Consider the following 228549-nt stretch of genomic DNA (forward strand, 5'->3'; position numbering starts at 1 on the left):
GCGTCAGATGTGTATAAGAGACGCTTCGGCGCCCGCACGGTCGCCCGCCTCGGCCAGCAGCGCGTCGCGCGAGGCGAAGTGTGCGTAAAAGCCGCCGTGCGTCAGGCCCGCTTCCTTCATGATGTCGGCCACGCCCGTGCCCGCATAGCCGCTGCGGCGGATGGCGCGCGTAGCCACCTCGACGATGCGTTCGTGGGTGGCTTCCTTGCGGCTTTGCGCCGCCGGTTTGTTCGGTGAGTTCTGCATGACGGTCATCATATCGCAGTTTTCAACAGCGTGCACGCGAGGCGCTCAGGGCAGATCAGAATAGCCCGGCCGTCCAGTCGGTGAACGCCCGCATCGCCGGGGAGAGAAAGCGCTGATGCGGGTAGAGCAGCGATACGGGCACGGGCGCCGGCCGCCTGTCGGCCAGCACCTCGACCAGTTCCCCGGCCTGTAGCTGGCTGCTTACGAGGATCTCGGCCAGCTGCATCAAGCCGTGGCCGGCCAGGCCCAGCTCGATGTACAGCCCCGTCTCGTTGACGGCGACCGTGCCGGGGACGGGAATGGCGATGCTGGTACCGTCTTCGATGAAATGCAGGTCGCTGCCGCGCCGCATGGTGCTGGAAAAGTAGTGGACGGCCCGGTGTCCCGGCAAATCCTCGAGGGTTGCGGGAACACCGTGTTCGGCCAGGTAGGACGGCGCCGCGCAAGTGATCCAGCGCAGCTCGCCCAGGCGGCGCGCCACCAGGGTCGAGTCTTCCAGGCTGCCAGTGCGGATCACGCAATCGACGCCTTCCTGTATCAAGTCCACCTGGCGGTCATTGACGCCGATCATCAGGTAGATGTCGGGGTAGCGCTGCTGGAATTGCGCCAGCTGCGGCAGGATCACGGCATGGGCAATGCCGCCAGGCATATCGACGCGCAAGCGTCCCTGCGGGCGCTCGCTAGCGCCTTGCAGGCTCGCTTCGGTGTCGGCGATCAGCTCGAGGATCTCGCGGCAGCGGTGGAAGTAGCGCTCGCCTTCCGGTGTCAGGCTGAGGTTTCTGGTGGAGCGGTGCAGCAGGCGCGTCTGCAAATGTTTTTCCAGCCGCTTGATGATGGCGGTCACCGACGATGAGGGCAAAGCCAGGGTCTGCGCCGCGCGCACGAAACTCCTGCTCTCGACCACGCGAAGGAATACCTGCATTGCTTGTACGCGGTCCATGTCTTGTCTTCGTAGCAGTAGGGGAAACGGCACTATAACCCAACATTATTCGGATTTTCTGCATGCTGAAAACACACGGCGCTACTTTTTCCCCTTGCTTGCCCGCATTAGACTGCGTGCAACCCATTAGCTATAGCAGGAATCAAGCATGTCTGAACAAGACCAACTACTGGCGCCACTGGCCCCGGCACCCCGCAAGATGCTGATCAAAGGCGCCACCATTATCAGCATGGATGGCAGTGTCGGCAATGTGCCCAAGGGCGATATCCTGATGGCCGATGGCGTCATCGCCGCCATCGGCCAGCATCTGCAAGCCGACGGCGCCGAAGTGATCGATGCCGCACAGATGATCGCCATTCCCGGCATGGTCGACACCCACCGCCATGCCTGGGAAGGCCAGCTGCGCCGCATCAACCCGAATGCGGCGACGCTCGAGGACTATTGCAACGCCACGCATTTCTCGTTCGCCAAATACTACCGGCCGCGCGACATCTACGTGGGCAACCTGCTCACGGCCCTGGGCGCCATCGATGCCGGCATCACGACCGTGATCGACAACTCGCACAACAGCCGCACGGCGGCGCACGCCGACGCGGCGGTCGAAGCGCTGCTCGACGCGGGCATCCGCGCCGTGCACGCCTCGGGGGCGCCTGTGTCGGGTGACTGGGACAAGGCGCATTGGCCAGGCAACCTGGCGCGCCTGCAGGCCAAGTATTTTACGAATCCCGACAGCCTGGTGACGCTGGCCATGATGGCGCAGCTGGAACCGGAGCAGTGGGCCGTCGCCCGTAAACTGGGTATTCCCATCGTGACCGAGTTTTTTGGCGCTGGCATGGCGGCCGAGCTGGAAAGCTTGCACCGGCAGGGGCTGCTCGGCAGCGACAATATCTTCAATCATTGCACCTGCCTGCCGGATTCGGGCTGGCGCATCTTGCGCGAGGCGGGCGTGCGCGTCAATGTATGTCCGCGTTCGGATGCCCACTACGGTATCGAGGATGGCATGAACGCCTGGCAGGCGGCGCACCAGCACGGCATACGCCCCGGCCTCAGTGTCGACAACGAGACTTCGTATAGCGGCGACATGTTCATGGAAATGCGCGTGGCGTTCTACCTGCAGCGGGCCATGGGGCATCGCCAGGGACATCGCCATGCGGCGGCGCCCACCGATGCCTTCCGCTTGCTCGAGGCCGCCACGATCGACGGCGCCGCGGTGGCAGGGCTGGAACAGCGCATCGGGAGTTTGAGGCCAGGCAAGCAGGCCGACCTGGTGCTGATACGCACCGGCGACCTCAATGTATATCCTGTCAATAACGCCATCGGTACCGTCGTGCACGCGGCTGAGCGCAGCAATATCGATACCGTGATCATTGGCGGGCGCGTGCGCAAACGCGGTGGCGTCGTGCTGGGCGTGGATCAGGCAAAACTGCGCGCCGCGATCGACGAATCGTGTGGACACCTGTTCAGTGCCGCCGATTATCAGCCCGATCTGTTTGCCCAGTCGTTCGCACCGATCCACCAGGCGTAGGCAGCGCCATATGGGCTCTGCCTACGCCGGCATTTCAGGATCAGGCCAGTTTGCGCTTGCCTGCCGAAACGCGGTTCCAGCCATAGCCGGCGACGATGATGGCCACGATGGCTGCCTGCGCCAGCAGGGTTTCCATGGTCGGCAGGATGCCCAGCAAGTCGATGCGCACGAAATCGACGGGGGTGACGCCGACCCAGCCCGCTTCCTGCAGCGCGGCCACGCCTTTGCCCATCAGGATCACGGCCAGCACGGCCACGAAAGCGGACGTCCACGAGAAGAACTTGCCGATCGGCATGCGGGCACTCGTGCGCAGCAAGGCCCAGGCGATCACGACCAGCAGCACGATGGCCACGAGGAAGCCGCCCAGCAGGGCGCCGCCATTGCCGTCCGCCGCCAGGGCGGAATAGAACAGCACGGTTTCAAAGACTTCGCGGTAGACGGCGATGAAGGCCAGGGCGAACAGGCCCCAGGCGGAGCGCCGGCTCATCGCGGCCGTGAGTTTCTCGTGCAGGTATTCCTGCCAGCGCCCGGCGCTGCTCTTCTGGTGCATCCACAAGCCCACGCTGAGCAGGACCAGGGCCGCGAATACGGAACCGAGACCTTCGCTCACTTCCCGGCTGGCGCCGCTGATGGTCACCAGGTACGTCGCCGCCACCCACGTCAGGCCGCCCGCCACCAGGGCGCTGGCCCAGCCCGCATGCACGTAGGCCAGCACGTCGTGGCGCTTGGCCTTGCGCAGGAAGGCGATGATGCCGATCACGATCAGCAGCGCTTCCACGCCTTCGCGCAGCAAGATCGTCAGGGCGCCGATAAAGGTCGTCATCGGGTCAGCCTTGGCGTCGCCCAGTTCCGCTTCCACGTGGGTAAACAATTGCTGCAGTTTTTCGCCGGCCGCTTCGGCGTCGGTCACCGTGCCCTTGGCCACGGCGGAACGGTAGGCCAGCATGGCGTTTTCCACGGCCAGCAGCAGGGATTTGTTGCGCGCGCCGACCATCGGTTCGATCGGCTCGAAGCCATCGAGGTAGGCCGACAGGCCCAGGCGCGTCGCGTTCGCGCGGTCGCCCGCGTGCATGGCAGCCAGGCTTTCGGCCAGGCGCAGACGCGACAGGGCCAGGCCGGCCGGCTTGTGCGCTTCGGCCTTGTCGGCATGGCTGCGCAGATACGCCGTCAGCGCTTTGGCCTCGTCCGCGCCCAGCTTGGCGGCAACGGCTTCCTGCGTCAGGGTCGTCACGGCGGCCAGGTCCGCGTACAGCTTCTTGGCCCGTGGATCGTCCTGCCACAGCTTTTCACCGTGCGCGCTGGCTGCCGCATCGTGCGACATGCCGCCGATATAGAAAGCCAGGTCCCAGCGCTCGTTTTCGGACAGCTGGCCGAAACTGGCCATCGACGTGCCGGCCACGCCTTGCGAAATGACCTGGTACAGCGCCATCAGGCTGCGCGACTGCGCCCGTTCGCCGTCCGTGAAGGCGATCGGTTTCGGCTCCAGGCTGGCCGCCAGCGGACCGTCGCCGCCGCCGGCCACGCCGTGGCAAGAAGCGCACTGGGCCGCATACAGGGCCGCGCCGCGCGCCAGGTTGGGCAGCACTTTCGGCGCCACGGGTATCGGGTAGGCGGCGATCAGCAAGCCGTTCGCATGGTGCGCCAGTCGCTTGACTTCCACGCCGTCCGCCTTGGCGACGACGGCTTTGCGCAGGTCGGCGATGGCGGCGGCAATGGCCGCTTGCGAGGCATGGGCGGGCAGGGCGGCGATCTGCGTCGTCGCGTTGTCCGTGAAATCGAGCATTTCCGCGTATTCGGCCTCGCTGACCACCTTGCCGTGCTCGACGGCGCCGCTGTAATCGACGGCAACGTAATCAATCAATTGCCACAACTGCTTGGCGCCGGCGCCGGGATCGGTTGTTTGCGCCTGCGCGCCACCGGCCAGCAACAGGCTGGCGGCCACGAGCGGATAGCACACGAGCCATTTCTTCATAGAACTGAACATGATTCTCATTCTCATTTGTCGTTAACCCGGCGACTATAGGACAGACCGTGCGGGGTGTCAACGGCGCACGGACCTTGTCCTGGACGATAGTGCGGACCAGGCGCCGGGAGGCGGCAGAGAATGGGACGGCGGAAAACGCGTGCTACTGGCCAGATGCCGGCTTCGCGTACAGGCCCCTGGCCAGGCCATTGTCCGCATCGTCGACTTGCAGGCCGCCCTCGACGACACGCAGGGCCAGCTTCTGGAATGCCTGGCCCCTGAGCCATTGGGGATCGGTGACGGCGAACGCGGCGATGCGCTCCTGTGCGCGCTCCGCCGGCACGGCCAGCCATTGATAGTCGGCTTTCGAGCCTTGGCGGCGCAAGCCCGCCCGCACCCAGCGTTCCGACGCCGGCATGCGGACGATGGCGTCGCCGTTCGCCACGCTCACGGCCGTGGCCGTCTTGCCGCTTTGCGCTTCGAATTTCACTTCCACGCCGGCCATCGGCCCCAGCCGTGGAAAGCCGACGATGGCCACCCACAGTCCCGCTTCGGCCGCTTTCTGGATGCGCATTTCCGATTCCTCGAACACGCGGAACTGCGGTTCCTTGCCGCCATTGCCCGCTACCAGGGTCACCACGTCGCCCGAAGCACGCCACTCGCCGCTCGCTTGCTGGTCGGTATTGCCATAACTGAGCATCCATTCGAACGTGCCGTCCTTTTTCAGCAGCAGTTCGGAGCCCGTTTCCATGACGCCTTGCAGATAATAGTGGCCCGGCAGTGACGACGCGGCTGGCTCGGCCGCGCTGGCCCAGCTGGCCGAAATGGAGAAGGCGAGGGCGGCGCAGGCCAGCAGGCGCGAGAGGGATTGCTTCATCGGTGTGTCCTCGTTGTGTTTTTATGATAAGTCATCATAACAACGGCAATTAAATTGCCGTCGCACGACACACCGGAATGCTGGCGTCGCGTTTACTTCGCGCTGAAATCGAGCACGACGCGCGCGGCAACCTTGCCGTGTTCCAGGCGGCTGAAGATCTCGTTGATGGCCGACAGCGGCTGCAATTCCACGTCGGCCTTGACCTTGCCCGTGGCGGCAAAGGCAAGCGCCTCGGCCATGTCCTGGCGCGTGCCCACAAAAGAGCCGCGTATCGTCACGCAATTGGCGACGACGTCGAACAGCGGCGTCGGGAAGTCGCCCGGCGGCAAGCCCACAAGCACGCAGGTGCCGCGCTTGCGCGTCATCGCCACGCCTTGCTGGAAGGCGTCGATCGACGGTGCCGTGATCAGCACGCCGTGGGCGCCGCCCCCGGTCGCTTCGCGCAAGGCCGCCACCGGGTCGCCCTGGCGCGCATTGATGGTCACTTCGGCGCCCAGGGCGCGTGCGTGTTCCAGCTTGCCGTCATCGATGTCGACGGCCGCCACGCGCAAGCCCATGGCCAGCGCATATTCGATGGCCAGATGCCCCAGTCCGCCGATGCCGGACACGGCCAGCCATTCGCCCGGCCGCGCGCCCGTTTCCTTGATGCCCTTGTAGCTGGTCACACCGGCGCAGATGATGGGCGCCGCCTGCACGGCGGACAGACCCGCCGGGATATGCGCGACATAGCGCGGGTCGGCCAGGATGTACTCGGCGAAGCCGCCATTCTTCGTGTAGCCGCCGAACTGCGCTTCGGCGCACACGGTTTCCCAGGCTGCCAGGCAATGTTCGCAATGGCCGCAAGCCGAATAGAGCCAGGGCACGCCGACCCGGTCGCCCAGCTGCACCTCGGTCACGCCCGTGCCCACGGCCACCACCAGGCCGATGCCTTCGTGGCCGGGGATGAACGGCGGCGACGGCTTGACGGGCCAGTCGCCGCGCGCCGCATGCAAATCCGTGTGGCAAACGCCGCACGCTTCCGTCTTGACGAGGATCTGGCCGGGACCGGGCACCGGCACGGGCACCTCGCGCAGCACCAGCGGCTGGCCCAGTTGCTCGACAACGGCGGCTTTCATGGTAGGGGGTGTCATGGTATTCCTTATGAAGTGGGTAGGGCGTAGAGCAGGGCGCAAGCCATGGTTTGCTGAACAGAAGCTTGCGAATGATCATATTCTGCTGCACACGATACAAAAATTGATTGATCTACATCAACATACTGAGCGGGAAGCCAGCCACCCTGGACGACGATTCAGTCCGCTGCGCGGCGCTGCCGCGTTGAAGGAAAGCCGGGCCTGAGGTATAATGACAACTCGGCGTGTGCTGCGTGCGCCCGGGGCTACCCCGAATACGGAGAACGACATTTTCGTTTTCCGTGAGGTTTTATGATGCGCGCAGCGTTCCATCTCTATTGGCGTCAACTGATTGAAGCACCGCTTTCCGCGGGCGCTGTCTTTTTCCTTTCCCACTCCTCGTCTACGCCTGCCCGGCGTGCTTGTGCTTGTGCTTACGCTTGCACTTCGTCCGTCATTGACCTCGCCGAGCGTGCTTGCGCCCGGACGGCCTGGTTCGTCGTGGACATCCATTCGTCCAAGGAGCATACGGCATGAGTACCACTGCATCACCGAAACACCATTCCGTTCTACAGCGCTTTCTCGCCAGTGACGCGGCGGGCGGCATCCTGCTGATGGCAGCGGCCGTTGCCGCCCTGATTATCGCCAACAGTCCGCTGGCCAGCGCCTACCAGCATTTTCTGCATTGGCAAACAGGTCCCGTGCTTAGCGACAAACTGGGCCCGATGACAACCCACCTCTGGGTCAACGACGGGCTGATGGCGGTCTTTTTTCTCCTGGTCGGGCTCGAGATCAAACGGGAACTGGTCGATGGCCGGCTCTCGACGTGGGAGCAGCGACGCCTGCCGGCATTGCCCGCACTGCTGGGGATGGCATTTCCGGCCGCGATCTACGTTTTACTCACTGCGAAGCAGCCCTTGCTGATGAATGGCTGGGCGATACCTGCCGCGACTGACATCGCGTTCGCCATGGGAGTGCTGGCGCTGCTGGGACGCCATGCCCCCTTGTCCTTGAAATTGCTGCTTGTTTCAGTGGCCATTATCGATGACATGGGCGCTGTCGCCATCATCGCCGTTTTCTATACCGCCTCCATCAATGCCGGCGCACTTGCCGCCGCAGCCGCCATCGTCGTGGTGTTATTTGCCTTGAACAAGCTTCGCGTGATGAAACTGTGGCCGTATCTGATCGGCCTGGCGCTGCTATGGTATGTCACGCTGCTCTCCGGCGTGCACGCAACGATCGCCGGCGTAGTGGGTGCCTTCCTGATCCCCTACATTCCATCCCCAGGCACGCCTGATGCGCCTGATTCGCCCCTGCACCGGCTCGAACACGCCTTGCATCCATGGGTCGGTTTCCTGATCGTCCCGGTATTCGGTTTCGTCAATGCTGGCGTCTCGTTCGCCGGACTCTCGCCATCAGCCATGTGGGCGCCGCTCCCGCTTGGCATTGCCGCAGGTCTTTTCCTCGGCAAGCAACTGGGCGTGTTCGCTGGTGTCATGCTGGCTGTCAGGAGTGGACTTGCTGGCAAGCCACGCGGCAGCACCTGGCTGCAAATTTATGCGGTCTCGATGCTTTGTGGTATCGGTTTTACGATGAGCCTGTTCATCAGTGGGCTGGCATTTCCTGGCCATCCAGCGTATGTCGAGGAAGCCAAGATCGGCATCCTGCTTGGCTCTCTCCTGTCGGCCATCGTTGCTTGCCTGATTCTGCGTTTTGCCCCGAAGGCAAAAGACCAGCTTGAGCATGAAGGTGTGCAGGCAGACGAAATTCGTCGCGATGGCGATGTTGTGACAATGTAATGCGGTATTCCGTCGAGGCCTGCACTTGCCTCGACGGGTGCTGTGTCAGCGCACGGCCGCCAATAACAGTCTTGCCAGGCACCGTATATGTACAAAAACAGGCTTACATTAATTCCATAATTCGACTATTATAGAATTATGAAATGAAGGAGTGCATATGGAAACCAGGAATGAAGGAATCGTCATGACCGAAAAAGTGTACAACGTGTTGTTTCTCTGTACTGGCAACTCAGCCCGCAGCGTCATGGCGGAGGCGCTCGTCTCCACCATGGGAAAAGGCCGCTTCCGCGGCTTTTCGGCCAGCAGCCACCCGGGTGGCTGCGTCAACCCGTTCGCCATCGAACAAATTGAAGCGACCGGCTATCCGCTCGACAAACTGCGCAGCAAGAGCTGGGATGAATTCGGTACTGCGGACGCACCGCACATGGATTTCGTCATTACCGTGTGCGATAACGCCGCCGGCGAGGTCTGTCCATATTGGCCAGGCCATCCGCTTTCGGCGCACTGGGGATTTGAAGACCCGGCGGCGGCCACCGGCACCGATGAAGAAAAGCGCGCGGTATTTCACAAGGTATTCCGCCAGATCATGACGCGGATGAACGTCTTCGTCAGCCTGCCGCTGCACATGCTGGAAAAAAATGCGATCCAGCAAGAGATCAAGGCCATCGGGAAAAGCGCCGTCTAGCGGGCAATGCCTTACTTTTCAGTATTTTTCGATCACTCATGACAGTAAAAGATGCACCATGAATAACCTGCCCAACATCAGCGCCGCCCACCTCGACACGCCGACCCTCGATAAACTTGCGCCGCCGACGGTGTCCACGCATCCACCGCGCATCCTCTTGCTGTATGGCTCGCTACGTGAACGCTCGTTCAGCCGTTTGCTGACCCTGGAGGCGGAGCGGCTGCTCCAGCATTTCGGCGCCGAGACGCGGGTGTTCGACCCGCATGGCTTGCCCATGGTCGACAGCGTCAGCCCCGATCATCCCAAGGTGCAGGAGCTGCGCGAACTGTCGCTGTGGTCGGAAGGCCAGGTCTGGTGCAGCCCGGAACGCCATGGCGCCGTGACGGGTGTGTTCAAGTCACTGATCGACTGGCTGCCGCTGGAAATGGGTAGCGTGCGCCCAACGCAGGGGCGGACCCTGGCGGTGATGCAAGTGTCGGGCGGCTCGCAATCGTTCAACGCCGTCAACGGCTTGCGCGTGCTGGGCCGCTGGATGCGCATGGTGACGATACCGAACCAGTCATCCGTTGCCAAGGCATATCAGGAGTTCGATGACAACGACCGCATGAAGCCGTCGCCATACTACGACCGCCTGGTCGACGTCATGGAAGAACTGTATAAATTCACCCTGGTGGTGCGCGACCGCTCCGATTACCTGACCAGCCGCTACAGCGAGCGCAAAGAATCCATGCCGGTTGACGTGCGCGCCCTCGCCACGGCGGCCATGGATCACGAAACACCAGTCAAGTAAGCTGTTTTCATCGCGGCCCGCACGCCGGGCCGCGACTTTACGATGACTCAGTCGAGTTCCTGGTTTGAAAGGACAGCATGAAAATCTTGGTGTTTCTTGGCTCAATACGCACCAGCACGCCGCCGCAGCCGGCGCGTCTGGGCGAGCGTGTCGCCAAAGCCTGCGCGGCGCAGTGCGGTCAAGATGGCCACGACGTGGTACTCATCGATCCATTCGATTACGACCTGGGCGATGTGTTCAAACCGCACTTTTCCTATGCGAAAGGACGCGCACCCTTGCCGTTGGAGCACCTGGCCAGTGAGATTGCCGGCGCCGACGGGTATGTGATGGTCAGCCCCGAATACAATCATTCAATGAGCCCGGCGCTGGCGCATCTACTGAACCATTTTGGAAGTTCCCTGTTTGCTTTCAAGCCCAGTGCCATCGTGACTTATTCGGCAGGGCAGTGGGGTGGCGTGCGCGCAGCAGTGGGCATGCGCGCTTTTCTGTCCGAGCTGGGCTGTTTGCCAGTGTCGGCCATGATCCATATTCCGGCCGCACATACTGTTTTTGCTGCCGATGGCAGCTTTGCGCCTGAAGTCGATAGCACGCGTTGGGTTTCCTATATCGAGCGCACCTTTTCCCAGCTGACCTGGTGGGCCGAGGCCGCTAGGCGGGAGCGTGCCCGCTCGGGAGGAACAGGACCTTCGCCGGCTTTCCTGCGCGATCCTTCTCAACGCAATGCGCCGTGAGGTCGCATATGGCGAATTATTGCCAGAATGACACTTTGCAGCGCCGTGCACAGTTTACGGCCGAGTTCCTTCCTGCCACTTCACGTCTATTTGGACCCCACTGATGATTCGACTTGCCACTACCGCCGATGCCGCCGCGATCGCCACGATCTACAACCATTACGTCAGCAGCTCCACCATCACGTTCGAAGAGCAGGTGGTTGGCAGCGACGAGATGGCCCAGCGTATCGCCTCTGTCGGCGCGCAGTTGCCGTGGTATGTTTTCGAGCGCGACGGCGGGATTCTCGGCTATGCCTACGCCACGCCCTGGCGCGCCCGCAGCGCCTATCGTTTTTCCGTCGAATCGACGGTGTACGTTGCGCACGCATGCGTGGGGCAAGGCGTCGGCCGGCAACTGTACAGCGTGCTCATCGATGACTTGCGTCAGCGGCAGCTGCAGGTGGTCATCGGCGGCATCGCGCAGCCCAACAACGCCAGCGTCGCCTTGCATGAGCGCCTGGGATTCGAGCAAGTGGCCATGTTCAAGCGGGTCGGCCGTAAATTCGACCGGTGGATCGACGTGGGGTATTGGGAGTTGCAGCTGCAGGACGAGTAAGCGCCCCGTTGCTGCTCACTTGGCGGCTTTTCAAAAAATTTACTTTCCGGCACCGAGGTCTCTTAGTGATTTCGGGGCATACAGCGCGCTTTGAAATTCCGGCACGTATTCATATTTCATCATCTTTCCCAGCTTTAATGATTTGATATAGGTGGAAAAGCTGCCGTCGCCCAGCTTCAGGTCGACCGCATCCGCACTCGTGCTCGACGCATGGCTGAGCTGGCGGGAAACGGCATAGCCATACGTGAGTTTCCCGGCGCCATCCTTGTTGGTGAAGCTGTTGCTCACCACATCGGCCGTGTGCGACAGGTCGCCCAGTTTTTTGCCTGCAAAAACAAAATCGAGCTTGCCTGTTGCGCTATCCATGACTTCAAAGGAAACGTTTGCGTCCGTTTCCTTCACCTCGATACCGGTCAGCCACTTGGGCAGATTGTAGCCAACCACGCCACGCACCCTGGCCAGTTCCGTGTTGACGGGAAGCTTGAGCACATAGCCCCAGAAATCCTTGGACAGCGATTGACCCAGCAAGGTGAACGGGCCAAAGCTGGCGCTGCCCGGCTTGTTGGTCACAATCGCCAGGGACACTTCATTGTAGCTGTCGTTGTCGCAGTACTCATACGCATAGGCCGTCAATGCCACCGCGCCCCGGCCTGGCCACACTTGCAGCGGCTGGACTTGCTTCAGTATGTCTGCCGGCATCAGCTCCTTCAGGCGCGTGAGGTCGGCCGTAAATACGGCCGTGATCTTGCGGTTCCTGTAATAGAAGTTCGGCGAATACGAGTCAAAGCCGATGGACACCTTTTCTTTTTGCATCTCCTTGAACCAGCTCAGGTCAAGCTCCGGCGCTTCCGCTGCGATGACGGATAAAGGGGGATTCGAGCGAAAGCGGTCATACAGGCCGCCAGCGGCCACCGGGACGGCATGGCCCGCGATATCAATAATGAGCTGCCTGTTTTCGACAGCGTGTTCCGCCCGGGACGGGCTTGCGGCAATACTCAATACCAATGCGGATACCGCCGCGGCGATGTTCATGTTCATTGCTTGCACCTTCCATGTTGGATTGGGAAAAATTCCATTAAAAGCCGCTATGCATCCGGCGGCGATACTGCCGGTTCCGGATGGCGGTGTCCCATTGCTGTATCAATAGCGCCAGCGCAGGCGCCACGTTGGGCCGGGTATGCTTGCCCTGGCTCAGGCGCCGCAGCTGATACTTGACCATCGCCATATAGGCAATGGACGACAGCACCTTGTTTTTCCAGGTGATGGCCCGGAGCAAGGGGCTTGCCGATTGATCGGAACGCCATGCTTCAGGCAGTTGCGGGTCGAGCGCCAAGGCCGTTCCCATGCCCGCCATGGCAATGCCGCTGTCCAGCACTTGTTGCACCACCTGGTAGCGGCGTATGCCGCCCGTTACCATGATGGGCATGCTGGCCACCGTGGCGATATCCTTGGCGAACTCGAGGAAATAGGCTTCGCGGGCCAAGGTACGGCCGTCGCGGGTCTGGCCGTGCATGGCAGGGGCTTCATAACTGCCGCCGGACAATTCAATCAGGTCGACACCCAGGGTATTGAGCATGGAAACGACCTGCTTGGCGTCATCCGAACTGAATCCGCCTTTCTGGAAATCGGCCGAATTGAGCTTCACGGCAACGGCAAAGCCTTTGCCGACGGCTTGCCGCACCTCGCTGACGACGTCGACCAACAGCCGCGCCCGGTTTTCGAGGGAACCGCCCCAGCGGTCGGTGCGCTGGTTGGTCAGAGGGGAGAGGAACTGGCTGATCAGGTAGCCGTGCGCGGCATGGATTTGCACGCCCGTAAAGCCAAAGCGCTCCGCCAGCCGGGCGCTGTTGACAAAGCGCTGCTTCACGTCGGCAATGTCGGCCTCCGTCATTGCACGCGGCGCCGAAAATTGCTTTGAAAAGTTGCCCAGGTCCATGGGCACGACTGACGGTGCCACGGTTTCCTGTCCCAGGGCAGCAGGCATCTGGCGCCCCGGATGGTTGATCTGCATCCAGATATGCGCGCCGCGTGAACGGGCCGTGCGCGACCATTGCTCGAAGCGGGCGCCAAATTCCTCAGACTCAAGCACCACGCCGCCGGGTCCCGTCATGGCGCGGCGGTCGATCATCACGTTTCCGGTGATCATCAGACCTACGCCACCGTCCGCCCACGACTGGTACAGGCGTATCAGCTCGTCCGAAGGCGCGTGGTCCTTGTCGGCCATGTTCTCTTCCATGGCGGCTTTGGCAAGACGGTTTGGAACGACTGTCCCATTCGGTAATGTCAGTGCGGTAAAGGGTTTCATGCTGATCTCCAAGGTTGCGATAGCCTCACGATAAGCTTTAAGCTAACTTGAAGGTCAAGCCCTGAATCGAAAAAATTGCAAACTCCCTTGCGCCATCATCCACCGCTTGACATTGAAGCTGGCTTCAAGCTTATAGTTGAGCATGGCGTCGTGATGACACGGATAGGCAAGCACAAAAAAATCAGCGGGGAAGTGATGAAAATTGGTGAATTGGCCAAGCGCAGCGGCTTGGCGGCCTCCACGATTCGGTTCTACGAATCCAGGGGCTTGTTGAAAGCCGTGAGCCGGCAATCGAATGGCTACCGCGACTATCCTCTGGAAGCGGTGGCGGTACTGTCCATTATCAGCGACGCGCAGCAGGCGGGCTTTTCCCTGGACGAAATCAAGCAAGTCTTGCCCGAGGATAGCTCATCATGGAAACATGATGAGCTGATGGCCGCACTGAAAAAGAAGATTGCCGATATCGAATCGCTGGAAGTGCGACTGGCGCAGAACAAGGCCCATCTTTTATCCCTGATTCAACTGATCGATGCAAAACCGGACGATGTGGACTGCAAGGACAATGCAGCCAGGGTCATGGAAAGCATGGGCATAGGCAGTAAAAATTAAACCAAGGAAAGATAGTCAAGCCCGCGGCAAGCGCATCGACAAATCAGAAATCGACGGCGGCCGACAATTGCATGGTGCGGGGTGCCGACTGCGAAACGGTGCCATACGAGGCCACGCCGGCCCAGTAATGGCGGTCGAAAGCGTTCATCAAGCCGGCGCGCAAGGTCGTCGCCTTGCCGGCGATGGCCGTGCGGTAGCGCAAGCCCAGGTCGACCTTGGTCCACGACGACACCGATTGCAGATTCGTCTGATCCACAAACTGCTTGCTCGTGTAGCTGACGGCGCCCGTGGCCGTCAGACCCGGCCAGTACGGCAGATCCCATTCGCCGCCCAGGTTGGCCATCGACGTCGGTACGCCCACGGGGCGCTTGCCCATGGTGGCGGCGTTGTTGGTTTTTACCAGGCGCCCGTCGAGCAAGGTGATGCCGGCCAGCAGGCGCACGGCCTTGCTGGCGGCGCCGGACAGGTTCAGCTCCAGGCCCCGGTTGCGCTGCTCGCTATCCATGCTGTAGACCTTGCCGTACAGCTGGCCGCTGGGCTTGGTCACCTGGAACACGGCCAGCGTCGCCAGCACGACGCCGAAATCGGCCTTCGTGCCCACTTCATATTGCTTGCTCTTGTAGGGCGCGAAGACCTGGCCCGCGTTGTCGGCGATGTTCGGGGCGATATCGCCCTTGCTCAGGCCCTCGATATAGTTCGCATACAGCGACACGTGGCGCAGCGGCTTGACGACGATGCCGGCCAGCGGCGTCAATGCGCCTTGCTTGTAGTGCGTGGTGAGCGCGCCGCTGGTGGCGTGGTAGTTTTTCGATTCGACCAACTGGCGGCGCACGCCCAGGGTCAGCTGCACGCGCTGGTCCAGCATGTCCAGCGTATCGGCCACGGCCAGGCTGGAGAGGGTGGACGCGGACAGTTTCGGCACGCGGGCCGGTGCGGCAATGCCGGGGTCGGGCACGGCCACGGGATGGTAGATGTTCGAGGTGATGAGTTTGCCTGAATTGCTCACGCTGCCAAACTCGTCGCGGTAGACATTGCCCATCACGACCAGCGCATGCTCGACGCCGCCCGTGCGAAAGCGCGTGCGCACGCCCGTGTCGCCGCTGGCGCGCCGCACGCGGAATTTCCAGTTCATGGGCGTGACCGTCATGTCGCCGGCCGCGCTGGTGATCGTCGGCGTCTGGTCCGAATAGCGCGACACGTCGGAGCGCGTGCCGCCCAGATCGGCGAACACGGTCACCTTATCGTTCACATCGTATTCGATCTTGCCCAAGGTGGCCAGGTCGTTGGACTTCCACCAGCCCCAGGACTGGGCGATGTTGCGCCGGCCATCGGGCGCTTCCGGCACGGGCAGGCGCGTGGCCACGAGGAAAGGACGCGTGGGCGCGTCGATCCACTGGTATTGCTCGATCACGTCGAGCGAGGCGCGCAGCCGCTGCCCCTGGTAGTCGAGGGCGACGGCCGCCACTTCCGCGCGCGACGTTTGGTGGTCGAGCGGAGTGTGGCCCTGGCGGTGCAAGCCATTGAAGCGGATGCCGAAACGCCGCTCTTCGCCGAAGCGGCGGCTGACGTCGATGGCCGCGCCAGCCTGCGAGCCCGAGCCGTAATCGAGCGTCAAACGCGTCAGGTCGCGCGGCAGCGAGCGTTTCGGCACGGCATTGACGACACCGCCCACGCCGCCATTCGGCGACATCCCGTACAGCAAGGCGGCCGGCCCCTTGAGCACCTCGACGCTTTGCAGGTATTCCGTAAACAGGTGGTAATTGGGCGACACGCCATACACGCCGTCGAACGCCACTTCACTCAGATTACCCTCGTTGAGGGGAAAACCGCGGATGAAAAACGAATCCGTGACGCCGCCGATCTGGCCCGTGAAGCGGGTGGACGGATCGCCGCCCAGCACCTCGGCCAGAGTCAGCGCCTGCTGGTCCAGCATGCGCTGGCTCGTGTAGCTGTTGACACTGAACGGCGTATCGAGCAAGTCTTTTTCCCCCAGCAAGCCAGCCCGCGCGCTCTTGGCAATCTGCCCGCCGGCATCCGCTTCGGCCTGGCCTGTGACGACGACAGTGGCAAGCGGGCTCTGCGCGCCTGCCGTTGCTTGCGCGTAGACGGAGGGTGGCACGCTGGCAATGAGCAGGCCGGCGAGGATCAGGCGGGCGGCGAGGGGATGATGGACTGGGAATGGAGTAGGGCGTGAGGATGGCATCGATGGCATAGGCGCAAGGTTATAAGAAGAAAAACTGTGCGCACTATACTATAAATGAGAATCATTACGGTCTATATTTCGTGATATGACACGTTCTGAATGCAGATCAAGAAGCCGGTTCGGCTTGGCTTTGCAAAGATCAGGGCCAGTTGCTCGATACACATCCGGTCTCATTGCATGAGCTGTCGGTGTCCGAATGGACCGGTGTCGGCTGCTGCTGGCCGCCAATTCTGAGAGGGGGATATATCGTGTCGGCTCATGTGCAGTTTCACCTATGTTGATACGGTGTTTTTTGGCCAGCTAAGTGGCAGCCCCTCCTACTCAATAGCAACCTTGCAATCGTTCATTGCGTTCAATTCTTATTCCCATCCATTGCGCAGGCATATCTTTTCGATGCTCTTCAATTCGGCCACTGCGAGAGGCTTGCGAAATGGCCGCTCCCCAAGCATGACCGCGGGTGCCATCTCATGCAAGTGCAGCGTCCTCTCCGCCTGCACACAACATTGAGCCAGATGGCCTGCAATGCGAAAGCCTCCCGTATCTGCGTCACCCCATTGAAAAACCGGTGCGTCACGATCAACCGCATCTAGGAAAATGCGATAAGCCCGTTTAAACGAAGGGCTGGGCATTCCCCCGGTATAAAGGACGATGATCTGCTGGGCCGCGAGCGAGTCCCTCGCCAGCTCATGGAACGTTGTGAGATTCTTGACGGTCAACAGCAGCGGTGCAGGCCCCCCATGAATTTCACGGAACGGATCGCCTCGGGCGCAACGCCGAGATAGGGTTTGCGGACCTCGAAAGAAGCGAGACCATCGTTGAACAGGACCGACACGTTGCCAGCCACGAGCAGCGTCGGCGGGAACTTGATCAGGCCGATCTCGTTGTGGACGTCCTCTTCGTCACGCGAAGAAAGTTGAAGATCTCCCTGGAGGAGGGTGTCGATGAGCGGGGTCAGTTCCTCCAGCTTTTTGCTATCGAACAATAGGGCGGTACTCAGGCATCGGATCGGCACGTCGACCGCGCCGGACGCGCGGCAGTGGGCGATCACCTGGGAGGCCAGGTTCCAGTCCCATGCATCTTTGGGCCCCGTTCCCTTGGGCCGCATGCCGCAACTCCATGCGCCAAGCACATCGCGCAGCACAGGAAACGTGTCCAGGATCGACGCAAGTTGCTCACCAGCCTCCGACACCTCGATCCAGCGCGGCTTGACCTTGAGGTGGGCGGCCAATGCGTCGCCATCCGCAAGGTCGATCGCGTCGATCTGATTTAGCGGGCCGGCGCGTCTGTTCCAAGAAATCAAAATAGCCCCTGAACGCTGGGCCAGCATCAGCTCCCCATGGCACGCGTCCTTCGCCTCCCGGATGGGGAGATTCAAATAGGGGGCAAACGTGCTCGCGGTAAACGGCAGCGCGACCTTGCGCTCCGACTTGCCCCGTGCACGGGCATTCTCGGCGCGTTACAGCGTCGACGTTGACGACTACTTCTGGCCAATGGACTGCCGCGCCGAGACTGCATCACCCGGCGCCGGAAAAGCGATTGGCTGTGTGAAGTCTTGTGTAGACGGACCGACCAAGCGAAGACCGTCGGAGCGGGCAAGCGTGCGAGCGCAGTTGTCGTTCGCAAGACGGCGCCGCCGCTCGGGCGTTGCGTTTTCGCAGCACAACGCTGTTTCCCTGCTAGCGACATCTGACTGGAAAAATCGACTATTTCACACCGCCAAAGTATTCGGCAAAGAGGCCCATCTCCATTTGTTTCGGCGGCGCCCCCGGGTCCAGAAAAGGCGCTATTTGCTCAAAGACCTCATCAATATTCTGCAGATCGGTATCGGTATAGTGCAGGACAGGAATTTTGAATTTCTTGTAATATGCCCTTGCCTTATGTACTTCCGCCTCAAAATTTGCCAATGCCTCCTTGTTCAGTTGGATCAGCGTTTTGTCCTTGCCAGCAAGCTTGCCATGCGTCGACCAAGGCGAGATTTCAAACCCGATTTTTTCCATCGTAAACGGATTAATAATAAAGAAATCAAGGCGGTGTTTATGCTTGCGCCCACTGCCGTCGAACCTGAGCTCAGGAATTAGCAGCGGAATATCCAGCGGCGATTCGGAAGCAAGAACCATCTCAATGTATTTTTCAACAATCTGAAGCTGATACTTCGATTTTGTAATCCTTGCCTGCCCTTTGAGGAACGCGAGGTAGTCCTCCTTTTTGCTGAAAAAATAGCGTTCTTCATCGTCGGGGATGCAAAGACCGGTTTTGAGAACGTGTCCGATCGTCCAATACTTAAAGGAAACGCCCCGAATTTCAGAGCGATCGTTTTCCCAGGCATTGCCGTTCCAGCGCGGCGTAACGAACAGGCCATAATGTGCGTCGTTCACTCCGAACCAGATCTCCGAGTCGCCTGTTTCCGGCCGTTTTTTGCACAACTCGTTGTAATGCTTAAGAAAACTGCGCCTTAAGAAGAGGGAAACGTACTTTTTGAAATTTAGCTTGGTAGCATCCTTAAGGAAATCCTGGATTTCCACTGGGCCTTTTTTCGCTGTTTTTTCCATCCCAGCAATCCACAGATGAATGTAATGTTCTGGAGTGGTGATGATTTCATGCTTGAGATCGATAAAGTCATCGGCCTTCGAGCCAATAAACGCATTCAAGGAAGCTTCGCTGTGCCGACCAGTTTCGGCAAAACAAGCGGTTTGAACGAGTTTCATTTCCTCGGTCATTTCGGTGATGGCACGATTGCGTGCAGTAACATTCGGGTCGCGTTTTGCCATGGTGGGTCAATTGTTCGTTCAGGTTGATTAAGTCAAAACTTCATGACATCGAGTGCAGACGAAGCGCACTCTCAGCCATACCAGTAGGTACTCCAAGCATTGCCGACTTTTCTGAAGGCCGTTCGCGCCGAAGTCCTGCGAAATCCGATCGGAGTCGGCTTGCCTTGTCCAAAGTCTCGCCCAAAGGCACTTGAAATTATCTTTCTTATTTCAATCGCCGTGTGCCGCACGATTTCTACTACGACCAAAGAATCAGAAAGGCGCATGAACTTTATGCGTCGTGGACCATTAGCACAAGTGGTTTGTGAGGATTTCTCGAAGGACTGTGGAAATTTTATGGTCTCGCGTCCAATTTAAACAGGAATTCGCTGAGCATTTGAACCGATGATTATGTGGGAAATCCATGTTTCAAAGACATGCAAGGCTCATTACACCCGGCTAATATCGGAACGATTAACGTTTGATCGAAAAAGGTATCTGGGTTATGTTGCTCCCGCGTTCCAATAATGCGTCCACACCGGCAAACGTGTTTTTTTGTTATTTTATTTTTTTGCTCGGTGACATTTGGTGACTATTCTATTCATTTTAATCAAGCACAATAATTGACATCGCGTCTTGACCAGATCAAAAGAAATCGTCTTCGTCGCTATTGCCGAGATTGGAGCAGGACATGGGAAGCATCCGTTCGATCGAGAGCGCTTGGATCAGGCTTCTGATCCCACTGGTCGCCGTCGGGACGTGGTTGATCCTAGCGGGGTGCTCAACGGGAATCCAGGTTACGCGGGTGATGACCGACACTCCGCAAGTGGGGAACCCATGGAATTTGGGAATGACCACTTTCAAGGTGACGATTACGCGACAAGTCGTGGGCTGCACCAACGGGTTGGTTGCGAACGTCGACGTGATGGCGACGCCTGAACTCATCCTTGACAAGAACCAGCGCTACGTCCTTGAATCCAATGGCTGGTGGGCGACCAGCGATATTGCCAGCGAACTGACGGCCAGTGGAATCAGCACTGGCCTGAACGCCAGTTCGGCAGACGCCAGCGTCGGTGTGATTGCCAATACCGTCGGAACGATAGCGAAAACAGTCATCGGCAAAGCCGCAGGCGGGGCAGGTGGGGCGGCGGCAGCAGCCTTCAACGGTTGTTCAGGTGACGTCGCAAAGGCGGTCGCGTCGCTCTATCCGGAAGGGGCGGGTTCCGTTTCGTTGAAGAAGCAGGTCGAGCAGAAAACCAAAGCGCTGTCAGATGCGACGGCGGCCCTCTCCCTACTTGTGCAACAGGCCAAGTTCAACAAGAAGCTGCGCGCGAAAGTGATTAAAGCGTTGGCCGTTCAGGACACAGCGCAGTCGCAATTGGCCGATATCACGGAGGACCTGGCGACCAAGATGGCCTTGACCACGGACATCCAGACAGTAACGTGGCCATTTGATGCATCGGAATTTATAACGGTGCCGCCGTTTTCCATTGATCCGAAGGTCATTAAAAAATGGAAAAGCCCACAGCTCGACAGCAAGACAGCGGTTAACGATTTTGACGTCTATCTGGCGATCTCGAAAAGCAGGACAAGCGGGGTTTTGCAGATGCCCAGCACGCCGGCGGCGGGCAAAACTTCGACAGGGGTGCCGGTCAGGCTTGCTCAAACCGGCCAGTTATTGGCTTGCAATAAAGCGGGCTGCCTGAATGATCCCGTCATTCCAATTGCGAAAGAGTTTACGATCCTGCAGCTCGGACAACTTTATACTGTGCCTTTGACTGGTGGAAGCTTTCGGTCCCAGAATGCCACGATCAAGATGGACCAGCACGGTCTGCCGACGTCAATCCAGGTTGTCGAAAAGGTCGCTGCTGCGGAGGCCCTGACGGCAGCCGTTCACGGGGTCGGAACCCAGGCCGCCGCGCTTCCCGCGCAGATTCGCGCCGCCGAGCTGGACAATACAACGGCGCAAGCCAATCAGATCAAAGCCGATTCGGCCCTCGCCATGGCGGGCATTGCCAACGCCACTGCCGCACAGCAGGCACAGCTGGCGCGCGTGAACGCTGGCAACGAGTTGGCAGCCGCACTGGCGCGCTCCGGGAGCCAAAGCGAGACCGCGAGCCTCCTGTCCCAGGCACAGCTTTGGAACGCAAAAGGTGACTTGGCGGCTGCGCAGTTGAAGGCCGGACTGCCCGTTGCGACGGCCGGCCTGCTGGCACAGACGCTGTACTTGAATGCGCAAGATACATTGAAGGTGACTCAGGCGAACCAGGCCGTGGTCGATGAGACATCGCTGCTCGGTTCGCAGACGGCACTTTTCAATGCCCAGACTGCCCGGATCAATGCCATCGTCGCCCGACAGAAGGCTGACGCCGAAGTCTTGACGCCCTGAGAAAAATGTCGATGAGCGCTCAAAGACGACGCAAAAGATTGCGCGATCAGCGCAGAGGGCGCGCCATGCAGCGCGCTGTCCGCCTGCGGCCCGCGATGGCAAGGGCCAGGCTTAAGGTGTTTAGCTTCACCACCACTGAGGAGGTAGCACTTACCTCTTTCGACTGGCGCGACCAGATCCACGTAGTTGCCCGGCACCAAGGCAACTGCGAAAGCTGCACGGCGTTTGCGGTTGCCGCAGCGATCGAACTTGCCGCGATCATCGCCAAGCGGGCAGTCCGAATACCGGTAGGATATTTCCATACATGCATTGGCCACCCCGGCAATGCCGACGCTGACCAGATCTGTGGTTCGGGCGTCGACCTGTCGTATATGCTCGGCGCGATTCGGGATGACGGCTTTCCATCCAATGCGCCGGATTCGTATCCGTTCCCTGCGAATCGATGTGGCATGGGCGGAGCACGGTTTAAGCTCAAATCGTTTGATGAAATTACCTCAGTGACGAATGCGAAGACGGCCATCCGTTCCGGACCTATTCTAGCCGACATGGAAGTGACCAAGAAATTTTTTGACTTCAAAGGCAGGATTTACCGCCAGCCGGATGCCTCAACAACCACGCTTCACACAGTGTGCATCATCGGATTCAATAGCACCGGCTGGATCATCCTCAACAGCATGGGGCGAAGCTGGGGCGATGGCACGGGCTGCGCCACCGTTCCATACGGCACGGGTTTCATCTTGGACCCCAAGGTCCGCCAGGCCTACTCGCTTTCGCTGTAAGAGGTCCTGAGTGTTCTACGCGGACGGTGGGTCAGAGCACACGATTACCGTTGGTAGTTTCCGTTCTGAACACGCTGCCCCAACTGATGAACGGTATATAGCTCTTGCCTGATATTCTCAACCGATTGCAAGAAGCGCGACGCGCAGGCGACAAGGCGGACTCAGCAGACAGCAACGAGCCGGGCGCCGCCGATTTCGACGCCCGGAGCTGGTCGAACGCTTCCTGTTCGGCGGCACCAAGGGGACGCACGCCGACGGGAAAAATCTACTGCATTACGGTTCGTTCGCTGTCGATCTGACTGCGGGTATGCGGCGGGAACTGCGTGGCAAGAGCGTTGAGCCCTCCTGTTGATCGCAACGGCACCGTGCCAGACTGTGTTCGCCGCCCCGTCATCGGCAACGTGCCCGAGGGCGTGAGGGAGGGCGTCCGCCCGCCGACCGGGTCCATTTCAGGGCCAACGAGCCAAACTTGTCAAGACCCCGAAAAACTTATCCCCGTCGAGACCGGAGCCATTACAATTTGTACGCGGTCCGCCATCGATTGCGCGGCATTCGGGCGATGTGCATGAGCACTGCCAGTACGGCATATCCCGCGCGCAGTATCCATTTGTCGACGCTATCACGTAAAGAGTTCAATAAATGGTGACGGCCGCGAGCTATACAGTACATATTATCTTGCTTCCGAGGCTCATCTGGGTGTGTCTTCAACGAACTCATTATACGGTAACGCTTGCAAGCGCTTCCGGCGAGCATCGGGCCTTGAAAAGCAAGGTTAAGCCGTTTGTGAGCGCGGTGGTCGAAGCGATAAATCAAGCGATTGTACGTCGAGCTTAGCCAGAAAAGGCCCGCAATCGCGGGCCTTTTACATGATGGCGTGCATGGCCAGTCGGGCATGCCATGGGCGGGACGGGCGCTCCTTGATGGTGTCGAACAGGTGGTGCAGCTTCGCATGGCGCACCTTGGCGGCCACGTCGTAGCCGCGCACGTAGTTGGCGAAGGCCCGTGGGCTGAGGTGTAGCGGCGCTACGGATGCCACCCAATCGTATAAATCGTCCTCAATAACGGCAATCTCTCCGAAGAGGTCGACTGCTGGTTGGCGTAACTGGTAGGAAAAATAAGCTGCTGGTGGCTTCGGCTTGCGGCGGGTTGTTGTCTTTTTCATTCGAATATAATGCCCGGCGACTTGGGACGGCAATGCGGGGAATAGAGGAGGTGTTTGGCGTTTTACATAATTTCGTAAAAAGCTAGACTTTTTCGAGGAACTGCATGTACTGCTTTGATTGTGCACTCTTTTAGTAATTTTACATAATATAAATTATGCGAAGTTATGGGTGGATTCGTCAAATCCCTCATTTTGCAACTTGTACAATCGCAAATGCGATTTCAGCCTTCTACGCACCGCTGTGGCGCCATGGCTTTTTGCACGGTTCCTTTGCGCCTCGATGCACTGCCCAGCTCGAACACAGCGTGTACGTTCCCCGTTCTTTGGTATTGGCTGTTCCAGTTCGCTTCCGGCTGCTGCTTTGCGTCGCGCTTCGCAGATCGTCCAGCACGCCCGTTGGCCTGTCCACGCGTGCCACTACGGCTGCGGCTCCCAAACAAACACGGTTGCGCGGCGTGCTCTGGCGTATTCGGCTGGCGATGTGGCCAGGCTGCCCGCGCCGGAAATTTCAATGCTCCAGCGTTTAGATGGCGCGTGCGTGGCCAGGCATAGCGCTGCCGATGCCGCGCGTTGCAGGCTGAGCGCGTTGTTGGCGGCCGGCGTGCCGCGCTCGTCGGCGGCGCCGGCAATCTGCACGCGCTGGGCGTTTGGGGAGGCTTTTATCACGTTCGCGGTGAGCCGTGCGCAGTCTTGCTGCCTGGGCGTCGAACTGCCCGTCGCGAAGCTGATTTCGGCTGCCAACGTCCATTTTCCGGAGCCGCCGGCGACGATGCGCGCGCCGCGCTCGTTCTGGCGTTTGATCTCCTGGGCAAGGTCGGCCACGGCGGCGGACAGGCGATTGACGGTCTGCGGGTCTGGCGGGATGAACACCGGGTCTGTCGGCGGCGTCGTGATGTGCCCGCATTTGATGTCCGCCGGACCCATGCAATCTTGCCGCAAGTCCCCTGCCGCCACCTTGGCGTCCATCACGTCGTCGCGCCGGGCGCCGTTGGCGACGGCGGCGTCGAGAACCGGTGCGGCGCTGCCCGGTTTGCCCACGGCCTTGAACATCGCGTTCAAGACGCTGGCTTTTTGTTCCAGCGCCGTTTGATAGGTGTCATAGTCGATCGAACCGCTCCAGAAGCCGACGCAAGCCGAATAGCCTTCCTGGACCTTCTCCCTGACCAGCGGCGCAAACGCAACCGGTTTGATGGAATAGGAACCGGCCAGATAGATACCGGTCTTGCCGAGCGGTACCTCAAGCAGCGTCTTGCAGCCATCTTCAAACGCGGCGCGCAAGCCCTGGCACATGTTTTCTGCCAGCGGATGCACGGCCGGTTCGATGCTGCAGCGGCCTTCGTGCTGGAAACCCGCATACAGCGCGAGGGCCGCCGGGATGATCACTTCCAGGTAGGGACTCATTATTTGGCGACCAGGCCGGCGGCCACGGCGTTCTCGCCGCCGGACACCGTGCATGTCACGGCCGGCGCATTCTTGCTGGCGTCGCGGGCGTTGACCAGGCGCTGGCCGCCCGCCTCATAAATCTGCTCGAGCATCAGGCGCAGCGCCTGGGCTTCGTCATACTTTCCCATGCCCAGACCGATGACAATCGCGCGCGTCTGGTCGAGCGCTGGCCGGATGGCGACGGAAAAATCGTCCTTGGTCAAACACACCTTAGCAGCCGAACTTACTGTTTTCGTTCCGCTTGCCGAGCTTCCTTTTTTCCACTCCACATCCACTTCCTTGATGTGCAGGAAATCATAATAAGGAATCGCAGCAACAAGCACGACGGAATCAATCTCATGGCGCTTGTTTGAAAAGCTGGCGTTGACGGCTGCTTTGTGCGCCTTTTTTTGCTCGGACAAGCGCGCCAGCTGCTGCTCGTACTGCGCCGCATCGTAGGCGGGCCAGGCATTGATGCCTTTGGAAATCTCCTCCATATATCGCTCATGTACCTGCGTCATGGCCGCCTGGTCAGGCCGCGCGACAACTTCTTCCAGGATGCACAGACGCTGCGCGAACAGGGTTTTGACGAGGGCTTCGTCACCGACGCCCGTTGAACTCCACTTGGACGTGATGGGGTTCATTTCCTTGCCCTCGATGACAGGCTTGAGCTGGAACGCCAGCCGGCCGTCCTTTCCCGTGAGGCCAGGACAACTGCCTTGCGCGTCGCCGACCAGCTTTTTTTGCTGGGGAGTCAACTCGGGAGTCAAACTTGCACAACCGGCAAGCATGGCGCTTGCGGCGATGGCACAAAGCCACAAGATCAGCGGGCGCAGTGTTTTCATTCTTATCCCCTGTGTTGAGGCAATAACAATATGCGCAACGATACGCCGAAGATGAGCGTGGAAATACGTTTATTGTCACAATGAAAATCTACAACAACTGTCACCGTGCCCTGGGCAGACGCTGCCCCAGCCGCTCTGCATGGCGTCCACCTCCCTTCCCCACCCTGCTCCCGGCGCCATTCCTGGCACCATACCAGCACGCCGGAAAACAGCCACTGGTATGGCCCGCATCGCCGGTCTACTGGGGAAAGATGGCAACTGGTATTGTGATCTTGCGCAAAGAATAAAACCAGTTGACTACCACCTGCAATGCTTGCACTCTGAAAAATCGGACGGTGTCCAGCCGGCCGGCAAAAAAATACACAAGGAGACGCAATGAACCGGACAGTCATGAATACCCTCATCATTACCCTCTTCGGGGGAACGTTGGCAGCCTGCGGCGGAGGCAGCGAAGTATCCAGCGCAGGCGCCAGCCAGCTGCTGGCCGGCGCCACGCAAGCGGTCGCCTGCTACGCGCCGTGGAACAGCGGCACGGCCTACAACGGTGGCGGCCAGGCCAGCTACAACAACGTCAATTACACGGCCAACTGGTGGACGCAAGGCAATAACCCGTCGACCAGCAGCGGCGGCGCCGGCAGCGGCCAGCCCTGGACGGCGGTGGGAGACTGCGGTACGCCGACACCGACTCCTACGCCAACTCCTACGCCAACTCCGACACCAACGCCTACTCCGACACCTACTCCGACACCTACCCCGACTCCCACCCCGACACCAACACCTACTCCAACACCGACGCCTACCCCCACGGGCCTGGCGAAGCACGCGCTGATCGGCTACTGGCACAACTTCACCAACCCCAGCGGCGCCACCTATCCGATCAGCCAAGTCAGCGACGATTGGGACGTGATCGTCGTGTCGTTCGGCGACAACGCGGGCGGCGGCAATGTCAGCCTGACCATCGATCCGGGCGCCGGCACGGAAGCGCAATTCATCGCCGACGTGGCTGCCAAACGTGCCAAGGGCAAGAAAGTCATCCTGTCGCTGGGCGGGCAAAATGGTTCCGTTTCCGTCAGCAACACGGCTGAAGCGACGAATTTCACCAACAGCCTGTACGCCATCATCACCAAATATGGCTTCGACGGCATCGACCTGGACCTGGAAAACGGCGTGGCGCAAGGCGCGGCCATCCAGACCTATCTGCCGATCGCCGTGAAAAACCTGAAAGCCAAGGTCGGCAGCAGCTTTTACCTGTCGATGGCGCCGGAATGGGTGTATGTGGAAGGGGGCTACACGAGCTATGGCAGCATCTGGGGCGCCTATATTCCCATCATCAACGCCCTGCGCTCGGAGCTGACGGTGCTGCACCCGCAGTACTACAACAATGGCGATATCTATACGCCGTACGCCACGGGTCCCATCAAGGCCGGCTCCGCCGACCAGCTGGTGGCCACGGCGCGCATGCTGATCGAAGGTTTCAATTACGGCAGCAATACCTTCGCCGGCCTGCGTCCGGACCAAGTGGGCTTTGGCGTGCCGTCAGGGCGCAGCTCGGCCGGCTCGGGTTTCACGACGAATGCCGACGTCAGCAACGCCCTCAATTGCCTGACGCGCCTGCTCAACTGCGGCACCATCAAGCCGTTGCAGGCGTATCCGGACTTCCGTGGCGTGATGACGTGGTCGATCAACTGGGATCGCCACGACAACTATAATTTCTCCGTGCCGACGAAGACCGTGCTGAAAACCTTGCCGTAACGCAGCAAACAGGCCGGACGAGCACTGCCCTCCTCCGGCCTGCATACTATATAGATAGGCGTGCTTACGCTACGGGCTGGTACACGAGACGATCCGGGTCGGCAATCAGGCGGTCCAGCACTCGGTCGCGCCAGCTTGGCTTGCCGTCATGGGCAAGCACATGGCGGGCATAGGCGCAAAAGCAGGCAGCGTCGAGATGCCCGGCGCGAGGAATACCGCCAAAACGCCGGTCCAGCACGAAGAACCGCAGGCGCCAGGTGATGTCCGTCGCGCCGGCCACATCGGTTCTTTGCCTGTCTTCACGCGTGACGGCCACGGAAATGAGCTGCGCATGGCGTTGCCGCAGCTGGCAGAACAGGCGCCAGGCCTGCATGTCCGGCTCATAGTGGCAGGTTGACACGCCGCGCACGAGCGGATAGCGCCCGGTGCGGCGCGCAATGCGGTCGCAGGCGAACTTCGCCAGCACCGTGCGGTGGTTGCCGCCGCCATCCGTGTACCAATCGTGGCCATCGATGGAACTGAGCACGATGCCATTGTCGAGTTCGCCGTTGAAATAGTAGTCCGGATTGCGTTCATATTGAGCAAAAACGGCGCGCATCTTGCCCGGTTTGTATTGCGGTGTCAGCGCCGCGTCGCGCCACGACTGGCCCGCATAGTGGTCCGACTGGCCGACGACGCTGCGCATATCCATGAGAGCGTTGCTCCGCAGGCGCTCGCGCACGACGAAATCATCGAGATTGGCGCCGTGTTGCGCAGGAAAAACGTCGCGCCACTCGGCAATCACTTGCTGCGACCAGGGCTGTGGCGTGGTCAGTACATCGTCAAAAAGGGTGGGCATGCTGTTCTCCAGAAACCCCAGCACATGCTGGTTTACTGTGTAGGCAGCAAATGCGCGTTTTGGACGGGATCAGGCAGATATCATTCAATTTCATATTTCGATAGTCTGTAGCTATTGATCCGTTTGAAATATTTTGCTTCCTTTTGTAAATGAGAATCGTTACTATCTAAATCAAGGATAAGCGAATTCAACAGAAAGGAGCCTCCCTTGTTTACAGCCATCAAAACATTCAGCCAGGTTTGCACGCATATGTCGATCGCCTTCGGCCTCGCCTACTTGCTCACGGGCTCCTTGGCGCTCGGTGGCTTGGCAGCAATCATCGAACCGATCATCAACGTGGCTCTGCTGCCATGGCATGAAAAAGCCTGGCACGCCATCCGCCGCCGCTACGCCGCCAGCCGCCTGGGCTTTGCCGCCCTGGCCGGTGAAAAACTCAGCCAGACGACCCTGCACATGGGCGTGGCGTTCGGCGTCATGTACTGGGCCACCGGTTCCATGGCCTTTGGCGGCTTGCTGGCCGTGGTCGAGCCGATCTGCAACGTGATCGTCCTGCCCTTCCACGACCGGCTGTGGGAAAAAGCCCGCTTTCGCCTGGAAAGCCGCGGCGCGGCGCCGCTGGCGACGCTGCCCACCTGATATTTTTCACTCAAAAACAAGGACTGGGGCCGGACCCGGCGGGTCCGACCCCGGCTTCTTGCCGTAGGCTAAAGCCGATATGGCGGCCGGTTTCAGCCGCCTTCATGGCATGCTGACACCTTGCCCGCCCACACGGGAGGCCTTTTTTGCACCCACGGCGCCGCTCGCTCCAGCTGTCCCGCCAGGCGCAGCAAGATTCCATCGTTCGCATAACCGGCCATGAACTGCATGCCGATCGGCAAACCGTCATTTGACATGCCGAGCGGCACGGACATGGCCGGCAAGCCCGCCACGTTCGCCAGCGGCGTGTACGGCGAATGCTCGAACAGGCGCGCTGTCCAGCCAACACCGTCAAGTTTTTCCTCCTTTTCGCCATAGCGGCCCAGCTGCCACGGCACATCCGCCATGGTGGGCGTCAGCAGCACGTCGTACTGGCCGAACAAGGCGCCGGCCTGGCGCGTGACGGTATTGCGCACGTCGAGGGCGGCCACGAAATCGACTGCCGAGACCGTCTTGCCATGGCGGTAGCAGGCCAGGGTCGCCGCTTCCAGTGTGTCGAGCGACACGGCGCGCCCGCTTTCCTGCGCCAAGGCGTCTATCCACGGCACCAGGTTGGCGCACCAGATGCTGGCGTTCGCCTGCACGAACGCTTCCCACGACACGCCCAGCGCGGGCGAGACTTCTTCCACGTGGTGGCCCAGGCTTTCCAGCAGGCGCACGGTCGTGTCCAGCGCGGCATCGATGGCTGGCACGGGATGGGTGCCATTGCAGGCGGCGCGCTGCACAGCGATGCGCAGCTTGCCCGGCGCCACGCTCACTTGCGACAGCCAGCTGTGGCCGGGCGCAGCCGTCACATATGGCTCGCCCGGCAGCACACCCTGCACGCAATCAAGCAAGGCGGCGCTGTCGCGCACGGTGCGGCTCACGCCCAGCTGCACGCCCAGGCCGCTGAAAATTTCGTCCATGGCGGGACCGTTCGAGACACGGCCACGGCTCGGTTTCAAGCCGAACAGCCCCGTCGACGCGGCAGGCACGCGGATGGAACCGGCCGCGTCAGTCGCATGGGCCAGGGGCACGATGCCGGCCGCGACGGCCGCCGCCGCGCCGCCGCTGGAACCGCCCGCGCTCAATGCCACGTTCCAGGGATTGCGCGTGGCGCCGTAGAGCACGGGTTCCGTGGTGGTGGCAAAGGCCATTTCCGGCGTGCTCGTGCGGCCAAAGGTGATTAGTCCCGCCTGGCGGAACTGCGTCATCAGGTGGGAATCCAACGCGGCGACATGGCCGGCGCCCAGGCGGCTGCCCGCTTCGCTGCGCTTGCCTGCCATGGTGACGGCCACATCCTTGATCAAAAATGGCACGCCGGCGAACGGCGCCGTGTGGTCGATGTGTGTGAAATCGGCTGGCCACAGCTCGACCACGGCGTTGATGTGCGGGTTGACGGCAGTACAGGCGCGCACGGCCGCATCGTGCAATTCCGCCGCAGAGACGGCGCCATCGCGCACTAGTTGGGACAGCCCCAGTCCATCAAAGCTTGTATATTCATGTAGTTGCATCAGTTAGCTCCTGTAAAAGATGAAGAGTGAGAATCACAGGAACTACTGTAGGGCTTGCGCTATCATAGCGGAAATGAATAGTTGATATACAAGGTATAGTCGTGAACAATCTGCATAAATTGGATTTGCACAAGCTGGACTTGAACCTGCTGCTGACCCTGAATGCCTTGCTGATCGAGCGCAACGTGACGCGGGCGGCCGCGCGGCTGCACCTGAGTCAGCCTTCCGTCAGCGTACAGCTGGGCAAGTTGCGCGCCGCCTTCGACGATCCGCTGCTCTTGCCCGGTCCGCGCGGCATGCTGCCCACGGCCCGGGCGCTGGCCCTGTTTGCACCATTGCAAGCCGTGCTGGCCCAGCTGGAGCAAGTCTTGCAGCCGGAACAGGCGTTCGATCCGGCCACGGCCGAGGTGCGCTGGAACCTGGCGGCGGCAGACGCCACCGAATATGCGATCCTGCTGCCCATGCTGCCCGCCCTGCGCGCGCAGGCGCCGTTGTCGCGCATGGCCGTGTTCGAGGCCGTGCCGGCGCGCATGGCGCAAGACCTGGAAAATGGCCAGGTCGACCTGGGTTTCCTGGCGCAGGAAGAAGCGCCACCCGGCTTGCGCCACCGCACCTTGTTCACCGAGCACTACGTGCTGGCGGGCCGCCGCGACCATCCGCTGCTGCAAACGGCTCCCGACCTCGACCGGTTCTGCGCGCTGGAATTCATCGTCGTCTCGCCCAACGGCGGCGGTTTCCGCAGCAAGGTCGATACGGCCCTGGAGCAGCTGGGCCGGACGCGCAAGGTGGTGCTGTCCGTGCCGCATTTCCTCATCGTCCCGCCCTTGCTGGCAGCGTCCGACATGGTAGCCCTGCTGCCGTCGCGCCTGCTGAAAAACGCGCTGGGCGGCCTGCGCACGTGGGAGCCGCCCGTCAGCCTGCCCGATTACGAGATGGCCATGGTCTGGCACGAGCGCATGCACCTGGACCCGGCGCACCGCTGGTTGCGCGAACGCATCATGGCCTTCTGAACCCTAGGCTGCCTTCGGTTTGAGCATGCCTTCCACGATACCCAGAACGGTCTGGCGGGGCAGCAAGCGCGGCAGCCACGCCAGCAGCCGGTTCGGCCTGCCCGCCACATGGCTGCTGCGGCCCTGGTCCAGCGCACGCAGCGCTTCATCGACGACGGCTTGCGGATCCATGCGCTTGCCCACGGCCGCTTCGGGCGCGGCCACGACGTCGAAGAAGGCCGTCTCCGTGGCGCCCGGGCACAGGGCCAGTACGCGCACGCCGCGGCTGCGGTTTTCCGCCCACAGCGCTTCCGAGAACGACAGCACGAAAGCCTTGCTGGCGCCATACACAGCCATGTAGGGATCGGGCTGCAGGGCCGCCGTGGAGGCCACGTTGATGATGGCGCCCCGCCCTTTTGTCAGCATGTGCGGCAAGGCGCAGTGCGTCATTTCCATGAGCGCAGTGCAATTGACGGTCACTTCAGCCGCCTGGCGCGCTAGGTCGATGCTTTCGAAGCGGCCATGCGTGGCGAATCCCGCGTTATTGATCAGTACGTCGGGCGCCATGCCCAGCGACCAGGCTTGCGCATAAGCTTGTGCTGCGGCGCCGGGCTGGCTCAGGTCGGCCACCAGCGCATGGGCGCGGATGCCGTGGCGCTGAGAAAGTTCCTTCGCCAAGTTATCGAGCACGGCGCCGGAACGGGCCAGCAGCAGCAAATGGGCGCCGCGCGCGGCCAGGGTTTCCGCAAAGACGCGGCCGATGCCGGACGAGGCGCCAGTGATCAGCACGGTCTGGTTGGTGAAATTGAAAGCGGTCATGGCAGTGGTGTGGAGTAGATGAAGTTTTCAATGTAAACTGTAGACTTTAGTCCACGGTCAAGCGTGGAATGCAAAAAAGTGCACATGGCTGCGTTGCATAGGCTTGCCATGCACATTTTTCGCATCCCACAAATTAGTAGAAGGTCAAAAAACCATGCGTATCGGAGAAATCACCCGCCTGACAGGCGTCAGCAAGGACACGGTCCGCTTCTACGAGCGCCAGGGGCTGCTGGATGAAGCCCCGCAGCCGGGCCTGACGAATAACTACAAGGAATATTCGGCGCAAGCCTTACGGCGCATCGAGCTGATCGGCCACGCCAAGGCGCTGGGTTTTACCTTGAAGGAAATCGCCGACGTGATTGCCGTCTGGCAGGAAAACGCGCTCGATGCGCAGACCAAACGAGCTATGCTGGAAACGAAAATTGCCCAGATCGACGACAAGGCACGCTCGATGGCCGTGCTGCGCGCGGGCCTCGTCGATGCGCTGGCCAAGGTGGAGACGGGCTGCAACGATGTGGCGCCAGTGGAATACAAGAATAAATACAAGGACAATCAATGAGCAACTATTACACGCGCTACCGCCACCTGGCGATCGAGGACGCCAAGCCTGCCCCCACAGCGCGGCAGATCGCCGCCATCGAGGCCTTGCTGGAAGCGCCCTTGCCGGCGGCCTTCCTGGCGTTCTTGAAAGTGGCCAACGGCGCCTGTTTTGACTACACCTGTGATGTGCCGGACGGCAATGGCGGCGTGGAAAAAATGGGCTTCAATACCTTCTTCAGCGCCGATGAAGGCGATTTCTGCGATGAAACACTGGTCGGCGAAATCCGCGCCGCGCGCAAGCACACGGACATGCCCGTGCGCATCCTGCCGTTCGCCCGCGATGGCGGCAATTCCATGGTCTACCTGGACCTGACGGACGAAGGCGGCGGTCGCGTGCTGGCCTATGTGCAGGAATTGCCGGACTGGACGGGCAAGCGCGCCCACGGCCTGATGGAACTGGCGCCATCGTTCGACGCCTGGCTGGACAGCCTGTACATCGACCGCGACACGGTGCTCGATGAACTCGAACACAGCGTTTCGGAACCATCGCACCTGGACGCGATGGCAGAATGGCTCGATATCGGCATGCCCGCCTGGCGCCGCGATGCGGGCATCACCGCTTTGTTTGCTCTTAAACAAGTCGAATTGTGCGCTAACGAACAGGACTAGTCCTACGGACATGATCGCGACTGTCCTATGGGTGTGCGCAGGCTGCTGGCTTAACATTGTCATCAGCTTGTAGAAAAAACCACACCCGAAAGGATTTGCCATGCCTATCCCTACCACCAGTTCCCGTACCCCCTCCCTGAAAAGCGTGGCCATCGGCGCCGCCGTGGCCTTATTGAGCGGCATCGCCATCAACAGCATCGCCGCTGCCGCACCGGGCGCGTACGACAAGCAATTCCTCAGCAAGGCCGCAGACGCGGGCAGCACGGAAATTGCCGCAAGCAAAGTAGCGCAAAGCAAGAGCACCAATGCGGAAGTGAAGAAATTCGCCGATGCCATGGTCACGGACCACACGAAAGTGGCTGACGAGCTGAAACAGCTGGCCAGCAGCAAGCAGATCGAGGTCAGCGACCAGCCCGGCAAGAAACACCAGGCGCAGATCGACAAGTTGAGCCGCCTGGAAGGTGCGCAGTTCGACAAGGAATATGCGGCCACCATCGGCGTGGCGGCGCACAAGGACGCCGTGAAACTGTTTACGGATGCCAGCCAAAAGGCCAGCGATCCCGAGATCAAGGCCTTTGCCGCGAAGACCTTGCCAGCGTTGCAACATCACCTGGAAATGGCGAATACCTTGCATGCGGCAGTGGGCAAATAGCCAAGTTGACGGCAATTAGCGGGGACATGCTTGCTGTACGTGCCGTACGGCAAGCATGTCTGCTCTTGACATACAATGCGGCAACTTCGTTTTCGGCCATGCCATGACCTCATGCAGCTACTCAAGAAAACCGGCCTGATCGCCGCCGCCTTCCTGCTCATCTTCCTGCTGGCAGGCTGGCTCTTCATCAAAGTCAGCGCGGCGCGCAATGCCACCGTGTATGCACAGCAGTGGAACGACCAGGGCACGTGCGTGATCAAGACCTATGTGCCGCACTACGGCAATGGCGTACCGCAGAACATCGTGCGTGCGCTGAGCACATCCACCTTCTTCCGCGTGTACCACAAGGATGGCACCTTGTTGGAAAGCACGGAATGGGTGCTCGACATGCATGAAGACGGCATCCTCGACCATGCACGCTGGGGCCAGAACCAGAACCGCGCCATCTACCCGACGGACCTCGGTGATGAAGGCTGGACCTTGCCCGAATGCGCGTGAACGGTAAGTAATCATGCAAGAAGCAAAACAAAAGGGCCTGCGCGGCCCCTGGGTTGACGTGCCATATGAACCCGCGCTCTATCATTTCCTCGGTCCCTTCGACGTGTATGACCGCGAACACACCCTGGGCGCGGAGCTCGCCACCTGGAACATGAACGACCCGGTCCAGCGCGCGGCGCTGATACGGCGCGACATCACGTCCCAATACAAGGAACTCAGCTACCGCCACCGCCATGCGCTGGTGGCCGTGCTGGCGCAGGCGTTGCAAGACCCCGCTTTCGATTTCCAGGCCATCCTCGAGCACGACCCCGAGAGCACACACGCCCTGCCCGCCGTGTGGGATGAAATGGACGATCCGCGCGCTTTTTTCGCCGACATTTACCGGCTGGCACAGCAGGACTGGCGCGACGACCTGGCGCGCGCCGCGGCGGAAGACCCGGCCAGCTGGTAGCGCGGCGCGGCCGCCACACTATCGATACGATAGCTTCCCGCCGCTTTTTCTCTCTGTCAGCGCGATTGCGGCCACTTGCACGCGACGTTGCAAAAACGCCCCACTCAAAAAAATACTGTTGCACCAGCGCATGTCTGCTGGCATCGCGCTACTATGAAACGTCGGCACTTCGATAGGCGCCGCCTCACCGCACCGGTTCCCCGCCGGCTTTCCCCTGCCGCAATGTGAAGGAGATTCTCATGCCCAAGTTCACCCCTGCCATTTGCCTGTCGGCCATGCTTGCCGCCGCGATGCTGCCCGGTATCGCCAGCGCTGCCGAAGGCGGCGCCACGCGCGCCGATGCCGAAGCGATGGTCAAGAAAGGCGTGGCCTATATCAAGAGCGCCGGCGACGCCAAGGCGTATGGCGAGATCACGGCCAAGTCACCCCAATTCATCCTGCACGACCTGTACCTGGTCGTCTATAAACTCGACGGCACGGTCGCCGCGCATGGCGCCAACCCGAAAATGGTCGGCAAGAACTTGATCGAGCTGAAGGATATCGACGGCAAGGCCTTCGTCAAGGAACGAGTCGACCTGGCCAAGAGCAAGGGGACGTTCTGGCAGGAATACAAATTCACGAACCCGGAAACCAAGAAGATCGAGCCAAAGGTGATGTACTGCGAGAAACTGGCCGATTCCGTCGTCTGCGGCGGCATCTACCTGTAGCCGGCCGCCGCGCGGCCAGCGCCGGGATGGCACACCGATCTCTCAACGAACTTTTCAACGCTACGGGCCTCAATGAAAATCGCACAGAAGATGTTGATCGTCCCGGTGGTCGCGCTGGCTTGCCTGCTGGCTATGGGTGCCTTGTCCTACTTCGCCATGCAGCAGAATGAGCAGCGCATGCACGAACTGAAAGACGTCACCCTGACGGCCGAACGGCTTGCTAACCAGCAAGCTATTGCCTTGGGACAGGTACATGCCGACGTGTACGCGAAGATCGCCATCGCGGCCAGCCTGTCCGAAGAGCAGTTCAAGCAATTCGGCGCGCAAACGGATGGCCAGCTGAACGCCATCGCGCAAGGCTTGAAGGAGCTGCAGAAATTCTCGGGCGCCGCCACGGAAGCGGGTCAGGCGCTGCCCGGTGTCGAGCGCTACCGTGCCAGCGTGGCGCAGGCGCTGGACCTGGCGTCCATGGACCCGAACACGGGCGTGGCCGCGATGCAAAATGCCGCCGGACACTACCAGCAAGTGCGCGGGCAGCTGCGCCAGGTACTGCTCAACCTCGACCAGCGCACGGTTGTGGCCTTGCAGGAAACAAAAAATGCGGGCCAACGCGCCGGCTGGCTGTCGCTGGGCACCATGGCTGTCGGCTTTGCCTTGCTGGCCCTGATCGCCACATGGGTGGCGCGCTCCGTGGTCGGGCCCATCGATGACGCCTGCCGCGCGGCTGAAAGCCTGGCCGCCGGCGACCTGACCACGCGCATCGAAGCCCGGGGCGACGACGAGGTGGGCAAGCTGACCCGGGCCCTCGCCACCGTGCTGAAGAACTGGAACACTTTATTGGGCGACATACGTCAGGCGGGCTCCACCATCACGGTGGAAGCGAGTGAAATCGCGCTGGGCAATGCGGACTTGTCGGCCCGTACCGAGTCGCAAGCCCATTCCTTGCAAGAAACGGCGTCGTCCATGCATGCCTTGACGGATACCGTGCGCGAGAATGCCAGCCATGCGCACCAGGCCAACCAGATGGTGCTGTCGACGTCGAATGTGGCGCTCGAGGGCGGGCGCGTCGTGGGCCAGGTGGTCGAGACGATGGGTTCGATCAAGGCCAGCTCCGGGCGCATCGTCGACATCATCGCCGTTATCGACGGCATCGCGTTCCAGACGAATATCCTCGCGCTGAACGCGGCCGTGGAAGCGGCGCGCGCGGGCGAACAGGGGCGCGGCTTTGCCGTCGTCGCCACGGAGGTGCGGGGCCTGGCCCAGCGTTCGGCCACGGCGGCGCGCGAAATCAAGCAGCTGATCGAGGATTCCGTGGCCAGGATAGAAACGGGCAGCGAGCTGGCCGACAGCGCCGGGCGCACCATGGGAGATATCGTCGCCTCCGTCCAGCAGGTGACGGAAATCATGAACGACATCACGGCGGCCAGCCAGCGCCAGAGCAAGGGCATCGAGGAAGTCAACAATGCCATCACGGAAATGGACGAATTGACCCAGCGCAATGCCGCCCTCGTCGAACAATCGGCCGCCGCCGCGCAAAGCATGCAGGACCAGGCGCATGACTTGCTGCGCGTGGTTGACGCCTTCCGCCTGGGCGATGGCGGCCCGCCGTTGCTGCCCCGTCAGTAACGTTGCGGCATCGCAGCCTGTGCGCAGGCCAGCATTTTCCTGCCCGCCTCGGCCAGCGCGGGGTCCAGGTCCGTCTGCAAGGCGCTACCACGGCTGTTCTGATCCTCGTAACTGCCCAGCATGGCCGCATACAGCGAGGCCTGATCCTGCTTGCGCCAGGTGGCGCTAGGCAAATTGCCAGGGGTGACAGGTATGCCGGCGCTGAAGTAGCCATACAGGCCGCCCACCTGTTTCTTGTGCAGCCATTCCATCAATTGCACGATGCGGTACTGTTCCAGCAAGCTCAGTGCGTGAACATTGACGCTGGATAAGGCGTAATACAGTTCCAATCGGGCCATCCAGTTGCCTTTTTCGCCGGCCGCCACCAGCGCATCCCAGGCGGGGCCGGCGCGCACCTTGCGCACATCGCCCGGCAATGCCATCCACGCTTCAACAAAGACCTGGTCCGGCACGGGGCCATAGTCAGCGGGCGCGCGGCAGACGAACTGGCGCGCATCGGGCCCGCCATCCTTGAGCGCGCTGGCAATCTGCCCGGCCACCTTGTCGCCGATGCCCAGCAGGCGCTTGCCATAGCTTTCCAGGGTCCAGTTCGAAGGCAAGCGTCCCAGCCAAGCCAGATCATCGTCGTTGGCGCGGGCCTGCACCGCATAAGCGGCGATCCTGGCCTGCATCTTGACTTCTTTCTGCTGCTCCGCCAGCTTGCGCGCCTCTTGCTCTTCGTCATAGCGGCTCGTGGTCTTGGCCAGTTGCATGCATTGCTGGAAGGCGTCCGGCACCCCCTGCCAGCATGCGGCGGGCACCTTCAACTGCCAGCGCATGCTGACGGTTTTCAGAATATACGTGTCTTCGCCCTCCTCCCCTTTGACATAGGCGCGGCCGTCGGCCTTCGTCACGCCTTTGGTCAGCTGCTTGCCGCCAGCCGTGCTCCACGTATACGGGTCATCGTCCTGCGGCACGCCGGGCGCGGCGTACAGGGTCAGGTAGTGGCCGGCTGCCGCAGGCGCATCGGCGGCATGGCTGAGCGGCGACAGCAGGGATAAAGCCAGTAAAGTTCTTCCAGGTGTCAGTTTCAGCATGCAGCAATCGTCAATGAAGTTCGGTGTGGCAGGCGCAGTCGTGGCCGCTGGCTGCTTCGGACAGGTTTTGCAGGATCGCGCAGTCTTGCGACGGCTGCGACTGGTCGCACTGGTGGCGCAGGGTCACCAGTTGCTGCTGCAATATTTGCAAATTCGCCATTTGTTCGGCAATGCGCAAGATATGGTGGTCGAGCAATTCATTGACGCTCTGGCACCCTTCCGCCGGATTGTTCTTAAATTCCAGCAAGGCGCGGATATCGGTCAAGCCGATCTGCAGGGAGCGGCAATGGCGGATGAATTGCAGCCGTTCCTGGTGTTCTTCGCGGTATTCGCGGTAGCCGGCGCTGTTGCGGCCAGGTTCCTGCAGCAAGCCCGCCTTTTCATAATAACGCACGGTTTCCACGTCACAATCCGTCCGTTTGGCCAGTTCTCCGATACGCATGGCATCTCCTTTCATTCTTTCGCGCAAATTGCGCTTGACCCTGTAGCGGCTACAGGGTTTCTAATGGAAGCATACACGAAACCGGAAGGACGATGCGATGCCACACGATAGCCACGATCACGACCACACCCATGCGCACGAACATGAGCACAAGCACGACCATCAGCATGAGCACAAGCATGACCACAAGCATGACCATGCGCCCAAGGCGGTCAGCTGCTGTTCCAGCCAACATGCGTGCTCGTCCACGCCTGCCGCTCCGTCTGGCCCGGCCCTGCCCAGCACCGCCATCGCCGGCGCGAACACGGCCAAATACCGCATCGCCAATATGGATTGCCCCACGGAAGAACGGCTGATCCGCAACAAGCTGAGCAATATGGCCGGCGTCGTGGGCCTCGATTTCAACCTGATGAACCGCGTGCTCGACGTGCACCACACGCTGGCCTCGCTGGCCACGGTGGAAGCGGCCCTGCACGGCATCGGCATGCAAGCGATTCCCATGGAAGCGGACGCCACCGTCGCACGGGATCCGAACGAAGGCAGCCTGAGCGGCCTGCAAAAAGGCTTGCTGGTCGTCTCCGGCCTAGCTGCCGCAGCCGCCGAAGCGCTGGCGTGGACCACGCATGAAGACAGTTCGCCACTCGTCATCGCCCTGGCCCTGTTGTCGATCGCCACGGGCGGCTGGCCGACCCTGAAAAAGGGCTGGATTGCCCTGAAAACATTCACGCTGAACATCAATTTCTTGATGAGCCTGGCGGTTTTCGGCGCCGTCGCCATCGGCCAGTGGCCGGAAGCGGCCATGGTCATCTTCCTGTTCGCCATCGCCGAACTGATCGAGGGCTTGTCCCTGAACCGCGCACGCAACGCCGTGCACAGCCTGATGCAGCTGGCGCCCGATACGGCGACAGTGGCCGACGCCAGTGGCGCCTGGCAGCAAGTATCCGTCGCCACGGTGGCCATCGGTGCCTTGATGCGCGTCAAGCCGGGCGAACGCATCGCGCTCGATGGCGTGGTGGCCAGCGGCGAATCGTCCGTCAACCAGGCGCCGATCACCGGTGAAAGCATGCCCGTGGACAAGGCCGTGGGTGACGTCGTGTATGCGGGCACCATCAATGAACGGGGCTTGCTCGACGTCACCGTGACGGCCAACAGCGGCAACAGCACCCTGGCGAAAATCGTCAAGGTGATCGAGGAAACCCAGGGCAAACAGGCACCCACGCAACGCTTTGTCGACAATTTCGCCCGCTACTACACGCCGGCCGTCGTCGTCTTCGCCATTTTGGTGGCCGTGCTGCCGCCACTGCTGCTGGGCCAGCCGTTCATGGCCTGGGTCTACAAGGCGCTGGTGATGCTGGTGATCGCCTGCCCTTGCGCGCTCGTCATCTCCACGCCAGTGACCGTCGTCAGCGGCCTGACGGCGGCCGCGCGGCGCGGCATCCTGGTCAAAGGCGGGCAATTCCTGGAAACGGGCTACCGGATCAAGGCCATCGCCGTCGACAAGACAGGTACCCTGACCATGGGCAAACCAGCGGTCACGGACGTGGTGGCGCTCGATGGCGGCAACCGCGACACTATCCTGCTGCTGGCAGCCAGCCTTGATGCGAACTCGGCCCACCCCCTGGCCGCCGCCATCGTCAAGGCAGGTCCGCCCGCCAGCAGCCACTTGCCCGTGACCCAGTTTGCCGCCCTGCATGGCCGCGGCGTGCAAGGCACGATCGCTGGCCAGACATATTACCTGGGCAACGCCCGCCTGATGACGGAATTGAAGATACTGACGCCGGCACTGCAAGCTATCCTGGCGGGACTGGAACAGCAGGCATACACAGCCATGGTGCTGGCCACCTCAGCCGGTGCGCTGGGCGTGATCGCCGTGGCCGACGTGCTGCGCCCGACGGCGGCGTCCGCCATCGCCAGATTGAATGCGCTGGGCGTCACCACCGTGATGCTGACGGGAGACAATGCGCTGACGGCGCAGCGCATCGGCGCCGAAGTCGGTGTCAGCCTGGTCAAGGCGGAGTTGCTGCCGGAAAACAAACTCGATGAAATCAAGGCCTTGCAGCAGCAGTTCGGCGTGGTGGCCATGCTCGGTGATGGCGTCAACGACGCTCCGGCCCTGGCGCAGGCCGACATCGGCTTTGCCATGGGCGCGGCCGGCAGCGACACGGCCATCGAAACGGCGGACGTGGCCCTGATGGATGACGAACTGGGCAAATTGCCTGAATTCATCAGCCTGAGCCAGCGCACACGCAGCATCCTCGTGCAAAACATCAGCTTTGCCATCGGCATCAAGGCCGTCTTCTTCGGCCTGGCCCTGGCCAGCATGGCAACCCTGTGGATGGCCGTGTTCGCCGACGTGGGCGCCAGTCTGCTGGTGGTGGCGAACGGCCTGCGCTTGCTGCGCAAGAGCCAGCAAGCATAGTCCCTAGCAGAAATATTTCCATCTGGACAATTGCTGTAAAAAACGCTACTTTGGCGCTTGATCTCCACCGCCGCCAAAGTAGCCGATGACCTTCCTGCCCCGCCTGACCCTGCTGTCTACCTTGCTTGCCAGCACCTGCCTGCATGCCGAACCCCTGGTTTTCACGCCCTGCTCCGATACGGCCGCTCCCGGCAGCCTGTGCTCGGGCTTGAACGTGCCCGGCAGCTACGATGCCCAGGGTCGTGCCATCGGCGACGCGGATGCCATGCACGTCTTCGTGCGCAAATTTGCTGCCGATGTGCCTGCCGGCAAGCCGGCCAAAGGCACTCTGTGGCTGGTGGCGGGCGGCCCCGGCGAATCGGGCGCCGCGTTCTACAGCCTGCTGCCCACCTTGCGCCGCAGCTTTCCCGGCTTTGAATTCCTGATTCCCGACCATCGGGGCACGGGCCATTCTTCGCGCCTGTGCAAGGTGGAAGAGTCCGAGCAAAGTCCCGGCGGCCGCGCCCTGGCCGGGGCCGAATGGGGCAGCTGTTTTGCCGGCATCAACCTGGTGCCGGAATACGCGGGCCAGTTTTCCATCACGATGGCGGCGCGCGACTTGAAAGCCCTGATCGAAGGCGAACAGGGCAAGAAGAAGCCGCCTGTGTATGTATACAGTGTGTCGTATGGCACGCAGCTGGTCTTGCGCACCTTGCAGCTGGGGCCGCTGCCCGTCCAGGGCGTCATCTTCGACTCCTTGGTGCCGCCGCAAACGGATGCGCGCTGGGACTTGAGCCAGCGCTCGCACGTGGTCAACACGGTCGGCATGCAGGTACTGGCCCGCTGCGATGCGGATGCGGCTTGTCACGCGGCATTGGGCGAGCCGGCCGCAAACCTGTACCGCCGCGTGCTGGACAAGGCGCAAGCGGACCCGGCCCTGCTGGCGACCATTCCCGGCAAGAACCTGAAAAACTTCCTTGGCGGCATGCTTGACGTGCCTGCCGCGCGCGCACGCATCCCGTATCTGCTGCAAGACCTGGACCGGGGCGGCGAAGCGGAACTGGCGTCCGTGCGCGCCACGTTGGCGGACGCGGCGGCCAGCCTGGGCAGCTATCCCCAGTCGCCGCTGTCGATTCCGCTGGTCAATATCATCAGCAATTCGGAAAACAATCTGCAGCCGTCGTTGCGGCCCGGCTGGACGGCCGCGGACATCGCCCGAGACGAGGCGGATTTGCTGTTTACCAGTCCCCTGCCCCGCATCCTGCTGGGCGGCGGCTTGCCCACCTACCCGCGCGACGCCTATTTCGGTGTCTTGCCGGAGAAAATGCCGACAACTTTGGTACTGCAGGGAACGCTGGACCCGAAGACGCCATACGCGGGCGCGCAGGCGCAAGTGCGGGCTTTGACACTGAGCAAGGCTGGCAAGGTGGCCCTGTCCACCGTGCAGAACGCCCCGCATTTCATTTTATGGACGGCGCCCGCCTGCTTTGAACAGGCCAGCACCCGTTTTATTGCCGGCAAACCGGCGCAGGATTGTACCCTGTAATGCCCAAAACGATATAAAAGAGGACGATATGCGCATCACAGGCCTGGCATTGCTGCTGTTATCTTGTTACGGCGTAGCGCAAGCGGCGCCGTCCGCCGCCCCGTCCATCTGCGCCTCGCCCGCACAGTCCATCCGCGAACAAGGCTATGTGCCCATCAATGGCATCGAACAATGGATCACGGTCACGGGCGCCGCCTGCGGCAATCCCGTGATCCTGTTCATTCATGGCGGCCCCGGCAATGCGCTCAGTCCGTATGCGGACGCCATCTACGCCGGCTGGGAGCGCCACTACACCCTGGTGCAGTGGGACCAGCGCGGCGCCGGCATGACGTATGCGAAACAGCGGCCGACGGAAGACGTGCCCTTGACGGTGGAACAGATGCGCGACGACGGCATCGCCGTGGCCCGCTATATCGAACAGCATCTGGGCCAGCAGAAAGTCATTTTGATGGGCAGTTCCTGGGGATCGATACTGGGCGTGCACATGGCCAAGGCGCGCCCCGACCTGTTCCATGCGTATATCGGCACGGCGCAGGTGGTCAATGCGCGGGATAATGAAACGGGCATGTACCGGGAAGTGATGGCGCTGGCGCAAGCTGCGAACGATGCGCCCACGGTGGAAAAGCTGACGGCGCTCGGTGTGCCGCCATGGCGCGATCCGCGCAACTTCGGCATCTTGCGCCGCTTCGACCGCAAATTTGAGGGAATGGCAATGGATGCGCCGCCAAAACACTGGTGGCAGCCGGCGCCGTTCTACGCCACGCCGCAAGCCCTGGCGGCGGCCGAGGCGGCCGATGACTATTCCTACATCCAGTTCATCGGCCTGCGCGGCGACGGCATGTTCGCCAAGGTCGACCTTCCCGCGCTGGGCACGCGCTTTGACTTGCCCGTGTTTTTCATCATGGGCGAAGCGGACTTGCTGACCTCGCCCGTCATCGCGCGCACATATTTTGACAGCATCACGGCGCCGGCCAAGGATTTTACCGTGGTGAAACGCGCCGGACACGACTCCAACCAGGCCGTGCTTGACGCCCAATGGACGGTCTTGCGCGACAAGGTGGCGCCGCTGCTGAAGCGTTGATCCATCAGACCGAGATCGAGATCGCCCGGCGCGCCCGCAGGTGCAGGTGGCGGATGGTGGCAGCAGCCGCCATCAGGATGGCCGAAGCCGTGGCCAGCACGACAATAAATGCCTTGTCGAAGGCCGAGCGGGCCAGTTCAGACACTTGCAGGCCCAGTTCGGCCGGCAATTGCTCGGCGGCCAGCAACGCTGCATCAAGCGTGTCATGCGCATTCGGCAACAGGCCCGCGCTTTCCGGTATCACCAGGGTGGCGCTGTAGACGGCCGACAAGATGGTGCCCAGCACCGTCACGCCGATCACGGCGCCCAGCTCATACGACACTTCCTCAATCGACGCGGCCATGCCCGCTTGCTGGGGAGCCACGTTCAGCATCACGGCGCTGGACGCGGCCGTCATGACGGCGCCCAGGCCCAGGCCGAGGATTACCAGGCTGGCCACTTGCGCCGAAACGGCGGCGTCATGCAGCACCAGATACGACGCCATACCGATACCGGACAGCAGCAGCGAACCCCACAGTACCTTGGCCTTGTCGGCGCGAGGCAGCATGAATCCCGTCAACGGCCCGGCAAACACGGATGCCAGCGGCAGCGGCAACAGCAGCAGACCCGCTTCCAGCGGAGACAGTTCCCGCACCAGCTGCATGTGCTGGCTCAGCGCCAGTTCCATGCCGATCAGGGCGGCGGACGCCACCATGGCGGCGGCCACGGCGCTGGAAAACGGCAGTTCGCGGAACAGGGCGAAATCGATCAGCGGCTTGGCTTGCCGCTTCTGGCGACGCACGAATTTGAGCATGAAGAAGGCGCCCACGGCGAAAGCAAGGGCAGCCAGCGCATACGACGGCTGCGACTTGCCCAGCTCCTTGATCGCATACACGCCACCAAGCAGGCCCATCATGATTTGCAGCGAGCCCACCAGATCCCACGGTTTGTCGCGGTTACCGGCCCGTTTCGGCAGGACGACGGCGGCAAGCACCAGGGTCAGCAGCACGATGGGCACGTTGATCAGGAACACGGAACCCCACCAGTAATGTTCCATCAGGAAACCACCGAGCACAGGGCCAAACGCTGCGCCGCCCGAGGCGATCGCCGCCCATACGCCGATGGCGAACGAGCGCTCGCGGTTGTCCGTAAAGGTCAGGCGGATGATGGACAAGGTGGCCGGCATCATCAGCGCGGCGCCGATTGCCAGCAGCACGCGGGCAAAGATCAGCCATTCGGGCGCGGGCGAAAACGCGGCGCACAGCGAGGCGATGCCAAATACGGCCAGGCCGGCAAGGAAAACGGGTTTGTGGCTCAGACGGTCACCGAGGGTGCCGAAGCCGGGCAACAGACCGGAGACGACCAGCGCGTAGACGTTGATGATCCACAGTTTTTGCGAGGAGGAGGCCTGCAAGTCGCGCGTCAGCGCGGGCAAGGCGGTGTAGAGCACGGTCATGTCGACCACGATGAGGAACAAGGCGCTGGAGACGATGGCCAGCGTCAGCCATTTTTTCATTGGATGCATAAACAACTCATGGATTTTAGTGTAACTTTTAACAACTATCGGTATGGATAAAGCGGGTGCTGCGCAAATATTTACGTTCCAGGCTGCCACGGGCCTGGGCTGGTCGGGGGCGGCGGGCGTCAGCCACGGTCGCCATCCTTGTCATCCACGGCGGTGGACACGGCAACCGCCGCATCGACTACGTTAAGTTCGCGCAGCATGACGACGGATACTTGCTTGAAACCACGGCCCTGGAAGAACTTTTGCGCCGTCAGGTTGTGCGCGCCGCATTCGAGGAACAGCCGGGCGATGCCGTGGCTGTGCAGCTCGCTTGCCACCCACTCCACCAATTGGCTGCCGATGCCGCTGCCGCGCACGGAAGGCAGCAAGACCAGGTCATCGAGCGCGGCGAACGATTTCGAGGCGCGCTGGCGCGTGTCGATGGAAACGAGAGCCATGCCGACGATGGCCTCGCCCGACATGGCGACAGCCAGCAGGGTCGAATCGCCATGCGCCCAGTCATGCGACAGGGCGGCGCGGATTTCGCCACGGATCACCTCAGGCAAGTCCGCGCGCCAGTTGCCGGGCGCGTCGGCGCGTTCGCCCTGCAGCTCCGAATGGGAGATATAGTCGGCGCTGACGTTGTCGAGGTAAAGCTTGCACAAGGTATCTTCGGCGGTGGCGTCGTGACACCAGCTGAAGCTGATGGCGGGTGAATTGGCTTGAGCGTTTTTCATGGCGGATCTCATGTTGTTGAAAATGTAAAGACATTTTATGTCGCCCCTGAATGGCATTCAAGTTAAAATCCATCTGTAAAACAGATAGGTGGATACCATGCAATGGACTTTGGAACAAATGCGCTACTTTGAAGCGGCCGTCGCGGCCGGTTCTTTCTCGGGTGCGGCGCGCCGGCTGGGCCGCGCGCAATCGGTGGTCAGCACCTCGATCGGGCTGCTGGAAGCGGAATTCGGCGTGGAACTGTTTGACCGCTCACGCCGCAGCGCCGTACTGACGGAAGCGGGCAAGGTGATGCACCTGGAAGCGTGCGAACTGCTGCGCCAGGCCGAGCGCTTGCAACTGCGCGCGCAACTGCTGAGTGCCGCTCCCGAAGCCCAGCTGACCCTGGCCCTGGACGAAGCCTTGCCCTACCTGGCCATCGGCACTTTGGTGAAAGAACTGGCGGCGCGCTACCCGGCCCTGGAACTGGTGATGCTCAACGCCACGGCGTCGGAAGTGGCGCAATACGTGGAACAGCAGCAAGCCGACGTGGCCTTCCACTTCGACCGCGGCCCGATCTCGCCCGTGCTGGAGCAACAGCACATCGGCAGCGTGGCGCAAGGCGTGTTCGTGGCAAAAGGCCACGCCATGGCCCACGGCCAGGAAGTGAGCCGCAACGAACTGACCCGCTACCGCCAGCTGATCATGGATTCCGAGCTCAACCGCGAACACGCGTTCAGCCCCGCCGTCTGGTTTTCCGACAGCTTCTACAGTATTGCCGAGATGGTCGCGGACGGTCTGGGCTGGGCGATTCTGCCGCTGAACATCGCCAATTACGACAATTACAAGGGGTATCTACAGGAAGTGCCCTGCCCTGCGCTGGCCTTGTCGCGGCTGCCGGTGCGTCGGCTGTCGATACATGGGAAGAAACTGAGCGAGACGAGTTTGTGGCTGACGGACAGGCTGGCGGAGTTGTTGGCGGATGGGCCGCGGGGGTGAATGTATGTAAGTCAATGTGGAAACGCTTGGGTTTTTAACGCTCAATAGAAGCCAGCTCCTGATAGCTGATCCGGTACGACAAGGAACCTGAGTTAAAGGCCGAGGTATGACACAATGATTTGAACTTGAATGATTGAAAACGGCCGCATTAAATGACCAGGAAAAAATGACTATTAACACCAAACTGAAAAAACTCGAAGATAAAGCCATGGCCAAAGGCGAGTATGCGGTCGCCGCAGCCGCAGCCCATCTGTTACAAGATATAGTCTGCGTGGACAAGCAGATTAACCTGGTTGGGGCGATGCACGAAGTTGGCTACCTGCAAAATTCGTTTTCTCCATACCGGAAAGAATTCAGAGCTGATGAATCGGCATGGATAGAACGCTGTTTAAGCAGACTTGTCACTGCTGACCATGACTATTGGGCGCTTGCATCGCTTCTGGGCTGCAATGGTCCAACGACCGTCAGCATCGCCATTGGCCTGGGTTTCAAATCCGCCGCAACAAGGCTCTACGAACGTTTTGACAAACCCAAGGTCCATGTCAATACTTTATATTTGACAGCCAATGGAAAAGTGCTGCATCCAGTACTGGAAATCGGCTATGACACAGCTGAAATGAAAAATGTCGACGTGGGAAGAGCGCGGGCGCTTAGTTTGGAAAATGCACAATGGCAACCAGGTGATTGTTTGGGCGTAGGCGCACTGTCACTTTCCATGCAGGCCAAACTTCCGCATGGCGCATGGAGGTCGGTATGGACGGCTTTTGAAACATGGGATGCATAATGACATGATGAAATGCAAGACATTCAATGCATGGCTGGAAATGGCGCAAGATGATGAAGTGCTCATTGATCCCGACGATATCAATCACGAAGCGATAAACAATATGTGGAGCTTTTCGCCCACGGACGAGGAAACGCCGCAGATCCATGCGGCCGATATCGTCGAGTTCATTGGTGAGGTGATCGCGGCGCGCCGCAGCGCAGTCAAAGGCGAGGACATGCTGTTCTATTGCTGGCACGATGCGCAATGCCGGCAGTTGCGCTTCAGCCTGGTGTCGCGCTCGCATGGGCGGTTGCCGTTTCGCTGCGAGTTGCACGAAACGCAGGATCTGGCGCTGATCGCCGATCGCGTGGTGAACGGAGACTGGCGCAACGAACATTATATGCAGGCCCCGCCGGAGGACGGCGGTGAGCACCAGCAAGCGCCGTTCGTCCTGCCCGTGTTTGTCGTGCCTGTGCCCCAGGAATCAGCGCGCCAGGAAGCGCGCGGGCCGGCAAGCCTCCAGCGCTGACCTTGGCTGGCCAGTGACGATTTCCTCGCTGGCAAGCTGGCCCACGATGGCCGCCAGCACGACGCCCGGATGCATGGCGCACACGTACACGCCTCCCACCTGCGGCAAATAGCCGATGATGGGCACGCCGTCAAAGGGCATGGGGCGCAGGCCGATGCAGGCGAATGCCGGCGCGATGGACTCGGCTCCTTCCAGTTCATCGCGGATCGCGCTGGCCGTGCGCTGCGCCATGGCGGCGGGCTGGTTTTCCGGCGCCTCGTCCACATAGTCTTCCGCCGCCAGCATGGTGCCATCTTCTTCTTGCCGCACCTCCATTGCATGGCTGGAAATAATGCCGCGCACCAGGCCGGGCGGCGCCTGGTAGCGCATGAAAATGGCGGGCGAGGCGTCGATGAGCAGGCTGGCGCCCAGCATCTGCGCCAGCGCAGCAGTTCCCGTGCCTGCCGCCAGCACGACCACGTCCGCTTCGATGAGGCCAGCGGCCGTTTCCACGCCAGTCACCTTCGCACTCTGGACGGCAAAACCCAGCACGGGCGTGTGCGTGCGGATGGTCGCACCTAACGCCCTGGCCGCTGCCAGCATGGCGTGTGTGGCGGCAACGGCGTCGACCGCGCCCTGCCCCGGTTCGTACAGCGCCTGTTCCGGCGGCTGCCGCAGATGCGGTTCAAGCTGGACGATGCGCGAGCGGTCCAGCAATATGGATACGGGCGACACCCGCCCATCCTGCGTGCCGTATGACAAGGCGCCATGCCAGCGCACTTTCAATCCGGGCACCTGCGTTTCCAGCTGGCGCCAGGCCGCGATGGCGCCACCGCGCAGGGCCGCAATGGGGTCTGGCCCGGCGCAGGACGTGTTAATCCACGCAAACGAGGTGCCCGTCACGCCGGAAGCAATGTCGCTAGCCTCGACCACGGTGACTTGCGTTCCCTTGCTGGCCAGGTGGTAGGCGAGCGACGCGCCGACGATACCGGCGCCAATGACGACGACGCGTTTCGGGCTCTCATGATTCATATCTGCCAACTTTGTTTATTTATCACAGGGCAGAGTCTACCCCAGCCGCCCGCAAATCCAGTGCATAGGCATGGCCATCGACGACCTTGCCTGCCACGATCGCAATATCGGGCACGGCCATTCCCTGCACGAAACCGCAGCGTTCCAGCACGCGGATCGAGGCCGCATTGCCATCGATGGCATAGGCGCACAGGCTGGCCAGCCGCCATTTGTCTTGCGCCAGCGTGATCAGGTAGCGCAGCGCGGCCGTGGCAAGGCCCTTGCCCGCCTGATGCTCCCCGATGCGGTAGCCGACTTCGGCCGTTCGGGCCTGCTTGTCGATATCCTTGAGGTTGGCGCGGCCGATCAGCTCGCCGCGCTCGTCCACGATGACGCAGGGGTGCATGCGCCCCTGTGCGTGCTCGTCAAGGAATTGCGCGACATGCGCCTGGATGCCGTCGATGCTGTAAAAAGCGCCTGGACGCCGGTCGATATGGCGCTCGAACCAGGCCCGGTTGGCGAGTTCGAAGGCCAGCAAGGGCGCGGCGTCATCAAGGCGCAGGGTGCGTATCGTGTGTGTACTCATGGGGACTCCTGCAAAGGCATGAGTCTAGTGAAGCGCCACGCGGCCCGTCAATCTTGATTCCACAAATCAATATACAGATACAATCGCCGCCATGAAAAACGACTTATCCGCCCTTGAGGCAGCGCGCCTGCTGGGCGTCAGCCTGCCCACCCTGTATTCCTATGTGAGCCGGGGTCTGCTGGCCTCCGTCAGCAATGGAGCGTCGCGCCGCAAGCGCTATCCGCAGGAAGACGTGCTGCGCCTGGCGGCGCGCAAGAATGACGCCAAGCGCGGCGGCCAGACGGCCGTGGCTGCCATGCACTGGGGCTTGCCCGTGCTGGAGACGCAGATTTCCCACATTCTCGATGGACGGCTGTTGTACCGTGGCCGCGATGCGACGACATTGGCCGAGTCCGCGGCTCTGGAGGCGGCCGCCAGCCTGCTGTGGGACGATAACGCGTGCGACTATTTCCAGCAAGACGCTCCTGTCCTGCCGCAGGGGCTGGCCAGCGCGCCGGGTGCGACGCCGCTGACGCGCGCCATGCTGGCCATGGCCATGCTGTCGTCCCTGCCTGCGCCTGTGGACATGCTGCAGTCCGGCCCCGCCTTGATGCGCATCCTGGCCGCCGCCCTGCTGCAGACGGCGCCGTCCGCCTTGCCGCTGCACCGGCAGCTGGCGCAGGCGTGGAATGCCGACACGGACCAGACTGAATTGCTGCGCGCCGCCCTCGTGCTGCTGGCCGACCATGAGTTGAATGCGTCGACCTTTGCCGTGCGCTGCATCGCCTCGACGGGTGCCAGTTTGCCCGCCGCGCTGGGCGCCGGGCTGGCGGCCTTGTCCGGCGACAGGCACGGCGGCGGCAGCGCGGCGGCCAGGTGCATGTTGATGCAGGCGCTGGCCGCGCCGGACGTCAAGGACGCCATCGGCGCCTTTTACAAGACCATCGCGCCGGAATTCGCCGGCTTTGGCCACCCGCTGTATCCGCAAGGCGACCCGCGTGCCGCGTATCTGCTGGATCGCCTGTCGGCGCTGTCGCACAAGTCCCCCCAGCTGGGCGCCATCCTGTCCTTCTGCGCCACGGCGGGCGAACTGCTCGATGCGCGTCCGAATGCCGACCTGGCGCTGGCGGCCATGGAGCTGGCGTTCGGCTGGCCCGAGGGCGCAGCATTGAGCGTGTTTGCGCTGGCCCGCTCGGCTGGCTGGATCGCGCATGCCAACGAGCAAGCCGCCAGCGCAGCCCTGATACGTCCCCGCGCCCGCTATATCGGCCGCCACCAGCGCGACTGACAATAGACGCTTGATTTATTACGCATACGTAGTAGTATACTTCGCATGCGTACCAATACCTCCCCTACTCCAGACGTTCCCGATGCCGTAGCCTGCCCGCTGGGCGAGCGTTCGCCGCGGCTGTTCAATCTGCTCAACCTGGCGCGCCAGAATCTGTTTCGTTCGGCCGATGCCGTCTTCACCAGCGAACTGGGTTTTTCCGGCACACAAGTGGTCGCCCTGTTTGCCCTGAAGGGCGAGGAAGGCTGCCAATTGAAGGACCTGGGGCGGGCACTGCAGCTGAAAAACTCGGCCGTCACGGGGCTGGTGGCGCGCATGGAAGAAAACGGCCTGATCGTGCGCGGCCAGTCGGCGCTCGATGCGCGCGCCGGCACCTTGCACATGTCGCCCAGGGGCGGCGAAGTGCTGGCCGCCGCCCTGCCCCTGCTCGACAGCCTGAATGAACAACTGAAGCAAGGTTTCAGCGAGGAAGAACTGGCCGTCGTCGCCCGCTTCCTGCTGCACGCCTCGCGCCTGCGTTTTGCGCAGGACGTCTGACCCATCCCCACACCACCACACACAGGAGTTACCCATGCACCCGAAAGACATGACCGGCTTGCAACTGATGCAAGCTTTCGCGCAAGGCCTGTTCCCACGGCCCGGCATTTCCAAGACCATGCCCATGGATGCGCAGACGGTCGAGCACGGCCGTGTCATTTTCACGGCGACGGCAAATGAAACGCACACCAATCCCATGGGCGGCGTGCACGGCGGTTTCGCGGCCACCGTGCTCGACACGGTCACGGGCTGCGCTACGCACACGGTCTTGCCGGCCGGCGAAAGCTACGGCACGACGGACCTGAATATCAAGATGTGCCGCCCCCTGCCCTTCAACGTGACGGTCTACGCCGAAGGCAAAGTGATCAATGCAGGACGCAACCTGGTCATTTCCGAAGGCACGATCCGCGACGAGGCCGGTAAGGTGTACGCGCACGCGACAGCCACCTGCATGATCATCCGCCCCCGGGAACAAGCGGCCGCATGATACGGCCCGGCACCATTGAGGAAGCCTGGCACGTACTGCAGGCGATACCCGAGTTCGACCAGCGGCGCAGCCTGGCGCAGTTGCAGGAGCGGCTGCCCTCCGGCACCCTGATCCTGATCGCGGAAGCGGACGGCCAGCCCGTCGGATGCAAGCTGGGGTATAGCACCGAGGACGATTCTTTCTACAGTTGGCTCGGCGGCGTGCTGCCCGCGCACCGCAAGTCGGGGCTGGCGCAGCGCCTGTTGGAAGCCCAGGAAGCCTGGGCCAGCGCACACGGTTTTGCGGCCATCACGGTGAAATCGATGAACCGCTATCCCGCCATGCTGCGCTTGCTGATCCGCAATGGATACCAGATCCGGCTGGTGGAGCACTTTGACGACACGGCCAGGGAGCGCATTCATTTCATCAAGCCGCTGCCTTGAGTGCCTCACAAAGCTGTATCCATATCTCTTACTTGCCAAAGAAGTAACAATGCCATACACTAAACCATGCTGTGTCCCTGAATCGACAGCATGAGATGTTATATCGCAGGCGCGTTAGCTCGTCGTTTTGTAATGTAGAACACGTTGGGTCTAAAAAATGAAACTACCCGTTCAGCTTGAAAAACTGCATCAAGTCGCTGATGCCGCCGCAATTCAGTTTGAAACTTCCGCCGATATGGTCTTCGAGTCTTGTGGCCTTATCCTGGAAACGCCTCAAATGGAACAGCAGTACTGGTGCACCCCTGCTAACGTCGTTACCTTTGCAAGCACAGGCGGGGACGGTGTCCATTACAGTTATCTCAAAGACTTTGTATCCGCTAACGGAGCTTTGCCGATCATAATGACTCTGCCAAGCGCGGACGAAAATAACCTAGTAATCGCCGAGTCCTTTGAGGAATTCTTTAATTTGGGCTACTACGTCGGCTGGTACTCCCTGGAGCAGTTGGTATATCAAGAGGAAGAAGCAATCGGTTACTTTACAGAACCCGACGAAGAACACCATGACGATGCGGAGTCTCGTCTCGAATACATGCGGGAGGCTTTGCAGATGCGTCCTGTTCCGCCGCAGATGGCGCGGCTCGCCAAGCTCCGCGAGCAATATTTCGATCTTCTGCTCATCACGGAATTGCCGGAATAAGCCCAGCCAGTCATTCAGCCGGACGCGCTGGCGCGTGCCCTCAGCCCGCCGCCTTCTTCTTCCCCTTCAACAAACTTCCGGCCGCATTCTCCTCGAAGCGCCCCGCCTCTTCTATATAGCCATGCACGGTGCCGTCGTGGCGCCAGCCGCCCTGGCGCTTGATGGCCTGGAAATCGGCGCCGGCCCGGTGCGCGCTGGTGGCCATGCCGCGGCGCAGGCTGTGGCTCGATAGTTCAGGCACGTAATCGAGCTCGGCCAGCCTGGTGCAAGCTTCCAAGATCGTGTTGATGCTGCTCGCGTGCAGTCCCTTTCCTCCCACATGGCCCCACTGGTTCACCGTGCGAAAGAGCGGCCCCGTGCGGATGTGCGCCGCGGCCAGCCAGGCGCGCAAGGCCGTCGCGGGGCAGCAGACGCCGTCGCCGAACGGAATCGCCTTGACGATGCCCTCCCCCAGTTGGTCCGTTTTCGAGCGGGGCAAGGTGATCACCATGCCCTGCGGCTCCCAGCTCACGTCTTCCACAGTCAATCCCACCAGTTCGCTGCGCCGGAAACCGCCAAAAAATCCCAGCTGCAGCAAGGCGCTGTCGCGCAAGGCCTTGTTGGTGCCCAGCGCGGCCAGTTTGGCAACGATCACTTCCAGATCTTCCAGAGGCAGGGCCTTGGCCTTCTTCTTTGGCTTGCCATGCAGGCGGGCGATGCCGGCCAGGGTCTTGCGCACGGTGGGCGTGGACGCGGGGTCGGCAAAGGCCTGGTACACATGCCATTGCGACAGGGCCGTCAGGCGCAGGGCCAGGGTGCGCGCGTTCAGGCTGTCCGCATAGGCCAGCAGGTAGCGGATGACGGTGGACTCGTCGGCGGGCAGCGCCCCGCCCCATACCTGGAAGTGGCGAATGGCGGAACGGTAGGTGCGGCGCGTGTTGTCCGACGTGGCGGCGGCGAGAAACGCCTGGTGGCGCGCGGCCAGTTCGGCGTCGATCAGGGCGCCGTGTAATGGCGCAGGAGCGATGGCGGTGCTTTTTGGCACAGCGGCACGTCGTTTCGAGAGGGGCAAATCGGGCATGGCGGCGGCGAAATCGCGGTTTTGTACTGGGAGATACGCAGAATAGCATGCAAACCACCCCCATAACACGCGATAAGCGATCTTATCGTGACTTATATTTTTTTAGAATCACGAAAATTTATATCGTAATATTATTAGATATTACGTATCATGTAATACGTTACTAAATTTCGCTCATAGGTGGTTTTATGGCCCGCACCGGCATTTTGTACTCTGATGTTATGAAAGCAGCCCAAATCGTCGCTGCCGATGGGCGTAATCCCACGGTCGACAGCGTGCGCGAAGCGCTGGGCAGCACGGGCAGCAAGAGCACCATCGCGCCCTTGCTCAAGCGTTGGAAGGAAGAGTTCCAGGGCGCGGGCGCCGTGAAAACGGAAGCGGGCTTGCCTGCCGAGTTGATGGAAGCGATGCGCGGCGTCTATGACAAGCAGCAGCGCGACGTGGCGCAGCAGCTGGAAACGGGCATGCAGCAGAACCGCGCCGAACTCGACGCGGCGCTGGAAAAATTGAAAAAGACGGAAACGGAGCGGTTGAAACTGACGGAAGCGCGCGCGGCCCTCACCCAGGAATTGCGCGCCACGCAGCACGCGCTGGCACAGCTGAAGGAAGAGCACCATTTTCGCGCCGTCACCCTGGCCACTCTGCACAGCGACAATGCTGGCCTGACGCAGCGCCTGGCCGACCGGGGCGAGGAAATCGCGGCCCTGAACCGCCAGCTGGCGCAAGTGCGCTCGCAGTTCGACCATTACCAGGAAGCGGCGGCCGCGCAGCGCAGCGAGGAACGGGCCCAGGCCCAGCAGCGCGAGAGCCGCCTGGAGCAGGAGAACGCCCAGCTGCAGCAGCGCCTGCAAGGCCAGCAAGCGACCTTGGTGCAGCAAGACATGCGGCTGGCACAGCTGCAGGCGGAGCACACGCGCCTGACTGATGAAGCGGCCGCCGACCGCGCAGCGCTGGCTACCGTGCGTCCCGAACGCGATCAGTTCGAATTCCAGTACTTGCAGGCGGCCGCGTCGGCCGACGCTTTGCTGGCCAAGCTCGATACGGCCTTGCTGGCGCTGAACGACGCCAAAGTAGCGCTGGCGGCGCAAGACCGGCAGCTCGACATGCTGGCGGAGAACGGGCAACTATCGCAGCAGAAAATGGAGGCATTGGCGCAGGAACGCGACGGCTTGCTGCGCGAGAATGCCGGCATGGCGGCGCGCCTGGCCCTGTTTTCGGATAGCAAGGAGAAGCGCGATGTTTGAACCTGTCTATATGGCTGCCTTGCGCGCCTCGCTGAATCTGACGTTTTATTGTCGGTAGCGCACCCGTATCCACGCGCCGATGGCGTCCACGCCGCTGTCTGCCGCATCTTCGACCCAGCCCGCGCGCGCATAAAAGCGCCGCGCACCCGTATTGCTCAGCTGCGTTTTCAGGCTCAGGCGGGGACCATAGCGCGCCACGACGGCCGCCAGCAGTTGCCCGCCGATGCCCGAACTGCTGTGCGCCGGGTGCACATACAGGTGGTGCAGGAAATAGTCGGGGGCATCGCCCGTGTACACGGCGGCAAAACCGGTGACGATGCCGCCGCGCTCGGCAACGAGGATGGCTTCGCCCTGCGTCGCTGCCATGAAAGTAGCGCTGCCGGCGACAGGGCCGAAGGCGTCGCGCCCGGCCAGGGCCAGGATGGCGGTGCAGGACTCCGTGTCCGCGCTGGAGAAAGGACGAATCAGGCACATGGCTGGCGCACCATCCATTCCTTACAGGCGGCGGTTCAGCACGCTGTCGATATCATGGGTTTTCAGTTCCGCCTGGACTGTGCCGTCCTGCAACCAGTAGCCGTCACCTCCCTGCTGCAGTGCCGCCAGATCGAGCGTGCCCAGGGCTGGCGGGATGGTGCTGGCGAGCAAGGCCGCCACATCGTCCCATTCCCCATAAAACAGTTTCAGATACCAGCCGTCGTCGTGGGCAAAGGCGAGAAATCGGCCCTGCAGGGCGGGCAGCGGCGCCAATGCGGCACGGTGATCGAGCATCGCGGCCACGGCCGCATCGCCGGAGGCCGGCGGCGCGCCTTGCCAATCGGCCCAGGCGTGGCTGCCCCACGCATGCATGTCTTCGAGCGCCAGGGCTGGTAGTTCTTGCCGCGCCAAGATATGAAAGGCGGCAGGCTTTTTGATTGTGCCGGCGCTGCCCCTGCGCAGCACGATGCCGTCCGCTTCGCCGAGGGCAGCAATACAATCCTTGAATTCGATGCCGGAAGCGACGAGCATGCGCTCGGCCGGGTCGTGCCAGAGGTACAGATAATGTCTCAAGTAGAAGTCCGTTTTGGTTTTGGCGCCGTATTTGCGGCCACGGCGGCGCGTATCAGCGCCTTGAACGCCGCGGCATCGAGATGCTCGCCTTCGTGGATATCGATGGCCCGGCGCGTGTTGCCGTCCAGGCTGGCATTGAACAGGCCGGCCGGATCGGGCAAGGCGGCGCCCTTGGCGAAGGTGAGTTTCACGGCCGATTTGTAGGTTTCGCCCGTGCAGATCATGCCCGCGTGCGACCAGACGGGCACGCCGCGCCATTTGACTTCCTCGACCACCTCCGGGTCCGCCTGGCGGATCAGCGCCCGCACATTGGCCAGGGTTTTGCCGCGCCAGTCCGTCAGCGAGGCGATTTTCGCGTCGATCTGGCTGGCGGCGGGCTCGGCGTTTTCGGCGTCATTATCGGGCGCCGTGCCCGGTACTGTTTTTTTCATGGCTGACATTTCCTTCCCTGCCCGCTTGCCTTACTGCGCAGGATCGGCCATGCAGCTGGCAAGCGAGGCAATCAATTGTGCGCGCAGCGCCTGGTATTGCGCATCCGTCGCAAAGTCGCGCGGATCGGCCGGCTGGTTCAGTATGTAGGCGGTGGCGACCGTGCCGCTGGCGGCGTGCAGCAGTGTATACAAACTGATGATGCCTTGCGCTTGCGCGATACTGGCGTTATTCAATCCTAGCACTTCCACGCCATCGCGCGCGTCCGTTTCCAGCGGCAGTTGCTGCGGCAGCTTGCCCCTGGCGGCCATTTCCCGCATCTGCGCCACGATGGTCTCGCGGTCGGCCGCGAACTGGCCTTCGGCGCTGCGTTCGATCTTCAGATTCACGAAAGGCAAGCTGCTCTTGCGGAACAGCATTAGCCGATAGCCATCGGCCGTCGATATCTGCCTATCCCCCGCCGCCATCTTGACGATGCGCGTGGTCGCACCGGCTGGCAGCCGGTCCTGCGTCCTGAACTGGAACTGGCTGCGGTTGATGCATTGCGCCAAGGGCGCCAAAGGATCGGCCGTGCGGTCTTGCGCGTGGACGCCCAGTGTCGCAAGCAATACGGGAATGGCAAGCAAATGGCGGTGGTTCATGAGAGGCGTCAGTCATCGAGTCAAGGTGCGGCGAGCATAACCGTCTATATTGCCAGAAGGCAAATGTTTAGTTGCCATCCTCTAAATACCCATGGGATAGCTTCTTAATATGAACTTCACCTGGCCCACGTAGCATTCATGTTGGCAAGGCTCTCATTGTGCAGCGCCTGCCCTTTACCGGCAGAACCATGAATGACATCGCGTTAACCCTGCGCCACGGCGCCGCCGTGCCGCACCCGGCCAGCGGCCACCGCCTGAAAGCGGCGCTGGGCGCCCTCTTCTTTCCCCGCCAGCGCTCGCGCTGGCACGCTTTCCTGGGCAGCATGCCGGGCCTGCACTCGCTGGCGCAGCTGCATCCTTGCCTGCGCTTCAAGATTTACCGTCCTTACGCCTCGCGCCAGCTCGGTTGCGCGGATCGCCTGGCCTTGCTGGAAGGACATTACCGTTTCCTGTGGCAAGCGGGCGCGCGCCCCCTGGTCGAACGGGCCGCGCACGCGCCCGTGGTGCTGGCCGCATTCCAAGGCAAGGACGCGGCGCTGTACCGCTTGCAGCTGACGGCCATCCACGACAGCTACCGCGAAGGCGAACTGTGCCTGCGCCTGACGCGCGACGGACAGCCCCTGTACCTGGCCAGCTTTTTGTTCGTGCCGCGGGCCGATGGCGTCTCGCTGCAGCTGGGCGCGCTGCAAGGCTTGCGCTCGGAAGCGGGTAAGCTGGCCGTCAAGGAAGCCACGCGGGCGCTGCATGGTTGCCGTCCGAAAAACCTGATGGTGACGGCCTTGCGTGATTTCGGCGACTTTTTTGCCTGCAATAACCTGTTCTTGATCAGCAATGACAACCGCATCGCCCTGAATGCGCGGCGCCGGCGCCATATCGCCGCCGACTACGACCTGGCGTGGCAAGAGTTGCACGCCTTGCGTATGCGCGACGGCAATTATCACTTGCCCTGCGCGCCCTACCGTGCGCCAGACCTGGCCGGTGTGCCATCGAAAAAGCGCGCCGATGCGCGGCGGCGCGGCGAATTGCTGCAAGACATGGCCGACGGCATGCGCGCGCAGCTGGCGGCGTTGCTGGCAATGACCACGGCGCCATCTTGCCAAAACGGTCATCTTTTCATCGAAGATGCTATGCTGCATTCCCATCAATAACTGACGACGGAACCACGATGCCCCCACGCCTGCGTACCCTGCTGTTGCCGATCTTGTCGCTGTCCGGCGCCGCCGCGCTAGCCGCGCCCACCCTCGACGCCGCCATGCGGGAGCGGGCGGAAAATTTGGTGCGTGACGGCAAGCATGCCAGCCTGGTCATCGCCGTGATCGATGGCAAGGACAGCGCCGTGTATGGCTTCGGCCGTGCGCGGCCAGGCGACTCGGGCGTACCCGATGCCGACACTGTGTATGAAATCGGCTCCGTGACGAAAACCATGACGGGGCTGCTGCTGGCCGACGCCGTCGTGGCGGGCAAGGCCCGGCTGGATCAGCCGGTGGCCGAGCTGCTGCCGGCCTACGCCATCCCCGGGCTCGCTGGCCAGCAAATCACCGTGGGCCAGCTGGCGACGCAATTTTCCGGCTTGCCCCGCCTGCCAGCCAACCTGGCGCCGGCGGATATGCGCAATCCCTACGCCGGCTATGGCGAGACGCAGCTGCGCACCTTCCTGGCCGGCCATACCTTGACGCGCGCGCCCGGCGCCGCGTATGAATACTCGAACCTGGCGTATGGCTTGCTGGGCACGGCAATGGCCACGCAGGCAAACATGTCTTATGAGGAACTGCTGCAAGCCCGCATTTTCCGTCCGCTGGGCATGGTCTCGACTTTCACGGCAGGCACGCCCGCCCTGCGCGCGCGACTGGCGCCGGGCCACCTGGCCGATGGCAAGCTGGCTGCCAACTGGGACTTCCAGGCCATCGCAGGAGCTGGCGCCGTGCGTTCCAGCGCACGCGACATGATTGCCTACATGCAATCGTACATGCGCTCTGCCAGTCCGGCGCAGCAACTGGCCGTGCAGCCGCAGCGGATGCTGGCCGGCGAAGGCGGCGGCGATGGCGTGAAGAGGATTGGCTTGGCGTGGATGCTCGATCAGGTCAAGGGCCGGCCTTTCGCCTGGCATAACGGGCAGACGGGCGGCTATGCCAGCTTTGCCGGCTACACCCTGGACGGCAAGCGGGGTGTGGTGGTGCTGAGCAGCACGGCGTGCGATGTCGACGGGCTGGGTGTGGGCGTGCTGCTGCCCGGCAGCCTGTCGCCGCCGAACGGCCCGGCGCCCAAGGAAATCGCCATCGACCCGGCCGAACTGGCGCAATATGCTGGCCAGTATGCGCTGGCGCCCACGTTTGTCCTCCGCGTGCGCCAGGGTCCCGATGGTTTGCTGGTGGGCGCCACGGGCCAGCCCGAAGCGCCCGTGTACGCCAGCGCGAAGGACACCTTCTTTTACAAGGTGGTCGAGGCGCAGCTGGTGTTCCAACGCGACGCCCAAGGCGCCGTCACGGGCGTCGTCCTGCACCAGAACGGCCATGCCCTGCCGGGAAAACGCAAGCCTTAGCATGCTGGCAAGAATGCCATAAAACTCAGGCAACCTTCATGTTGGCGCCGTATCCTTCACTTGACATGCCAGATACCCTATCGAGGCGCTGGCGTGCATCCGGCCCACCCAGGACAAGGTTCCCATGACACCCGCATTTACTTTTCTCCCCCTTTGCCTGCTCGGCAGCGCCGCGCTGGCCGCACCCGTACTGGACGATGCCGTGCGCCAGCGCGCCGAGGAACTCACGCGCACGGGCATGCACGCGAGCATCGTCATCGCCATCATCGACGGCAAGGACAGCGCCGTGTACGGCTTTGGCAGCGTACATGCCGGCAAGAACATCAAGCCGGGCGCCGATACCGTCTACCAGATCGGTTCCGTCACCAAGACCATGACGGGCTTGCTGCTGGCCGACGCCGTCGTCCAAAACAAGGTCAAACTCGATGAGCCGGTCGCGGCATTATTGCCCGGCTATACGGTGCCTGCGTTCGAGGGCAAGACGATCAGCCTGCTCGACCTGGCCACGCACTACTCCTCACTGCCGCGCCTGCCCGACAACTTCGCGCCCAAGAACCCGGCCAATCCGTATGCCGACTACACGGAAGCCAAACAGCGGCAGTTTCTCGCCGCCTATCATCTGCCGTATGCGCCGGGCACGAAACTTGAATACTCCAATATCGGCTACGCCGTGCTGGGCACGGCCCTGGCGGCACAGGCCGGTACCAGCTTTGAAGCGCAGCTGCAAAAGCGCATCGCCGTGCCGCTGGGCATGCGTTCCACTTCGAACAAGCCCACGCACGGCATGCTGGCGCGCCTGGCGCCCGGCCATTTGCTGTCGGGCGAACCGACGCCGGCTTGGGATATGAACGTGGTGGCGCCGGCCGGCGGCGTGTATTCGAGCGCGCGTGACATGATTTCCTACTTGCAAGCGTATATGTTCAAGCCGCTGCGCCCGTACGCGCTGGCGATCCAGCCGCAGCGTCCGCTGGCGCCCGACAGCGGCTCGAAAATCGGCCTGGCCTGGCTGCTGGAACAGCAACAGGGGCAAACCTACGCCTGGCACAACGGCCAGACGGGCGGCTACGCCAGCTATGCGGCGTTCACGACGGACGGCAAGCGGGGCGTGATAGTGCTGACCAACACGGTGCGCGAGGTCGATGCGCTGGGCTTGTCCGCCTTGCTGCCCGGCACACCGTTGCCGCCGCTGAAAAAGCCGCAGGCCGCCATCGAGCTGCCGCGCACAGCATTGGCCGAGTACGTGGGCGAGTATCCGCTGGGCGCGGAATTCACGTTGACGGTGACCTTGGGCAAGAACGGCCTGGAAGCGGCCGGCACGGGCGTTGGGTCAGCCCCCTTGTTTGCCAGCGCCAAGGACCAGTTTTTCTTCCGCGCCATCGAGGCGGAACTGGCATTTACACGCGATGCGGCGGGCAAGATCGCCAGCGCCGTGCTCAAGCAAGGCGGACAGGACGTCGTCTTGCCGCGCAAGCCGTAAAAATCAAGCTGCCGGGTCCTGCATGAATTGCTCGACCCGGGCGACAAACGCCGCCTTGCTGCGTGTGCGAAACTCGCCGAGGAAGGCGTCGCTGCCCTGGACAATCTTGCCATGGCGGTCGTATGCCACCTTGCCCATCTCCAGCACGAATTCGCCCTGCGGATCGTCTTCCGGTTCAAAATGCGAATTGAAGCAGTAGCCGGTGTCGCGGCAGCTGCCCCACAGCAGCAATGCGCTGCTGAACCATTCCATGGTATCGGGAGTCGGCTCCACCTCGAACAGGGTGTTGACGGTGATGTGCCAGCCGCCGGGGACGCGCAGCGGCTGCAAGGGATAGGGAAAGCGTGGCTGTTTCATGTGGACGACGGGGCGCGGCGCGCCCGGTAAAAGGTGAGGAATTCCGCGGCCGGCAGCGCCTTCGCAAACAGCCAGCCCTGGCCGAATTCTACCTTGCGTTCCAGCAGATAATCGGCTTGCTGCTGCGTTTCGATGCCTTCGGCCACGATCAGCATGTTCAAGGTGCGGGCCATGGCGATGATGTGCGGCGTGACGCTGCTGGTGGCCGCGTCCGTGCCGATGGTGTCGACGAAGGATTTATCGATTTTCAAGGCGTCGAGCGGCAGGTTTTGCAGGCTCGACAGGCTGGAATAACCGGTGCCGAAGTCGTCGATGGCCACGGCATGGCCCCGTGCCCTGGCCTTTTCGATGGTGGCGCGGGCCGCTTCCACGTTGATGAAGCCCCGCTCGGTTGCTTCCAGCCAGATCTGCTGCGCCTCGATGCCGGTGCCGGCCAGCGCGCGTTCCAGCACGTCGAGCACCCGGCCCGTTTCGATATCGCTGGCGCACAGGTTGATGGCGATGTGCAGCTCGCGGTCGGCCAGCAGCGCGGCGCGCATGTCGGCGATCACGCAAGCAATGACCTGGTCCGTGATGGGCAGTATCAGTTCGGCCTCCTCGGCCACGGGGATGAACAGGTCGGGCCGTATCATGCTGCCGTCGGGGCGGCGCCAGCGTATCAGCGCCTCGGCGCCCACGCACACGCCCGTGTCGAGCGCGATGATCGGTTGATAGTGGACAAAGAATTCACGCCGCTCGACGGCCGTTTCCAGTTCGCCGCGCAGCGACAGCCGGCGGCGCGACAGCCACACGACGATGCCGACGATGAAGGCGGCCATCAACAGGCCCAGCGGCAAGAGCAGCAACTGTTCGCGGCGCAGCCTTTCGCTGAGCTTGCTGCGTGGCTCGATCATGACGGCCGTCAAGCCATCGCGGTACAGCGTCGCATGAATGCTGTCCTCGCGCGCCAGCGTGTCCGCCGTCCCCTTGCCCGTCTCTCCTTTGCCCGCGAGCAGTGTCTTGACCAAGGCCGGGTCCGGATGGTGCAAGGTGTCGAGCACACCGCCCTTGCCGATGGCCACGGCCATCTGGATGTCGTTGTCGACGATGACGTCGGAAAAGCGCACGGGATCGATCAACACCTTATAGGCGCGGTAGGACAAGCCCACCATGCGCTTGCCGCCGCTGACGACGGGGCGCAGGTTGAAATCGAGGCCCATACCATTGTCGAGGGTAAAGTCCGCGGGCGTGACGGCGATGCGCGCTTCCTCCATGCCGTTCGACGTGCATTTGAGCAAGCCGTTTTCGACATAGCCGATATCGTCGATGCTGCGCGTGGTGATGGTGATGCGGCGCAACTGCTGGACATGCGCTTCCGAACACGGCGCCAGGTCCAGCGCATCGGCGCTGCGAAGGGCCATGCTGGCCGAGGCGATCGACCGGTGGGCGCGCTCGAGCGCATAGCCTGCCAGCAGGCGCAGGCGTTCCTGCTCGCCCTGCTCGGCGCGCACGGACGACAAATAGAAGGCCAGGCTCAGGGGGGCGGCCACGCCGATGACTGCCACCAGCACACTGGTAATGATGATCCGTTTTCTGCGCATGTGATTACCTGCGGTAGTTATATGATTGCTATGTATTGCTCGCTGGCATCATATTACAAGTGCAGGCTGCGCACGCGGATATTGCTGAACAGTTACATCTTTTCCAGCGGTCGCGCCAGCACGAACACGAGCGCCGCCACCACGGCCGCCAGTCCGCCAGCCAGGTACAGCACGCTGGCAAAACCGTCGATGAAGGCGTGGCGCGCCGCTTCCTGCGCCACGGCCTGCATCGCGGGCGGTAGCTGGCCGAAAGCGTCGGCCGCGTTGCCGGCGACGATGCGCCCGATCATTTCAGGCGAGGCCTTCAAGCCGTGCAGCCACGCCAGCTTGTCGAACGAGGCTGCCGTGCGCATGGCCAGCACGGCGCCCAGCGCACCGACGGCCAGCACGATGCCAACAAAGCGCGTCGTCGTGCTGATGCCCGAGCCCATGCCCGTGCGCTCGCGCGGGATGCAGGCAAGGATGGCTTTTTGCGTGGTGCCGTTGAGCAATCCCGCGCCCGCGCCCGTGACGATCATGCCCGCCGCCACCCAGCCGTACTGCAGGCTGGCGGCGGCCATCGCCGTGGCCACGTTGCCCACAGCGACGATCAGCAAGCCCGTCACTAAGATGCCGCGGTCGTCCAGATGGCGCATGGCGCGCGGCGCCAGACGGGACAGCACCACCATGGCGACGGCAAACGGCAGCATGGCGCAGCCGGCCAGCACGGCGGAAAAGCCGAAGGCGTTCTGCAGGTACAGCGGCAGGAAGGTCATCATCACTTGCGCGGCGATCGCATAGCCGAACATGCCCAGCACGGCGCCGACGAACACGCGGCGGCCAAACAGCGACAGATCGACCATGGGTGCGCGCTGGCGCCGTTCCACCAGCACGAACACGACCAGCAGGGCCGCACCGGCCACAAAACGCAGCACGGTGGCGCGGCTGGACCAGCCCGCCACGCTGGCGTCGATCAAGCCCCAGATGATGGCGAACAGGCCGGCGGAGAAGAATGCCGCGCCAAGCGGGTCGAAACTGGCGTTGGACGCATCCTTCGATTCGTCCACGTGCTTGCCTACCAGCCACATCAACATGGCGACGACGGGCAGGTTCAAATAGAAAATCCAGCGCCAGTTGATGGCGCTCGTGATCAGGCCGCCCAGCAAGGGCGCCACCGTCATGGCCACGCCCATGGCCGCGCCCCACACGGACCAGGCGCGCGCGCGCACCTTTTCCGCATGAAAGGTGTGGCCGATGACGGCCAAGGCGGAGGTCAGCAGCAGTGCCGCGCCCAGGCCCTTGACGGCGCGCGCCACGTTAAGCACGAACGGCGTCCACGCCAAGCCGCACAGCAGCGACGCCAGCGCGAACACGGCCAAGCCGAACAGCATCACCGTGCGCCGGCCCAGGCGGTCGGCGATGCTGCCGGCCGGCAGCAGGAACGCGGCGAACGCCAGCATGTAGGCGCTGACCACCCATTCCACGTCGACGAAGCTGGCGTTGAGCGAGCGGGCGATCGACGGCAGGGAGACGGCCACGACGTTGGTGTCGAGCATGATCAGCGCGCACACGCCCGAGCACGTATATAAGGTCCAGTTGGTATTCTTCATGCCCCGATTGTAAGCACGCTTGTATTATTTCCTGTTATAAGACAGGCGCCTTATAATTTACCCATGGTGAATACAGATAAAGAGATGGAACTGCGGCATTTCCGCTGCGTGCTGGCCGTCGCGCACAGCCTGCATTTCGCGCGGGCCGCCGCGGAACTCGGTATTTCGCCGCCCGCGCTGACCAAGCAGGTGCAGGAAACGGAGCAGCTGCTGGGCACACGGCTGTTCCAGCGCAGCAAGCGCGCTGTGTCCCTGACGGCCGCCGGAGAATTGTTCGTCATCGAGGCCACGCGGGCGCTGGGGCAGTTGGCGCAGGCGCAGGAAGTGGCGCGGCGTGCGGGCCGGGGCGAGCTGGGACGGCTGGAAATCGGCTACGTGGCTTCGGCCGCCTATTCCGGCGTGCTGCAGGACCAGTTTGCCCGCTTTCGTGCCACCCACCCGGGCATCCACATCGGCGCGCGCGAATACGCGATGGATACCCTGCCCGGCTTGCTGGACCAGGGCCGGGTCGACCTGGCGTTCGTGCGCCCGCCCCTGCACCTGCCGGACGGACTCGACAGCGGGGTCTTGCTGCGCGACCGCTTCGTGCTGGCCGTGCAGGCCGACAGCCCGCTGGCTTCGTTTGACGTGGCGGCGCCGGCCGCGCTGGCACAGCAGGCGTTTATCGTGCCGGAACAGGAATTGGGAACCCTGGAAGTGAGCCGGCGCGGCGGCTTTGCGGCGCAGGTGGTGTCGCGCCCGGGTAGCCTGGTGGCCGTGCTGACGGAAGTGTCGCTGGGGGTCGGCTGCGCCATCGTGCCCCATTCCGTGATGGCCAGCGTGCAATTGCCGGGCGTGGTGTTCCGCGAGCTGGCAGGGCCGCAGATCAGCTCGGAAATCGCCGTGGCCTTCCGCCGCCACGAACAGGCGCCCGCCGCGCGTGCCTTTATTGCCCAGCTGCGCGTGGCGGCGCTGGATTGACCTCAGTTCTTCAATACCGCCACGGCGTAGGTGCAGGCGGTGGCCGTCTCATTCTTGAACACGCAGTCGGCGGGCGGACCCAGTTCCAGGCAATCGCCCTCGTCCAGCACGTGACGCGTGTCTCCTTCGATGAAGACGAGGCTGCCGCTGAGCGACCATATCAGTTGTCTCCGCGATACATAGGCGGCGGCCGGCATCGCCACCACGGCGCCCGGCGGCAAGGTAATATGCACGAGGTCGAGCGGCATGTCGGACGCGGGCGACACGTGCCGCCGCAGATAGCCGCTCTGCGGGTCGATCCACACGGGCTGGTCCGCCTTGCGCAGCAAGCGCCCTGCGCACATCTCGGCGCGCGCGATCAGCTCGGACATGCTCAAGTCGAAGGCGCCCGACAGCCGCGCCAGCAAGGTGGCCGTGGGGCTGCAATCACCCCGCTCCACCTTGTGCACCATCGCGCGCGACACGCCCGAGCGGGCCGCCAGGTCCGTCAGCGACCAGCCCAGGTTTTCCCGCTCGAGGCGCACCCTGGCGCCGATGCGCTGATTCAATTCGTCTGGTTTAGTGGACATGTATCGGCTTCCATTCGGATTTTATTGGACAAGCGGTGAGCGGCAATCTATGATTTGTCCATTATAGTAGACACTTGACGAGGAGAGCAACATGCAGATACGCGATGCCCATGCGGGCGATATCGAGGCCATACTGGCCATCTACAACGATGCCGTCAGCAATACCCTGGCCATCTGGAATGAACGCACGGTCGATGCGGCCAACCGCGCCGCCTGGCTGGCTGACCGCCAGCGGGCCGGCTACCCGGTGCTCGTCGCGATCGATGCCGAGGAAAATGTCGCTGGCTACGCCTCGTTCGGCGACTGGCGCCCGTTCGAGGGTTTCCGGCATACGGTCGAGCATTCCGTGTACGTGCGCGCTGATCGCCGGGGCGCCGGCGTCGGCAAGGCCTTGATGGTGGAATTAATCGCGCGGGCGCGCGGCCTGGGCAAGCACGTGATGGTGGCGGGCATCGAAGCGGGCAATGCCGGCTCGATCGCCCTGCACAAGCAGCTGGGCTTCGAGGAAGTGGGATTGATGCGCCAGGTGGGCACCAAGTTCGGCGCCTGGCTGGACCTGGCATTCCTGCAGCTGCAGCTCGATACGCGCAGCGATCCGGACGGCATCGCGCCGCCCGGCTAAGCTGGCATCAAGGATCGATCTCCGGCGGTGGACGGCGCAGCGCCATATGTTCCCACACGGCTACCAGTACCAGCACGCAGCTGGTGATGCAGGCCAGGGTCAACGGCGAATACAGGCGGCCGTAGGCCATCGGGATCAGCGCCAGGATGATCAAAATCCCCAGCAGATGCGACAGCGGCGGCGCGGCGCGCTCGCTGCTGACCCATTTGAACAGCGCATTGCCCAGCAGATACAGGATCGGGCCGCCCAGCAAGGCGCTGATGCCGGCGAAGCTCGCTTCGTCCGGATGCACGAGGGCCAGTTCATCGGCCACGGCGCTGACGATCACGCCGCCCACGATCAGCACGTGGATATACGTGTAGGCCTTGCGGGCGATGCGGCCCGGGTCTTTCGAGTGGGCGATGCGGTGATGGCCCGCCTCGGCGCCCGTGTCGAAATAAATCCACCACATGGCGATGCTGCCGACCAGGGCCGACAGGAAGCCCAGCCAGTTGGCGGCCGTCCATTCCAGGCCCGCGAACGTGGCGCCCGTCACCAGCAACGATTCACCGAGGGCGATGATGACGAACAGGCCGCAGCGTTCGGCCATGTGGCTGCCGTCGACGTCCCAGTCGGCCGTCGTCGAGCGGCCCAGGCCCGGCAGGCCGAACTGCATCCAGGGCCCGGCCAGGTCGATCGCCAGTGCCAGCATCCACCAGAAGATGCGCTGTTCGGGCGACGCCATGCCGCCGGCGATCCAGAAGATGCCGGACAGCACGGCCCACAGAGCGATGCGCTGGAAATTGCGGCGGCGCGACAGCGCTTCATGGCGCACGGCCCACCAGGCAAACAGGGGCCGTCCCACCTGCATGGCGACGTAGGCGCCGGCAAAGGCCAGACCCCGCGTGCCGAACGCTTCGGGGATCGAGGCCGACATGATCAGGCCGCCCAGCATCAGCGCGAACAGGCTGATGCGCACGGGAATGCGTTCGGGGTCAAGCCAGTTGGTGATCCACGACGTGAAGATCCATACCCACCAGACGGCCATCAGCAGCAGACCCGTCTGCAGCCAGCCCATGGCGCTCAGGTGGGCCAGCAAGCCGTGCGACAGTTGTGTGACGGCAAACACGAACACGAGATCGAAGAACAGCTCGATCATGCCCACCTTGCCGCTGTCCAGCCCGCCGCGCGTGCGCAACAGCGATTTTCTTAATTCCATAGCTACTCTTTCATTCATGCTTGATTAAAACGGTTGATTCTGGACTTTATGGCTTTACGGGTGTCGGCAAGGGCAAGCCGGCGAAGTGCGCGGCCAGGTTATCGACGACCAGTTGGCCCATGGCGTGCCGCGTTTCCACGGTCAGGCTGCCCACGTGGGGCGTGAGCACGACGTTGGGCAAGGCGCGCAAGGCGGTCGGTACGCGCGGTTCGTCCGCAAACACGTCGAGACCGGCAGCGCCCAGGTGGCCATCCTGCAAGGCGGCGATCAGCGCGTCTTCGTCGATCAGGGCGCCACGGGCGATATTGATCAGGGTGCCTTGCGGACCGAGCGCGTCGAGTATGGTACGGTCGACGATCTTGCGCGTGGCGGGCGTGCCCGGCGCGCAAACGATCAGATAATCGCTTTCCTGCGCCAGGGCCAGCAGCGATTCCGCGCGCGGCACGGTAGTATCGGCAATGGCGCGCGGCTGGAAGTAGCGGACGTGGACGCCGAAAACGGCCAGGCGCAGCGCGATGGCCTGGCCGATCTGGCCGAAACCGAAGATGCCGGCCGTCTTGCCGCGCAGGCTCGATGCCGGGGCGATGGCCTCGCGGCGTTCCCAGCCGCCGTCGCGCACAAAACGGTCGAGCGCCACGATATGCCGCGCGCTGGCCAGCAGCAAGGCCAGCGCCACGTCGGCCACATCGTCCGTCAGCACGTTCGGCGTGGTGGTGACGGCGATGCCCCGTTCGCGCGCCACGTCGAGCGCCACGCCATCGAGACCCACGCCATTGACGGCGACAATTTCCAGATTCGGCAGCAAGCCCATGTCGGTGGCATTCAATCCCAGCGCGCCCGTCGTGACGACGGCGCGGATAAGCGGCGCGCGCTCGGCCAGCCAGGCGTGGCGTTCGTCCGCCGGCACTTGCCAGGCGTGATGACAGGTGTATTGCTGTTCCAGCTGCGCGTTGACGGCAGCCGAAGGGCTGGGAGCGAGGATAAGGAGGTCGGGTGGCATGGGCGTCCGGGTCGGTGTCGGCAGGATTTGCAGACGCAACTTAGCATATTTGATGCCACGTCGGGGGTGACTGCCCTATTACCGCCCCTAAAACCCTGCCCGGCGCACGGTCTTTTCCCGCGTGGGGCTACCCCCATCCAATCGTAGGTCGGCTTAGCCCAACAGGCGTAAGCCGACAAGCGCCGCCACGCAGCATGTCAGATTACGCTGCGATAATCTGACCTACAGCTAATCTGACCTGCACAACCTTCAAACCACCTCAACCCGGGCAAGGCACTCTTTTCACCTTGCCACCCGTCTTGAACGGGTCGGCGCCCGCGCCCGGGTTCGCATCGAGCCCGAAGCACGTGGCGCCGCCGGCGCTGACGACGCGCGTGGCGGGACGGCCGTCGGCCGTCAGGTATTCCTCCACGCGGATGACGGGGCCGCCGCGCCAGGCGGAGGCGATCAGCTTCTGGAAGGTACTGTCGCTCTTGAGTTCGGCAGTGGCCAGCCACGGCTTGTCTTGCCTGGTTTCGCCGCGCAGGGCCTTGTCGGCGGCGCCTGCGGCCAGCCGGGCGCGCGTGCGCAAGTCTCCGGCGGACGGTACCGTGGCGGGTGCGGCAGGCGATTCCTCGGCGGGAACGATGATGATTTCTGCGGCCACGGCGGGCGGCGCGGCAATTGCGGACGGCGCTGTAGCCCGCGCGCGCGGCATGGGAGCCGGCATCGGCAGCGGCAAGGCCAGCGGTGGCGCCTGCGGCGCTGGCCGGGGCGGCAGCAAGGTCATGAAGGCCACTTCCGTGTATTGCTTCAGTTGCCGCGCCGGCAGCAGCAGGAAATACAGGCCCAGCGCATGCATGGCCAGGATCAGCGCGACGGCCGCGCCTTTCAGGCTCAAGCCCCGCCGTATGCGCAGGCGCATGGAAGCGGACGGTAGATGGCGGAGCAATGGCATGCGGATTCCTGTGGGCGCCGGGCGCGATGGCCCATTCTAGCGAAACCTGAGCAGAGGCATTAATAAATCCACAAGGTATCGTCCGATGCGCCTTTTTGCGCCAGATTCCGGCACCCTCACTTGCCGCGTGTTGTACAAATGGCGACTTTTTGATCGCTTTCTCACACTTTTCCACGCTATGCGCCGCGCTGGAATATAATGATAATCATTCTCATTAATATCCAGACAACACCATGCGCTCCTTCCACCTCGTCCCTACCCCGTTCGCCCTGGCCGCCTTCCTGCTGGCCAGCGCCGCCGCCCACGCCCAGAACACGCCGGCAGACAACGGCGCGCAAACCATGCCGACCGTTGTCGTCAACGCCTCGGCCGATGCGTCGGCGGAAGGCTTGTCGAAGGCGTATGCGGGCGGCCAGGTGGCGCGCGGCGGGCGCATGGGCATCCTCGGGTCCGTGGACATGATGGATTCGCCATTTGGCAGCACCAGTTATACGCAGCAATTCATTGCCGACCAGCAGGCGCGCAGCGTGGGTGACTTGCTGCAAAGCGATGCGGCCGTGCGCATGTCGCGCGGCTATGGCAATTTCCAGGAAGTGTATGTGATCCGCGGTTTCGCCCTCGATTCGGACGACGTGGCCTACAACGGCCTGTATGGCGTGTTGCCGCGTCAATATGTATCGCCGGAATTGCTCGAGCGCGTGGAAGTGTTCCGTGGCGCCAGCGCCTTCCTCAACGGCGCGGCGCCGGGCGGCAGCGGCATCGGCGGCGCCATCAACCTGATGCCCAAGCGCGCCGGCAACACGCCGCTGACGGAATTGACGGTGGGCATGGAATCGGGCGGCCACGCTTACGCGGCCATCGACGTGGCGCGCCGCTTTGGCGCGAACCAGGAATTTGGCGTGCACGTCAACGCCGCCAAGCGCCAGGGCGAGACCAGCATCCAGCGCGAAGACCACGACGTGGGCATGTTTTCCGTCGGTCTCGATTATCGCGGCCGCGGCTACCGCCTGTCGGCCGATGCCGGCTACCAGAATTTCGATCTGACGGCGCCGCGTCCTTCCGTCAACACGGGCAGCCTGACGGCCTTGCCGGGCGCACCCGATGCGTCGAAGAACTTTGCCCAGCCGTGGAGCTATTCGAAGGAGCACGATGTGTTCGGCACGGCGCGCGCCGAAGTGGATCTGGCCAAGGATGTCGTGGCCTGGGCCGCGTTCGGCAGCCGTTCGACGAAGGAATCGAACAGCCTGGCCCAACCGACGTTGAGCTCGCTCAATGGCGATGCCAGCGTGTACCGCTTCGACAATGCGCGCAAGCAGGAAATCCGCACGGGCGAACTGGGCGTCCGCGGCAAGCTCACGACGGGCGCCGTCCAGCACACCCTGGTGGCCAGCTGGTCCGGGCACTGGAACGAAGCGAAGAATGCGTATGCGATCAGCGACTACGCGGGCTTGCCGACGAATATCTACCGTCCGCTGGACGTGGCCATGCCGCCCACCCTGGCCGCGAACTCGGGCGGCGTGATGAGCGACCCGCGCCTGACGCAAAAAACCATCCTCAGCAGCTACGCCGTGGCCGACACCATGACCTTCCTCGACGACCGGCTGCTGCTGACCGTGGGCCTGCGCCGCCAGCAGATCCGCGACGCCGCGTATGCCTACGGTACGGCCGTACAATATTCCAGCTATGACAAGAGCGCCACCACGCCCGTGGCCGGCATCGTTTACAAGGCCAGCAAGAACGTGTCGCTGTACGCCAACTACATCGAGGCGCTGGTCAAGGGTCCCGTTGCCAGCGGCACCTATTTTGATGGCAAGAATGACGTGCCACTGAGCAACAAGGGTGAAGTCTTCTCGCCCTACAAGTCGAAGCAGAAGGAAATCGGCGTCAAGTATGACGGCGGCAGGCTGGGCATGAGCGCCGCCCTGTTTTCCACGGCCAAGCCTTTGCCTGCCGTGGTCGGTTCGCGCGCCACCCTGTCGGGCGAACAGCGCAACCAGGGACTGGAACTGTCCATCTTCGGCACGCCGATGGCGGGCGTACGCCTGCTGGGCGGCCTGACCTGGCTCGATACGGAACAGCGCAAGACGGACAAGCCGGCCAACAATGGCAACAATGCCATCGGCGCGCCAAAGACACAGCTCAGCGTGGGCGGCGAATGGGACGTGCCCGGCGCGCCCGGCTTGAGCCTGAACGCCCGTACCGTCTACACGTCGACGCAGTATGCGGATCTGGCCAACAGCAAGCAATTGCCATCGTGGACCCGCGTCGACATCGGCGCGCGCTACCTGACGCAGCTGGCCGGTCATGACGTAACCTTGCGCGCGCGCATCGACAACGTGGCCGACCGCAGCTACTGGGCCTCGGCCGTCTCCTCGTTCGACGCCGGCAGCCTGGTGCTGGCCGCGCCCCGCACCTTCGTCGTCTCGGGCAGCGTTGCGTTCTAACTGAGCCTGCATCAGCCTGCGACCAAGCTGTCCCTTCCCGGGGCAGCTTTTTTTTCGCGTGCGCGCCTGTGCCGCAAGCGGCGCTTCGGCGACAATGCCCCCATGAAACGATACCCTGCCCTGCTGCTCTTGCTCTGCCTGTCCCTGCCGGCCGCCGCGCAGAAGCAAGCGGCCTGCCCGTATGCCGCCTGGAAAAGCGGCTTCAAGGGCGATGCGCGGGCGCAAGCCACGTGCTTGCTGCGCCCCGTCAAGTTGTATGCGCGCCTGGGCGAGAGCGCGCCGCTGCCCGAGTTTCTTGCCGCCCGCATCGGCCAGCGCACGGGCATCGCCCCGACCCGGCTGCGCGCCTGGCTGGCACAGCAATCGATCAGCGAAGCGGACGTGGGCGGCGCCGTCGATGCACCGCTGTCGCGCGCCGTGGGCCGGCTGGCCGCGCCCATGGCCCGCTATTTCGTCATCCACGACACCAGCTACCCGAATTTCCTGCTGGAGCCCATTCCCGGCCATATCAACGACGCCAGCTGGGATTTCAACGATTTCAATTTACGTAACCCCGCGCTGGGCGGCGGTCCGAAAGGCCATGTGTACGTGAACCGCCTGGGCGGCTCCCTGGCCGTGCGCGACTTCGGCACGGCCAGCTACGCCAGCAAACTGGAGAAGGACAAGCCGTCGCTGACGGGTCTGTTCCTGCATGTGGAACTGGTGCAGCCGCGCAACTCCGTACCTGGCGGCGGCAAGGGCAACGACGGGCTGGCGCCCGATCCCGGTTTTACGCCTGCGCAATACGAGCGCCTGGCCCTGCTGTACATCGTCGCCAGCGTGCGCAAGGGCACGTGGCTGATCCCCGCCTTCCACGCCGTGCTCGATACAGGCTATGCGAATGGCCATGACGATCCGCAGAATTTTTCGCTGGAGCAATGGGATACAACCCTCGGTCATTTGAGCGCCGTCATGACCGGCGCCGACGCGCCGAATTGAACACCACCCGCACGCCGATTTGGAGGATACTTTAGCTCCCGCCGTTGCACCGCGTGGATGCCGAGCTGTCGATGGAGAGCTGCGATGACCTATGCCTCTGACCAGAAAATGCACGTGCTGGACATGCCCGCCCGTACGCGGCGCATCTTCAGCATGCGCGATGCCGTGCTGACGCAATGGGAACACGAGGTGCGCGCCAAGGTGCGCGGCGCCGACGCCCTGCTGACACCCATCTTGATCAATACCTTGCCCGCCTTCTTCGACAACCTGGCCGAAGCGCTGACACCAGGCTATCCGCGCGACAATGCCACCAGCCATACCAATGCCCCTGCCGTACACGGCAACGAACGGGCGCGCATGACCAGCTATGGCCCGGAGCAAGTGATCCAGGAATACCAGATCTTCCGCGACTGTTTCGCCGATGCGGCCCTCGACGCGGGCGTGCCGCTGCGGCGCCGAGACTGGAAGGTGATCAATGCCTCGATCGATACGGGCATCCGCGAAGCCATCCTGGAATTTACTGCCATGCATGAAAGCTTCCAGCGGCGCATCGCCGCCGGCCTGTCGCATGACATGCGCAATCCCCTCTCCGTCATGCTCAACAGCGCCCAGCTGCTGCAGCGGCGCGCGCAGCAGTTCGACGTGCCGGCCCTGGCGTCGAAAATCATCGAACACGGCAAGCGCCTCGACGACATGATCCAGGAATTGCTCGATACGCTCAGCTACCACCGGGGGCAAAAGCTGCCGCTGGTCTTGCATCGCTTCGATATCCTGCCGCTGGCGCAGCAGGTGGCCGACAGCGTGAATACGGGCCATCCGGGCAAGTGCCAGGTCACGGGCGCGTCCGTCACCGGCTGGTGGTGCGAAAATTCGCTGCGCCGCGCCCTGGAAAACCTCGTGGGCAACGCCCTCAAGTATGGCGACGACGGCCCCATCCATATCCACATCAACACCCTGCGCGAACGCATGATACTCACCGTGCACAACACGGGCAGCACCATCGCCCCGGAGCAGACCGAGCGCATCTTCGAATACCTGCGCCGCGAACACCAGGGCAGCGCGCCCGGCTGGGGCATCGGCCTGCCCTTCGTGCAAAACGTGGCGGAAAGCCACGGCGGCAGCGCGCTGGTCGACAGCGCGCCGGAAACGGGCACCACGTTTACCATCGACCTGCCCATCGATTGCCGGCCCTACGTCACGCCGGACGCCTGACCTTGCCGCCACCTGCCCCAACACCGGCATTTTCCGCGCAGTAACGCACCAATACGGTGCGGATGACGGTTTTACGCCACAAAAATGGTCATTTTTTACATACTTTCGGGTGCGCGGCACTGGCACGATTTCTGCTGAGCTATAGTCAGACACGGCTCAAGGGAAATCACAACATGGCAAATTTTTTCAATGAAATGACTGCAAATGAAGTGGGTACGGACAGCAAGGTACGTGAACACTATCGTGAATTCAGCAACTGGCTGGAGCAGCAATCCCCCGAGACCATCGCCCGCAAGCGGGCCGAAGCCGACCTGACGTTCCGCCGGGTCGGCATCACGTTCGCCGTCTACGGCGACGATGCCGGCACGGAACGCCTGATTCCGTTCGACACCATCCCGCGTATCATTCCCGCCGCCGAATGGGCACAGATGCAGACGGGCCTGGTGCAGCGCGTGCAAGCTTTGAACATGTTCATCCATGATATTTATCATGAGCAAAACATCATCAAGGCGGGCATCATTCCTGCCGAGCAAATCTACAAGAATGCCCAGTACCGCCCGGAAATGCAGGGTATTTCCGTCGCCTCCGACATTTACGCCCACATCGCCGGCGTCGACATCGTGCGCGCGGGCCAGGGCGAATTCTATGTACTGGAAGACAATCTGCGCGTGCCGTCCGGCGTGTCCTACATGCTGGAGGACCGCAAGATGATGATGCGGCTGTTCCCGGAACTGTTCGCGCGCAACCGCATCGCGCCCGTCGACCATTACCCGGACATGCTGCTCGACAACCTGCGCTCCGTCGCACCGATGGGCGTCGATGACCCCACGGTCGTCGTCATGACGCCGGGCATGTACAACTCCGCCTATTTCGAACATGCATTCCTGGCCCAGCAGATGGGCGTGGAACTGGTGGAAGGCAAGGATCTGTTCGTCAACGACAACTCGGTGTACATGCGCACGACGCGCGGCCCCAAGCGAGTCGACGTGATCTACCGCCGCGTGGACGACGATTTCCTCGACCCGCTGGCTTTCCGCTCGGACTCGTCCCTGGGCGTGCCGGGCCTGCTGTCCGTCTACCGCGCCGGCCGGGTGACCCTGGCCAACGCCATCGGCACGGGCGTGGCCGACGACAAGTCGATCTACCCGTTCGTGCCCGACATGATCAAGTTTTACCTGTCGCAGGAACCGATACTCAACAACGTGCCCACGTACCAGTGCCGCAAGAGCGCCGACTTGTCCTACGTGCTGGCGAACCTGGCGAAACTCGTCGTCAAGGAAGTGCATGGCGCGGGCGGCTACGGCATGCTGGTGGGGCCGGCCTCGAGCGCCGCGCAGATCGAGGACTTCCGCCAGCGCCTGCTGGCCAATCCGGGCGGCTACATCGCCCAGCCAACACTGGCCCTGTCCGCCTGCCCCACCTATGTCGAGGCCGGCATCGCGCCGCGCCACATCGATTTGCGTCCGTTCGTACTGTCCGGCAAGACGATTTCCATGGTGCCCGGCGGCCTGACCCGCGTCGCGCTCGGCGAAGGTTCGCTGGTGGTCAACTCGTCGCAAGGGGGCGGCACCAAGGATACCTGGGTACTGGAAGCCACATCCGTTTTTGCAGGAGAGAAAACATGCTGAGCCGCACCGCCGATCATTTGTTCTGGATGGCCCGCTACACGGAGCGGGCGGAAAACACGGCGCGCATGCTCGACGTCAACATGCAAACGGCGATGCTGCCCCAGTCCGAGCAGGACGCGGAGCAAGGCTGGCGCGCCACCCTGGGTATTTCCGAGCTGCAAAGCGCCTACGACCATAAATATGGCCGCTTCCACACGCGCGACGTGCTCGACTTCATGGTGCGCGACCCGAACAACCCGTCGTCCATCTTCGCCTGCCTGACGGGTGCGCGCGAAAACGCCCGCGCCGTGCGGGGGACTTTGACGACGGAAGTGTGGGAAATCCAGAACGCCACCTGGCTCGACATGCAGAAGCGCTTGAAAAGCAATCTGCTGGAAACGGACCCTAGCCAGTTCTTCGAATGGGTCAAGTACCGCTCGCACCTGTCGCGCGGCGTGACCCTGGGCACCATGCTCAAGGATGAGGCCATCCATTTCATCCGCCTCGGCACCTTCCTGGAACGGGCCGACAACACGGCGCGCATCCTCGACGTGAAGTTTCACGGCGCGCGCGACACGTCGAAAGACATCACCCAGCGCGATTTTTACTACTGGGCGGCCCTGCTGCGCTCCGTGTCCGGCTTCGAGATCTACCGCAAGGTCTACCGCGATGTGATCACCCCGGCACGGGTGGCGGAATTGCTGATGCTGCGCGGCGACATGCCCAGGTCGCTCCTGGCCTGCATGGATGACGTGGTGGAAAACCTCAAGCATATCCGCAACGATGTGTCGGCTGATACGGAACGGTTTGCGGGCAAATTGCACGCAGAACTAAAATTCGGCCACATCGACGACATCATGAAGGCGGGCTTGCACCTGACGCTGACGGAGTTTCTGGAAAACATCTATGACCTGGGCAACCGGGTCAGCCGCGACTTCCTCGTTCCCTTGGCGGCCTGATGCAGCTCACCATCCGCCACGAAACCCATTACGCCTACAGTGCGCCGCTGGCCTACACCATCCAGCAGCTGCACCTGACACCGCGTATCGAGCCGCAGCAGCGCGCCCTGTCCTGGCAAATCACGACGCCGGGCCAGTGCCACGCCTACACGGATGCCTACGGCAACTTGTCGCACATGCTGACGATTAACGGTAGCCATCACTCCCTGAGCCTAGTGGCGCATGGCGTGGTGGAAACCATCTACCCGCACAAGGGACGGCTGAACCTGATCGACACCTTGTCGCCCTTGCTGTTTACCATGCCGACGCCGCTGACGCAGGCCGATCCCGCCATTCTCGACCTGGCTGCCGCCAGCCTGCCGGACCGGAGCGTGACGGCGGGCACGGGCCATCTGCTGCGCCTGGCCGAGCACATCGTCGGCAAGGTCGCGTATGAAAGCGGCGCCACCATGGTCACCACCACGGCCGGCGACGCGCTGGCCCTGGGACGCGGCGTATGCCAGGACCACGCCCACCTGTTCCTGGCCTGCTGCCACGCCTGGGGCATCCCGGCCCGCTATGTGTCCGGCTATATCGATCCGGGTACGACGGGCCATGCGGCCAGCCATGCCTGGGTCGACGCATGGGTCGAAGACACGGATTTCGCGGGCTGGGTCAGCATCGACGTCACGCATGCACGGCTGATGACGGATGCGTATTGCCGCCTGGCCATCGGGCGCGATTACGATTCGGCGGCCCCCGTGCGCGGTGTGCGCCAGGGTGGCGGCACGGAAACCTTAAGAGTCGATGTGCAGATCGTGCCCGTGTAAACAGGCAGGAATGAGGCTGGCCGGGCCTTGCCAGCGGTATGCCGGGCCCGGCTGGTGTAAAATGCTTCCCCTTTTGATTTGATTTACGACGATGACTTATTGCATAGGCATGCGCCTGAACGAAGGCCTGGTCTTCCTGTCCGACTCCCGCACCAACGCCGGCGTGGACCAGGTGGGCACCTTCCGCAAGATGAGCGTGTTTGAAAACCCGGGCGACCGCATGCTGGTCCTGATGACGGCCGGCAATTTGTCGATCTCGCAGGCGATCCGCCAGATCGTTTCCGAACACGTCGATGCGGATGGGCGCAGCATCTGGAATGTGGCCAGCATGTACGATGCGGCCCGCATCGTGGGCGAAGCCGTGCGCACCGTGCACCTGCGCGAAGCGAAGGCCCTGGCCGACTGCGGCATCGATTTCAACGTCAGCATCATTCTGGGCGGCCAGATCGGCGCCGAGCGCTGCCGATTGTTCCAGGTGTATTCGGCCGGCAATTTCATCGAATCGCACGATGAAAACACGTATTTCCAGATCGGCGAAGCGAAATATGGCAAGCCCATCATCGACCGCGTCGTCAACCCGTTCACGCGCCTGGACGAGGCGGCCAAGTGCGCGCTGATCTCCATGGATTCGACTCTGCGTTCGAACATTTCCGTCGGCTTGCCGCTCGACCTGCTCGTTTACGAGACGGGCAGCCTGGCCGTCACGCGCTTTGTCACCATTGATGAAAAGAACCAGTATTTCCGCATGATCCGCGACACCTGGGGCGAACAATTGAAACAGGTGTTCGAAGGCATCGTCGACCCCGTGTGGAATGCGGCGCCCGAGACGACGACGAACGTGCTGTCGTCCGCCAATATGCACAGCAAGCCCGTGCGCGTGGCCATTCCCGAACACGTGAGCCGCGGCGGCCTGACCGTGGCACCGCTGCAATCCTTGGCGCAGCAGTTCAGCGACGACAAGCAGCATTGATCTGCCGCGCACCGCCTGCGCGCGGTGCTGGACAAGTCGCCTTTCGCGTGCTTTTATGGCAATATGGGTTGATATTTAATCCAGATTGACCTGAAAGGCAGGTAGCGCATGGACTTGATCACTTCCGCCGTCGTGGCGGCCATCGGGCATGGCGCGCCCGGCCATGCGCCCGAAGCCGTCGCCAGCCACTATGAGCGGCTCAAGCAGGCCATCGCCAAGTTCGACAGCGCCGCCGCCATCCTGGCCGCCATCGCCGCGCTGGAAGCCGAGCCTGCCAATACCCAGCTGCAACTGGCCCTGTCGGCCGCCCTGTCCAGCGCCAAAGTGCCGGACGACATGGAAACCCTGTTTGCCGCGCAAGGCTTGCTCGATGCGGTGCAGCGGCCTTTGCCCCAGGCACCCGACGTGGAAGCGGCGCCCGCCCCGGCCGATAAAAGCGCCGTCGTGTCGAATTATGCGGTAGTCAAAGTATATTTCGCCACGGACCGCCAGCGCGACGTGGGCAAGCCGCCGGCCCAGCGCTTCAGCGGCGAACGCAACATCCTGGGCGGCAATGGCCCGCTCAGCTATGGCAGCTGCGACATCAGCATCCCCCGCGACCACCGCATGGGCCAGCTGGAATCGCCGTCGCTGTGGCGCCTGGAATTTCGCGACGACCCGGCCAAGCACGTGGTGGTGCTGTCCGCCGAGGTGCAGGACCGCGACAACTTCTTTGCCGCACTCAAAACCCAGATCCGCGCCTCGGCCGATAAAAGCGCCTTTCTCTTCGTGCACGGCTACAACGTGAGTTTCGAGGATGCGGCGCGGCGCACGGGACAGATGGCCTACGACCTCGGTTTCGATGGCGCGCCCGTGTTCTACAGCTGGCCGTCGCGCGGCGGCGTGGCCGGCTACACCATCGATGAAAACAATATCGAATGGAGCACGCCCCACATGACGGCCTTCCTGGCCGACTTTCTCGCCAGCACGGAGGCGGCGCAAGTCTATCTGGTGGGCCACAGCATGGGCAGCCGTGGCCTGGCGCGGGCCGTGGCCGACTTGCTGGCCGCGCAGCCGCAGCTGGCGCAAAAGATCACGGAAATCATCCTGTCCGCACCCGATATCGACGCGGCCATCTTCAAGCACGATATCGCGCCGAAACTGGCCGGCGCGCGCAACCCCGTCACCTTGTATGCCTCGTCGCAAGACCTGGCCCTGGCCGCCTCGAAGGCCGTGCACGGCTACGCGCGCGCGGGCGACAGCGGCGCGGGCATGCTGATCGTGGCCGGCGTGGAAACCATCGACGCCACCGGGGTCGACACGAGTTTCATGAAACACACGTATTTCGCGGAAAAGCGCTCCGCCCTGTCCGACATGTTTTATCTGATACGCAACCATGTGCGCGCCGACCAGCGCTTTCTCGACCCCGTCGACACGGCGGCCGGCCGCTATTGGACGTTCAAACCGTGACGCCGTTCCATCCGGTGCGGCACGCATGCTAAGATACGGCCCAGAGGGTGGCAACGGGCACGGCGATGACGCCGCCAGCCGATCCCCCGCAAGCAGGCCTATCATGTTGACATCATCTTCTACACCGCAAGCCGAATCGCTGATCCGCAACACCAACGCCCGCGTCACCAAGACGCGCGTGAAGGTGCTCGACTTTTTAATGGCGCAAAGCCGTTCGCTGACCCACCATGAAATCCAGCAGGCGCTGTCGCAGGACAGCGATATCGATTCCGTCACCCTGTACCGGGTGCTGGAATGGCTGACGGAAAATGAACTCGTGCACCGCATCGCGGGCACCGACCAGGTATGGCGCTTCAGCGCGGGCGCCGGCCACCAGGCGCACGAGCACGCGCACTTCCAATGCACCAAATGCGCGAACGTCACCTGCTTCAATGAAGTCAAGCTGCCGCCGCCCGTGCTCTTGCCGGAAGGCTTCAGCGGCGGCGAAGTCGATTACCTGATCAAGGGCCTGTGCCCGCGCTGCAAATAGCGGTGTCACTTCAGCAGCAAGGCCAGGTGATGCTCGTCATGGAACAGCTCACCGACGCGCATCGAGCGCGGCTCCGTGCCATACGCGATAAATCCCAGCGATTCATACAGCCGCAAGGCGGCATTGTTTTCCGCATTCACGCTCAAGTGCACTTGCATGATGGCAGGGTCGCGTTCGGCCTGTTCGATGCAGGCGTTGACGAGCCGCCGCGCCACGCCCTTGCCCCGCTGCGTCACGTCGACGAACACGCCCCATAACAATGCCTTGTGCGACAACTGGCGCATCTTTTCGCGCTGCAATCCGGCAAAACCGACGAGACGATCGCCATCGAAGGCGCCAAAGCCGCGCTGAAAGGCGCCGCCGGCAATGCGCTGCGCATGTTCTTCCGGCGTACGGGCCAGCTCGTCTTCCCGCGACGAAGAAAACGAGCTGGGCGAATCGAGGATGGCGCGCAGGCGCAGCGCGCAAAAGGCGGGGGTGTCGGCTGGCGTCAGCAGGCGGATGACGATCTCGGGTGCGGGCATGGTGGAATCCGGCAGTTTTTTCCCATTATACCCACGCCTCCAGCTCAGGCACGCACGCGGCGCAAACCCAGCAAAGTCCAGCCGTACAGGGCCGCCATCAGCAGCACCATGGCCGCGCCCAGGGCCGCCGTCCAGCTTTCCGGCAGCGACCACGCGGAGTCAAACTTGCCGGCCGCCATGTATCCAGCCATCGCCACGCAGATGGCGACGATGGGCCAGCCCAGGCGGCGGCGGAAGGCGCGCACGATCTCCACCTGCCCCGTGCGCATGACTTTCGCCGTGACCCAGCCATCGAAGGTATCGGTCACGCCCATGCCGACGGCGAACACGAGGCCGGTGAGCAAGGCCGGCTGCATGCCGCCCAGCGCGACGGCCGCGTAGCCCCAGGCGGCCGCCTGCAGGGCAGTGTCGAAGACGAGGGCGAACAGCATGCCGACGAGGATGGCGGCGAGCGGTCCCGAAGCGCCCCGCAGCGCCCGCGGCAGCAGCCGGCCGCGCACCTCGGCCAGTTGCGCGCCGGCCAGCAAGCTGCGCGCATTCATGCCGGCGATGAGCAATAGCAAGGCGATGGGCAGCCATTCCAGCCAGCCGAATACTGCCTCCGACGGTGTAAATTGCTGCGACGCGACGGCGGCGACAGCGACGATGGCCAGCACGGTGACGCCATGCCCCAGCGCAAACAGCGCGCCCATCCATGGTGCCCAGCGCGGCGCGGCGGCCTGGCTGCGCAAGGTCAAGCCATCGACGGCGGCCAGGTGATCGGGTTCCAGCCCATGCCGCATGCCGAGCAGGAAAATCAGCGCCAGGGCGGGCAAGCCCGCTTCCACGCTCATGCCGCCACCTCGCTTACGCTGGCCGTCACGCAACGGTCCAGGCCGCGTATCAGCATATCCTGCGGCAAGTCGCGGCCGATAAAGATGATCTTGCTGGCGCGCGGTTCGCCGTCGCGCCACGGCGCGCCCAGCTCCGAGCCCATCAGCATGTGCACGCCCTGGAATACGGCGCGGCAATCCAGGTCGGCCACGTACAAAATGCCCTTGTAGCGCATCAGCTGGGTACCGAACAGCTGCACCACGGCATCGAGAAAATTTTCCACCTGCAGCAGATCGAGAGGCTGGGACTGGTGGTAAACGAACGATTGCACGCCATCGCCATGGCGGTGTCCCAGTTCTCCCAGGAAATCCGGCTCCAGCTCGACGATGGCGTTCAAGTTGAAGCCGCGAATATTCAGGATGTCGCGCAAGGGCACATTGCCAAAGCGCACTTTCTGTATGCTGGCGCGGCCATTGATGGCGACCAGGCGCTGGCGCAACGCGGCCAGCTCTTCCTTGCTGACCAGGTCCGTCTTCGACAACAGGATGCGGTCGGCAAAGCCCACCTGCTCCTGCGCTTCCTTGTGCGCCGTCAATTGCTGCTGCGCGTGGCGCGCATCGACCACCGTCAGGATGGCGTCGAGCATGTAGTACTCGCTGACGGAGGGCTCCGCAAAGAAGGTTTGCGCCACGGGCCCGGGCGCGGCCAGGCCCGTCGTTTCGATGATCACGTGGTCGAAGGCAATGGTTCCTGCCGCGCGCCTGGCCTGCAGTTCACCGAGGATGCGGATCAAGTCGCCTCGCACGCTGCAGCAGATGCAGCCATTGTTCATTTCCACAATCTGCTCGTCGCTATCTTGCACCAGCAAGCCATGGTCGATGCTTTCGGCGGCGAATTCGTTTTCGATCACGGCGATGCGCACGCCGTGATCGCCCTGCAATATGCGCTTGAGCAAGGTGGTTTTCCCGCTGCCGAGAAAACCCGTGATGATGGTAACGGGGATCAGTTCTGTCATAGTGCTTTCCTGTCGGTGGTTAATCTTCGAGTTCTTCCATGCGCTGCCATTGCGGGAACGGGTCGGCCAGCTTGCGCCAGGCGGCCATGCCCTGGCGCGTTTCCGTGTAGTTGAGTTGACATTTCTTCAAGTCCGCCTCGATCGCGGCTTGGTCCATGTCCTGGCCGATGAAGACGAGTTCCTGGTAGCGGTCGCCATATGTCTCGTTCCAGCCCGCGTTAACTTCCGCCAGCGAGGCCGCATCCGTTGGCCAGCGCTCCTTCGGCACGGACGCCCACCACAGGCCCACGGGTTCGATATTCATCAGCTTGCCCGCGCCGGACAGGCTGGCCACCCATTCGGGGCGGCTGGCCAGCCAGAAATATCCCTTGCTGCGCACCACGCCCTTGATCGGCTGGGCAATGTAGTCGTGCAGGCGCTGCGCGTGGAACGGCTCTTTCGCGCGATAAACAAAACTGCTGATGCCATAGGTGTCCGTTTCCGGCGTGTGGATGCCGGCCAGCTCCTGCGCCCAGCCCGGCATGCTGGCCGCCTGCTCCAGGTTGAACAGATTCGTGCCCAGGATGGCGTCGAGCGGCACGACGGACTGGTTCGTTTCGATGATGCGCGCGCCGGGATTCAACGCCTTGATGACGGCCAGCACGCGCAGGCGCTCGGCCGCATCGACCATGTCGACCTTGTTGAGGACGATGACATTGGCAAACTCGATCTGTTCCGTCAGCAAGTTGGCCAGCTGGCGGTCGTCGCCCTCGCCCGCCGTCTCGCCGCGCTGCTCCAGGCTGTCTTCGCTGTGGAAATCGTTGAGCAGGTTGGCGCAGTCGACCACGGTGACCATGCAGTCGATCTGCGCCACGTCGTTCAGGCTGTCGCCGTGCTCGTCCTCGAAGTCGAAGGTGGCGGCGACGGGCATCGGTTCGCCCACGCCCGTCGATTCGATCAACAGGTAATCGAAGCGGTCTTCCGCAGCCAGGCGCCGCACTTCCAGCAACAGATCGTCGCGCAGGGTGCAGCAGATGCAGCCGTTCGACATTTCCACGAGTTTTTCTTCCGTGCGCGACAAAGCCGCGCCGGCCGCTTCGGCACTGTCTTTCACGAGCGAGGCATCGATATTGACTTCGCTCATGTCATTGACGATGACGGCCACGCGCTTGCCTTCGCGGTTGCGCAGTATGTGGTTGAGCAAGGTGGTCTTGCCGGCGCCGAGAAAGCCGGACAGGACGGTGACGGGGAGTTTGCGCTGGGCCATGGGTATCTTTCGGATGAGCAATTAAGGGAGGCAATGGACCTTGGATTTTAAATGCAAGTCGATTGCGTTTGAATTATAATGCAGCTTAGTTGCATTTGTGCGGCAATCTTTGCCGGCCTGACTCCCGAAAGAATTCCATGCTCCACCTCGCCTCTTTGACCTATGGCTATGACCATGCCAGCCCCGTACTTGATATCGACGCCTTCCACTTGCCCGCCGGGCAGCACGCGCTGCTGCTGGGGTCGTCCGGCTCCGGCAAATCGACCTTGTTGCATTTGCTGGCGGGCATCCTGGCGCCCCAGGCGGGCCGCCTTGAGGTGGCGGGCCGGTCCCTGCCCAGCCTCACGCCGCGCCAGCGCGACAGCTGGCGCGGCCGCACCATCGGCTTGCTGCCCCAGCAACTGGCGCTGGTGCCCAGCTTGAACGTGCTCGACAATGTCTTGCTGCCCGCCTACGCCAGCGGGCAGCGGCCCGATCCGGCCCGCGCGGCCAGCCTGCTGGGCCAGTTGGGCCTGGCCAACAAGCTCGATACCTACCCATATGCTTTGAGCGGCGGCGAACGCCAGCGGGCCGCCATCGCGCGCGCCATCGTCATGCGCCCACGGCTGATCCTGGCCGACGAGCCGACGGCCAACCTCGACGACGCCGCCTGCACCGCCGTCGTGCATCTGCTGGCCAGCCAGGCTGAGCAAGTTGGCGCCTCGCTGGTGATTGCCAGCCATGACGCCAGGGTACTGGCCGCCATGCCCGACGCGCTCGTGCTGCGCCTGCCCCGCTCCAGCTCCAGAGTGGTGGCATGAACGCGGCCACCCTGGCCTGGCGCGCCCTGCGCCACAAGCCGCTGGCGTCCAGCCTGAATCTGCTGCTGGTGGCCATCGGCATCGCCATGATGACGTTCATTCTTGGCGTATCCAGCCAGCTGGAAGAACACGCCGAACGCGACGCGCAAGGCATCGACCTCGTGGTGGGCGCCAAGGGCTCGCCCTTGCAACTGATCCTGTCGTCCGTGTATCACGCCGATATTCCCACCGGTAACATCCCCGACAGCGCGCTGGCTGCGCTGGCCGCGCAGCCGCTTGTGCAATCGGCGATCCCGCTTGCGCTGGGCGACAATTTCCACGGTTTTCGCATCGCCGGCAGCACCACGGCGCTGCTCGACCATTACGGCGCGCACCTGGCACAAGGCAAGTTGTTCACGCAACCGATGCAAGCCGTGTTCGGCGCCCAGGCGGCCCGTGACACGGGCGCCACCCTCGGTGCCCGCTTTGCCGGCTCGCACGGGCTGGCGGCCGGCGGCGAAGTGCACGAGCACGCGCCCTACACGGTGACGGGCATTTTGGCGCCCACGGGCACCGTACTCGACCGATTGATCGTCACGCCCGTCGCTTCCGTGTGGCAAGTGCATGAAACGGACCCCGACGAATCAGCGGCAACTGCGCCCCATCGCGAATTGACGGCCGTGCTGGTGCAATACGCGTCGCCCCTGGCCGCCATCAGCCTGCCGCGCTGGGTCAATGGCCAGCCGCGCCTGCAGGCGGCCCAGCCCGCTTTCGAGGCGGCACGGCTGTTCAATCTGCTGGGCGTGGGCATCGATGTGTTGCGGGCGATAGCCGCCGGCGTGCTGCTGGTGGCGGCCCTGTCGCTGTTCGTGGCCCTGTATGGCGCACTGGAAGAGCGCAAGACAGACCTGGCCATCCTGCGCACCCTGGGCGCCTCGCCCGGCAAACTGCTGCGTTTGCTGCTGGCGCAAGGCTTGCTGCTGTCACTGACGGGCGCGGCGCTGGGCTGGCTGCTGGGCCATGCCGGTGTTGGCCTGCTGGAATCGATGCAGCAACTGAATCTGCAAGCGTGGCACATCGCGCCCGGCGAAGCGTGGCTGCCCGTCATTGCCGTGGCGGTGGGACTGCTGGCCGCCGCCATTCCCGCCGCGCGCGCCTACCGCACCGATATCGCCGCCACCCTGGCGCGTCCCTGAAAGGAAACGAACATGCTGAAAATCATGCTATTGAGCGTTGGACTGTTGTTGGCCGGCTCTGCCTGCGCCGCCCCCGCCGACGAACCACCGTCGTTCTTCGCTCCGTTGACGGACTTGCCCGGCGTCGTGTCGTGGAAACTGCTGGGCAAGGCCACCACGGTCAAGGCGAAAAAGGGCCGCATGGTGCCGAAATACACGCCGGAAATCAGCGCGCTCGACAATACGGACGTGAAAGTGCAAGGTTTCATGATGCCCTTGGAGCCGGGCCAAAAGCAGAAACACTTCCTGCTGACCGTCACCTCGGCCAGCTGCCCATTTTGCCTGCCGGCCGGCCCAGAAGGCGTGGTGGAGATCAAAAGCCGCACAGCCGTGAAATTCAGCTATGCGCCCTTCATCGCGCAAGGCAAGCTGAAGGTGCTGGCCAGCGACCCCATGGGCTTGTATTACCGCATGACGGACGCGGCCGTGGTGCCGCAATGACGCGCTGGCCGGCGCTATTGCTGTTGCTGGCCGGCCATGCGGCTGCCGCGCCGCTATCCTTCGACTTGGCCCGGCTCGATGGCGATGGCCAGCTAAAACTCAGCCAGTTCGAGAACCAGCCAGTGGTGCTGAACTTCTGGGCCAGCAACTGCCTGCCCTGCATCCGGGAGTTGCCGATATTGCATGCCCACGCCGCCAAGCAGCCAAAACTTCCCTTCATCGGCATCGCCATCGACACGCGGGCGGCCGCGCAAGCGTTCCTGCGGCAGCACCGGGCCAGCTATCCCCAAGCCTTGGCTTTACCCGCCTTGCTGCCCATCTTTGGCAATCAAATCAAGGGCTTGCCATACACAGTGATCCTGACTTCTCAACATCGGATCTGCACGCGGCGCCTGGGGCCCGTCGATGCAGCCTGGCTAACCAAGGCCGTGGCCGCCTGCGCGTAAGCCTGTATCCATGCGCTTAGTACGACTGTCATCGCCGCGTCACATGGCGGCGTTACAGTCGCGTCCTTTGAATCTCTGCGAGGGCGGTAATGAAAACAAATAGGGTCATGCTGGCGGCGCTGGCAAGTGCGGGTCTCGTTGCTTGCAACGGCAGTTCGAATACAGCTCCGGCCATTCCCGAGGGCACGACGGTCACCGTGGCATTGCTGGAAACCACCGATATCCACTCGAACGTGTTGAGCTATAACTACTATGCGCTGGCCGAAGACACGAGCCTGGGCCTGGAACGCACGTCGACCCTGATCCAAGCTGCGCGCGCGGAAAATCCGAACAATGTGCTGCTCGACGATGGCGACGTCATTCAGGGCACCTTGCTGGCCGACTTGCAAGCCGTTGCCGCGCCCGTACCGTGCTCCGGCACCCTGGCCGTGCATAAAGCCATGAACGCGCTGAAATACGACGCGGGCGGCATGGGCAACCATGAGTTCAACTACGGCTTGCCCTACCTGAGCCAGATCACCAACACGGATTTCGGCATTCCCGGCGTGGCCAAGCCGTCGGGCACGTGCGGCGCGCCCGCCTTCCCTTCCGTGCTGAGCAATGTCGTCGGCGTGGCCAGCGGCAAGCCCATCTTCCAGCCCTACACTGTGCTGCCCCGCGATTTCGCCGCCACGGCGCCCGATGGCAGCAAGCTGACCGTCAAAATCAATGTGGGCGTGCTGAGCTTTGTACCGCCGCAAATCCTCGAATGGGATCAAAAAGTGCTCGCTGGCAAGGTCAGCGTGACGGGTGTGCAGGAAGCGGCAAAACAGTACGTGCCGGAGTTGCGCAGCAAGGGCGCCGACCTCGTCGTGGCCCTGTCGCATGGCGGCCTGGACACGAGCGCCTACAGCCCGAAGATGGAAAACGGCAGCTATCATTTGACCACCACGGGCATCGACGCGCTGATGATCGGCCATTCCCATTTGATCTTCCCGAAAGGTAAAGAGACGGGTGCGGCCGCGCTGGACGCCTCGTTTGCCGCCTTCCCGGTCAGCGCCAAGATCGACGCCGTCAACGGCTTTGTGAACGGCGTGCCGACCGTCATGGCGCAAAGCTGGGGCCGCCGCCTGGGCATCATCAAGCTGACGATGGTGTATCAAAGCGGCAAGTGGGTAGTGCAGCCGGCCAAGACGACGGTGGAATCGCGCGGCTTCAAGTACACGGATGGCACGACTCTCGTGAAAGCCGATCCGGCCATCGCGCCTCTCGTTGCCACCGAGCACGCGGCCACCATCGCCTACGCCAAGCAGCCGCTGGGCATCAGCACGGATTTCGAGATGTCGGCCTACTTCGCGCTGGTGGGCGACGTGAGCGCCATCCAGCTGGTGAACCAGGCGCAGCTCGACTACGTGAAGAACTTCATCGCCACCAGCATGGACGCCACCTTGGCCAGCTACAAGAATATTCCCGTCATCTCGTGCAGCGCGCCGTTCAAGGCGGGCCGCAACGGACCGTCCGACTTCACGGACGTGGCCGCGGGTGCGACGCCGGCCGCACCGATCGGCTTGCAGGTGCGCAATCCGGGCGACTTGTATTTGTATAGCAATAACAATCTGCAAGCCGTCAAGATCAAGGGCTCGGACTTGAAAGCGTGGCTGGAAACGTCGGCCAAGCAATTTGCCCAGATCGACCCGGCCAGCAGCACCGAGCAGGACCTGGTGCCGACGTATGGCACGATCTATAACTATGACGTGTTCTACGCGGAAAACAATGCGATGACGTACCAGATCGACGTGACGAAAAAACCGGGCAGCCGCATCGTCAACCTCACGTACAAGGGTGCGCCCGTGGCCGACGGCGATGATTTCATCGTTGCCACCAACGACTACCGCGCCGGTGGCGGCGGCGCCGTGCCCGGCATCGACGGCAGCAAGACCATCATCAAGTCGCCCGATGCGAACCAGGCCGTCGTCAGCAACTACCTGGCGTCGCTGAGTACCAAGGGCGGCAAGGTGACCCTGGCGGCCAATGGCAGTGCGCGCAGCTGGAGCTTCGTCAAGACGGCCACGGCCGGTCCCGTGATCCTGCGCTCGGCGCCGGGCCATCTGGCGCTGGCGCAAGGCAGCGGCATCGCCAACGTGGCGGCCGAAGGCGGACTCGACGCCAGCGGTTTCGCCAAGTACCGCATCGACCTGAGCAAATAAGGTCCATGGCCGGAACCGCGGCGGTTCCGGCCTGTCTTGATGAAAGCTGATCCAGATGAAACATCCACTCTCCCTGCCCGCCGTCGTGCTGGCAACGTTCTTGACCGCCTGCCAGTCGTCGCCACCGCCCACGGCGGCGGAAATCGAAGCCGTCGCCATGCATGCGCGCCAGGCAGGCGACCACCAGGCCGAACGCCGTGTACGCAGCTGGGCCAGCAAGGACATGCCCGTCGCCGAACGCGAACTGGCGCTGATTTACCAGGCCCGGCCCGAGCGCCGCGCCGATGCCTTGAGCCTGTTCGAACAGGCGGCCCGCGCGGGCGACACGGAAGCGGCCTTCGAGTTGGGCCAGATGCTGCGCGCGGCTACGCCTGGCCAGGCGTGGCTGTGGTACCGGCAAGCGGCCCAGCAAGGCCATGCGAAGGCGGCCCTGATGCTGGGCTTGCTGGCGGCGAATGGCGAAGGCGTGCCCAAAGACCCCGTGATAGCCGCCCACTGGCTGGCCAGGTCCAGCGAACTGGGCAATCCACACGCCATGTTTTTGCTGTACAACGCCTACCGCGAAGGCCGCGGCGTGCCGCGCGACCCGGCCAAGGGCCATGCGCTGCTGGAAGAAGCGGCCCACCACGAATACCCGCCCGCCATCCAGGAACTGGCCATGACGGTGCAAGCCGACGACGCCCTGCGCGCCGGCCACCTGATGAAGGAAGCGACGGAGCACCGGCATAACAACTGGAACAAGTTTTAAAAACTGGGCAAAAGGCCAGTGGCGTGATCAAAGCCTGCCTTTATATACTTGCAACTTGCAAGCGTGCGGGAGCGGCAGCTACTCAGCGCTTATGATGCAAGGACGCCGCCTGAGCTTGCTCGGGCGGCGCGGCAAGCCATCCCGCATAAAAAAGTTTACACTGGTTTGCATTTTAGAAATTTTACTCTGGACCAGCCCCGGTGAGTGTTCATTCAACCCAGCCAGTGTTTGAGTAGCGCCGGTGCGTCCATTGCTCTGCCTAGCCATGAAAGAAAGAGTCCAATGAAAAAGCTGACCACCGCCTTTGGCGCGCCTGTTCCCGACAATCAGAACATCCAGACGGCCGGTCCACGCGGCCCCGCCCTGCTGCAAGATGTGTGGTTCCTGGAAAAGCTGGCCCACTTCGACCGCGAAGTCATCCCCGAGCGCCGCATGCATGCCAAGGGTTCCGGCGCGTACGGCACGTTTACCGTCACGCACGACATCACGCGCTACACGCGGGCGAAAATCTTCGGCGAAGTGGGCAAGAAAACGCCGATGTTCGCGCGCTTTTCCACGGTGGCCGGCGAACGGGGCGCGGCGGACGCGGAACGCGATATCCGCGGCTTTGCCCTGAAGTTCTACACGGAAGAAGGCAACTGGGACCTGGTCGGCAACAACACGCCCGTCTTCTTCATGCGCGACCCATTGAAATTTCCCGATCTGAATCACGCCATCAAGCGCGACCCGCGCACCGGCTTGCGCAGTGCCAACAGCAACTGGGATTTCTGGACCTCGCTGCCTGAAGCCCTGCACCAGGTCACGGTGGTGATGAGCGACCGTGGCTTGCCGCGCAGCTTCCGCCATATGCACGGCTTCGGCAGCCACACTTTCAGCTTCCTGAATGCGCAAAACGAGCGTTTCTGGGTCAAGTTCACCTTGAAAACCCAGCAAGGGATTCAAAACCTGACGGACGCGGAAGCCGAAGAACTGGTCGGCAAGGACCGCGAAAGCTCGCACCGCGACTTGTACGAAAGCATCGAAAACAAGGATTTCCCCCGCTGGACCCTGTACGTGCAGATCATGCCGGAAAAAGAGGCAGGCACGTATCACCTTAACCCGTTCGACCTGTCGAAAGTGTGGCCGCACGGCGACTATCCGCTGATCGAAGTGGGTGTGCTGGAACTGAACCGCAATGCCGACAACCATTTTGCGGAAGTGGAACAGGCGGCCTTCAACCCGGCCAACGTGGTGCCCGGCATCAGCTTTTCGCCGGACAAGATGCTGCAAGGCCGGCTGTTCTCATATGGCGACGCGCAGCGCTACCGACTCGGCGTCAACCACAGCCATATCCCTGTCAACGCGCCGAAATGCCCGTTCCACAGCTACCACCGTGACGGCCAGATGCGCGTCGACGGCAACATGGGCGGCACCCTAGGCTATGAACCGAACAGCGAGCAGGAATGGGCCGAGCAGCCGGACTTCCGCGAGCCGCCATTGAGCATCGAAGGCGCGGCCGACCACTGGAACCACAGAGTCGACGAGGATTACTATTCGCAGCCGCGCGCCCTGTTCCGCCTGATGACCGCGGCGCAGCAGCAAGCCTTGTTCGACAACACGGCGCGCGCCATCTCGGGCGCGTCAGAGCAAGTCAAGCAACGCCACATCGGCAACTGCACCCTGTGCGACCCCGCCTATGGCGCGGGCGTGGCCGAAGCAATCGGCCGCCTGAGCAAATAAGGCAGGCTGCAAGACTGCATGGAAGGCCTGGCAACAGGCCTTCCATCACAACGCAACGCTCCGCGGCAAGGTGTTCAGGCCCGCTTGCTGCCTACCAGCGCTGGATATCGATCTGGCCCGTGATGTTCGTTTCCACCGGATAGCCCTCGACCTGCGACGGCACGCGCCGCTTGACGGACGAGTCGCGCAGATACACGACGAGCGCTTCCTTGCCCACGGCCGTCTGCCCCACGCTGACGCCTTCCACGCCATCGATGGCCATCAGCGCCCGCTCGTTGCGCCGCTTTGCCGCTTCCAGCCGGCCCTGGGGCGCGGCAGGAGCATATTGCCCCATGCCGTGTCCAAGAGTCTCATCCGGCAAATACGGCATGGCGGCGTCCTCGAAGACGCCATAGGGCGATTGTGCGAATTTACTGTTTGACATGACCCACCCTCCTGATGCCTTCCATGATACACCCGGCCATCGTGCGCCGCAGCGCCGTTCGCCGGGCACATGGCTGCTGCCCCTCATACCATCATCATCGTGCAAAAAACAGCGTTATACAAGGACGAGGCGGCGCGACACCTGCGCCGCGCCGTCTCCTCAAGGGTTCAAGTATACAAATTGATGTCGAGCGCCACCACCACCCGCCGCATCTGGTTGGCAAAGGTGATGTTATTGCCGCCGGCAAACAGCAAACCGACGGGATTGCGCTGCTGGTTCCAGGTCCAGATGGAGGAACCGGAATCGCCGCCCGCGCTGAACGCCCCGCTCACGCCCGTGATGGCGATCTGGTCCTGGAACAGCGCGATCCTGCCGCCGCCGTAATTGACGTTGATGGTGGCGCCCAGGCCCGTGATGCGGCCCTGCGTCAATTGCGTCGTGCGGCCCGACTTGCCGACCATCATGCCCAGCGCGGGCGCCACCAGCGCATTGCTGATGCGGAAGTACGCGGGCACGCCGCCGCTCAGGTAGACCAGTTCGGGACGCACCCTGTCTGGCCAGGCCCAGCCGGTAGCGCAATCGACGAAATTGACGCCACCGCTGAAATTGATGGGCACGAAGCGCTCGAGCACGGCCACCTGGTCTTGGGGACAGCGGCCGCCGTCGATGGGGCCAGGTTGCACGATGCAGTCGTTGAAGACGCCGCCGTTGGAATTGGCCAGCACGTGATTGTTGCTAAGGATCATCAAGCGGCTGTTGCGCGGCGCGCTGCGCCCCACGGCCAGGCAGCCGATGGTGCCGGCCGTGATGCGGAAATGCCCGACCGACACGCCGCCCGGCGCGGGGCGCAAGCGGAAACGGTGCGGCTGCGCATCGATCACGCCCGTGACGACGATGTTGACGGGCACCCTGTCGCTGGACACGGCGCGCACGCCCATGGCGCCCACGATGGCGGCCTTGGCGCGGTCGACGGAAGTGGGCTCGGCCACGTACAGGGTCAGGGCCGGCAAGCCCGGCTCGCCGGACGAGCTGTCGCTGGCGCCCTCGCCCAGGCCGATGGACACGCCCTGGATATTGCCGCCGTCGCTGAAGGCATCGGCCGCGCGCACGCCGGCCGCCTGGGAGATGGACTGGCGCATGCCGTCTTCGATGCTGCGCTTGATTTCCAGCAATTCCATGCTGACACCGCTCAAGGCGTCGGGCACGTCCGAGACGGACGCGCTCTCGATCGTATTGTCGTCTTCGCCGGGGGCGGCAAATTGGCCGACGGCCTCTTCATCGTCCGCGCTTTGTCCCCTGCCGCTACCGCCAGGCGGGGCGCTGAAACCATTCTCGTTGCCAATCATCATGCTCTCCTCGTAGGTCGTTCCGAAACACCAGTGTGGGCTGGCCGCGCGGGCCGGTATTGATCTGGGTTGAACCGCGCCGACACATGGCCGCCCTGTCCCAGCGGGGGCAGCAAGGATAAAAATAGTTCCCTCGTCAAGGTTGAGCCAGATCAGGCGTGCGGGCAGAGGCAGCGCCGTATACTTGGCTGGCAGGCTGGAATTGGGTCTGCTCCACGGCAGCAACGGTATGGATGGGGGAACAATGACGAGCCCTGGTATGACACGCCAATCCGACGACGCGCCTGCGGACCAGCATGCCGGTTTTATGCACGGCATGGCGGCCTGGGCGGAAAAGCACCGCATCAGTCCATGGCGCGGCAGTTTTGCCGACTTCATCGAGCAGATCCTGCCCGGCCGCGCGGCTCTGCTGACGCGCAGCGCGCACCAGTACCTGTGGGACATGATGCGCTGGAACGGCCAGACGGACGATGCCGGACGTTTCCGCTGCCGCCTGTTCGACGACGAGCTGTTCGGCATCGACGAGGCGATCGACCGCGTCGCCGCCTACTTCAAGGCGGCCGCCGCCGGCTCCGAAGTGGGCCGGCGCATGCTGCTGTTGCTGGGCCCGCCGTCGGGCGGCAAGTCGACCATGGTGATCCTGCTCAAGCGGGGGCTGGAAGAATACAGCCACAGCAGCGAAGGCGCGCTGTACGGCATCGCCGGCTGTCCCGTGCACGAATCGCCGCTGCACCTGGTGCCGCACAGCATGCGCGCCGACTTTCGCGCCAGCTATGATGCCGAGCTGCACGGCGAACTGTGCCCCCATTGCCGCGCCCGCCTGGAAGAACAGTACGCGGGCGACTTCCTGCGCATGCCCGTCGAGCGCATCCACCTGTCCGAGGCGGGCCGCTGCGGCATCGGCACGTATGCGCCGCACGATCCCACCACGGCCGACCTGGCCGACCTCGTCGGCTCCGTCGACCTGTCGAAAGTGGCGCAGTACGGCGACGAAGGCGATCCGCGCGCCTGGTCGTGGTCGGGCGCCGTGTATGCGGCCAGCCGCGGCATGCTGGAAATGATCGAGATCCTCAAGGTCAAGCGGGAATTCCTCTACCTGCTGCTGACCCTGACGCAGGAAAAGAATGTCAAGGTGTCGCGCTTTCCCCTGATTTACCTCGACGAAACCATCCTCGCGCACACGAATCTGGCCGAATTTCGCAAATTCCTGCAAGAAAGCGAAAACGAGGCCTTGCTCGACCGCATGGTCATCGTGCAAGTGCCGTACACGCTCAATTACCGCGAAGAAGCGCGCATCTACCGCAAGCTGATCCAGGCGGCCGCGCCCGCCTTCCGCGATGTGCACCTCGATCCGCACGTGCTGCATGCGGCGGCCGTGTTTGCCATCCTCAGCCGCTTGCCTGAGGGCGACGACAAGGAAGCCGAACTGGTCAAGAAACTGCGCATATACGCCGACGAAGACGTCGACGACCTGCAGCATGCCGACATCCGCCGCGTGCGCGAACGCGACAAGGCGCCCGACGAAGGCCTGTCGGGCGTATCGCCCCGTTTCGTCATCAATGCCCTGTCGCACGCCATCATTTCCGCCCAGCGCAACAGCCTGTCCACCATGGACGTGCTGCTGGCCCTGAAAGATGGCATCGAAAGCGATGCGCGCATCGAACCGCGGCGCAAGCGCAAGTGGGTCGATTACCTGGTGCTCACACGCAAGGATTTCTATAACCGCTGGGTCAAGGCTGACGTGCACAAGGCCCTGTTCGTATCGTTCGAGCAGGAAGCGCAAGACTTGCTGAACAAATATCTCGATGAAGTCGAAGCCATGCTCGACAATCGCCAGATCCGCGATCCCATCACCAGCGAAGAACGCCGTCCCGACGAGCGCTTCCTGCGCGCAGTGGAAGAGAAAATCCACATCAGCGACTCGGGCAAGCAATCTTTCCGCCAAGAAGTGGTACGCAAGGCCATGAGCGCCTTCAAGCGGGGCGAGGCGTTTGGCCTGGGCAGCCATGCGCAATTGCACGACGCCATCCAGCAATATCTGTTCGAGCAGCGGCGCGACGTGCTGCGCCTCGTGGGCTCGGCCAAGCGGCCCGATGACGACGTGCGGGCCAGGATCTCCGCCGTCGAACAGCGCCTGGTCGACGAATATGGCTATGACGCCCACAGCGCGCGCGAAGCGCTCAACTACGTGACCACCTTGCTGGCGCAGGAATAGCCATGTCCGCCACGACCTCGCCAGGCAGCGGCAAGCACAATAACCCAGTGGGATCGTCCGCGCCAGCCCTGGCCCGCCCCTGGTACGGGCTGTTCTCGCGTGGCGCGCGCGACTGGCTGCGCCACAACCAGAAAGTGGGCGACGCCGTGCAGGCGCATTTGCCCGAATTGATCGCCACGCCTGACCTGATCGGCGGGCCGCAGCAGCGCACGGTGCAAGTACCCATGCACCTGCTCGAACATGCGCGTTTCCGCCTGGCACCCGCGCGCAACAGCGTAGGCGCGGGCCAGGGTGGCGGCCAGCCCGGCGATATCCTGCGCGCAGCCCGTCCCGCCACCACGGGCGAGGCCGGAATGCAAGGCGAAGGCGGCGATGGCGAGGGAGCCGTGCGCCTGCTGCTCGAGTTTGCCATTGACGATATACTCGACTGGCTATGGGACGCTTTCGAGCTGCCGCACCTGAAACCGCGCCACCTGGGCGCTATCGACGACGTACGGCTCGTGCGTAGCGGCCTGGACCGACATGGCGCCCGTTCGCGGCTGGACCGGCGGCGCACCGTCAAGGAAGCGATCAAGCGGCGCGCCCTGCAAGCGCAACCCGTGCCTTTCACCAATGACGACTTGCGCTACCGCCAGGTGCAGCCACTGCCCCGGCCCAGCACGAATGCCGTCGTGTTTTTCGTGCTGGACGTATCGGCCAGCATGGCGCAGGCCGAGCGCAAGCTGGCCAAATCCTTCTTTTTCTTTGCCTTGCAGGGCTTGCGCCGCAGATATGCGCGCGTGGAAGCGCGCTTTATCGCGCATACGACGCGGGCCTGGGAATTTTCCGAAGCCGAGTTCTTCCAGGTCAATGGCATGGGCGGCACCGTGGCGTCCACCGCCTTTCGCCTGAGCCGCGAATTGCTGCAGGAACACTACGCACCGGGACGCTACAACGCCTACCTGTTCTATGCATCCGATGGCGAGAATTTCAGCGAAGACCGGGGAGCGGCCAGCCTGGCCCTCGGTGAACTGGCCGCCTTGCTCAACTATATGGGCTATGTGGAAACCGTGCCCGGCGTGCCGCGCAGCCTGGAAACGGAAATGCACAGCTTGTTTGCCGAGCAGCAACGGCGCGGCTTGCCCTTGCATAGCAGCATTCTCAGCAGGAATGACGATATCTGGGCGGCTATCCGCACCTTTTTCCAGCACGAGGCGGCCGATACGGAGGAAACGGCATGACGTCTGACACAGCCAACCTGGATGGCTACGCGGCGCGCATCGAAGCGCTGGCGCGGGAACTGGGACTGGAGTTTGCGCCGGTCGAGTTCGAGCTGGTACCGGACAGCTTCATGGCCGAGATCGCCATCTATGGCTTGCCCGTGCGCATGCGCCACTGGTCGTTCGGCGTGCGCTACATCCACCAGCTCGTGCATCAAAAGATGGGCAACTCGCATATGTTCGAAGTCATGTTTCCCGGCGACCCTTGCCATGCCTACATGGCCGAGCACAATTCCGTGGCGGAAAACACCCTCGTCACGGCCCATGTGCTGGGCCACGCCGACTTTGCCAGCCGCAATGCCCTGTTCCTGCGTTTCGGCGCCATGGCGGGCCAGCACATCCTGGAACAAAGCGCGGCGCGGGCGCAGCGTCTCGAAATGGCGCTGCAACGGCACGGACAGGAGCAGGTGGAAGCCGTGCTCGACGCGGCACTGGCGCTGGAACAGCATGTGGACATCCATGCCGAACTGCACCGCCCGCCCTATGCCACGCTATCCGGGCCAGCCGGTGTGGCCGGCACGCAAGACGGGGCCGGCGCAGACGATCCTTTTGCGCGGCGTTACCAGCGCTTGCCCGGTGAAGCGGCCGCGCTGGCGGCGCACGAGGCGGCGCGGGCACGGCTGGCGCAGCGCCCCCTCGTACCGCCGCAGCCCGAATACGATTTACTCTGGTTTATCGCGCAATATGGGCCGGAATTGGCTAACTGGGAACGCGACATTTTCCTGGCCGTGCGCGAAGAGTCGTTTTACTTTTATCCCGTGTACGCCTGCCAAATCATGAACGAAGGCTGGGCCTCTTACTGGCATGCGCGGCTGCTGCGCGAAGCCGACTTCCTGCCGCCGGCCCTGTACCTGTCCGCCATCAAGTCGCACTCGGACGTGGTGCGCCCTTACGCGGGCGAGCACCAGCAGGCGCTGGCCGTCAACCCCTATCACCTGGGTTTTTGCATGTGGGAACACATCATCGAGCGCCAAGGACTGGCGCGGGCGCGCCAGATTTGCCGCGACGACGACGACTGCAGTTTCATTCGCAACTATCTGGATGGTGAACTGGCTGACCGCCTGGGCCTGTTCGTGCATGAAAGCCGCCGCGATGGCGAAACACGAATGGCCAGCCGCGACTTGCTGGCCATCCGCGAAGCCATCCTGGCGCCCAAATACAACTATGGCGCGCCGTGCATCGCCGCCACCCTGCTCAACGACGACGGCAGCCTGGTACTGCGCCACGATCACCAGCGCGACGGGCGCGGCCTCGACCTGGAGCGGGCGGAGCAGGTGCTGGCGTACATCGCCCGCGTCTGGCGCCGTCCCGTCACCCTGCATACGGCCGATTTCCGCGGCACGCCCCGGGTTCTGCGCAGCAAGACCGAAGGCGTACCGGAGCCGCCCGCGTCGCCTGCGTCAACCATGCCGGCAGCGCCGCCTGCGCAACGCTGAATACTGAACCACTGAACGGCAGGCGGTCTGGCGGATATCAGGGTGTACCCGGCAGGCTTGTACCACACGCGTGGCAAGCTTGCCATTCAAGCCCGTTCAGCCTGCTCCACATACCAGGCGATGGTCTGCCGCAAGCCTTGCGCCAGGTTGTGCGTGGGGACATAGCCGAGCAGGCGGGCCGCCTTGGCGATGTCCGCCTGCGAATGGCGCACGTCGCCGGCGCGAAATTCGCCATAGTGCGGCGCCAGCGGCACGTGCTGCGGGCGGGCGGCAAGCAGCATCTGCTGCATGGCGGCGTGCAGCTGCGTCAGGCTGGTGCGGGCGTTGACGGCTACGTTGTAGACCTGGTTGACGGCTGCCGGGTCGGTGCCGGTGGCGGCCAGGATATTGGCTTGCACGGCATTGTGCACGAAGCAGAAGTCGCGGCTGGTGGCGCCGTCGCCATGGATGTGCACGGCCTGGTTATCCAGCATGGCGGCGATCCAGCGGGGAATGACGGCCGCATAAGCGCCCAGCGGATCCTGGCGCGGACCGAAGACATTGAAATAGCGCAGCCCTACCGTCTGCATGGCGTAGCAGCGCGCGTACACTTGCGCATACAACTCGTTGACATATTTGCTCAAGGCATACGGCGACAGCGGCGCGCCGATGTGCTGTTCCACTTTCGGCAGGGCTGGATGGTCGCCATACGTGGCGCTCGAGGCCGCATATACGAAGCGCCGCACGCCCGCGTCGCGCGCGGCGGCCAGCATGTTCAGGAAGCCGCTGACATTGACGGCGTGGCACAGCAGCGGGTCTTCCAGCGAACGCGAGACGGAACCGAGCGCCGCCTGGTGCAGCACAAAATCGACGGCGGCGACGGGGCCGCCCGCACCGGCACGGCCGCGCTCGGCCAAGCTGCCGCTGCTGACGCCGCCGCCAGCGGTCGTATCTGTACCTGCGTCTGCCTCACCATCACCACTGCAGGTGGCCTGCACCGGTGCAGGCGCGCCGCACGCGCGCGCGCATGCCTGCGGGTCGCGGATATCGCCTTCGATGAAGGTGAAGCGCTGCCACGCCTGCTCGCCCACGCTGGCGCGCACCTGTTCCAGGTTGTGGCGGTGGCCCGTCATGAAATTATCGAGGCCGCGCACTTCCTGTCCCAGCTTCAGCAAGGTTTCCAGCAGGTGCGAACCGATGAAGCCGGCCACGCCCGTCACCAGCCAGCGCCGAGGTTCCTTGTTCAGTTGTTCGCAGGCTTGCGCATAGGCGCCGGCAGCCGGATCGCCAGCGGAGGCGCTTCGCGCCGCGTTTGCGGCCCGATCGAAGGTGTCGGCCGCCATCACAGCCGCCACACGTGCAGGCCGCCGTCTTCCAGCGGCCGGGGGTCGAAATGCGATTTGATGTCGATGAAGCAACCATTTTCCAGCACCTTGGCCTGGAAGTCGGCCAGCGGACGGGCCAGCAAGGCCTGGTGCGAGACGGCGCTGATGATGGCCTCTGCCTGCGGCAGCTGTTCCCAGCTTTCCAGCAATAAACCGTATTCTTCCAGCGCTTCGCGGCCATCGGCGACGGGGTCGTGCACGTGCACCTGCACGCCGTACGATTGCAGTTCGTGGATCATGTCGACCACTTTCGAGTTGCGCAGGTCCGGGCAATTTTCCTTGAAGGTCAGGCCCAGCACGTTGACGTGCGAACCTTTCAATTTGAAGCCGGCACGCACCATTTCCTTGATGGTTTTTTCCGCCACGAACTTGGCCATGCCGTCGTTGATGCGGCGCCCGGCCAGGATCACGTGAGGGTGGTAGCCCAGCATTTCCGCCTTGTGCGTCAAATAGTATGGGTCGACGCCGATGCAGTGCCCGCCCACCAGGCCGGGCCGGAACGGCAGGAAATTCCATTTCGTGCCCGCCGCCTGCAGCACTTCCAGGGTGTCGATGCCGATGCGGTCGAAGATGATGGCCAGTTCGTTCATCAGCGCGATGTTCAGGTCGCGCTGCGTGTTTTCGATCACCTTGGCCGCCTCGGCCACCTTGATGCTCGACGCCCGGTGCACGCCCGCCTCTACCACGCCTTCGTACAGGGCGGCCACCTGGTCCAGGGTGGCGTCGTCGTCGCCCGAGACCACCTTGCGGATGCTGTGCAGGGTATGGTCCTTGTCGCCGGGGTTGATGCGCTCGGGTGAAAAGCCCACATGAAAGTCTTCCTTCCAGCGCAGGCCCGAATGCTGTTCGAGGATGGGGATGCAGATTTCCTCGGTGGCGCCCGGATACACGGTGGACTCGTAGATGACGATGACGCCGCGCCGCATGTGCCGGCCGACGGCCGCGCTGGCGCCGGCCAGGGCCGAGAAATCAGGATTGTGCGCGCTGTCGACGGGCGTGGGCACGGCCACGACGATGAAATCGGCCAGTTCCAGCTCGGCCGGATCGCAGCCGACGCTCAGCCATTGCGCCGCGCGCAGCTGTTCCGTGCTGACTTCACCGGTCGGGTCGACATGGCTGCGGTAGCTTTCCACCTTGCGTGCCGATAAGTCAAAGCCGATCGTGCGCTGGCGCATGCCAAACGCCACGGCCAGCTGCAAGCCCACATAGCCGAGCCCCACCACGGCCACCACGCCGCCCTTGCCAATCACCTTGCTATTCGCGTTGCTATCCACCTTGCTGTCCATATGCATGTGCTCCGAATGGTTGCGGCACGAGCATCGCCGTCCGGGAAATTCTACGGTTGCCAATCGGGCCATTCTTGAGCGGGAACAAGAAACACGGGCCGGCGGCCAGCATGCGCGCGGACAATCAGCGGCTTGTTGAGCGCAATCAAGGAGTCCGGCGGCCATCTTTTTAAGCTAGGCCATGCCCATCGCCCATCGCGAATCGGCTAATCGTCCACGCACGCCGCTACCGGAGATTTCCATGGCCTTTACCCTGCCCCGCCCTTTCCCTGGCCTGCCGGCCGCCGCGCTGTGCTGTACTTTGCTGCTGCCCCTGCTGACGGCTTGCCACGGCACGCAGAGCAGCGAAAGCCTGCTGGCCGACGCACAGCAGTACCGCCAGAAAGGCGAAGCGCGGGCCGCCATCATCCAGTTGAAGAACCTGCTGCAAAAGGAGCCGGACAATGCGGCCGCCCGCTTGCTGCTGGGCAGCATCTATATCGACACGGGCGAAGCGCTGTCTGCCGAGAAGGAATTGCGCAAGGCAAAGTCGCTGGGCCTCGCATCGCAGCAAGTGATGCCACTGCTGGGCAAGGCCTGGCTGATGCTGGGCCAGTTCGACAAGGTACTGGCCGAGATTGCCGATGATGCGGCGCAGCCCGCCAGCATGCTGGCCCTGCGCGGCGATGCCTTGCTGGCCCTGGGCCGCCAGGACGAGGCGCACGCCCTGTACTCGCGCCTGCTCGAAGCCCATCCCGACCAGGTCGAGGCATTGCTGGGCCTGGCGCGCCTGTCGGCGCTCGACCACCAGGTGCCGGCGGCCGAGCTGCTGCTGGCGCAAGCCTTGAAAACCGCGCCCGCCAACCTCGACGCCTTGCGCCTGCAGGGCGACCTGCTGCGCCTGCAAGGCAAGAACGGCCCGGCGCGGCTCGCCTACATGCAGATCCTCAAGATAAAACCGGACAATACCCAGGCGCACATCGACCTGGCCAACCTCGATATCGTGGAAAACCGCTATGCGGAAGCGTCGGCCCAGCTGGCCACGGCGCGCAAGACGGCGCCCAACAGCCTGGGCCTGCTGCAAGCCCAGGCGCTGCTCGATTTTCGCCAGGGCAAGAACAAGGCGGCCCTGCAAGCCTTGCAGCTGGTGCTCAAGGCGGCGCCCGACCACATGCCGTCCATCCTGCTGGCCGGCGCCGTGCAACTGGCGCTCGGCTCGCCGCCGCAGGCGGAAAACTATTTGCGGCGCTTCCTGGCCGTGTATCCCAGGCATTTGTATGCCGTCAAGATGATGGCGTCGATCGAATTGATGCGTGGCAAGACCGACGCCGCCATCGATTTGCTGCAACCGATGCTGGCCGCCTTCCCGGAAGACGTGGAATTGCTGTCGCTGGCCGGAGAAGCCCACTTGCGCGCGCGCCGCTACGACAAGGCGACCGCGTATTTCGAACAGGCCAGTACCCTTGCGCCGGACACGGCCAAGCTGCATGCGGCGCTGGGCATCAGCCGCCTGGGCATGGGAGAGAACAGCCGCGCCATCAATGAACTGGAACGCGCCAGCATGCTCGACAAGAGCACGCCACAAGCGGGCACCATGCTGGTGATGACCTTGCTGCGCAACAAGCAGAACGACAAGGCGCTGGCCAGCGTCAAGATGATGGAGGAGCAGCAGAAAGGCACGAATCCCCTGCTGCTGAACCTGAAAGGCGGCGTCTACCTGGCCTTGCGCGACTTACCGGCCGCGCGCGCCAGTTTCGAGCAAGCGCTGAGCATGGACCCCGTCTACCTGCCCGCCTTGAACAACCTGGCGCAGATCGACCTGGCCGAGAAAAAGCCGGAGCAGGCAAAACAGCGTTTCGAAAAGGCGCTGACGAAGGCGCCGAAAAATGCCGACCTGTGCGCGGCGCTGGCCAAGCTGGCCGCGTCGCAGGGCAAGACGGAAGAGGCGCGGCGCTGGCTGGAGCGGGGCCACCGCGACAATCCGGACGCCGTCGCGCCGGCCCTGCTCCTGAGTAACTTCTACTTGAAGACGGGCGCGCCCGACAAGGCGCTGGAACTGGCGCGCACCTTGCAGACGGGCCATCCGGGCGACGCCGATGCGCTGGCCCTGCGCGCCCAGGTGGAATACAGCGCCGGCCAGGCGCCAGCCGCGCTCGACAGCTACAACAAGCTGGCCAGCATACAGACCACGTCCGCGCCCTTGCAGATGCGCATCGCCAGCCTGCATCTGGCGCTGGGCGACCACCAGAATGCGCTGCAAGCCGTCAAGCGGGCGCAAGTGATTGACCCGACCCTGCTCGAAGCGCGCGTGGTGGAAGTGGCACTGTTGCTGAATCTGAACCGCCAGCGCGAGGCGCTGGCCGTGGCGCGGCAAGTGCAGGAACAGCAGCCGAAGCTGGCGGCCGGCTACAAGCTCGAGGGCGACGTGCTGATGGAGCAAAAGCTGCCGCAGCAAGCCGTCAAGCTGTACCAGCACGCGTTCGGCATCAGCCCCATCGGCCCGTTGCAGGTGCAGCTGTACCGCGCCTTGCAGGCTTCCGGGCAAGAGCGCGAAGCCGATGCGCGCATGGCCACCTGGCTGAAGGAGCATCCGGAAGACTTGCCGACGCGCACCTACCTGGCGGGCACCCGGCTGGCGGCCAAGCAATACCGCGCCGCCATCGAGCACTTCCAGTATGTGGTTGCCAAGGACACGGATAACGTGGTGGCGCTGAACGACCTGGCGTGGGCGTATCAGCAGGAAAAAGATCCGCGCGCGCAGGCCACGGCCGAGCAGGCACTGAAGCTGTCGCCCGGCAATCCCGCCGTGCTCGACACCCTGGGCTGGATCGTGCTGCAGCAAGGCGACGTCAAGCGCGCCACAGCCCTGCTGCGCAAGGCGGCGGAACTGGCGCCGAAGTCGCCCGAAGTGCAGTACCACCTGGGCGCTGCCCTGGCGAAATCGGGCGACAAGGGCGGTGCGCGCAAGCAGCTGGAACAACTGCTGGCCGCCAACAAGGACTTTCCACAGCGGGCCGAGGCGCAGGCCTTGCTGACCCAGCTGTAAGCCATGGCTGTGCACGCTGCCATGCCCGGCCTGGCAGCGCGGCCGCTGGCCCTGCTGGCGGGCGCGGCCTGCATGCTGGCCTTGCGCCACTATCCGCTGGGGCACGGCTGGCCCGGCCTGTTGTTTGCCGCCCTGCTGCCCGCATATTTCCTGCTGCTGTGCTGGCGTCCCGCCTGCTGGCTGTTCTGCGTGCCCGCCCTGCTGCCCGTGCTGGACCTGGCGCCGTGGACGGGCTGGTTCTTCCTTGAAGAAATCGACGTGCTGCTGTTGCTGACCGTGGCCTGCGGTTATTGGCGCCTGGGCGGACCGGCCCACCCGGCAGCGGCGCGGCTCTCGCCCGCCGCCCGCGCCAGTTTGCTGCTGTGCAGCCTGGCCTGGCTGGCGGCGCTGTTGCGCGGCGTCCTGCCGCTGGCGCCGTTCGACCTGAATGCCTGGGATAATTACCTGAGCCCCTACAACAGTTTGCGGCTGGGCAAGGCCTGGGCCTGGAGCATGCTGCTGTTGCCGCTGCTGCTGCGCGACGCGTCCGCGTCCGCCTTGCGCCGCTACGCGTTGCCGGGCATGCTGGCCGGACTGGCCATGGTGTCGCTGTTCGCGCTATGGGAACGGACTGTGTTTCCCGGCCTGTCGAACCTGTCGAGCGACTACCGCATCACGGCGCCGTTTTCCGCCATGCACACGGGTGGCGCCGCGCTGGACGGCTACCTGGCCCTGAGCCTGCCGTTTGCCGCGCTGTGGCTGGCGCGCGCCAGCAGCCGCTGGCAGGCGGTGCTGGCCATGCTGCTGCTGGCCCTGGCCCTGCACGCGGCGTTCACGACCTTTTCCCGGGGCTTGTACGCGGCCCTGGCCGCGGCCATGCTGCTGGGATTCTGGCAAACCCTGCGGACGGCGCCCGGCGCGGCGCGGCGCGTCCCTTCCCAGTCGCCCAGGCGCGGAGTGTTGCTGAGACTGCTGCTGGCCGGCCTGGGCACCGTCCTGCTCGTGTACATGTTCAGCCTGGCCGGCTACCGGGGCTTGCTGGCCGCCGTCGTCCTGCTCGCGGCCAGCTTCGTGCTGGCCGCGCGGCCCTTGCCGTGGCGCCTGGCGCCTGCCAGCGTGCTGTGCGCGTTGTGCCTGCAAGGCTTGCTGGCCGCCATGCTGCTGGTGGGCGCGCTGTGGCCCGGTAGTGCCGGCGGCAAGGCTGGCAAGGAACCCGCCAGGCTGGGGCTGGCGATTATGGCGTGGACCATGCTGGCATGCAATCTCGCCTGGATAGGCTGGCACTGGGCGGGACCGCCGGCCCTGCTGCCGGCCGGCCTGGTCGTGCTGCTGGCCATGCTGATGCTGTGCAACGGACGCCTGCGCCCCCCGCTGTGGCGGCTGGACCGCGCCAGCCTCAGCATCGTGGGCGCGGCCGGCATCCTGCTGCTGCTGGCCATACCCGTGTCGGCCAGCTACTACGCCACCGAACGTTTCGCCACCACGGCCTTCGACATGCAAGGCCGCTTGCGCCATTGGCGGCAGGCGCTGGCCATGCAGCCGTCCGACTGGGGCGACCGCCTGTTCGGCATGGGTAGCGGCAGCTTTCCCGCCACGTATTACTGGCACAATCCCCAGCGCGAGGTGCCGGCCAGCATCGCGTATGCGGAAGATGGGGAAAACCGGTATGTGCGCCTGGCCAGTCCCGGCTACAGCGCCGGCTATGGCGAATTGCTGCGGCTGCTGCAGCGGCTGCCCGTGCAGCCCGCCACGCACTACACTTTGGCGCTCGACGTGCGGCGCACGGGACCCATGCCCGTGCTGCTGGTGCGCCTGTGCCAGCGGCAATTGCTGTACGCCCAGGGCTGCGTGAACGTTCCGCTGCGCCTGCGGCCTGTGCCGCCTGGTACCCAGCCCGGCGGTTGGCAGCACTACGAAGTGCCGTTCGACAGCGCCTGGCTAGGTGCCGGTGCCTGGCTGATGCGTCCGCCCGTGCAGCTGGAACTGGCGGCCAGCGGCACGGCCACCTCATCCGTGCTCGAAGTCGACAATCTGAGCTTGCGCGCGCCGGGCGGCGAAGAACTGATCGCCAACGGGAGCTTTACGCAAGCCAATAATTACTGGTTTTTCAGCAGCGACCACCACCACTTGCCGTGGCATATCAAGAGCATGGCACTGCATTTGCTGATAGAAACGGGCTGGTGCGGCGCCCTGTCCACGCTGGCCCTGCTGGTTCTGGCCGGCCGGCGCCTGCTGCGCCAGGCCGCGCGCGGCGATGCAGGCGCGCTGGCGTGCGCCGCCGCCCTGCTGGGTTTTCTCGTCGTCGGCCTGTTCGACAGCCTGCTCGACGTGCCGCGCATCGCCCTGCTGTGCTACCTGATGCTGCTGTGCGCGCTGCTGCAGCCCGTGCCACCTCCTCAAGTTGAAAGTGCGCCGCCATGAAAGCCCTGCCGTTTACATGCTTGTCCGCCCTCCTGTTTTGCCTGGCCTTGGCCAGCGCGCCGTGCCGCGCCGATGCGCCGCTGGCGCAAACCATCGCGCGCATCAAACCATCGATCGTCGGCGTGGGCAACCTGCAAAAGACGCGCACGCCGCCGATGAACTTCATCGGCACGGGTTTCGTGACGGGTGACGGCCTGAGCGTGCTCACTTGCGCCCATGTGATCCAGAAACTGCTCGACGCCAATCCGAACGAGGTCATCGGCATACTCACAGGCCAGGGCGACGTAACGCAATTTCGCCCCGCCAAGGTCCAGGCGCTGGACACGGAACACGACCTGGCCTTGCTGCGCCTGGTGGGCGCGCCCCTGCCCGCCCTGGCGCTGGGCGACGCGGCCACGGTGCGCGAAGGCCAGGCCATGGCCTTTACGGGATTTCCATTAGGCACCTTGCTCGGGCTGCGCCACGTGACGCACCGCGCCACCGTGTCATCGCTGACACCGGTGGTCATGCCCAGCGAAAACGCGCAGCGCCTCGACGTCCGGCGCCTGGCGCAGCTGCAAAAGGCGCCGTACACCGTGTTCCAGCTAGACGCGACGGCGTATCCGGGCAGCAGCGGCAGCCCCTTGTTCGATCCCGAGACCGGTCTCGTCTACGGCATCGTCAACATGGTGTACGTCAAGGGCCTCAAAGAGGCAGCCATCAGCGCGCCCAGCGGCATCACGTACGCGATTCCAAGCAGCCACATGCAGGCGATCTTGCTGAAGAATAAATGAATCGTCAGTTGCGCCCCTGCCTCAACCGGTCAGTAATACCGGGCTCATCCCATGTCGGAAAAAAAAAGGGGTAAAACGACCGTTCACCCCCATGCTGTTCCATCAGGCCACCGAATTTACGGATCTGGGCCCCCATGTAATCGAGGTCCAGCCGTAGCAGCACGGCCGGCGCCCCCACGCGCGTGCACTCGCGCTCGCCGCCGAAGTCCTGGAAACCCAGCATGCGCTTGTAAAACACCACATGGCGCGGGTTGACTTCGATCACGTAATCCGTAAAGCCGTGAATATTGTGAGCATAGATATAAGAAATATGAATCAGCGCCGCAAACACGCGCTTGCTCACGCCCTTGTCGATGGCCAGGCGCGACGGTTCGCACAGGCGCCGGCCTTGCTCGCGCAGGACGTCGAGCTTGTCGCGGAAGTTTTCATCGGCGGGCAAGCCCGTCTCGTCGTTATCGAGGCACAAGGTCATGGTGCCGACGGTGGTGCCGGCCGTTTCCGCAAACAGCGTGATTTTATTCAGCGCATGCGCCGTGCAAGGATCGACGGCATAGCCGCGCCAGCCGTACATCTTGCGGATCAGCAAACTGGCCGCTTCGCGCCGGCCACGCGAATTGGCCATGCGGATATGAAAGCGCTGCAGGTCGAGCTCGTGCTCCATGGCCGGGTCGATCTGCCCCTCGCCCACCACCAGGTCACTGAAGTTGCCTGGCGTGTCGAAGGAAATTATGGGTTCATCTTCAAAGCTCATCTTGTCCTCACGTTCATCGGCAGCCGTCGAGACGGACTGAAGCCAATGCCTTGTGACAAGAGAAAAACTAGAGAAGTTCCCAGCAATAGCTAAAAAAACAGAAGAAATTTGCCTTTGGATAGCAAAATAACACGATGAAATTTGTCTATAAGTACAAAATGGCAAATATAATTGCTGTTTTGATATTGACGAGCTTGCTGTTAAAAAAAGCTTTCCGGTATCAATAACACGTCGCCCGGCCGCATCATGACGTTGGCGGAAATATCGCCTTCCTTCAGCAAATCGTCGAGCCGCACCCGCAGCTGCTGCTGGTTGCCTTCGCGTACCCGGATGATGCTGGCCTTGTTGCCGGCCGCGAAGTCGGTGATGCCGCCGACGGCGATGAGCACGTCCATCAGCGACATGCCCAGCCGGTACGGCAGCGCCTGCGGCTTGGCCGCCTCGCCGATGACGCGGATCTGCTCGCCATATGGCCCCGAGAAGTTCGTGACGATGACCGTCACCACGGGCTGCTGGATGAACTTGCTCAAGGCTTGCTCGATATCGCGCGCCAGCTGGGTCGATGTCTTGCCGCTGGCGGGCAAATCCTCGACCAGCGGCGTGGTGATCTTGCCGTCCGGCCGCACGGCCACCGTCAGCGACACTTCCGGATTGCGCCAGACGATGATGTTGACGGAGTCGCCCGGGCCGATCAGGTAATCGTGCATGGGGGCGCTGTCGTCGGAAGGCGCCAGCGGATGGCGCGTGCGGCAGGCGCCCAGCAGGCTGGCGGCGCCCGCCAGGACCAGCGTGTTGCAGACAAATGCACGGCGAAATGGATTCATGCGGAGCCTCTTCGAGTCGATGCGCGTCCATGGCCGGCCCCGCAGAACCAGCCTGGGCCGCGAACTTCCTATGATTATTAAAACCCGGCAAGTGAACCTTGAGGCGTATCAAGAAGCAATCATCTTCGGAAATCTTGCTCCACAGCCGCCCTATACTTTGCTTACTCAACAAGCAAGTATTTCTTGCAAGACGCCGTCGTTGTCCGCGCCGCCAACCCATCTACCGGGCAGCACCGTTACCTGAAGGAAGCGACATGGAAGAATTGATACAGCAACTGCTTTCCGGCTTGAAAGGCATCTGGAAGTACCGCTGGCATGCGGTGCTGGTGGCGTGGCTGGTGGCCATCGGCGGCTTCATCAAGGTGATCACCCTGCCCGACGATTACCAGACGTCGGCGCGCGTGTTTGTCGATACGCAAACTATCCTCAAGCCGTTGATGGCCGGCATGACCAGCGTGCCGAACACGGAACAGCAGGTGGCCATCATGAGCCGCACCCTGCTCAGCCGCCCGAACGTGGAGCGCGTCATGCGCATGGTCGACCTCGACCTGGACTCGAAGACCGTGCGCGAGCACGAAGCCCAGCTGGACAACTTGATGAGCCGCATCAAGATCACGGGCACCAACGCGTATGACATCTACACCATCAGCTACAGCGGACGCGACCCTAAGCTCGTGCGCGACGTCGTGCAAAGCCTGCTGACCATCTTTGTCGAAGGCAGCTTCCAGGGAAAGAAAGGCGATTCGCAAAAGGCGGTGCAGTTCATCGACGAGCAGATCAAGAATTACGAGGACAAGCTGAGCGCGGCGGAAAACCTGGTGAAGGAATTCAAGATCCGCAACAACCTGCTGCTGCCGCGCCAGGGCATCGACTATGGCAGCCAGCTGCTGATGTCGTCCGATAGCCTGAACAATGCCAAACTGGAACTGGTCGAGGCGGAACAGGCACGCAAGGCCATCCAGAGCCAGATCGAGGGCGACGAGCCCGTGCTCGACCTGGAGCCCAGCGCGTCGGCCATCACGAATCCCGAGCTCGACGAGCGCATCGCCTCGATCAACAAGAACCTCGACAGCCTGCGCATGCAATTTACCGAACTGCATCCCGACATCATCGCCTCGAAGCGCCTGGTGGCCCAGCTGGAAGAACGCAAGATCGAGGAAAACAAGCTGAAAGCGGCGTCCGGCGACCCGGGCAAGAACTACAGCCCCATGCTGCAGCAGCTGAAGGTGGCGCTGACGGATGCGGACGCCAAGGTGGCCGCCATCCGCGCCCGCGTGCAGGAATACAGCGCGCGCAACGAGCGCCTGCTGGCACAAAGCAATGCCGTGCCCGAGGTGGAATCGCAGCTGGCGCAGCTCAACCGCGACTACATCATCAACAAGGAAAACTATGAAAAGCTGATCGGCCGGCGCGAAGCGGCCAAGCTGTCGGGCGAACTCAGTTCCACCACCGACATGATGGCCTTCAAGATCATCGACCCGCCCACGGTGCAATATGCGCCCGTCGGCCCGAACCGCCCGCTGCTGTTCAGCGCGGCGCTGGGCGCGGCCCTGGTGGCCGGCGTCGCCACGGCCTTGCTCATCAGCCAGGTGCGCCCCACCTTCCTCAGCCCCTCCGAACTGCGCGATGCCACAGGCTTGAACGTGCTGGGCACGGTATCGATGAACTGGACGCCGCTGCAGCAGGTACGCCGCCGCCGCGCCCGCTATGGCTTCGGCGCCTGCCTGGGCAGCCTGTTCGTCCTGTACGGCGGGGTCATGACGGCCGCGCTGCTGAAATTCTAGATCCAAGGGAGCGACGATGAGCAGCAAGGACAGCGGCAAGCACGAACCCACGATCCTCGGCGTGGCCGAGGCCAGCGTGCCTTATACAGTGAACGGTACGGATGGCGCGGATGCAAGCCGGTCGCCCCGCTACCGCGCCCTGAACCTGGCCCGGCTGGCCGAGCAAGGCATGCTCACGCACGATGGCGGGCGCAGCGCCGTGGCCGAGGATTTCCGCATCATCAAGCGCCCGCTGCTGCGCCAGGCGCGCCCCAGCGGCAGCGACGCCATCCGCCACGGCAACCTGATCGTCGTCACCAGCGCCATGCCGGGCGAAGGCAAGACCTACTGCGCCGTCAACCTGGCCATGAGCATCGCCATGGAACTCGATATCACGGTACTGCTGGTCGATGCCGATGTGGCGCGCCCGTCCGTGCTGAAGGTGCTGGGCCTGCCGCCGGAGCCGGGGCTGATGGACGTGCTGCTGGACCCGCAACTGGCCATGGCCGACGTGATCCTGAAAACCAACGTGGCCAATCTGAGCATCCTTCCCGCCGGGCGCAGCAACAAGCACGCGACGGAATTGCTGGCCAGCCGCGCCATGAGCCGCTTGCTGGCAGAAATCGCCAGCCGCTATGGCGACCGCATCGTCGTCTTCGATTCGCCGCCCCTGCTGATCACCAGCGAAGCGCACGCGCTGGTGGGGCAGATGGGCCAAGTGGTGATGGTGGTCGAGGCGGAAACGACGACCCAGCACGCCGTCAAGGAAGCGCTGCGGCAGATCGAGTCGTGCGAACACATTCATTTGATCTACAACAAGACCAAATCGTTCCCCGGCAACGACTACTACGGCTATGGCCATTACGACTAGCCGCCGGGGCTCGCTACCGCTGCTGCCCTTGCTGTCGCTGCTGCTGCCCGTACCGGCCAGTGCCATCGACTGGCTGGCAAAACCGTCGCTGCGCCTGCGCGAAAGCTATACGGACAATGCCTTGCGCGCGCCGCCCGGCAAGGCGCAGTCGGACTTCATCACGGAAATCGCGCCCGCCATCGCCCTCATCGGCACGGGCCCCCGCCTGCGCGTGCACCTCGATTACAGCTGGCACAAATACCTGTCCGGACAACGGGCCGATACCGACAACCACGAACTGCAGGCCTCGGCCGACGCCGAGCTGGTGAAGGACTGGTTCTTCATCGATGCCAACGCCAGCGTGAGCCGGCGCAACATCTCGCCGTTCGGCCCCCAATTGATCGACGACCTGCCCGACACGGACAATGCCAGCACCGTGCGCACCACCGGCATCAGCCCGTATCTGCGCCACCGTTTCCGCGGCCTGGCCACGGCCGAGCTGCGCTATACGCGCAACACGGTCGACAGCGGCGGCGACTTGCTGTCCGTACACAGCGATGAAATGGAATTGCTGCTCAGCGGCGAGCCGCGCGGCACCGGCTGGACATGGAACGCCAGCCACGACGTGCGCCGCACGCAGGACAGCAAGCTGGCGCCCGTGCGCATGCAGCGCAGCAGCGTGGGCCTGCGCTATCCATTCAGCAGCAAATGGTCGGCCACGGCCAGCGGCGGCATGGAAAAGGAAGGTTATATCTCGGCCAGCGGAAAGGCGCCCGAGGGCCGCTTCTGGTCGCTGGGCGGCGTGTGGACGCCGTCGCCGCGCACCAGCGTCGCCTTCAGCACGGGCAAGCGCTTCTTTGGCACCACCTACAGCCTGGACGCCACGTTCCTGCAGCGCCATACCAACTGGCAGCTGAACTACAGCGAAAACATCACCACCATGCCCACGCAGTTTTCGCGCCTGGGCAACCGCGACGCGGGCCAGTTGCTCGATCAATTGTGGCGCGGCATCTTTCCCAATGCGCGCGACCGGCGCCTGCGCATTGATGCCTTCCTGCGCTACGCCAACAGCCTGGGGCCGGAACGGGGCGCCATCAATTACTTCAGCCACCGCTATTTCCTGCAAAAGCAGCTGAAGCTGACGATGGCGCGCGCCACGGCGAAAAGCACGATGATCGCCGGCATCACGGCCGTCGACCGCACGGCGCAAACGGCCAGCGGCATCGACAGCGGCTTGCTGCCCGGCGTGGAATTCGGCAGCGAAGACCGCACGCGCCAGATCGGCGGCAATGTGGGCTGGAGCTGGCAAGCCAGTTCGCGCACCAGCGTGAATGTCAATGCCGGCTACGCCAGCGTGCGCTCGCTGAGCGTGCCCCGGCGCGACAACAACGTCACCTTGACGGCCGGCTACACGCGCATCCTGCAGCCGAACATGACGGCCAGCATCGACGTGCGGCACACGCGGCACGCCAGCAACCGCGGCGGCGACTACCGCGAAAACGGCGTCAGCGCCACGCTCACCATGCAATTCTAAGGAGCCCGCATGTCCGACCCCTCTCTTGCGTCCGCCGCGCCGGCGCACCTGCTGTGCGTGGTGGCCGCGCGCCCCAACCTGATGAAGATGGCGCCCATCCTGGCCGCCCTGGCCCGCCAGGCGCCTTCCGTGCGCGTGACCTTGCTGCATACGGGCCAGCATTACGACACGGCCATGAATGGCCAGCTGTTTGCGGACCTGGACCTGCGCCCGCCCGACATCTGCCTCGACGTGGGCTCGGGCAACCACGCGCAGCAGACGGCCGAGATCATGCGCCGCTTCGACGCCGTGCTCGATGTGCACCCGCCGCTGGCGCCCGATGGCGTGCTGGTGGTGGGCGACGTCAATTCCACCTTGGCTTGCGCGCTGGTGGCGGCCAAGCGGGACATGCCCGTGATCCATGTCGAGGCGGGCTTGCGCAGCGGCGACCGGCGCATGCCCGAGGAAATCAACCGCGTGCTGACGGATCAATTATCCAGCCTGCTGCTGACCAGCGAGGAAGGCGCGCGCGCCAACCTGCTGCGCGAAGGCATCGCCCCCGAACGCATCCATTTCACGGGCAACGTCATGATCGACAGCCTGCGGCGGCAACTGCCGCGCGCCGTACCGCCCGCCGCCACCCTGCGCGCCCACGGCCACGCTTGCCCGCCCGCGTATGGCCTGTTGACCCTGCACCGGCCATCGAACGTGGATGCGCCGGCGCAACTGGAAGCGCTGCTGGGGGCGCTGGGGCAATTGTCGCAGCAACTGCCGCTGCTGTTTCCCATCCACCCGCGCACCCTGGCCGGCTTGCGCCTGGCGGGCCTGGAGCCGCTGCTGGCGCGCCATGCCATCGTCCGCCTGCCGCCGCTGGGCTATTTGGAAATGCTGGGCCTGATGCAGGACGCGCGCCTGGTGCTGACGGACTCGGGCGGCGTGCAGGAAGAAAGCACGGCCCTGGGCGTGCCCTGCTTGACCCTGCGCGACAATACGGAGCGGCCCGTCACCGTGAGCGATGGCACGAATACGCTGGCCGGCACGGACCCGGCCGCCATCCTGGCGCTGGCGCAGGGCATCCTCGACACGGGCGGCAAGCAGGGCCGCATTCCACCGTTGTGGGACGGCCACGCGGCTACGCGCATCGCCGCCGTCATCGCGCCCTGGCTGGCGGCGCGCCGGGGCACGCCGTGACGCCGCCGCTGATTTTGCGCAACGCGCTGACCATCGACGTGGAAGATTACTTTCAGGTGTCCGCCTTCGCGCCGCACATCGCGCGCGCCGACTGGCCCCGCCTGGAATGCCGGGTCGAGGCGAATATCGAGCGCATCCTGCTGCTGCTCGACAGCCGGCGCATCCACGCCACCTTTTTTACCCTGGGCTGGATCGCCGAGCGCTATCCGGCCATGCTGCGCCGCGTGGCCGACGCCGGGCACGAAGTGGCCAGCCACGGCTATGCGCACCTGCGCGCCAGCGACCAATCGGCCGCGCAATTCGCCGACGACGTGCGCCGCAGCAAGACCATCCTCGAGCAATTGACGGGACTGGCCGTGCGCGGCTACCGGGCGCCCAGCTTTTCCATCGGCGCGGCCAATCTGTGGGCTTTCGACGTGCTGCAGGAAGCGGGCTACCGCTACAGTTCCAGCATCTACCCGATCCGCCACGACCATTACGGCATGCCCGATGCTCCCCGCTTCGCCTGGCGGCCACGGGGTCCGCACGGCGTGCTGGAACTGCCCGTCAGCACCGTGCGCCTGCGCGGGCGCAACCTGCCGGCCGGCGGCGGCGGCTATTTCAGATTGATGCCGTATGCACTGTCGCGCTGGCTTTTGCGACGCATCAATTCGCGCGACGGGCAAGCTGGCATATTCTATTTTCATCCCTGGGAACTCGATCCCGGCCAGCCGCGTCCGCCGGGCCTCAGCGCCAGGACGCGTTTTCGCCACTACCTGAACCTGGGGCGCATGGAAGCACGGCTGGGGCGTTTGACGGGCGACTTCGCCTGGGACCGCATGGACCGTATTTTTCTGGAAAGCACATGATGCACGAGGCCAGCCTTGCTCCCGACCCGGCACCATCGAGCGCCGCCATCGCCGTGCGGTCCCTGCAGGGGCACGAGCATGCGCGCTGGGACGCCTTTGTCGACACGTGCCCGGAAGCGACCTTCTTTCACCGGGCCGGCTGGCAAACCATCATGGAGCAAGGTTTCAAACACGACAGCCATTTCCTGTACGCGGAACAGGATGGGCGCATCGCCGGCGTGCTGCCGCTGGCCCACCTGCGCAGCCGTTTGTTCGGCTCCGCCCTCGTGTCGCTGCCCTTTTGCGTGTATGGCGGCGTCGCCAGCGGCAGTTCTTCCGTGCGCCAGGCACTCGACAGCGCCGCGCTGGCACTGGCCCGGCGCCTCGGCGTGGGGCATCTGGAATACCGCTGGCGCGAAGTGCCGGAGGAAACCTTGGACGCCTCCTGGCTGCAGAAACCCCTGTACGCGACCTTCCGCCGTCCCTTGCTTCCCGACGCGGAACAGAATCTGCTGGCGATTCCCCGCAAGCAGCGCGCCGTCGTGCGCAAGGCCATGGCGGCCGGCCTGCACAGCGCGATCGACTATGACATCAGCCGTTTCTACCCGATCTATGCGGCCAGCGTGCACCGGCTGGGCACGCCCGTCTTCGCGCGCCGCCATTTTGCCCTGCTGCGCACGGTGTTTGGCGACGCCTGCGACATCCTCACCGTCTACCACGGCCAGCAGGCGCAAGCGAGCGTGCTGCTGTTCTATTTCCGCGATGAAGTGCTGCCATATTACGGCGGCGGCAGCGTGCTGGCGCGCAGCACGGGCGCCAACGATTTCATGTACTGGGAAGCGATGCGCCGCGCCTGCGCGCGCGGCTACCGCCTGTTCGATTTCGGCCGCAGCAAGCTGGGAACCGGGGCATACGACTTCAAGAAGAACTGGGGCTTTGCGCCGCAGCCGCTGCCGTATGCCTACAAGCTCGTGCGCGGCAAGGCCTTGCCGGATGTCAATCCCCTGAATCCGAAATACGCGCTGTTCATCCGCGCCTGGCGCCGCCTGCCGCTGCCGCTGGCCAACCTGCTGGGGCCGCACATCGTGCGGCAACTGGGCTAAGCAAGGAACCTCCATGCGCGAACTGCTCTTCCTCGCCCACCGCCTGCCGTATCCGCCCAACAAGGGCGACAAGATACGCTCGTGGCACATGCTGCAATATCTGAGCCGGCATTTCCGCGTGCACCTGGGCTGCTTCATCGACGATGACGACGACTGGCAGCACGCGAAAACCGTGGCCGCCCTGTGCGCCAGCACGCGCTTCATCGACTTGCGGCGCGGACCGGCCCGCTGGCGCGCCATGCAGGCGCTGCTGTCGCGCCAGGCCATGAGCGTGCAGTACTACCGCGATGCGCGCCTGCTGCAATGGGTCGACGGCTTGCTGTCCGGCGGCAAGGTGCGCCACGCGCTGGCCTTTTCCGGGCCCATGGCGCAATACATCGACGGCAGCGCCGGCCGGGCCCTGCACCGTGTAATCGATTTCGTCGACGTCGATTCCGACAAGTGGCGCCAGTACGGCGACAGCAAGCCCTGGCCCATGTCGCAGCTGTACCGGCGCGAAGCGCAGCAGCTGCTGCAGTACGAGCGCCATATCGCCCAGCAATTCACGGCCGCCAGCTTCGTCTCGCCGGCCGAAGCGGCCCTGTTCCGCCAGTGCGCCCCGATGGCGCGGCGCAAGACAGGCTACTTCAACAACGGTGTCGACACGGCGTATTTCACGCCCATGCCGGCTCAGCCTGGCGTGTATCCGGCGGGCGTGCAGGCGCTGGTGTTTACGGGCGCCATGGATTACTGGCCGAACGTCGACGCCGTGCAATGGTTCGTGCGCCACGTCTGGCCCGCCCTGCGGCGCCAGTTTCCCCAGCTGCAGTTCTATATCGTCGGCAGCGCACCCGTGCCCGCCGTCACGGCGCTGGCGCGGGTGGCCGGCGTGGTCGTGACGGGCAAGGTGCCCGATATCCGGCCCTACCTGGCCGGCGCGGCGCTGGCCGTGGCGCCCCTGCGCATCGCCCGCGGCGTGCAAAACAAGGTGCTCGAAGCGATGGCGATGGGCAAGATCGTGCTGGCCACGCCGCAGGCGCTCGAAGGCATCGCCGCCCAGCCGGGCCTGGAACTGCTGCTGGCGCGCGATGACGCCGAATTCATCCACCATGCGGCGCGCGTGCTGCGCAATGCGCAAAGTGGCGCGGCCGAAGGGAGCGGCGCGGCCATCGGCGCGGCGGCGCGCCAGCTGGTCTTGCAGGACTACGACTGGGAGCGCAATCTGCGCGGCCTGGGCGCCATGCTGGGCCTGCCAGCCGAGGCCAATTCCGAGGCTGCCGCCAGCGCCGCCACACCTTTGCAGCCCGTGCGGGAGCCGTCCACATGAGCTTGCAGCTCGACCAGGTAGCCCGCTTGCCGGATGCGGCCGTCCTGCCGCACGGTCATCCGCGGCGCCAGGCCGCGCTGGCGGCGCTGCTGCTGTCGCTGGCCGCCGTCGTGCTGCTGTACCACCCCACTTTCTGGTCGATGGTGGAACTGTGGGCCCGCTCGCAAACGTTCGCGCACGGTTTTCTGATCGTGCCCATCAGTTGCTGGCTGGCCTGGCGCCAGCGCGCCCGCCTGGCCGCGCTGGCGCCCCGGCCGTCGCGCCAGGGCTTGCTGCTGCTGGGCGTGCTGGGCCTGACATGGCTGCTGGCCGACGCCGCCAACGTGCCCGTGGTGGAACAATATGCGGCCACGGCCATGCTGCCCGCCTGCGTGCTGGCCATCCTCGGCTGGCCGGCCGTGCGCCTGCTGGCCTTTCCACTGGCCTACCTGTTCCTCGCCGTACCGTTTGGCGAAGTCTTCATCGAGCCCCTGATCGACTTCACGGCCGCTTTCACGGTGACCGCGCTGCAATGGTCGGGGGTGCCCGTGTTTCGCGATGGCAGCAATTTTTCTCTGCCTACCGGCAACTGGTCGGTGGTGGAAGCGTGCAGCGGCTTGCGCTACCTGATCGCCGCGCTGGCCCTGGGCGCCCTGTTCGCCCATGTGAGCTGCCACAGCACGCGGCGTCGCGTGGCCGTCATGGCCGCCGCCCTGCTGGTTCCCATCCTTGCCAACGGCGTGCGCGCCTACCTGATCGTGATGCTGGGCCACCTGAGCGACATGCGCCTGGCCGTGGGCGTCGACCACCTGATCTATGGCTGGCTGTTCTTCGGCCTGGTGGCGCTGCTGCTGTTCTGGCTGGCCGCGCGCTGGCGCGAATTGCCGCCGCCACGGGCCGTGCCGTCAGCTCAGCCCGTGCGCCTGAGCGCCGGCGCGGCCAGCCCGCGCACCGCCGTGCGCGCCGGCGTCGCCTGCCTGATGCTGGCGGCCGTGTGGCCGGCACTGGCGCTGGCCAGCCAGCGCGATGATGGCGCCACGCTGCCTGCCATGGTGCTGACCTTGCCCGATCCGCCCGCCTGGCGGCGCCTGCACGACGCGGTACCCGACTGGCAAGCGCCGTATGCGGGCACGCCCGCGCGGTTTGCCGCCACCTATGCGCGCCACGATGGCGACGGCACGCCCGTGGGGCTGCAACTGCACTGGTATGCGCGCCAGGCGCGCGACGCCGAACTGCTGACGCACCAGGCCTTGCCGTACGGCGCCCGCTGGATGCCGCTGACACAGCGCGTGCGGCACGTCAACTTGGCCAGCGGCAAGCTGGCCGTGCGCGAAAGCGTGCTGGCGTACGGCGGCGAACGCCTGCTCGTGTGGCGCGTCTACCGCCAGGGCGGCATCGTCACGGCCAGGCCCGTGCTGGTGAAACTGCTGCTGGCGCAAGCCAAGCTGCTGGGCAGGCGCCAGGATGGCGCCGACATCATCGTCTTTGCCGCCTACGACGAGCTGGCGCCGCCGCCGCGCGCGCGCCTGCAAGCGTTCCTGCAGGCGGCGCTGCCCGTCATCGAACAACGCTTGCAGGAGCTGCCGCATGGCCCTTGACTTCGATACCGGCGGCACGGAAGCGGCCAGCGTCGCCCCCCTGATCGTGCACGTGATCCACCAGCTCGACGTGGGCGGGCTGGAAAACGGCCTCGTCAACCTGATCAACCATTTGCCGCCGGAGCGCTACCGGCACGCCATCGTCTGCATGAAGAACGCCACCGCGTTTCGCCTGCGCCTGACCACGCCCGGTGTCGATGTGATCAGCCTGGACAAGCGCGAAGGCAAGGACTGGCGCCACTACCTGCACCTGTACCGCGTGCTGAAACAGCTGCGACCGGCAGTGGTGCACACGCGTAACCTGGGCTGCCTCGAGGCGCAGCTGCTGGCCTGCCTGGCCGGCGTGCGCCTGCGCGTGCATGGCGAACACGGGCGCGACATGAGCGACTTGCACGGCACCCGCCGCAAATACCGGCTGCTGCGCAAATTGATGCTGCCGCTGGTGCAGCACTTCATTGCCGTCAGCGCCGACCTGGGCCACTGGCTGGTGGACGCCATCGGCGCGGCGCCCGCGCAGGTGTCGCACATCGGCAATGGCGTCGACAGCGTGCAATTCCACCCCCGCCTGGGGCCGCCGGCTGCCGTGGGGCCGCCCGGCTTCCTGTGCAACGGCGCCTTCGTCATCGGCAGCGTGGGCCGCATGGCGGCCGTCAAGGACCATGCCTCGCTGGTGCGCGCGTTTTTGCTGTTGCTGGCACAGCCGGGCGCCCGCGCGCGCCTGCGCCTGATCATCGTGGGCGACGGTCCGTGCCGCCAGGCTTGCCTGGAGCTGCTGCAGCAGGCCGGCGTGGCGCACCTTGCCTGGCTGCCCGGCGCGCGCGACGACGTGGCGCAACTGCTGCGCACCATGGACCTGTTCGTGCTGCCCTCGCTGGCCGAAGGCAGCTCGAACACCATCCTCGAAGCGATGGCGACGGGGCTGCCCATCGTCGCCACGCAGGTGGGCGGCAACGCGGAACTGGTGCAGTCGGGCTGGAGCGGCACCCTGGTGCCACCCGGTTCGCCCGAGATGCTGGCCGACGCCATGCTCGACTACTACAGCATGCCCGAACTGGGTCCGCGCCACGGCGCGCGCGGCCGGCGCCAGGTGCTGGCCGAGCACAGCCTGCCCGCCATGGCCGGCGCCTACCTTGCCGTGTACGACCGCCTGACGGGCGCGCGCCAGCCATCTCCCCTGTCCACCATTCCCTGAAAGGCCTTCCATGTGCGGCATCAGCGGCATCTTTGATTTGCAGGGCCAGCGCGACATCGACGTACTGCTGCTGGCGCGCATGAACCACAGCCTGCGCCACCGGGGGCCGGACGAAGGCGGCTTGCACCGCGAACCGGGCCTCGGCCTGGCGCACCGGCGCCTGTCGGTGATCGACCTGGCCAGCGGCCAGCAGCCGCTGTTCAACGCCGACCGCAGCATCGCCATCGTCTTCAACGGCGAAATCTACAACTACCGCAACCTGATGGCGGAACTGCGCCAGTTCGGCCACCAGTTCCGCACCAGCAGCGACACGGAAGTCATCGTCCACGCCTGGGAACAATGGGGCGAACAATGCGTGCAGCGCCTGCGCGGCATGTTCGCCTTCGCCCTGTGGGATCGCCGCCGCCACCTGCTGTTCCTCGCGCGCGACCGCCTCGGTGTCAAACCGCTGTACTACGGCGAGGCGCAGGACGGCACCGTGCTGTTCGGCTCCGAACTCAAAGCCCTGCTTGCGCATCCGGCCATGCCGCGCGCGCTCGACCCGCTGGCCGTGGAAGAGTATTTCGCCTACGGCTACGTGCCCGAGCCGCGCAGCATCTTCCAGCATGCGCGCAAGCTGCCGCCCGGCCATACGCTCTCCATCCGCGCGGGCCAGCCGCTGCCCGCGCCGCAATCCTATTGGGATATTCCGTTCGCGCCGAACCCGCCCGCCAGCGAGGCGCAGGCGGCCGACGAACTGCTGGCGCGCCTGCGCGAAGCCGTGCGCATCCGCATGGTGGCCGAAGTGCCGCTGGGGGCATTTCTGTCCGGTGGCGTCGATTCGAGCGCCGTCGTGGCGCTGATGGCCGGCGTCAGCAGCACGCCCGTCAACACCTGTTCCATCTCGTTCGGCGACCCGGCATACAACGAGGCGCACTACGCGGACCTGGTGGCGCGCCGCTACGGCACGGCGCACCACGCGCGCCAGGTGGAGCAGGACGACTTTGAACTGATCGACCTGCTGGCCAATCTGTACGACGAACCGTTCGCCGACAGTTCCGCCATGCCCACCTACCGCGTCTGCCAGCTGGCGCGCCAGCGCGTCACGGTGGCCCTGTCGGGCGACGGCGGCGATGAAAGCCTGGCCGGCTACCGGCGCTACCGCCTGCACACGCGCGAGGAAAAAGTACGCAAGGCGATGGACCCGCTGCTGCCGGCCGGCTTGCGCCAGTCGCTGTTCGGCACACTGGGACGGCTGTACCCGAAGGCCGACTGGGCGCCCCGTTTCCTGCGCGCCAAGACCACGTTCGAGGGCCTGGCGCGCGACACGACGGACGCGTATTTTCACGGCGTCAGCCTGCTGGGTGACGCCATGCGCGCGCGCCTGTTCAGCCCAGAGCTGCGGCGCAGCCTGCAGGGCTACCGCGCCGTCGAGGTGCTGCGCCGCCACGCGCTGGCCAGCCCCGCGCAAGACCCGCTGTCGCAGGTGCAATACCTGGACCTGAAAACCTATCTGCCCGGCGACATCCTCACGAAAGTCGACCGGGCCAGCATGGCGCATGCGCTGGAAGTGCGTTCGCCCCTGCTCGACCATGAACTGGTGGCGTGGATGTCGGGCTTGCCGCCGCAGTTCAAGCTGCGGCGCGGCGAAGGCAAATACCTGCTGAAAAAAGCCCTGCGCCCGCTGCTGCCCGATACCCTGCTGTACCGCCAGAAGATGGGCTTTTCCGTGCCGCTGGCCGACTGGCTGCGCGGTCCGCTGCGCCAGCGCCTGCAACAGCGGCTGCTGGGTCCCACCCTGGCGCAGTGCGGCCTGTTCGACATGGATTACGTGCGCCTGCTGCTCGATCAGCATGCGAGCGGGCGGCGCGACTACAGCGCGCCCTTATGGTCGCTGCTGATGTTCGAAGCGTTTTTGCGCCAGGTTGCAAAGGGGTCAGACCCGTCGGGGGAATATGGCCCAATGGGCCGTATTCCGCTCCCGCAGGGACTGACCCCAACATCCGTCCCAGGCTAAGCCATGCGCATCCTGCACATCCTCGACCACTCGCTGCCCCTGCACAGCGGCTACACGTTTCGCACCCTGGCCATCCTGCGGCAGCAGCGCGCAATGGGCTGGCACACGACGCAGCTCACCAGTGCCAAGCAGGGGCCGTCCGATGGCGCGCAGCAGCTGGTCGACGGCTGGCATTTCTACCGCACGGCGCCCGATGCCCGCTGGTGGGCGCGCCTGCCCGTGCTGCGGCAAGTGGCCGTCATCATCGGCCTGGCCATGCGCCTGCGCCGGCTGGCGCAACGCCTCAAACCGGACATCCTGCACGCCCATTCGCCCGCGCTGAACGCCATCGCCGCCCTCAACGCGGGGCGCGCGCTGGGCATCCCCGTCGTGTATGAAGTGCGCGCCTTCTGGGAAGACGCGGCCGCCGACCATGGCAGCAGCCGGCCCGGCGGCCTGCGCTACCGGCTCACGCGCGCGCTGGAAACCTACGCGCTGCGCCGCGCCGACGCCGTCACCACCATCTGTGACGGCTTGCGGCGCGAGCTGTGCGCGCGCGGCGTGCCCGCGCATAAAATCACCGTGATTCCGAACGCCGTCGATGCGGGCGATTTCAATGTCTCTGATAATCCAGCACTGGCCCACAGGCTGGGTTTGGATGGTCATCCTGTTATCGGCTTCATCGGCTCGTTCTATGCCTACGAGGGACTGGCCCTGCTGCTGCGCGCCATGCCGCGCCTACTGGCGGCGCAGCCGGCATTGCGGCTGCTGCTGGCCGGCGGCGGTCCGCAGGATGCCCAGCTGCGGGCGCTGGCGGCGCAACTGGGCATAGCCGACGCCGTGGTGTTCGCGGGCAGAGTGCCGCACGCGCAGGTGGCCGCCTATTATCAGCTGGTCGACATCTGCGTGTATCCGCGCCTGCCGATGCGCCTGACGGAATTGGTGACGCCCTTGAAACCGTTAGAGGCGATGGCGCAGGGCCGTCTCGTGGTGGCGTCCGACGTGGGCGGCCACCGCGAACTGGTCGACCATGGCAAGACGGGCATGCTGTTTCGCGCCGGCGACGCCGGGGCGCTGGCGCAAGCGATACTGGCCCTGCTGCAGGCACCCGCCAGCTGGCCGGCGCTGCGGCGCCAGGCGCGCGCGTTTGTCGAGACGGAGCGCAGCTGGGGCGCCAGCGTGGGCCGCTATGCGCCCGTGTATGCGCGCGTGTCGGCGGAAGCGGCGGGAGCGACGCCATGATCTTCACGGGCCTGCGCATCGCGCTGGTCGGCCCGCTGCCGCCGCCGGCCGGCGGCATGGCGAATCAAACGGCGCAACTGGCGCACAAGCTGCGCGAGGACGGCGCACAAGTACAGCTGCTGGCCGTCAACGGTCCGCATCTGCCGCCGTGGCTGGCGCGCATCCGCTACCTGCGCGCCGCGCTGCGCCTGCCCCTGCTGCTGTGGCGCTTGTGGCGCACGGCCAATACGGTCGACCTGTTCCACATCATGGCCAATTCCGGCTGGTCCTGGCATCTGCAGGCCGCGCCCGCGCTGTGGATCGCCAGCCTGAAAGGCAAGCCTGCCCTGCTCAACTACCGGGGCGGCGAAGCGGCCGTTTTTTTCGCCCGCTCGCCGCGCCTGGTGGCGTTCAGCCTGCGCCGCGCCAGTGCCATCGTCGTGCCCTCGGCCTATCTGGCCGGCGTCTTCGAGCAGTACGGCCATACGGCCCACATCGTGCCGAACATGGTCGACTTGCAGCGATTCAGGCCGGCCGCGCCACGCACAGCAGCCACAGACGCCCCGTGCATCCTCGTGGCGCGCCACCTGGAAGGCCTGTACGACAACGCCAGCGCCGTGCGCGCCTTCGCCATCGTGCGCGAGGCGTTTCCCGCGGCGCGCCTGGTGCTGGCCGGCGGCGGGCCCGAGCGCGCGGCGCTGACGCGCCTGGCCAGGTCCCTTGGCGTGACCGACGCCGTGCGCTTTACCGGCCCCGTCGACAACGCCGCCATGCCGGTCCTGTACCAGGCCAGCGACATCGTCCTCAATCCCAGCCTGGCCGACAACATGCCCAATTCCGTGCTCGAAGCACTGGCCTGCGGCGTGCCGGTCGTCAGCACCAACGTGGGCGGCATCCCCGCCCTGCTGCAGGACGGCGTGACGGCGCTCCTCGTGCCGCCCGGCGATCCAAGCGCCATGGCGCACGCCATCCTGGCGTTGCTGCGCGACCCGGCGCGCACGCGGCAGCAAGTGCAGGCTGGCCTGGCGCACGCCGCCACCTTCGGCTGGCCCGACATCGCGCCCAGGCTGGCCGCCCATTACCGCCGCATCCGCGCCGCGCCGCGCCCCGGCGCCTACACGCGTCTCGTCGCCCGCTGGCTGTTTCCCCTGCATGAATGGTTCAAGGGCCACCACAGCGCGCGCCTGCTGCGCCGGATGGAACGCTCGCAATGGTGGAGCACCGAGCAACTGCAACAGTGGCAGCTGGCGCGATTGCGCGCGCTGCTGCGCCATGCGGCCGATCACGTGCCATACTACCGCGCCCTGTTCGCCCGCAGCGGTTTCGATCCCGAGCAAGTCAGGCAACTGGCCGACTTGTCCCGCTTGCCGCTGCTGAGGAAGCGCGACATCGCCGCCGCGCGCGACAGTTTCAAGTCGGCCCGCGCCGTGGGCCTGCGCCCGTTCGCCACGGGCGGCTCCAGCGGCGAGCCGCTGCAGTTTTTCCTCGGCCGGCGCAGGATCAGCCACGACATCGCCGCCAAGTGGCGCGCCACGCGCTGGTGGGGCGTCGACATCGGCGACCGCGAAGCCGTGCTGTGGGGTTCGCCCATCGAGCTGCACGCGCAAGACCGCGTGCGCCGCCTGCGCGACGCGCTGCTGCGCACCACCCTGCTGCCCGCGTTTGCCATGTCGCCCGCGCGCCTGGACGGCTATGTGCAGCAATTGCGCCGCTGGCGCCCGCGCATGCTGTTCGGCTACCCGTCGGCCCTGTGCCGCATCGCCAGCCATGCTGCAGCACGCGACGTGCCGCTCGACGGCCTGGGCGTGAAAGTGGCGTTCGTCACGGCCGAACGCCTGTACGACGAACAGCGCGCGCAGATCGCGGCGGCCTTCGCCTGCCCCGTGGCCAACGGCTACGGCGGACGCGACGCGGGCTTCATCGCCCACGAATGCCCGGACGGTGGCATGCACATCACGGTCGAAGACATCATCGTGGAAATCGTTGATGGCCAGGGCCAGCCGTTGCCGCCGGGGGCCACGGGCGAAATCGTCGTCACCCATCTGGCCACGCAAGACTACCCGTTCATCCGCTACGCCACGGGTGACGTGGGCGCGCTGGGCACGCAGCCGTGCACCTGCGGCCGCGGCCTGCCCCTGCTGCAGAAAATCGAAGGGCGCAGCACGGATTTCCTCACGGCGGTAGATGGCACCGTCATGCACGGCCTGGCCCTCGTCTACATCGTGCGCGAACTGCCGCAAGTGCGCAGTTTTAAAATCATCCAGGAGAGCCTGCTGCGCACGCGCGTGCTGCTGGTCTGCCTGCCGCGCCTCGACGACACCACGCGCGCCACCATCGTGGCCGGTTTCCAGGCCAGGCTGGGCACGCAGGTCGACATCGCCGTCGAGGAAGTCTACGAGATCGCGGCGGAGGCGTCGGGGAAGTACCGGTATGTGGTGAGCAAGGTGGCTTGACGCCGATACGTTACGACAAAAAGTTGTTTTGGTTGTCAATATCAGGTTCTGGAGTAGAATTTGGTATCGCAACTGGAGGGTGTCATGGCAAAGTTGGAAGTTTCAAAGCCGGAGAAAGCGAAGAGCACGCATCGAATGGCGGTACCTGACCCGAGCAAGGCCTTGGGTGATTCGATCCGGAAAATCGGGGCGAGAGGAATCGACCTTGGCGATGGCTACGTATTGGTCAAGATACGACGCACCAAGCGGGCAGCCCAGCATGCGCGCGGGGAGGAAGTGGCGTTTGTACCGCAACAGCTGCCGGGAGTGCCTGTCGTTTCCAATGCCGACCTCCAGGAGTTGATCCAGCGATACCAGCATATACAAGCAATACAAGGTGCGGTAAGCACGGTTCCGCCAGCGAACCAGGCATTCCTTGATCAGTTTGCCCATCAGGAACTGGAAAAATACGCGAGCCTTGAAAAGAAAGGCGAACTGCTCACCTCACAGACGCTGGCCGAGCAAATGGGAGTGACGCGGCAGGCGATCAGCAAGGCGGTGACGGAGCAGCGGATGTTTTCCTTGGACAGCGCAGCCGGCAAGAAACTTTACCCTGCCTTCTTCGCCGATCCCACCCTGAACCGTCGCCAGCTCGGCAAAGTGAACAAGGAACTGGGTCACTTGGCCGGTTCCAGCAAGTGGCAGTTCTTCACCCATCCACGCATGTCGCTCAACGGCAGCAGCCCGATCAATGCCTTACGGAAAGGAAAATTCGCCGACGTCATTGCCGCAGCGACAGCGTTCAGGGAGACGTGATGTGGCAGCGACCCGGCTGAAGCCGCCTCCAAAAGTGCTGGCAACGAGCGCGACGCTTCCCGTCGTCGGGCTGCCAATGCCCGGTCTGTACCGCATCTCGGGCCATGCGGCTGGCGAACCCTATTTCGGCTGCAGCGGCGGGAATCGCTTTGATGCACCCGGTTGCAAGACGGGCAATCCCGAATACAGTACCTGCTATCTGGGCCCGAGCTTTGATGTCGCGCTTGCCGAGTCCCTCTTACATGATGCAGTGCCTGTAAAGGGCGCCTTTCCTATCGCCAAGTCCGAAATTGATCGCCGATGGGTGCATCAATTCAGTGGCAATTTGAGATTATTTGACCTGACCGGCCATTTGCTCAAGCAGATGGGCGGTCATGCGGGATTGGCAGGTACATCAAGTTACACCTTGCCTCAACAATGGGCGCTGGCCGTGTATCGCAATCCGCTCCGGGTCGATGGCTTCCTGTATATGTCTCGTCATTTCACCAACGAAAAAGCCACCGTGGTATATGACCGCGCCAAAGCCAATCTCACAGCAATGGGCAAACCTGTCCAACTTATCATGGCAACGGAAATGCCGGATGCCATGCGGTGGTTTAATATCGTTCCTGCTTGATATCGCCAACCGTCAGGAAAAATGAAAAACCGGCCTACTTATCGCTCAGAGCTTGCACGCGCAGAGCCAAATCGTCAATTTTTCGCTCGAGCTTTAAATTTGAAGCACCGATGAAGAACCAGATACATGCGAAGTTTACAATAGGAATCAACGCAAGAATCGTCCATTTTGTTACATTGCGCCCCTTTTCCTTCGCCAGAAGATGTGCCGCTATTGCCATCAGTAGTGACATCAATATCAATGGGAGAAATGAAACAAGAATATTGGGGCCGCTATTTTCCATGGGTTAAATCCTATTTAAATTTACAAATATGATAATACCTTATCTTGTCACTGACAAAGCCAGCTTATAGCCGATGGTCGGAACGTCGCAGTATAAGTGGCAGTTGCCATTATGGAAATAAATAGATTTTATAATCCGTTCTAACTCAGTACTAAAGGCACAGATAAATTCAAGGAAAAAGAGAATAATCACTCTTCGAACAACTGTCCCAGCCTGTGCTGCTCCCCCGCCGCCACAAACCACGCCCCCTGCCAGCGCTGCGTGCGCAGCGCCTGGGCGGACTCGGGCGCACACCACGGTGGATACACGCGCAGCGCGCGCTTGCCTCCGGCTCCGGCGCGCGACATCACGCCCCGTTCCAGCAGTACCTTGCGCGGAAAAATGAAGAAACCGTGCCGCGCGCCATCGCTGACGGCGATGATGACGATGTCGACGGGGTCCGCGTCGTCGAGCGGGGCGATCTCGGCGTCGGGATGGGGGCGCTTCCAGACGGTGACGAACTGGCCGGTTTTCGTCGGGGTGGTTTTGGCCACGCGCAGGACCAGTCGCTTGCCGTCCAGTTCGGCGCGGCAGGCGCCGTAGTCCGCGCTTTCCGCTTCCGGCACGGGCGCTTGCGGCAAGCCCAGGAAGGCCCAGGGACTGGCCTTCATTGCGCGCTGAATTCGGCTGCGGCTTTGGCCGCCCACAGCGCTTCGGCGTGGCTGGCGAACGGGCTGTCGTAGCCGTCGACTGTGCCATCCTCGTCGACAAAATACAGCCACCAGCCGTCGGCCTGCTCGCGGATGGCCGTGTGGCCCGGTGCGCAATGGGTGTCGACGGACTGGCCGGCCGTCAGGGTGGTGATGGTGATGCCGCGGTGAATGATATGCTGGGGTGTCATGGGGTGAAGCCGTGCAAAAAAATCAATGCCCGTAGTGTAGCCGCACCGGCCCATCCTGGCCAGTGCGCTACACTGTTCCTTCACACGGAGGACGACATGGCATCACAGCAAGGTACGGTGGATTTTTTGCTCGACCAGATGGCGGGCGCGGGCAGCATCAGCGCGAAAAAAATGTTTGGCGAGTATGGCCTGTATTGCGACGGCAAGATGTTCGCCATCGTCGCCGACGACCAGCTGTTCATCAAGCCGACGGACGCGGGCCGCGCCTGGATCAGCGCGCAAGGCACGCTGCAGGAAGCGCCGCCCTATCCGCAAGCCAAGCCGTACTTCCTCATCGATGGCGGGCTGTGGGATGAGCGCGACTGGCTGAGCCAGCTGGCGCGGCGCACGGCGGACGCCTTGCCGCTGCCAAAACCCAAGCCGCCACCCAAGCCTAAAAAACAGGCGTCAGCCAGCTAGTACGCTGTTCTCGCATTGCTTGCCCTGGCGGAAGCATTGCAGGTTGTGATACGTGATGGCGGCGATTTCGCGCAGCGCTTCGCTGGTGAAAAAGCCCTGGTGGCCCGTCACCAGCACGTTCGGGAACGTCATCAATCGCTGGAAGACGTCGTCGTCGATGATATCGGACGAGCGGTCCTGGAAGAACAGATTGCTTTCCTGTTCATACACATCGATGGCCAGGGAACCCAGTTGGCGCGATTTCAATGCTTCGATGACGGCGCCCGTGTCGATCAGGCCGCCGCGCGAGGTGTTCACCAGCATGGCGCCCTTCTTCATCAGCGGTAACGTTGCTTCGCTGATCATGTGGCGCGTGCTGTCCATCAACGGGCAATGCAGCGAGACAATGTCGGACTCGGCCAGCAGCTGTGGCAGTTCCACCATCGTACCCAGTTGCGCGAACGCGGGCGCCGGATACGGGTCGTGGCCCAGCACCGTGCAGCCGAACCCTTTGAAGATGCGCGCCGTGGCCAGGCCGATCTTGCCCGTGCCGACGATACCCACCGTCTTGCCGAACAAGGTGGCGCCCAGCAAGCCGTCGAGCGAGAAATTGCCTTCGCGCACGCGGGCATAGGCGCGGTGCGTGTGGCGGTTCAGGGTTTGCACGAGGGCCAGCGTGTATTCGGCCACGGCTTCCGGCGAGTAGGCAGGCACGCGGGCGACGAACAGGCCCAGGCGCTTGGCCGCTTCGAGGTCGAGGTTGTTGTAGCCGGCGCAGCGCAGCAGGATGGCGCGCACGCCGTAGCCGTGCAGGGCTTCGAGCACGGGCGCGTCAAGCACGTCGTTGACGAAAACGCAGACGGCGTCCGCGCCTTGCGCCAGGACCACGGTTTCCTGGCTCAGCAAGGCGCTGTGGTAGACCAGTTCGATGCCGGCAGAATCGGGCTGGGACGGCAAGGCTTCATCAAAGAAACGGCGGTCGTAGGGCTGGCTGGCAAAGAAGGCGATTTTCATGGGGCGTCCTGGAACTTGCTGGATGGCAAAACACCATCATAGCGCAAGCGCCCTGCCCCACGGTGTACGCCTGGCTCTCTTGGCCGCCTATTGGGGGTCACGCGGCAAGGTCAGCACGTGGCGCAAATACGCCGTTTCCTCGGCGTGCTGCGCATGGTAGCGCTCGCGCGCGGCGCGCATGGCCGCCTGGTGGGCCGCGATGCCGCTTTCCGTCAGCTCGGCGCCGAAGTCCGCCGGCGGCTGCTCGGGGCCGCCGAACAGGCGCGCCAGGATGAAGCGGCCCACATTGTCGCGGTAGTGCGACGCTTCCCAGTAATAGCGCATCGCGCGCGCGCCCGTCACCTGCGGGATAGGCTCGCTGGTGATGCTGTTGAAGCCGGAAAAATCAACCAGGCGCACGTCGCAACCCAGGCGCCGGTAGCGTCCGGCCATCTGCGCCAGATCGCGCTGCCAGGCTTCCATGGCGTCCCACTTGCCGCGCCAGTACAAGGCGTCGAGCGTGAGCGCGTGCGTGGGATTGATGTACAGGCGCAAGCGCGTGCCGCCACGGCACAGCTTGCCGACGCTGGCATCGAAGGCTTGCAGCGCGGGTGCGGTCGGGCCCAGGCCGTCGCCGAATTCCTGCAGGCGCGGCTTGAAGGCGCGCGCCGTGCCGACCCAGACGCGGTTGCGGCTGGTGAGGCAGGATTCGTCGCGCTGGCCGTACAGGGCCAGGCTGGACAGACAGACGCCGTCATAGGTGCCGCTGAGGATGCGCCAGCTGTCCTGTGTCATGTCGACAGTCAGGCCGCGCTTGATGTTGAGCAAGGCGCGCCGCGCGAAAAACGCGGGAGCGGGATCCGTCAAGCCCGGCTCCACGCCGGCCGAGCCCAGTTCCAGCGAGAACGAGGGCGCGTCGATGCCCCACACCATGGTGTCGACATGGCTGACCGTGGCCGCGTGTTCTGCCAGGCGGATGGCCTCGCCGATCGAGGCGCCCGAGACGGCGCTGTTGAACACGCTCTTGCCGTCGAACAGGGTACGCATGCTGCTCGTAGGCAAGCCCATTTCCGTGCGCGAATTGCCGATATAGACGATGGCGGGCCGGTAGCGCGCCACCGCATATGTCTTGCTCCACACGCTGAGTTTTTCGGTCGTCGGCCGCAATCGCTGCAGCAGCGGGCTGTCCCACTGGTGCAACAAGTAGGGATCGACGTGGTAATTGACGGCGGAAACGACGGCCAGCGCGGCCAGCGCGCAGGCAAGGAAGATGGCGAGGTAGCGGCGGGCGTTGGTATCCATGGTCGGCATTGGAAGTAGAAAAATGGCGGCGTTTTGCATCAACGCCGGATCAGCGGCCCGTCCAGCACCCGCTCCGTATAGGCCGCTTCGCGCGCATGTTCCACCCGATAGCGGTCGCGCGCCGCGCGCGTGGCCGCATGGTGGGCGTCGACGTTGGCCTGCGTCAGTTCCACGCCGAAATCGGCTGGCGGCGGCGTGTCGCCGCCAAACAGGCGCGCCAGGATCAAACGGCCCACATTGTCCCGGTAATGCGACACTTCCCAGTAATAATGCATGTCGGGCTTGCCGCTGACGAGCGGGGTCGCTTCCGTCGTGATGCTGTTAAAGCCGGAAAAATCAACCAGGCGCACGTCGCAGCCCTGCTGGCGGTGGCGCTCGGTGATCCGCACCAGGCTGCGCTGCCAGGCCTGCATGGCATCCCACTTGCCGCGCCAGTGCAGCGCGTACAGGGTCAGCGCGTGCGTGGGGTTGATGTACATGCGCAGACGCACGCCACTACTGCACAGCTTGTCTATGCTGGCATCGAACGCGGGTATCGAGGGCGGCGTCGGCCCCTGGCCATCGCCAAATTCCTGCAGCCGCACAGGGATGGCGTCCTTGGTTCCCAGCCAATGCCGTATCCCCTTGACGGTGCAGGTCTCGTCGCGCTGCCCATACCGGGCCAGGTTGGAGCGGCAGACATCGCCAGCATTGCCGGTGAGGATGCGCACGCTGTCCTCCGTCATGTCCAGGGTCAGGCCGCGCTTCAGGTTGACGAGGGCGCGCTGGGCGAAAAAGCCGTGCCGGGCGCCCGTCAGGCTGTCTTCCACCCGCGCCGCACCCATGTCCAGGGAAAACGTGGGCGCGTCGATGCCCCACACCATGGTCTCGACGCGGCTGACCCTGGCCGCATGCTCGGCCAGGCGGATGGCGTCGCCGATCGAGGCGCCGGACACGGCGCTGTTGAAGATGCTCTTGCCGTCGAACAAGGCGCGCACGCCCGTCGGCAGGCCCAGTTCCGTGCGCGAATTGCCGATGTAGATGATGGCCGGCCGGTAGCGCGCCACGGCATAGGTCTTGGCCCAGGCGCCGAGCTTTTCATTCAACTGGCGCGGGCGCTGCACCAGGGGACTGTCCCACTGGTGCAGCAAATAGGGGTCGACCTGGTAGTTCAGCAACGAGATGCCGCCCAGCACCAGGAAGACGCAAGCGAGAAAGCAGACAAGATAGCGGCGGCCGGCGGTGTCCATGGTCAGAACTGGAAGTAAAGAAATTCGGTGACCCGGTTCATGCCGAAGATGCAGGCAACGAACAGCGCGGCCAAGCCCACGCTCCAGCGCGAGGTGGGCCGCCAGCTGAAGGACCAGCGCCCTGCGGGCTGAAAGATTCTTTCAATCGCAGGCTCGTAGAGAAAGAATATTTCCTGAGTATTGGGCGCCTTGAAGGCCAGCAGCATCGCCGCCAGCAGCACGGGCAAGCCGGGCCCTGCCAGTTCGATCCAGCGGATGCCGTCGAACGCGGGATGCAGGCCCCACTGCGCCAGGCTCGATGCATGGCTGGCCAGGCCGCGCGGCAGGCTCACGCCGTTCGCCCCAACCAGCGCGCCCGTGATATCCCAGGCCGTGGCCACGTCGGGCGCGCGGAAGAAGACCCAGGCCAGCATGACGGCAAGAAAGGTCAGTATGGTCGGCCACCAGCGCAGCCAGCAGTACCCCGGCGCCGCGCCAAACACCCGCTGCCACGCCTGCTGCAGCACCAGGTACAGGCCGTGCAAGCCGCCCCAGATGACAAACGTCCAGCCGGCCCCATGCCACAGGCCGCCCAGCAGCATGGTCAGCATCAGGTTGCGGTAGCGCATGGCTTCGCCGCGCCGGCTGCCGCCCAGCGGGATATATAAATAGTCGCGCAGGAAACGCGACAAGGTCATGTGCCAGCGGCGCCAGAAGTCGGCGATATTGGCCGCCTTGTAGGGCGAATTGAAGTTCAGCGGCAATTTCACGCCGAACAGGCGCGACAGGCCGATGGCCATGTCCGAATAGCCGGAAAAGTCGAAATACAGCTGGAAGGTGTAGGCCAGCACGCCGATCCACGCTTCGATCAGGGTCGGCTCGGCGCCTGCCGCAAAGATGGGGATGGCCAGCGGCGACAGGTTGTCGGCGATCAGCACCTTTTTTGCCAGGCCTATCGTGAAAATCGACAGGCCGATGGCGAAATTGGCGGCGCGCGGGTGGGCATTGGCGGGGTCGGCGAACTGCGGCATCATGTCGCGGTGATGCAGCACGGGGCCGGCGATCAGGTGGGGGAAATAGCTGACGAACAGCACGTAATGGATGAAACGGTATTCGCGCACCTCGCCCCGGTAGCAATCGACGAGGAAGGCGATCTGCGTGAAGGTAAAGAAAGAGATGCCGATCGGCAGGATGATGTCGAGGCCGTGCCACGGCAGGCTGCCAGCGCCAGCTCCAGCGGTCACGGCGATGGCATTGACGCTGTCGATGAAGAAATTAGCATATTTGTAGTAGGCGAGCAGCCCCAGGTTCAGCACCAGCGCCACGACCAGCGCCCGCTTGCGGGCCGCTCCCGCGCGCGCCCCGATCACGCGCCCGGCGCCGTAATTGACGCAGATCGACGCCAGCAGCAGCGGCAGGTAGCGCACGTCCCACCAGGCATAGAAGAACAGCGAGGCAAGCGCCAGCCACGTCGCGGGGGCCAGGCGGCGCCAGCTGGCGGATGTGCCTGCGGCGGGCGCCAGGCGGTCCAGCAGAAAATAGCCGGCCAGCACGATGGGCAGATAGCCGAACAGGAAGGCGAAGGAATTAAACAGCATGTTGCCTCCTGGCAGGCAGCGACTGGGCCTGGTAGTAACAATCGGCAATCTGGGCCGCCACCCGCTCCCACGTAAAGCGTTCCACGAGGGCTTGCACGCGCGAGCGTTCGGGCGGCAGCGCCAGCAGTTCGAGGATGGCCTGGCGCTGCGCGGGGCCGTCGTCCCAGCGCACCTTGCGCAGCGCAAAGATGGAATCGGGCAAGTCCAGCGCGCTTTGCGCCGTCATGACGACGGGCGTGCCGGCCGCCAGCGCTTCGAGCACGCTCAGGGGAAACACCTCGCCCTGGCTGGGCAAGGCCGCCACGGCTGCCGCGTGGTAGGCGCTGGCCAGCAGCGGATCGGCATGGTCGAGCGCGCCCAGCCAGCTGACGTGCGGCAAGTCCAGCAGCAGTTGCAGATATGCCTGCTGTTCGCGCGGCGCGGCGCCGATCAGCACCAGCGGCAAGCCGGCGCCCGCCAGCGCCTGGGCCAGTCCCAGCTGGTTTTTATACGGTGAAATACTGCCCACCATCAGCACGAACGGCCCGGCGATACCCGTTTCGCGCAGGAACAGGTCGCCATTGGCCGTGAAGAAATGCGGGTTGATTCCGTTGGGCAAGACGCGGATGGTGTCGGCTCCCATGCCGAAACCTTGCACGATGGCGTCACGCTCGGCCTCGCCCAGGGCGATCACCACGTCGGCCAGTTGCAGGGCGCGCCGCGTTTGCGCATAGCTCGTTTGCACCATCCATTCCGTCAGCCGGCCCGCCAGCCGGTCCGCCAGCCGCGCGCGCCAGGCGCTGGCACGGTTCCAGCTGGGCGCCAGCAGCGGCGACAGCACCACGGGCACGCCTTGCTCGCTGGCCATTTCCATGATGCGGTAGGTGCCATTACTCGCCGAAAACACGTGCAGCACGTCGAAATCGGCCAGCCGCTGGTGATTGGCGTCGACCAGTTGCACTTCCAGAGGCCGCGCCGGCTGCTGGGGCAGCCGGTTTAGCGCGGCAATGGTTTCGCGTACCTGGATCTGCAAGCCGCCGTCGCGCTGGAACAGCATCGGGTAGGACAAGATACCGACACGCATGGTCATCCTTTCGTGCATTTGACTGCCAGCCATCGGCCAGCGAGCTTGCGTTGCAACAACAGAAACTCGCCAGCGAGTTCATGTTTCAACAGGAACAGACCGGCCAGCCAGCACAGCAAGGTAGCCAGCGCCGTGCCCATCAGCGCCAGCAGCGCCGGGGTGTCCGTTGGCAGCCACAGCAGCGAAGCGACGGGCGCAACGGCGCTGACACAGCAGAGCAGCAAACTCTTGCGCACTGCCCGCGCCAGGATGCGCCAGTCCAGTGCGCTCAAGCGCCGCAGGCAGTTGTAGTTCAGCCAGCTGCGCAGCACATTGCTGAGCACCACGGCCCAGGCCACGGCCACGAGACCGAACGGCGCCGCGGCCAGCAGCAGCGCCACTTTGATGACGCCAGCGCAGGCATCGAGCCGCACCTGCGCATGCAGCTGGCCCGTCGCCACGAACAGGTAGCGAGCCATGCTGAACATGCTATACACGGCGGAGGACAGGCACATGATGCGTATCAAGGGCACACAGCCTAGCCATTGCGTGCCATACAACACCTTGACCAAGGGCAAAGCCATGCAGGAGAGAAAGAGAAAAAACGGCCATGCCAGCGCCGTCATGTAGCTGATCGTGCGCAAATACACGAGCTCCGCCCCGCCCTGCCCCCCTTGTCCTCCACTTTCCCGCGCGCGGGCCGCGAACAGGGGAAACACGACGGGAGAAATCGCGCTGGTGATGGCCTGGTTAAAGATATTCAGTACGCTTTGCGCCTTGCCGAACAGGGCCAGGCTTTCAATGCCGATCAACTTGCCGATGATCAGGTCCGGCGCCGCCACGCCCGCCTCGTCGACGAGTCCTCCCCCCGTCGCATACGCGCCAAAGCGGGCGATATCGCCCATGCCGCGCCGTCCCGGCAGCCACGGCAGCTCCCTGGGCCGCACCAGCAGGCTCACCAGCAGCGACGCGCAGGAACCGGCCAGCGCCGCCCACACCATGCTCATGTAACTGTAGCCCTGCAGCGCCAGCAGCACGGCCACCAGCAGGTTGACGACGCTATTGGCCGCGTTGATGGCATAGATGGCGCGAAAGCGCAGTTGCCGGCGCAGCATCGGTAACGTCAAGGCGCTGAACGGTATCAACAGGAAATTGATGGCCAGCAAGCGCAGCACGAGGGTCAGCCGGGGTTCGCCATAGAAATGCGCGAGCGGCGCGCTGGCCAGCAGCACCAAACCGGCCAGCAGCCAGGCGACAAGCAGGCTGGTGGCCAGCGCGGCCCGCAATTTCACGGTATCGAGCTGTTTTTCCTGGATCAGGTATTGCCCCACGCCAAAGTCGCGCACCACTTGCGCCAGCGCCACCAGCACGGCGCCCAGCGAATACACGCCCACTTCGGCCGGCGTCAGCAAACGCGACAGCACCATGGTGGCGACGATGCCCAGCAGAAGCACCGTGTATTTTTCGGCGAACGAGAAGAAAAACGAGTGGCGGGTGGCGCTCATGCGGGCCGCCCGCGCCTACACGAGGCCGGCGTAAAACGCGCGCAGCTGGCGTTCCAGGCGCGGCATCGAATAGCGCTGCACGGTTTCTTCGCGCGCCAGCCGTCCCATGCGGGCGCGCCGGGGCGCGTCCATCAGCAGTTGCGCCACGGCAGCGCAGGCGGCGTGCTCGTCCTCGAGCGGCAGCAGCAGCCCGCCTTCGCTATCGTGCAGGATATCGTGGGTGCCCGGCACGTCCGTCCCCACGGCCGGCACGCCGCAAGCCATGGCCTCGATGGTGGCGATGCCGAAGCCCTCGTTTTTACTGAGCAGCACATGCAGGTCGAAGGCAGGCATCAACAACTCGACATGCTGCTGGAAGCCGGCAAACACGATGCGCTCCTGCAAGCCCGATTGCTGCGCCTGCAGCCGCAGCATGGCTTCCAGCGGCCCCGTGCCTACCAGCACTAAATATAGATTGGGAAATTGCTTGGCCAGCCTGGCGAACAGGGCCAGCAGCGCTTGCGGACGCTTTTGCGCGGACAGCCGGGCCACGCAGCCGAGCACGAGCGCGTCCGCTGGCACCCCAAGTTGCCGCCGCGCCAGCACCCTGCGTTCGGGAGAGACGATAAAAGTATCCGTATCGACGCCATTGGGAATGACGGCCAGCCGCGTTTCCGGGTTCAGCATGCCGCGGTACAGCTCGAGGAAATGCCGCATGGCCGACGGCGACACGGCATACACGCCTTTGACGGTGCGGAACGCTTCCTGCAGCCGCGGCCGCTGCCAGTCGCTGAACGCTTCCAGCGGAAAGGCATTGTGCACGCTGATCACGGCAGGCAAGCGGCATTGCCGCGCCAGCCACAGGATGGAAGCGCCATAGCTGGTCCAGCAAAACGCCACGTGGACGAGGTCGGGCCTCAGCCGCCGCAGCCGCCACGCTCCCGTGACCCTGGCGCGCAGCCAGTTCCAGCGCCGCCAGGCCCAGTGTTCGAGAAACAAGGGCGGTTCATACACACGCACCTGCAGATGCTGCGCGCGCAAACCTTGCACCCAGGCAGTAAAACCGGGAAAACGCCGCAGGGCAAGCACGCTGTCATAGCCGCTCGCGCCCAGTACTTTCGCCTCTTGCGCCATGCGCAGTTCCATGCCGCCCAGCTCGCCCGAATAACTGCTGATGACGATGCGCGGCAAGCGTTTGCGCCGTCCGCGCCACGCTTCATGGAAAAAGCCGCGCAGCCAGGCCCGTTCCCACTGGCGCAGGAACAGGTCGGCGTGGTCGCGCCGCAGCCAGGCCCGCACGGCGCCGAGGGAGTCGCGCACGTATCTGCCCAGCATCCAGCGCGGTACGCCCAGTAACTCCACGCTCGGTGCGAATGTCGCCAGCCGGCATTGGCCGCGGCCGAACAGCATGGCGCGGCGCAGTATCCAGGCGCGCTGTACTTGTTGAGCGCGGATGATGTGCGCCACTTTCGCTTGCGGACAGAACCAGGAAGGATTGCCGGCCGCATGCATCTCCAGGTTGAGCCGGGTTTCGCTGCCCATGGCGTAGTTGGCGCCTTGCGGGCCGATGCTTTCATCATAGCGGGCGCCCGCCTCGAAGATGCGGCGGCGTATCGCCATGTTGGCGCCCCAGACCAGGCCCGGATAGATGGGCGCGTCGCGCAAATCGGGGCTGGTGATGCCCCACGTCAGGCCAACGGGGGTCAGGCGCAGCAGCCATTCCGCCGGTTGCTCGCGCCAGGCGGGCACGATGGCGCCGCCGAACAGGGCGTAGCCGGGGTGAGCGCGCGCGCTGTCCTGCAAGCGGCACAGCCAGTCCGATGCGGGCATGGCGTCGTCATCGCCAAACACGAACAGCTCGCCGCCATCGCCGCTTGAACGCAAGGCGTGTTCGACAGCCCCGTTCAGGGCGGGACTGCGGCCGCGCCGCGCCACGTAGACGGAACGCAAGGGCAAGCGGCCGCGGAAGGCGGCGATCACCTGGGCCGTGGCGTCCGTGCTGCCATTGTCGGCGATGATCAGGCGCCAGCCGCCCACGGGGGCTCGCAACTCCATGTAGGCGCGCAATACCTGGGGCAAGGTGCCGGCGCCATTGTAGGTCGCCATGAGAACGGTCAACAAGGACATGCCTCCTTGGTCTTACCATGACAAAACTATGTACTCAAGCAGTGTTGATCCAGTGTACTGAGCCTGCCCGCCAGCCCGTTGACAGGCATCAATACCTTGCCAACCCGGGCACAACCAGGAGCGTCTCCCTTCATGCGCGACATACTGATTACCATCATCATCCTGGGCTCGCTGCCCTTCATCCTGAAGACACCGGCCACCGGCGGCCTGATGTGGGTCTGGGTCAGCGTGATGAACCCGCACACGCAGGGCTGGGGCTTTGCCACGCACATGCCGTTCGCCTTCATCATCGCCATCGCCACCCTGATCAGCCTCGTGATGACGCGCGAGCCGAAAAACCTGCCGCTCACGCCCGTCAGCGTGCTGCTGCTGCTGTTCGTCATGTGGATGAATGTCACGGCCCCGTTCGCCCTGATTCCGGAATCGTCATGGGTGCAGTGGAACAAGGTGATGAAGATCATGCTGATGAGCTTTGTCATCATGATGGTGATACGCACACGGCGCGACATCGTGCGCCTGATCTGGGTGCTGGTGGGGTCAATCGGCTATTACGGCGTGAAAGGCGGCATCTTCACCATCCGCAGCGGCGGCACGGACCGGGTCTGGGGGCCGGAGGAAACGTTTATCGGGGATAACAATGCGCTGGCCCTGGCCCTGATCATCACCATCCCCCTCATGTATTATCTGCAGCAAAACACGGACAAACGCTGGGTGCGCCATGGCTTGTCCGCGGCGATGCTGTTGTCGGCCCTGGCCGCGCTGGGCTCGTATTCGCGCGGCGGGCTACTGGCCATTGCCGCCATGGGCCTGTTCATGTGGCTGAAAAGCGACCGCAAGATGGTGCTGGGCGCGCTGCTCGGCGCCGTCGCGCCGCTGCTGCTGGCCTTCATGCCCGAGCGCTGGGCCGAACGCATGGACACCATCAACACCTATCAGGACGACGTCTCCGCCATGGGCCGCCTGAATGCCTGGCGCATGGCCTGGAATTTGGCGCGCGACCGTTTTCCCGGCGGCGGCTTCGACGTCTCCGACGCCGCCATCTTTGCCCGCTATGCGCCCAACCCCATGGACGTGCATGCGGCGCACAGCATTTATTTCCAGGCGCTGGGCGAACACGGCTTTGTCGGCTTGCTGATTTACCTGGCGCTGGGCATCGCCACCTGGCGCACGGCCGCCGCCATCATCCGCCGCACGCGGGGCAAGCCAGAATTGCGCTGGGCGCACGGCCTGGCCACCATGAGCCAGGCCAGCCTGATCGGCTTTGCCGTGGGCGGCGCCTTCCTCAGCCTGCTGTACTTCGACATGCCGTATTACCTGATGGCCGCCCTGATCGCCACGCGCATCATTGTCGAGCGGCAGGTGCCCACGCTCACCCCCACTTCCCGCCAGGCCAGGCCCCGGGCCGCCATCGTGGAGCAGCCATGACAGCCACCTTGTCCATCCTGATCTACCACCGCGTGCTGGCGCGGCCTGACCCGCTGTTTCCCGGCGAAGTGGACGCCGTGCTGTTCGAGCGCCAGCTGCGCCTGCTGAAACGCTTCTATACGCCGCTATCGCTCAGCGATGCCGTGCAGCGTTTGCAGAATGGCAACCTGCCGCAGCGCGCCGCCTGCATCACCTTCGACGACGGCTATGCGGACAATGCGCAAGTCGCCCTGCCGCTGCTGCGGCGCCATGGCATGCACGCCACGTTTTTCATCGCCACGGGCTACCTGGACGGCGGGCAAATGTGGAACGACACGGTGATCGAGGCCGTGCGCCAGGCGGCCGGGCCCGTGCTGGACTTGCGCAAACACGAGCTGGGGACGTTCCCCGTCGCCAGCCTGGCGCAGCGGCAAGCTGCCATCGCCACCCTGCTGGGGCAGCTCAAATACCTGCCGTTCGCCCGGCGCCAGCAGCTGGCCATGCGGATACGCCGCCAGGCGGGCGTCCTGGCTGGTCCGCCCGCCATGCTGAGCACGGCGCAGCTGCGCCAATTGCATGCGGCCGGCATGGAGGTGGGCGCGCACACGGACAGCCACCCGATTTTGTCCACCTTGCCGGACCACGCGGCGCGGCAAAACATCGCCGACGGCAAGCGCCAGCTGGAAAGTCTGATCCAGGCGCCCGTCACTCTGTTTGCATATCCGAACGGCAAGGCCGGGCGCGACTATGGCGCGCCGCACGTGGCGATGGTCAAAAGCCTCGGTTTCAAGGCGGCCGTGGCCACGGACTGGGGCGTGGCGCGCCCCGGCGCGGGGCTCGACCTGCTGCAGCTGCCCCGCTTTACGCCGTGGGATCGAGGACGGCTGGCGTTTCTGTGGCGCATGCGGCAAAACCGCCGGCAAGCGCACCCAGCGCGCCTGGATGCTGGCTGAGCCACTGTTCCAGCATCAGCAGCAGCCACACCATGGTGCCGTGATAGGCCGGATGTTCCGCCAGCAAGCGCCCTTGCAGATCGTCGATGAAGGCGGACCGCACGATGCCGCGTCCGCGCAGCTGCGTGAGGTTGTCGAATGCAAACTCGCGCAGCGGCGGATGGCTGTGCAGCCACAGGCCGAAAGGCAGGCCGAAGCCGTGCTTTTTCTTGCGCACGATGGCCGGCGGCAGGATTTCCGCCAGCGCCCGCTTGAAGAAGGGCCGCAGCCGCATGCCGTCGAGCTTGTCCCGCGGCGCCAGGCGGGCGGCAAACGCCACCATCGCATCGTGCAGGAAGGGAAACGCCGCTTCCACGCCGGCCAGCTCGCAGGCCTTGCGCACCTTGAACAGGTCATTGTCGGCCAAAGTAAAACGCATGTCGAGGGCCAGCAGTTCATTGATCTGGCTCAAGCCCTGGCCTTGGCGCTCCCAATACGCACCATTCACGCAACCGGGCGCCATGCCTGGGTCGATGGTGTCGATGAACCCCGCTTCCAGCACCGTGCGGTGGCCATGGCGCAGCAGCAGGTTGTAGCTGTCGAGCCGGGCCGGCAGCGGCAGGCTCGACAGCTCGATGTAGCGGCGCGCCTTGTCGCCCAGCCGCCACGGCTTGCCCGTGCGTGCGCGGAACAGCAGCGGTTCGATGATGGCCTGGCGCAACATGGCCGGCAAGCGTTCGTATTGCGACAGCAAGGCCTGGTGCGCATAGCGCTCATTGCCGCCAAACAGTTCATCGCCGCCATCGCCACCGAGCAAGCGCGTTACGCCATCCTCGCGCGCCATCTGCGCGCAGTAAAACGCGGGAATGGCCGAGGCGTTGCCGAAAGGCTGGTCGAAGATGGCCGCCATGGCGGGAATGGCGGCCAGGACGTCGGCTGGCGTCACGTAGCGCTCGTGGTGAATGCTGCCCGCGTGGCTGGCGGCCAGGCGCGCATACGCCATTTCGTCATAGCCGGGCGCATCAAAACCGATGGAATACGTGCGCGCCGGCCGGCCCGTCACCTGCCCCATGATGGCGGCCACGGTGGAACTGTCGGTGCCGCCGCTGAGAAACGCGCCCGTGTCCGCGCCATCCGCGCCCAGGCTGCTTTCCACGGACTGGCGCAGCAGGCGCAGGAATTCCTGCTTGTTGCTGGCAAAGCTGGCCCGCGGGCGCGCCGCGCCCGGCTCCTGGAAAGCCAGCTGCCAGTAACTGCCCTTGCATTGCTTGCCGCCGCGCACATGCAGGTATTCGCCGGGCAGCAAGCGCTGCTGGCCCAGGTAAGCCGTGGCCGGGCCGGGCACCATGTGGAAGAACAGGTAGTGATACAGCGCTTGCGGATCGAGCGCGCCCCGCACGGACGGATGGGCCAGCAAGGCGTCATGCGAGGAAGCAAAGAACAGGCCTTGCGCGTTGCTCGCATAACTGAGGGGGTGGATTCCGGCGCGGTCCACTGCCAGCAGGGCCGAGCCGGAAAAAGAGTCGAGGATAGCCACAGCAAATGGCCCGGACAGGCTGGCGCAGGCCGCCACGCCCCGGCTCAGCCACAGGGACGCGAGGCGGCTTGCCACGTCGTCGGCCGAACCGTCAAGCATGGGCCGGCCCCAGATGGCGACCTGCAAGCCATCCTGCTGATACACATGGCGGCTGCCGTCGATGGCGGCCACGGCCACGCCGCCCACTTCGCTCACGCAGGCAGTCAGGGGGGGCCTATCGAAACGCGACAGGGGCGCGGCCATGCTTGCCAGCGCACTCGACGCTGCGCCATCGGACGCCATGCCGGCGGCACCCACGCCGCCAGGCGCCGCCAGCCAGCCGCACAGGCCGCTCATACGAGTACCTCGGCCGGCAGCGGATGGCCGAGAAACGCCGTCGGGCTGGCCGTCAAGCCATACGCGCCCGACTGGAACACGACCACCAGGTCGCCCTCCTCGGCGCGCGCCATCTCCATCTGATCGGCAAGCAAGTCCAGCGGCGTGCACAACGGTCCCACGACGGACGCCACTTCGCGCGCCCCGCCATGCAGCCGGTTGCCGATGGCGACCGGATAATTCTTGCGGATCAGCTGGCCAAAATTGCCCGAGGCCGCCAGGTGGTGGTGCAAGCCGCCATCCGTGACGAGAAATACTTGTCCATGCGACACCTTGCGTTCGATCACTTTGCATACATACACGCCCGCCTCGGCCACCAGATAGCGGCCCAGCTCCAGATTCAGGCGCACGCCGGGCGCCGCCTGGGCCAGCAGATCAAGCTGCCGCTGCAAGCCGTCCGCCATGGGCGCCAGGTCCAGCGCCTGGTCGCCGGGAAAATACGGCACGCCGAAGCCGCCGCCGATATTCAGGGTGCGCAAGGGCGACGGCGCGCTGTCGGCCAGTTGCAGGGCCAGTTGCACGCTCAGGGCCTGCGCTTCAGCCAGGGCCGTCGCCGACAGGCTTTGCGAACCCGCATACAGGTGAAAGCCGTGAAAATCCAGCCCCAACTGGCCGATGCGGCCCAGCAGCGCCGGCACGAGGGCCGCATCGACGCCAAACGGCTGCGCGCCGCCGCCCATGCGCATGCCCGTGCGGCGCAAGGCGAAATCGGGATTCACGCGTACGGCCACCCTGGCCGTCATGCCCAGCCGTTCGCTGGCCAGCGCCACCCTTTCCAGCTGGGCGCCCGACTCCACGTTGATCAATACGCCAGCGGCCACGGCCCGCGCCAGTTCGCCATCGCTCTTGCCCGGTCCCGCAAAACTGATGCGCTCCGGCGCCATCGGTGTATCGAGCGCCGTGGCCAGTTCGCCGCCCGAGGCCACGTCGATGCCGTCGACCAGGCCCGCCAGCCATTGCACCACGGCCGACATGGGGTTGGCCTTCATCGCATAATGGACATGCACGCCAGTGGGCAAGGCGGCGCGCAATTGCGCCACGCGGCGCGTGATATGCGCGCGGTCATAGGCATAGAACGGCGTGCCGCCCACCCTCTGCGCCAGCCGGCGCAAAGAAATACCGCCGACCTGCAGCATGTCGCCGTCCTCAGCAAACTGCTGGCCCAGGGCCGAGTGCAAGGGCAATTCCGTACTGTTCGAGCGGATCAAGTCCTTCATGCCGCGTCTCCTGTTTGGACCGCATACGCACGCGCCAGTTCCCGGGCCAGCAAGGGGCGGTCGATCTTGCCGTTCGGATTGCGCGGCAGCACGCCGTCGCGGATCTCCACCCACAGCGGCACCATATAGCTGGGCAAGCGCGCGCGGCAGGCGGCCAGCACGCTGTCGCGCTGCAATTCCACACCGGGCGCGGGCGTGACGAGCAAGGCGATGGCCTGGCCCAGCACGGCATGGGGCAGGCCCAGCGCGGCGGCCTCGCCCACCAGTCCGCTCGCATACGCGACTTCCTCGATCTCGGCCGGGCTGACCCGGTAGCCCGACGTCTTGATCATATCGTCGCTGCGCCCGACGAAATACAGATAGCCATCCGCATCGCGGCGCACCGTGTCGCCCGACCAGACGGCCAGTTCCGGCAGCACCAGGCCGCTTGCCTGCGGCGGCAGCGGTTTGAAGCGTTCGGCCGTGCGCGCCGCGTCGTTCCAGTAGCCGAGCGCCACCAGCGCGCCACGGTGCACGAGTTCGCCCGGCTCGTCGGCGTCGCACACGCTGCCGTCGGGACGCAGCACCAGCACTTCCGCGTTCGGGATCGCTTGCCCGATGGAATCGGGGCGCCGCTCCAGCTGTTCCGGCGCCAAATAGGTCGAGCGGAACGCTTCCGTCAAGCCATACATCAGGTAGACCTGCACGCGCGGCAGCGACAGGCGCAGCCGATCGAGCGTGGAACGCTGCATCACGCCGCCCGAATTGGTGATGTAGCGCAAGGGCGTGGACAAGGGCCAGCTCAGCTGGGACAGCTGCACCCACAGCGGCGGCACGGCGGCCAGGCCCGTGATGGCTTCCTGCTCGACGGTTTCGACGATATCGCGCAGCAGCAGATAATTCATCAGGACGGCGCAGGCGCCGCTGGCAAACGCCGTCGTCAGCTGGCTCAGGCCGTAATCAAAACTGAGCGGCAGGACGCATAAAATACGGTCTTGCGGCGTGTTGCGCAGATAGCCCGACACGCTGAGCGCGCCCGCCAGCATGTTGCGGTGCGACAGCACCACGCCTTTTGGCCTTCCCGTGCTGCCCGAGGTATATAAAATGGCGGCCATGTCCATGTCGATTGCCGCATGCGGCTGCGGCACACCAAAGGCGAGAGCAGCGCTCCACGGCAGCACGCGCACCTTGCCCAGGCTGGACTCCGCCTCCCCTTCGCCCGTCAGCAGCACCGTCCGCAAGTCCGGGCAGGCGGCCAGCGCGGGGCCCAGCTGCGCCAGGCGTTCGCGCGAGGTAACGAGGATGGCTACGTTGCAGTCGGCCAGGATATACGCCACCTGGTCCGGCTTGAGCAGCGGATTGACGGGCACGAACACGCCGCCGGCGGCCGCCGCGCCGAACATGGCGCTGACGTTTTCCGGGCGTTTCTCCAGGTACACGGCCACGCGCGCGCCACCTTGCAAGCCCAGGGTCAGCAGGGTAGCTGCCGCCTCGCGCACGGACTGCGCCAGCGCGCCATAGCTGAGCTCCTCGCCCTGCCACGACAGGGCCGGCGCGTGGGGCGCGCGCTGCGCCGTTTCAAAGATCAGATCGTGTATCAGTGTTGCCATCGTGTCGCCCCAGGGTTGCCATGATTGCCATGCATCCCCCTATGATTGGGACAAACGGGCGCGGCAGTGTTGATTTTTATCAAGCAAGCACCTCTCCCCACGGACGGTGGCCTATCTGGCGCAATGCTTGAGGCCGCGCAACATCGGCCACTGGCCGCTGCGCTCTAATGGACAGCGTTGGCTGCATAGCCGCCCCGTCCGTTACTACCATGGCCCTGTCCCCGCAATTTCCCTTGCTGCAACGGCTGGCCGCCAGCGTCGCCCAGCTGGGCTGGCGCGACAGCGCCTGGCTGGCCGTGGCCCGGCTGCTGGCAACAGTGCCGGGCGGGCGCTGCGCACTGTACCGCTACCAGTTCGTGGCGCAGGCCGTGGCGCCCGGTTCGCTGTGCCGCGGGCGCGGCAAGTCGATCACCGTCACGCCCTGCCTGGCGGAAGCGGACTTGCCGCCCGGGCCCGAGCGCCGGCCTGGCGCGCTGCGCGAACGCTACCGCCAGGGCGCGCAATGCCTGGTGGCGCGCGACAAGTCCGGCATGGTCGGCTGGATCTGGCTGCTGCGCCACGGCTGCCAGGAAGACGAGGTGCGCGCCCGCTATGCGCTGGCCTCAAACCAGTCGTCGTGGGACCTCGACGTGTGGGTGCAGCCCGAACAGCGCGGCGGCCTCGTCTTCGCCCGGCTGTGGGAAGAAGCCAACGCCGTGATGTACGCGCAGGGCGTGCGCTGGTCGTGCAGCCGCATCTCGCGTTTCAACCGCGCCTCGCTGGGCGCCCACGCGCGCCTGGGCACGCACGCGCTGGGCACGGCCACCTTTATCCGCTGCGGGCGCTGGCAGTGGATGGCCGCCAGCCTGCCGCCGCATGTACACCTGTCGCGCCGTGCCGACGACATCCCCTGCCTGGCCTTCGATACCAGCCGCCTGCCGCACTACCCTTCCCTGGAGCTGACATGCCGCATCTTGAAGCAGTAAAGCATATCCTCGACACCACCCTGGGCTTGAACGGGCGCGTGCTGGAAGCCCACACGCCGCTCCTGGGCAGCGTGCCGGAACTCGACTCGATGGCCGTGATCGGCGTGATCGCCGCGCTGGAAGACCATTTCGGCATCATGGTCGCCGACGACGACATCCACGCACGCCACTTCGCCACCGTGGGCACCCTGCACGATTTCGTGTTTGCAAAGCTGCGACCATGAACCGCGCCCTCACCGACGCGCTGCCGCTGCTGCCCTTCTTCCTGCCCGCCAGCGGCGGCCAGCGCTATTGTTTGCTGCACCTGCCGCCGCCGGGCCAGGCCGCGCGCGGCGGCATCCTCTACGTGCATCCGTTCGCGGAAGAACTGAATAAAAGCCGCCACGTGGCGGCCGCGCAGGCGCGCGCCTTTGCCGCAGCCGGCTACAGCGTGCTGCAGATCGACCTGTTCGGCTGCGGCGACAGCAGCGGCGACTTTGGCGAGGCGCGCTGGGACATCTGGCACAACGACCTGCACCTGGCTTGCGCGTGGCTGGCGCAGCGGGTCGACGGTCCGCTGACCGTGTGGGGCTTGCGCCTGGGCGCCCTGCTGGCCCTCGATTTCGCCAGCAACCCGCCGCTGCCCCTGGCGCGGTTGCTGCTGTGGCAACCGGAACTCGATGGACGGCGCGTCATCGACCGTTTCCTGCGCCTGCGCCTGGCGGCCGGCATGCTGGCCGGCGGCGGGCAGGAAGCGCCCGGCCATGCGCGCGCAGTACTGGCAGAGAGCGAAGCTGTGGAAGTGGCCGGCTACCTGCTGGCGCCCGCGCTGGCGCACGCCATCGATGACGTCAGCGCGTCCGCGCTGCAGCCTGCCGTTCCAGTCTATTGGCTCGATTACCGGGGACCGGACCAGGCAGCCGCGCCCTTGCCGCCGCTGGCACGGCAATGGCGGGACCAGGGCGCCGCCGTCCACGTGGCCAGCTTCGGCGATGGCCCGTTCTGGCACAGCGGCGAGCTGCTCGCTTGTCCGCAACTGCTGGACGCGACGCGCGCGCTGTGCCGCGACTGGCTTGGCGAGGAAAGGACGCCGCCATGAAACGCGACAGCAGCCAGCAGCACCTCGCGGCGCACGCCGTACGCGAACTGGCCCTGCGCTTTCGCAGTGCCGCTGACGACGGCGAGTCGCAGGCGCGCATGGCCGGCATCCTCAGCCTGCCCGACGCACCGGGTCCACGCGGCGTGTTGATCGTCACGGGCGGGCCGCAGTACCGGGTCGGCAGCCACCGCCAGTTCGTCTTGCTGGCCCGCGCCCTGGCCGCGCAAGGCTGGCCCGTGCTGCGTTTCGACTTGCGCGGCATGGGCGACAGCGAGGGTAGCGCGCGCGATTACCGCGCGGCCGGTCCCGACATCGCCGGCGCGCTGGCGCAATTCTTCGACGCCGTGCCGGCCTTGCGCGAAGTGGCGCTGTGGGGCTTGTGCGACGGCGCCACGGCAGCGGCCTGCCATGCGCCGCGCGACACGCGCGTCAAGGCCCTGATCCTGCTCAACCCGTGGGTGCGCAGCAGCGCCGGCCTGGCGCGCGCCACCTTGCGCCACTATTATCTGCCACGCCTGCTGCAAGGCAGTTTCTGGCGCAAGCTGGCCAGCGGCGGACTGCAGCTGGGCGCCAGCCTGGCCTCGCTGCGGCAGGTGGCGGCCGCCACGCAAGAAGGGCCAACGCGGGAAGACGATGCGCCCGCGCCGGCCCTGCTGCGGGCCCTGGCGCAATTCCAGGGCAAGGTGCTGCTGGTCCTCAGCGGCGACGACCTCGGTGCGCGCGAGTGGCAAGCCCTGCTTGATGGCGACACCGCCTGGCGCGCCGTGGCCGCCCGCGCGCAATGGACGCAGGCGCAGGTCGCCGGCGCCAACCACACGTTCGCCAGCGCCGCCTGGCGCGGCGAAGTCGAACAGCTGTGCGCACGGTGGCTGCGGTCATGGTAATGACCTCGCCGAACGCGGCCCGACCGAACGCGGCCCGGCCAAAACGGGTGCTGATGGTCGCCTACCATTTTCCGCCGTTTGCCGGCGGCAGCGGCATCCTGCGCACCTTGGGCTTTGCGCGCCATTTGCCCGACTGCGGCTGGCAGCCGCTCGTGCTCAGCCCCTCGCCGCTCGCGTATGCGCAGCGGGGCAATACGCAACTGGCGCAGATCGGCGCGCAAGCGACCGTGCGGCGCACCCTGGCGCTGGACGCGGCGCGCCATTTGTCCATCGCCGGACGCTATCCGCGCTGCTTGGCGCTGCCCGACCGCTGGAGCTCCTGGTGGCTGAGCGCCGTGCCGGCCGGCCTGCGCATGATCCGCGAATACCGCCCCGACGCCATCTGGTCGACGTACCCGATCGCCACGGCGCACCTGATCGCGATGACCCTGCAAAAACTCAGCGGCCTGCCGTGGATCGCCGACCAGCGCGACCCCATGCTCGACGACAGCGACCCGCTGGCGCCGTATCCGCCCGAGCCGCGCCTGCACCGCATGCATGCGTGGATCGAACAGCGCATCGCGGCGCGCAGCGCGGCCATCGTCTGCACCACGCCGGGCGCCATCGCGGCGCACCAGCGGCGCCTGGCGCAAGTGGGGCGCGAGCGCTTCTGCCTGATCGAAAATGGCCACGACGATGACGAGGACGCCGCGCCGCTGGCCGGGCCGCGCGGCCACCGCAGCCGCTTTCTTCTGCTGCACAGCGGCGTGATCTACCCATCCGAGCGCGATCCCCAGCCGCTGTTCGAAGCCCTGGCCCGCCTGCGCCACGACGGCGTGCTGCACGCCCGCAATTTCCAGCTGGTGCTGCGCGCCACGGGCCACGATGCGTGGCTGGCGGACCTGCTGGCGAAATACGGCATCCTGGATCTGGTGAGCCTGGAACCGTTGCAGGCGCACGAGGATGCGCTGCGCGAAATGCTGGCCGCCGACGGCTTGCTGCTGCTGCAGGCGGCCAACTGCAACGGACAGATTCCCGCGAAGCTGTATGAATACCTGCGCTGCCGCCGCCCCATCCTCGCGCTGACCGACCTGGCCGGCGACAGCGCGGCCAAGCTGCGCCACTGTGGCATCGATACCATCGGCCAGCTGGCGTCGAGCGGCGATTGCGCACGCGCGCTGCTGCGCTTTTTGGAACTGGCGCGCCAGGGCCGCGCCCCGCTGGCCAGCCCCACGGCCATCGCCCTGCAATCGCGGCAAGCCCGCAGCAACGCCCTGGCCGATTTGCTCGACCAGGTCAGCCACAGGAGTCCGACATGAAGCATTGCTTGTTAGCCTGCACCCTCGCCGCCTGCTGCGCCAGCGCTACTGCCGCCGAGTGTCCGCCCTACGTCAAGCGCACGCCGGGCGGCGACTACACGAGCGCGGAAGACCGCGACGGTCTGTCCGTGGTCGAGAAATTCCATTTTTCACGCGCCGTGGAAACGCTCACGCAAGGCATGACGGGCAGCCTGGGCGCCGACATCAGCTACACGCTTGAACATTTCCCGAACCACCACCGGGCGCTGGCGTCGATGGCCAAGCTGGGATTGCGCCTGAAAAGCGCGCAGCCGGTAGGCGCCCGCTACACGGTCAGCTGCTACTTCGAACGGGCGATCGCCTTCGCGCCGCACGACGTGACGGCGCGCATGGTGTATGGCAGCTATTTGCTGTCCACGGGCCAGGATGCGATGGCGCTGGAACAGCTGGACGCAGCCAGCCGCCTGGCGCCGGATCAGGCCACCATCCAGTACAACCTGGGCCTGATGTATGCAAAGAAGAAGGAATACGAGAAGGCCAGCGCGCACGCGCAAAAAGCCTATGCGCTGGGCTTTCCCTTGCCGGGGCTGAAGAACAAGCTGAAAGCGGCGGGCAAATGGCGCGAGCCGCCGCCGGCGGCCGTCGTCGTGGAGGCGAAGGAAGCGCCGAAAGCGGAAGAACCGGCAATGCCGCCGGTCGAAGAACCTAGCGGGGAATGACGGCCGGCCGCTGGGCCACACTCCAATGCCCGGCCGGCGACGCGGCCAGCGCGGCGGCCAGGTCGCGCCGCGCTTGGGCCTTGTCTTCGGCCTCGCTGATGTACGCCAGTTCGGCCGGCTGCAGCGCGGTGAGCGTCAGCAGCATCACCTCGCCATATGGCGTGTCGAACGAAGGGGGAATGGTGCCCGCGCCTTGGGCCAGCAGCACGCCCACCTGTTCATTCTCGTCTTCGAGACCCTTGGGCGCATCTTGCAAGTCCAGCGCCATCGACACGCTGCCGTGGCGCTGCACCAGCAAATCGATGGAACCATGGTCGGCCACGTTCTGGCTGACCTGGTAGACCAGATCGAACAGCCACGATGCCTGCACCGGACCGCCGTTGAAAGCGGACAGTGGCGCCTCGATGCACACTTCCAGCAGGTGGCCGCGCGGCACAAACACGTCGTCGTCATCCTCGAACGGGTCGCTCAAGCCATCGCTGGCGATGAGGATGGAGTCATTGCGGCGGATCACCCGCCAGGCCTGGCGCAACGATGGCCAGCGCGGACCGCCCATGAAAGCGGGGTTGACCAGCGGCGCCAGCACATCGGCGTCGACAGCGCCCAAAGTAGCATAGAAGGCGTCGCGCGCGGCGCAAGCCGTGGCCAGCATCTGCGCGCCCGCTTCCTTGCCGACGACGGCGTCGTCCGGTTGCGGCACCTGGGGAATAAGGTTTTCAGGCATGAGAGAGTCTTTGAATTAGTCGGCGGTTGGGAAGTCGTGATAATTGCGGGGCAAATAGCCCCAAATGCGCGCCACCCTGTCCCGCACCTCGAAATCGAAGCCGATGCGCTCGAGCTCCGGCACGATCCACACGCCGTGGTCGATGATTTTCTTGGGCAGCAGCATGGCCACGTGTTCTTCCGAGTACAGGCTGATATCGAACCATTCCACGCCCATGAACGGGAACGGCGGGTGGTAATCCCATTCCGTATCCCAGCGCGACACATAGCCGGTGACGGAGCCGTAACGGTACGACGGCGCCCAGTCGGTGCGTCCTCGCATGAAGGCCAGCAGCTCGTTCCACTTGCAATCGTTGGCGGCGCCGGCCAGGTTGCGCCGCGCGATATGGCCGCGCAGCTTGCGCTTGATGTCGTCGCCGCCGGCGTCGGCCTGCGGCAGGCTGGCCTCTGCCATCAGCGGACCACCGGCTTGACTTTCGATGCGGCCAGCACGGCGCGCGCGCGGGCAGTGTCGATATCGCCGGCCGTGGCCAGCGCCACGCCCATGCGGCGGCGGGCGAACGATTCCGGCTTGCCGAACAGGCGCAAGTCGGCGCCCGGCACGCTCAGGGCGTCGGCCACGCCTTCGAAGGCGATGCCTTTCGCTTCCAGCTGGCCGTAGATGACGGCCGAAGCGCCGGGCGAACGCAGCGCCACGTTGACGGGCAAGCCGAGGATGGCTTTCGCGTGCAGCTCGAATTCGCTCTGCACCTGGCTGGCCATGGTGACCATGCCCGTGTCGTGCGGACGGGGGCTCACTTCCGAGAACCACACCATGTCGTCCTTGACGAACAGCTCCACGCCGAACAGGCCCAGGCCGCCCAGATTGTCCGTCACCTTGCGGGCGATGTCGCGCGAACGCTCGAGGGCCAGCGGCGCCATGCGGGCCGGCTGCCACGATTCCACGTAGTCGCCATGCACCTGCAAATGGCCGATCGGCTCGCAAAACTGCGTCTCGATCTGTCCCGAAGCGCCGACGGCGCGCACCGTCAGCAAGGTGATTTCGTAGTCGAAGTCGATGAAACCCTCGACGATGACCCGGCCCGTATCGACACGGCTGCCGCTGGCCGCATACGCCCACGCCGCGTCCACGTCCGCGGCGCCATCGAGTTTGGACTGGCCTTTTCCCGACGACGACATCACGGGTTTCACGACGCACGGAAAGCCGATCTCCTGGCAGGCAAGCTGCAACTCCCGCAGGCTGCTGGCGAAGCGGTATGGCGACGTGGCCACGCCCAGGGTTTCGGCCGCCAGGGTGCGGATGCCTTCGCGGTTCATCGTCAGCACGGCCGCGCGCGCGTTCGGGATGCACGTGATTTGTCCGGCCGCTTCCAGCGCCGCCAGCGTATCGGTGGCGATGGCTTCGATTTCGGGCACGATCAAATCGGGCTTTTCCAGTTCGATCAGGGCGGCCAGGGCCACGCCGTCGCTCATGTCGATCACGTGCGAACGGTGCGCCACCGGGTGGCCCGGCGCGTTCGGGTAGCGGTCGACGGCGATCACTTCCACGCCCAGGCGCTGCAGCGACATGATCACTTCCTTGCCCAGTTCACCCGAGCCCAGCAGCATGACTTTGATGGCGGTGGAAGACAGGGGCGTGCCGAAGGTACGGGGCGCGATGGTGCTGCTGGTGCTAGTGGTCATGGCAGGGTCTGTAGGCGGATGGAAAGATGGCTGGGACTATAGCAAATGCCGGCCATCTTGGACAGGGCGCACCGCTGCCTGACGGACCAGGCTAGCCCGCGTACGCCCGCTTGATCTCGTCGATGTCGATCTTTTTCATGCCCATCATGGCTTTCATCACGCGCTGGGCCTTGATCGGGTCGGGATCGCCCAGCAGCTTGACCATGATGGTGGGCACGATTTGCCAGGACACGCCGAACTGGTCCTTGAGCCAGCCGCACTGCTGCGCTTCCAGGGGACCGCCTTCGGACAGCTGGGTCCAGTAGTGGTCGACCTCGTCCTGGGTTTCGCAATTGACCTGGAATGAGATGGCCTCGGAAAACTGGAACAGGGGTCCGCCATTCAATCCCGTGAACGTCTGGCCATCGAGTTCAAACGCGACAGTCAGCACGCTGCCTGGCTCCTGGCCGTGGATTTCCTTGCCCTCCTCGCCATAGCGCAGGATCTGGCCGATCTTCGAATTGGGGAATATCCCCGTATAAAACAGGGCCGCCGCCTCGGCGTGGCCGTTGAACCATAAACACGGGGTAATCTTTTGTATGCTGTGCATGATGTCTCCCTAGTCCGGTGTGTGGATTAGCTACGCTAATATAGTCATAATTGCGCCGGCATGGCGCGCGGAATGCGCCTGTTAGCGACCTGCAATGGCCTCCCGTCCCAGCACGCCGGCGCTGGCCAGCAGACGCAGCCGGGCCGAACGCCATTCCGCCTGGCAACGGATGCGTTCCTGCTGCGCCTCGAGCAGCGCCGACTGGGTGTTCAGCATTTCCAGGATATCGGCCGCGCCCAGGCCGAACTTGCGCTGCACGCTGGCCTGGGCATCGCGCGCCGCGTCCAGCCACGCTTGCGAGGCGGCCAGGTTGGCCAGCGCCGTACTCGCCTCCGCATGCGTTTTCACCAGTTCCATCAGGGTTTGCTGTTGCACCTCCTGCGCCTCGGCTTCCCTTTGCCCGGCCTGCGCCAGCGCGCCGCGCACCTTGTAGTGGCGCGCAAAACCGTCGAACAGGGGAATGTTCAATGAGATGCCCACCAGGGTTTCGCGCGTGGACGCGGCGGACAAGCCCTGGTTGGGGCGGCCGTTCTGGTAGATATTGGCCGTCAGGTCGATGCTGGGACGGCCTTCCGACTCGGTCACGGCCACCCGTTCGCGCGCGGCCGCCAGCTGCGCCTGCGCAGCCACGATGGCCGGGTGCCGTGCCTGAGCCAGCGCCAGCCAGGTGTGCAAATCTTCACGCAGGCCAGCCGCCGGTTCGGCCGCATCGTCGTCCAGCACCACGCCCGCCTCGGCCGGCAAACCCAGCGTATAGACAAGCACGGCACGCGCCTTCTGGAACTCGCCATCGGCGCGGCTGGCGCCCAGGGCCGCCTTGGCCAGCGCGCTTGTCGCCTGCAGGGTGTCGCTGTGCGAACCGAGCCCCCGCTGCGCGCGGCGCTGCGTGGCCAGCACCGTTTCATTCGCCAGCGCCCGGTACTCCTCGCGCATCCGCACGTTGGCCCGCGCCGTCTGCGCGTCGAAATACGCGCTGACGGTGGCCGCCAGCGTCTTTTGCAGCACGGCGTCGCGGTTGGCCAGGGCCGCGTCGAGCAAGGCTTGCGCCGAACGCTGGCCCGCCGCGCGCCCGCCGAAGTCGAACAAACGCCAGGACAGATTGAGCGAGCCCGTATTGCTGTTCAAGCTGCCGGACGGCGTGCTGGCGCCCGGATAGGCCGTGCGGTCGTGCACCCGGCTCACGCCTGCATTCAGGGTCGGCAGAAAGGCGGCCCTGGCCTCGCCCACGCCGGCCGCCTGCAGCCGTATGCCGGCCCAGGCGCCGTGCACCTGCGCGTTGTGGCACAGGGCCAGGTCGACGGCCGCCGGCAAGGTCAGGGGCACGCCCGCCTCGTACGCGGACGGGCATGGCGCGGCCTCGAACTCGCCAGCCTGCGCCGCAGCACTGGCCAGCAGCAAGCTGGCGGCGATCGCGATGGCGGCCATGGCGCGGGGTCTAGCGTTCATGCAGCGCCTCCTTCTGGTGCTGTACCAGCGGCGAGAGCACGTATTCGATCACCCTCCTCGTCCCCGTGCGGATTTCCGCGCGCACGGCCATGCCGGCCGTCAAGGGCACCGTCTTGCCGTCGATGACGATGGACGGCTGCCGCAGCGTGATCCTGACGGCATACACGGGGCCCTTCTTTTCATCCTCGACAGCGTCGCGCGAGACACTGCTGACGACGGCGGGCACGGTGCCATACTTGGTGTAATCGAAGGCGTCGACCTTGATGGCCACCGCCTGCCCGACCTGCACGAAGCCGACGTCGCGGTTTTCCAGCACGGCGTCGATTTCCAGCTTGCCCTGGCGCGGCACGATCTGCATCAGCGCCTGCGCGGCCGGCACGACGCCGCCCACCGTGTGCAGCTTCAGTTGCTGCACCGTGCCGTCGACGGGCGCCGTCAGGCGCAGCAGGCTGCCGCGGGCGCCTGCGCGGCGCGCATCCTGGCCGCTGGCCGCCGCTACCCTGGCCCCTTCCGTCAGCGCGTCGTAGGCGTCCTTGCGCGTCTGCGCCACCAGGGCCGCGCGCTCGCTGCGGGCCGACGCCAGCTGGCCGGCCAGGTCGATACGCGCCTGTTCCTTTTCCAGCCACGCGTGTTCGGCCACGTCGCGCGTCGCCAGCAGCGCCTGGTAATCGCCTGCGCGCTGGGCCGCCAATGGCAGCGCCTGGGCATAGCGGGCAATCTCGCCATCGAGATGCGCGAGCCGGGCGCGGAAATTCGCGTACTGGCCATCGAGGTGGCCCTGCGCTTCCTCGCGCTGGGCTGCGGAGGCGCCATCGGGCGCCGCCAGCCTGGGCAGCGTCAAGCTGTCGATGGCGGCGATCAAAGCGCGCGAGCGGGCCATCTGCAGCGCGGCCGCCACGGCGTCGCCGGTGGCCTTGTCGCGTTCGGCGTCCGGGCCGCGGCTGTCGAGTTCCACCAGCAGCTGGCCCGCCTTGACGGCTTGCCCTTCCTTCACATGCAGGGCGCGCACGGCCGCCACGTCGACCGAGGCGATGGTCTTGGTGTTGCCGGACGGAATGATCTTGCCGGCCGCGTTGACGATGATGTCGACCTGGCCAAAGACCGCCCACAGCACGACGCAGCCGACCAGCAGCATCAGCACCCTGGCCGTCAGGCGCAACGATGGCGACACGGGCCGCTCCTGCAGCGCCAGCGCGGCCGGCAAGAAGGCCGCCTCGTCTTCGCTGAGCACGGGGCCGCTCAAGGCGGCGCGCTGGCGCCAGCTGTGCCGCAGCACCTGGGCGTAGCGTTGCAACAGCTCGCCATACGCGGCCAGGCGGTGGCGGGCGCTCATGTTGCGTCCCCTGTTGCGCTCCCGCTCGTGCCCTGCTGCAGGCTGTACAGATGAGCGTAGATGCCGCCCGGCTGCGCCAGCAGCGCGTCGTGCGTGCCCAGTTCGGCCACCTGCCCCCGCTCCATGACCACGATGCGGTGCGCTTCGCGCACGGCCGACAGGCGGTGGGCGATGATCAGCACGGTGCGCCCCGCGCAAATGCCGCGCATATTGTCCTGGATGATTTTTTCCGACTCATAATCGAGCGCGCTCGTGGCCTCGTCGAAAATCAGGATGCGCGGATTGCCGATCAGGGCGCGGGCGATGGCGATGCGCTGGCGCTGGCCGCCCGACAAGCCCGTGCCGTGCTCGCCCACCATGGTGTCGTAGCCTTCGGGCAACTCGCAAATGAAATCGTGGGCACCGGCCAGTTTCGCCACGGCGATGATGGCGTCAATGGGCAGCGCCGGGTCGCTCAGCGCGATGTTGTCGCGCACGGAGCGGTTGAACAGAATATTTTCCTGCAGCACCACGCCGATTTGGCGCCGCAGCGAAGCCGTATCGATGACGGCGATGTCCTGCCCGTCGATCAGCACCTTGCCACGTTCGGGGATATACAGGCGCTGCGCCAGCCGCGTCAAGGTGCTCTTTCCCGAGCCGGAACGCCCGACGATGCCGATCACTTCGCCGGGCGCGATGGAAATCGATACATTGCGCAGCACCTCGGCCGCATCGGGCCGGTAGCGGAAACCCACTTGCTGGAAGTCGATGGCGCCCGCGATGCGCGGCAGGCGCGCCTTCTGGCTGCCCGCTTCCACGCGCGCGTTGAGGATGTCGCCGAGCCGGCTCATCGAGATGCCCACTTGCTGGAAATCGTTCCACAGCTGCGCCAGGCGCAAGATGGGCGACGCCACCTGTCCGGCCAGCATATTGAACGCGACCAGTTCGCCCACCGTCATCTTGCCGTCGATGACGAGGGTGGCGCCCCACCACATGATGACCGCCGTCACCAGCTTGCTCACGAGCGTCACGCCGCCGCTGGCCAGCATGCCGATATTGTTTGCCGACAGCCCTGCCGAGACATAGCCGGCCAGCTGCTTTTCCCACTGCTGCTGCCAGCGCGGCTCGACGGCCATGGCCTTGAGCGTATCGACGCCGCTGATGGTTTCGACCAGGAAGGACTGGTTTTCCGCGCTGCGGTTGAATTTGTCGTTCAGGCGGCCCCGCAACACAGGCGTGAGCAGCATCGACAGGGCCGCATAGACGGGAATCGAGGCCAGCACGACGATGCTGAGCGCCGCGCTGTACCACAGCATGGCGGCAATGAAGATGAAGGAAAACAGCAGGTCGAGCACCAGGGTCATGGCGTTGCCGGTGAGAAAAGAGCGGATGTTTTCCAGTTCATGGATGCGCGCCACGGAATCACCCACGCGGCGCGCCTGGAAATACGCGATCGGCAAAGCCAGCAAGTGGCGGAACAGGCGCGCGCCCAGTTCCACGTCGATCTTGCTGCTGGTGCGCGCAAAAACATAGGTGCGAATGAGGCCAAGCACGGCTTCGAAGACGATGGCACACACGAGGCCGATGGCCACCACGTGCAGGGTTTTCATCGCGTGGTTGACCAGCACCTTGTCCATCACCACTTGGAAAAACAGGGGCGTGGCCAGGCCGATCAGTTGCAGCACGAAGGAAATCAGCAGCACTTCGCCCAGCAGCCTGCGGTATTTGACGACGGCGGGAATGAACCAGCTGAAGTCGAAACGGGCCGTCTCGCCCGCATAGCTGGCCTTGCTGGTGAAAAAGATCAGCTCGCCCGTCCAGGCGGCAAGGAAGGCTGCCCGGCCGAGGATTTGCGGCGGCTGGCCCGGATGCTGGACCAGCACCTTGCTCACGCCGTCAGCGCCCGTCTCGACCTTGCCGAGGATAAAGAAACGGCCATCCGTATCGATGGCGATGGCAGGCAGCGGCACTTGCGCCAGCCGTTCGGGCGCCTGGCGCACCAGTTTGGCCGTCAAGCCAAGTTGCCGGGCCGCCAGCAGCACGGTTTGCCGCGTGAACACGGCCTGGCCGAAAGCGTGCTTGAGCTGGGCGCCATCGGCGGCGATGCCGTGCAGGCTGGCCATCAGCAACAGCGACAGCAAGCCCGTGTCGGGCACAGTTTTTTCTATGGACGGCGTATCGTTGCGGTGGGAGAGGACTGTCATCGGGCAATATCAGATATTCAATGGCGCAGCCAGGCCGTGACAGGTCGCCCCGGCCCGGCTGCGTGAGGGTGGATCTGGCTATGTCAACTGATTAATGGACTGCTGCCAGCTGGATCTGCATCGACGGATTGCCGTGGCCTGACCATGGCGCCGATGCGGCCGCCGGCACGGCAAAGCCGGCCATCGCTTGCACCAGCTGCGCGGAATCCGCCTGCCAGCCGCCGAAGCCGCCCTGGCTGGCGGCAAGCGCTTGTTGCGCAGCGCGCCAGTTCTGCGCCAGCACCGGCGCCAGGATGGTGGCCGTGCCTGCAGGCAAGGTCAGCTGGCCGGCCGGTGGCGGCGTCAGGCCCGCCATGGCCTGCACGAGGTTTTGCACCTGGCTGCCCAGCAAGACCCGGCCATCGGCCATGCGGAATTCCTCGATGCTCGCCCCCGCTGCCGCATACCAGCCATTGACGGTGATCTTGTCCGTGGTGCCGATTGTGCTCACTTCGAGGTTGGTGCCCACCTGGCGGAACCACAGCTGCTCGGCACTGACGCCGGCCAGGAAGGACACCACGTCGCGGCTGCCCACCTCGTTCGCCTCGGAAATAATGTCGGCGCCGTCGCCACGGGCGAAGACATAGGTGTCGTTGCCCAGCGTACCGGCCAGCGCGTCATCGCCCTTGCCGCCTTGCAGGATATCGTTGCCGAGGCCGCCCACCAGGATGTTCTTCAGTTCATTGCCCGTCAGCACGTCATCAAACTTGCTGCCGAAGACGGCGTTGAAATTGGCCAGCACGTCGCTGCCTGCGCGCGCCGTCATCGGGCCGCCAACGGGCGCGAAGGCGGCCGTCACGCCCGTAGTGGAAGTGGCGTAGGTCAGCGAATTGGCCGCGCCGCCACCGTCGAGCACGTTGCCGCCGGCGGTGCCGACATGGAAGACGTTGCTGGTATAGGCGCTGCCCGTCACCGTCAGGCCGGCAGCGGCCAGGCGCACGTACTCGACGTTGTCGGCCACCGTGTAGTTGACCTTGGTGTACACGGTGTCGTTGCCGCCATTGCCACGTTCGTCGATGAAGTCGCCGCTGTGGTTGACGTAGTACGTGTCGTCGCCACCGAGGCCTTGCAGCAGGTCGGTGCCCGTGCTCCCATTGATGACGTCGGCGCCCGCCGTGCCGACGAAGGTCTGCCCCGTCGGTTGCGTGGGACCGTTGAAGTGCCAGGCCTGGGCCAGCACGGGCGCCAGGGCGGCGGCCGTGCCAGCCGGCAGGGTCAGTTGGCCCAACGGCGGCGGCGCCAGGTTTGCCATCGCCTGCACCAGCAGCTGCACGTCGGCGCCGCGCATGACGTGGCCGGCGGCCGTGCGGAATTCCTCGATGTTCGGCACAGCCGCGTTCCAGGCGCGGATGGTGATCTTGTCCGTGGTGCCGATGGTGCTCACTTCCAGGTCGGCGCCCACCTGGCGGAACCACAGCTGGTCGATGTTGACGCCGGCCAGGAAGGCGATGGTGTCGTAATTGGCATCGGCGGACGATTCGATAACGACGTCGGCGCCGTCGCCGCGCGCAAAGACATAGGTATCGTCGCCGAGGCCGCCGGTGAGCACGTCGCTGCCTTTGCCGCCTTGCAAGGTATCGTTGCCAAGGCCGCCAGCCAGGGTATTGGCCAGCTCGTTGCCGGACAGTACGTCGTCATAGCCGCTGCCCGTCACGCTGGAAATATTGACCAGCACATCGCTGCCCGGGCGGGCCGCATGGGATTCATTGATGGAAACGATGCTGGCCGTCGCGCCCGCCTTGGACCCCGCATAGGTGGCCGTGCTGTTCGTGCCGGTGCCGCGCAGCACGTTGCCGCCGGCGACATCGACGTGGAACACGTTGTCATTGCCGTTGCCCGTCACCGTCAGGCCGGCGGCGCTCACATGCACCTCTTCGACGTTGGCGGCCAGCGTGTAGTTTGCGCTGGCATAGACGGTATCGCGGCCGCCGCCAGCCTGTTCCACCACCACGTCGCCGCTGTGGTTGACGTAATACGTGTCGTCGCCGGCCAGGCCCGCCATCACGTCGGCGCCCGCCGTGCCCAGGATGATGTCCGGGTTCACCGTGCCGGTAAAGACGCCATTGCCGGGCTGGGTCGGTCCTTCCGTACGCCAGTTCTGCGCCAGCGCCGGCGCCAGGGCGGCGGCCGTCGCCGCTGGCAAGGTCAGCTGGCCGGCGGCTGGCATCGCCAGGCCCGCCATTGCCTGCACGAGGTTTTGCACGTCGCTGCCCAGCAGCACGCGACCTTCGGCCGTGCGGAATTCCTGGATGCGCGGCGCCGCACTGGAAAACCAGGCGTTGATGGTGATCTTGTCGCCGGTGCCGATGGTGCTCACTTCCAGCGCCGTGCCCACCTGGCGGAACCACAGCTGGTCGGCATTGGCGCCGGCCAGGAAGGAGACGACGTTATGGCTGGCCGCCTCTTCCCCTTCAACGATGATGTCGGCGCCGTCGCCACGGGCAAACATATACGTGTCGTCGCCCTGCATGCCGGCCAGGGTATCGTCGCCCTTGCCGCCGCGCAGGATATCGTTGCCAAAACCGCCCACGAGGGCGTTTTTGAGCTCGTTACCGGTCAGGACATCATCGAACTTGCTGCCGGCGATGTTGGCGATATTGAGCAGCACATCGCTGCCGGGCGGCGCCGTCACCGGGCCATTCGCTCCGGACAAGGTCGCCGTCACGCCCGTGCTGGACGCCGTGTAATTAACCATGTTGCCCGTGCCGCCGCCATCGATCCTGTTGCCACCGGCCGCATCAACGAAAAAGACGTTATTGGTATTGGCGCTGCCCGTTACCGTCAGGCCGCCTGCGGCCAGGCGCACGTTCTCGATGTTGTCGGCCACCGTGTAATTGACGCTGGTGTAGACGGTATCGCTGCCGCCGTTGGCCAGTTCGACGATCACGTCGCCGCTGTGGTTGACGTAATACGTATCGTCGCCAGCCAGGCCTTCGAGCACGTCGGCGCCCGTGGTGCCGCTGAGGATATCCGCGTTCGCCGTGCCCGTGAAGCGCTGTGCGGCGGCTGCCGAACTGTTCAGGTAAGCGTCGATGGCGGAGACGCTGGAGCCAGATGCATTGTTTTCAGTCATGTTGCAGTTTCCTGTCGTTAAACTTAAAACCAAGATTGAATATGCCGGCGCAGGCCGGCATGCAAGGCAAAAGTCCCGGCCGCATCCACTTGCCATTCAGCGTGCACCTTCAACGGTCCGGCACTTTTGGCGCATGGACGGCGAGCGCTTGAGCGTCGCCTCGCATGCACGCCTTAATGACGCGCAATCGGGACAGGCACTGTTATTTGTCATGCAAATGTCACACTGCATGGAAGAAAGAAGATGAGATTTTTGCCAAGTTTTTTCTGTCACCGCTGTAGCCATTGTGCGAGAATGCCCCTCCCCCCTCGATGGTGCGCATGATGACCAAACTCGCCGCAAGCATCACTGTAATGACACTCGCGCTGGCAGCTTGCAAGCCAGCAGCCACGGCACCTGCGCACAACATTCCTGCGGCCATGCGCCAGACCGCGACCACGCTGCTGCAGTCACCATTGCTGCACGCGACCTCGATTGCCGTCGTTTATCGCGGCAAGGAATTCATCCTGCATCAGGGCGAGCTGGAGACCGGCAAAGCCAATCCGCCAAACGATACAACGCTGTATGAGATCGGCTCGGTCAGCAAGACTTTTGCCGGCCTGCTACTGGCGAACGCTGTGCTGGACGGGAAGGCGGCGCTCGACGATCCCATACAAAACTACCTGCCGGGGGCCTATCCGAACCTGCAGTGGCAAGGCCAGCCCGTGCGCTTGCGCCATTTGATCACGCACACCAGCAATATGCCGGGCATGCTGCCATTGCAGGTGAACACCATATTGCAGGATTTCACGGCGCACGCCACGCCGGCAAAGCTCAATGCAGCGTATGCCAACTACGGGCAACAACAATTCTGGCAGGATTTGCATACGGTCAGCATCAAGGGTCCGCTTGGCAAGGACTACGCCTATTCCAGCGCCGGTACCGAACTCATTGCGCACACGCTCGAAACAATCTACGGCGTGCCCTATGCAGTCCTGCTCACGCAATTCATCGCGCGCGAAGCCGGCATGCGCGATACCGGGCTGAAAATCGCAGCCCAGGATGCCGGCCGGCTGGCGCCCGGCTACCACAGCGACAATCCCGTCATCACGACACCGATGCCGCAACTGCCCTGGGGAGCGGCCGGCAACCTGAAGTCGACCATGCCCGATATGGCGAAATACCTGCGCCTGCAATTGAGCGCCCATCCTGCGGTCGCCGAATCGCACAAGCCGCTGGTGCGCTTTCAGGATGACTTCAGCATTGGCTATTTCTGGAACATCGGCAGCAATCGCCAGTTGGGCACGCATTATGTACACCATGGCGGCGTGCCGCGCGCGCAAAGCTACGCTTACGTCGTTCCCCAATATCAGCTTGGGGTCTTCATCATCACCAACCAGAGCGGCGACGCGACCGCCGGCGCCATGGAAAGCGCGCTGGCGCCTATTTTCGACACAGTGGCATCGATGGAAAGTGCGAAGTAGGCCGCCAACAATACGCACGGCGCCACAGTTTGGGGAGATGGCGCTTATTTGCCAGCCGCTGCGGCCTGCAAGGCGCGCAAGGCGGCCGTGCGTGAAGAAAATTGCGCGAGCGCGTCGTCCAGCGCCAGGCCAGGGCGGCTGGCGGCGAAACCGGTCCAGGCTGGCCCGTGGCGGGCCGCCTCATCCCGGCCATGCTGGCCATCGAGGTAGGCAATGGCCGCCATCGCGTGCTCCTGATCAAAGTGCAGCTGCGGCTGGCAAAGGTAATGTGCAAGATAACGGTGCAGGTAATCGCGGCTGGCTGGCGTGTCGAAAACGGCCAGCGCCAGGCAATACGCGCTGCCCGCGTAGCAGACCTCGCTGGCCAGCAGCAGGCCGCCCAGCTGGTCCGTGAAAGCGGACTGTCCGGTCAATGCGGCCAGGTAGGCGCCCGCCGTGCGGCTGCGCCAGTCGAATTGCCCCAGCAGGCGCGCGATGACGGTGGCGTCGGCCTGCGCCAGCCGCTGCGCGCACGCCAGCGCCTGGGGCTGGTGCAAGCCCATGTACAGGGGCCGCACCCAGTCATCGCGCAAGGCCGCCGTCAGTGGTTCCTGCGGCGGCAGCGCCGGCATGGCAAACGGGTGGTCATGGCGCACGGTGGCGCCGGCCACATGCAATTGCAATGGCGTCAGGGAAGAATCGACCGTCATGGCATAGCTCCAAAAGTTTGATCCTGTAATTGCTGCACCAGGAAATCGATGAATACACGCAAGCGCGGCGGCAGATGGCGACTGGCCGGCCACAGCAGCCAGAATGCCGTGCGCGCCTGCGTATGCTCGTCCAGCAGCGAGACCAGTTGCCCCGCCGCCAGCTCGCGCTGGACGGCAAATGCGGGCAGGTAGGCGACGCCCTGCCCCTGCACGGCCAGGAAGACGCGCATTTCCACGCTGTTGCACACCATGCCGGGCGCCGGCTGGGCAGCCTCGTCCATCAGCGGCCACTGTTCCAAACGGCCCGTGGCAGGAAAACGGTAATCGAGGCGCGCGTGTCCCAGCAGCGCGGCGCCATCGGCGGGCCGGCCGTGGCGCGCAAGGTAGGCGGGCGACGCCACCAGCAGGCGGCGGAATGTGCACAGTTTGCGCCGCATCAGGCTTGAGTCGGCCAGCTCGCCCGTGCGTACGGCCGCGTCAAAGCCGTCGCTGACGATGTTGACCATGGCGTCGGAGAAATCGAGGTCGAGTTCGATGGCGGGATAGGCTTGCATGAACGCAGCGATGGCCGCTTCGAACAGGCCGCTGTAGCGTGGCAGGCTGATGCGCAGGCGGCCGCTGGGCGCGCCGCCCGATTCACCGAGTTCGCGCTCGGCCGCTTCCACCTCGGCCAGGATGCGCTTGCAGCGCTGCAGGAATTTTTCCCCTTCCGCCGTCAAGGCCAGATGCCGCGTGCTGCGCTGGAACAGGCGCGCGCCCAGCCGCGCCTCCATGCGCGCCACGCTCTTGCCCACGGCCGACGATGACAGGCCCAGCAGCCGGCCCGTGGCCGAAAAACTGCCGCTGTCGGCCACCTGCACGAACATGGCGATGCCACCCAAGCTATCCATGCGAACTCCATTGAAGACATTCTTGTCCGATATGTTGATCAGTTTAGCCCATTTTTCTTCAATGATGGGCGCGCCATACTCGCCCCTCTTTCTTTCATATCCGACACCCATGTCCTCTTCCTCACCTCTTTCACTCCCGCTGCAAGTGCTGGCCGCTTGCCTGACGGGCTTGCTGATACCCCTGTGCTTCACGGGCCCGGCCGTCGCCTTGCCCGCCCTCGGCGCCGAATTGCACGGCAGCGCCGCCGCCCTGAACTGGGTCATCAATGCGTATATCCTCAGTTATGGCAGCGCCATGATGGTGGCCGGCAGCCTGACGGACGTGCTGGGACGGCGCCGCGTCTGGCTGGCGGGGCTGGCGCTGTTTTGCGTGGCGACCCTGGCCATCGCCGTCGCGCCATCGGTGGCATGGATCGCCGCGCTGCGCTTCGTGCAGGGCCTGGGCGGCGCGGCAGCGTTCGCCGCCGCCATGTCGTCGCTGGCGCCATTGTTCCACGGCGCGGCGCGCAGCCGCGTGATGAGCGTGCTGGGCACGACATTCGGCCTGGGCCTGGCCTTCGGTCCGCTGGCGGCCGGCGCCATGCTGGCGCTGGCCCGCTGGCCCGCCATCTTTTATGCCACGGCCGCGCTGGGCGCCACCGGCATGCTGCTGGTATGGGTCAGCGTGCCGGCCGATCCGGCGCGCGGCCAGGGCCGGCTGGACTGGCCTGGCGCCATCAGCTTCAGCGCCGCGCTGGGCCTGCTGACCCTGGGCATGCTGCTGGCGCCCGAACACGGCTGGCGCAACGGCGCCGTGCTGCTGTCCATCGCCGCATCCGTGCTGCTGTTCCTCGCCTTTGTCGCGATCGAGCGCAGGACGGCGCGGCCCATGCTGGATTTGTCGCTGTTCCGCCAGCGCCGCTTTGTCGCCGTGCAGGTGCTGGCCGCCTCGCCCGCCTTCCTGTTCATCGTGCTCATCGTCATGCTGCCCGGGCGTTTCATCGGTATCGACAACATGTCCGCGCTGGCGGCGGGCCGTCTGATGATCGCCCTGGCCGCGCCGCTGCTGCTCGTGCCCGTGCTGGCGGCGCTGCTGTCGCGCTGGGTCAAGACGGGCGCCCTGTGTGCGGCGGGGCTGCTGCTGGCCGCGGCGGGACTGGCCTGGCTGGCGCAGGTGCTGGGCCATGGCGGCACCGCGGCGCTGGCCGGCCCCCTGCTGCTGATCGGCGTGGGCATCGGCTTGCCGTGGGGCTTGATGGATGGCATGGCCCTGAGCGTGGTGGAAACGGAGCGGGCCGGCATGGCGACGGGCATCTTCAATACCGTGCGCGTCAGTGCCGATGGGGTGGCGCTGGCCCTGGCGGGCTCCTTGTTGGCCGGCCTGATCGGTGCGGGCCTGGCGCGGCAACTGCCGGCCGATTTACCGGTGCTGGCCGCCGCCAGCCGCGCCGCGCTCGGTGACATCCAGCAGGCAACACAGCTGCTGGGCGGCCAGGAAGCGCTGCTGCGCGCCAGCTATGACGCCGCCTTCCGCCAGTTGCTGAACGGCCTGGCAGTGCTGGCCGTGGCGCTGGCGGCGCTGGTGCCGTATTTGCTTCGGAATGGTGCGACTCAGGCGTCGAGGCCGTAGAACACGGCGATAAGGATGGCGATATTGTTGCAGGCGCGCGCAAACGCCGTTGTCGCATAGGCAACGGCCACACTGGGAGCGCGGTAGCGCAGGTAGACAAAGCTGAACATGGCGCCGGACCCCAGCGCGACGATGGCGTGCAGCAGGCCGCCACTGATGAAATGCACGATGGCCCACAGGATGGCGCCGATAAAAACGCTGAGCTGCCGGCTGGCGCCCAGGCGCCGGAGGATTTCCAGCGGCAGCAGCTGGCCGAGGAAGGTTTCCAGGATGGGGGAATAGATGACGACCCAGAACACCAGCAGGGGCAGCGACATTTCGCGCTTGAACTTGGACAGGCCCGTGTGCGCGCCCCAGTATTCGGGCGGCAGCAGCCATTTGGTCACGAACAGGATGGCAAAGCACAGCATGCAGGTCAGCAAGCCCCAGCCGAGACCGGCAAGGGCCAGCTGCAGCACGGGCGGCGCCGGTTTGTCGTCGTCCGGGCTGGATAGATCATGGCTGCTGCGCACTTGCATGAGTCGTCCTGGCGGTGATCCAGCGCTCATTGTAGCGCGGAATATGCCGGTTGGCGCGCGCCGCGCCAAAGCACTGTCGGCCTCAGGCTGCCAGGCGCAGCGGTCCGTTGGCCGGCGGGGCCAGCTTGAAGATGCCCACTTCCTGTTCCAGCTGCGCCGCCTGCTGCTGCAATTCGTGCGCGGCGGCCGCCGCCTGCTCGACCAGGGCCGCGTTTTGCTGGGTCACACGGTCCATGTCGACGATGGCGCGGTTGACTTGTTCGATGCCGGCGCCCTGCTCCTGCGTGGCGTGGCTGATCTCGGCCATGATGCCCGTCACCCTGCCGATGCCGGCCACCACGTCATGCATGGTGGCGCCAGCCTGCTCGACGAGCACGGTCCCAGTACCCACCTTGCTGACGGAATCGTCGATCAGGGCCTTGATTTCGCGCGCGGCGGCGCTGGAGCGCTGCGCCAGGCTGCGCACCTCGGTGGCGACGACGGCGAAACCGCGTCCCTGTTCGCCGGCGCGCGCCGCTTCCACGGCCGCGTTCAAGGCGAGGATATTCGTCTGGAAGGCGATGCTGTCGATCACGCCGATGATGTCGACGATCTTGTTCGACGAGGCATTGATCAGGCCCATGGTGTGCACCACTTCAGCCACAGCCTTGCCGCCCTGCTCCGACACCTGCGACGCTTCGCGCGCCAGGCGGTTCGCCTGCTGGGCGTTGTCCGCATTCTGGCGCACGGTGGAAATCAGTTCTTCCATCGATGAAGCCACTTCTTCGAGCGAGCCGGCCTGCTGCTCGGTGCGCTGCGACAAATCGCGGTTGCCCGTGGCAATCTCGGTCGAGGCCGTGGCGATGCTTTCCGTTCCATGGCGCACCTTGCCGACGATGGCGGCCAGGTTGTCGCGCATGGTCTTGATGGCAAACAGCAGGCTGCTGTCGTCGCCATGGCGTGTGTGCACGTCGATGGCCAACTCCCCCAGCGCGATGCGCCCGGCAATCGCTGCCGCATACGCCGGTTCGCCGCCCAGCTGGCGCAGCAGGCCGCGCGTGATGACGGTGGCGACCGCAATGCAAATGAGCACGCTGAGCGCGGCCAGCACGCCGATCCAGCGCAGCGACTGGCCGTAGATGGCGCGCGCGGCCACGCTGGCCTGCTCCGATTCGCGCTGCACGTTTTTCAGCACCGTATCGATGTCGGCGACGATCTGGCGCCGCAGGGGGCTGCACTCCTCGACGAGGAAGGTGCCGTACTGTTCCATTTGCCCAGCGGCGCGGAACTGGCGCGGACGCTGCAATTCCTGCGCCATGGCTTTCAAGCCCGTGCTGACTTTCTCGAATTGCGGATCGCCGGCGAACTGCGGCGCCAGCCGGGCCAGCGCGTCCAGGTACAGTGCCTTCTGGCTGTCGAGGATGGCCAGCTCTTTCTCGGCCGCGACCTGGTCGTGGAAGATATACGCGTTGCGGGCGGCCAGGCCCGTCTGGTCGAGCGCTTCGCGCGCCACATACAGCGGTTCGAGTTTGTCCAGTTGGACTTTTTCCTGCGCGTCCATGGCGCCGGAGATGGCGCCGATGCGCAGCAGCGCAAAGGCCGCCAGCACCAGCATGAGTAAGACCAGCAGCCCGAAGCCTGCGCTCAGGCGCGCGCCTATCGTCAAACGATTGAATGACATCATTGTTGTTATTGCCCTGTATAAAGTTGATTTTTTGCCGGTTCCGCTAGAACCGGGCGATCTGCTCGCCGTCGTGTGCCTTTCCCGCATGCTGCGGGATGGGTCTCTAACTGGCGTTTTTTGGGCAGTCAGCTTCTAATGTCGGGCAATGCAGGCGCGCGGGACTTTCCGCTACGCCATACAACAGCACACTGAATTATAAGCGAACAGCGTTTTTTATGATTTCACGCGCTCGCTTTTCATGCCTTGATGCAAGTCAAGAGCTGCCGTATCAGCCCGCGCCCGGGGCGTCGATGACGGCCATGGTGATGCGCGAGATGCAGCACAGTTTGCCGTCGTCGCCCGTGATGCGGATTTCCCAGACCTGGCTGGTGCGGCCCCGGTGGATCGGCGTGGCGCGCCCCGTCACCTGGCCGCCGCGCACGCCGCGCAAGTGGTTGGCATTGATTTCCTGGCCCACGCTCACGTGGCGGCTGGAATCGAGGCAGGCATTCGCGGCCATGCTACCCAAGGTTTCGGCCAGCAAAACGGAAGCGCCGCCGTGCAGCAGCTTGAATGGTTGCATGGTGCGGTGGTCGACGGGCATGGTCGCCTCGATCCAGTCGGGGCCGAAGGCCGTAAATTCGATGCCCAGGTGGCGCATGGCCGTGCCCTCGCTGGCGGCGTTGAGGATGGCCAGGTCGAGCGGTGCGTGCCAGATTTCCATTGTTACCTCGGATAGTGTGTAGAAAAGGCCATTGTAGGACAGAGCGTCCGAGCGTGCCGCTTCATCTTTCCTTCACCGTGGCCCGGGGTGGCGATGGCATTAACTGGTTATAATTGCCCCATTCTTAAAAAACGAGGTTGTGTATGAAGTGGGCCTTGCTGGGCATTTTTGTGTTTTCTGTTTTACATATTCATTTTCGGGGCAAGGTGCGCCTGCCGTTCCGCCGCCAGATCTTCGATCACTCCTCGTTCATGGCGCCGCTGAACCTGTTCATGCACACCTTTTCCAAGGTGCCGGCCACGCCGTATCTGGCCGTCGAGCAGTTCCCGGAACTGGCGCCGCTGCAGCAGAACTGGCAAATCATCCGCGATGAAGCGCTGCGCATGCAGGAAATGAAAAAGATCAAGGCCGCCGAAAAGAACAATGACGTCGGTTTCAATTCCTTCTTCAAATATGGCTGGAAGCGTTTCTACCTGAAATGGTATGACGCGAACCACCCGTCGGCGCAGCAGATGTGCCCGCAAACCTATGCCTTGCTGCAATCGATTCCGTCGATCAAGGCGGCCATGTTCGCGGAACTGCCGCAAGGCGGCAAGCTCAACCCGCACCGCGACCCGTTTGCCGGCTCCTTGCGCTACCACCTGGGCTTGCAGACGCCGAACGACGACCGCTGCTTCATCGACGTCGATGGCGAGCGCCACAGCTGGCGCGACGGCCAGGCCGTGATGTTCGATGAAACGTATATCCACTGGGCCCGCAACGATGCCGACAGCGACCGCATCATCCTGTTCTGCGACATCGAGCGCCCGATGCGCTACCGCTGGGCGCAAGGCTTGAACCGCTGGCTGGGCCGCACCCTGATGACAGCCGCCGCCTCGCCAAACGAACTGGGCGACCAGGTGGGCGGCGTGAGCAAGCTGTTCCAGATTTCCTGGACCATGGGCCAGTACCGCCGCCGCTTCAAGGCGTGGAACAAGACGGCCTACCAGATCACCCGCGTGGCGCTGGTCGTGGGCATCATCGCGCTGATCTATTTTATCTAAGCGCCGCATTACCGCACAAGAAAACCGCCTTCGGGCGGTTTTTTTTATAATGCGATACCACTGCCCAGGAGAATGTTGAAACATGACGCAACGCGACCACCAATACGATATCCAGATCGGCGACGACGCATGGATCGAATTCATCGGTCTTGACGGCCGCTATGAGCAAGCCATCGACATCGATCCCTTGCTGGGGGAACTGTGGCCGCTGATCTGCCTGCTGGAAACCCATTGTGTCGCCGACTGCTGCGGCATGGATGCCTACGATTTCACACGCGAAGCCGTCAATACGGCGCTGCTGGAACTCGATCGCGCGCAACTGCATGCCGCCTGCGCGCAAGCCCACAGCGCCGTGGCAGCGGCCGCCAGCGATGTATTGCTGAGTAACACGATGAATCACTACGCGGATAAACGCGTGTTCCTGCAATTGCTCGAGCATCTGGACGAGTGCATCGTCGCGCAGGATGCCGCAGGGGCTTGACCTTGCCAAGGCGGGAAGGTCCACAGTGACGGCATTGAAGGATAAACGAGGAGAATCCCGCATGCCAAAAATCACCGTCCTGCCCCATCCCGAGCTGGCCCCGGAAGGCGCCGTCTTCGACGCGCCGGAAAACATGAGCATTTGCGACGCATTGCAGCTCAACAAAATAGACATCGAACACGCCTGCGGCCAGGTCGGCGCCTGTTCCACCTGCCACGTGGTCGTGGTGCAGGGTTTCGACTCGCTCAACGAGCTGGGCGACAATGAAGAAGACATGCTGGACCAGGCTTGGGGCTTGCAGCCCCACTCGCGCCTGTCGTGCCAGGCGCGCCTGGCCCAGGAAGACCTGACGGTCGAACTGCCCCGGTACACGCTGAACCACGCCAAGGAATAGTCCCTGGCGCGGTTGCGCGACTGCCCTACGGGTTTACCACGTGATTTACCACATGATCACACGCTGCTCGGGCGGCAGATACATCGGGTCGCCCGGCTTGATGCCGAACGCTTCATAGAAGCCGGGCTGGTTCTTGACCGTGCCCTTGGCGCGGAATTCGCCCGGCGAATGCGGGTCGCTCTTGATCTGGGCGATGGCCGCTTCGGGACGCAGTTTCGCGCGCCATTTCTGCGCAAAACCGATGTACAGGCGCTGTTCGCCCGTCAAGCCATCGATGACGGGCGACGGCTTGCCACCGAGCGAGCGCTGGTAGGCCTTGTAGGTGATCGACAGGCCGGAATTGTCGCCGATGTTTTCGCCCAGGGTCAGCTCGCCATTGATGTGGTAGCCAGGCACCGGGCTGTAGGCGCCGTATTGCTTGACGAGGCCGGCGGCCAGCGCCTTGAAGGCCGTGCGGTCTTGCGCCGTCCACCAGTTGCGCAGACGCCCCTTGGCATCGTATTGGCTGCCCGAATCGTCGAAGGCATGGCTGATTTCATGGCCAAAAGTGATGCCGAGCAAGCCGTAATTGACGGCGTCTTCCGCCTTCACGTTGAAAAATGGCGGCTGCAAAATCGCGGCCGGGATCGTGATGGCGTTCAAGGCCGGGCTGTAGCTGGCGTTGACGGTTTGCGGCGTCATCGACCATTCGTCGCGGTCGACCGGTTTGCCCAGCTTGGCCAGGTTTTGCTGGCGGCTCCACGCGCGCGCGGCGCGCACGTTGGCGATCAGGTCATTCGGCTGCGTCTTCATGCTGCTGTAGTCGCGCCAGGTATCGGGGTAGGCGATCTTCGGCTTCAGGGCGGCCAGCTTGAGCTGAGCTTCCTTCTTGGTTTCCGGACCCATCCAGTCGAGCTGTTCGATGCCATCCTTGAACGAGGCGACGAAATTGTCGAACATGGCCATCACGCGGGGCCGGGTTTCCGGCGGCAGATACATTTCCACGTAGCGCTTGCCGACGGCGTCGCTGATGGCGTTATCCGTGAAGCGCAGCGCCAGCTGCCACTGCGGTTCGCTTTGCGGCACGCCGCGCAGCACCGTGCCGTCGAAGGCGAAACGTTCCTTGACGGTCGCGCTGTCCAGGTAGGAAGCGTAGCTTTCGATGATGCGCCAGTGCAGATAGCTCTTCCACGATGCCAGCGGCACGGCGGCCACGGTCTCGGCAAAGCCTGTCATGAAGCTGGGCTGGCGCACGACGGCCGAGGAAGCTTTCGGCGTCAGGCCGGCGGCCGTAAAGTAGGCGTTCCAGTCGAAGGCCGGCGCCAGCGCCGCGAATTTGTCGAAATCGACGCGGTTGTACGATTTGACGGGGTCGCGCATCTGCACGCGCGTCCACTGCACTGCCGCCAGGCGCGTTTCGATGTCGAGGATCTGCGCCGCATGTTCGGCAGCGGCCTTGTCGCCGCTCATGGCCAGCATGGTCTCGATATGCTTGAGGTATTTGGCGCGCACGGCTTGCAGCTTGGCGTCGTCGTCCTTCAGGTAGTAATCGCGGTCAGGCAAGCCCAGGCCGGACTGGCTGATATTGACCGTGTACTGCTCGGGGTCTTGCGCATCGGGCGCCACATAGGCGGAAAACGGCGTCGCCACGCCATTGCCTTGCAGATAGGCGAGCAGCGCCGGCAAGTCTTTCTTGTCCTTGACGGCAGCCACGCGGGCCAGTTCGGCGTGCAGGGGCTTGAAGCCGGCCGCATTGCGCGCCTTGTCGTTCATGAAGCTCGTGTACAGGTCGGCGATCTTGTGCGCCTCGCTGCCGGGCTTGCCGGGATTTTTCACGGTGGCGTCGATCAGGCCGCGCAACTGGCCCTGGGCAATTTCGCGCAATTCGATGTAGGTGCCCCAGACGGATTTGTCGGCCGGGATTTCCGTATTGCGGGTCCAGACACCGTTGACATAGCCATAGAAATCATCCCTGGGGCTGACTGCCGGGTCCAGGGTTTTCAGGTCGATGCCGGAGACGGGTGCGGCGGGATTGTTAGCTTGGGCGTACAGCGAGGGCGAAGATAAGGCGAGCAAGGCGCAGCAGGCGGCGCTGATCAGTGAACGTTTCACGAAGATTCCTTTAATTGTTTTCACTTCATGTTGGGGAACATGCTTGTCCAGGCATGGGAGGCCGGATTATAGTCCGCCAGCCTGCCCCGCAACAATGACAGTTGAACAATTCCAGGGATCAGCGGATCAGGAGATCGAACAGGTCCACGGTCTTTTTACCCTGATTTTTCAGCAGGTCCGCAAGCGAGCCCGGCGTTGGCCCGCCATCGCCGGCCGCATGATTGAAATAATTAAAATCGAGCTTGATCTTGTCTTCCAGGTCGCTCGCATAACTGGCTGGGTATTGCGATTGCTCCAGCTGGGGCAATGTATTGAAATGGCCCAGCACCGACTTGAAGAAATTGGTCATCTTGCCGGTGCTATTGTATTCCTGCATGGCTTGCGCCACGACTTGGGTGCGCCAGGCCTGTTCTTCATCGTATGCCTGCGTAAAGGCCGCACGCCGCTCGTCGATGGTAAAGGTCCCGCTGTCATCGTTCGAAATGGTGGACAATTGCTCGCGCGACAAGCCGGCAAAGGGATTGGGCCCCTTCCTGTCGACAAACGCGGTAGCGGCAGCGGCCGACTTTGCCGAGGCCGCGTCATTCGGCTCCGGCACCTGCTTGGCGGCGGCCGCCTTGTGTTCCGCGTCCAGTGGATAGAGAATCTCCGTCGTATTGTCCTTCACCCACGCACCCAGCGCCGCATGATCGTAGCCCTGGACGGTGGCGCTGGTGGCCGTCGCGGCCTTCGACAGGCGCCCGGCCAGGGTGGAAATCACGACGTCGTCGGCCACGGCGCCAGCGCCAGCCGGTGCCCGGGTGGCCTGCGCCTGGTCCGACGATGTCTTGTCCGATGATGTCTTGTTGCCTTGCGCGACCGATAATGCCCCAAGCTGGATTCCCACCGTGCTGATATTCATCATCGCCCGCCCCAAGTTAAGTAAATGTTACTATAGCACAATAAATATCGCAGTTATGTCACGGCGCTTTGCGCAATGCTTCCTGTCGCGGCACATTCAAACCATTTGTTTTGTTGGAGCAGACTGATGCAGGAATTCAGGTTCAATGTTTTCGGCACGCTGATTGGCATCCGGGGGATGCCGGGAGCCTGGCGCGCATTCTATCTCGGTGCGGAAGGCAAGCGCCGGCCCGCCGATTTCATTATTCCCAACGATATTCAAGCCGATGCGCTGTGCGAATACCTGGCTGACCTGTTCCATGAAGAGGCGACGCCGCGCAATAACACAACGATACAGCTTAATGAAGGATCGCCGTGAATCGATGGACGCAATACCTGTTCGAGGAACATGACGAAAAAAAGCTGCGCAAGTGGTCGCGGCGCCTGAAGTTCTTCCGTTTTTTCAGGGCGCTTGGGGGACATGCCAATGACGGCGACTCACTGGATGTCGCCTTTGCCTACGTCGAACCCGCACAGCTCGACACATTCTTGGCGGGCCTGGGCATCAAGCTGGTGAAATTTGACGCACCGCCACCGCAGCCTTTACCTGGCGTCGCCTACCCCGGCGATGCATACTTGCAGTTTCCATCGCTGATTGATGGCACCTTGTGGCAACAGCCCGGGCGGTGTGACATCATGGGTATCGAGGTCTTCATCTGGTGCCATGCCGGGGTGCTGAAAATTTCTCTACATGATGGCTATGCGGTGTCAGAGCAGAATGTGCGCGACGCCGAGGCCATCGAAAAGCTGCTCGCCCGGGTGGTTCTTGAGCGGATAGAACCGCCTGCCGACAGCCTTCATTACATTTTCCCGTAACAGCATCCTGGTGCAATGCGCCCCTACTTCACCGGCTCGAACGTCACCGTCAATCCATTGCTGGTGGTCCTGAGCTGCGTGGGCACGAATTGCACGCCCGCATAGCGCAATTCGTCGGGTTTGAACGTGTAGATCGGGGTTTCATGCATGAGCTGGTCGGCCACCAGGCTGGCCACCTTGGCGAACTGGCGCTGCTGGGCTTCATCCATGCCGTCGATGGTCACCTTGTCCACGCTCGCTTCGCTCAGGTAGACGGCGTTGCGCTGGGCGTCCAGCACGAGGCGGCCCGACATGGCCAGACTGCCGCGCCAGGTCTGGCGGATGAACGGCGGCAGGACGCTGGCGTCCACGCTCAGGGCCACCCGTTCGCGCTCGGGCTGCAAGGACAATTGCGGGTGGGTCAGCTTGACGTCGAGCACGGACAGCACGCGCTTATCGATGGGAAAGCGGCGCTCCAGGCCTTGCTGCATCTTGCTCAGCGACACATTCACGTCGCGCGGGCCGATCAGGGTGGAACACGCGGCCAGCACAGTACAGGCAAAGGCGGCGATCGTGGCGGTTTTCAGCAAGGGACGTATGGAGGTCACGTTCATGGATGGTCTCGGAGGAAAGATGGCGCCATCTTACACATGCGCCCGCTTTCACGCAAAAAACGGCGCCCACCTTGCAGCGGACACCGGTTCTTGTATTGGCCTTGTCAGCGGACGAACAGGGCGATCAGTATGACAATGGGCAATGGAATGCCCAGCAGCAGCAAGAGGATGGAACGCATGGAGGACTCCTTGATTTTATATGGTTTATAGAGACAGGGGTTCAGATGGTGACGTGGCGCAGCACGCGCTCATGGTCGCGCTGGCGGCCGCCAAACGTTGCCGCCAGGCTGGCCACGAAAGCGCCGAGCAGCAAGGCAACGAACATCCACAGTGCCGTGTGGGCACCGGCCTTGCGGGCCGTGTCGGCCGCCTGCTGGGCACGCGCCTTGGCATCGGCGGCGGCCTTGGCTGCGCGGCCGTAGACGGCGTCGACCCGCGCTTCCGCTTCGGCCTGCGTCAAGCCCGTGCGGCTGGCCACGACCTGGCCCAGGTATGCGCGGTCATCGGCGGCCAGGCTGCCTGCGGACAGGCTTGTCGCGAAGATCCTGCCGGTTTCCATGCGCTGGTCGGCCGTGCTGGCATTGGCCGTAGGTACCGCCAGGGTGCCGGTGGTGGCAGCAGCGGTGGCAGGCACGGCAGGTGCGCGCAGCAGCATGTCCGAGAAATAATCGAGCGGATTGGCGCCGCCGCCCTCGTCCGCCTTCGCACCAGCCGCACCCGCACCCGCCGCTGGGGACACCGCCGCCGCCACGCCGCTGCCCGCATCGATGGCGCCGCTCAGTACGGCGCGCGTGCCCCCGGCCATCACGGCCACGGTGATCAGGGTGGCCACAGCCCAGGCCAGCAAGCCGTGCGCCGTATCGCGGAAGTGCACTTCATCCGTGTGGATGGCACTCCATTTCACGCGCAACCGGCCCGCCATGTAGCCGCCGATGCCGGACGCGGCCAGTTGCATGAAGGCCAGCCAGGCGATGGTCGACACGCCGATGGCCGTTGCGTTGAACGACCATGGCGACACGGATGACAGACCCAGGCCCACGCCGAGGATCAGCAGGATGAAGGACAAGGCGGCCGCAGCGGCCGCGCCCGCCAGCACGGCGCCCCAGGAGACGCCCGGATTGTTCAGGTCCGACACGGACAATTGTGTAGCTTGCATGGAATACTCCCTTGGTTGTTGATTTTCTTAAGCCGTTCAGGCGGCCACGCCCGTCAACTGCTCCTTGCGCGCGGCCATTTCCTGGCCCAGCGCGTCGAGATCGACGGCCGTCTCGCGCACCTTTGGAAACATGTCGCCCTCCTCTTCCTTGACGTGGTGCTCGATCTGCTCGGACAGCACCTTGACCTTGGCGTCGTACAGGTCGTCGGCCGGGTCCATGGCGGCGATTTGCGCGATGAGCTCCTTGGCGCTCGCGTGCTCGACAAGGGCTTCATCCATCAGGTCGCCGTCGTGGATGGGGCGGCGCACGGCCGGGTAGAAGATTTCTTCTTCCAGTTGCGTGTGCACGGTGAGTTCCTGGCAGATCTGATCGGCCAGCTTTTTCTTGGTGGCAAATGAGCGGTCGCTCAAGCCTTCATATTGGGCAAACAATGCCTTCACGGCCTTATGGTCCTGCATCAATAGATTGATCGCGTTCATGGCGCCTCCTTGTTGTAGATGAGGCAAGGATGCGCCATGGCGGCGCCAGCGTATGTGCGACGCCTTACACAATCTTGATTTTTAATACACTCAGCTATTCACCTGCGACTTGATGCCGTGATGGCCCATCAGGTCGTACAGGGTGGGCCGGCTCACGCCCAGCAGTTCGGCCGCCTTGGCGATATTGCCGTCGGCCCGCGCCAGCGCGCGCACCATGACCTTGTATTCGGCACCGTCGCGGGCCTGGCGCAGGTTCAGCGGTTCATCCTGGGGCGTCGCCTGGGCGCTGGCGGGCAGGCCCAGGTCATCGGCGGCGATCTGCGGCCCGTCGCTCATGATGACGGCCCGCTTGATGCAGTTTTCCACTTCGCGCACATTGCCGGGCCAGCCATAGCTTTCGATCAGCTGCAGCGCGCCGGTGCTGAAATGCAGGTTGCTGCGGCCTTCGCTGGCGCAGAACTTGTTCTTGAAATGGTGGGCCAGCAAGGCCGCGTCGCCGGCCCGCTCGCGCAGCGGCGGAATCCGCAGCACGATTTCGCTGAGGCGGTAAAACAGGTCTTCGCGGAAACGCCCCTGCTCCGCCAGCACCTTCAAATCCTGGTGCGTGGCGCAGACGATGCGCACATCGACCGCGATCTCGGCGCGTCCGCCGACGCGCTCAATGACCCGCTCCTGCAGGAAACGCAGCAGTTTCGCCTGCAGCCCCATCGGCATGTCGCCGATTTCATCGAGAAAGAAAGTGCCGCCGTGGGCCAGTTCGATCTTGCCCAGGGTTTGCCGGGCCGCGCCCGTAAACGCCCCCCGCTCATAGCCGAACAGCTCGCTCTCGAGCAGGTTTTCGGGGATGGCCGCGCAATTGATGGCAACGAAGCGTTGCGCATGGCGGCTCGACAGCGCGTGCAAGCCCCGCGCAATCAGTTCCTTGCCGCTGCCGGAGTCGCCGAGCAGCATCACGCTGGCCGACGAGGGCGCCACTTTTTCCACGCTGCGGCACAGCTTCAACATGCCCGGATCGCGGCTGACGATGCCGGCCAGCGGCGAGTCCGCCTGCGTCTGCAGCATGCGGCGGTTTTCCTGCTGCATCGCGTGCAGATAGAACGCGCGGGCGATGACCAGGCCCAGCATGTCGGCCTCGAACGGTTTCTGGTGAAAATCGTAGGCGCCCAGGGCGATGGCTTTCAAGGCATGCGCGCGTTCCTGGTTGCCGGAGAGGATGATGACTTTCGTGTCCGGCGCCAGCGCGAGGATTTGCCGCAGGGTGGCCAGGCCTTCCGTGGCGCCGTCCGGGTCGGGCGGCAAGCCCAGGTCCATCGTCACCACGGCCGGCTGGTGTCGCCGCACGAGCGCCAGCGCCGCCTCGCGCTCGCCCGCCAGCAAGACTTCATAGCCGTCAAAACTCCAGTGCAACTGCTTTTGCAGGCCGGGATCGTCTTCGATGACCAGCAGTTTTTGTTTCGCCATACGTATGCACTCCAGTCAGCGGGTAGAACAGCGGAAATCTGGGGTATGACCCGGCGGGTCAGACCCCATGGCCGCGTGCAGCGGCAAGACCACGCGAAACGTCGTGCCCACCTGCGGTTCGCTGCGCACCTCTAGGCTGCCGCCCACTTCGCGCAGGTATTCGCGGCTTTCGAACACGCCGATACCCATGCCCGCCGTCTTGGTCGTGTCGAACGGTTTGAACAGGCGTTCGCGGATGAATTGCTCGCTCATGCCCTGCCCCGTATCGTCGAGCTCGACGACGGCCGTATGCTGTTCGCGCCGCAGCCGCACGGCCACCTTGCCATCGCTGGCCGTCGCTTCGATGGCGTTCTGGATCAAATGGCCCAGCACCCGTTCCAGGCGCGCGCGGTTGGCCAGCACCGTCAGCTCGCCATCGACGATTTCCAGCCGGGGCGCCGGCGCCAGGCTCGCCTTGGCGGCCACGGCCTGGCGCAGCAAGCCGTCGAGCAGCAGCGGCGCCGGCGCTTCCGGCGCTTCGCCGCGCGCCAGTTTCTGCAGCAAGGTCTTCATTTTCTGCACGGAATGGTCGAGGGTGCCCAGCATGTCTTCCTGGAAGGCGGGATTGGCGCGGTGCTTTTCCGCATTACTCAGTAACAGCGACAGCTGGAACACGAGGTTTTTGAGGTCGTGCACAATGAAAGTGGACATGCGGTTGAACGAGTCGAACTGGCGCGCCACCGTCAGGGTGTCGAGCGATTCGCGGTGCGCCAGGTAGCTGGCGGCCTGGCTGCCGGCAATTTTCAGCACGTCGAGGATTTCCCAGTTCAAGCTGATGTGCGTGCGGGGCCGCGCCAGCGCGACAAAGGCGAACAGCTGGCCGTGCAGCATCAATGGCACCAGCAGCCACACGCCGGGCAGCGCCAGCAGCGCCGGCGGCAACTGCAAGCCGCCGTACTGGCGCGGATTGTGCTGGCAGTCGGGCACGTCGATTACCCATAGCCTTGCCTCCAAAAACTGGCACAAGGGACCAGATGCCGGCTCGCTCCACCTGCTCGGCGGCCAGTTCCAGCTGGCCGCCGGGGCGAACTGCCCCTGTTCGCGCAAGATCCATAGCGCGCCGGCGCGGCTTTCCACCAGTTGCGCCATGGCTTGTATCGTGCGTTCGCCCAGGGCCGGACCATCTTCGGACAAGGCCCGCGTAAATCTCAGCCATTCCTCGCGGTAATCGAAGATGGCATTGTAGAAATGTTTATTGATATACACCTTGAGCTTGGCGCGCAGGCTGCCGGAAAACAGCACGCCCGCCAGCAGCAAGGCCGCGCCGCCCAGGTAAGCCATCTGCATCAATGAACCCCAGGTGCCGCCGAAATAGCGCAGATAATAGGCACTGGCCGCCATGGCCAGCAAATAGATGGCCGAGCCCAGCAAGGCAGCCGAGCGGTACAGCATCTGGCGCGAGACGGACAAGCCCAGCGCCCAGCCCGGATTGCGCGCGGCCGAGATGGCCAGCAGCGGCGCGCACAGAGCGTCGACGATGCCGCGCGCGGCCCAGATGTCATCGTTGACCGCGCGAAACAGCAAGGCGTCGCTGTACAGATAGAAATCGTAGGCGAACAGCCCGCCTACGCCCAGGCACGCGAACTTGATGCCCCAGCGTTTCAGGGGCGGCGTGTTGCGGTACCACTGTTCCACCAGCAACATGCCCAGCACGGCCAGCAGCAAACGGCAGACACTGGCGATGATGCGCGCCGGCAAAGGCAGCGCCAGCCAGGATGAGGCCATGGAGAGCAGCCACGGTGCCAGCGCCGTGAGGACGATGCCGGCCAGCACGAAGCGCAAACGGGGCCGCGACGGTTCGATCAACAGCAGCAGGAATACCAGCCAGGCCAGGGTGCGCAGCAATTCGAGCGCGTCGCCGGCCAGCGCGATGCGCTGCCCCAGCAGCACCAGCACCACCGTGCCCGTCGCCCAGCCGCCCGTCGCCAGGCACGCCACCAGCAAGGCACGCACGTTCTGCCGCGCGCGCCAGTTGCTGATCAATAGCAGCGCCAGCACGAAAAAGGCCAGCGACGCCAGGCCATGGCTGAGAGCCCCCGCGTCCGGCGCCGCCAGCCAGTCCGACTGGTCCCGCATCATCGGCTGCCCTTGCCAAACAGCACCACCTGCACCGTGTCGAGCAGGATCAGCAGGTCGAGGAACAGGCTATTGTTTTTCACATAATACAAATCGTATTGCAGCTTCTTGACGGCATCGTCGACGGAAGCGCCATATTGATAGCGCACCTGCGCCAGGCCCGTGATACCCGGCTTGATGCTGTGACGAATGTTGTAGTACGGCACCTGCTCCTTCAGTTGCTCGACAAAATACGCGCGTTCGGGGCGTGGTCCCACAAAACTCATCTCGCCGCGAAACACATTGAGCATCTGCGGCAGCTCGTCGATACGCAGCTTGCGGATCAGATTGCCCACGCGCGTGATGCGCGCATCGTTGGCCAAGGCCCAGATGGGCGTGCCGTCGCGCTCGGCATCGCAGCGCATGCTGCGAAATTTCAGCACCTTGAATGGCTGGCCGTCGCGCCCCACCCGTTCTTGCTGATAGAACACGGGGCCGCCGTCTTCCAAGCGGATGCACAGGGCGGTTACCAGCATCACGGGCAGCGACGCCAGGCAGATGACCCCGCTGGCCGCCAGGTCGAACAAACGCTTCGACGTGGCGCGGAAAAAGCTCTGGTCGAAGCCGCCGCCATAGATCAGATAGCTCGGTTGCAATGAATCGATGCGAATCTGGCACGCTTCGCGCTCGAAAAACGTGGCCGCGTCGATCACCTTGACGCCGCCCAGCGCACATTCAAGTAGTTGTTTGGCAGGAAACGCGCCATTGCGCCGGTCGCTGACGGACACGACGATCTCATGCGCGGCATGGCGCTGGGCAGTGGCCAGCAAGGACAGGCCGGTCGGCAGCAAGGCCGAGGCCGGCACGCAGCATTGCTCGCCCGCCACATCGATGCAGCCGACGACCGTAAACTGGTGGAAACCGATCTTGCTGGCCGCCAAGTCCATGCACTCGCGCGCCAGCGCCCCGCCGCCCACCAGGATCAGCCGGCCTTTCATCAGCGCCGATTGCGAGGATTTGAATACCAGCAGGCGCGCCAGCAGCACGCCAATGGCGCCCAGGCCGAAGATCAGCACGCTGCCGCGTCCGAAATGCAGGGCTGGAATGAAGCGTATCAACACGCTGAGCACGGCAAAACCCAGCGCGAACGAAGGCAGGATGCGTAATAACGTGTTGCGGATGTCTTCGCGCGAGCGGTGCTGGTACATGCCCAGCGCGCTCATGCTCAAGACGATGACCAGCGCAAAGATCGAGGACGACAGGTAGACCTCGCTCGCCCGCACCACGTGGCTGCCATCCGCCAGCCACAGCAAGGACGTCAGGGTGGCCGACAGCAGCAGGATCAGGATTTCCAGCAACAGCAGGATAAACGCTGTTTTCGAGACATAGTGGCTGAAGATGCGGATCATGGTTCCCCCTGCGGCAAAAAGCATCGGGCCGCGCGCAAGGCGGCCTGTTGCTGGTCTTGCCATCATGGCGAACTGTTCCAAGAAGACATTGATGCGCCACAAGCTACGGCCCCGGCTATCTTTCGCTGGCAGAATTTATCTCAATACATTACCGAATGAGGGGAAATGGCATATAGTATGCTTCCCCTAAAAAAAGATAAATGTCATGAAATTTGATGTAGCGATTGTCGGCAGTGGCCTGGCGGGTTTATCGGTTGCACTGCATTTAGCTGAGACGCGCACTGTCGCGATCATTTCCAAACGCGCGCTGCTCGATGGCGCCAGCAACTGGGCGCAAGGCGGGATCGCGGCCGTGCTGGACTCGGGCGACAGCCACCAGCAGCACATCGAAGACACCCTGATCGCCGGTGGCGGCCTGTGCGACGAGAGCGCCACGCGCTACATCGTCGAGCACGGCCGCGAAGCGATCGAATGGCTGATCGAGCAAGGCGTGCCGTTTACACGCGACGCCACGGCCGAACTGGGTTTCCACCTGACCCGCGAAGGCGGACACAGCCAGCGCCGCATCATCCACGCGGCCGACGCCACCGGGCACGCCGTGCAAGTGACCCTGGAAGAAAAGGTCCGCGCCCACCCGAACATCAGCCTGTTCGAACACCATTGCGCGATCGACCTGATCACTTCCGACAAGCTGGGCATGAAGCCGACCCAGCGCAATGCCCAACCACATTGCCATGGCCTGTACGTACAGGATGAGCAAACGGGTAAAGTACTGACGTTTGCCGCCGAGCACACCGTGCTGGCCACGGGCGGCGCCGGCAAAGTATACTTATATACAACGAATCCCGACACGGCCAGCGGCGACGGCATCGCTATGGCCTGGCGCGCCGGCTGCCGCGTGTCGAACATGGAATTCATCCAGTTCCACCCGACCTGCTTGTACCACCCGTATGCCAAATCGTTCCTGATCACCGAAGCCATCCGTGGCGAAGGCGGCTTGCTGAAACTGCCGCCTGAAGCGGGTGCGGCCGCTGGCACGCGCTTCATGCTGGCTCACGACGAGCGGGCCGAACTGGCGCCGCGCGACGTGGTGGCGCGCGCCATCGACTTCGAGATCAAGAAACGGGGCCTCGACTACGTGCACCTGGACATCAGCCACAAGCCGGCCGAATTCCTCATCGAGCACTTCCCGACCATCTACGCCCGCTGTCTGGAACTGGGCATCGACATCACCAAACAGCCTATCCCCATCGTCCCCGCCGCGCACTACACGTGCGGCGGCGTCGTGACGGATTTGTCGGGCCGCGCCGACCTGCCGGGCCTGTATGCGGTCGGCGAAACGGCATGCACGGGCCTGCATGGCGCGAACCGCCTGGCGTCGAACTCTTTGCTGGAATGCATCGTCATCGGCCGCGCCTGCGCGCAAGACATCGAAAGCAAGGAAAAGCTGGGCACGCCATATCTGCCCGACTGGGATGAAAGCCGGGTCACCGATGCGGATGAAGAGGTGGTGATTTCCCACAACTGGGACGAGCTGCGCCGCTTCATGTGGAATTACGTAGGCATCGTGCGCACAACGAAACGCCTGGAGCGGGCCCAGCACCGCATCGCGCTCTTGAAGGAAGAGATCGACGAGTACTACCGCAACTTCCGCATCACGCACGATTTGCTGGAACTGCGCAACCTCGTCGACGTGGCCTCGATGATCGTCAACAGCGCCCTGTCCCGCCGAGAAAGCCGCGGCCTGCACTTCAGCCGCGATTATCCTGAGACCTTGCCGAAGGCGATCGCCAGCGTGCTGACGCCGCCGCATCGGTAATGTTACGCCTCAGTCCTAGACTATTTGTAAGCCGATAGCATCACCGACCCCTCAGGCAAAGAGCCGGGGTCAGACCCGACGGGTCTGACCTCAGTCCTTGTCTTGGGTCAATTGACGTGCCTCACCGCTCCGGCATCTCGAACTCAATCCCATCCTCCGTGTACGACATCTTCGCGGACGCCCCCGTGCACTCCCCCTGCGCCTCGTCCGCCACATACCTACACTCGCTCTCCAGCCCGCCATCTTCCCGCCAGTGCCGCGTCCAGCCATGGCGCTCGCCATCGACATACTCGATCAGCTGCCTCGGCTTGCCATTTGCATACCAGGAACGCAATGCGCCCTCCTCGCGCCCACCCGCATTCCACTGTTTCTGCACCATCAATACTCCGGCCCGGCTGAACCGCTGCTCGCTGCGCAATACGAAGTGGCCGCTGTGCGTGCGCTTGCTGGCCACTTTGCCATCCGGATAATATTCGACGCTGTCGCCCACGGGCTTGTCATCCACGTACTGCGTTGTACGCTGCACCTTGCCATCCGGGAAGTAGCCGGTGCTTGGTCCTGACTGGATGCCGTTCTCGTACCGGCTGCGGCTTTCCACCGTGCCATCCGGATAGAACAGCAGCAGCTCGCCCTCCGTCTGGCCCTTGACCTGGGTCGTGCGCGTGCGCAGCTTGCCATCCTCGTCGAAGGTTTCCACCAGGCCATCGGCGCGGGCGCCGTTCACGTACTGGCTGGCCTCGTTCAGCTTGCCCGTATCGTGATAGGTCCGCTGTTCGCCTTCCTGCACGCCATTGCGCCACGTGTTGCGCATGGAAATCTGGCCCTCAGGACGATACAGGGTCTGCACACCTTCCTGCACGCCGCGGCCATCCTGCTCCACCTGCATCTCGACCTGGCCATGCGGGTAGTACATGCTGTAGTTGCCCACCAGCTTGCCGCGCAGGTAATCGGGATCGTTGACCTGGCCAATCAGCCGCTTCGGCTCGCCTTCGCGCACGTGATAGATCTCGACTTGCCAGGTGGCGCGCGTCTTGCCTGGCGGCAGCGGCACGACCAGCGCATAGCGCGCATGTTCCTTGACTTCGCCGCGCGTCAGATTGTGATTCAGGTACAGGCGCGCCTTGCCATCGGCACAGGCTTGCGGCTCGCAGCCGCCCAGCTTGCCGACATCGGGCATGCCAAGCGCCCCCACATTACCTGGCGCAGGGCAGAATTTGATACGCATCAACAAGGGCGTTTTGTCACGTATCAGCTTGGCCAATTGCTGCTTCATGGCGGCGTATTGCTGCGCGTCCAGGCCCACGGACACGGCATCCATCAGCACCTGCCTGCCGCCGCAGCCGCTGTCGCTGGCCAGGGTCAGCACATCGCCGTCGGGCGTCGCCTTGATGGCGCTGACTACTTGCCGCTGTTCGATCTCGGCGTGGGCCAGCACCGGCCACAGCAGCGTCGCCAGCAGCACATGCTTCACAAGGCGCGCCATGCCTGCTCCTTGCGCTGCAGTTCCGGCGCTGGCGGCGCTTCGCCGCAGCCGCCCTGGGCCTTGCCGGCCACGTACTGGCATTCGCCCTTCAAACTGCCATCCTCGTGCCAGCTGCGGCTCCAGCCGTCGCGCCGGTCGTTCACGTAGTCGATGGCTTGTTCCGGCTTGCCGTTCTCGTACCACGAGCGCGACGTGCCCTGTTCGCGCAGTTGTGCATCCCATTTCCGTTCCAGCACCAGCACGCCCTGAGGGCTGTAGCGCTGGATACTGAGCAGCCCGCCCTTGTCTCCATATTGCTGGCGGCTTTTCACCTTGCCGTCCGCATAGAATTCCATTGCCTCGCCCGTGGGCAAGTCGTTAACCTGCGTCATCCTGGCTTGCACGGCGCCATCCGGGTAGTAATTCGTGCTCACGCCATTGAACTTACCGTTCTGCATTTCCGCGCGGCTGGAGATTTTTCCATCAGGGAAGTATGTGAGCATCTCGCCTTCCATCTTGCCGCCGCGCAAAGTGTAGCTGCTACTCAGCTTGCCATTTTCATCAAACGTCTGCACTGGCCCGTCGAGCTGCTTGCCATCGCGGTAGATGCTCGTTTCACTCAACTTGCCGGTCGCGTGATAGCGCTGATGCTCGCCTTCTGGCAAGCCATGGCGCCAGTCACCGCGCAGCTCCAGCGTGCCATCGGGAAAATACTTGCTGCCGATGCCATGCTGACGGCCCTGCCCATCCTGCGCCACCTGTTTCTCGGTCTTGCCATTCGGGTAATACGTGACGTAGCCGCCCACCAGCTCGCCTTGCGCATAATCGGCGTGGTTGACCTGGCCGGACAGGCGCAGCTTGTGACCCGCCACGCTGTAAATCTCCACCTTCCATGTGCCCGGCAGCTTGCCTTTTGGCAAAGGCAAGACCAGCACGTTCGGCGCCTTTTCCTGCTCGATGGGGAAGAAGCGCTCGTGCAGGTACAGCCGCGCCCGGCCATCGGCGCAGGCCGCTGGCGTGCAGGCGGCGATCTGCCGCACGATGGGCACGCTCGCATCGTCCGGGCATTTTTTCAATGTGACAAGCATGGGCGTCTTGCTGCGGATCTGCTTGGCCAGCCGGGCTTTCATCGCTTCGTATGGCCCATCGTCCAGCCCGACCGAGCGCGCATCCATGCGCACTTGGCGGCCGCCGCAAGCCGTGTTCGCGGCCACGGTCAGCACGTCGGCGCCTTCGCTATCCTGCTCGCCGGCGATGGCTGTCACCACCTGGCGTTGAACGATCTCCGCCTGCGACAACGCGGGCCACAATAAGGACGCGCCCAGCACGGCGCATAAGGTCTTGATTTTCATGGCATTCCTCTAATTTTCCGCCGTGACGGCCACGCCGCCCGGCACAAAGCTGACCCGGCCATCGCGGTAGCGCACGAGCACCACCACCTTCGATTCCAGCAATTGACCGTGCTGCACGGCCGGCAAATAAGTCCAGCGCTTGACGCTATCGAGCAGCACCTTGTTGAGCATCGGCTCCATCGGCAACTCGGCCGCCGCATAGGTCAGGGTGCCGTCGGCCGCGATGGTCAGGGTCAGGCGGTTTTCACCCGTTGCGTGCTTTTCGTCCAGCACGCCATACGCAACCGTCGTCATCGTGTCGCGCTGCACGCCGCCGACTTGGTCGCGCAAGGGCGGCATGGCCTTGAGTTTGGCCGCCAACAGCGCGCCCTCGGCCAGCACCTTGTCCCAGCGCTTCTGGTAGGCGCCGGGCTGGGCCAGGCGCAGCACCTTGGCGGCCAGGTCCATGCGCTGCGCCATGCGCGCGACGCCATTGTCGGCCGGCTGACCCGGCTCCGCCGGCAAGGCATGCTCCACGGCGTAACGGTAAGCCGTCAGGTGCGCCAGCGCCACCAGGTTCACGGCATCGCGCTCGTCGCCGCCGCGCAGCAGCGCCGCAGCGGCGATGCCCAGCCAGGCCGTGCCATCCGTCGGGTGCGCCCACACGGCTTGCTCGAAGTACTGGCGCGCCGCTTGGGGTTCGTTCAGGCTCAGGTGCATGCGGCCCATGGCCGCCGCCACCAGATGGTCGCGCGGGTTCGCTTGCAGCAGATCAAGATAGGTAGCGACCAGCGCCGGTTCATAGCCGGGCACCCAGCCCAGGCCCTCCAGCAACGACGCGCGCAGCCGCGCCTGCGTACGGTCGCCGCCGTAGCCAGGCGGCTTTGCCTCCCCGGAACGGTACAACAGCTGCAAGCCTCGCGTAACGGCGTCGTCGTCGCCCTTGCTGACCGCTTGCGACAGGCTGCGCACGGCCTTGCGCGCATCGGACGGCTGGAAACCGGCCGCCTTGGGCGAGCGCCAGCGAAATACTTCCAGGCCAGCCGCCTGGTCCGCTTGCGCCTGCAGGCTGGCCTTGGCCTTGGCTTCATCGGGCGACGAGGTCCAGGCCGTAAAGCCGATCAGGAACAGCACAATCAGCAGCACCACCACGGCCCAGCCCTTGCCCGTGATGCCGCCGCCAGTGTTGCCTGCCACTGGAATGGCGGCGGGCGCCTGCCCCGGCGCCGTGCGCCGCGTACTGCGCTGCGGCGGCAACGATTGCTGTTGCAACTGCATCTGCTGCGCCTGCACCGAGGCTTGCGCGGCCGCGACAATGACCTTGTCGCGCGCGCAGGCCGCGCAGCCGAGACCTGCGAAATGCTGGTGCTCGGGATTCGCGCCACACACGACGAGCTTGCCGTCGCTGCGCTGCGCATAGCCGCGCAGCAGCTGCGCCCAGTCGGCCGCCGATGGCCGTTGCGGTGTTGGCGACTGGGAAAACGCGCGGTCGAACATGGCGCGCAGCTCGGGCGGCATCAGCGCGTGGCCGCTGGTGGCGTTCGGCGCCAGCTGCTTGTGGCGTTTGACGCCATACGCATAGCAGCCGTCGCGGATGCGCCCGGGAATATCGGTCGCCACTTGCGCATTGCCGGGCCGCCCGCTGTACGGGTGGATGCCAAAGTTGAGCAATTGGAAGATGACGACGGCCAGCGCAAAACGGTCTTGCGCCATTTCCGTGCCCGCCGGCATGCCCTTGCGCTGGAATTCCGGCGCCAGGTAGTCGGCCGTGAATTGCTCCGCAGGAAACCGCTCGGCATGGCCCTGGATACTGAAACCGTCGCAATCGAGCATGGCGATGTACAGCGAATCGCGGTAAAAGCGCAGATTCACGGGTTTCAGATCGACCACATAATGCTGCTGCTGGTGCAGCGCATCGATGACGGCGGCCAGGTTGGCGGCCAGGGTCAGCTTGGGTCCGAGACCCGTGGGCAATCCGGCCGCGCGCGCTTGGCGTTCTTGCATGATCTGTTCCAGCTCGGCCGTTTGCGCCATGTCCAGCAGGGGCATGACGAAGCCGGCAAAGCCGCCCTGGCCGTCGAACACGGCCGCTTGCGGCCAGGCGATCTGCACGTAGCGCTTGCCGTTTTCCAACTGATCGGGCAGTTTGGGCGTCAGTTCCAGCATCGCTTCAAGCTTGCGCCGGTTGGCGGCCCGGTCCAGGTGCGGGTGGTACAGCTTGGCCACCTGCGTGGGCGCGCCCGGCAGCAGATACACGCTGCCCGCGCCGCCGCTCTTGATGAGTTTGCCCAAGACAAGGCTACGGACTTTGTCGAGCCAGATTTTTCCACCCGGACTCAGGCCCGGTGTCACGCCCTGCTTCCGGCTCATGCGCGCAAAGCCAGCAACAGGGTCTTGTCGTCGCCCGTGATCTGGTGCGTGCGCGGGTCGGCCAGGGTGGACGCCAGCGCCGTATTGCCCAGTTCGATGCTCTCGACCGTGCGCAGATAGCCTTGCACGGCATCCATGAACGGCGCGTACAAGGCCGCATTGTTCTTGCTCATGGCAAAGGGCATGCAACCATCCGACATCAGCACGACGCCGCGCACGGACTGGGGTATCGGCAGCAGGCGCAGCTGCTCGCGCCAGCGCTCGCCGCTGATAAAGTAGGTTTCGTTCGCGTATTCGCCGTTGGCGGGCAGCGAGATCAGTTCGCCGCCATCGCCCAGTTGCGCCACGCCCAGACCATCGCCCAGGTGGAAGAAGAAGCCGGTATCTTGCCCCATGACCACGCCGACAACTGTGGCAGCGTAATCGTCGAGAGTGGCGTTGGCGGCGCGAGCGATATCGTCCAGCGCGGCGCGGATCTGCGCCAGGGTGCCTGCCAACGCGCCGTCATGTAAATCCTGCACGGTGGCGCCCTGCTCCAGCCGTCCGGCCAGCGCCTGCACGGTTTGCGCGGAAACAAACTGCGCGCCCTGCTCGCTGAGCCTGGCCGAACCGGCGCCATCGCAGACGATGGCCACCAGGACGTCGCCCACGACGGCATGCGCATGCGCATCCTGGCAAGGAATATCTTTATCCAGATGCGCCTTGCCCGTGACGGAGGCGCCGAACGTGCGCCAGGAATCCTGTGTTGCTTGCACTGCTGCCATCGATCAGGTGCTCACGACAGACCAGCCGTCCGTCGAGGCCAGTTGCGCCTGCGCACCGGGACGCGATTGCGACACCACTTGCATGCTGGCGCTCAGCCACAGGAACAGTTCGCGGAACTGCAAGCCTTTCAGCTGCTTCACGCCCCGTTCGCCACGGCTGGAAAACTGGCCCAGGGTTTCGATATTCGCGTGGTCGCCCACGGCGATGGGGAAGATCGCCACTTTATTGGCTTGCTCGGCCGCGCGCGCCTGTTCGGCGCCGTGCTGCCAGCGGTCCGTCGGCTCGCCGTCCGACATCAAAAACAGCCATGGGCGCGTGTACGCCACGCCAGCGGCGCGGAAACGCTGTTTTTCCTGCTCGATTTCCGCCAGCGCCAGTTCGACGGCCGCGCCGGTCGGTGTGGTGCCGTTCGCTTCCAACCGGGGCGCCGTGAAATCCATGGCATCGCACCAGTTGCTGGCCACCACGGCTTCATCGTGGGCGCCATATTGAATCACGAGGATGCGCACGCGCTTGGCGGCGATCACGTCGGACTTGAGTTCCTGTTCCAGCAAGGCCAGGCCTTCGTTGAGCAGCGCGACGGGCTCGCCATCCATGCTGCCGGAGCAGTCGAGCACGAGCACCAATGGCGTGCGTTGTTCGGTGTTGTCGACCAAGGCGACGTCGGGAATCATTATTGAACTCATGGGCTATCGGTAAATGTGAAATCGGTCATAGTGCGAATCTTACATCATCGACGTGTTTTGCCCGTGCAAGTTTCCTACAGAACACTATCCCACCATATTATTGCAAACCATTGCAGCACTGATGTCTTTGTACTATCTTGATAGTTGCCCAGGCCAGATGGCAGCGGCCAGCCCTTCCTCACAAAGGCGGGGCGGATCGCTGCGCAACACCGCCCTTACCCAGTTCCGCACCTGCACGCCTGCGGCACGCTGATCTAATCAGGTTATGGGGACAAGCATGGGCACAGCAACAGCAAGCGCGGATGTGGGCAAACTGATCGCCGCCTTGTACGAGACGGCCTGCGGCACGGACGACTGGCCGCAGCTCGACAGCGCCGCCCTGAACAGCCAGCAATGGCAGGAACTTTTGCCGCATCTGCAACGCGCCCTGTGCCTGCAGCAGCGCCTGCGCGAGGCACAACTGGCCAGCCGCTGCGCGCTGGCGGCGCTCGACGCCATGGGCGCTGCCGTGCTAGTGCTCGACGCGGGCCTCGGGCTGCGCTTCGCCACGCCCGCCGGCCACGCCCTGCATGCGGCGCAGCTGGCACACGGCATACCGCCGGCCCTCGTGCGTGCCGTGCACCTCGTCATCGCCAGCGCCGGCAGCGCGCCGCAATGCCAGTCGCTGCGCCTGGCGCGCAAGCAGCAAACGCCGCTGGCCCTGACCGTCACCCTGCTCGCCGCCTGCCAACCGCCATGCGCACTGCTGATTGCGCGCGATCCCACACAGGCGAGCACCTCCGTCCCCGCCTTGCGCCAGCTGTTCGACTTGACGCAAGCCGAAGCGCTGGTGGGCAAGGAGCTGGCGCAAGGGGCCACCATCGAAGAAATCGCCGCACGCAGCGGCATCAGCGTCAACACCGTCAAGACGCATCTGCATCACACCTACCTGAAAACGGACACGCGGCGCCAGGGCGAGCTGATCGCGCTGATCCACGGCGCGACCGCGCATCTGGCCGTGCTCGACGCATGAGGCTGTCTCATCCGATCGGATGATGTACAGGACAACTTGCCTGCCTACACTGGCAAGACCGGTCACCCGCTCCTTGCCAGTGTCACCACAGCGCGCGGACCAGCCGGTTCGGCTTCCCTGGTATCGACAACCACATCGCCGCGCCGGCAGCGGACGGCACCAAAGTTCAAGGATGGGTAGAAAAATGAAAACATGGATCTTGGCCGGCACCCTGGGCGTCTGCGCCCTGCTGGCAAATGCGCAATCGCTCCCCGACAGCCAGACCGTCGTCATTCCAGGCGGACGCCTGCAGACGATCGAAATGCCGGCACAAAAACATTTCATGACTGCAGAAAGGTTTGCCCCGTTCCGCGGCGGCTATGAGCTGGCGAACGGCCAGGTGCTCTACCTGCGCAATGCAAGCAGCATCGGCGCTATCATGTATGCGCGTATCGATGACCAGGAAGAACACCGCATCGTCGCCACCGACAACAACAGCTTCGTGGCGCTCGACCGGCAGCTGGCCATGCGCATCGACTTGCGCGACGATGGCAGCGTCGGCGGCGAAGTACTGATGCTGGTGCCGGCCGAAAAACTGGCCAGCGGCGACATCGTGCCGGCCCACGTGCAAAGCATGGGCCTGGCATCGCGCTAAGGCAGCAAGTCCCCTTCAGCATGGGTGGCAGCCATGAGCAGACAATATTCTGTCCAACAGCAGAACGCGCAGACCCTGACCGCCATCAAACAGACGGCGGCCTGGTGGCGCGCCCGCCCCCTGCCCGACGCCCTGTGCCAGTACGCGGCCAGCCATGGCGTGGCGCTGAGCGCGGCCCTCATGCTCGACCTGCGGCTGGCCTACCCCGGCATGCCCGCCGTGTACGGCAAGCTGCTGAGTGCCGACGGCCACTTCATCCACTTCGAAATGGATCTCGACGATGCCTTGTGCCCGCTGCCCGGCAGCGTGGCCTGGGACGACATCAGCGCCAGATATGACTTGGCCGCACACAAACGCGGCACTGGCGTGGGATACGGCGAGCTATGCAAGAAGGTGCTGCAAGAAATGAATTACGCTGCGCGCTAGTGCATAAACCACCGCCATGCGATGGCCTACCACGCAAAATATCAAGGCCGTCTCCACCGAATGAACGATGCGCAGCGCCAAACCTGTGCCTAGACTGGTTCCTGCCCCATGCCCGCCCGCATCACGCGCCAGAGGCCATCAACCAACGAGGACAACACCATGAAAACCATCATCCTGGGCACACTGCTGTGCCTCGCTACCGCCAGCACGGCAGCCACCGCGCAAACCCTGCCTCCCGAACACACCGTCACCGTGCCGGGCAACACGCTGCGCATCGATGTGCCCGAACATCCGCGCTACATGATGCGCCGGGATTTCAAGAAATTCGTCGGCGTCTATGATCTGTCGAATGGCGACACCCTGGAACTGCGCCTCGCCGGCGCTGAAAAGTATGCGCGTATCGGCAAACAGGAAGAGCACCGCATCGTCGCCACCGACCGCAACGCCTTCGTCGCGCTGGACCGCCAGATGAAGGTGCGCATCAACCACAACGATGACGGCAGCGTCGATGGCGAACTGGTGATGGTGGTGCCATCGCAGAAGGTATCGAGCGGCGGCATCGTGCCTTCCCACGTGCAAAACATCGGCCTGGCGTCGCGTTGAGGCGGCGTACAGGCGCGGCAGGCACAGGCGCTGCCATCGCGTGCTATCATCGCCGCCAAATTCCTTAAACGAATGGCAACGGCCCATGGAGCGCAATGCAGACACCTCGCAGTAATCCGATATTCACCGTGCTGCGCGGCGGCCTGCGCCTGCTGGCCTGGCCCTTGCTGGCCCTGGTCAGCGCCGCGTGCACCAGCACCACGCGCCATCCTGCCAGCGAGCCCACGCAAGTCGTCCTGCGCTTTACCTATGACGACGGCAAGCCGATGCGGCATGACGATTACCTGGCCAATGCGCGCCAGCAAACGTATATCAAGCACTGCAGCAAGATAGGCAGCACCACCGTCTGCGACGTCGGCTCGGATCCACTCTTCATGGGTGGGGATGCCCCGCTGGACGCCAACGGCGAAGTGCGCGTCACCCTGCACTCGACCGGCCCCATCGGCAACAATCCGAACCACCACTGCATCAAGGGCAAAAGCTACGTCTTTGATTCCGGCGACTGGAGACGCGGTCCGTTTCACCATGGGCAAGTGATCGAGATCCGCTACAGGATCAGCGAAGTGCAAACGGCGTGCCCCTGGTCGTCGGGCACGCCGCCGTGGTGGGACAAGAGTTAAGTCTAAGCCGTGGCCGGCTGGCTGGCTTACAATTTACTGCAGCTCGAACTCGCCTGGATTCAAGCCCAGTTCGCGCGCGATCTTGCTGGCCACGCGCTGTTCATTGGCGTCGAAATTACCATCCGACGAAGCGACAGCGATAATCATGCGCACCAGCAGGCGCGACGCCTCCACATTCGACTTCATCTTGCCCAGCGCCTGGTAGGCCTTGGCTTCGCCGATATCCTTGTCGAACTCCAGCTGGCCGACATAGTCCTGGAAAGCCTTGATCACGTCCGTGGTGGTAAACACCGATAGCGCGTCATTGCTTTCAATAAACTTCACCATTTTCTGCTTCTCTTCCGCACTGACACTGCCGTCGGCCATGGCGATCAGGGCCGAGCCCGCCATCGCGGCGTTCAGGAAATCCTTGTTCTTGTACTTCAGCGCTTCGGTTTTCAGTTCGCTGGCTTTGGTCTTCAGTTTGGACAGAAAGGAATCGAAACTCATGGCGGTTCTCCTGGTTGGTTCGGATGAGGCAGCGCTACAGGCTACCACTCCCACCTAGCTGAGGGCGCGGGGCTGGAATGCAAGCAAGGAACTACGATATTGGCAAGGCCATTGTGGCTATCGCGCCAGTGGCGGCATGGTTCACCCCACAGGCAAAGAGCCGGGGTCAGACCCTTAGGGTCTGACCCCAGTTTCTGCCTTGGGGCCAAAACAGCCGACTGCACACACGCACAAAACACCACGAAACCCAATTAACGAGAAAATTAACTTATTTGCAGTTGAAAAATAAATAATTCCATGGCAGGATGGAATTACATTTTCCATACTGCAAGGTTGTGATGGACAAGCAATTGCTGTTGATTTGCGCGCAGACGTTCATCATCCACATCATCGGCACCCTCGCCTCCCGAGCGCATCGCCGGCATCCGCACGCGACGCATCACCGTCTCGCTGGCACTGTTCAGAATCCTGATGCTGCTGTCGCGCACCTCGAACTCTTTCCTGGGACCCTTCCTTGCCAAGCGCGTCGAGACAGGCATAGACCAGCACGTTGCCGCCAGCGCCCTGCTGCTCGACTTCCGCTGGCTGCTGTTCTCCGCCAACCTGGCAACCATCCTCGGCGCCATACTCATCCCCACCTTCCAGCGCGTCTTCTGCCGCGCCGTCGACCACCTCCAGGAACACAGGTCCGTGCCCAAACTGCTGCTGCACGCCGTTTTCAAGATCGCGATGGCCATCTTCATCGACCCGCACATGTCGGGCATGACGGATGACGGATGACGTCATCAAAGGAAAGATCGAAGAATCGCAGTTCCGACGCGCGGTAGTGTGGCTGGTGGGGAGCAGATTGGCGGGGACGGTCATTGCGCAGTTTTTGCTGGTGCCGTCGGCGGTGGTGATTGTGGCGGTGGCGAAAGGATTGTGATTTCCCACATCGAGAAATTATTTAAAGGCAACACAATGAAATTTATCATATAAAACCACTAAAATAAACTGCAATTACAATAGCGAGATAAATCATGAAAATAGATAATCTAGTTGATGCAATACCTATAGAAGACTATAAAAACAAAGAAGAAGGACTTGAAAATAAAAAAAAGCCTTTTACTATACACTTAAGTGCCTTCTACACATCAAAAAAGATTGCCAACTTATCAGGACTATTAAGCGTAGACATTAAAGATGTTGAAATCCTAGAAATCGATAAAACTTTTGGTCTTGAGGGAATTATTTATATCAAGAAAAAACCCACAGATGAAACAAGACCGATATGGGCGAATTATCTTGATAAAATACATGGGAAAAAAGTTCCCGGACTGGAAACACTTTCATCATCAGCTGTTTTACTGCTACGACTGGAAGATGGAATTATTGCCTTTTCGTTCGGATATGGCAGATATTTATTAAATGACGATGATTTATCTAGTGATTTTGGAATTAAAGCTGCGTTAAACACGTTAAATCACGACACATTACGCTCAGTTGATCTATTATCTCTTGATGTCGCGCCAATTCAAAAAAGAAGTCAGGCAACAAAAAGTTCAAACATAAATGATTTTGGCGTAGACGTTAGTAGAGATGTATTGAAGGCAGTAACAGGTGATGCAATAAAAGGAATACCATGGCATGGAATATCAGGCAGTGGCGGGCACTATAGTTTCTCGGTCACAATTTCCAATTACTCAGAATTATTTGATATTGCCAAAGAAGTGGCAAGAAAGTCATTGCAACCTGATTACAAGGAAAGTTTTGCTTGGGTTGATAATATACAAAGAATTAAAAATGGTGCAGAAATTGAAAAGCTAAATATTGCCCTACTGGAAAAACTTAAGTCAAGGGATACCGAAAAAACAAAACTCACCTTGCCAAGCATCATTGACTGGGGTGATATATTTGGTTTTTCTTATACAAATTCAAAAAAAGAATACAAGTCCAGCCCTGACATATCTGACTATTACTTAACCAATCCACCCGATGAAATATCAATCGGAAAATTAAAATCACATAGACTTTTTTGCCACCAAAATAAAGAGGTCGAAGCAACATCCTTCTCCATATACGACTGTATATACTTTGAATATTCAGACGGCGAAAAATTACACATACTATTTGACAAAGAGTGGTTTACCATAGATCAAGATTACATTAAGAGAGTAAACGGTGAGCTAAATCTTATACCAATATCAGAAATTGCATTCCCAAAAGTAAAGATGATTCCGAAGGAAAAAAATGAAAAAATCAGAAAAAGCTCCAAAGACGCCATCCCAAAGAAAGAAAGCAACAATATTTACGAGTCTGAAGGTGACTATAATATAAGAGTTGCTGCCTTATTAGAGTGTGATCTGCTAGATAAGAAATTAGTTAAATCCGATTCAAGCGCATCACCAATCGAGGTTTGCGATTTATTGATGGGAAATAAATTCATTCATGTAAAACATAAGAAAGGCAATTCCAGTGGATTGAGTCATTTATTTGCACAAGGAAGAGTTGCAGCAGAACTATTAATATCAGATCAGCAATTTAGAAAAAACGCCAGAGCTAAGTTAGAATACAAATCCAAAAAACTTATTCCAGAAATAAAATTTATGGCAAAAGACTATGAAGTGGTTTTTTTAGTGCTAGGAGCAAAGTCTGCCTCAGTTAGAGAGGACCTGCCTTTTTTCAGTAAAATAAACTTGGTTGGCGCCTATCGGAGCTTATCGCAACGACAATATTCAGTATCTATCGCTGGCACGGATATAGAGGAAGTCGCAATACTGTAATTATTTTACTCTACAAGAAAAAAGCCGCTATCTCCCGACAGCGGCTTTTCATTCCTACCCCAGCAGCAGCGCCCTGGACCAAGACGCCGCGCTGAAAGCGAACTAATTACCCCACAAACTTCCGCGCATTCCTGAACATGCGCATCCATGGCGAATCCTCGCCCCATGCTTCAGGGTGGTAGGACTGCTGCACAGAACGGAACACGCGCTCCGCATGCGGCATCAGCACGGTGAAGCGGCCGTCTGGCGTGGTCACGGAGGTGATGCCTTCCGGCGAGCCGTTCGGGTTGTACGGGTAGGCTTCCGTGGCGGCGCCCTTGTTGTCGACGAAGCGCATGGCTTTGGTGACCTGGGTGATGTCGCCCGTTTGCGAGAAGTCGGCGTAGCCTTCGCCGTGGGCGATGGCGATGCCGGCTTGGGTGCCGGCCATGCCGTTGAAGAAGATGGATGGAGAATCCATCACTTCGACCATGGCAAAGCGGCCTTCGAATTTCTCCGACTTGTTGCGCGTGAATTTCGGCCAGGCGTGGGCGCCGGGGATGATGGATTTCAAATTACTCATCATCTGGCAGCCGTTGCAGATACCCAGGCCAAAACTGTCCGTGCGGTTGAAGAAGCGCGCGAACTGTTCCGCCAGGCTGGCGTTGAACAAAATTGTTTTCGCCCAGCCTTCGCCCGCGCCCAGCACGTCGCCGTACGAGAAGCCGCCCACGGCGATGACGCCCTGGAAGTCGTCCAGTTTCACGCGGCCCGCAATCAGGTCGCTCATGTGCACGTCGACAGCGGTAAAACCTGCCTGGTGCATCACATACGCCGTCTCGATATGCGAGTTGACGCCCTGCTCGCGCAGGATGGCGACACGCGGACGCACGCCGGTGGCGATGAATGGCGCGGCGATGTTTTCGTTCTGGTCGAAGGTGACGATAGGCGACATGCCCGGGTCCTGCACGTCCAGCAGGCGGTCGTATTCAGCGTCCGCGCAGGCCGGATTGTCGCGCAGGCGGGCGATGCGCCAGCTCGTTTCGCTCCACAGGCGGTGCAGTTCGGCGCGCGGCTGGGTGTAAATCAGCTTGGCGTCGCGCGTGAACTCGATCACGTCGCGGTCGTTCAATTTACCGATGATATGGCTGCAGGCGCCCAGGTTGAAGGTGCGCAGCACGTCCATGACGAGCGATTTTTCTTCCGCGCGCACCTGGATCACGGCGCCCAGCTCTTCGCTGAACAAGGCGCGCAGGGTCAGTTCGTTGCGGCGTTCCGCTACCTGGCCGGCCCAGTTCTTGGCGTCGCCCCAGTCGCTCGAATGCTCGCCTTCCATGGTCAGCATGTCCAGGTTGACGGACATGCCCGTGTGGCCGGCAAAGGCCATTTCCGTCAGGGTCGCGTACAGGCCGCCGTCCGAACGGTCATGGTAGGCCAGCAGCTTGTCGTCGCTGTTTAATTTCTGGATGGCGGCGAAGAAGCCTTTCAGGTCTTCTGCGCTGTCGACGTCCGGCGTGGCATTACCCAGCTGGCCCATGACTTGCGCCAAGGCGGATGCACCGAGGCGGTTCTTGCCGCGACCCAGGTCGATCAGGATCAGGGACGTGTCGCCCTTGTCCGTTTTCAGCTGCGGCGTGAGCGACTTGCGCACGTCCGTCACTGGCGCGAACGAGGAGACGATCAGCGACACCGGCGACGTGACGGATTTCGCCGCGCCCGTGCTTTCGTCTTTCCACGTCGTGCGCATCGACAGCGAATCCTTGCCGACGGGGATGCTGATGCCCAGCGCCGGGCACAGTTCCATGCCCACGGCTTTGACCGTGTCGTACAGGGCTGCGTCCTGGCCTGGCTGGCCGCAGGCGGCCATCCAGTTGGCGGACAATTTGATGTCGCTGATGTCGCTGATTGCTGCGGCGGCGATGTTGGTGACGGCTTCGCCCACGGCCATGCGGCCGGAAGCTGCGGCGTCGATGACGGCCAGCGGCGTGCGTTCGCCCATGGCCATCGCTTCGCCCAGATAACCTTCAAAGCTCATGGCGGTGACGGCGCAATCGGCCACCGGCACTTGCCATGGCCCCACCATCTGGTCGCGCACGGTCATGCCGCCCACGCTGCGGTCGCCGATGGTGATCAGGAAGGATTTGTCGGCCACGGTCGGCAGCAGCAGCACTTTTTGCGCCACGTCCTTCAAGTCCATGCCCGTCAGGTCGATGGCCGGGAAATCGTTGGCCACGTGGACCACGTCGCGCTGCATCTTCGGCGGCTTGCCCAGCAAGACGTCCATCGGCATGTCGACCGGCTCGTTCCCCAGTTCCGTGTCGATCAGTTTCAGTTGACGCTCTTCGGTGGCCACGCCCACGGCGGCGAACAAACAGCGTTCGCGTTCGCACATGGCTTTAAATAATGGCAGGCTTTCCGGCGCGATGGCGAGAACGTAGCGTTCCTGCGACTCATTGCTCCAGATTTCCTTCGGCGCCATGCCCGATTCTTCCAGCGGCACCTTGCGCAGGTCGAAAATCGCGCCGCGCTTGGCGTCGTTGGTGATTTCCGGGAACGCGTTCGACAAGCCGCCCGCCCCCACGTCGTGGATCGAGATGATCGGATTATCGGCGCCCATTTGCCAGCAGGCGTTGATGACTTCCTGGGCACGGCGTTCCATTTCAGGGTTGCCGCGCTGGACGGAGTCGAAGTCCAGGTCGGCCGTGTTGCTGCCGGTGGTCATCGACGAGGCGGCGCTGCCACCCATGCCGATGCGCATGCCCGGGCCACCCAGCTGCACCAGCAGGCTGCCGACGGGGATGTCGTTCTTGTGCGTGTGCTGTGCCGAGATATTGCCGATGCCGCCAGCGATCATGATCGGCTTGTGGTAGCCGAACACGGCGTCTTTATCTGTACCGACGTTCTGTTCATACGTGCGGAAGTAGCCGCCCAATACGGGACGGCCGAATTCGTTCGAGAACGCGGCGCCGCCCAGCGGGCCTTCGATCATGATTTGCAGCGGCGACGCGATGCGCTCCGGTTTGCCGTATTGGTCCGCATCTGTGCGGCCAGCCAGCGGCGCCGTCACGGAAGCTGCCGTTTCCCAGCTGCGCACGGCATCCGGCAGGGACAGGTTCGACACGGTGAAGCCGGTCAGGCCAGCTTTTGGCTTGGCGCCGCGCCCCGTCGCGCCTTCGTCGCGGATCTCGCCGCCCGCGCCCGTGGAGGCGCCAGGGAATGGAGAGATTGCCGTCGGATGGTTATGCGTTTCCACCTTCATCAGGGTGTGCGTCAGTTCCGTCGACGCCGCGTATTCGTGCTTGTCACCGCGCGGGTAGAAGCGCGATACGGTCGCACCTTCCATGATCGAGGAATTGTCGCTGTAGGCGACGACGGTGCCCTTCGGCTGCAGTTCGTGCGTGTTCTTGATCATGCCGAACAGCGACTTCGGCTGCGCCACGCCGTCGATGGTCCAGTCGGCGTTGAATATCTTGTGGCGGCAATGCTCGCTGTTCGCCTGCGCGAACATCATCAGCTCCACGTCCGTCGGGTTGCGGCCGGCCTTGGTGAAGGCCGCGTCCAGGTAGTCGATTTCGTCTTCCGACATCGCCAGGCCCAGTTCCGTGTTCGCCGTTTCCAGGGCGGCCTTGCCCTGCCCCAGCAAATCGATCGATTCGAGCGGGCGCGCTTCCAGGGTGCGGAACAGGTCCTTGGCGTCGTCGGCGCTGCGCAGCACGGATTCCGTCATGCGGTCGTGCAGCAGGTCGGCAACGGCTTGTACCTGCTCGTCCGTCAATTTGCCGGCGCCGATGGCGCTGCCCAGGATGCCCGATTTCAGGTTGATGCGGAAAGCGATGCCGCGTTCGACGCGCTTGATGTGCGCCATGCCGCAGTTGTGCGCGATGTCGGTGGCTTTCGAGGCCCACGGCGAGATCGTGCCGAAACGGGGGATGACAAAGAATTCTTCGGCAGCGCCTTCCGTATTGTCAGCCTGGGCCGGCTCGCCATACGTCAGCAAGGCGCCAAGGCGCGTGCTGTCGTCGTTGGTGAGAGGCGCGCTGGCATCGATGAAATGGACATAGCGTGCTTGTACGGCAACAATCGCAGGCGAGACGGCTTGCAGTTGGCTTAACAGACGGTGGCTACGGAAAACGGACAGGGCATTGGAACCCGGCAGTATCAACATGATTGGAAGGTGGTTGATGCAGCGTGGCTGCGGGTTAAAGGTAGGTATGACAATATCTTTCGTACGGCAAATTTCCTTTGCGCGCATTATACCCGTTTTACCCCTGCCTTATGACCGGAACTTGGCCCTTTGCCACCGTTTTGCCCCGCACAGCGGCAGTTTTTGACATGGCAACAACACCCTCAGCCTGTCATCAGGCGATCACATAGCGGTTCTTGCCTTGCCGCTTGGCCAGGTACAGGGCCTCGTCGGCCAGCCGGTAGCTGTGGCCCAGGTCCTTGCTCCGGTCCAGCTCGGCCACGCCCACGCTGATCGACACGAACTGGGCTGCCAGGAAAGCGTGGCTGACAGCCTCGACCAAGGCGCCTGCAAAGGCGCGCGCGTCGTCCCGGTCGCCCGCGTAGACGATGCCGAATTCCTCGCCGCCCAGGCGCCCGCACAGATGGCCCTGCGCCTTGTCCGCGATGACGGCGGCCGTGCGCACGAGCACCGCGTCGCCCGCATCGTGGCCCTGCTGGTCGTTGATGATCTTGAAATTGTCGATGTCGATCATCAGGAAATGCAGCATGCCGCCATGGCTTGCGCCATGCATCTGCTGGGCGCGCTGCGTGAACATGCGGCGGTTGTTCAAACCCGTCAGGCTGTCCTGGAAGGCCAGCCGCGTCAACTCCACCTTGGAGTGATAGTTACGCAAGCGCAATAAACTGAAGCTGACATTCAGTGCCAGCCCGAACAGCACGCTGACGGCGATCATCAAGGGCGCCCAGGACTGGTCGGGCAAGCCCGCATTGACGGGATACAGGCCGTGGCCCACATTCCACCACACGCCGGCCACGACGGCCAGGTAGCTGAGGCCGCCATTGAAAATGGAGGCGATGGCCAGGGTCATGAAGACGCCCACCGGCAAGACCCAGAAGCTGGCGTGCTGGACGGCGTCGGCCATGGTGCGCAAGCCAAAAGTCAGGGCCAGCACGGCGCAGGCACCGGTAATCGTCAGCACGGGCAAGGTGGTGCAGCGGTAGCGCACGACCAGGCTGATCAGCATGCCCAGCAGCGCCAGCACGGCATGCGTGAGGTTCGGATGGTAGGTAGGCGGCATCAGCAGCCACGTCAAGCTGAAGGCGATGATGCCCAGCACTTGCGTGACCATGCCGACCCGGTGCAATTCCGCAAAATAGGTATGCTGCTGTTCGCTGTTGCCGCCAAATGCAAGGGGAACGGCAACGCGGCGCAGGGAAGAAAGATCAGGAACACGCATACGGGTATCGACACCAGAAAGAAGAAAAGCGCCCGGTACAGCCTTGCGCATGCCTGGCCGCAAGATTGTGCGGCATCCAACATTAGTTGTAATTAGGATACTATCATGCTAGTCAACTATGTGCTGGAATTTGCGGCGCCGGCACTGGCGCGCAGCACAACGGCGCCATGAAATACAACGCTGCGCGCCACCGGATGCGCCTTGCACCCTGCCCTACGCCCGATTGCACGCATTTTGCTGGCAGTGCCGGGCAGCTTTGCAGTATGCTGATAAAAAACAATACTGCCAGGCCGAGACATATAAGAAGAGTTCCCGCAAATGACCGAACAGATGAACGAGAGCTGAACAATGCCAGAAACTAGCGACTTATCTGTCCTGATCGTCGACCCGAACCCCAGCATGCGGGGCAATCTGCACAATATGCTGAATCAGGCTGCCATCACCAAGGTGGAATATGCCGTCAATGCCGGCACGGCCATCCGCTTGCTGACGAAGAAACCGTTCGACATCATCCTGTGCGAATACGATCTTGGCAGCGGCACGGACGGCCAGGATGGCCAGCAATTGCTGGAAGACTTGCGCCACCATAAGCTGATCGGCCTGTGGACGATCTTCATCATGCTGACCTCGGAAGCCATCCACAGCAAAGTGATCAGCGCGGCCGAACTGACTCCGTCCGACTACATATTGAAACCGTTCACCGTCGACGTGCTGAGCGGACGCATCGCGCGCGCCATCGAGCGGCGCGCCATTTTCCTGCCGACCTATCAGCTGATCGACAAGGGCGACTTGCGCGAAGCCGTGAAAAGCTGCCGCGCGGCCGAACTGCAGCACCCGCGCCTGGCGGCCGATTTCGCCCGCCTGCGCGCCGAGCTGCACATCGCCCTGGACGAGTGGAAGGAAGCGGAACAGCTGTACGCCGACATGCTGGCCACGCGCCCCATGGCCTGGGCCCACCTGGGATTGGCGCGCACCCTGTTCGAACAGCAGCGCCATGAGGAAGCGCAGGACGCGCTGCTGGAACTGGTGGAGGTCTACCCCCGCTTCATGGCCGCCTACGACCTGCTGGCGCAAAACCATGAAGCCATGGGCCAGCAGCTGCAGGCGAAGAAAATCCTCGAAGACGCGGTGGCCATCTCGCCGCACATGGTACGCCGCTTGCGCCACCTGGGCGGCATCGCCTTTGACACGGGCGACATCGGCGCGGCCGAACGGGCCTACAAGCAGGTGGTGACGAAAGCCAAATACTCGGAATTCCGCGATCCCGAAGATCATGTGAATCTGGTCAAAACGCTGGTCAAGAAAGGCGATGCACCACAAGCGAGCGGCGTGCTGCGCGACATGGAGCGCTCCTTGCGCGGCGGCGCCAACGTGGAAGCGTGCCGCGCCATCTCGGCCGCCATGCTGCATGAATTGTCGGGCAACGACATCGCCGCCGCCACCGAACTGCAACTGGCCGCCGCCGCGCTGGATACGGCGCGCGGCCTGTCGACGCAGCTGAAGGTGGGCCTCGTACAGAGCTGCCTGAAAAACAACCTGGAACAAGCGGCGTCCGACGTCATGATGAAACTCGTCAACGAAGCCGACAGCGACGTGACGATGGAAGCGGCCGTCGACGTATTTGAAAAAGCGGGCCGCCACGACCTGGCGCAAGGCATGGGCCAGCAGATCACGAACCAGGTGCAGGAACTGATGCAGGATGCGGCCAGCAAATCGGAAAGCGGAGAGCTCAAGGGAGCCGTCTTCGTGCTGCGCCAGGCCCTGCGCAAGACGCCAGGCAACCTGCCCGTGCTGTTCGCCTCCGTCGATGCCATCCTGCGCCAGCTCAACATGCTGGGCTGGGAAGCCCCGCTGGCCGAACAGGCGCAACACCAGATGCAGGTGATCCGCAAGATCGATCCCAAGCATCCGAAGCTCGAGTCGCTCAAGCAGCAGTACGAGGCGACGCAGCACAAGTATGGTATTGCTACCTGATGTGAAGGACGCACTGCAAACCTGCTGCGCAGCCCATTTCCGATGATTCACGTAGGTCGGATTAGCGTAGCGTAATCCGACACCATTGTTGGCTCAGTAGTGTCGGATTACGCGGCGTGCCGCCGCTAATCCGACCTACGCACTACGTCCCTCTTGTCGCCACAAGGTTGATCAGCCCCGCGATATCAACGCTCGCCCCTGAGCGTGTAGACCGGCTTCTCGGACTCGCCCTTCTCCGCCATCGCCAGCACGCGCTGCAGTTCCTTGCGCTCGTTGCCCTCCTTGGCCGATGACACCAGGTTGCGCAGGATGGCGACATGCGCCGTCTGCAGCGCCTGTGCCGCGGGCACGGCGATGTCCGGTTTCACGCCGACGTGCTCCCAGTTGGTTTTGGTGACGGCATTGGTCGTGCGCGCGGTCGGAATCGCGACAATGATGTCCTGCCCTACGTTGTACCAGCTCACGGGATTGGAGCCGCCGCCGGTGGTTTCTCCGACCACCGTCCCCCGTTTCTGCGCCTGGATGCCATAGGAGAAATCCTCCCCGCCGGAAAACGTGCGGGCCGAGGTCAGCACGTACACGGGCTTGTCGTAACGCTGTGCGACCGTCTTCACGGTCCAGAACTGCCGCGTCGTACCGGTCGGGCGATCGTACATGTCGATCAGGTGACGCTCGTCGCCGAACGGGAAGAAATGACTCATCAGGTAAGCCACGCTGGCCGGGCTGCCGCCGCCGTTGCGGCGCAGGTCGAGGATCAGCGCATCCGTCCCCGCCATGAGCGACATCGCCGCCGTGTACGCCGCGGCGACGAATTCCGGACCGCCGAAGCCGCGCAGCTCGATATAGCCGACGTTGCCGGGAAGGCGTTCGATCTTCTCGATGTCATAGCCGCGCCGGGTTGTCTGGTCGCGCCATTCGTCAATCTTGGCGCGGCTAGGCAGTTCATCGGCACCGCTGCGCTCACGAAGACCTTCGTAAAACGCGGCGCCGAAATGCAAGTCACCGCTCAATTCCCGCAAGTCCTTCGCCAGCGCCGCACTGAAGGCCTTCACGTTGGCGGCGGTCGCATAGCCTCCTTCGGCATTTTTCCTGGTGATCGCAATGCCGACCCGTTCGGCCACCGCTGGCTCGATGTAATTCGCGTTCATTTTCACTGCCAGTGTCTGCACGATCGCCGTGCGATCGGCCGCGTTCAAGGCGGTGTCCTCCGCCGCAAAGGCGTGCAACGACAACAATGTACCCAATACGACGCCTGCGACAAACTTCTTTCTACCTGACATACATTCCTCCAAGTTGGACTGCGAAACGTTTGATCGTTGTGCGAAAAGTGTGCGTGGCTGCATCATTCAGGTTATTCGTCAGGTGTTGTCGTCGCTGCGTCAGAGCGGGCATCCAGGCGCAGCCTGCCATCGTGGATGCGCGCGCCGAAGGAACGCGTCTCGAGTACGGCGATCGCCTGTGCGAGGCAGTCGGACAAGGGAAACGCCAGCTCCGCATCGAGGCTGTCGGCTGCGGATTTGGTCGCCTGCCAGCACAACCGCAGGCGCGGCAGCAGCGCTGCGCCAGCGGCGCTGAGGCGCACCACGCGCTGCCTGCCGTCTTCGCCGCCGGCAGCCACCGTCAACAGGCCTTTCTTCACCATCAAAGCCACTGTCTGGGTCGCGGCAGGCTGCGTGAGGCCGCCCAGGGCCGCCAGCTCCCCGATGGTCGCGCTCGGCTGCTCGGCCAGCACCCGCATCACCGGCGTGTAGCGCGGCCGGTAATCGAGCCCCGCTTCCACGTAGGCCTGCTCGACCGCGCCGTCGAGCAGTTCGATGAGATGTCTTAATTGCGTGCCCAGTCCTGGTTTCATGAAACCATCGTAGCACTATTTATATAAGAGCTTATATAAATATTTGAAAACTATTGAAGCAGGCCACCATCCATTCAAGGTGGCCTCAGCGAAGCGCCTGCTTGTGCACGTTATAAGTTAGCGACGATTGGTACTTGGCAATTGGTTCGCTGCCACTGCAGCGCCTGCATCAGCGCGGGAATTTATACCGTACCAGCAGCGTAGCTCCCTTGCCGCCAGGTGGCGTCAGCAGTATCTCGTCACCCGGCTGCATCTCTTCATACATCACCGTGCAACAGGTCGGCATCGAGTGGCCGCGCGCCGGATAAACGCCAACCTCGGTGTGCAGGTTCGCAGCGCGTACGTCCACACTGGACTTGCCAGCCTTTGCTTCGTCTTGCAGCAGCTTGCGCAGTACGGTGACAAAGTCCCCTTTGCTGAGCCTGACAGGTGCCTGGTTTGCTTGCGGGCGAGTGGTTGCGTCGTTTTTCATGGCAGTTTCTTTCAGTAAATAAATTTTCGCCACTATAACATTCGCTCCTGGCGCAACACGACCAGGGGGCAAAACGAGGCCATCACATCCGACCGAGGCAACCGCGGCAGAGTGCCTGCGATGGAGCTGCCATCATGATCGGCGCGACATGGCATCTGGCGTCTGGTCAATGCAGAAGCTACGCTGGCCGCTTACGTGCTCTAAGTGATGAGGCGACCAGCCATTTTTGGGTAAAGTGCTGCATCCAGCGAATTGACCCGCCGGTTTGAATTGCCAACGGCAGTAGCCAACAGCAGGCATTGCAAACGTTAACATCTTGTGCGGTTCAAGGCACCTAGAGGAAAATCATGGCAGGAAAATTTTTGAGCCGAGGCGCGCTAGTCCACCTTATCAAGAGTCAGGAACGAACTAATGCTATTCAGAAGCGCGATGGATTAACCCAGCACCCGGTGCGAACAACTGTGTGTGGCTGCCCTGACCCTGATTGCGGTGGCTGGCATACCATACTGATTGAGAAAAACGTGCCAACCGAAGACGAATGCAGGTCGATTTTGCAACGTGAAAAGACCAAAAGAAAGGGCTAGTTGCGTATGCCGAATCTGGCCAAGAGCGGATGTTGAATAAGTTTGCGATGGGCAAGAACACAAGTTGTTTAATTCAGGGGCGTGCAGTCGCCCATTTCTAAATATGGAATCAATGACAGTGATGGCAATAAAGTGGAGGAACCAGGAGGTGCGAAGCCACAATGGCCTCGTGTGCAGCAACGGTGACATCTACGAAGTGCACGAAACCTGGATGGCCAGAGTACATGAAAAACAGGAGCTTGGCGGTTGGCTCAATGTCGCGATTCTGGCGCAAGAAGAGCTGTATGGTGGTCAGTACATAGTCAAGTGCGGAGAGGCTGCGGAACACGGCTCAATCGGCGTAGTCGTTTTGGAATCGCTGCAAAATCATGAACCTGTTTGGACGTTTGTTTCGGATCAATCCAATCCATTTGATCAAATAACAATCAAGGGCGGCTGGGTTGTGGTGCTGTCAACGTCAGGCGCCGTGTTACGGTTTGGTGCGCCAATGAGGGAGGCAAGGCTTCTGCTTACGCGTACTTCGATCCATGGCTCTAACGACGGGCGCTTGTAAAGTGGTGAGAGGCTGCGCGTCCGCTATGCTTAGGTGATGCCTTTTAGTCAGCCTCCGGCCAAGAGCAGCCGTTCAATGATCGGTTCAATTATGAAATTTATGCAATACGATGTAGTTAAGATTGTGGCATTCAACGTGCAACAGGCCACATTTTCTGATGCATTCAATCTTCGGCGTCCTGCAATCGCTGACGTCGCAACCATCATTGAAATTTACTCATCACCTCCGGGTTACGAGTTGGAATGCAGTGATGCACACGGTATTACACAATGGCTAGTTGCGTTTCGACCTGAAGATGTAGTGCTCGAGTTGCATCGCTAATTCGACCGAGATCGGCCAGAAGCCACCGTTCGCCGATGTAAAAACTGAAACATCCTTCTTCCTGGAGCATCGATTTGGACAAGATGATTGTTTTGCGAATTTCCGATAATAGTGGCGTAGACTTGAATGGCGTCAAACTACATTCAACAACTGAGGTCGCGGAAGCTCTTGAGAAAATCTCCGCCGAGAACCCGGACATGGCAGTTTCTGTCGAGGCCACCGATTCCAAATGGTATGAATCTATCGGGAAGGCCATTTACGGTAGCCACCGGGCGGGGTTTTCAGGTGAACGGTTTCGCGTACTTATCGATGGCAAGCCTCTGGAAGCCTGACATGAACCTCGGTTACTCCACCGCCTGCTACCGGCCTATCGTGTTGAAAAACGCGGGTAGGTTGACGTTTAGCTAGAAATTCTGACAGCCTAGACTGGCCAGAACCGCCGCTATTGAACGATCTCCGACTGTTTGGAGGTCTGAGACCTCCCGAAATTGTTGCCGATCGACTTCTTCAACACAATAGGCCAAAAGCGGACGGTCAGTCGCCGCGGTTTTGCTTGAGCATGTCCTCGATCAGGACGGCAGGATATTGGTCAGACCTGCCGCTTTATCCCCGGTATTGCAGCGTAGACGTGCAGCACATCTCCATCAATATGTATCACCTGCGCCGGTGTTCCTTCGAACACGGGCGCAAGCAGCAAGGGGCGCAGGTCGCCACTTGCCACTGCCGCATCAAGAAATACCAGCAGCTCAGTGACGCTGGCCTGCGCCACACGGCCCTGGAAGATAACGCGCTTGCCGGCATGTGCGACCAGCTTGTGGGCCACGTAATATGCTGGCGCCGTCAACTGCATCCGCAAGTCGGTCATCGAATCGTATGCGACCAGCGGGCCGCCGCGCAGGACCGGCGCCAGCATGCTGAAAAACAGCGCATCGGCATCCGGTCCCGGCGCGACTTCCTGCTTTGCCAGCGCCGCAAAAGTGTACTCGTTCTTCATGCAGCCCTGGCCTGGTATGGGATGTGCCGACGAACGTCGATGTGTGCGGTTTTCATGGGCAAAGCATAGCACGGCGAGCAAGCATTCATTTGAATGCCGGTTGTGGCAGCCTTCAAGCATACGTGAGATCAAATGCTTCAATCCCACGCCAATTTCAACAGACCGCAAACGAACTTTGAAGGTCCGCTTCGGGGGCGAAAGCAGACGAACACGACGGCCAGGGATAAGATGGCGAACAGGACTGATGCTATGACTAATGCAATGCTGCCCGACGGCTTCAGCTGCTCACCTTTCAGCACAGTCGGATTATGGCCCCGCTAATCCGCCCCACGCTCCACCCGCGCCACCACCAGCTCAATCAATTCCGCAATCAACGGCCGGAACGTGGCCGCATTACCGCCCTGCCCCAGCATCACGGTGCGCGTGGTCAGGTGCGAGAAGACGGCGTCGAACAGGATTTGCGGCAGGTTGGAAAATGAGGTATCGGGCGCGATGCGGCCCTGGGTGCGCTGCTGCTCCAGCAGGCGCAGGATGAGCGCATGCCACACTTGCGGGCCGTGCTCGTACCAGGTCTGGCCCACGGCCGGCACGGCGGCGGCGCCCGTGACGACGAGGCGGTAGAAATCCACGTGGCGGGGGCTGGTGACGACGGCTACCAGTTCGTCGAGGATCAGCTGCAAGCCCTGTTCCAGGCCCGCTTGCGACGTATCGAGCTGGCGCAGCGCGATGATGAAGTCGGCGCACAGGTATTCGACCACGGCCACCAGCAATTCCTGCTTGCTGCCGAAGTAGCGGTAAGCGGTGGCTTTCGAGCCGCCCGCCTCGGCCACGATGGCGTCCATACTGACGCCGTCGTAGCCGGAGTCAAGAAAGAGTCTGGATGCCGCCACCAGCAGCTTTCGCCGCCGCTCCTCGCTTCGGGTACTCGGGGAAGCGGGAACGGTGCGCAACTGGGGCATGAAGCAAACTCTTACTGTGTCTTGGGAAGCGCGTATGCTATCACGTAATCCCCCCGGTCCGGGCTCTGGCGGGCGCCGCCCGCGACCACCACGACGTACTGGCGGCCCGACTTGGGCGACACATAGGTCATCGGCGTGCCTTGCGAACCGACGGGCATGCGCGCCTTCCACACTTCATGGCCGGTGGCGATGTCCATGGCGCGCAAATAGTAATCCTGCGTGCCCGCATAAAACAGGAGGCCGGACGCCGTGCTCATGCCGCCGCCCAGAGTCGGCATGCCCAGCGGGATGGGCAGCCTCGCCTTGACGCCATTGACCACCGCATCCTGCACCGTGCCGGCCGGACGCTCCCACACTTTTTTCTTCGTCTTGAGGTCGATGGCGGCAAACACGCCCCACGGCGGGCTTTGGCACGGTATGCCCAGCGGCGAATTGAAGGCCTTGTGGTCGATGACGAACGGCGTGCCATCCATCGGATAGGTGCTGCCCACGCCGTGGCCCGACGTCAGCTTGGCCACGTCCACCGTTTCGCGCGGCACCAGCTTGACCACCTGTGGCATGCGGATATCGTTGACGAACATATAGCCATTGCTTTCATCGACGGCCGCGCCGCCCCAGTTGAAACCGCCGTAATAGCCCGGATAGATCAGCGTTTCTTTCGTGCTCGGCGCCGTGAACTCGCCCTGGTAATTGAGCTTGCGGAAGCTGATGCGGCAGGCCAGCTGGTCGAAGAAGGTGGCGCCCCACATGTCGCGCTCCGTGAGCGTTTCCGCGCCGAGGGCCGGCATGTCCGTCGAGTATGGCTGCGTTTTCGACACCCAGTCGCCGGCCGCGTGCTCTTGCGGCACGGGTTTTTCCACCACCTCCGCAATCGGTTTGCCCGTGCGGCGGTCCAGCATGAAGATCTGGCCACGCTTGGTCAGCTGCACCAGCGCGGGGATCTTGCCGCCCTTGCCGTCCGGGACGTCGTACAGCGCCGGCTGCGCTGCCACGTCGTAGTCCCAGATATCGTGGTGGACGGTTTGATACGTCCAGCGCTCGCGGCCCGTGGCCATGTCGAGGGCAACGATGGCCGAGGCGTACTTTTCCGTCAGCGGCGGACGCTTGCCGCCCCAGAAGTCCGGCTGCTCGTTCCCCGTCGGCAGGTAGACCAGGCCCAGTGCATCGTCGAATGCGGGCGCCGACCACATGTTCGGCGTGCTGCGCGTGTACGTCTGCCCTTCCGGCGGCAACTTGGTAATGGCTGGATTGCCCAAGTCCCAGGCCCACACCAGTTCCCCCGTGTCGGCACTGTAGGCGCGCACGACGCCCGACGGTTCATCGGTCGAGCGGCCATCGAACACCCAGCCGCCGAGGATGATCAGGTTGCGCGCCACCGTGGGCGCGGACGTGTAGGCGTAGTACGGCACGTTCATCTTGACCTTGCCCAGGCCGACCGTCAGGTCGACCGAACCCTTGTCGCCGAAGCCTTCGCACTGCTTGCCCGTCTGCGCGTCGATCTGGATCAGGCGCGCATCCATGGTCACTTGCACGATACGCTGGGCGCAGGCGCCCGCCACCGGCGCGCTGGCCGCCTGCATGCCTTCAAAACGGAACGGATTCGTCACCTTCGCCGGCTCGTAATAGCCGACGCCGCGGCAGCGGTTCCACGTTTTGATGTTGGCCGGCTTCGGGTCGAAGGTCCAGCGCTCCTTGCCCGTATCGGCATCGAGCGCGATGACCTTGCTCGTCGGCGTGCACGTATAGATGGTGTCGCCGATCTGCAGCGGCGTGTTCTGCGATTCGGACGCGCCTTCGGCCAGCTCGCCCGAGCGGTAGGTCCACGCCACTTGCAGCTTGTCGATATTCTGCTTGTCGATCTGCGTGTACGGCGCGAAGCGCGTGCCCTTCGGGCCATAGCCGTAATGCGCCCAGTTGGCGCTGCCGCCGTTCACCGCCGCCAGCGCATCCTGCTGCGGCTGCACGGTGGCGTCCAGCACGCCGTGCGGCTTGAACATGGCGGCGAAACCGGCCACCAGCACGACGGCGAGCAGCGCCGCGAAACCGCGCGACTGGCCGGTGTGCTTGCGCCCCGCCAGCCACGGATGCAGTAAGGCGGCCACCAGGCCGATGACGAGGAACGGCGCCAGGCGCGGCACCATGGGCCAGAAGGCGAAGCCGATTTCCCACACGGCCCATACCAGGGTGGCGATGACCAGCGCGGCGACGGTGCCGCTCGCCAGCGGTTTGCGGCGCAGATACAGCACGCCGGCGAGGAGCAGGCCGAGACCCGCCAGCAGGTAGTACCAGGAACCGCCGAGGGTAATGAGTTCGATGCCGCCGGCGGCCAGGGCCAGGCCGGAAAATCCGAGAAAGATGCCGAAAACCGTCAAGGCAAGCCGCTTGCCCCTGAAGACCGCCGGGATCGCCGGCGCTCCTTTATTTACTGAAGTGTCCATTTTTTATCCATGACGCCTCCCCTGCCCAGGCAAATACGCCGGGGATGGCTGGTTATTTCAAATCTACGTAGTGAAACTGTACTGTACGGTTTCATTTTATGCCGATTTTTGATACAAGGAAAGAAAAATTGACGCGGGAGCTTGATTTTTGGCGGGGATGGGAGTTGGCGCAGGTGTCGGATTACGCGCTTGCGCGCCTCGGCGGCCCCGCTAATCCGACCTACCCGACCTACCGGACTTGGCCGGGTTTAATGCGTAGGTTGGATTAGCGCAAAGCGCGTAATCCAACAAACACAGGTCAACCAGATAGCAGCCGGTTTTGCTTTTAAAGCATACCGGTTGGAACGCCCGAAAAATGCCCAGGGCTAGGGGCCGCGTCGAAGACAGTACGAATAGTACGGCGAGACGCGGTAACAACGCCCTGGGCTTTTTCTCGAGCGTTACAAAGATGACATGTCGATCACGAAGCGATAGCGCACATCGCTCTTCACCACCCGCTCAAACGCCTCATTGATATCCTGGATGCGGATGATCTCGATGTCCGACACAATATTGTGCTTGCCGCAGAAATCCAGCATTTCCTGGGTTTCCTTGATCGAGCCGATCATGGAGCCGGACAGGCTGCGGCGCGCGCCCACCAGGCCGAAGGCGCTCACGGGCGGCACGGCGCCGTCGGGGATGCCGACGATGACCATGTTGCCGTCGACTTTCAGCAGGTTGATGTACTGGTTCCAGTCGATCGATGCGCCCACGGTGCAGATGATCAGGTCGAACGTGCCGGCCAGCTTGCTGAACGTTTCCGCGTCGTTGGTGGCGTAGTAATGGTCGGCGCCCAGGCGCAGGCCGTCTTCGCGCTTCGACAGGGTCTGGCTCAGCACCGTCACTTCGGCGCCCATGGCGTGGGCGATCTTGACGCCCATGTGGCCCAGACCCCCCATGCCCAGGATGGCGACCTGCTTGCCAGGACCGGCTTTCCAGTGGTTCAGCGGCGAATACAGGGTGATGCCAGCGCACAGCAGCGGCGCCGCGGCGTCCAGCGGCAGGTTGTCGGGAATCGACAGCACATAGCCTTCCTTGACGACGATGCTGTCCGAGTAGCCGCCCTGCGTGGCCGTCTTGCCGTCCGCTTCCAGACCGTTGTAGGTCTGGATCAGGCCTGGCATGTACTGTTCCAGGTCCACGTTGCGCGTCTTGCAGGTGGTGCAGGAATCGACGAAGCAGCCCACGCCCACGTGGTCGCCCACCTTGAACTTGCTGACGTTGGCACCAACGGCCGTGACGACGCCGGCGATTTCATGGCCGGGCACCATCGGGAAAGCGGCGCCGCCCCATTCGTCGCGCGCCTGGTGGATATCGGAATGGCACACGCCACAGTATTTGATCGAGATGGCCACGTCGTCTTCGCGCGGGGCGCGGCGCTCGAACGTGAACGGTTGCAGTGCGGAAGTCGGGCCCAGTGCGGCGTAGCCTTTGGCGATGGTGGTCATGAAAACTCCTGTATCTAGATGTGTGTGGCGAGGGATGACGCGTGCCATGCATGCGATTGCACAAGTGTGCCCGAGATGCCCGGCCGCCGTTACCGCGATCCTGCAAGACCTTTGCACGATCCTCCAAATCTGCGTAAGATCAGCCCCTGCCCTTCTTCGCCTCACGCATACTGAACGCCATGTCCACGCCACTTACTCCGCAAGATGAAATCGCCGCCCTGATCAGCCGCCACGCGCCGCGCACGGGCGACTACACGACGGCCATCGGCAACCTCAGTTTCCACCGCCAGTCCTCGGTCACGGAATCGCTGTTCCATGCGGCGCGCCCCAGCGTGGCCATCATCGCGCAGGGTGCGAAAGACGTCACGCTGGGCACGGAAACCTTCCATTACAGCCGCATGCAGTATCTGCTGACCTCCGTCGACCTGCCGGTGCAGGTGCGCGTGGTGGAAGCGAGCGTGGACAAGCCGCACCTGTGCGTGGTGCTGGGCATCGACATCGCCGACGTGGCCGCGCTGCTCGATAGCGACAGCGTGGCGCAGCAGAAAATCCTGCCCGCCACGCGCGGCATTTCCGTCAGCGACGTGTCGGCCGAGCTGCTCGACGCCATGCTGCGCCTCGTGCGCCTGCTCGACAAACCGGGGGAAATCGCCACCTTGGCGCCCTTGATCCGCCGCGAGCTGACCTACCGGCTGCTCAATGGCCCCGTCGGCGCACGCCTGCGCCACATGGCGCTGGCCAGCAGCCAGTCGCACCAGGTGGGGCAAGCCATCGACTGGATCAAGCACAATTATTGCGAGCCGCTGCGCATCGAACACCTGGCCGGCATGGCGAACATGAGCATGTCGTCGCTGCACCACCACTTCAAGGCGATTACGGCCATGACGCCGATGCAGTACCAGAAGCTGCTGCGGCTGCAGGAAGCGCGGCGATTGATGCTGGTCGAGCAAATCGATGCGGGCACGGCCGGCTACCGGGTCGGCTACGCCAGCGAATCGCAGTTCAGCCGCGAATACAGCCGCCAGTTCGGCCGTGCGCCCATGCGCGACGTGGGCCAGGTGCGCGCGCAACTTGCGGGCGCGGGCACGGCCTATTCCGTCTTGCCGTAAGCGCCGCCACCCGGCGTCTCGATCACGAACACGTCGCCGGGGCACATGTCCGTCTTGCCGATATGGGGCAAGTGTTCCACCGTGCCGTCAGCCCGCTCCACATAATTGCGTCCCAGCGCGCCCGGCGCGCCGCCAGCCATGCCGAAAGACGGATGGATGCGGTTGTTCGACAAGATCGCCGCCGTCATCGGCTCCAAAAAACGCACCCGGCGCACGCCGCCATTGCCGCCGCGCCAGCGCCCCACCCCGCCCGAACCTGCGCGAATGCTGTAGCTGTCGAGCCGCACGGGAAAGCGCCACTCGAGGATTTCCGGGTCCGTCAGGCGCGAATTGGTCATGTTCGTCTGCACCACGTCCGTGCCGTCAAAACCGGGACCGGCGCCCGAGCCGCCCGATATCGTCTCGTAATACTGGTATTTGGCGCTGCCGAACGTGAAATTGTTCATCGTTCCCTGCGACGCGGCCATCGCTCCCAGCGCGCCATACAGGGCGTTGGTGATGCAGGTCGAGGTTTCCACGTTGCCCGACACGACGGACGCAGGATACTGCGGGTTGAGCATGGAACCGGGCGGGATGATCACCGTGAGCGGCTTCAGGCAACCCGCGTTCAGCGGTATATCGTCGTCGACCAGGGTGCGGAACACGTACAGCACGGCCGCCATGCAGACGGCGGACGGCGCATTGAAGTTGTTCGGCAGCTGGCTGGACGTACCCGTGAAATCGATGACGGCGCTGCGTGCAGCTGCGTCGACCCTGATCGCCACCTGGATGCGCGCGCCGTTATCGAGGTCCAGCGCGTAGCTGCCATCCTTCAAGGTCGTGATGACCCTGCGCACGGCTTCCTCGGCATTGTCCTGCACGTGGCCCATGTAGGCTTGCACGACCGGCAAACCGAAATGCGCGACCATCTTGTGCAGTTCCTCGGCCCCCTTCTGATTGGCCGCCACCTGGGCGCGCAGGTCGGCCAGGTTTTGCCGGGGATTGCGGGCCGGCCAGCTGGCGCCCGCCAGCAGGGCCAGTGTTTCCGCCTCTGCTAACCGCCCCGTGTCGCCGTCGACCAGTTTGAAATTGTCGATCAACACGCCCTCTTCCTCGATGCGCGTGGAGTCGGGCGGCATGGAGCCTGGTGTCGTGCCGCCGATATCGGCATGGTGGCCGCGCGAGCCGACATAGAACAGGATGGCGCCGCCCGCTTCGTCGAACACGGGTGAAATGACCGTCACGTCGGGCAGATGCGTGCCGCCGTGGTACGGGTCGTTGAGCATGTAGACATCGCCCGGCCGCATGGCGCCCGCATTGCGCGTCATGACCGTCCGGATGCTCTCGCCCATGGAACCCAGGTGCACGGGCATGTGCGGCGCATTGGCGATCAAATGGCCTTGCGCGTCGAAGATGGCGCAGCTGAAATCGAGCCGCTCCTTGATGTTGACGGAATGGGCCGTATTTTGCAGGCGCAGCCCCATCTGCTCGGCGATCGACATGAACAGGTTATTGAAAATTTCCAGCATCACGGGGTCGGCATTGGTCCCGATGGCATGGCGTTCAGGCAAGGCGGCGACCCTGCGCAAGACCAGATGGCCGTGCGCCGTCACTTCGGCGCGCCAGCCCGGCTCGATGACCGTGGTGGCATTGGCGTCGCTGACGATGGCCGGGCCATCGATGATGTCGCCCGGACGCAAGCTGTCCGCCGCATACAGGCCGCTTGGCCGCCAAGCACCGGCGCAGTACATATCCACCGTCTGCACGGACGCCAGCCCACCCGCGCGCGCCGCATGGGCAGGCGTGGCCACTTGCGGCGCAGCGGACGCGCCGATGGCTTCCACGGAGATCGCTTCGACGATCAGCGCGCGCGCCGGCATCAGAAAGGAAAAGCGTTTTTTGTACGCCGTTTCGAACTGCGCCTGCATGCTCGCCACCGTATCGAACAGCACGACAAGGGCCGAATCCGTGCCTTCGTAGCGCAGGTGCACGCGCGACACCAGCGCGATGCGCTTCCCTTCCACGCCCTGGCGCAGCAAGTCGCCACGCGCCAGTTCGCCCAGTTGCGCGAATTCGCCGGCCAGGTCCGCGCCCAATGCCGCCTCGATGGCGCGCTCGCGCCTGGCGCTCTGGTCGGCCAGGCCCATGCCGTAGGCCGACATCACGCCCGCCAGGCTATGGATGAACACCGTGCGCATGCCCAGCGCATCGGCCACCAGGCAGGCATGCTGGCCGCCTGCGCCGCCAAAGCTGGTCAGGGTGTATTCGGTGACGTCGTGGCCGCGCTGCACGGAAATCTGCTTGATGGCGTTGGCCATGTTGCCGACCGCGATGGCGACATAGCCTTCGGCCACCTGTTCCGGCGTCGAGTTCACCGTGCGCGCCAGCGCTTCGAACTGGGCGCGCACGGTGGCCATGTCCAGCGCTTCATTGGCGTCGGGGCCGAAGACGCGGGGGAAGAACGCAGGCTGCAGTTTGCCCAGCATGACGTTGCAGTCGGTGACGGCCAGCGGACCGCCGCGCCGGTAGCTGGCGGGGCCGGGATTGGCGCCCGCGCTGTCCGGCCCCACCTTGTAGCGGGCGCCGTCGAAATGCAGGATGGAGCCGCCGCCCGCGGCCACCGTGTGGATGCTCATCATGGGCGCGCGCATGCGCACGCCGGCGATCTGCGTCTCGAACACGCGTTCGAACTCGCCCGCGTAATGCGACACGTCGGTGGAGGTGCCGCCCATATCGAAGCCGATGACTTTATCGAAACCGGCCAGCGCGCTGGCGCGCACCATGCCGACGATGCCGCCCGCGGGGCCGGACAGAATGCTGTCCTTGCCCTGGAAGGCGCGCGCATCCGTCAAGCCGCCGTTCGACTGCATGAATTGCAGGTGCACGCCGGGCAGCTCGGCCGCCAGCTGGTCGACGTAGCGGCGCAAAATCGGCGACAGATAGGCGTCGACCACCGTGGTATCGCCGCGCGCCACCAGCTTCATCATGGGGCTCACTTCGTGCGACACGGACACCTGTGTAAAACCGGCCTCGCGCGCCAGCTGCGCCACCCGCGCCTCGTGCGCGTGATGGCGGTAGCCGTGCATCAGCACGACCGCAATGGCGCGCATGCCACGCGCATAAGCTTGTTCCAGCGCCGTGCGCGCGGCCGCCTCGTCGAGCGGGGTCACGACGTCGCCGTGGGCGCCCACCCTTTCATCGATCTCGATCACGTCACCGTACAGCAGTTCGGGCAGGATGATCTGGCGCGCGAACAGCTGCGGGCGGTTCTGGTAGGCGATGCGCAAGGCGTCGCGAAAACCGCGCGTGATGGCCAGCACGGTGGGCTCGCCCTTGCGTTCGAGCAGCGCATTGGTCGCCACCGTCGTGCCCATCTTGATGGCGCCCACCAGTTCGACGGGCAGCGGCGCACTAGGCGCCAGGTCCATCAGTTGGCGCATGCCTGCCAGCGCCGCGTCGCGGTACTGGCCAGGATTCTCCGACAGCAGTTTATGCGTGGCCAGGCTGCCGTCAGGACGGCGCGCCACGATGTCCGTAAAGGTGCCGCCCCGGTCGATCCAGAATTGCCAGTCCATCGCCTTGCTCCCATGCTTGTGTGAGATCCTATGTGAGATGGCTATTGTAGCCGCACAATTACGGCGCACCGCAGGCGTGCGCGCCTTGCCTTTCGCCCGCTTCGGCCTTATGTTGAAGACATGCTGACTAACGGAACACGCTCCATGAACCTGATCGACTCTGCCGCCCCCTTGTATTCCATCGCCGAACTGCGCGCCATCGAACAGGCGGCCATGCGCGACCTGCCGCAAGGGCTGCTGATGCAGCGCGCGGGCCAGGCTGCCGCCAGTGCCGCCCTGAAGCTGCTGCACGCCCAGGACGATGGCGAAGACGCGGGCCACCGGCGCGTCCTGGTGCTGGCCGGCCCCGGCGACAACGGCGGCGACGCGCTGGAAGCGGCCGCGCACCTGGCCGGCAGCGGCACCGAGGTACTCGTCTGGCTGGCGCCCGAAGCGCAAGCCACGTCGCCCGAGCGCGAACAGGCGCTGAGCCGCGCGCGCAACAGCGCCGCGCGCTTCATGGATGCGGCAACGTCGATGGCGTCGGCCGCCGTGGGCGCGGCGCCATGGCACCTCGTCATCGATGGCCTGTTCGGCATCGGCGCGTCGCGCCCCCTGGACGGCGAATGCCGCGACATGGCGCAGCTGGTCAACAATCTCGATTGCCCCGTGCTGGCCCTCGACGCGCCCAGCGGCCTACACGCGGACACGGGCGCCATCGACGGCGTCGCCATCCGCGCCACGCATACGCTCACCTTCATCGGCGACAAGCCTGGCCTGCACACGGCGAATGGCCGCGACCATGCGGGGGATGTGGAAGTGGCGGAACTGGCCATCGATCCCTCCCTGCTGCCGCCCGCCAGAGCCCAGCTGGGCGGCCTGCACCTGTTCGCCCGCCATTTGCTGCCGCGGCGCCAGAACACGCACAAGGGCAGCTACGGCAGCGTGGCCATCATCGGTGGCGCGCAAGGCATGGCCGGCGCGCCCATCCTGGCGGCCCGCACGGCCCTGCATGCGGGCGCGGGACGAGTGTATATCGCGTTTCCCGACGCACCGCCCGCCTTCGACAGCGGCCAGCCGGAGCTGATGTGCCGGCACGCGAGGGACGTGGATTTCTCGGGCCTGCACTTCGCCGCGCTGGTGGCCGGTCCCGGCCTCGGCGACAAGGCCGGTACGGTGGAACTGCTGCAGCGTGCCATTGACAGCGACAGCCCCCTGCTGCTGGACGCGGACGCGCTGAACCTGATGGCGGCCGAGCCGGAGCTGCAATCGGCGCTGGCCGTGCGCACGGGCGCGGGGGCGACGATATTGACACCGCATCCGCTGGAAGCGGCGCGTTTGCTCGACCTGACGGTGGCCGAGGTGCAGGCCGACCGCCTGGGCGCGGCGCGCCAGCTGGCCACGCAGCTGGGCGTCATCGTGGTATTGAAAGGTTCGGGCACGGTGATCGCCGCGCCCGATGGCCAGATTGTCGTCAACAACACGGGCGGCCCCGCGCTGGCGACGGCCGGCACGGGCGACGTATTGTCCGGCCTGTGCGGCAGCCTGCTGGCGCAAGGCTGGCCGGAATGGGAGGCGGCGATAGGCGCCGTCTGGCTGCATGGCGCGGCGGCCGATGCGCTGGTGGCCGCAGGCAGCGGCCCGATCGGGCTGACGGCCGGGGAATTGATACCGGCGATACGCCGGTTGATCAATGCCTTGTCGGCATAGGCATTTGGCGCGCTTGTGTTGGATTACGCTGCGCTAATCCAAGCTACACCCCGAAGGTCGCGTAGGTCGGGTAGGTCGGATTAGCGGAACGCGTAATCCGACAACCGCCACTAACAATCACACCAGCCGACCAGCCGCAATCGTAATCGTCCGCCCGCAACGGGCCGCGATCGAACTGTCGTGCGTGACGAGCACCAGGGTCGACCCGCGTTCGCGGTTCAGCTCGAACATCAGCTGGATCACGGCTTCGCCGGTGGCCGCATCGAGGCTGCCCGTCGGTTCATCGGCGAACAGCAGCGGCGGCTCCGTGACGAACGCGCGGGCCAGGGCCACGCGCTGCTGCTCGCCGCCGGACAGGTATTTCGGATAATGCTTCAGGCGGCTGCCCAGGTTGACCCTGCCCAGCATGGCTTGCGCCTTTTCCTTCGCGTCCGGGTCGCCGCGCAACTCCAGCGGCAGCATGACGTTTTCCAGCGCCGTCAAATGGGCCAGCAGCTGGAAAGACTGGAACACGAAACCGAGCTTTTCCTTGCGAAAGCCGGCGCGGCCGTCTTCATCGAGGGCGAAGATATCGGTGCCGTCGAGGATGACTTTGCCTTCGCTGGGCGTGTCCAGTCCCGCCAGCAAACCCAGCAAGGTGGACTTGCCGGAACCGGAGGCGCCGACGATGGCCAGCGTCTCCGCCGTTTGCACGGTAAAATCGACTTGATGCAGGATGGTCAGCTCACCATCGGCATCGGGTACGCGCTTGGCCAGTTGGACCACTTCGATGGCCGGCTGGGCATTTTGGCTGTTGGGTACGGCGGGCCGCTGGGCCGCCGCGTCTGATGGAAGAAAACTGGTGGAAGTCGCTTTAGGGAATTCGGGCATGCTGATCTATCTTAAAAAATTTCGTGAACAAATAAGTGTCGAGGGCAGCAGCCGCATGCGGCGGCGCACCCTGTCCTTGCTTCCTGCGGCAGCCCTGCTGCTGGTATCGAGCATGACGAACGCCTATTCTGCACCAAAAACGCTGCTGGTGCTCGGCGACAGTCTGTCGGCCGAGTATGGGCTGGCGCGCGGCACGGGCTGGGTGGCGCTGCTGGAACAGCGGCTGCAAGCGCAAAAGAACGACACGCGCATCGTCAACGCCAGCATCAGCGGCGAGACCACGAGCGGCGGCCGCGCGCGCCTGCCTGCCCTGCTGGCCAAGCACCAGCCCGATGTCGTGCTGATCGAACTGGGCGCCAACGACGGCTTGCGCGGCTTGCCCGTGGCGGCCGCCGAAGCAAATCTGCGCGCCATGGGCGAGGCAGCCAAAAAATCGGGCGCGCAAGTGGTGCTGGTGGGCATGCGCATGCCGCCCAACTATGGCCGCGCCTATGGCGAACAGTTTTACGGCGTGTACGGCAAGCTGGCCAAGGAATGGAAGGCGCCACTGGTGCCGTTCATGTTCGAAGGCATCGCCGACCAGCCGCAGCTGTTCCAGGCCGACCGCATGCACCCGAATGCGAATGCGCATCCGACGATTTTGAGGAATATCTGGCCGCGGCTGGCGCCGTTGCTGGGGGCCAAATAAGCAAAAGGCTGGTGTTACCTCTAGCCCAAGGCAGAATCCGGGGTCAGAGCCGGCGGGTCTGACCCCAGCTTTATGCTGACGATCCCGCTCGCGTCCATGGCACGCTCACTCCACAGACAAAATCCACAGACAAAAAAATAGCCGCTCAAGAGCGGCTATTTTTATGGGCTAAAACTGATTACGGTGCTTCCGGCGCTGCCGCAACCGGTGCGGTCACCGGCTTGACGATCTTCACCTTGGCCTTGGCTTTCAGGTACTCGACGTAGTCGAACATTTCCTGTTGTGCCAAGATGCCGCTGATCTGGTCTTTCTCTTGCTGGCGGCGCGCTGCGTCCACTTCTGCTGGCTGCTGCACCTTGGCGATGCGGTAGATGCCGTAGCCCAGGGCTGGCAGGTCCACGCCCACATAGGCTGGCAGCTTGCTCGTGTCCGCTTTCATGACTTGCGCGATGGCGGCACGGTTGATGCCGTCGAGCTTGCTGCGCGATACCCATTGCGCCGCGCCGAAACCGGTCGCATCACCGGAGGCTTTCAAGGCGGCCAGCTTGGTCTCGCCCGCTTTCTTGGCCAGCTTTTCCGCTTCTTCCATCGTCACGCGTTGACGGATCATCGCTTCGACTTCGGCCAGCGGACGCTTCGAGGCAGGCTTGAATTCCACCACGCGGCCGGCGATCAGCACGTTAGGCGCGACGGTGACGGCTTCCGTGTTGCGCTTGTCTTTCAGCGAGTCGTTCGAGAAGATGGCTGTCAGGAACTTGGCGTTGTTGAACGGCGCCTTGCCCAGTGCTGGCGACGGCGTGCGCGACAGGTTGGCGACGGTTTCCACTTTCAGCTTCAGCTTGTCGGCCACCGGCTTCAGGCTGTCCGATTGCTCGTAGACCGTGTTGGTGAACGTTTCGGCCATTTCCGAGTATTTCTTGGCGGCAAATTGCTTGCGCAGGTCGGCCGTGATTTCGCCGCGCACTTCGTCCAGCGCACGGACGTGCTGTGGCTTGAGCGAGGTGACGGTCAGGATATGGAAGCCGAAATCGGAAGCGACGACATCGCTGATTTCGCCTTGCTTGAGTTTCGCGACAGCGCTCAGCAGCGGTGCTGGCAAACCATCCTTGCCGATCACGCCCAGGTCGCCGCCCTGTTCCGCGGATGCCGGGTCTTCCGACTTGGCTTTCGCCACGGCGGCAAAGCTGGCTGGCGCCTTGCGGACTTCCGCCAGGATGGCTTCGGCCTTGGCCTTGGCGGCTGCCTTGTCGGCGGCCGACGCGTCTTTCTTGACGGCTACGAGGATGTGGCTGGCCTGGCGCGCTTCTTCCGTCGTGTAGGCTTTCTGGTTCTTCGCGTAATAGCCGGTCACGTCGGCGTCGGTGACGTCGACCTGCTCGCCGGCGGCGCTGTCGTCCAGCACGACGTACTCGACCTTCGCTTGTTCCGGGATTTCGAAGAACTTGCTGTTCTTGTCATAGAAAGCCTTGATCATGGCGTCCGTCACTTTGACTTCCGACACGTACTGGGCGATCGGCAGCAGCAGTTCCTGCACTTCACGCTCTTCCGAGGTGATGTCGGACAGGCGCTTGGAGACGGTGTTCGGCGCGAAGGCGGTGCCTTGCACGGCGCCGGCCAGTTGCTGCAGGGCCAGGTCGCTGCGGCGGCGCGCATCGTACATCTGCGGCGTCATGCCTTGGGCGGCCAGCATGGCCTTGTAGCGTTCCAGGTCGAATTTACCGTCCGGCAAGGTCAAGCCTGGGATGTCCAGCACTTCCTTTTGCAGCACGGCATCGCTGATGACCAAGTGGCTGCGGCCCACTTCGGCGGCCACGGCGCGCTCGGCGATCAGGTTGTCGAGGATGCTCTGGCGCGCTTCCGGCGTGTCGAACATTTTCTGGTCGAACTGCTCGCCCATCATCTGGCGGTAGCGGTCGATCTGCTGGCGTTGCGCTTCTTCATATTGCTGCTGCGTAACGACCTGGTCGCCGACCTTGGCGATGGTGTTCGCGCCATCGCCGAAGCTTTGGTAGCCGCTGATACCGACCAGTGCAAAAGACGGGACGATGACCAGCATCAGGAGAAACTGCATCAAGCGTCGATGGGTACGAATAAATTCAAACATGGTCAGCCAATTCGGGATGAGTGGATCACTATAAAAAAAGGCGAACATGCGTTCGCCTTGATTTCTTCGGCGGAATGGACGGGACAGATGTCCACTTCCCCTTTAGATTCAACAACTTGGCGCTGGAACTAAAGCAGGATTCTGACGCCCAAGCCATTATCTCCTGATTCTACAATGCCCATAGCGCTATAGCAAGAGTAAATCAGGGCGCGCGCCCTGCCCTGGCGCCGCATGGCGCGCAAGGCGCCGGGCTCGATCATTTAACACGGCGCAGCTTAAAGCGGATTTAAACGCGGGCGTTTTTATTCAAAACGGCAGGACGGGATTTTAAAAGACGGCGCACCGAGATAATCTGGCGCCGGAAAAGAAAAACCCGCGCTACTTATTCAGCAGCGCGGGCTTCTATATTCTGGCGGAGCGGACGGGACTCGAACCCGCGACCCCCGACGTGACAGGCCGGTATTCTAACCAACTGAACTACCACTCCTTAAGAGCGTATTTTTTTGGCGGAGCGGACGGGACTCGAACCCGCGACCTCCGACGTGACAGGCCGGCATTCTAACCAACTGAACTACCACTCCGAAAAATACACAGTACTACTTGCATTTGTATTCAGGGTTGCGATTCGTAGAACTTCAACCCTGAAATCGCGGCACCCGGAGGCGCCGCCAAATGTTTCCGGTGATTGTCACCTCACCGAAGTCCGTTAGTTTACAGCATCCTTCAAAGCTTTACCAGCTTTAAATTTTGGAACTTTTGCAGCTTCGATCGTGATCGCTTCTTTGGTACGCGGATTGCGGCCGGTACGCTCAGCGCGTTCGCTGACCGAGAAAGTGCCAAAACCAACCAGCGTCACGCTGTCGTTGTTTTTCAAAGTTTCCGTCACGCCGCCGATAACAGCGTCGAGTGCGCGCGCAGCGGCGGCTTTGGAAATGTCAGCTTTTTCAGCAATGTGGTCGATCAATTCAGTCTTGTTCACTAGCATCCCCAATTACAAAGGTATAAAACGTTTACCGTATCGTTGCGGCACTTTTGGCACCACAGCTGTCCGGCGAAAAAAATGTGCAGGCGTATTAAACAAGCCACACTGTATATGTGTCAAGCGCTTTGGGGGCGCAATTCACGTTTCAATATAAAACAAGCGCTCTAAAAGCGCTTGTTTGGGGAAAACAGGGGTAAAACGTTAGTGTTTTACTACCTCGCCGGCCGCGTCAGGCTTGGCCGCAGCGGCCGTGACAGCCTCCACCGCAGCGACGTCCGCCAACGCTTCAGGCATGCGTTCGAGGGCGATTTCCAGCACTTTGTCGATCCAGCGCACCGGTACGATCTCGAGCTTGTTCTTGACGTTGTCCGGAATGTCGGCCAGGTCTTTCACGTTCTGCTCGGGAATCAGGACCGTCTTGATACCGCCACGATGGGCCGCCAGCAGCTTTTCTTTCAGGCCGCCAATCGGCAATACTTCGCCGCGCAAGGTGATCTCGCCCGTCATCGCCACGTCGGCGCGCACGGGGATGCCCGTGAAGACCGACACCATCGCCACCGTCATGGCCGCGCCAGCCGAAGGACCATCCTTCGGTGTCGCGCCTTCCGGCACGTGGATGTGGATGTCGCTCTTCTCGAACACGTCCGCCTTGATGCCCAGGCGCTGTGCCCGGCTGCGCACCACCGTGCGGGCCGCCTCGATCGACTCCTTCATCACGTCGCCCAGGGTACCCGTGCGGATGATGCCGCCCTTGCCCGGCATCGACACGGCTTCGATGGTCAGCAGATCGCCGCCCACTTCCGTCCATGCCAGACCGACCACCTGGCCCACCTGGTTTTCTTTCTCTGCGACACCGAAATCATAGCGGCGCACACCGAGGAACTTGTCCAGGTTCTTCGAGTTGACGATGACTTTCTTGTCGGATTTCTTCAGCAGCAGCATCTTGACCACCTTGCGGCAGATCTTCGACACTTCACGCTCAAGCGAACGCACACCGGCTTCCCGCGTGTAGTAGCGGATGATGTCGCGCAAGGCCGACTCGGCCACCGAGATTTCCTCTTCCTTCAAGCCATTGTTCTTGATCTGCTTCGGCAGCAGATAACGCTGCGCGATGCTGGTCTTTTCGTCTTCCGTGTAACCGGACAGACGGATCACTTCCATGCGGTCAAGCAAGGCTGGCGGAATGTTGTACGAGTTCGACGTGGCCACGAACATCACGTCGGACAAGTCGAAATCGACTTCGATGTAATGGTCGGAGAACGTGTGGTTCTGTTCCGGATCGAGCACTTCCAGCAGGGCCGACGATGGATCGCCACGGAAATCGGCACCCATCTTGTCGACTTCATCGAGCAGGAACAAAGGATTGCGCACGCCGACTTTCGACAGCGATTGCAGGATCTTGCCCGGCATCGAGCCGATGTAGGTGCGGCGGTGACCGCGGATCTCGGCTTCGTCGCGCACGCCGCCCAGGGCCATGCGCACGAACTTGCGGTTCGTCGCGCGGGCGATGGATTGGCCCAGCGAGGTTTTACCCACGCCAGGAGGACCGACGAAGCACAGGATCGGGGCTTTGAGCTTGTCGACGCGCTGTTGCACCGCGAGGTATTCCAGGATGCGTTCCTTGACCTTGTCGAGGCCGTAGTGGTCGCCTTCGAGCACTTTTTCCGCATTCGACAGATCGTTGTTGACCTTGGATTTCTTTTTCCAAGGCAAATTGACGAGGGTGTCGATGTAGTTGCGCACGACGGTGGCTTCGGCCGACATCGGCGACATCAGCTTGAGTTTTTTCAGCTCGTTGGTGGCCTTGTCGAGCGCTTCCTTCGGCATTTTTGCCGAAGCGACTTTTTTCTCCAGCTCGTCGAGGTCGGCGCCATCTTCGCCCTCGCCCAGTTCTTTCTGGATCGCCTTGACTTGCTCGTTCAGGTAGTACTCGCGCTGCGACTTTTCCATCTGGCGCTTCACGCGGCCGCGGATACGCTTTTCCACCTGCAGGATGTCGAGCTCGCCTTCGAGCTGGCCCAACAGGTGTTCGAGGCGCTTGGCCACGCTGAAAATTTCCAGGATGACTTGTTTTTGCTCAAGTTTCAGCGGCAAATGCGCGGCCACCGTGTCGGCCAGGCGGCCGGCATCGTCGATGCCCGACAACGATGCCAGGATTTCCGGCGGGATCTTTTTGTTCAGTTTGACGTACTGGTCGAACTGCTGCACGATCGCGCGGCGCATGGCTTCGACTTCCGACTCGTCGCCCGGCTCGGACTCGAGCGGCGTCAGGTCGGCGATGAAGTGCGTCGGCGCATCGCTGATATGGTTGATACGGGCACGCTGCGC

General features: G+C 63.5%; 199 protein-coding genes, 2 tRNA genes and 3 pseudogenes (1 of these 204 only partly in view). 103 read left to right on the forward strand and 101 right to left on the reverse strand.

The window, feature by feature from the left end:
* Positions 1–21: 21 nt before the first annotated feature.
* Positions 22–258 (reverse strand): annotated as a pseudogene (locus tag JAB6_RS05445) (TetR/AcrR family transcriptional regulator); the annotation flags it as partial.
* Positions 259–301: 43 nt separating this feature from the next.
* Positions 302–1186 (reverse strand): LysR family transcriptional regulator, encoded by an 885-nt coding sequence (locus JAB6_RS05450; protein WP_070301668.1) that lies wholly within the window; start codon positions 1184–1186, stop codon positions 302–304.
* A 148-nt stretch (positions 1187–1334) separates the two neighbouring features.
* Between JAB6_RS05450 and JAB6_RS05455 the strand changes: the two genes are divergently transcribed.
* Positions 1335–2711, forward strand: coding sequence for an amidohydrolase family protein (locus tag JAB6_RS05455; protein ID WP_070301669.1), 1377 nt, complete (start codon positions 1335–1337; stop codon positions 2709–2711).
* 40 nt (positions 2712–2751) lie between these two features.
* On the opposite strand, the gene JAB6_RS05460 is transcribed toward JAB6_RS05455, so the two are convergent.
* From JAB6_RS05460 to JAB6_RS05470, 3 genes are all read right to left on the reverse strand, one after another.
* A complete protein-coding gene (locus JAB6_RS05460; protein WP_139143289.1) occupies positions 2752–4695 on the reverse strand; it encodes a cytochrome c/FTR1 family iron permease in 1944 nt (647 codons plus the stop codon).
* Positions 4696–4837: 142 nt separating this feature from the next.
* Positions 4838–5551, reverse strand: a complete 714-nt coding sequence (locus JAB6_RS05465; protein WP_070301671.1) for a hypothetical protein — start codon at positions 5549–5551, stop codon at positions 4838–4840.
* 92 nt (positions 5552–5643) lie between these two features.
* A complete protein-coding gene (locus tag JAB6_RS05470) occupies positions 5644–6681 on the reverse strand; it encodes a zinc-dependent alcohol dehydrogenase (RefSeq protein ID WP_070301672.1) in 1038 nt (345 codons plus the stop codon).
* Positions 6682–7193: 512 nt separating this feature from the next.
* Here JAB6_RS05470 and nhaA point away from each other — a divergent pair.
* The 5 genes from nhaA (at position 7194) to JAB6_RS05495 (ending at position 11260) form a co-directional block, all read left to right on the forward strand.
* Entirely contained in the window at positions 7194–8459 is a 1266-nt protein-coding gene (gene nhaA, locus JAB6_RS05475; protein WP_070301673.1) for a Na+/H+ antiporter NhaA, read from the forward strand.
* 184 nt (positions 8460–8643) lie between these two features.
* Positions 8644–9144, forward strand: a complete 501-nt coding sequence (locus JAB6_RS05480; protein WP_070301936.1) for an arsenate reductase ArsC — start codon at positions 8644–8646, stop codon at positions 9142–9144.
* Positions 9145–9202: 58 nt separating this feature from the next.
* Positions 9203–9934 carry an arsenical resistance protein ArsH gene (gene arsH, locus JAB6_RS05485; protein WP_070301674.1) on the forward strand — a complete coding sequence of 244 codons (732 nt, stop codon included), beginning with the start codon at positions 9203–9205 and terminating at the stop codon, positions 9932–9934.
* 77 nt (positions 9935–10011) lie between these two features.
* Entirely contained in the window at positions 10012–10665 is a 654-nt protein-coding gene (locus JAB6_RS05490; protein ID WP_070301675.1) for an NADPH-dependent FMN reductase, read from the forward strand.
* 103 nt (positions 10666–10768) lie between these two features.
* Positions 10769–11260 (forward strand): arsinothricin resistance N-acetyltransferase ArsN1 family B, encoded by a 492-nt coding sequence (locus JAB6_RS05495; RefSeq protein ID WP_070301676.1) that lies wholly within the window; start codon positions 10769–10771, stop codon positions 11258–11260.
* 39 nt (positions 11261–11299) lie between these two features.
* On the opposite strand, the gene JAB6_RS05500 is transcribed toward JAB6_RS05495, so the two are convergent.
* Positions 11300–12292, reverse strand: coding sequence for an acetoacetate decarboxylase (ADC) (locus tag JAB6_RS05500; protein ID WP_070301938.1), 993 nt, complete (start codon positions 12290–12292; stop codon positions 11300–11302).
* Positions 12293–12335: 43 nt separating this feature from the next.
* Complete coding sequence (locus tag JAB6_RS05505) at positions 12336–13565, reverse strand: NADH:flavin oxidoreductase/NADH oxidase family protein (RefSeq protein ID WP_070301677.1); 1230 nt, start codon at positions 13563–13565, stop codon at positions 12336–12338.
* A gap of 87 nt (positions 13566–13652) precedes the next feature.
* Here JAB6_RS05505 and JAB6_RS05510 point away from each other — a divergent pair, with 87 nt between their 5' ends.
* Positions 13653–14174 carry a MerR family transcriptional regulator gene (locus tag JAB6_RS05510; protein WP_254671482.1) on the forward strand — a complete coding sequence of 174 codons (522 nt, stop codon included), beginning with the start codon at positions 13653–13655 and terminating at the stop codon, positions 14172–14174.
* Between the two features lie 43 nt (positions 14175–14217).
* Here JAB6_RS05510 and JAB6_RS05515 read toward each other — a convergent pair whose 3' ends face one another.
* From JAB6_RS05515 to JAB6_RS05530, 4 genes are all read right to left on the reverse strand, one after another.
* Complete coding sequence (locus JAB6_RS05515) at positions 14218–16377, reverse strand: TonB-dependent siderophore receptor (protein WP_254671483.1); 2160 nt, start codon at positions 16375–16377, stop codon at positions 14218–14220.
* 359 nt (positions 16378–16736) lie between these two features.
* Entirely contained in the window at positions 16737–17093 is a 357-nt protein-coding gene (locus JAB6_RS05520) for a Wadjet anti-phage system protein JetD domain-containing protein (protein WP_070301680.1), read from the reverse strand.
* Positions 17090–17704 carry a hypothetical protein gene (locus JAB6_RS05525; protein WP_139143290.1) on the reverse strand — a complete coding sequence of 205 codons (615 nt, stop codon included), beginning with the start codon at positions 17702–17704 and terminating at the stop codon, positions 17090–17092. The genes JAB6_RS05520 and JAB6_RS05525 overlap by 4 nt, the downstream gene beginning before the upstream one ends.
* 376 nt (positions 17705–18080) lie before the next feature.
* Positions 18081–19145 carry a hypothetical protein gene (locus JAB6_RS05530; protein WP_070301682.1) on the reverse strand — a complete coding sequence of 355 codons (1065 nt, stop codon included), beginning with the start codon at positions 19143–19145 and terminating at the stop codon, positions 18081–18083.
* Between the two features lie 829 nt (positions 19146–19974).
* Here JAB6_RS05530 and JAB6_RS05535 point away from each other — a divergent pair.
* From JAB6_RS05535 to JAB6_RS29935, 3 genes are all read left to right on the forward strand, one after another.
* Positions 19975–21513, forward strand: coding sequence for a hypothetical protein (locus JAB6_RS05535; RefSeq protein ID WP_139143291.1), 1539 nt, complete (start codon positions 19975–19977; stop codon positions 21511–21513).
* A 65-nt stretch (positions 21514–21578) separates the two neighbouring features.
* Positions 21579–22292 carry a C1 family peptidase gene (locus JAB6_RS05540; protein ID WP_070301684.1) on the forward strand — a complete coding sequence of 238 codons (714 nt, stop codon included), beginning with the start codon at positions 21579–21581 and terminating at the stop codon, positions 22290–22292.
* A gap of 639 nt (positions 22293–22931) precedes the next feature.
* Positions 22932–23126, forward strand: coding sequence for a DUF6232 family protein (locus JAB6_RS29935; protein WP_368072916.1), 195 nt, complete (start codon positions 22932–22934; stop codon positions 23124–23126).
* Between the two features lie 28 nt (positions 23127–23154).
* On the opposite strand, the gene JAB6_RS28855 is transcribed toward JAB6_RS29935, so the two are convergent.
* The 3 genes from JAB6_RS28855 to JAB6_RS05550 form a co-directional block, all read right to left on the reverse strand.
* Positions 23155–23454, reverse strand: coding sequence for a hypothetical protein (locus JAB6_RS28855; protein WP_139143292.1), 300 nt, complete (start codon positions 23452–23454; stop codon positions 23155–23157).
* Between the two features lie 417 nt (positions 23455–23871).
* A complete protein-coding gene (locus tag JAB6_RS05545) occupies positions 23872–24855 on the reverse strand; it encodes an OmpA family protein (protein WP_070301685.1) in 984 nt (327 codons plus the stop codon).
* Complete coding sequence (locus tag JAB6_RS05550) at positions 24855–25721, reverse strand: hypothetical protein (RefSeq protein WP_139143293.1); 867 nt, start codon at positions 25719–25721, stop codon at positions 24855–24857. Before JAB6_RS05550 ends, JAB6_RS05545 begins: the two co-directional genes overlap by 1 nt.
* A 390-nt stretch (positions 25722–26111) precedes the next feature.
* Here JAB6_RS05550 and JAB6_RS05555 point away from each other — a divergent pair, with 390 nt between their 5' ends.
* Positions 26112–27473, forward strand: coding sequence for a chitinase (locus JAB6_RS05555; protein ID WP_254671484.1), 1362 nt, complete (start codon positions 26112–26114; stop codon positions 27471–27473).
* A gap of 64 nt (positions 27474–27537) precedes the next feature.
* Here the strand turns inward: JAB6_RS05555 and JAB6_RS05560 are convergent, their stop codons facing one another.
* A complete protein-coding gene (locus JAB6_RS05560; RefSeq protein WP_070301687.1) occupies positions 27538–28311 on the reverse strand; it encodes a hypothetical protein in 774 nt (257 codons plus the stop codon).
* Between the two features lie 207 nt (positions 28312–28518).
* Here JAB6_RS05560 and JAB6_RS05565 point away from each other — a divergent pair, with 207 nt between their 5' ends.
* Positions 28519–28947, forward strand: coding sequence for a DUF2061 domain-containing protein (locus tag JAB6_RS05565; RefSeq protein WP_070301688.1), 429 nt, complete (start codon positions 28519–28521; stop codon positions 28945–28947).
* Positions 28948–29039: 92 nt separating this feature from the next.
* Here the strand turns inward: JAB6_RS05565 and JAB6_RS05570 are convergent, their stop codons facing one another.
* Positions 29040–30500, reverse strand: coding sequence for an amidase (locus tag JAB6_RS05570; RefSeq protein WP_070301689.1), 1461 nt, complete (start codon positions 30498–30500; stop codon positions 29040–29042).
* Positions 30501–30601: 101 nt separating this feature from the next.
* On the opposite strand from JAB6_RS05570, the gene JAB6_RS05575 reads away from it, so the two are divergent.
* Positions 30602–31510, forward strand: coding sequence for a LysR family transcriptional regulator (locus JAB6_RS05575; RefSeq protein ID WP_254671485.1), 909 nt, complete (start codon positions 30602–30604; stop codon positions 31508–31510).
* 3 nt (positions 31511–31513) lie between these two features.
* Here JAB6_RS05575 and JAB6_RS05580 read toward each other — a convergent pair whose 3' ends face one another.
* Positions 31514–32308, reverse strand: a complete 795-nt coding sequence (locus tag JAB6_RS05580) for an SDR family oxidoreductase (protein WP_070301691.1) — start codon at positions 32306–32308, stop codon at positions 31514–31516.
* A gap of 154 nt (positions 32309–32462) precedes the next feature.
* Here JAB6_RS05580 and JAB6_RS05585 point away from each other — a divergent pair, with 154 nt between their 5' ends.
* The 7 genes from JAB6_RS05585 to JAB6_RS05615 all read left to right on the forward strand — a co-directional run bounded on the left by JAB6_RS05585 (position 32463) and on the right by JAB6_RS05615 (position 37451).
* Positions 32463–32867: a MerR family transcriptional regulator gene (locus tag JAB6_RS05585; protein WP_051990904.1), complete on the forward strand. Its 405-nt coding sequence runs from the start codon at positions 32463–32465 to the stop codon at positions 32865–32867.
* Entirely contained in the window at positions 32864–33517 is a 654-nt protein-coding gene (locus tag JAB6_RS05590; protein WP_070301692.1) for an SMI1/KNR4 family protein, read from the forward strand. The genes JAB6_RS05585 and JAB6_RS05590 overlap by 4 nt, the downstream gene beginning before the upstream one ends.
* 100 nt (positions 33518–33617) lie before the next feature.
* Positions 33618–34169, forward strand: a complete 552-nt coding sequence (locus tag JAB6_RS05595) for a DUF4142 domain-containing protein (protein ID WP_070301693.1) — start codon at positions 33618–33620, stop codon at positions 34167–34169.
* 111 nt (positions 34170–34280) lie between these two features.
* Positions 34281–34667 (forward strand): hypothetical protein, encoded by a 387-nt coding sequence (locus JAB6_RS05600; protein WP_070301694.1) that lies wholly within the window; start codon positions 34281–34283, stop codon positions 34665–34667.
* Between the two features lie 13 nt (positions 34668–34680).
* Positions 34681–35118, forward strand: coding sequence for a hypothetical protein (locus tag JAB6_RS05605; RefSeq protein ID WP_070301695.1), 438 nt, complete (start codon positions 34681–34683; stop codon positions 35116–35118).
* Positions 35119–35357: 239 nt separating this feature from the next.
* Positions 35358–35825 (forward strand): cache domain-containing protein, encoded by a 468-nt coding sequence (locus tag JAB6_RS05610; protein ID WP_034748249.1) that lies wholly within the window; start codon positions 35358–35360, stop codon positions 35823–35825.
* Between the two features lie 72 nt (positions 35826–35897).
* Positions 35898–37451: a methyl-accepting chemotaxis protein gene (locus JAB6_RS05615; protein WP_235194178.1), complete on the forward strand. Its 1554-nt coding sequence runs from the start codon at positions 35898–35900 to the stop codon at positions 37449–37451.
* Here JAB6_RS05615 and JAB6_RS05620 read toward each other — a convergent pair.
* Complete coding sequence (locus JAB6_RS05620) at positions 37445–38527, reverse strand: hypothetical protein (protein WP_070301696.1); 1083 nt, start codon at positions 38525–38527, stop codon at positions 37445–37447. The two genes, JAB6_RS05615 and JAB6_RS05620, sit on opposite strands and share 7 nt — an antisense overlap.
* A 10-nt stretch (positions 38528–38537) precedes the next feature.
* Positions 38538–38969: a Cd(II)/Pb(II)-responsive transcriptional regulator gene (gene cadR / locus JAB6_RS05625; protein ID WP_070301697.1), complete on the reverse strand. Its 432-nt coding sequence runs from the start codon at positions 38967–38969 to the stop codon at positions 38538–38540.
* A gap of 97 nt (positions 38970–39066) precedes the next feature.
* Between cadR and JAB6_RS05630 the strand changes: the two genes are divergently transcribed.
* The 3 genes from JAB6_RS05630 to JAB6_RS05640 all read left to right on the forward strand — a co-directional run bounded on the left by JAB6_RS05630 (position 39067) and on the right by JAB6_RS05640 (position 43994).
* Positions 39067–41388 carry a heavy metal translocating P-type ATPase gene (locus JAB6_RS05630; RefSeq protein ID WP_070301698.1) on the forward strand — a complete coding sequence of 774 codons (2322 nt, stop codon included), beginning with the start codon at positions 39067–39069 and terminating at the stop codon, positions 41386–41388.
* A gap of 85 nt (positions 41389–41473) precedes the next feature.
* Positions 41474–42913 carry an alpha/beta fold hydrolase gene (locus JAB6_RS05635; RefSeq protein WP_083292550.1) on the forward strand — a complete coding sequence of 480 codons (1440 nt, stop codon included), beginning with the start codon at positions 41474–41476 and terminating at the stop codon, positions 42911–42913.
* A gap of 28 nt (positions 42914–42941) precedes the next feature.
* A complete protein-coding gene (locus tag JAB6_RS05640) occupies positions 42942–43994 on the forward strand; it encodes an alpha/beta fold hydrolase (protein WP_083292551.1) in 1053 nt (350 codons plus the stop codon).
* 4 nt (positions 43995–43998) lie between these two features.
* Here the strand turns inward: JAB6_RS05640 and JAB6_RS05645 are convergent, their stop codons facing one another.
* Together JAB6_RS05645 and JAB6_RS05650 are read right to left on the reverse strand one after the other, a co-directional pair.
* A complete protein-coding gene (locus tag JAB6_RS05645) occupies positions 43999–45489 on the reverse strand; it encodes an MFS transporter (protein WP_302622650.1) in 1491 nt (496 codons plus the stop codon).
* 128 nt (positions 45490–45617) lie between these two features.
* The gene (locus tag JAB6_RS05650) at positions 45618–46214 is read right to left on the reverse strand and encodes a GNAT family N-acetyltransferase (protein ID WP_070301700.1); all 597 of its coding nucleotides are present in this window, start codon (positions 46212–46214) and stop codon (positions 45618–45620) included.
* A gap of 97 nt (positions 46215–46311) precedes the next feature.
* On the opposite strand from JAB6_RS05650, the gene JAB6_RS05655 reads away from it, so the two are divergent.
* The 3 genes from JAB6_RS05655 (at position 46312) to JAB6_RS05660 (ending at position 48488) form a co-directional block, all read left to right on the forward strand.
* The gene (locus tag JAB6_RS05655; RefSeq protein WP_034748268.1) at positions 46312–47193 is read left to right on the forward strand and encodes a LysR family transcriptional regulator; all 882 of its coding nucleotides are present in this window, start codon (positions 46312–46314) and stop codon (positions 47191–47193) included.
* A 166-nt stretch (positions 47194–47359) separates the two neighbouring features.
* Positions 47360–47977 (forward strand): hypothetical protein, encoded by a 618-nt coding sequence (locus tag JAB6_RS28860; protein ID WP_139143294.1) that lies wholly within the window; start codon positions 47360–47362, stop codon positions 47975–47977.
* Positions 47978–47981: 4 nt separating this feature from the next.
* Complete coding sequence (locus JAB6_RS05660) at positions 47982–48488, forward strand: hypothetical protein (RefSeq protein WP_175444501.1); 507 nt, start codon at positions 47982–47984, stop codon at positions 48486–48488.
* Here JAB6_RS05660 and JAB6_RS05665 read toward each other — a convergent pair.
* Positions 48444–49499, reverse strand: coding sequence for an FAD-binding oxidoreductase (locus tag JAB6_RS05665; RefSeq protein ID WP_070301701.1), 1056 nt, complete (start codon positions 49497–49499; stop codon positions 48444–48446). The genes JAB6_RS05660 and JAB6_RS05665 overlap by 45 nt on opposite strands.
* Before the next feature lie 22 nt (positions 49500–49521).
* Entirely contained in the window at positions 49522–50064 is a 543-nt protein-coding gene (locus JAB6_RS05670; protein WP_070301702.1) for a GNAT family N-acetyltransferase, read from the reverse strand.
* Positions 50065–50155: 91 nt separating this feature from the next.
* Here JAB6_RS05670 and JAB6_RS05675 point away from each other — a divergent pair, with 91 nt between their 5' ends.
* The 5 genes from JAB6_RS05675 (at position 50156) to JAB6_RS05695 (ending at position 53474) form a co-directional block, all read left to right on the forward strand.
* Positions 50156–51331: a citrate synthase gene (locus tag JAB6_RS05675; protein ID WP_070301703.1), complete on the forward strand. Its 1176-nt coding sequence runs from the start codon at positions 50156–50158 to the stop codon at positions 51329–51331.
* A 45-nt stretch (positions 51332–51376) separates the two neighbouring features.
* Positions 51377–51868: a MarR family winged helix-turn-helix transcriptional regulator gene (locus tag JAB6_RS05680; protein WP_083292554.1), complete on the forward strand. Its 492-nt coding sequence runs from the start codon at positions 51377–51379 to the stop codon at positions 51866–51868.
* 34 nt (positions 51869–51902) lie between these two features.
* A complete protein-coding gene (locus tag JAB6_RS05685) occupies positions 51903–52355 on the forward strand; it encodes a PaaI family thioesterase (protein ID WP_070301704.1) in 453 nt (150 codons plus the stop codon).
* Positions 52352–52777 (forward strand): GNAT family N-acetyltransferase, encoded by a 426-nt coding sequence (locus JAB6_RS05690; protein WP_070301705.1) that lies wholly within the window; start codon positions 52352–52354, stop codon positions 52775–52777. Before JAB6_RS05685 ends, JAB6_RS05690 begins: the two co-directional genes overlap by 4 nt.
* 157 nt (positions 52778–52934) lie before the next feature.
* Entirely contained in the window at positions 52935–53474 is a 540-nt protein-coding gene (locus JAB6_RS05695) for a hypothetical protein (protein WP_070301706.1), read from the forward strand.
* A 40-nt stretch (positions 53475–53514) separates the two neighbouring features.
* Here JAB6_RS05695 and JAB6_RS05700 read toward each other — a convergent pair whose 3' ends face one another.
* Positions 53515–54498 (reverse strand): tyrosine-type recombinase/integrase, encoded by a 984-nt coding sequence (locus JAB6_RS05700; protein WP_070301707.1) that lies wholly within the window; start codon positions 54496–54498, stop codon positions 53515–53517.
* 257 nt (positions 54499–54755) lie between these two features.
* Here JAB6_RS05700 and JAB6_RS05705 point away from each other — a divergent pair, with 257 nt between their 5' ends.
* Positions 54756–55778: a DNA-binding protein gene (locus JAB6_RS05705; protein WP_254671486.1), complete on the forward strand. Its 1023-nt coding sequence runs from the start codon at positions 54756–54758 to the stop codon at positions 55776–55778.
* A 45-nt stretch (positions 55779–55823) separates the two neighbouring features.
* Here the strand turns inward: JAB6_RS05705 and JAB6_RS05710 are convergent, their stop codons facing one another.
* The 4 genes from JAB6_RS05710 to JAB6_RS05725 are packed head-to-tail and all read right to left on the reverse strand — an operon-like array spanning position 55824 to position 57895.
* The gene (locus JAB6_RS05710) at positions 55824–56252 is read right to left on the reverse strand and encodes a GNAT family N-acetyltransferase (protein ID WP_175444502.1); all 429 of its coding nucleotides are present in this window, start codon (positions 56250–56252) and stop codon (positions 55824–55826) included.
* A 21-nt stretch (positions 56253–56273) separates the two neighbouring features.
* Positions 56274–56825 (reverse strand): hypothetical protein, encoded by a 552-nt coding sequence (locus tag JAB6_RS05715; RefSeq protein ID WP_070301710.1) that lies wholly within the window; start codon positions 56823–56825, stop codon positions 56274–56276.
* Positions 56822–57256 carry a DUF1801 domain-containing protein gene (locus tag JAB6_RS05720; RefSeq protein WP_070301711.1) on the reverse strand — a complete coding sequence of 145 codons (435 nt, stop codon included), beginning with the start codon at positions 57254–57256 and terminating at the stop codon, positions 56822–56824. The genes JAB6_RS05715 and JAB6_RS05720 overlap by 4 nt, the downstream gene beginning before the upstream one ends.
* A 30-nt stretch (positions 57257–57286) precedes the next feature.
* Positions 57287–57895, reverse strand: a complete 609-nt coding sequence (locus tag JAB6_RS05725) for a hypothetical protein (protein ID WP_070301712.1) — start codon at positions 57893–57895, stop codon at positions 57287–57289.
* Between the two features lie 188 nt (positions 57896–58083).
* Here JAB6_RS05725 and JAB6_RS05730 point away from each other — a divergent pair, with 188 nt between their 5' ends.
* From JAB6_RS05730 to JAB6_RS05740, 3 genes are all read left to right on the forward strand, one after another.
* Positions 58084–59043, forward strand: a complete 960-nt coding sequence (locus JAB6_RS05730) for a DUF535 family protein (protein ID WP_139143295.1) — start codon at positions 58084–58086, stop codon at positions 59041–59043.
* Between the two features lie 17 nt (positions 59044–59060).
* Positions 59061–60434, forward strand: a complete 1374-nt coding sequence (locus tag JAB6_RS05735) for a serine hydrolase (protein WP_070301714.1) — start codon at positions 59061–59063, stop codon at positions 60432–60434.
* A gap of 124 nt (positions 60435–60558) precedes the next feature.
* A complete protein-coding gene (locus JAB6_RS05740; protein ID WP_070301715.1) occupies positions 60559–61911 on the forward strand; it encodes a serine hydrolase in 1353 nt (450 codons plus the stop codon).
* Between the two features lie 3 nt (positions 61912–61914).
* Here JAB6_RS05740 and JAB6_RS05745 read toward each other — a convergent pair whose 3' ends face one another.
* The 3 genes and pseudogenes from JAB6_RS05745 to JAB6_RS05755 all read right to left on the reverse strand — a co-directional run.
* On the reverse strand, positions 61915–62268 hold the full coding sequence (locus JAB6_RS05745) for a hypothetical protein (protein ID WP_139143296.1): 354 nt from the start codon (positions 62266–62268) through the stop codon (positions 61915–61917).
* Positions 62265–63848, reverse strand: a complete 1584-nt coding sequence (locus JAB6_RS05750; protein ID WP_070301717.1) for an EAL domain-containing protein — start codon at positions 63846–63848, stop codon at positions 62265–62267. The genes JAB6_RS05745 and JAB6_RS05750 overlap by 4 nt, the downstream gene beginning before the upstream one ends.
* Positions 63849–63940: 92 nt before the next feature.
* Positions 63941–65440: pseudogene (locus JAB6_RS05755) on the reverse strand (MFS transporter); the annotation flags it as partial.
* A gap of 60 nt (positions 65441–65500) precedes the next feature.
* Between JAB6_RS05755 and JAB6_RS05760 the strand changes: the two are divergent.
* Positions 65501–66397 carry a LysR family transcriptional regulator gene (locus JAB6_RS05760; protein WP_070301719.1) on the forward strand — a complete coding sequence of 299 codons (897 nt, stop codon included), beginning with the start codon at positions 65501–65503 and terminating at the stop codon, positions 66395–66397.
* A gap of 2 nt (positions 66398–66399) precedes the next feature.
* Here the strand turns inward: JAB6_RS05760 and JAB6_RS05765 are convergent, their stop codons facing one another.
* Positions 66400–66966, reverse strand: a complete 567-nt coding sequence (locus JAB6_RS05765) for an XRE family transcriptional regulator (protein ID WP_070301720.1) — start codon at positions 66964–66966, stop codon at positions 66400–66402.
* Positions 66967–67057: 91 nt separating this feature from the next.
* Here JAB6_RS05765 and JAB6_RS05770 point away from each other — a divergent pair, with 91 nt between their 5' ends.
* Positions 67058–67588 carry a GNAT family N-acetyltransferase gene (locus tag JAB6_RS05770; protein ID WP_070301721.1) on the forward strand — a complete coding sequence of 177 codons (531 nt, stop codon included), beginning with the start codon at positions 67058–67060 and terminating at the stop codon, positions 67586–67588.
* A 7-nt stretch (positions 67589–67595) separates the two neighbouring features.
* Here JAB6_RS05770 and JAB6_RS05775 read toward each other — a convergent pair whose 3' ends face one another.
* The 3 genes from JAB6_RS05775 to JAB6_RS05785 all read right to left on the reverse strand — a co-directional run bounded on the left by JAB6_RS05775 (position 67596) and on the right by JAB6_RS05785 (position 70723).
* Complete coding sequence (locus JAB6_RS05775; RefSeq protein WP_070301722.1) at positions 67596–68786, reverse strand: low temperature requirement protein A; 1191 nt, start codon at positions 68784–68786, stop codon at positions 67596–67598.
* 46 nt (positions 68787–68832) lie between these two features.
* Positions 68833–69786 (reverse strand): 2-hydroxyacid dehydrogenase, encoded by a 954-nt coding sequence (locus JAB6_RS05780; RefSeq protein ID WP_070301723.1) that lies wholly within the window; start codon positions 69784–69786, stop codon positions 68833–68835.
* A 259-nt stretch (positions 69787–70045) separates the two neighbouring features.
* Positions 70046–70723, reverse strand: a complete 678-nt coding sequence (locus JAB6_RS05785) for a hypothetical protein (protein WP_139143297.1) — start codon at positions 70721–70723, stop codon at positions 70046–70048.
* 233 nt (positions 70724–70956) lie between these two features.
* Here JAB6_RS05785 and JAB6_RS05790 point away from each other — a divergent pair, with 233 nt between their 5' ends.
* The 9 genes from JAB6_RS05790 to JAB6_RS05830 all read left to right on the forward strand — a co-directional run bounded on the left by JAB6_RS05790 (position 70957) and on the right by JAB6_RS05830 (position 81680).
* Complete coding sequence (locus JAB6_RS05790) at positions 70957–73167, forward strand: TonB-dependent siderophore receptor (protein ID WP_070301725.1); 2211 nt, start codon at positions 70957–70959, stop codon at positions 73165–73167.
* A gap of 102 nt (positions 73168–73269) precedes the next feature.
* Complete coding sequence (locus tag JAB6_RS05795) at positions 73270–74145, forward strand: hypothetical protein (RefSeq protein ID WP_139143298.1); 876 nt, start codon at positions 73270–73272, stop codon at positions 74143–74145.
* Between the two features lie 84 nt (positions 74146–74229).
* Complete coding sequence (locus JAB6_RS05800) at positions 74230–75357, forward strand: HAMP domain-containing sensor histidine kinase (protein WP_070301727.1); 1128 nt, start codon at positions 74230–74232, stop codon at positions 75355–75357.
* A gap of 173 nt (positions 75358–75530) precedes the next feature.
* Positions 75531–76985 (forward strand): circularly permuted type 2 ATP-grasp protein, encoded by a 1455-nt coding sequence (locus JAB6_RS05805; RefSeq protein ID WP_070301728.1) that lies wholly within the window; start codon positions 75531–75533, stop codon positions 76983–76985.
* Positions 76979–77923 (forward strand): alpha-E domain-containing protein, encoded by a 945-nt coding sequence (locus tag JAB6_RS05810; RefSeq protein ID WP_070301729.1) that lies wholly within the window; start codon positions 76979–76981, stop codon positions 77921–77923. Before JAB6_RS05805 ends, JAB6_RS05810 begins: the two co-directional genes overlap by 7 nt.
* Complete coding sequence (locus tag JAB6_RS05815; protein WP_070301730.1) at positions 77923–78732, forward strand: transglutaminase family protein; 810 nt, start codon at positions 77923–77925, stop codon at positions 78730–78732. The genes JAB6_RS05810 and JAB6_RS05815 overlap by 1 nt, the downstream gene beginning before the upstream one ends.
* A gap of 91 nt (positions 78733–78823) precedes the next feature.
* Positions 78824–79702, forward strand: a complete 879-nt coding sequence (locus tag JAB6_RS05820; protein WP_034748331.1) for a peptidase — start codon at positions 78824–78826, stop codon at positions 79700–79702.
* A gap of 108 nt (positions 79703–79810) precedes the next feature.
* Complete coding sequence (locus JAB6_RS05825) at positions 79811–81151, forward strand: alpha/beta hydrolase (protein ID WP_070301731.1); 1341 nt, start codon at positions 79811–79813, stop codon at positions 81149–81151.
* Between the two features lie 103 nt (positions 81152–81254).
* Positions 81255–81680 carry a Fur family transcriptional regulator gene (locus JAB6_RS05830; protein WP_034748338.1) on the forward strand — a complete coding sequence of 142 codons (426 nt, stop codon included), beginning with the start codon at positions 81255–81257 and terminating at the stop codon, positions 81678–81680.
* 5 nt (positions 81681–81685) lie between these two features.
* Here JAB6_RS05830 and JAB6_RS05835 read toward each other — a convergent pair whose 3' ends face one another.
* The 4 genes from JAB6_RS05835 to zigA are packed head-to-tail and all read right to left on the reverse strand — an operon-like array spanning position 81686 to position 85278.
* On the reverse strand, positions 81686–82204 hold the full coding sequence (locus JAB6_RS05835; RefSeq protein ID WP_070301732.1) for a GNAT family N-acetyltransferase: 519 nt from the start codon (positions 82202–82204) through the stop codon (positions 81686–81688).
* A 44-nt stretch (positions 82205–82248) separates the two neighbouring features.
* Complete coding sequence (locus tag JAB6_RS05840) at positions 82249–83037, reverse strand: hypothetical protein (RefSeq protein ID WP_070301733.1); 789 nt, start codon at positions 83035–83037, stop codon at positions 82249–82251.
* Positions 83034–84032, reverse strand: a complete 999-nt coding sequence (locus tag JAB6_RS05845) for a GTP-binding protein (RefSeq protein WP_070301734.1) — start codon at positions 84030–84032, stop codon at positions 83034–83036. The genes JAB6_RS05840 and JAB6_RS05845 overlap by 4 nt, the downstream gene beginning before the upstream one ends.
* A gap of 19 nt (positions 84033–84051) precedes the next feature.
* Entirely contained in the window at positions 84052–85278 is a 1227-nt protein-coding gene (gene zigA / locus JAB6_RS05850; protein WP_070301735.1) for a zinc metallochaperone GTPase ZigA, read from the reverse strand.
* 137 nt (positions 85279–85415) lie between these two features.
* Between zigA and JAB6_RS05855 the strand changes: the two genes are divergently transcribed.
* The 7 genes from JAB6_RS05855 to JAB6_RS05885 all read left to right on the forward strand — a co-directional run bounded on the left by JAB6_RS05855 (position 85416) and on the right by JAB6_RS05885 (position 92832).
* Positions 85416–86078: an ABC transporter ATP-binding protein gene (locus tag JAB6_RS05855; RefSeq protein ID WP_070301736.1), complete on the forward strand. Its 663-nt coding sequence runs from the start codon at positions 85416–85418 to the stop codon at positions 86076–86078.
* The gene (locus JAB6_RS05860; protein WP_070301737.1) at positions 86075–87253 is read left to right on the forward strand and encodes an FtsX-like permease family protein; all 1179 of its coding nucleotides are present in this window, start codon (positions 86075–86077) and stop codon (positions 87251–87253) included. The genes JAB6_RS05855 and JAB6_RS05860 overlap by 4 nt, the downstream gene beginning before the upstream one ends.
* 12 nt (positions 87254–87265) lie before the next feature.
* Positions 87266–87733 (forward strand): DUF3299 domain-containing protein, encoded by a 468-nt coding sequence (locus tag JAB6_RS05865; RefSeq protein WP_034748355.1) that lies wholly within the window; start codon positions 87266–87268, stop codon positions 87731–87733.
* Complete coding sequence (locus tag JAB6_RS05870; RefSeq protein WP_070301738.1) at positions 87730–88179, forward strand: TlpA disulfide reductase family protein; 450 nt, start codon at positions 87730–87732, stop codon at positions 88177–88179. The genes JAB6_RS05865 and JAB6_RS05870 overlap by 4 nt, the downstream gene beginning before the upstream one ends.
* An 89-nt stretch (positions 88180–88268) precedes the next feature.
* Positions 88269–90365, forward strand: a complete 2097-nt coding sequence (locus JAB6_RS05875) for a bifunctional 2',3'-cyclic-nucleotide 2'-phosphodiesterase/3'-nucleotidase (RefSeq protein ID WP_070301739.1) — start codon at positions 88269–88271, stop codon at positions 90363–90365.
* A 55-nt stretch (positions 90366–90420) separates the two neighbouring features.
* Entirely contained in the window at positions 90421–91113 is a 693-nt protein-coding gene (locus JAB6_RS05880; protein WP_083292559.1) for a tetratricopeptide repeat protein, read from the forward strand.
* A 282-nt stretch (positions 91114–91395) separates the two neighbouring features.
* Positions 91396–92832: a catalase gene (locus JAB6_RS05885; RefSeq protein ID WP_034748363.1), complete on the forward strand. Its 1437-nt coding sequence runs from the start codon at positions 91396–91398 to the stop codon at positions 92830–92832.
* Positions 92833–92923: 91 nt separating this feature from the next.
* Here JAB6_RS05885 and JAB6_RS05890 read toward each other — a convergent pair whose 3' ends face one another.
* Together JAB6_RS05890 and JAB6_RS05895 are read right to left on the reverse strand one after the other, a co-directional pair.
* Positions 92924–93256 carry a hypothetical protein gene (locus JAB6_RS05890; RefSeq protein WP_139143299.1) on the reverse strand — a complete coding sequence of 111 codons (333 nt, stop codon included), beginning with the start codon at positions 93254–93256 and terminating at the stop codon, positions 92924–92926.
* Between the two features lie 167 nt (positions 93257–93423).
* Positions 93424–94605 carry a S1 family peptidase gene (locus JAB6_RS05895; RefSeq protein ID WP_254671487.1) on the reverse strand — a complete coding sequence of 394 codons (1182 nt, stop codon included), beginning with the start codon at positions 94603–94605 and terminating at the stop codon, positions 93424–93426.
* Between the two features lie 256 nt (positions 94606–94861).
* On the opposite strand from JAB6_RS05895, the gene JAB6_RS05900 reads away from it, so the two are divergent.
* Genes JAB6_RS05900 through JAB6_RS05910 form a run of 3 tightly spaced genes read left to right on the forward strand, consistent with a single transcriptional unit; the run spans position 94862 to position 99512 of the window.
* Entirely contained in the window at positions 94862–96817 is a 1956-nt protein-coding gene (locus tag JAB6_RS05900; RefSeq protein ID WP_083292560.1) for a serine protein kinase, read from the forward strand.
* A 2-nt stretch (positions 96818–96819) separates the two neighbouring features.
* A complete protein-coding gene (locus JAB6_RS05905) occupies positions 96820–98037 on the forward strand; it encodes a DUF444 family protein (RefSeq protein ID WP_083292561.1) in 1218 nt (405 codons plus the stop codon).
* Positions 98034–99512, forward strand: coding sequence for a SpoVR family protein (locus tag JAB6_RS05910; RefSeq protein WP_070301743.1), 1479 nt, complete (start codon positions 98034–98036; stop codon positions 99510–99512). The genes JAB6_RS05905 and JAB6_RS05910 overlap by 4 nt, the downstream gene beginning before the upstream one ends.
* A gap of 86 nt (positions 99513–99598) precedes the next feature.
* On the opposite strand, the gene JAB6_RS05915 is transcribed toward JAB6_RS05910, so the two are convergent.
* Together JAB6_RS05915 and JAB6_RS05920 are read right to left on the reverse strand one after the other, a co-directional pair.
* Positions 99599–100834, reverse strand: coding sequence for an SDR family oxidoreductase (locus tag JAB6_RS05915; protein WP_070301744.1), 1236 nt, complete (start codon positions 100832–100834; stop codon positions 99599–99601).
* Positions 100834–102162 (reverse strand): nucleotide sugar dehydrogenase, encoded by a 1329-nt coding sequence (locus JAB6_RS05920; protein ID WP_070301745.1) that lies wholly within the window; start codon positions 102160–102162, stop codon positions 100834–100836. The genes JAB6_RS05915 and JAB6_RS05920 overlap by 1 nt, the downstream gene beginning before the upstream one ends.
* 241 nt (positions 102163–102403) lie before the next feature.
* Here JAB6_RS05920 and prsT point away from each other — a divergent pair, with 241 nt between their 5' ends.
* From prsT to JAB6_RS05935, 3 genes are read left to right on the forward strand one after another with little or no spacing between them, the layout of a single operon-like run.
* Positions 102404–105187 carry an XrtA/PEP-CTERM system TPR-repeat protein PrsT gene (gene prsT, locus JAB6_RS05925; protein WP_070301746.1) on the forward strand — a complete coding sequence of 928 codons (2784 nt, stop codon included), beginning with the start codon at positions 102404–102406 and terminating at the stop codon, positions 105185–105187.
* Positions 105188–105190: 3 nt separating this feature from the next.
* Positions 105191–107587 (forward strand): hypothetical protein, encoded by a 2397-nt coding sequence (locus JAB6_RS05930; protein WP_070301747.1) that lies wholly within the window; start codon positions 105191–105193, stop codon positions 107585–107587.
* A complete protein-coding gene (locus tag JAB6_RS05935; protein WP_070301748.1) occupies positions 107584–108360 on the forward strand; it encodes a serine protease in 777 nt (258 codons plus the stop codon). The genes JAB6_RS05930 and JAB6_RS05935 overlap by 4 nt, the downstream gene beginning before the upstream one ends.
* A gap of 4 nt (positions 108361–108364) precedes the next feature.
* Here the strand turns inward: JAB6_RS05935 and JAB6_RS05940 are convergent, their stop codons facing one another.
* Positions 108365–109111 (reverse strand): long-chain N-acyl amino acid synthase, encoded by a 747-nt coding sequence (locus JAB6_RS05940; RefSeq protein WP_070301749.1) that lies wholly within the window; start codon positions 109109–109111, stop codon positions 108365–108367.
* 200 nt (positions 109112–109311) lie between these two features.
* Entirely contained in the window at positions 109312–109935 is a 624-nt protein-coding gene (locus JAB6_RS05945) for an XrtA/PEP-CTERM system exopolysaccharide export protein (protein ID WP_034748384.1), read from the reverse strand.
* Positions 109936–110189: 254 nt separating this feature from the next.
* Here JAB6_RS05945 and JAB6_RS05950 point away from each other — a divergent pair, with 254 nt between their 5' ends.
* From JAB6_RS05950 to JAB6_RS06015, 14 genes are all read left to right on the forward strand, one after another.
* Entirely contained in the window at positions 110190–111719 is a 1530-nt protein-coding gene (locus JAB6_RS05950; protein WP_034748388.1) for an XrtA system polysaccharide chain length determinant, read from the forward strand.
* A gap of 16 nt (positions 111720–111735) precedes the next feature.
* The gene (locus JAB6_RS05955; protein WP_070301750.1) at positions 111736–112569 is read left to right on the forward strand and encodes an XrtA-associated tyrosine autokinase; all 834 of its coding nucleotides are present in this window, start codon (positions 111736–111738) and stop codon (positions 112567–112569) included.
* Complete coding sequence (locus JAB6_RS05960) at positions 112553–114082, forward strand: TIGR03016 family PEP-CTERM system-associated outer membrane protein (RefSeq protein WP_070301751.1); 1530 nt, start codon at positions 112553–112555, stop codon at positions 114080–114082. The genes JAB6_RS05955 and JAB6_RS05960 overlap by 17 nt, the downstream gene beginning before the upstream one ends.
* 9 nt (positions 114083–114091) lie before the next feature.
* Positions 114092–115252: a non-hydrolyzing UDP-N-acetylglucosamine 2-epimerase gene (gene wecB, locus JAB6_RS05965; protein WP_070301752.1), complete on the forward strand. Its 1161-nt coding sequence runs from the start codon at positions 114092–114094 to the stop codon at positions 115250–115252.
* On the forward strand, positions 115249–116100 hold the full coding sequence (locus JAB6_RS05970) for an XrtA system polysaccharide deacetylase (protein ID WP_070301753.1): 852 nt from the start codon (positions 115249–115251) through the stop codon (positions 116098–116100). The genes wecB and JAB6_RS05970 overlap by 4 nt, the downstream gene beginning before the upstream one ends.
* Entirely contained in the window at positions 116100–117182 is a 1083-nt protein-coding gene (locus JAB6_RS05975) for a FemAB family XrtA/PEP-CTERM system-associated protein (RefSeq protein ID WP_070301951.1), read from the forward strand. The genes JAB6_RS05970 and JAB6_RS05975 overlap by 1 nt, the downstream gene beginning before the upstream one ends.
* Before the next feature lie 13 nt (positions 117183–117195).
* A complete protein-coding gene (locus JAB6_RS05980; protein WP_070301754.1) occupies positions 117196–118488 on the forward strand; it encodes a TIGR03087 family PEP-CTERM/XrtA system glycosyltransferase in 1293 nt (430 codons plus the stop codon).
* Entirely contained in the window at positions 118485–120065 is a 1581-nt protein-coding gene (xrtA, locus tag JAB6_RS05985) for an exosortase A (protein ID WP_083292562.1), read from the forward strand. Before JAB6_RS05980 ends, xrtA begins: the two co-directional genes overlap by 4 nt.
* The gene (locus JAB6_RS05990; protein ID WP_034748408.1) at positions 120055–121257 is read left to right on the forward strand and encodes a TIGR03088 family PEP-CTERM/XrtA system glycosyltransferase; all 1203 of its coding nucleotides are present in this window, start codon (positions 120055–120057) and stop codon (positions 121255–121257) included. Before xrtA ends, JAB6_RS05990 begins: the two co-directional genes overlap by 11 nt.
* A 10-nt stretch (positions 121258–121267) precedes the next feature.
* Positions 121268–123253 (forward strand): XrtA/PEP-CTERM system amidotransferase, encoded by a 1986-nt coding sequence (locus tag JAB6_RS05995; RefSeq protein ID WP_254671490.1) that lies wholly within the window; start codon positions 121268–121270, stop codon positions 123251–123253.
* Positions 123254–123256: 3 nt separating this feature from the next.
* Positions 123257–124474, forward strand: coding sequence for a TIGR04063 family PEP-CTERM/XrtA system glycosyltransferase (locus JAB6_RS06000; protein WP_070301755.1), 1218 nt, complete (start codon positions 123257–123259; stop codon positions 124472–124474).
* Positions 124471–126906: a glycosyltransferase gene (locus tag JAB6_RS28340; protein WP_083292563.1), complete on the forward strand. Its 2436-nt coding sequence runs from the start codon at positions 124471–124473 to the stop codon at positions 126904–126906. The genes JAB6_RS06000 and JAB6_RS28340 overlap by 4 nt, the downstream gene beginning before the upstream one ends.
* An 84-nt stretch (positions 126907–126990) precedes the next feature.
* A complete protein-coding gene (locus JAB6_RS06010) occupies positions 126991–127701 on the forward strand; it encodes an HTH domain-containing protein (protein ID WP_070301756.1) in 711 nt (236 codons plus the stop codon).
* A 1-nt stretch (position 127702) separates the two neighbouring features.
* Entirely contained in the window at positions 127703–128317 is a 615-nt protein-coding gene (locus tag JAB6_RS06015) for an RES family NAD+ phosphorylase (protein ID WP_175444503.1), read from the forward strand.
* A gap of 34 nt (positions 128318–128351) precedes the next feature.
* Here JAB6_RS06015 and JAB6_RS06020 read toward each other — a convergent pair whose 3' ends face one another.
* The 3 genes from JAB6_RS06020 to JAB6_RS06030 form a co-directional block, all read right to left on the reverse strand.
* Positions 128352–128600, reverse strand: a complete 249-nt coding sequence (locus JAB6_RS06020) for a hypothetical protein (protein ID WP_139143300.1) — start codon at positions 128598–128600, stop codon at positions 128352–128354.
* 188 nt (positions 128601–128788) lie between these two features.
* A complete protein-coding gene (locus JAB6_RS06025; RefSeq protein WP_070301757.1) occupies positions 128789–129250 on the reverse strand; it encodes a MepB family protein in 462 nt (153 codons plus the stop codon).
* Positions 129247–129480: a hypothetical protein gene (locus tag JAB6_RS06030; protein ID WP_070301758.1), complete on the reverse strand. Its 234-nt coding sequence runs from the start codon at positions 129478–129480 to the stop codon at positions 129247–129249. The genes JAB6_RS06025 and JAB6_RS06030 overlap by 4 nt, the downstream gene beginning before the upstream one ends.
* Positions 129481–129576: 96 nt before the next feature.
* Between JAB6_RS06030 and JAB6_RS06035 the strand changes: the two genes are divergently transcribed.
* Positions 129577–129939 (forward strand): TfoX/Sxy family protein, encoded by a 363-nt coding sequence (locus JAB6_RS06035; protein WP_070301759.1) that lies wholly within the window; start codon positions 129577–129579, stop codon positions 129937–129939.
* Here the strand turns inward: JAB6_RS06035 and JAB6_RS06040 are convergent.
* The 7 genes from JAB6_RS06040 to JAB6_RS06070 all read right to left on the reverse strand — a co-directional run bounded on the left by JAB6_RS06040 (position 129928) and on the right by JAB6_RS06070 (position 139666).
* Complete coding sequence (locus tag JAB6_RS06040) at positions 129928–130932, reverse strand: 2-hydroxyacid dehydrogenase (protein WP_070301760.1); 1005 nt, start codon at positions 130930–130932, stop codon at positions 129928–129930. The genes JAB6_RS06035 and JAB6_RS06040 overlap by 12 nt on opposite strands.
* A gap of 87 nt (positions 130933–131019) precedes the next feature.
* Positions 131020–132213, reverse strand: a complete 1194-nt coding sequence (locus tag JAB6_RS06045) for a hypothetical protein (protein ID WP_070301955.1) — start codon at positions 132211–132213, stop codon at positions 131020–131022.
* 38 nt (positions 132214–132251) lie between these two features.
* Positions 132252–133442 (reverse strand): hypothetical protein, encoded by a 1191-nt coding sequence (locus tag JAB6_RS06050; protein ID WP_070301761.1) that lies wholly within the window; start codon positions 133440–133442, stop codon positions 132252–132254.
* 2 nt (positions 133443–133444) lie between these two features.
* Positions 133445–135019 (reverse strand): MBOAT family protein, encoded by a 1575-nt coding sequence (locus tag JAB6_RS06055; RefSeq protein WP_070301762.1) that lies wholly within the window; start codon positions 135017–135019, stop codon positions 133445–133447.
* A complete protein-coding gene (locus JAB6_RS06060; RefSeq protein ID WP_070301956.1) occupies positions 135009–136082 on the reverse strand; it encodes a glycosyltransferase family 4 protein in 1074 nt (357 codons plus the stop codon). The genes JAB6_RS06055 and JAB6_RS06060 overlap by 11 nt, the downstream gene beginning before the upstream one ends.
* 2 nt (positions 136083–136084) lie before the next feature.
* Positions 136085–137566: a lipopolysaccharide biosynthesis protein gene (locus tag JAB6_RS06065; RefSeq protein WP_070301763.1), complete on the reverse strand. Its 1482-nt coding sequence runs from the start codon at positions 137564–137566 to the stop codon at positions 136085–136087.
* A 15-nt stretch (positions 137567–137581) separates the two neighbouring features.
* Positions 137582–139666: a glycosyltransferase gene (locus tag JAB6_RS06070; protein WP_254671493.1), complete on the reverse strand. Its 2085-nt coding sequence runs from the start codon at positions 139664–139666 to the stop codon at positions 137582–137584.
* Positions 139667–139804: 138 nt separating this feature from the next.
* Between JAB6_RS06070 and JAB6_RS06075 the strand changes: the two genes are divergently transcribed.
* On the forward strand, positions 139805–141097 hold the full coding sequence (locus JAB6_RS06075) for a putative O-glycosylation ligase, exosortase A system-associated (RefSeq protein WP_034748439.1): 1293 nt from the start codon (positions 139805–139807) through the stop codon (positions 141095–141097).
* A complete protein-coding gene (locus JAB6_RS06080) occupies positions 141094–142029 on the forward strand; it encodes a polysaccharide deacetylase family protein (protein WP_070301765.1) in 936 nt (311 codons plus the stop codon). Before JAB6_RS06075 ends, JAB6_RS06080 begins: the two co-directional genes overlap by 4 nt.
* Here the strand turns inward: JAB6_RS06080 and JAB6_RS06085 are convergent.
* From JAB6_RS06085 to JAB6_RS06095, 3 genes are read right to left on the reverse strand one after another with little or no spacing between them, the layout of a single operon-like run.
* The gene (locus JAB6_RS06085; RefSeq protein WP_070301766.1) at positions 141938–143881 is read right to left on the reverse strand and encodes an asparagine synthetase B; all 1944 of its coding nucleotides are present in this window, start codon (positions 143879–143881) and stop codon (positions 141938–141940) included. The two genes, JAB6_RS06080 and JAB6_RS06085, sit on opposite strands and share 92 nt — an antisense overlap.
* The gene (locus JAB6_RS06090; RefSeq protein WP_254671495.1) at positions 143878–145137 is read right to left on the reverse strand and encodes a pyridoxal-dependent decarboxylase, exosortase A system-associated; all 1260 of its coding nucleotides are present in this window, start codon (positions 145135–145137) and stop codon (positions 143878–143880) included. Before JAB6_RS06090 ends, JAB6_RS06085 begins: the two co-directional genes overlap by 4 nt.
* The gene (locus JAB6_RS06095; RefSeq protein WP_070301767.1) at positions 145134–146726 is read right to left on the reverse strand and encodes an acyl-CoA ligase (AMP-forming), exosortase A system-associated; all 1593 of its coding nucleotides are present in this window, start codon (positions 146724–146726) and stop codon (positions 145134–145136) included. Before JAB6_RS06095 ends, JAB6_RS06090 begins: the two co-directional genes overlap by 4 nt.
* 209 nt (positions 146727–146935) lie before the next feature.
* Here JAB6_RS06095 and JAB6_RS06100 point away from each other — a divergent pair, with 209 nt between their 5' ends.
* From JAB6_RS06100 to JAB6_RS06125, 6 genes are read left to right on the forward strand one after another with little or no spacing between them, the layout of a single operon-like run.
* The gene (locus JAB6_RS06100) at positions 146936–147691 is read left to right on the forward strand and encodes a GNAT family N-acetyltransferase (RefSeq protein WP_070301768.1); all 756 of its coding nucleotides are present in this window, start codon (positions 146936–146938) and stop codon (positions 147689–147691) included.
* Positions 147670–147915, forward strand: a complete 246-nt coding sequence (locus JAB6_RS06105; protein WP_070301769.1) for an acyl carrier protein — start codon at positions 147670–147672, stop codon at positions 147913–147915. Before JAB6_RS06100 ends, JAB6_RS06105 begins: the two co-directional genes overlap by 22 nt.
* A complete protein-coding gene (locus JAB6_RS06110) occupies positions 147912–148769 on the forward strand; it encodes a hydrolase 2, exosortase A system-associated (RefSeq protein ID WP_070301770.1) in 858 nt (285 codons plus the stop codon). The genes JAB6_RS06105 and JAB6_RS06110 overlap by 4 nt, the downstream gene beginning before the upstream one ends.
* Positions 148766–149653, forward strand: coding sequence for a hydrolase 1, exosortase A system-associated (locus JAB6_RS06115; protein ID WP_083292566.1), 888 nt, complete (start codon positions 148766–148768; stop codon positions 149651–149653). Before JAB6_RS06110 ends, JAB6_RS06115 begins: the two co-directional genes overlap by 4 nt.
* Positions 149647–150951, forward strand: a complete 1305-nt coding sequence (locus JAB6_RS06120; RefSeq protein ID WP_254671498.1) for a glycosyltransferase — start codon at positions 149647–149649, stop codon at positions 150949–150951. Before JAB6_RS06115 ends, JAB6_RS06120 begins: the two co-directional genes overlap by 7 nt.
* Positions 150948–151649: an ABC transporter permease gene (locus tag JAB6_RS06125; protein WP_070301772.1), complete on the forward strand. Its 702-nt coding sequence runs from the start codon at positions 150948–150950 to the stop codon at positions 151647–151649. The genes JAB6_RS06120 and JAB6_RS06125 overlap by 4 nt, the downstream gene beginning before the upstream one ends.
* Here JAB6_RS06125 and JAB6_RS06130 read toward each other — a convergent pair.
* From JAB6_RS06130 to JAB6_RS06165, 8 genes are all read right to left on the reverse strand, one after another.
* Positions 151636–152373 (reverse strand): hypothetical protein, encoded by a 738-nt coding sequence (locus tag JAB6_RS06130; RefSeq protein WP_070301773.1) that lies wholly within the window; start codon positions 152371–152373, stop codon positions 151636–151638. The genes JAB6_RS06125 and JAB6_RS06130 overlap by 14 nt on opposite strands.
* Before the next feature lie 15 nt (positions 152374–152388).
* Positions 152389–152826: a DUF6678 family protein gene (locus JAB6_RS06135; RefSeq protein WP_070301774.1), complete on the reverse strand. Its 438-nt coding sequence runs from the start codon at positions 152824–152826 to the stop codon at positions 152389–152391.
* Positions 152826–154055, reverse strand: a complete 1230-nt coding sequence (purT, locus tag JAB6_RS06140; protein ID WP_083292567.1) for a formate-dependent phosphoribosylglycinamide formyltransferase — start codon at positions 154053–154055, stop codon at positions 152826–152828. Before purT ends, JAB6_RS06135 begins: the two co-directional genes overlap by 1 nt.
* A gap of 91 nt (positions 154056–154146) precedes the next feature.
* Positions 154147–154647: a VOC family protein gene (locus tag JAB6_RS06145; RefSeq protein WP_217494609.1), complete on the reverse strand. Its 501-nt coding sequence runs from the start codon at positions 154645–154647 to the stop codon at positions 154147–154149.
* Positions 154648–154725: 78 nt separating this feature from the next.
* Complete coding sequence (locus tag JAB6_RS06150) at positions 154726–156090, reverse strand: TolC family protein (protein ID WP_254671499.1); 1365 nt, start codon at positions 156088–156090, stop codon at positions 154726–154728.
* Positions 156080–157423: an HlyD family type I secretion periplasmic adaptor subunit gene (locus JAB6_RS06155; protein ID WP_070301777.1), complete on the reverse strand. Its 1344-nt coding sequence runs from the start codon at positions 157421–157423 to the stop codon at positions 156080–156082. Before JAB6_RS06155 ends, JAB6_RS06150 begins: the two co-directional genes overlap by 11 nt.
* A complete protein-coding gene (locus tag JAB6_RS06160) occupies positions 157420–159606 on the reverse strand; it encodes a type I secretion system permease/ATPase (RefSeq protein ID WP_070301778.1) in 2187 nt (728 codons plus the stop codon). The genes JAB6_RS06155 and JAB6_RS06160 overlap by 4 nt, the downstream gene beginning before the upstream one ends.
* Positions 159607–159697: 91 nt before the next feature.
* Positions 159698–162718 carry a calcium-binding protein gene (locus tag JAB6_RS06165; protein ID WP_070301779.1) on the reverse strand — a complete coding sequence of 1007 codons (3021 nt, stop codon included), beginning with the start codon at positions 162716–162718 and terminating at the stop codon, positions 159698–159700.
* Between the two features lie 320 nt (positions 162719–163038).
* Between JAB6_RS06165 and JAB6_RS06170 the strand changes: the two genes are divergently transcribed.
* The gene (locus JAB6_RS06170) at positions 163039–164181 is read left to right on the forward strand and encodes a serine hydrolase (protein WP_217494605.1); all 1143 of its coding nucleotides are present in this window, start codon (positions 163039–163041) and stop codon (positions 164179–164181) included.
* A gap of 44 nt (positions 164182–164225) precedes the next feature.
* On the opposite strand, the gene JAB6_RS06175 is transcribed toward JAB6_RS06170, so the two are convergent.
* Together JAB6_RS06175 and JAB6_RS06180 are read right to left on the reverse strand one after the other, a co-directional pair.
* Positions 164226–164870, reverse strand: a complete 645-nt coding sequence (locus JAB6_RS06175) for a DUF6000 family protein (RefSeq protein ID WP_070301787.1) — start codon at positions 164868–164870, stop codon at positions 164226–164228.
* Positions 164867–165760, reverse strand: coding sequence for a LysR family transcriptional regulator (locus JAB6_RS06180; protein ID WP_070301960.1), 894 nt, complete (start codon positions 165758–165760; stop codon positions 164867–164869). The genes JAB6_RS06175 and JAB6_RS06180 overlap by 4 nt, the downstream gene beginning before the upstream one ends.
* 109 nt (positions 165761–165869) lie before the next feature.
* Between JAB6_RS06180 and JAB6_RS06185 the strand changes: the two genes are divergently transcribed.
* A complete protein-coding gene (locus tag JAB6_RS06185) occupies positions 165870–167369 on the forward strand; it encodes an MFS transporter (protein WP_070301789.1) in 1500 nt (499 codons plus the stop codon).
* On the opposite strand, the gene JAB6_RS06190 is transcribed toward JAB6_RS06185, so the two are convergent.
* The 3 genes from JAB6_RS06190 to JAB6_RS06200 all read right to left on the reverse strand — a co-directional run bounded on the left by JAB6_RS06190 (position 167351) and on the right by JAB6_RS06200 (position 170253).
* Entirely contained in the window at positions 167351–167887 is a 537-nt protein-coding gene (locus JAB6_RS06190) for a CPBP family intramembrane metalloprotease (RefSeq protein WP_034748491.1), read from the reverse strand. The two genes, JAB6_RS06185 and JAB6_RS06190, sit on opposite strands and share 19 nt — an antisense overlap.
* 82 nt (positions 167888–167969) lie before the next feature.
* On the reverse strand, positions 167970–169550 hold the full coding sequence (locus tag JAB6_RS06195) for a methyl-accepting chemotaxis protein (RefSeq protein WP_070301790.1): 1581 nt from the start codon (positions 169548–169550) through the stop codon (positions 167970–167972).
* A gap of 268 nt (positions 169551–169818) precedes the next feature.
* Entirely contained in the window at positions 169819–170253 is a 435-nt protein-coding gene (locus tag JAB6_RS06200; RefSeq protein WP_070301792.1) for a hotdog fold thioesterase, read from the reverse strand.
* A 143-nt stretch (positions 170254–170396) separates the two neighbouring features.
* Between JAB6_RS06200 and lpxO the strand changes: the two genes are divergently transcribed.
* From lpxO to fdx, 3 genes are all read left to right on the forward strand, one after another.
* The gene (lpxO, locus tag JAB6_RS06205) at positions 170397–171296 is read left to right on the forward strand and encodes a lipid A hydroxylase LpxO (RefSeq protein WP_070301794.1); all 900 of its coding nucleotides are present in this window, start codon (positions 170397–170399) and stop codon (positions 171294–171296) included.
* A gap of 82 nt (positions 171297–171378) precedes the next feature.
* Positions 171379–171777 (forward strand): DUF6331 family protein, encoded by a 399-nt coding sequence (locus JAB6_RS06210; RefSeq protein ID WP_070301796.1) that lies wholly within the window; start codon positions 171379–171381, stop codon positions 171775–171777.
* A 61-nt stretch (positions 171778–171838) separates the two neighbouring features.
* The gene (gene fdx, locus JAB6_RS06215) at positions 171839–172171 is read left to right on the forward strand and encodes an ISC system 2Fe-2S type ferredoxin (protein WP_070301798.1); all 333 of its coding nucleotides are present in this window, start codon (positions 171839–171841) and stop codon (positions 172169–172171) included.
* A gap of 45 nt (positions 172172–172216) precedes the next feature.
* On the opposite strand, the gene JAB6_RS06220 is transcribed toward fdx, so the two are convergent.
* The gene (locus tag JAB6_RS06220; RefSeq protein WP_070301805.1) at positions 172217–174262 is read right to left on the reverse strand and encodes a M13 family metallopeptidase; all 2046 of its coding nucleotides are present in this window, start codon (positions 174260–174262) and stop codon (positions 172217–172219) included.
* A gap of 118 nt (positions 174263–174380) precedes the next feature.
* The gene (locus tag JAB6_RS29240; protein WP_175444504.1) at positions 174381–175166 is read right to left on the reverse strand and encodes a hypothetical protein; all 786 of its coding nucleotides are present in this window, start codon (positions 175164–175166) and stop codon (positions 174381–174383) included.
* A gap of 123 nt (positions 175167–175289) precedes the next feature.
* On the opposite strand from JAB6_RS29240, the gene JAB6_RS06230 reads away from it, so the two are divergent.
* Both JAB6_RS06230 and JAB6_RS06235 read left to right on the forward strand, forming a co-directional pair.
* Complete coding sequence (locus tag JAB6_RS06230; RefSeq protein WP_070301807.1) at positions 175290–175520, forward strand: hypothetical protein; 231 nt, start codon at positions 175290–175292, stop codon at positions 175518–175520.
* The gene (locus JAB6_RS06235; protein WP_070301809.1) at positions 175517–176017 is read left to right on the forward strand and encodes a hypothetical protein; all 501 of its coding nucleotides are present in this window, start codon (positions 175517–175519) and stop codon (positions 176015–176017) included. Before JAB6_RS06230 ends, JAB6_RS06235 begins: the two co-directional genes overlap by 4 nt.
* Positions 176018–176040: 23 nt before the next feature.
* On the opposite strand, the gene JAB6_RS06240 is transcribed toward JAB6_RS06235, so the two are convergent.
* The 6 genes from JAB6_RS06240 to JAB6_RS06265 all read right to left on the reverse strand — a co-directional run bounded on the left by JAB6_RS06240 (position 176041) and on the right by JAB6_RS06265 (position 183210).
* Positions 176041–176610 (reverse strand): DUF1439 domain-containing protein, encoded by a 570-nt coding sequence (locus JAB6_RS06240; protein ID WP_070301811.1) that lies wholly within the window; start codon positions 176608–176610, stop codon positions 176041–176043.
* Positions 176611–176830: 220 nt separating this feature from the next.
* Complete coding sequence (locus JAB6_RS06245; protein ID WP_070301813.1) at positions 176831–177766, reverse strand: hypothetical protein; 936 nt, start codon at positions 177764–177766, stop codon at positions 176831–176833.
* A gap of 36 nt (positions 177767–177802) precedes the next feature.
* Positions 177803–178246, reverse strand: coding sequence for a hemerythrin domain-containing protein (locus tag JAB6_RS06250; RefSeq protein WP_034748516.1), 444 nt, complete (start codon positions 178244–178246; stop codon positions 177803–177805).
* A 90-nt stretch (positions 178247–178336) separates the two neighbouring features.
* Complete coding sequence (gene prsR, locus JAB6_RS06255; RefSeq protein WP_070301815.1) at positions 178337–179707, reverse strand: PEP-CTERM-box response regulator transcription factor; 1371 nt, start codon at positions 179705–179707, stop codon at positions 178337–178339.
* A gap of 15 nt (positions 179708–179722) precedes the next feature.
* Positions 179723–181825 (reverse strand): XrtA/PEP-CTERM system histidine kinase PrsK, encoded by a 2103-nt coding sequence (gene prsK / locus JAB6_RS06260; protein ID WP_070301817.1) that lies wholly within the window; start codon positions 181823–181825, stop codon positions 179723–179725.
* On the reverse strand, positions 181822–183210 hold the full coding sequence (locus JAB6_RS06265) for a TIGR03013 family XrtA/PEP-CTERM system glycosyltransferase (protein ID WP_070301819.1): 1389 nt from the start codon (positions 183208–183210) through the stop codon (positions 181822–181824). The genes prsK and JAB6_RS06265 overlap by 4 nt, the downstream gene beginning before the upstream one ends.
* Positions 183211–183415: 205 nt before the next feature.
* Between JAB6_RS06265 and nadB the strand changes: the two genes are divergently transcribed.
* Entirely contained in the window at positions 183416–185029 is a 1614-nt protein-coding gene (nadB, locus tag JAB6_RS06270; RefSeq protein ID WP_034748527.1) for an L-aspartate oxidase, read from the forward strand.
* Between the two features lie 121 nt (positions 185030–185150).
* On the opposite strand, the gene JAB6_RS06275 is transcribed toward nadB, so the two are convergent.
* The 5 genes from JAB6_RS06275 to JAB6_RS06295 are packed head-to-tail and all read right to left on the reverse strand — an operon-like array spanning position 185151 to position 191643.
* Positions 185151–186512 (reverse strand): toxin-antitoxin system YwqK family antitoxin, encoded by a 1362-nt coding sequence (locus JAB6_RS06275; RefSeq protein ID WP_034748530.1) that lies wholly within the window; start codon positions 186510–186512, stop codon positions 185151–185153.
* On the reverse strand, positions 186497–187843 hold the full coding sequence (locus tag JAB6_RS06280) for a toxin-antitoxin system YwqK family antitoxin (protein ID WP_070301822.1): 1347 nt from the start codon (positions 187841–187843) through the stop codon (positions 186497–186499). The genes JAB6_RS06275 and JAB6_RS06280 overlap by 16 nt, the downstream gene beginning before the upstream one ends.
* Positions 187844–187852: 9 nt before the next feature.
* Complete coding sequence (locus tag JAB6_RS06285; protein WP_139143302.1) at positions 187853–190192, reverse strand: hypothetical protein; 2340 nt, start codon at positions 190190–190192, stop codon at positions 187853–187855.
* The gene (locus tag JAB6_RS06290; protein WP_070301825.1) at positions 190189–190956 is read right to left on the reverse strand and encodes a PP2C family serine/threonine-protein phosphatase; all 768 of its coding nucleotides are present in this window, start codon (positions 190954–190956) and stop codon (positions 190189–190191) included. Before JAB6_RS06290 ends, JAB6_RS06285 begins: the two co-directional genes overlap by 4 nt.
* Positions 190957–190959: 3 nt before the next feature.
* Complete coding sequence (locus JAB6_RS06295; protein WP_070301827.1) at positions 190960–191643, reverse strand: VWA domain-containing protein; 684 nt, start codon at positions 191641–191643, stop codon at positions 190960–190962.
* Positions 191644–191920: 277 nt separating this feature from the next.
* Here JAB6_RS06295 and JAB6_RS06300 point away from each other — a divergent pair, with 277 nt between their 5' ends.
* From JAB6_RS06300 to JAB6_RS06320, 5 genes are all read left to right on the forward strand, one after another.
* On the forward strand, positions 191921–192655 hold the full coding sequence (locus tag JAB6_RS06300) for a helix-turn-helix transcriptional regulator (RefSeq protein ID WP_175444505.1): 735 nt from the start codon (positions 191921–191923) through the stop codon (positions 192653–192655).
* A 184-nt stretch (positions 192656–192839) separates the two neighbouring features.
* A complete protein-coding gene (locus JAB6_RS06305; protein WP_139143303.1) occupies positions 192840–193289 on the forward strand; it encodes a hypothetical protein in 450 nt (149 codons plus the stop codon).
* A 33-nt stretch (positions 193290–193322) separates the two neighbouring features.
* Positions 193323–193715, forward strand: coding sequence for a hypothetical protein (locus JAB6_RS06310; RefSeq protein WP_070301832.1), 393 nt, complete (start codon positions 193323–193325; stop codon positions 193713–193715).
* Between the two features lie 159 nt (positions 193716–193874).
* Positions 193875–194318 (forward strand): hypothetical protein, encoded by a 444-nt coding sequence (locus tag JAB6_RS06315; RefSeq protein WP_070301834.1) that lies wholly within the window; start codon positions 193875–193877, stop codon positions 194316–194318.
* Between the two features lie 95 nt (positions 194319–194413).
* Positions 194414–194938, forward strand: coding sequence for a hypothetical protein (locus JAB6_RS06320; RefSeq protein WP_070301836.1), 525 nt, complete (start codon positions 194414–194416; stop codon positions 194936–194938).
* A 33-nt stretch (positions 194939–194971) separates the two neighbouring features.
* Here JAB6_RS06320 and JAB6_RS06325 read toward each other — a convergent pair whose 3' ends face one another.
* Positions 194972–195427, reverse strand: a complete 456-nt coding sequence (locus JAB6_RS06325; RefSeq protein ID WP_035818589.1) for a tellurite resistance TerB family protein — start codon at positions 195425–195427, stop codon at positions 194972–194974.
* 338 nt (positions 195428–195765) lie between these two features.
* On the opposite strand from JAB6_RS06325, the pseudogene JAB6_RS06330 reads away from it, so the two are divergent.
* Both JAB6_RS06330 and JAB6_RS28345 read left to right on the forward strand, forming a co-directional pair.
* Positions 195766–196352: pseudogene (locus JAB6_RS06330) on the forward strand (DUF2837 family protein).
* Positions 196353–196446: 94 nt separating this feature from the next.
* Positions 196447–198189 (forward strand): TIGR04141 family sporadically distributed protein, encoded by a 1743-nt coding sequence (locus tag JAB6_RS28345; RefSeq protein ID WP_083292571.1) that lies wholly within the window; start codon positions 196447–196449, stop codon positions 198187–198189.
* A gap of 106 nt (positions 198190–198295) precedes the next feature.
* Here the strand turns inward: JAB6_RS28345 and purL are convergent, their stop codons facing one another.
* The gene (gene purL, locus JAB6_RS06335; RefSeq protein ID WP_070301838.1) at positions 198296–202333 is read right to left on the reverse strand and encodes a phosphoribosylformylglycinamidine synthase; all 4038 of its coding nucleotides are present in this window, start codon (positions 202331–202333) and stop codon (positions 198296–198298) included.
* A 193-nt stretch (positions 202334–202526) separates the two neighbouring features.
* Positions 202527–203591: a diguanylate cyclase gene (locus JAB6_RS06340; RefSeq protein WP_175444506.1), complete on the reverse strand. Its 1065-nt coding sequence runs from the start codon at positions 203589–203591 to the stop codon at positions 202527–202529.
* Positions 203592–203939: 348 nt separating this feature from the next.
* On the opposite strand from JAB6_RS06340, the gene JAB6_RS06345 reads away from it, so the two are divergent.
* Complete coding sequence (locus JAB6_RS06345) at positions 203940–205565, forward strand: tetratricopeptide repeat-containing response regulator (protein WP_034748563.1); 1626 nt, start codon at positions 203940–203942, stop codon at positions 205563–205565.
* Positions 205566–205750: 185 nt separating this feature from the next.
* Here JAB6_RS06345 and JAB6_RS06350 read toward each other — a convergent pair whose 3' ends face one another.
* From JAB6_RS06350 to JAB6_RS06360, 3 genes are all read right to left on the reverse strand, one after another.
* A complete protein-coding gene (locus tag JAB6_RS06350; RefSeq protein WP_175444507.1) occupies positions 205751–206845 on the reverse strand; it encodes a S41 family peptidase in 1095 nt (364 codons plus the stop codon).
* Positions 206846–206916: 71 nt separating this feature from the next.
* Positions 206917–207417 carry a MarR family winged helix-turn-helix transcriptional regulator gene (locus tag JAB6_RS06355; protein ID WP_070301843.1) on the reverse strand — a complete coding sequence of 167 codons (501 nt, stop codon included), beginning with the start codon at positions 207415–207417 and terminating at the stop codon, positions 206917–206919.
* A 169-nt stretch (positions 207418–207586) separates the two neighbouring features.
* Entirely contained in the window at positions 207587–207889 is a 303-nt protein-coding gene (locus JAB6_RS06360) for an HNH endonuclease (RefSeq protein WP_070301846.1), read from the reverse strand.
* A 696-nt stretch (positions 207890–208585) separates the two neighbouring features.
* Between JAB6_RS06360 and JAB6_RS06365 the strand changes: the two genes are divergently transcribed.
* Positions 208586–209026, forward strand: a complete 441-nt coding sequence (locus JAB6_RS06365) for a hypothetical protein (protein ID WP_070301848.1) — start codon at positions 208586–208588, stop codon at positions 209024–209026.
* Positions 209027–209421: 395 nt separating this feature from the next.
* A complete protein-coding gene (locus tag JAB6_RS06370; protein ID WP_034748572.1) occupies positions 209422–209679 on the forward strand; it encodes a hypothetical protein in 258 nt (85 codons plus the stop codon).
* Positions 209680–209936: 257 nt separating this feature from the next.
* On the opposite strand, the gene JAB6_RS06375 is transcribed toward JAB6_RS06370, so the two are convergent.
* From JAB6_RS06375 to JAB6_RS06390, 4 genes are all read right to left on the reverse strand, one after another.
* On the reverse strand, positions 209937–210341 hold the full coding sequence (locus JAB6_RS06375) for a hypothetical protein (RefSeq protein ID WP_034748574.1): 405 nt from the start codon (positions 210339–210341) through the stop codon (positions 209937–209939).
* Positions 210342–210658: 317 nt separating this feature from the next.
* Entirely contained in the window at positions 210659–211300 is a 642-nt protein-coding gene (locus tag JAB6_RS06380) for a TetR/AcrR family transcriptional regulator (RefSeq protein WP_080698537.1), read from the reverse strand.
* An 11-nt stretch (positions 211301–211311) separates the two neighbouring features.
* Positions 211312–213738, reverse strand: coding sequence for a membrane-bound PQQ-dependent dehydrogenase, glucose/quinate/shikimate family (locus tag JAB6_RS06385; protein WP_083292574.1), 2427 nt, complete (start codon positions 213736–213738; stop codon positions 211312–211314).
* Positions 213739–214178: 440 nt separating this feature from the next.
* Positions 214179–215225, reverse strand: a complete 1047-nt coding sequence (locus JAB6_RS06390; RefSeq protein ID WP_070301852.1) for an NAD(P)-dependent alcohol dehydrogenase — start codon at positions 215223–215225, stop codon at positions 214179–214181.
* A 179-nt stretch (positions 215226–215404) separates the two neighbouring features.
* Between JAB6_RS06390 and JAB6_RS06395 the strand changes: the two genes are divergently transcribed.
* Positions 215405–216334, forward strand: a complete 930-nt coding sequence (locus JAB6_RS06395) for an AraC family transcriptional regulator (RefSeq protein ID WP_070301854.1) — start codon at positions 215405–215407, stop codon at positions 216332–216334.
* Here the strand turns inward: JAB6_RS06395 and JAB6_RS06400 are convergent.
* Complete coding sequence (locus JAB6_RS06400; protein WP_070301856.1) at positions 216316–219888, reverse strand: hydantoinase B/oxoprolinase family protein; 3573 nt, start codon at positions 219886–219888, stop codon at positions 216316–216318. The two genes, JAB6_RS06395 and JAB6_RS06400, sit on opposite strands and share 19 nt — an antisense overlap.
* Before the next feature lie 144 nt (positions 219889–220032).
* Between JAB6_RS06400 and JAB6_RS06405 the strand changes: the two genes are divergently transcribed.
* Positions 220033–221577, forward strand: coding sequence for a bifunctional ADP-dependent NAD(P)H-hydrate dehydratase/NAD(P)H-hydrate epimerase (locus JAB6_RS06405; protein ID WP_070301857.1), 1545 nt, complete (start codon positions 220033–220035; stop codon positions 221575–221577).
* A 117-nt stretch (positions 221578–221694) separates the two neighbouring features.
* Here JAB6_RS06405 and JAB6_RS06410 read toward each other — a convergent pair whose 3' ends face one another.
* Entirely contained in the window at positions 221695–222342 is a 648-nt protein-coding gene (locus tag JAB6_RS06410) for an ABC transporter ATP-binding protein (RefSeq protein ID WP_070301963.1), read from the reverse strand.
* 160 nt (positions 222343–222502) lie between these two features.
* Here JAB6_RS06410 and JAB6_RS06415 point away from each other — a divergent pair, with 160 nt between their 5' ends.
* Entirely contained in the window at positions 222503–223135 is a 633-nt protein-coding gene (locus JAB6_RS06415) for an arylesterase (RefSeq protein WP_034751394.1), read from the forward strand.
* A 178-nt stretch (positions 223136–223313) separates the two neighbouring features.
* Here the strand turns inward: JAB6_RS06415 and JAB6_RS06420 are convergent, their stop codons facing one another.
* The 5 genes from JAB6_RS06420 to lon form a co-directional block, all read right to left on the reverse strand.
* Positions 223314–225239 carry a SurA N-terminal domain-containing protein gene (locus JAB6_RS06420; RefSeq protein ID WP_070301964.1) on the reverse strand — a complete coding sequence of 642 codons (1926 nt, stop codon included), beginning with the start codon at positions 225237–225239 and terminating at the stop codon, positions 223314–223316.
* Positions 225240–225649: 410 nt separating this feature from the next.
* Positions 225650–225726 (reverse strand) — tRNA-Asp (locus JAB6_RS06425).
* 17 nt (positions 225727–225743) lie between these two features.
* Positions 225744–225820 (reverse strand) — tRNA-Asp (locus tag JAB6_RS06430).
* Between the two features lie 125 nt (positions 225821–225945).
* A complete protein-coding gene (locus JAB6_RS06435; protein ID WP_010398442.1) occupies positions 225946–226218 on the reverse strand; it encodes an HU family DNA-binding protein in 273 nt (90 codons plus the stop codon).
* A 204-nt stretch (positions 226219–226422) separates the two neighbouring features.
* On the reverse strand, positions 226423–228549 hold the 3' portion of the coding sequence (lon, locus tag JAB6_RS06440; RefSeq protein ID WP_034751007.1) for an endopeptidase La. 285 nt of this gene lie beyond the right edge of the window; only the last 2127 of its 2412 coding nucleotides appear in the window; its start codon lies off the right edge, out of view; it ends in the stop codon at positions 226423–226425.

It is taken from the genome of Janthinobacterium sp. HH104, from assembly GCF_001758715.1.
Classification (GTDB): Bacteria; Pseudomonadota; Gammaproteobacteria; order Burkholderiales; family Burkholderiaceae_D; genus Janthinobacterium; species Janthinobacterium aestuarii.

Bases quoted from the DNA above. Each gene is read 5' to 3' on its own strand.
- JAB6_RS06280 (WP_070301822.1), bottom strand. From the start codon at position 187,843: ATGAAAATCAAGACCTTATGCGCCGTGCTGGGCGCGTCCTTATTGTGG.
- JAB6_RS05630 (WP_070301698.1), top strand. From the start codon at position 39,067: ATGCCACACGATAGCCACGATCACGACCACACCCATGCGCACGAACAT.
- JAB6_RS05465 (WP_070301671.1), bottom strand. From the start codon at position 5,551: ATGAAGCAATCCCTCTCGCGCCTGCTGGCCTGCGCCGCCCTCGCCTTC.
- prsK (WP_070301817.1), bottom strand. From the start codon at position 181,825: ATGATGCGGGACCAGTCGGACTGGCTGGCGGCGCCGGACGCGGGGGCT.
- zigA (WP_070301735.1), bottom strand. From the start codon at position 85,278: ATGGCCCAGCGCAAACTCCCCGTCACCGTCCTGTCCGGCTTTCTCGGC.
- JAB6_RS05455 (WP_070301669.1), top strand. From the start codon at position 1,335: ATGTCTGAACAAGACCAACTACTGGCGCCACTGGCCCCGGCACCCCGC.
- JAB6_RS05725 (WP_070301712.1), bottom strand. From the start codon at position 57,895: ATGAACCACCGCCATTTGCTTGCCATTCCCGTATTGCTTGCGACACTG.
- JAB6_RS05595 (WP_070301693.1), top strand. From the start codon at position 33,618: ATGCCTATCCCTACCACCAGTTCCCGTACCCCCTCCCTGAAAAGCGTG.
- nadB (WP_034748527.1), top strand. From the start codon at position 183,416: ATGAAATTTGATGTAGCGATTGTCGGCAGTGGCCTGGCGGGTTTATCG.
- JAB6_RS05495 (WP_070301676.1), top strand. From the start codon at position 10,769: ATGATTCGACTTGCCACTACCGCCGATGCCGCCGCGATCGCCACGATC.
- JAB6_RS05515 (WP_254671483.1), bottom strand. From the start codon at position 16,377: ATGCCATCCTCACGCCCTACTCCATTCCCAGTCCATCATCCCCTCGCC.
- JAB6_RS05855 (WP_070301736.1), top strand. From the start codon at position 85,416: ATGCTCCACCTCGCCTCTTTGACCTATGGCTATGACCATGCCAGCCCC.
- JAB6_RS05580 (WP_070301691.1), bottom strand. From the start codon at position 32,308: ATGACCGCTTTCAATTTCACCAACCAGACCGTGCTGATCACTGGCGCC.
- JAB6_RS05570 (WP_070301689.1), bottom strand. From the start codon at position 30,500: ATGCAACTACATGAATATACAAGCTTTGATGGACTGGGGCTGTCCCAA.
- JAB6_RS05530 (WP_070301682.1), bottom strand. From the start codon at position 19,145: ATGGCAAAACGCGACCCGAATGTTACTGCACGCAATCGTGCCATCACC.
- JAB6_RS06035 (WP_070301759.1), top strand. From the start codon at position 129,577: ATGGCATCACAGCAAGGTACGGTGGATTTTTTGCTCGACCAGATGGCG.
- JAB6_RS05560 (WP_070301687.1), bottom strand. From the start codon at position 28,311: ATGCCCACCCTTTTTGACGATGTACTGACCACGCCACAGCCCTGGTCG.
- JAB6_RS06365 (WP_070301848.1), top strand. From the start codon at position 208,586: ATGACAGTGATGGCAATAAAGTGGAGGAACCAGGAGGTGCGAAGCCAC.
- JAB6_RS05655 (WP_034748268.1), top strand. From the start codon at position 46,312: ATGCAATGGACTTTGGAACAAATGCGCTACTTTGAAGCGGCCGTCGCG.
- JAB6_RS05710 (WP_175444502.1), bottom strand. From the start codon at position 56,252: ATGTGCCTGATTCGTCCTTTCTCCAGCGCGGACACGGAGTCCTGCACC.
- JAB6_RS06030 (WP_070301758.1), bottom strand. From the start codon at position 129,480: ATGACACCCCAGCATATCATTCACCGCGGCATCACCATCACCACCCTG.
- JAB6_RS06310 (WP_070301832.1), top strand. From the start codon at position 193,323: ATGAGCAGACAATATTCTGTCCAACAGCAGAACGCGCAGACCCTGACC.
- JAB6_RS06415 (WP_034751394.1), top strand. From the start codon at position 222,503: ATGCGGCGGCGCACCCTGTCCTTGCTTCCTGCGGCAGCCCTGCTGCTG.
- JAB6_RS06115 (WP_083292566.1), top strand. From the start codon at position 148,766: ATGAAACGCGACAGCAGCCAGCAGCACCTCGCGGCGCACGCCGTACGC.
- JAB6_RS06200 (WP_070301792.1), bottom strand. From the start codon at position 170,253: ATGGAAATCTGGCACGCACCGCTCGACCTGGCCATCCTCAACGCCGCC.
- JAB6_RS06230 (WP_070301807.1), top strand. From the start codon at position 175,290: ATGCAGGAATTCAGGTTCAATGTTTTCGGCACGCTGATTGGCATCCGG.
- JAB6_RS05600 (WP_070301694.1), top strand. From the start codon at position 34,281: ATGCAGCTACTCAAGAAAACCGGCCTGATCGCCGCCGCCTTCCTGCTC.
- JAB6_RS06420 (WP_070301964.1), bottom strand. From the start codon at position 225,239: ATGTTTGAATTTATTCGTACCCATCGACGCTTGATGCAGTTTCTCCTG.
- JAB6_RS05660 (WP_175444501.1), top strand. From the start codon at position 47,982: ATGATGAAATGCAAGACATTCAATGCATGGCTGGAAATGGCGCAAGAT.
- JAB6_RS06125 (WP_070301772.1), top strand. From the start codon at position 150,948: ATGAAGCATTGCTTGTTAGCCTGCACCCTCGCCGCCTGCTGCGCCAGC.
- JAB6_RS06075 (WP_034748439.1), top strand. From the start codon at position 139,805: ATGCGCGACATACTGATTACCATCATCATCCTGGGCTCGCTGCCCTTC.
- JAB6_RS06395 (WP_070301854.1), top strand. From the start codon at position 215,405: ATGTCCACGCCACTTACTCCGCAAGATGAAATCGCCGCCCTGATCAGC.
- JAB6_RS05745 (WP_139143296.1), bottom strand. From the start codon at position 62,268: ATGAAACAGCCACGCTTTCCCTATCCCTTGCAGCCGCTGCGCGTCCCC.
- JAB6_RS05940 (WP_070301749.1), bottom strand. From the start codon at position 109,111: ATGAGCTTTGAAGATGAACCCATAATTTCCTTCGACACGCCAGGCAAC.
- JAB6_RS05735 (WP_070301714.1), top strand. From the start codon at position 59,061: ATGCCCCCACGCCTGCGTACCCTGCTGTTGCCGATCTTGTCGCTGTCC.
- JAB6_RS05900 (WP_083292560.1), top strand. From the start codon at position 94,862: ATGACACGCCAATCCGACGACGCGCCTGCGGACCAGCATGCCGGTTTT.
- JAB6_RS28860 (WP_139143294.1), top strand. From the start codon at position 47,360: ATGACTATTAACACCAAACTGAAAAAACTCGAAGATAAAGCCATGGCC.
- JAB6_RS06060 (WP_070301956.1), bottom strand. From the start codon at position 136,082: ATGCGTGTCGGTATCTTGTCCTACCCGATGCTGTTCCAGCGCGACGGC.
- JAB6_RS05500 (WP_070301938.1), bottom strand. From the start codon at position 12,292: ATGAACATCGCCGCGGCGGTATCCGCATTGGTATTGAGTATTGCCGCA.
- JAB6_RS06320 (WP_070301836.1), top strand. From the start codon at position 194,414: ATGCAGACACCTCGCAGTAATCCGATATTCACCGTGCTGCGCGGCGGC.
- JAB6_RS05835 (WP_070301732.1), bottom strand. From the start codon at position 82,204: ATGCCCGCACCCGAGATCGTCATCCGCCTGCTGACGCCAGCCGACACC.
- JAB6_RS06340 (WP_175444506.1), bottom strand. From the start codon at position 203,591: ATGCGTGTTCCTGATCTTTCTTCCCTGCGCCGCGTTGCCGTTCCCCTT.
- JAB6_RS05950 (WP_034748388.1), top strand. From the start codon at position 110,190: ATGGAAGAATTGATACAGCAACTGCTTTCCGGCTTGAAAGGCATCTGG.
- xrtA (WP_083292562.1), top strand. From the start codon at position 118,485: ATGAGCTTGCAGCTCGACCAGGTAGCCCGCTTGCCGGATGCGGCCGTC.
- JAB6_RS05505 (WP_070301677.1), bottom strand. From the start codon at position 13,565: ATGAAACCCTTTACCGCACTGACATTACCGAATGGGACAGTCGTTCCA.
- JAB6_RS05610 (WP_034748249.1), top strand. From the start codon at position 35,358: ATGCCCAAGTTCACCCCTGCCATTTGCCTGTCGGCCATGCTTGCCGCC.
- JAB6_RS06155 (WP_070301777.1), bottom strand. From the start codon at position 157,423: ATGAGCGCCCGCCACCGCCTGGCCGCGTATGGCGAGCTGTTGCAACGC.
- JAB6_RS06275 (WP_034748530.1), bottom strand. From the start codon at position 186,512: ATGGCGCGCCTTGTGAAGCATGTGCTGCTGGCGACGCTGCTGTGGCCG.
- JAB6_RS05450 (WP_070301668.1), bottom strand. From the start codon at position 1,186: ATGGACCGCGTACAAGCAATGCAGGTATTCCTTCGCGTGGTCGAGAGC.
- JAB6_RS05750 (WP_070301717.1), bottom strand. From the start codon at position 63,848: ATGCGCAGAAAACGGATCATCATTACCAGTGTGCTGGTGGCAGTCATC.
- JAB6_RS05830 (WP_034748338.1), top strand. From the start codon at position 81,255: ATGTTGACATCATCTTCTACACCGCAAGCCGAATCGCTGATCCGCAAC.
- prsR (WP_070301815.1), bottom strand. From the start codon at position 179,707: ATGGCGAAACAAAAACTGCTGGTCATCGAAGACGATCCCGGCCTGCAA.
- JAB6_RS06045 (WP_070301955.1), bottom strand. From the start codon at position 132,213: ATGGATACCAACGCCCGCCGCTACCTCGCCATCTTCCTTGCCTGCGCG.
- JAB6_RS05675 (WP_070301703.1), top strand. From the start codon at position 50,156: ATGAAAAACGACTTATCCGCCCTTGAGGCAGCGCGCCTGCTGGGCGTC.
- JAB6_RS05840 (WP_070301733.1), bottom strand. From the start codon at position 83,037: ATGAGCGTGGAAGCGGGCTTGCCCGCCCTGGCGCTGATTTTCCTGCTC.
- JAB6_RS28340 (WP_083292563.1), top strand. From the start codon at position 124,471: ATGATCTTCACGGGCCTGCGCATCGCGCTGGTCGGCCCGCTGCCGCCG.
- JAB6_RS06105 (WP_070301769.1), top strand. From the start codon at position 147,670: ATGCCGCATCTTGAAGCAGTAAAGCATATCCTCGACACCACCCTGGGC.
- JAB6_RS06160 (WP_070301778.1), bottom strand. From the start codon at position 159,606: ATGACAGTCCTCTCCCACCGCAACGATACGCCGTCCATAGAAAAAACT.
- JAB6_RS06150 (WP_254671499.1), bottom strand. From the start codon at position 156,090: ATGAACGCTAGACCCCGCGCCATGGCCGCCATCGCGATCGCCGCCAGC.
- JAB6_RS06195 (WP_070301790.1), bottom strand. From the start codon at position 169,550: ATGATGTCATTCAATCGTTTGACGATAGGCGCGCGCCTGAGCGCAGGC.
- JAB6_RS06315 (WP_070301834.1), top strand. From the start codon at position 193,875: ATGAAAACCATCATCCTGGGCACACTGCTGTGCCTCGCTACCGCCAGC.
- JAB6_RS05460 (WP_139143289.1), bottom strand. From the start codon at position 4,695: ATGTTCAGTTCTATGAAGAAATGGCTCGTGTGCTATCCGCTCGTGGCC.
- JAB6_RS05690 (WP_070301705.1), top strand. From the start codon at position 52,352: ATGATACGGCCCGGCACCATTGAGGAAGCCTGGCACGTACTGCAGGCG.
- JAB6_RS06055 (WP_070301762.1), bottom strand. From the start codon at position 135,019: ATGCTGTTTAATTCCTTCGCCTTCCTGTTCGGCTATCTGCCCATCGTG.
- JAB6_RS05995 (WP_254671490.1), top strand. From the start codon at position 121,268: ATGTGCGGCATCAGCGGCATCTTTGATTTGCAGGGCCAGCGCGACATC.
- JAB6_RS05640 (WP_083292551.1), top strand. From the start codon at position 42,942: ATGCGCATCACAGGCCTGGCATTGCTGCTGTTATCTTGTTACGGCGTA.
- JAB6_RS06350 (WP_175444507.1), bottom strand. From the start codon at position 206,845: ATGTCAGGTAGAAAGAAGTTTGTCGCAGGCGTCGTATTGGGTACATTG.
- JAB6_RS06080 (WP_070301765.1), top strand. From the start codon at position 141,094: ATGACAGCCACCTTGTCCATCCTGATCTACCACCGCGTGCTGGCGCGG.
- JAB6_RS06190 (WP_034748491.1), bottom strand. From the start codon at position 167,887: ATGCAAGTGCGCAGCAGCCATGATCTATCCAGCCCGGACGACGACAAA.
- JAB6_RS06325 (WP_035818589.1), bottom strand. From the start codon at position 195,427: ATGAGTTTCGATTCCTTTCTGTCCAAACTGAAGACCAAAGCCAGCGAA.
- wecB (WP_070301752.1), top strand. From the start codon at position 114,092: ATGTCCGACCCCTCTCTTGCGTCCGCCGCGCCGGCGCACCTGCTGTGC.
- JAB6_RS06390 (WP_070301852.1), bottom strand. From the start codon at position 215,225: ATGACCACCATCGCCAAAGGCTACGCCGCACTGGGCCCGACTTCCGCA.
- JAB6_RS06065 (WP_070301763.1), bottom strand. From the start codon at position 137,566: ATGAGCGCCACCCGCCACTCGTTTTTCTTCTCGTTCGCCGAAAAATAC.
- JAB6_RS05525 (WP_139143290.1), bottom strand. From the start codon at position 17,704: ATGCTGGCCCAGCGTTCAGGGGCTATTTTGATTTCTTGGAACAGACGC.
- JAB6_RS05555 (WP_254671484.1), top strand. From the start codon at position 26,112: ATGAATACCCTCATCATTACCCTCTTCGGGGGAACGTTGGCAGCCTGC.
- JAB6_RS05770 (WP_070301721.1), top strand. From the start codon at position 67,058: ATGCAGATACGCGATGCCCATGCGGGCGATATCGAGGCCATACTGGCC.
- JAB6_RS06050 (WP_070301761.1), bottom strand. From the start codon at position 133,442: ATGGACACCGCCGGCCGCCGCTATCTTGTCTGCTTTCTCGCTTGCGTC.
- JAB6_RS05975 (WP_070301951.1), top strand. From the start codon at position 116,100: ATGCACGAGGCCAGCCTTGCTCCCGACCCGGCACCATCGAGCGCCGCC.
- JAB6_RS05815 (WP_070301730.1), top strand. From the start codon at position 77,923: ATGCAGCTCACCATCCGCCACGAAACCCATTACGCCTACAGTGCGCCG.
- JAB6_RS06295 (WP_070301827.1), bottom strand. From the start codon at position 191,643: ATGAGTTCAATAATGATTCCCGACGTCGCCTTGGTCGACAACACCGAA.
- JAB6_RS05645 (WP_302622650.1), bottom strand. From the start codon at position 45,489: ATGAAAAAATGGCTGACGCTGGCCATCGTCTCCAGCGCCTTGTTCCTC.
- JAB6_RS05665 (WP_070301701.1), bottom strand. From the start codon at position 49,499: ATGAATCATGAGAGCCCGAAACGCGTCGTCGTCATTGGCGCCGGTATC.
- JAB6_RS06025 (WP_070301757.1), bottom strand. From the start codon at position 129,250: ATGAAGGCCAGTCCCTGGGCCTTCCTGGGCTTGCCGCAAGCGCCCGTG.
- JAB6_RS05980 (WP_070301754.1), top strand. From the start codon at position 117,196: ATGCGCGAACTGCTCTTCCTCGCCCACCGCCTGCCGTATCCGCCCAAC.
- JAB6_RS06095 (WP_070301767.1), bottom strand. From the start codon at position 146,726: ATGGCAACACTGATACACGATCTGATCTTTGAAACGGCGCAGCGCGCG.
- JAB6_RS05785 (WP_139143297.1), bottom strand. From the start codon at position 70,723: ATGCCATTGCTCCGCCATCTACCGTCCGCTTCCATGCGCCTGCGCATA.
- JAB6_RS05935 (WP_070301748.1), top strand. From the start codon at position 107,584: ATGAAAGCCCTGCCGTTTACATGCTTGTCCGCCCTCCTGTTTTGCCTG.
- JAB6_RS06165 (WP_070301779.1), bottom strand. From the start codon at position 162,718: ATGACTGAAAACAATGCATCTGGCTCCAGCGTCTCCGCCATCGACGCT.
- JAB6_RS06355 (WP_070301843.1), bottom strand. From the start codon at position 207,417: ATGAAACCAGGACTGGGCACGCAATTAAGACATCTCATCGAACTGCTC.
- cadR (WP_070301697.1), bottom strand. From the start codon at position 38,969: ATGCGTATCGGAGAACTGGCCAAACGGACGGATTGTGACGTGGAAACC.
- JAB6_RS06360 (WP_070301846.1), bottom strand. From the start codon at position 207,889: ATGAAAAACGACGCAACCACTCGCCCGCAAGCAAACCAGGCACCTGTC.
- JAB6_RS05620 (WP_070301696.1), bottom strand. From the start codon at position 38,527: ATGCTGAAACTGACACCTGGAAGAACTTTACTGGCTTTATCCCTGCTG.
- JAB6_RS06380 (WP_080698537.1), bottom strand. From the start codon at position 211,300: ATGCCCCAGTTGCGCACCGTTCCCGCTTCCCCGAGTACCCGAAGCGAG.
- JAB6_RS06175 (WP_070301787.1), bottom strand. From the start codon at position 164,870: ATGACGGTCGATTCTTCCCTGACGCCATTGCAATTGCATGTGGCCGGC.
- JAB6_RS05795 (WP_139143298.1), top strand. From the start codon at position 73,270: ATGAAACGATACCCTGCCCTGCTGCTCTTGCTCTGCCTGTCCCTGCCG.
- JAB6_RS05705 (WP_254671486.1), top strand. From the start codon at position 54,756: ATGAAAGCAGCCCAAATCGTCGCTGCCGATGGGCGTAATCCCACGGTC.
- JAB6_RS06290 (WP_070301825.1), bottom strand. From the start codon at position 190,956: ATGGCAGCAGTGCAAGCAACACAGGATTCCTGGCGCACGTTCGGCGCC.
- JAB6_RS06040 (WP_070301760.1), bottom strand. From the start codon at position 130,932: ATGAAAATCGCCTTCTTTGCCAGCCAGCCCTACGACCGCCGTTTCTTT.
- JAB6_RS05680 (WP_083292554.1), top strand. From the start codon at position 51,377: ATGCGTACCAATACCTCCCCTACTCCAGACGTTCCCGATGCCGTAGCC.
- JAB6_RS05955 (WP_070301750.1), top strand. From the start codon at position 111,736: ATGAGCAGCAAGGACAGCGGCAAGCACGAACCCACGATCCTCGGCGTG.
- JAB6_RS06285 (WP_139143302.1), bottom strand. From the start codon at position 190,192: ATGAGCCGGAAGCAGGGCGTGACACCGGGCCTGAGTCCGGGTGGAAAA.
- JAB6_RS06130 (WP_070301773.1), bottom strand. From the start codon at position 152,373: ATGCCTGAAAACCTTATTCCCCAGGTGCCGCAACCGGACGACGCCGTC.
- JAB6_RS05990 (WP_034748408.1), top strand. From the start codon at position 120,055: ATGGCCCTTGACTTCGATACCGGCGGCACGGAAGCGGCCAGCGTCGCC.
- JAB6_RS05885 (WP_034748363.1), top strand. From the start codon at position 91,396: ATGAAAAAGCTGACCACCGCCTTTGGCGCGCCTGTTCCCGACAATCAG.
- JAB6_RS06240 (WP_070301811.1), bottom strand. From the start codon at position 176,610: ATGAACGTGACCTCCATACGTCCCTTGCTGAAAACCGCCACGATCGCC.
- JAB6_RS05605 (WP_070301695.1), top strand. From the start codon at position 34,681: ATGCAAGAAGCAAAACAAAAGGGCCTGCGCGGCCCCTGGGTTGACGTG.
- JAB6_RS05920 (WP_070301745.1), bottom strand. From the start codon at position 102,162: ATGGACAGCAAGGTGGATAGCAACGCGAATAGCAAGGTGATTGGCAAG.
- JAB6_RS06120 (WP_254671498.1), top strand. From the start codon at position 149,647: ATGGTAATGACCTCGCCGAACGCGGCCCGACCGAACGCGGCCCGGCCA.
- JAB6_RS05545 (WP_070301685.1), bottom strand. From the start codon at position 24,855: ATGAGTCCCTACCTGGAAGTGATCATCCCGGCGGCCCTCGCGCTGTAT.
- JAB6_RS29240 (WP_175444504.1), bottom strand. From the start codon at position 175,166: ATGATGAATATCAGCACGGTGGGAATCCAGCTTGGGGCATTATCGGTC.
- JAB6_RS05775 (WP_070301722.1), bottom strand. From the start codon at position 68,786: ATGGAATTAAGAAAATCGCTGTTGCGCACGCGCGGCGGGCTGGACAGC.
- JAB6_RS05800 (WP_070301727.1), top strand. From the start codon at position 74,230: ATGACCTATGCCTCTGACCAGAAAATGCACGTGCTGGACATGCCCGCC.
- nhaA (WP_070301673.1), top strand. From the start codon at position 7,194: ATGAGTACCACTGCATCACCGAAACACCATTCCGTTCTACAGCGCTTT.
- JAB6_RS06170 (WP_217494605.1), top strand. From the start codon at position 163,039: ATGATGACCAAACTCGCCGCAAGCATCACTGTAATGACACTCGCGCTG.
- JAB6_RS06000 (WP_070301755.1), top strand. From the start codon at position 123,257: ATGCGCATCCTGCACATCCTCGACCACTCGCTGCCCCTGCACAGCGGC.
- JAB6_RS05930 (WP_070301747.1), top strand. From the start codon at position 105,191: ATGGCTGTGCACGCTGCCATGCCCGGCCTGGCAGCGCGGCCGCTGGCC.
- JAB6_RS05910 (WP_070301743.1), top strand. From the start codon at position 98,034: ATGACGTCTGACACAGCCAACCTGGATGGCTACGCGGCGCGCATCGAA.
- JAB6_RS05880 (WP_083292559.1), top strand. From the start codon at position 90,421: ATGAAACATCCACTCTCCCTGCCCGCCGTCGTGCTGGCAACGTTCTTG.
- JAB6_RS05550 (WP_139143293.1), bottom strand. From the start codon at position 25,721: ATGAAAACACTGCGCCCGCTGATCTTGTGGCTTTGTGCCATCGCCGCA.
- JAB6_RS05720 (WP_070301711.1), bottom strand. From the start codon at position 57,256: ATGAAAAAAACAGTACCGGGCACGGCGCCCGATAATGACGCCGAAAAC.
- JAB6_RS05490 (WP_070301675.1), top strand. From the start codon at position 10,012: ATGAAAATCTTGGTGTTTCTTGGCTCAATACGCACCAGCACGCCGCCG.
- JAB6_RS05765 (WP_070301720.1), bottom strand. From the start codon at position 66,966: ATGTCCACTAAACCAGACGAATTGAATCAGCGCATCGGCGCCAGGGTG.
- JAB6_RS05890 (WP_139143299.1), bottom strand. From the start codon at position 93,256: ATGTCAAACAGTAAATTCGCACAATCGCCCTATGGCGTCTTCGAGGAC.
- JAB6_RS05895 (WP_254671487.1), bottom strand. From the start codon at position 94,605: ATGATGATTGGCAACGAGAATGGTTTCAGCGCCCCGCCTGGCGGTAGC.
- JAB6_RS06100 (WP_070301768.1), top strand. From the start codon at position 146,936: ATGGCCCTGTCCCCGCAATTTCCCTTGCTGCAACGGCTGGCCGCCAGC.
- JAB6_RS05470 (WP_070301672.1), bottom strand. From the start codon at position 6,681: ATGACACCCCCTACCATGAAAGCCGCCGTTGTCGAGCAACTGGGCCAG.
- JAB6_RS05730 (WP_139143295.1), top strand. From the start codon at position 58,084: ATGAATGACATCGCGTTAACCCTGCGCCACGGCGCCGCCGTGCCGCAC.
- JAB6_RS06265 (WP_070301819.1), bottom strand. From the start codon at position 183,210: ATGATCCGCATCTTCAGCCACTATGTCTCGAAAACAGCGTTTATCCTG.
- JAB6_RS05540 (WP_070301684.1), top strand. From the start codon at position 21,579: ATGCAGCGCGCTGTCCGCCTGCGGCCCGCGATGGCAAGGGCCAGGCTT.
- JAB6_RS06300 (WP_175444505.1), top strand. From the start codon at position 191,921: ATGGGCACAGCAACAGCAAGCGCGGATGTGGGCAAACTGATCGCCGCC.
- JAB6_RS06345 (WP_034748563.1), top strand. From the start codon at position 203,940: ATGCCAGAAACTAGCGACTTATCTGTCCTGATCGTCGACCCGAACCCC.
- JAB6_RS06400 (WP_070301856.1), bottom strand. From the start codon at position 219,888: ATGGACTGGCAATTCTGGATCGACCGGGGCGGCACCTTTACGGACATC.
- JAB6_RS28345 (WP_083292571.1), top strand. From the start codon at position 196,447: ATGAAAATAGATAATCTAGTTGATGCAATACCTATAGAAGACTATAAA.
- JAB6_RS05585 (WP_051990904.1), top strand. From the start codon at position 32,463: ATGCGTATCGGAGAAATCACCCGCCTGACAGGCGTCAGCAAGGACACG.
- JAB6_RS05535 (WP_139143291.1), top strand. From the start codon at position 19,975: ATGACCACTTTCAAGGTGACGATTACGCGACAAGTCGTGGGCTGCACC.
- JAB6_RS06385 (WP_083292574.1), bottom strand. From the start codon at position 213,738: ATGGACACTTCAGTAAATAAAGGAGCGCCGGCGATCCCGGCGGTCTTC.
- JAB6_RS05650 (WP_070301700.1), bottom strand. From the start codon at position 46,214: ATGAAAAACGCTCAAGCCAATTCACCCGCCATCAGCTTCAGCTGGTGT.
- JAB6_RS06110 (WP_070301770.1), top strand. From the start codon at position 147,912: ATGAACCGCGCCCTCACCGACGCGCTGCCGCTGCTGCCCTTCTTCCTG.
- JAB6_RS06405 (WP_070301857.1), top strand. From the start codon at position 220,033: ATGAACCTGATCGACTCTGCCGCCCCCTTGTATTCCATCGCCGAACTG.
- JAB6_RS05845 (WP_070301734.1), bottom strand. From the start codon at position 84,032: ATGACAGAACTGATCCCCGTTACCATCATCACGGGTTTTCTCGGCAGC.
- JAB6_RS05905 (WP_083292561.1), top strand. From the start codon at position 96,820: ATGTCCGCCACGACCTCGCCAGGCAGCGGCAAGCACAATAACCCAGTG.
- JAB6_RS05695 (WP_070301706.1), top strand. From the start codon at position 52,935: ATGAAACTACCCGTTCAGCTTGAAAAACTGCATCAAGTCGCTGATGCC.
- purT (WP_083292567.1), bottom strand. From the start codon at position 154,055: ATGACCACTAGCACCAGCAGCACCATCGCGCCCCGTACCTTCGGCACG.
- JAB6_RS05820 (WP_034748331.1), top strand. From the start codon at position 78,824: ATGACTTATTGCATAGGCATGCGCCTGAACGAAGGCCTGGTCTTCCTG.
- JAB6_RS06085 (WP_070301766.1), bottom strand. From the start codon at position 143,881: ATGAGCGGCCTGTGCGGCTGGCTGGCGGCGCCTGGCGGCGTGGGTGCC.
- JAB6_RS28855 (WP_139143292.1), bottom strand. From the start codon at position 23,454: ATGAAAAAGACAACAACCCGCCGCAAGCCGAAGCCACCAGCAGCTTAT.
- JAB6_RS06135 (WP_070301774.1), bottom strand. From the start codon at position 152,826: ATGGCAGAGGCCAGCCTGCCGCAGGCCGACGCCGGCGGCGACGACATC.
- JAB6_RS06375 (WP_034748574.1), bottom strand. From the start codon at position 210,341: ATGAAGAACGAGTACACTTTTGCGGCGCTGGCAAAGCAGGAAGTCGCG.
- JAB6_RS05480 (WP_070301936.1), top strand. From the start codon at position 8,644: ATGACCGAAAAAGTGTACAACGTGTTGTTTCTCTGTACTGGCAACTCA.
- JAB6_RS05960 (WP_070301751.1), top strand. From the start codon at position 112,553: ATGGCCATTACGACTAGCCGCCGGGGCTCGCTACCGCTGCTGCCCTTG.
- JAB6_RS05590 (WP_070301692.1), top strand. From the start codon at position 32,864: ATGAGCAACTATTACACGCGCTACCGCCACCTGGCGATCGAGGACGCC.
- JAB6_RS05865 (WP_034748355.1), top strand. From the start codon at position 87,266: ATGCTGAAAATCATGCTATTGAGCGTTGGACTGTTGTTGGCCGGCTCT.
- JAB6_RS06250 (WP_034748516.1), bottom strand. From the start codon at position 178,246: ATGAACGCGATCAATCTATTGATGCAGGACCATAAGGCCGTGAAGGCA.
- JAB6_RS05945 (WP_034748384.1), bottom strand. From the start codon at position 109,935: ATGAATCCATTTCGCCGTGCATTTGTCTGCAACACGCTGGTCCTGGCG.
- JAB6_RS06090 (WP_254671495.1), bottom strand. From the start codon at position 145,137: ATGAAGGACTTGATCCGCTCGAACAGTACGGAATTGCCCTTGCACTCG.
- JAB6_RS05760 (WP_070301719.1), top strand. From the start codon at position 65,501: ATGGTGAATACAGATAAAGAGATGGAACTGCGGCATTTCCGCTGCGTG.
- JAB6_RS06245 (WP_070301813.1), bottom strand. From the start codon at position 177,766: ATGCAAGCTACACAATTGTCCGTGTCGGACCTGAACAATCCGGGCGTC.
- JAB6_RS06010 (WP_070301756.1), top strand. From the start codon at position 126,991: ATGGCAAAGTTGGAAGTTTCAAAGCCGGAGAAAGCGAAGAGCACGCAT.
- prsT (WP_070301746.1), top strand. From the start codon at position 102,404: ATGGCCTTTACCCTGCCCCGCCCTTTCCCTGGCCTGCCGGCCGCCGCG.
- fdx (WP_070301798.1), top strand. From the start codon at position 171,839: ATGCCAAAAATCACCGTCCTGCCCCATCCCGAGCTGGCCCCGGAAGGC.
- JAB6_RS05615 (WP_235194178.1), top strand. From the start codon at position 35,898: ATGAAAATCGCACAGAAGATGTTGATCGTCCCGGTGGTCGCGCTGGCT.
- purL (WP_070301838.1), bottom strand. From the start codon at position 202,333: ATGTTGATACTGCCGGGTTCCAATGCCCTGTCCGTTTTCCGTAGCCAC.
- JAB6_RS05875 (WP_070301739.1), top strand. From the start codon at position 88,269: ATGAAAACAAATAGGGTCATGCTGGCGGCGCTGGCAAGTGCGGGTCTC.
- JAB6_RS05670 (WP_070301702.1), bottom strand. From the start codon at position 50,064: ATGAGTACACACACGATACGCACCCTGCGCCTTGATGACGCCGCGCCC.
- JAB6_RS06305 (WP_139143303.1), top strand. From the start codon at position 192,840: ATGAAAACATGGATCTTGGCCGGCACCCTGGGCGTCTGCGCCCTGCTG.
- JAB6_RS05685 (WP_070301704.1), top strand. From the start codon at position 51,903: ATGCACCCGAAAGACATGACCGGCTTGCAACTGATGCAAGCTTTCGCG.
- JAB6_RS05870 (WP_070301738.1), top strand. From the start codon at position 87,730: ATGACGCGCTGGCCGGCGCTATTGCTGTTGCTGGCCGGCCATGCGGCT.
- JAB6_RS05790 (WP_070301725.1), top strand. From the start codon at position 70,957: ATGCGCTCCTTCCACCTCGTCCCTACCCCGTTCGCCCTGGCCGCCTTC.
- JAB6_RS06210 (WP_070301796.1), top strand. From the start codon at position 171,379: ATGACGCAACGCGACCACCAATACGATATCCAGATCGGCGACGACGCA.
- JAB6_RS05915 (WP_070301744.1), bottom strand. From the start codon at position 100,834: ATGGCGGCCGACACCTTCGATCGGGCCGCAAACGCGGCGCGAAGCGCC.
- JAB6_RS05635 (WP_083292550.1), top strand. From the start codon at position 41,474: ATGACCTTCCTGCCCCGCCTGACCCTGCTGTCTACCTTGCTTGCCAGC.
- JAB6_RS06180 (WP_070301960.1), bottom strand. From the start codon at position 165,760: ATGGATAGCTTGGGTGGCATCGCCATGTTCGTGCAGGTGGCCGACAGC.
- JAB6_RS06020 (WP_139143300.1), bottom strand. From the start codon at position 128,600: ATGGAAAATAGCGGCCCCAATATTCTTGTTTCATTTCTCCCATTGATA.
- arsH (WP_070301674.1), top strand. From the start codon at position 9,203: ATGAATAACCTGCCCAACATCAGCGCCGCCCACCTCGACACGCCGACC.
- JAB6_RS05860 (WP_070301737.1), top strand. From the start codon at position 86,075: ATGAACGCGGCCACCCTGGCCTGGCGCGCCCTGCGCCACAAGCCGCTG.
- JAB6_RS05805 (WP_070301728.1), top strand. From the start codon at position 75,531: ATGGCAAATTTTTTCAATGAAATGACTGCAAATGAAGTGGGTACGGAC.
- JAB6_RS05825 (WP_070301731.1), top strand. From the start codon at position 79,811: ATGGACTTGATCACTTCCGCCGTCGTGGCGGCCATCGGGCATGGCGCG.
- JAB6_RS29935 (WP_368072916.1), top strand. From the start codon at position 22,932: ATGGTGACGGCCGCGAGCTATACAGTACATATTATCTTGCTTCCGAGG.
- lpxO (WP_070301794.1), top strand. From the start codon at position 170,397: ATGAAGTGGGCCTTGCTGGGCATTTTTGTGTTTTCTGTTTTACATATT.
- JAB6_RS06185 (WP_070301789.1), top strand. From the start codon at position 165,870: ATGTCCTCTTCCTCACCTCTTTCACTCCCGCTGCAAGTGCTGGCCGCT.
- JAB6_RS05810 (WP_070301729.1), top strand. From the start codon at position 76,979: ATGCTGAGCCGCACCGCCGATCATTTGTTCTGGATGGCCCGCTACACG.
- JAB6_RS05740 (WP_070301715.1), top strand. From the start codon at position 60,559: ATGACACCCGCATTTACTTTTCTCCCCCTTTGCCTGCTCGGCAGCGCC.
- JAB6_RS05780 (WP_070301723.1), bottom strand. From the start codon at position 69,786: ATGCCACCCGACCTCCTTATCCTCGCTCCCAGCCCTTCGGCTGCCGTC.